This is a genomic window from Colwellia hornerae (assembly GCF_007954355.1).
Taxonomy (GTDB): Bacteria; Pseudomonadota; Gammaproteobacteria; order Enterobacterales; family Alteromonadaceae; genus Colwellia_A; species Colwellia_A hornerae.
On sequence record NZ_VOLR01000005.1, the window covers coordinates 1 to 194,648 of the forward strand.

The 194,648-nt window shown below is 38.2% G+C and carries 166 protein-coding genes, 3 tRNA genes and 1 pseudogene; 73 read left to right on the plus strand and 97 right to left on the minus strand.

Translation table 11 applies throughout. The annotated features are described in order from the left end of the window. Window positions 1-152: 152 nt before the first annotated feature. On the minus strand, window positions 153-935 hold the full coding sequence (locus ESZ26_RS04330) for an alpha/beta fold hydrolase (protein ID WP_170246302.1): 783 nt from the start codon (window positions 933-935) through the stop codon (window positions 153-155). A 262-nt stretch (window positions 936-1,197) separates the two neighbouring features. Between ESZ26_RS04330 and ESZ26_RS04335 the strand changes: the two genes are divergently transcribed. From ESZ26_RS04335 to ESZ26_RS04380, 10 genes are all read left to right on the plus strand, one after another. Beyond that, window positions 1,198-1,986 carry an SDR family oxidoreductase gene (locus tag ESZ26_RS04335; RefSeq protein WP_146798364.1) on the plus strand — a complete coding sequence of 263 codons (789 nt, stop codon included), beginning with the start codon at window positions 1,198-1,200 and terminating at the stop codon, window positions 1,984-1,986. Between the two features lie 36 nt (window positions 1,987-2,022). Continuing rightward, a complete protein-coding gene (locus tag ESZ26_RS04340; RefSeq protein ID WP_146798365.1) occupies window positions 2,023-3,486 on the plus strand; it encodes an aldehyde dehydrogenase in 1,464 nt (487 codons plus the stop codon). A 253-nt stretch (window positions 3,487-3,739) separates the two neighbouring features. Beyond that, a complete protein-coding gene (locus ESZ26_RS04345) occupies window positions 3,740-4,222 on the plus strand; it encodes a RidA family protein (RefSeq protein ID WP_146798367.1) in 483 nt (160 codons plus the stop codon). Between the two features lie 2 nt (window positions 4,223-4,224). Beyond that, a complete protein-coding gene (locus tag ESZ26_RS04350; RefSeq protein ID WP_211361201.1) occupies window positions 4,225-4,782 on the plus strand; it encodes a 3-hydroxyanthranilate 3,4-dioxygenase in 558 nt (185 codons plus the stop codon). A 77-nt stretch (window positions 4,783-4,859) separates the two neighbouring features. Beyond that, window positions 4,860-5,867 carry an amidohydrolase family protein gene (locus tag ESZ26_RS04355; RefSeq protein WP_190278382.1) on the plus strand — a complete coding sequence of 336 codons (1,008 nt, stop codon included), beginning with the start codon at window positions 4,860-4,862 and terminating at the stop codon, window positions 5,865-5,867. Continuing rightward, window positions 5,864-6,778, plus strand: a complete 915-nt coding sequence (locus ESZ26_RS04360) for a cyclase family protein (RefSeq protein WP_170246303.1) — start codon at window positions 5,864-5,866, stop codon at window positions 6,776-6,778. The genes ESZ26_RS04355 and ESZ26_RS04360 overlap by 4 nt, the downstream gene beginning before the upstream one ends. A gap of 2 nt (window positions 6,779-6,780) precedes the next feature. Next, a complete protein-coding gene (kynU, locus tag ESZ26_RS04365) occupies window positions 6,781-8,091 on the plus strand; it encodes a kynureninase (protein WP_146798370.1) in 1,311 nt (436 codons plus the stop codon). Beyond that, a complete protein-coding gene (locus tag ESZ26_RS04370; RefSeq protein ID WP_146798371.1) occupies window positions 8,088-9,524 on the plus strand; it encodes an FAD-dependent oxidoreductase in 1,437 nt (478 codons plus the stop codon). The genes kynU and ESZ26_RS04370 overlap by 4 nt, the downstream gene beginning before the upstream one ends. Continuing rightward, a complete protein-coding gene (kynA, locus tag ESZ26_RS04375) occupies window positions 9,517-10,380 on the plus strand; it encodes a tryptophan 2,3-dioxygenase (protein ID WP_146798373.1) in 864 nt (287 codons plus the stop codon). The genes ESZ26_RS04370 and kynA overlap by 8 nt, the downstream gene beginning before the upstream one ends. Window positions 10,381-10,679: 299 nt before the next feature. Next, window positions 10,680-12,665 (plus strand): methyl-accepting chemotaxis protein, encoded by a 1,986-nt coding sequence (locus ESZ26_RS04380; RefSeq protein WP_146798375.1) that lies wholly within the window; start codon window positions 10,680-10,682, stop codon window positions 12,663-12,665. 57 nt (window positions 12,666-12,722) lie between these two features. On the opposite strand, the gene ESZ26_RS04385 is transcribed toward ESZ26_RS04380, so the two are convergent. After that, a complete protein-coding gene (locus ESZ26_RS04385; protein WP_146798377.1) occupies window positions 12,723-14,408 on the minus strand; it encodes a M20/M25/M40 family metallo-hydrolase in 1,686 nt (561 codons plus the stop codon). A gap of 382 nt (window positions 14,409-14,790) precedes the next feature. Between ESZ26_RS04385 and ESZ26_RS04390 the strand changes: the two genes are divergently transcribed. Then, window positions 14,791-17,076, plus strand: a complete 2,286-nt coding sequence (locus ESZ26_RS04390) for a TonB-dependent receptor (RefSeq protein WP_146798379.1) — start codon at window positions 14,791-14,793, stop codon at window positions 17,074-17,076. Between the two features lie 100 nt (window positions 17,077-17,176). On the opposite strand, the gene ESZ26_RS04395 is transcribed toward ESZ26_RS04390, so the two are convergent. Then, window positions 17,177-17,551, minus strand: coding sequence for an MGMT family protein (locus ESZ26_RS04395; RefSeq protein ID WP_146798381.1), 375 nt, complete (start codon window positions 17,549-17,551; stop codon window positions 17,177-17,179). Between the two features lie 266 nt (window positions 17,552-17,817). On the opposite strand from ESZ26_RS04395, the gene ESZ26_RS04400 reads away from it, so the two are divergent. Beyond that, window positions 17,818-19,410: an ABC-F family ATPase gene (locus ESZ26_RS04400; protein ID WP_146798383.1), complete on the plus strand. Its 1,593-nt coding sequence runs from the start codon at window positions 17,818-17,820 to the stop codon at window positions 19,408-19,410. 94 nt (window positions 19,411-19,504) lie between these two features. Next, window positions 19,505-20,356 carry a 23S rRNA (adenine(2030)-N(6))-methyltransferase RlmJ gene (locus tag ESZ26_RS04405; protein ID WP_146798385.1) on the plus strand — a complete coding sequence of 284 codons (852 nt, stop codon included), beginning with the start codon at window positions 19,505-19,507 and terminating at the stop codon, window positions 20,354-20,356. 127 nt (window positions 20,357-20,483) lie between these two features. On the opposite strand, the gene ESZ26_RS04410 is transcribed toward ESZ26_RS04405, so the two are convergent. The 5 genes from ESZ26_RS04410 to gltX all read right to left on the minus strand — a co-directional run bounded on the left by ESZ26_RS04410 (window position 20,484) and on the right by gltX (window position 25,817). Next, on the minus strand, window positions 20,484-21,503 hold the full coding sequence (locus ESZ26_RS04410) for a fatty acid desaturase (RefSeq protein ID WP_395880683.1): 1,020 nt from the start codon (window positions 21,501-21,503) through the stop codon (window positions 20,484-20,486). A 3-nt stretch (window positions 21,504-21,506) separates the two neighbouring features. Continuing rightward, entirely contained in the window at window positions 21,507-22,283 is a 777-nt protein-coding gene (locus tag ESZ26_RS04415) for a transporter substrate-binding domain-containing protein (RefSeq protein WP_146798387.1), read from the minus strand. A gap of 27 nt (window positions 22,284-22,310) precedes the next feature. After that, on the minus strand, window positions 22,311-23,654 hold the full coding sequence (locus ESZ26_RS04420) for a DEAD/DEAH box helicase (protein WP_146798389.1): 1,344 nt from the start codon (window positions 23,652-23,654) through the stop codon (window positions 22,311-22,313). Window positions 23,655-23,794: 140 nt separating this feature from the next. Further along, window positions 23,795-24,316 carry a hypothetical protein gene (locus tag ESZ26_RS04425; RefSeq protein ID WP_146798391.1) on the minus strand — a complete coding sequence of 174 codons (522 nt, stop codon included), beginning with the start codon at window positions 24,314-24,316 and terminating at the stop codon, window positions 23,795-23,797. 88 nt (window positions 24,317-24,404) lie between these two features. Continuing rightward, the gene (gene gltX / locus ESZ26_RS04430) at window positions 24,405-25,817 is read right to left on the minus strand and encodes a glutamate--tRNA ligase (RefSeq protein WP_146798393.1); all 1,413 of its coding nucleotides are present in this window, start codon (window positions 25,815-25,817) and stop codon (window positions 24,405-24,407) included. Window positions 25,818-26,160: 343 nt separating this feature from the next. Between gltX and ESZ26_RS04435 the strand changes: the two genes are divergently transcribed. From ESZ26_RS04435 to ESZ26_RS04450, 4 genes are all read left to right on the plus strand, one after another. After that, a tRNA-Val gene (locus ESZ26_RS04435) sits at window positions 26,161-26,236 on the plus strand. Window positions 26,237-26,266: 30 nt separating this feature from the next. After that, window positions 26,267-26,342 (plus strand) — tRNA-Val (locus tag ESZ26_RS04440). A 39-nt stretch (window positions 26,343-26,381) separates the two neighbouring features. Beyond that, window positions 26,382-26,457 (plus strand) — tRNA-Val (locus ESZ26_RS04445). Window positions 26,458-26,845: 388 nt separating this feature from the next. After that, entirely contained in the window at window positions 26,846-28,255 is a 1,410-nt protein-coding gene (locus ESZ26_RS04450) for a S8 family peptidase (protein ID WP_146798395.1), read from the plus strand. Window positions 28,256-28,969: 714 nt separating this feature from the next. Here ESZ26_RS04450 and ESZ26_RS04455 read toward each other — a convergent pair. Further along, window positions 28,970-31,471: a S8 family peptidase gene (locus ESZ26_RS04455; protein WP_146798397.1), complete on the minus strand. Its 2,502-nt coding sequence runs from the start codon at window positions 31,469-31,471 to the stop codon at window positions 28,970-28,972. Between the two features lie 350 nt (window positions 31,472-31,821). Between ESZ26_RS04455 and ESZ26_RS04460 the strand changes: the two genes are divergently transcribed. Further along, entirely contained in the window at window positions 31,822-34,335 is a 2,514-nt protein-coding gene (locus ESZ26_RS04460; protein ID WP_146798398.1) for a S8 family peptidase, read from the plus strand. A 109-nt stretch (window positions 34,336-34,444) separates the two neighbouring features. On the opposite strand, the gene ESZ26_RS04465 is transcribed toward ESZ26_RS04460, so the two are convergent. Next, entirely contained in the window at window positions 34,445-35,062 is a 618-nt protein-coding gene (locus tag ESZ26_RS04465; protein ID WP_146798400.1) for a response regulator, read from the minus strand. Between the two features lie 604 nt (window positions 35,063-35,666). Between ESZ26_RS04465 and ESZ26_RS04470 the strand changes: the two genes are divergently transcribed. The 5 genes from ESZ26_RS04470 (at window position 35,667) to ESZ26_RS04490 (ending at window position 39,485) form a co-directional block, all read left to right on the plus strand. Beyond that, entirely contained in the window at window positions 35,667-36,740 is a 1,074-nt protein-coding gene (locus ESZ26_RS04470; RefSeq protein WP_146798402.1) for a M35 family metalloendopeptidase, read from the plus strand. A gap of 187 nt (window positions 36,741-36,927) precedes the next feature. Then, window positions 36,928-37,350: a hypothetical protein gene (locus ESZ26_RS04475; RefSeq protein WP_146798404.1), complete on the plus strand. Its 423-nt coding sequence runs from the start codon at window positions 36,928-36,930 to the stop codon at window positions 37,348-37,350. 78 nt (window positions 37,351-37,428) lie between these two features. Continuing rightward, entirely contained in the window at window positions 37,429-37,806 is a 378-nt protein-coding gene (locus ESZ26_RS04480; RefSeq protein WP_146798406.1) for an RNA-binding S4 domain-containing protein, read from the plus strand. An 84-nt stretch (window positions 37,807-37,890) separates the two neighbouring features. Further along, window positions 37,891-38,874, plus strand: coding sequence for an ion channel (locus tag ESZ26_RS04485; RefSeq protein WP_146798408.1), 984 nt, complete (start codon window positions 37,891-37,893; stop codon window positions 38,872-38,874). 164 nt (window positions 38,875-39,038) lie between these two features. Then, window positions 39,039-39,485, plus strand: a complete 447-nt coding sequence (locus tag ESZ26_RS04490) for an ATP-dependent zinc protease family protein (RefSeq protein WP_146798409.1) — start codon at window positions 39,039-39,041, stop codon at window positions 39,483-39,485. Window positions 39,486-39,542: 57 nt separating this feature from the next. On the opposite strand, the gene ESZ26_RS04495 is transcribed toward ESZ26_RS04490, so the two are convergent. Next, on the minus strand, window positions 39,543-39,929 hold the full coding sequence (locus ESZ26_RS04495; RefSeq protein ID WP_146798411.1) for a hypothetical protein: 387 nt from the start codon (window positions 39,927-39,929) through the stop codon (window positions 39,543-39,545). Between the two features lie 348 nt (window positions 39,930-40,277). Between ESZ26_RS04495 and htpX the strand changes: the two genes are divergently transcribed. The 3 genes from htpX (at window position 40,278) to rimK (ending at window position 43,931) form a co-directional block, all read left to right on the plus strand. Beyond that, entirely contained in the window at window positions 40,278-41,147 is an 870-nt protein-coding gene (gene htpX, locus ESZ26_RS04500; protein WP_146798413.1) for a protease HtpX, read from the plus strand. Between the two features lie 14 nt (window positions 41,148-41,161). Continuing rightward, window positions 41,162-42,889 carry a SulP family inorganic anion transporter gene (locus ESZ26_RS04505; protein WP_170246304.1) on the plus strand — a complete coding sequence of 576 codons (1,728 nt, stop codon included), beginning with the start codon at window positions 41,162-41,164 and terminating at the stop codon, window positions 42,887-42,889. Between the two features lie 115 nt (window positions 42,890-43,004). Then, on the plus strand, window positions 43,005-43,931 hold the full coding sequence (gene rimK / locus ESZ26_RS04510) for a 30S ribosomal protein S6--L-glutamate ligase (RefSeq protein WP_146798415.1): 927 nt from the start codon (window positions 43,005-43,007) through the stop codon (window positions 43,929-43,931). Between the two features lie 303 nt (window positions 43,932-44,234). On the opposite strand, the gene ESZ26_RS04515 is transcribed toward rimK, so the two are convergent. Beyond that, the gene (locus tag ESZ26_RS04515) at window positions 44,235-48,134 is read right to left on the minus strand and encodes a response regulator (protein ID WP_146798417.1); all 3,900 of its coding nucleotides are present in this window, start codon (window positions 48,132-48,134) and stop codon (window positions 44,235-44,237) included. A 398-nt stretch (window positions 48,135-48,532) separates the two neighbouring features. Between ESZ26_RS04515 and ESZ26_RS04520 the strand changes: the two genes are divergently transcribed. Then, window positions 48,533-49,225 (plus strand): DUF2982 domain-containing protein, encoded by a 693-nt coding sequence (locus ESZ26_RS04520; RefSeq protein WP_146798418.1) that lies wholly within the window; start codon window positions 48,533-48,535, stop codon window positions 49,223-49,225. On the opposite strand, the gene ESZ26_RS04525 is transcribed toward ESZ26_RS04520, so the two are convergent. The 4 genes from ESZ26_RS04525 to ESZ26_RS04540 all read right to left on the minus strand — a co-directional run bounded on the left by ESZ26_RS04525 (window position 49,222) and on the right by ESZ26_RS04540 (window position 55,839). Beyond that, window positions 49,222-51,297 (minus strand): transglutaminase TgpA family protein, encoded by a 2,076-nt coding sequence (locus ESZ26_RS04525; protein WP_146798420.1) that lies wholly within the window; start codon window positions 51,295-51,297, stop codon window positions 49,222-49,224. The two genes, ESZ26_RS04520 and ESZ26_RS04525, sit on opposite strands and share 4 nt — an antisense overlap. Then, entirely contained in the window at window positions 51,297-52,286 is a 990-nt protein-coding gene (locus tag ESZ26_RS04530; RefSeq protein ID WP_170246305.1) for a DUF58 domain-containing protein, read from the minus strand. Before ESZ26_RS04530 ends, ESZ26_RS04525 begins: the two co-directional genes overlap by 1 nt. 59 nt (window positions 52,287-52,345) lie before the next feature. Beyond that, on the minus strand, window positions 52,346-53,278 hold the full coding sequence (locus ESZ26_RS04535; RefSeq protein WP_146798424.1) for an AAA family ATPase: 933 nt from the start codon (window positions 53,276-53,278) through the stop codon (window positions 52,346-52,348). A 650-nt stretch (window positions 53,279-53,928) separates the two neighbouring features. Further along, entirely contained in the window at window positions 53,929-55,839 is a 1,911-nt protein-coding gene (locus ESZ26_RS04540; RefSeq protein WP_146798426.1) for a hypothetical protein, read from the minus strand. A gap of 794 nt (window positions 55,840-56,633) precedes the next feature. Here ESZ26_RS04540 and ESZ26_RS04545 point away from each other — a divergent pair. Then, window positions 56,634-58,331: a proline--tRNA ligase gene (locus ESZ26_RS04545; protein WP_146798428.1), complete on the plus strand. Its 1,698-nt coding sequence runs from the start codon at window positions 56,634-56,636 to the stop codon at window positions 58,329-58,331. Between the two features lie 123 nt (window positions 58,332-58,454). Here the strand turns inward: ESZ26_RS04545 and ESZ26_RS04550 are convergent, their stop codons facing one another. Both ESZ26_RS04550 and ESZ26_RS04555 read right to left on the minus strand, forming a co-directional pair. After that, complete coding sequence (locus tag ESZ26_RS04550; protein ID WP_146798430.1) at window positions 58,455-59,777, minus strand: YfiM family lipoprotein; 1,323 nt, start codon at window positions 59,775-59,777, stop codon at window positions 58,455-58,457. Window positions 59,778-59,877: 100 nt separating this feature from the next. After that, complete coding sequence (locus ESZ26_RS04555; RefSeq protein ID WP_146798432.1) at window positions 59,878-60,468, minus strand: C40 family peptidase; 591 nt, start codon at window positions 60,466-60,468, stop codon at window positions 59,878-59,880. 169 nt (window positions 60,469-60,637) lie between these two features. On the opposite strand from ESZ26_RS04555, the gene ESZ26_RS04560 reads away from it, so the two are divergent. Together ESZ26_RS04560 and yfbR are read left to right on the plus strand one after the other, a co-directional pair. Then, on the plus strand, window positions 60,638-61,852 hold the full coding sequence (locus ESZ26_RS04560; protein WP_146798434.1) for a pyridoxal phosphate-dependent aminotransferase: 1,215 nt from the start codon (window positions 60,638-60,640) through the stop codon (window positions 61,850-61,852). A gap of 25 nt (window positions 61,853-61,877) precedes the next feature. Next, the gene (gene yfbR, locus ESZ26_RS04565) at window positions 61,878-62,471 is read left to right on the plus strand and encodes a 5'-deoxynucleotidase (protein ID WP_146798436.1); all 594 of its coding nucleotides are present in this window, start codon (window positions 61,878-61,880) and stop codon (window positions 62,469-62,471) included. Between the two features lie 90 nt (window positions 62,472-62,561). On the opposite strand, the gene ESZ26_RS04570 is transcribed toward yfbR, so the two are convergent. After that, window positions 62,562-64,112, minus strand: a complete 1,551-nt coding sequence (locus tag ESZ26_RS04570) for an HD domain-containing phosphohydrolase (protein ID WP_146798437.1) — start codon at window positions 64,110-64,112, stop codon at window positions 62,562-62,564. Window positions 64,113-64,796: 684 nt separating this feature from the next. Here ESZ26_RS04570 and ESZ26_RS04575 point away from each other — a divergent pair. The 3 genes from ESZ26_RS04575 (at window position 64,797) to ESZ26_RS04585 (ending at window position 67,532) form a co-directional block, all read left to right on the plus strand. Further along, complete coding sequence (locus ESZ26_RS04575) at window positions 64,797-66,521, plus strand: acetolactate synthase 3 large subunit (RefSeq protein WP_146798439.1); 1,725 nt, start codon at window positions 64,797-64,799, stop codon at window positions 66,519-66,521. Then, complete coding sequence (gene ilvN, locus ESZ26_RS04580; protein WP_146798441.1) at window positions 66,521-67,018, plus strand: acetolactate synthase small subunit; 498 nt, start codon at window positions 66,521-66,523, stop codon at window positions 67,016-67,018. The genes ESZ26_RS04575 and ilvN overlap by 1 nt, the downstream gene beginning before the upstream one ends. Before the next feature lie 82 nt (window positions 67,019-67,100). Next, window positions 67,101-67,532 carry a GNAT family N-acetyltransferase gene (locus ESZ26_RS04585; protein ID WP_146798442.1) on the plus strand — a complete coding sequence of 144 codons (432 nt, stop codon included), beginning with the start codon at window positions 67,101-67,103 and terminating at the stop codon, window positions 67,530-67,532. A gap of 11 nt (window positions 67,533-67,543) precedes the next feature. Here the strand turns inward: ESZ26_RS04585 and folD are convergent, their stop codons facing one another. The 10 genes from folD to rnm all read right to left on the minus strand — a co-directional run bounded on the left by folD (window position 67,544) and on the right by rnm (window position 75,722). Beyond that, the gene (gene folD / locus ESZ26_RS04590) at window positions 67,544-68,404 is read right to left on the minus strand and encodes a bifunctional methylenetetrahydrofolate dehydrogenase/methenyltetrahydrofolate cyclohydrolase FolD (RefSeq protein ID WP_146798444.1); all 861 of its coding nucleotides are present in this window, start codon (window positions 68,402-68,404) and stop codon (window positions 67,544-67,546) included. A gap of 134 nt (window positions 68,405-68,538) precedes the next feature. Continuing rightward, entirely contained in the window at window positions 68,539-69,048 is a 510-nt protein-coding gene (locus ESZ26_RS04595; RefSeq protein ID WP_146798446.1) for a YcgN family cysteine cluster protein, read from the minus strand. Window positions 69,049-69,091: 43 nt separating this feature from the next. Further along, entirely contained in the window at window positions 69,092-70,147 is a 1,056-nt protein-coding gene (locus ESZ26_RS04600) for a lytic murein transglycosylase (protein WP_146798448.1), read from the minus strand. 10 nt (window positions 70,148-70,157) lie between these two features. Further along, the gene (locus ESZ26_RS04605) at window positions 70,158-70,448 is read right to left on the minus strand and encodes a YcgL domain-containing protein (RefSeq protein WP_146798450.1); all 291 of its coding nucleotides are present in this window, start codon (window positions 70,446-70,448) and stop codon (window positions 70,158-70,160) included. 52 nt (window positions 70,449-70,500) lie between these two features. Then, the gene (gene rnd / locus ESZ26_RS04610) at window positions 70,501-71,640 is read right to left on the minus strand and encodes a ribonuclease D (protein WP_146798452.1); all 1,140 of its coding nucleotides are present in this window, start codon (window positions 71,638-71,640) and stop codon (window positions 70,501-70,503) included. A gap of 52 nt (window positions 71,641-71,692) precedes the next feature. Further along, window positions 71,693-72,553, minus strand: coding sequence for a 23S rRNA pseudouridine(2605) synthase RluB (gene rluB, locus ESZ26_RS04615; protein ID WP_146798454.1), 861 nt, complete (start codon window positions 72,551-72,553; stop codon window positions 71,693-71,695). A gap of 110 nt (window positions 72,554-72,663) precedes the next feature. Continuing rightward, entirely contained in the window at window positions 72,664-73,245 is a 582-nt protein-coding gene (gene scpB, locus ESZ26_RS04620) for an SMC-Scp complex subunit ScpB (RefSeq protein ID WP_146798626.1), read from the minus strand. Further along, window positions 73,242-74,051: a segregation and condensation protein A gene (locus ESZ26_RS04625; protein WP_146798456.1), complete on the minus strand. Its 810-nt coding sequence runs from the start codon at window positions 74,049-74,051 to the stop codon at window positions 73,242-73,244. Before ESZ26_RS04625 ends, scpB begins: the two co-directional genes overlap by 4 nt. Window positions 74,052-74,111: 60 nt before the next feature. After that, complete coding sequence (locus tag ESZ26_RS04630; protein ID WP_146798458.1) at window positions 74,112-74,732, minus strand: L-threonylcarbamoyladenylate synthase; 621 nt, start codon at window positions 74,730-74,732, stop codon at window positions 74,112-74,114. A 117-nt stretch (window positions 74,733-74,849) separates the two neighbouring features. Then, window positions 74,850-75,722, minus strand: a complete 873-nt coding sequence (gene rnm / locus ESZ26_RS04635) for an RNase RNM (RefSeq protein WP_146798460.1) — start codon at window positions 75,720-75,722, stop codon at window positions 74,850-74,852. A 329-nt stretch (window positions 75,723-76,051) separates the two neighbouring features. Between rnm and ESZ26_RS04640 the strand changes: the two genes are divergently transcribed. From ESZ26_RS04640 to trpA, 6 genes are all read left to right on the plus strand, one after another. After that, complete coding sequence (locus ESZ26_RS04640) at window positions 76,052-77,716, plus strand: anthranilate synthase component 1 (RefSeq protein WP_146798462.1); 1,665 nt, start codon at window positions 76,052-76,054, stop codon at window positions 77,714-77,716. Then, window positions 77,709-78,374 (plus strand): aminodeoxychorismate/anthranilate synthase component II, encoded by a 666-nt coding sequence (locus tag ESZ26_RS04645; RefSeq protein ID WP_146798463.1) that lies wholly within the window; start codon window positions 77,709-77,711, stop codon window positions 78,372-78,374. Before ESZ26_RS04640 ends, ESZ26_RS04645 begins: the two co-directional genes overlap by 8 nt. Next, on the plus strand, window positions 78,367-79,392 hold the full coding sequence (trpD, locus tag ESZ26_RS04650; RefSeq protein WP_146798465.1) for an anthranilate phosphoribosyltransferase: 1,026 nt from the start codon (window positions 78,367-78,369) through the stop codon (window positions 79,390-79,392). The genes ESZ26_RS04645 and trpD overlap by 8 nt, the downstream gene beginning before the upstream one ends. Window position 79,393: 1 nt before the next feature. Further along, complete coding sequence (gene trpCF / locus ESZ26_RS04655) at window positions 79,394-80,782, plus strand: bifunctional indole-3-glycerol-phosphate synthase TrpC/phosphoribosylanthranilate isomerase TrpF (protein WP_146798467.1); 1,389 nt, start codon at window positions 79,394-79,396, stop codon at window positions 80,780-80,782. A gap of 95 nt (window positions 80,783-80,877) precedes the next feature. After that, window positions 80,878-82,119: a tryptophan synthase subunit beta gene (gene trpB, locus ESZ26_RS04660; protein WP_146798469.1), complete on the plus strand. Its 1,242-nt coding sequence runs from the start codon at window positions 80,878-80,880 to the stop codon at window positions 82,117-82,119. Further along, complete coding sequence (gene trpA, locus ESZ26_RS04665; RefSeq protein WP_395880696.1) at window positions 82,119-82,973, plus strand: tryptophan synthase subunit alpha; 855 nt, start codon at window positions 82,119-82,121, stop codon at window positions 82,971-82,973. Before trpB ends, trpA begins: the two co-directional genes overlap by 1 nt. A 174-nt stretch (window positions 82,974-83,147) precedes the next feature. Here the strand turns inward: trpA and ESZ26_RS04670 are convergent, their stop codons facing one another. From ESZ26_RS04670 to ESZ26_RS04690, 5 genes are all read right to left on the minus strand, one after another. Further along, a complete protein-coding gene (locus tag ESZ26_RS04670) occupies window positions 83,148-84,959 on the minus strand; it encodes a GGDEF domain-containing protein (RefSeq protein ID WP_170246306.1) in 1,812 nt (603 codons plus the stop codon). Between the two features lie 470 nt (window positions 84,960-85,429). After that, the gene (gene glnS, locus ESZ26_RS04675; protein WP_146798472.1) at window positions 85,430-87,100 is read right to left on the minus strand and encodes a glutamine--tRNA ligase; all 1,671 of its coding nucleotides are present in this window, start codon (window positions 87,098-87,100) and stop codon (window positions 85,430-85,432) included. 273 nt (window positions 87,101-87,373) lie between these two features. Further along, entirely contained in the window at window positions 87,374-89,227 is a 1,854-nt protein-coding gene (locus ESZ26_RS04680) for a DUF885 domain-containing protein (protein ID WP_146798474.1), read from the minus strand. Window positions 89,228-89,454: 227 nt separating this feature from the next. Next, a complete protein-coding gene (locus tag ESZ26_RS04685) occupies window positions 89,455-89,898 on the minus strand; it encodes a hypothetical protein (RefSeq protein WP_223271550.1) in 444 nt (147 codons plus the stop codon). A 76-nt stretch (window positions 89,899-89,974) separates the two neighbouring features. Further along, window positions 89,975-90,634, minus strand: coding sequence for a YehS family protein (locus ESZ26_RS04690; protein ID WP_146798476.1), 660 nt, complete (start codon window positions 90,632-90,634; stop codon window positions 89,975-89,977). A 178-nt stretch (window positions 90,635-90,812) separates the two neighbouring features. On the opposite strand from ESZ26_RS04690, the gene mfd reads away from it, so the two are divergent. The 3 genes from mfd (at window position 90,813) to ESZ26_RS04705 (ending at window position 96,254) form a co-directional block, all read left to right on the plus strand. Further along, window positions 90,813-94,352 carry a transcription-repair coupling factor gene (gene mfd, locus ESZ26_RS04695; protein WP_146798478.1) on the plus strand — a complete coding sequence of 1,180 codons (3,540 nt, stop codon included), beginning with the start codon at window positions 90,813-90,815 and terminating at the stop codon, window positions 94,350-94,352. Between the two features lie 73 nt (window positions 94,353-94,425). Beyond that, window positions 94,426-95,952, plus strand: a complete 1,527-nt coding sequence (locus tag ESZ26_RS04700; protein WP_146798480.1) for a CsiV family protein — start codon at window positions 94,426-94,428, stop codon at window positions 95,950-95,952. Window positions 95,953-95,960: 8 nt separating this feature from the next. After that, window positions 95,961-96,254 carry a DUF1244 domain-containing protein gene (locus ESZ26_RS04705; RefSeq protein ID WP_070374015.1) on the plus strand — a complete coding sequence of 98 codons (294 nt, stop codon included), beginning with the start codon at window positions 95,961-95,963 and terminating at the stop codon, window positions 96,252-96,254. A 7-nt stretch (window positions 96,255-96,261) separates the two neighbouring features. On the opposite strand, the gene ESZ26_RS04710 is transcribed toward ESZ26_RS04705, so the two are convergent. Next, window positions 96,262-96,597 (minus strand): hypothetical protein, encoded by a 336-nt coding sequence (locus tag ESZ26_RS04710; protein WP_146798482.1) that lies wholly within the window; start codon window positions 96,595-96,597, stop codon window positions 96,262-96,264. A 180-nt stretch (window positions 96,598-96,777) separates the two neighbouring features. Between ESZ26_RS04710 and ESZ26_RS04715 the strand changes: the two genes are divergently transcribed. Continuing rightward, window positions 96,778-97,530 carry a DUF2189 domain-containing protein gene (locus tag ESZ26_RS04715; protein ID WP_146798484.1) on the plus strand — a complete coding sequence of 251 codons (753 nt, stop codon included), beginning with the start codon at window positions 96,778-96,780 and terminating at the stop codon, window positions 97,528-97,530. A 26-nt stretch (window positions 97,531-97,556) separates the two neighbouring features. Here ESZ26_RS04715 and ESZ26_RS04720 read toward each other — a convergent pair whose 3' ends face one another. From ESZ26_RS04720 to ubiU, 3 genes are all read right to left on the minus strand, one after another. Further along, a complete protein-coding gene (locus ESZ26_RS04720; RefSeq protein ID WP_146798486.1) occupies window positions 97,557-98,252 on the minus strand; it encodes a pseudouridine synthase in 696 nt (231 codons plus the stop codon). Window positions 98,253-98,495: 243 nt separating this feature from the next. Then, window positions 98,496-99,377 carry a U32 family peptidase gene (locus ESZ26_RS04725; RefSeq protein ID WP_146798488.1) on the minus strand — a complete coding sequence of 294 codons (882 nt, stop codon included), beginning with the start codon at window positions 99,375-99,377 and terminating at the stop codon, window positions 98,496-98,498. Window positions 99,378-99,518: 141 nt separating this feature from the next. After that, on the minus strand, window positions 99,519-100,514 hold the full coding sequence (gene ubiU / locus ESZ26_RS04730) for a ubiquinone anaerobic biosynthesis protein UbiU (RefSeq protein WP_146798490.1): 996 nt from the start codon (window positions 100,512-100,514) through the stop codon (window positions 99,519-99,521). A gap of 277 nt (window positions 100,515-100,791) precedes the next feature. On the opposite strand from ubiU, the gene ubiT reads away from it, so the two are divergent. The 6 genes from ubiT to ESZ26_RS04765 all read left to right on the plus strand — a co-directional run bounded on the left by ubiT (window position 100,792) and on the right by ESZ26_RS04765 (window position 103,915). Beyond that, complete coding sequence (ubiT, locus tag ESZ26_RS04735) at window positions 100,792-101,274, plus strand: ubiquinone anaerobic biosynthesis accessory factor UbiT (RefSeq protein ID WP_211361202.1); 483 nt, start codon at window positions 100,792-100,794, stop codon at window positions 101,272-101,274. Between the two features lie 173 nt (window positions 101,275-101,447). Beyond that, on the plus strand, window positions 101,448-102,083 hold the full coding sequence (locus tag ESZ26_RS04740; protein WP_146798492.1) for a LysE family translocator: 636 nt from the start codon (window positions 101,448-101,450) through the stop codon (window positions 102,081-102,083). A 24-nt stretch (window positions 102,084-102,107) separates the two neighbouring features. After that, window positions 102,108-102,416 carry an Mpo1-like protein gene (locus tag ESZ26_RS04745; protein WP_146798494.1) on the plus strand — a complete coding sequence of 103 codons (309 nt, stop codon included), beginning with the start codon at window positions 102,108-102,110 and terminating at the stop codon, window positions 102,414-102,416. A gap of 77 nt (window positions 102,417-102,493) precedes the next feature. Further along, window positions 102,494-102,976: a DUF1697 domain-containing protein gene (locus ESZ26_RS04755; protein WP_146798496.1), complete on the plus strand. Its 483-nt coding sequence runs from the start codon at window positions 102,494-102,496 to the stop codon at window positions 102,974-102,976. A gap of 263 nt (window positions 102,977-103,239) precedes the next feature. Next, window positions 103,240-103,698 carry a hypothetical protein gene (locus ESZ26_RS04760; protein ID WP_146798498.1) on the plus strand — a complete coding sequence of 153 codons (459 nt, stop codon included), beginning with the start codon at window positions 103,240-103,242 and terminating at the stop codon, window positions 103,696-103,698. Window position 103,699: 1 nt separating this feature from the next. After that, window positions 103,700-103,915, plus strand: coding sequence for a helix-turn-helix transcriptional regulator (locus ESZ26_RS04765; protein WP_146798500.1), 216 nt, complete (start codon window positions 103,700-103,702; stop codon window positions 103,913-103,915). Window positions 103,916-103,940: 25 nt separating this feature from the next. Here the strand turns inward: ESZ26_RS04765 and ESZ26_RS04770 are convergent, their stop codons facing one another. Both ESZ26_RS04770 and ESZ26_RS04775 read right to left on the minus strand, forming a co-directional pair. Continuing rightward, complete coding sequence (locus ESZ26_RS04770) at window positions 103,941-106,808, minus strand: ATP-binding protein (RefSeq protein WP_146798502.1); 2,868 nt, start codon at window positions 106,806-106,808, stop codon at window positions 103,941-103,943. A gap of 101 nt (window positions 106,809-106,909) precedes the next feature. Continuing rightward, window positions 106,910-107,743 carry an ion transporter gene (locus ESZ26_RS04775; RefSeq protein ID WP_146798636.1) on the minus strand — a complete coding sequence of 278 codons (834 nt, stop codon included), beginning with the start codon at window positions 107,741-107,743 and terminating at the stop codon, window positions 106,910-106,912. A gap of 338 nt (window positions 107,744-108,081) precedes the next feature. Between ESZ26_RS04775 and ESZ26_RS04780 the strand changes: the two genes are divergently transcribed. Continuing rightward, complete coding sequence (locus ESZ26_RS04780) at window positions 108,082-109,419, plus strand: sodium-dependent transporter (protein WP_146798504.1); 1,338 nt, start codon at window positions 108,082-108,084, stop codon at window positions 109,417-109,419. A 216-nt stretch (window positions 109,420-109,635) separates the two neighbouring features. On the opposite strand, the gene ESZ26_RS04785 is transcribed toward ESZ26_RS04780, so the two are convergent. The 4 genes from ESZ26_RS04785 to ESZ26_RS04800 form a co-directional block, all read right to left on the minus strand. Beyond that, complete coding sequence (locus ESZ26_RS04785) at window positions 109,636-110,835, minus strand: GGDEF domain-containing protein (protein ID WP_146798506.1); 1,200 nt, start codon at window positions 110,833-110,835, stop codon at window positions 109,636-109,638. Window positions 110,836-110,889: 54 nt separating this feature from the next. Next, on the minus strand, window positions 110,890-112,368 hold the full coding sequence (locus tag ESZ26_RS04790) for a DNA recombination protein RmuC (protein WP_223271551.1): 1,479 nt from the start codon (window positions 112,366-112,368) through the stop codon (window positions 110,890-110,892). 99 nt (window positions 112,369-112,467) lie between these two features. After that, window positions 112,468-112,686 (minus strand): TIGR02922 family protein, encoded by a 219-nt coding sequence (locus ESZ26_RS04795; protein ID WP_146798508.1) that lies wholly within the window; start codon window positions 112,684-112,686, stop codon window positions 112,468-112,470. Between the two features lie 131 nt (window positions 112,687-112,817). Then, on the minus strand, window positions 112,818-114,341 hold the full coding sequence (locus ESZ26_RS04800) for a fumarate hydratase (protein ID WP_146798510.1): 1,524 nt from the start codon (window positions 114,339-114,341) through the stop codon (window positions 112,818-112,820). Between the two features lie 169 nt (window positions 114,342-114,510). Here ESZ26_RS04800 and pabB point away from each other — a divergent pair, with 169 nt between their 5' ends. The 3 genes from pabB (at window position 114,511) to ESZ26_RS04815 (ending at window position 118,067) form a co-directional block, all read left to right on the plus strand. Continuing rightward, window positions 114,511-115,932 (plus strand): aminodeoxychorismate synthase component I, encoded by a 1,422-nt coding sequence (gene pabB, locus ESZ26_RS04805; protein ID WP_146798512.1) that lies wholly within the window; start codon window positions 114,511-114,513, stop codon window positions 115,930-115,932. 41 nt (window positions 115,933-115,973) lie between these two features. Continuing rightward, window positions 115,974-116,543, plus strand: a complete 570-nt coding sequence (locus tag ESZ26_RS04810; RefSeq protein WP_146798514.1) for a CoA pyrophosphatase — start codon at window positions 115,974-115,976, stop codon at window positions 116,541-116,543. A 132-nt stretch (window positions 116,544-116,675) separates the two neighbouring features. Next, window positions 116,676-118,067, plus strand: coding sequence for an L-serine ammonia-lyase (locus ESZ26_RS04815; protein WP_146798516.1), 1,392 nt, complete (start codon window positions 116,676-116,678; stop codon window positions 118,065-118,067). 675 nt (window positions 118,068-118,742) lie between these two features. Here ESZ26_RS04815 and cysB read toward each other — a convergent pair. Next, window positions 118,743-119,717, minus strand: coding sequence for an HTH-type transcriptional regulator CysB (gene cysB, locus ESZ26_RS04820; protein WP_070374031.1), 975 nt, complete (start codon window positions 119,715-119,717; stop codon window positions 118,743-118,745). 326 nt (window positions 119,718-120,043) lie between these two features. Between cysB and ESZ26_RS04825 the strand changes: the two genes are divergently transcribed. The 4 genes from ESZ26_RS04825 to ESZ26_RS04840 all read left to right on the plus strand — a co-directional run bounded on the left by ESZ26_RS04825 (window position 120,044) and on the right by ESZ26_RS04840 (window position 123,272). Then, complete coding sequence (locus ESZ26_RS04825) at window positions 120,044-120,811, plus strand: hypothetical protein (RefSeq protein ID WP_223271552.1); 768 nt, start codon at window positions 120,044-120,046, stop codon at window positions 120,809-120,811. A gap of 74 nt (window positions 120,812-120,885) precedes the next feature. Next, entirely contained in the window at window positions 120,886-121,269 is a 384-nt protein-coding gene (locus tag ESZ26_RS04830) for a ribosome recycling factor family protein (protein ID WP_146798520.1), read from the plus strand. Between the two features lie 78 nt (window positions 121,270-121,347). Further along, window positions 121,348-121,881: a YaeQ family protein gene (locus ESZ26_RS04835; RefSeq protein ID WP_070374034.1), complete on the plus strand. Its 534-nt coding sequence runs from the start codon at window positions 121,348-121,350 to the stop codon at window positions 121,879-121,881. A gap of 32 nt (window positions 121,882-121,913) precedes the next feature. After that, the gene (locus ESZ26_RS04840) at window positions 121,914-123,272 is read left to right on the plus strand and encodes a M20/M25/M40 family metallo-hydrolase (protein ID WP_170246307.1); all 1,359 of its coding nucleotides are present in this window, start codon (window positions 121,914-121,916) and stop codon (window positions 123,270-123,272) included. A gap of 233 nt (window positions 123,273-123,505) precedes the next feature. Here ESZ26_RS04840 and ESZ26_RS04845 read toward each other — a convergent pair whose 3' ends face one another. Further along, a complete protein-coding gene (locus tag ESZ26_RS04845) occupies window positions 123,506-123,952 on the minus strand; it encodes a GNAT family N-acetyltransferase (RefSeq protein ID WP_223271553.1) in 447 nt (148 codons plus the stop codon). Continuing rightward, on the minus strand, window positions 123,942-124,838 hold the full coding sequence (locus tag ESZ26_RS04850) for a DMT family transporter (RefSeq protein WP_146798524.1): 897 nt from the start codon (window positions 124,836-124,838) through the stop codon (window positions 123,942-123,944). Before ESZ26_RS04850 ends, ESZ26_RS04845 begins: the two co-directional genes overlap by 11 nt. 205 nt (window positions 124,839-125,043) lie before the next feature. On the opposite strand from ESZ26_RS04850, the gene ESZ26_RS04855 reads away from it, so the two are divergent. Beyond that, complete coding sequence (locus ESZ26_RS04855) at window positions 125,044-125,496, plus strand: methyltransferase family protein (RefSeq protein WP_146798526.1); 453 nt, start codon at window positions 125,044-125,046, stop codon at window positions 125,494-125,496. A gap of 111 nt (window positions 125,497-125,607) precedes the next feature. On the opposite strand, the gene ESZ26_RS04860 is transcribed toward ESZ26_RS04855, so the two are convergent. The 20 genes from ESZ26_RS04860 to rpsB form a co-directional block, all read right to left on the minus strand. Beyond that, complete coding sequence (locus ESZ26_RS04860; protein WP_146798528.1) at window positions 125,608-126,177, minus strand: PhnA domain-containing protein; 570 nt, start codon at window positions 126,175-126,177, stop codon at window positions 125,608-125,610. Window positions 126,178-126,431: 254 nt separating this feature from the next. After that, on the minus strand, window positions 126,432-127,670 hold the full coding sequence (gene sstT, locus ESZ26_RS04865; protein ID WP_146798530.1) for a serine/threonine transporter SstT: 1,239 nt from the start codon (window positions 127,668-127,670) through the stop codon (window positions 126,432-126,434). Between the two features lie 102 nt (window positions 127,671-127,772). Next, entirely contained in the window at window positions 127,773-129,161 is a 1,389-nt protein-coding gene (gene tilS / locus ESZ26_RS04870) for a tRNA lysidine(34) synthetase TilS (RefSeq protein WP_146798532.1), read from the minus strand. A gap of 133 nt (window positions 129,162-129,294) precedes the next feature. Beyond that, window positions 129,295-130,251 (minus strand): acetyl-CoA carboxylase carboxyl transferase subunit alpha, encoded by a 957-nt coding sequence (accA, locus tag ESZ26_RS04875; RefSeq protein ID WP_146798533.1) that lies wholly within the window; start codon window positions 130,249-130,251, stop codon window positions 129,295-129,297. Between the two features lie 171 nt (window positions 130,252-130,422). Then, window positions 130,423-133,980 carry a DNA polymerase III subunit alpha gene (dnaE, locus tag ESZ26_RS04880; protein WP_146798535.1) on the minus strand — a complete coding sequence of 1,186 codons (3,558 nt, stop codon included), beginning with the start codon at window positions 133,978-133,980 and terminating at the stop codon, window positions 130,423-130,425. Continuing rightward, on the minus strand, window positions 133,980-134,705 hold the full coding sequence (rnhB, locus tag ESZ26_RS04885) for a ribonuclease HII (protein WP_146798537.1): 726 nt from the start codon (window positions 134,703-134,705) through the stop codon (window positions 133,980-133,982). The genes dnaE and rnhB overlap by 1 nt, the downstream gene beginning before the upstream one ends. Next, window positions 134,702-135,904, minus strand: coding sequence for a lipid-A-disaccharide synthase (gene lpxB, locus ESZ26_RS04890; protein WP_146798539.1), 1,203 nt, complete (start codon window positions 135,902-135,904; stop codon window positions 134,702-134,704). Before lpxB ends, rnhB begins: the two co-directional genes overlap by 4 nt. Before the next feature lie 33 nt (window positions 135,905-135,937). After that, window positions 135,938-136,732 (minus strand): acyl-ACP--UDP-N-acetylglucosamine O-acyltransferase, encoded by a 795-nt coding sequence (lpxA, locus tag ESZ26_RS04895; protein ID WP_146798541.1) that lies wholly within the window; start codon window positions 136,730-136,732, stop codon window positions 135,938-135,940. Next, window positions 136,733-137,185 (minus strand): 3-hydroxyacyl-ACP dehydratase FabZ, encoded by a 453-nt coding sequence (gene fabZ / locus ESZ26_RS04900; protein ID WP_146798543.1) that lies wholly within the window; start codon window positions 137,183-137,185, stop codon window positions 136,733-136,735. It abuts the gene before it with no gap. 4 nt (window positions 137,186-137,189) lie between these two features. After that, the gene (gene lpxD / locus ESZ26_RS04905) at window positions 137,190-138,230 is read right to left on the minus strand and encodes a UDP-3-O-(3-hydroxymyristoyl)glucosamine N-acyltransferase (protein ID WP_146798545.1); all 1,041 of its coding nucleotides are present in this window, start codon (window positions 138,228-138,230) and stop codon (window positions 137,190-137,192) included. A gap of 173 nt (window positions 138,231-138,403) precedes the next feature. Then, on the minus strand, window positions 138,404-138,922 hold the full coding sequence (locus tag ESZ26_RS04910; protein WP_223271554.1) for an OmpH/Skp family outer membrane protein: 519 nt from the start codon (window positions 138,920-138,922) through the stop codon (window positions 138,404-138,406). Window positions 138,923-139,067: 145 nt separating this feature from the next. Then, on the minus strand, window positions 139,068-141,542 hold the full coding sequence (bamA, locus tag ESZ26_RS04915) for an outer membrane protein assembly factor BamA (RefSeq protein WP_146798546.1): 2,475 nt from the start codon (window positions 141,540-141,542) through the stop codon (window positions 139,068-139,070). 27 nt (window positions 141,543-141,569) lie between these two features. Further along, a complete protein-coding gene (gene rseP, locus ESZ26_RS04920) occupies window positions 141,570-142,925 on the minus strand; it encodes a sigma E protease regulator RseP (protein ID WP_146798547.1) in 1,356 nt (451 codons plus the stop codon). Continuing rightward, complete coding sequence (gene ispC / locus ESZ26_RS04925; protein WP_146798549.1) at window positions 142,926-144,173, minus strand: 1-deoxy-D-xylulose-5-phosphate reductoisomerase; 1,248 nt, start codon at window positions 144,171-144,173, stop codon at window positions 142,926-142,928. A gap of 13 nt (window positions 144,174-144,186) precedes the next feature. Further along, window positions 144,187-145,056, minus strand: a complete 870-nt coding sequence (locus ESZ26_RS04930) for a phosphatidate cytidylyltransferase (RefSeq protein WP_146798550.1) — start codon at window positions 145,054-145,056, stop codon at window positions 144,187-144,189. A gap of 59 nt (window positions 145,057-145,115) precedes the next feature. Then, complete coding sequence (uppS, locus tag ESZ26_RS04935) at window positions 145,116-145,859, minus strand: polyprenyl diphosphate synthase (RefSeq protein ID WP_146798551.1); 744 nt, start codon at window positions 145,857-145,859, stop codon at window positions 145,116-145,118. Window positions 145,860-145,958: 99 nt separating this feature from the next. Next, the gene (frr, locus tag ESZ26_RS04940) at window positions 145,959-146,516 is read right to left on the minus strand and encodes a ribosome recycling factor (RefSeq protein WP_146798553.1); all 558 of its coding nucleotides are present in this window, start codon (window positions 146,514-146,516) and stop codon (window positions 145,959-145,961) included. A 24-nt stretch (window positions 146,517-146,540) separates the two neighbouring features. Continuing rightward, window positions 146,541-147,281, minus strand: a complete 741-nt coding sequence (pyrH, locus tag ESZ26_RS04945) for a UMP kinase (protein ID WP_146798554.1) — start codon at window positions 147,279-147,281, stop codon at window positions 146,541-146,543. 144 nt (window positions 147,282-147,425) lie between these two features. Further along, window positions 147,426-148,298: a translation elongation factor Ts gene (gene tsf, locus ESZ26_RS04950; protein ID WP_146798555.1), complete on the minus strand. Its 873-nt coding sequence runs from the start codon at window positions 148,296-148,298 to the stop codon at window positions 147,426-147,428. A 122-nt stretch (window positions 148,299-148,420) separates the two neighbouring features. Next, on the minus strand, window positions 148,421-149,149 hold the full coding sequence (gene rpsB, locus ESZ26_RS04955; RefSeq protein ID WP_070374057.1) for a 30S ribosomal protein S2: 729 nt from the start codon (window positions 149,147-149,149) through the stop codon (window positions 148,421-148,423). Between the two features lie 455 nt (window positions 149,150-149,604). Between rpsB and ESZ26_RS04960 the strand changes: the two genes are divergently transcribed. From ESZ26_RS04960 to ESZ26_RS04980, 5 genes are all read left to right on the plus strand, one after another. Continuing rightward, window positions 149,605-150,219 carry a hypothetical protein gene (locus ESZ26_RS04960; protein WP_244947073.1) on the plus strand — a complete coding sequence of 205 codons (615 nt, stop codon included), beginning with the start codon at window positions 149,605-149,607 and terminating at the stop codon, window positions 150,217-150,219. An 80-nt stretch (window positions 150,220-150,299) separates the two neighbouring features. Beyond that, window positions 150,300-151,088, plus strand: a complete 789-nt coding sequence (map, locus tag ESZ26_RS04965) for a type I methionyl aminopeptidase (RefSeq protein ID WP_146798558.1) — start codon at window positions 150,300-150,302, stop codon at window positions 151,086-151,088. A 117-nt stretch (window positions 151,089-151,205) separates the two neighbouring features. Then, window positions 151,206-153,827: a [protein-PII] uridylyltransferase gene (gene glnD, locus ESZ26_RS04970; RefSeq protein WP_146798560.1), complete on the plus strand. Its 2,622-nt coding sequence runs from the start codon at window positions 151,206-151,208 to the stop codon at window positions 153,825-153,827. 37 nt (window positions 153,828-153,864) lie between these two features. Next, complete coding sequence (dapD, locus tag ESZ26_RS04975; protein WP_146798561.1) at window positions 153,865-154,695, plus strand: 2,3,4,5-tetrahydropyridine-2,6-dicarboxylate N-succinyltransferase; 831 nt, start codon at window positions 153,865-153,867, stop codon at window positions 154,693-154,695. Between the two features lie 268 nt (window positions 154,696-154,963). Next, window positions 154,964-155,293 carry a hypothetical protein gene (locus tag ESZ26_RS04980; protein WP_146798562.1) on the plus strand — a complete coding sequence of 110 codons (330 nt, stop codon included), beginning with the start codon at window positions 154,964-154,966 and terminating at the stop codon, window positions 155,291-155,293. Window positions 155,294-155,303: 10 nt separating this feature from the next. Here the strand turns inward: ESZ26_RS04980 and truC are convergent, their stop codons facing one another. After that, complete coding sequence (truC, locus tag ESZ26_RS04985) at window positions 155,304-156,065, minus strand: tRNA pseudouridine(65) synthase TruC (RefSeq protein ID WP_170246308.1); 762 nt, start codon at window positions 156,063-156,065, stop codon at window positions 155,304-155,306. Window positions 156,066-156,175: 110 nt separating this feature from the next. On the opposite strand from truC, the gene ESZ26_RS04990 reads away from it, so the two are divergent. The 3 genes from ESZ26_RS04990 to ESZ26_RS19170 all read left to right on the plus strand — a co-directional run bounded on the left by ESZ26_RS04990 (window position 156,176) and on the right by ESZ26_RS19170 (window position 157,819). After that, window positions 156,176-157,225 (plus strand): DUF3549 family protein, encoded by a 1,050-nt coding sequence (locus ESZ26_RS04990; protein ID WP_146798563.1) that lies wholly within the window; start codon window positions 156,176-156,178, stop codon window positions 157,223-157,225. A gap of 15 nt (window positions 157,226-157,240) precedes the next feature. Next, window positions 157,241-157,540 carry a DUF3301 domain-containing protein gene (locus tag ESZ26_RS04995; protein WP_146798564.1) on the plus strand — a complete coding sequence of 100 codons (300 nt, stop codon included), beginning with the start codon at window positions 157,241-157,243 and terminating at the stop codon, window positions 157,538-157,540. Window positions 157,541-157,657: 117 nt separating this feature from the next. Then, entirely contained in the window at window positions 157,658-157,819 is a 162-nt protein-coding gene (locus ESZ26_RS19170) for a hypothetical protein (RefSeq protein ID WP_170246309.1), read from the plus strand. On the opposite strand, the gene ESZ26_RS19610 is transcribed toward ESZ26_RS19170, so the two are convergent. Both ESZ26_RS19610 and ESZ26_RS19615 read right to left on the minus strand, forming a co-directional pair. Then, window positions 157,809-158,213 (minus strand): CZB domain-containing protein, encoded by a 405-nt coding sequence (locus ESZ26_RS19610; RefSeq protein ID WP_425321257.1) that lies wholly within the window; start codon window positions 158,211-158,213, stop codon window positions 157,809-157,811. The genes ESZ26_RS19170 and ESZ26_RS19610 overlap by 11 nt on opposite strands. Window positions 158,214-158,261: 48 nt before the next feature. Then, window positions 158,262-158,933 (minus strand): annotated as a pseudogene (locus ESZ26_RS19615) (methyl-accepting chemotaxis protein); the annotation flags it as partial. Between the two features lie 145 nt (window positions 158,934-159,078). Here ESZ26_RS19615 and ESZ26_RS05005 point away from each other — a divergent pair. Next, window positions 159,079-159,594 (plus strand): protein tyrosine phosphatase family protein, encoded by a 516-nt coding sequence (locus tag ESZ26_RS05005; RefSeq protein WP_146798566.1) that lies wholly within the window; start codon window positions 159,079-159,081, stop codon window positions 159,592-159,594. Between the two features lie 175 nt (window positions 159,595-159,769). Here ESZ26_RS05005 and acuI read toward each other — a convergent pair whose 3' ends face one another. From acuI to ESZ26_RS05020, 3 genes are all read right to left on the minus strand, one after another. Further along, a complete protein-coding gene (gene acuI, locus ESZ26_RS05010; protein WP_146798567.1) occupies window positions 159,770-160,753 on the minus strand; it encodes an acrylyl-CoA reductase (NADPH) in 984 nt (327 codons plus the stop codon). Window positions 160,754-160,798: 45 nt separating this feature from the next. Beyond that, complete coding sequence (gene acuR / locus ESZ26_RS05015) at window positions 160,799-161,431, minus strand: acrylate utilization transcriptional regulator AcuR (protein ID WP_146798568.1); 633 nt, start codon at window positions 161,429-161,431, stop codon at window positions 160,799-160,801. 72 nt (window positions 161,432-161,503) lie between these two features. After that, window positions 161,504-161,944, minus strand: a complete 441-nt coding sequence (locus ESZ26_RS05020; RefSeq protein WP_146798569.1) for a MarR family winged helix-turn-helix transcriptional regulator — start codon at window positions 161,942-161,944, stop codon at window positions 161,504-161,506. A 110-nt stretch (window positions 161,945-162,054) separates the two neighbouring features. On the opposite strand from ESZ26_RS05020, the gene ESZ26_RS05025 reads away from it, so the two are divergent. Continuing rightward, window positions 162,055-162,483 carry an organic hydroperoxide resistance protein gene (locus ESZ26_RS05025; RefSeq protein ID WP_146798570.1) on the plus strand — a complete coding sequence of 143 codons (429 nt, stop codon included), beginning with the start codon at window positions 162,055-162,057 and terminating at the stop codon, window positions 162,481-162,483. 62 nt (window positions 162,484-162,545) lie between these two features. Here the strand turns inward: ESZ26_RS05025 and ESZ26_RS05030 are convergent, their stop codons facing one another. The 4 genes from ESZ26_RS05030 to ESZ26_RS05045 form a co-directional block, all read right to left on the minus strand. Beyond that, window positions 162,546-163,568: a phospholipase A gene (locus tag ESZ26_RS05030; protein WP_223271555.1), complete on the minus strand. Its 1,023-nt coding sequence runs from the start codon at window positions 163,566-163,568 to the stop codon at window positions 162,546-162,548. Between the two features lie 106 nt (window positions 163,569-163,674). Further along, the gene (gltS, locus tag ESZ26_RS05035) at window positions 163,675-164,874 is read right to left on the minus strand and encodes a sodium/glutamate symporter (RefSeq protein ID WP_146798572.1); all 1,200 of its coding nucleotides are present in this window, start codon (window positions 164,872-164,874) and stop codon (window positions 163,675-163,677) included. Between the two features lie 218 nt (window positions 164,875-165,092). Further along, the gene (locus ESZ26_RS05040) at window positions 165,093-165,878 is read right to left on the minus strand and encodes a prolyl hydroxylase family protein (RefSeq protein ID WP_146798574.1); all 786 of its coding nucleotides are present in this window, start codon (window positions 165,876-165,878) and stop codon (window positions 165,093-165,095) included. A gap of 78 nt (window positions 165,879-165,956) precedes the next feature. Beyond that, window positions 165,957-167,288: an aldehyde dehydrogenase family protein gene (locus ESZ26_RS05045; protein WP_146798576.1), complete on the minus strand. Its 1,332-nt coding sequence runs from the start codon at window positions 167,286-167,288 to the stop codon at window positions 165,957-165,959. Between the two features lie 136 nt (window positions 167,289-167,424). Here ESZ26_RS05045 and ESZ26_RS05050 point away from each other — a divergent pair, with 136 nt between their 5' ends. Further along, window positions 167,425-167,781, plus strand: a complete 357-nt coding sequence (locus tag ESZ26_RS05050) for a winged helix-turn-helix transcriptional regulator (RefSeq protein ID WP_146798578.1) — start codon at window positions 167,425-167,427, stop codon at window positions 167,779-167,781. Window positions 167,782-167,949: 168 nt separating this feature from the next. Here the strand turns inward: ESZ26_RS05050 and ESZ26_RS05055 are convergent, their stop codons facing one another. The 12 genes from ESZ26_RS05055 to ESZ26_RS05105 all read right to left on the minus strand — a co-directional run bounded on the left by ESZ26_RS05055 (window position 167,950) and on the right by ESZ26_RS05105 (window position 177,605). Continuing rightward, complete coding sequence (locus tag ESZ26_RS05055) at window positions 167,950-168,198, minus strand: DUF4282 domain-containing protein (protein ID WP_146798580.1); 249 nt, start codon at window positions 168,196-168,198, stop codon at window positions 167,950-167,952. Between the two features lie 553 nt (window positions 168,199-168,751). Then, window positions 168,752-169,081: a YbaB/EbfC family nucleoid-associated protein gene (locus tag ESZ26_RS05060; protein ID WP_146798582.1), complete on the minus strand. Its 330-nt coding sequence runs from the start codon at window positions 169,079-169,081 to the stop codon at window positions 168,752-168,754. A 63-nt stretch (window positions 169,082-169,144) separates the two neighbouring features. After that, window positions 169,145-171,220: a DNA polymerase III subunit gamma/tau gene (gene dnaX, locus ESZ26_RS05065; protein ID WP_146798584.1), complete on the minus strand. Its 2,076-nt coding sequence runs from the start codon at window positions 171,218-171,220 to the stop codon at window positions 169,145-169,147. 8 nt (window positions 171,221-171,228) lie between these two features. Beyond that, entirely contained in the window at window positions 171,229-171,774 is a 546-nt protein-coding gene (apt, locus tag ESZ26_RS05070) for an adenine phosphoribosyltransferase (protein WP_170246310.1), read from the minus strand. A gap of 61 nt (window positions 171,775-171,835) precedes the next feature. Next, on the minus strand, window positions 171,836-172,228 hold the full coding sequence (locus ESZ26_RS05075) for a response regulator (protein WP_146798588.1): 393 nt from the start codon (window positions 172,226-172,228) through the stop codon (window positions 171,836-171,838). Window positions 172,229-172,267: 39 nt separating this feature from the next. Next, on the minus strand, window positions 172,268-172,441 hold the full coding sequence (locus ESZ26_RS19175) for a hypothetical protein (RefSeq protein ID WP_170246301.1): 174 nt from the start codon (window positions 172,439-172,441) through the stop codon (window positions 172,268-172,270). 205 nt (window positions 172,442-172,646) lie between these two features. Next, on the minus strand, window positions 172,647-173,918 hold the full coding sequence (locus ESZ26_RS05080; RefSeq protein ID WP_146798590.1) for a tetratricopeptide repeat protein: 1,272 nt from the start codon (window positions 173,916-173,918) through the stop codon (window positions 172,647-172,649). A 5-nt stretch (window positions 173,919-173,923) separates the two neighbouring features. Continuing rightward, complete coding sequence (locus tag ESZ26_RS05085; protein ID WP_146798592.1) at window positions 173,924-174,538, minus strand: energy transducer TonB; 615 nt, start codon at window positions 174,536-174,538, stop codon at window positions 173,924-173,926. Window positions 174,539-174,541: 3 nt separating this feature from the next. Beyond that, window positions 174,542-174,943, minus strand: coding sequence for an ExbD/TolR family protein (locus tag ESZ26_RS05090; protein ID WP_070374082.1), 402 nt, complete (start codon window positions 174,941-174,943; stop codon window positions 174,542-174,544). 12 nt (window positions 174,944-174,955) lie between these two features. Continuing rightward, a complete protein-coding gene (locus ESZ26_RS05095) occupies window positions 174,956-175,480 on the minus strand; it encodes a MotA/TolQ/ExbB proton channel family protein (protein WP_146798594.1) in 525 nt (174 codons plus the stop codon). Continuing rightward, the gene (locus tag ESZ26_RS05100; RefSeq protein WP_146798596.1) at window positions 175,480-176,823 is read right to left on the minus strand and encodes a MotA/TolQ/ExbB proton channel family protein; all 1,344 of its coding nucleotides are present in this window, start codon (window positions 176,821-176,823) and stop codon (window positions 175,480-175,482) included. The genes ESZ26_RS05095 and ESZ26_RS05100 overlap by 1 nt, the downstream gene beginning before the upstream one ends. Further along, window positions 176,823-177,605 (minus strand): DUF3450 domain-containing protein, encoded by a 783-nt coding sequence (locus tag ESZ26_RS05105; RefSeq protein ID WP_146798597.1) that lies wholly within the window; start codon window positions 177,603-177,605, stop codon window positions 176,823-176,825. Before ESZ26_RS05105 ends, ESZ26_RS05100 begins: the two co-directional genes overlap by 1 nt. A 469-nt stretch (window positions 177,606-178,074) precedes the next feature. Between ESZ26_RS05105 and ESZ26_RS05110 the strand changes: the two genes are divergently transcribed. From ESZ26_RS05110 to ESZ26_RS05120, 3 genes are all read left to right on the plus strand, one after another. After that, complete coding sequence (locus tag ESZ26_RS05110; protein ID WP_146798599.1) at window positions 178,075-178,860, plus strand: TSUP family transporter; 786 nt, start codon at window positions 178,075-178,077, stop codon at window positions 178,858-178,860. Window positions 178,861-178,882: 22 nt separating this feature from the next. Beyond that, complete coding sequence (gene priC, locus ESZ26_RS05115; protein WP_146798601.1) at window positions 178,883-179,488, plus strand: primosomal replication protein PriC; 606 nt, start codon at window positions 178,883-178,885, stop codon at window positions 179,486-179,488. A gap of 98 nt (window positions 179,489-179,586) precedes the next feature. After that, entirely contained in the window at window positions 179,587-179,850 is a 264-nt protein-coding gene (locus ESZ26_RS05120) for a late competence development ComFB family protein (protein ID WP_070374088.1), read from the plus strand. A gap of 556 nt (window positions 179,851-180,406) precedes the next feature. Here the strand turns inward: ESZ26_RS05120 and ESZ26_RS05125 are convergent. From ESZ26_RS05125 to ESZ26_RS05160, 8 genes are all read right to left on the minus strand, one after another. Continuing rightward, window positions 180,407-181,633 (minus strand): hypothetical protein, encoded by a 1,227-nt coding sequence (locus ESZ26_RS05125; RefSeq protein WP_146798603.1) that lies wholly within the window; start codon window positions 181,631-181,633, stop codon window positions 180,407-180,409. A 1,118-nt stretch (window positions 181,634-182,751) separates the two neighbouring features. After that, window positions 182,752-184,377 carry an Hsp70 family protein gene (locus ESZ26_RS05130; RefSeq protein WP_146798604.1) on the minus strand — a complete coding sequence of 542 codons (1,626 nt, stop codon included), beginning with the start codon at window positions 184,375-184,377 and terminating at the stop codon, window positions 182,752-182,754. Window positions 184,378-184,379: 2 nt separating this feature from the next. Then, window positions 184,380-185,942, minus strand: a complete 1,563-nt coding sequence (locus ESZ26_RS19435; RefSeq protein ID WP_244947074.1) for a hypothetical protein — start codon at window positions 185,940-185,942, stop codon at window positions 184,380-184,382. 4 nt (window positions 185,943-185,946) lie between these two features. Further along, entirely contained in the window at window positions 185,947-187,428 is a 1,482-nt protein-coding gene (locus tag ESZ26_RS05140) for an Hsp70 family protein (RefSeq protein WP_146798606.1), read from the minus strand. Beyond that, window positions 187,421-188,215: a hypothetical protein gene (locus ESZ26_RS05145; RefSeq protein WP_146798608.1), complete on the minus strand. Its 795-nt coding sequence runs from the start codon at window positions 188,213-188,215 to the stop codon at window positions 187,421-187,423. The genes ESZ26_RS05140 and ESZ26_RS05145 overlap by 8 nt, the downstream gene beginning before the upstream one ends. Then, window positions 188,208-190,214 carry an Hsp70 family protein gene (locus ESZ26_RS05150; RefSeq protein ID WP_146798610.1) on the minus strand — a complete coding sequence of 669 codons (2,007 nt, stop codon included), beginning with the start codon at window positions 190,212-190,214 and terminating at the stop codon, window positions 188,208-188,210. The genes ESZ26_RS05145 and ESZ26_RS05150 overlap by 8 nt, the downstream gene beginning before the upstream one ends. A 140-nt stretch (window positions 190,215-190,354) precedes the next feature. Next, entirely contained in the window at window positions 190,355-191,821 is a 1,467-nt protein-coding gene (locus ESZ26_RS05155) for an Hsp70 family protein (protein ID WP_146798612.1), read from the minus strand. A gap of 1 nt (window position 191,822) precedes the next feature. Beyond that, window positions 191,823-193,208, minus strand: a complete 1,386-nt coding sequence (locus ESZ26_RS05160) for a hypothetical protein (protein WP_146798614.1) — start codon at window positions 193,206-193,208, stop codon at window positions 191,823-191,825. A 691-nt stretch (window positions 193,209-193,899) separates the two neighbouring features. Here ESZ26_RS05160 and ESZ26_RS05165 point away from each other — a divergent pair. Continuing rightward, complete coding sequence (locus ESZ26_RS05165) at window positions 193,900-194,433, plus strand: ATP-binding protein (protein ID WP_146798616.1); 534 nt, start codon at window positions 193,900-193,902, stop codon at window positions 194,431-194,433. The last annotated feature ends 215 nt before the right edge of the window (window positions 194,434-194,648 follow it).

A 194,648-nucleotide genomic window follows, 5' to 3' on the forward strand; every position in this document is an offset into this window, starting at 1 on the left:
TTATTTGAATTAACTAAAGAAAGAGCGGTAGAAAGTTGCATAAAAAAAATCCAGTGATATTAATCACTGGATTTTGATCTCATTAACAAATTAATCAAGCTATAAATTGCTTAACTGATCGGCATTACGCTAAGGCGTCTTTTTTTGTTTTATCAATGAGCAATAAAACGAGCAATGGCTGGATGGATCAAGCCACTATGAGTTACCGGCCCCATATGTCCGGTTGGAAAATGTTGATGTTCAACATTAGGTAAACTCGCTTTAATTTGATTGGCTAATGACCGGCTGAGTTCAGGACTTTGTTCCCCTGTCATCATTAACACTTTACAGGTAAGACGACTTAGATCGCTTAAGGTATATTTTTCTGATATTAAGCCTTTAAAGTCTAGGCTTACTTTAGGCATATCTCTTGCCATTATATCCTGTATTTTTTGTGGTAAGGCTGCAAAAAAACCGGCTTGATTCCAAAAATCCGTGAAGATCTCTGCCCCCTTATACCTATCATCAATATTAACCTGGTTAGCAAAGTTTTCTGCTAACACTCGAGCGCCACTGTTTTGTTCCAGTAAATGAAACGCAACCGGCTCATATAAAGAAAGACTTAATATTTTTTCTGGATCCTCAATGGCTAGCTTTAATGCAATCGCGCCGCCACAAGAATGTCCAACCAAATGAAAAGATTGATGTTGAGCAACACTGTTAATAATTTTTTTAATACGGTTAATTTCAACATCAAAATTATAATGTAATTCATCAGCAACTTTTTCTGCATTACCGTAACTGAGCATATCAATATTAATGACTAAGTAGTGAGGTTCAAGCAGTTTAACTAAGGGCTGCCATTGTCTAGCTGAACTTAGCGAACTATGAAGAAGTACAATCGGTGTTCCCTGCCCTGAAATATAGGCACCTTTTAGTGGATTATGTATGGTCATTACAGCTATTTGTTGGTGATAAAGGCCCATTATCAGCTTAATTTAACAAATGTTAAAGTGAAATAACACTGAGTATATTACTGCGCTATTTTGAGTGCTACGGCTATAAAAGTTTACAAAGTAAAAAAATAAAACTTCACACTTTTGCTGACATTAAATTATTTAATGTGATAAAAAATGGTTAACTCAAATTTTCAACGAAATTAGCTTAACACCGCTTTGAAAAGTCGTTTGAAAAAAAATACAATAATAAAGAGTATTTATGGATATAAATCTTCAAGGTAAAAGCGCATTAGTTTGTGGTTCAAGCCAAGGTATCGGTAAAGCCTGTGCGATTGAGCTTGCTCACTTAGGCGCTAATGTCACGCTATTCTCACGTAATCAAGCAGCCCTTGAATTAGTCAAAGCTGAACTTGATACGGCCCAAGGCCAAACACACCAAGTATTAGTCGCTGACTTTTCAAATACAGAACAAGTAAAAACCGTGATTAATGACCATGTTAACGCATCGGGTGGTTATGATATTTTAATCAACAATACCGGTGGACCCGCACCAGGGCCTGCCAATGCTGCCGGTGTCGATGAATTTATCAACGCTTTTAATTTACACTTAGTGTCCAACCATCACTTGGTCCAAGCGCTTATTCCTAGTATGAAAGAAAAGCAATATGGCCGTATTATCAATGTTATATCAACCTCTGTTAAGCAGCCGCTCAATGGTCTAGGTGTCTCCAACACCATACGTGGTGCGGTAGCAAGCTGGGCGAAAACCTTAGCAAATGAATTAGGCGAATTTGGCATTACTGTCAATAATGTTTTACCTGGTGCTACGGCAACCGCCCGCTTAGATGCCATTATTTCGGGCAAGGCCAACAAACAAAACATTTCAATTGAACAAGCAACGCTTAACGAAAAAGCGATTATTCCGATGCGCCGTTTCGCTAAGCCCGAAGAATTTGCAGCTGCAGCCGCTTTTTTAGCGTCGCCTGCGGCTGGCTACATCACAGGTATTAACTTACCCGTTGATGGTGGCAGAACCTCTTGTTTATAAGGTTTACGTTAATAAACACTAAGCAGAGGAACAATAATGCCCGATGCACATAATATCATTGAAAACTTTATTGATGGCAAATACCAAGCGCCGGTCAATAATAACTATTTAGATAATATTGAGCCAGCCACAGGGTTAATTTATGGCCAAATTCCTAATAGTGATGTCGCTGATGTTGAACAAGCGGTTACTGCCGCACAGCAGGCCCTGCCAGCCTGGCGTGCCTTAGATTTAGAACAACGTGCCGACTATTTAATTGCCATAGCACAAGAAATTGAAAATCAACTCGAATCATTGGCACTCGCCGAAGCGACAGACAATGGTAAGCCAGTTGCTTTAGCGCGAATGGTCGATATACCGCGTGCAGCCAGTAATTTCAAATTTTTTGCTCATGCCTGCTCTCAATTTGCTAGCGAATCTCATGCGATAGCAAACTCGGCGATTAATTATACTTTGCGCCAACCTGTCGGTATTGTTGGTTGTATATCACCGTGGAATTTACCGCTCTACTTATTTACTTGGAAAATAGCACCAGCACTTGCCGCCGGTAACTGTGTTATTGCAAAACCCTCTGAAGTCACGCCAAAAACCGCGGCGATGCTTGGCGCTATTTGTCAAAAAGTCGGCTTGCCAAACGGTGTTTTAAATATTTTACATGGCAGTGGTGCAAGTACAGGTTCAGCAATATGTAATCACCCAAAAATTAGCGCTATTTCATTTACCGGTGGCTCAGCAACCGGTGCTGCAATAGCAACACAGCTAGCGCCAAAATTTAAAAAGCTATCGTTAGAATTAGGCGGTAAAAATCCCGCCCTAATCTTTGATGACTGTAATTTTGAAAATACCGTTGCCGAAGTTTTCCGCGCCAGCTTTGCTAATCAAGGTCAAATTTGTTTATGTGCCTCAAGGTTATATATTCAGCGAGGTATCTATGAAAAATTTAAAACCGCATTAATAGCAAAAGCACAAGCGCTTTTACCACAAGACCCTTTGCTTAATGACACAAAAATGGGCGCCATTGTTTCTAAAGACCATTTAGAAAAAGTGCTCGGTTATATCGATTTAGCCAAACAAGAAGGCGGCACTATTTTAGCCGGTGGTGAGCAAGTCCATTTATCAGGTCGTTGTCAGCAAGGTTACTTTTTACAGCCCACCATTATTGAAGGTTTATCTAATAACGCCAGCTGTAACCAACAGGAAATTTTTGGCCCAGTAATAACCTTACAAGTCTTCGATACTGACGAACAAGCGCTCGCACTTGCCAACGAAAGCCAATATGGCTTAGCCGCGACTATTTGGACGCAAAATATCAATAGAGCACACCAGCTAGCCGAACAAGTAAATACCGGTATTGTTTGGATAAATTGTTGGCTATTACGCGATTTACGCACCCCCTTTGGCGGCATGAATCATTCAGGGGTTGGCCGAGAAGGTGGTTTAGAAGCGATGAGATTCTTTACTGAGCCTAAAAATGTTTGTATAAAATACTCTGCGACATAAAAGATATATATGAACCAAACGTGTCATAAATTTAAATCTTCTGGAGCAATATTTGCGAGCGTATTAGGCTGCAAATGGACGCTTATTTAACCTCCTTTTCTTTGGAGTGCCTGACGATATTTCAATAACATCGAAATATCGTTTCTTTAAGCGTACTCAGTTTCATGTCAATAAAGAACAACAAAAGTCTTTAATAGATTTTGTCTACACTTAATCTCTATTAACATTAAGAGTGAATTAATAAGGATCCCTGATGAGCGATGCAACAGATAAAGCGGCTTTGCAGCCAAAAATCATCCATGCTGAACAAGCGCCAAAACCAGTAGGTTTATACCCTCATGCCCGACAAGTGGGTAATTTGTTATTTCTGTCGGGTGTTGGCCCAAGAAAAGCAGGTTGCAAAGACATTCCGGGTGTTGAACTGGACGCGCAAGGCAAAATAAAAAGTTACGACATCGAAGCGCAATGTCATAGCGTATTCACCAATATTCGTTTAATTCTTGAAGCTGCAAATGCCAGCTGGATGGACTTAGTGGACGTCACGGTTTATTTAACCAATATGGATGACGACTTCGACGCCTATAATCGTATTTACGCAGAATACTTTGCTGATAATCAGCCTTGTCGAACCACCATTGAAATTAACAAATTACCAACCCCCATAGCGATAGAACTTAAATGTATCGCGGCTTTGCAGCAAAATAATGCGCCAAGCCGTAAAGCGAACGAGGGATAATTATGTCAACCTTGAAAAATAGCATCGCGATGCCTTTTAATTTACACGCTTGGATAGATGAACACCGCCATTTACTTAAGCCTCCAGTTTGTAATAAGCAAATTTTTGAACAGGATAATTTTATTGTTATGATCGTCGGTGGCCCTAACAACCGTACTGACTATCATTATAACGAAACACCCGAGCTGTTTTATCAGCTTGAGGGCGAAATGGTACTTTCTGTCATAGATGCTTGCGTTGCAAATGATGAGCAGCATAATCCTGAAAATTTCCATGATATAACCATTAAAGCGGGCGAAATATTTTTGCTGCCGCCAAAAATGTTGCACTCTCCGCAACGTTTTGAAAACAGCGTTGGCTTAGTGGTTGAACAAAAGCGGGAAAATAAGCAAGAGGATGCACTTTTTTGGTTTTGTCCTGCTTGTAAAAATCAACTCTACAGCGAAGCTTTTCGTCTCGATAATATAGAAACTGATTTGCCCAAAGTATTTAATCGTTTTTATCAAACGCCTACCAACTGCACTTGTCAGCAATGCGGTACGGTTGTAACAAAGGGGTAACTGATGGGTCATATATTAATAACGCTTTTCGATGAATTACTTAAAGCTAGTCTGTTTACATTCAAGGAAGATAATCGATGTTGAAGATAGATATTCACACCCACATTTTACCTAAGACCTGGCCAAATTTACGTGAAAAGTACGGTTATGGTGGTTTTGTTAGTCTAGATCATCATAAATGTGGTTGTGCGCGAATGATGGTGGATGAAAAATTTTTCCGTGAAATTGATCACAATTGCTGGGATCCGAAAGTTCGCCTTGATGACTGTCAAAAAAATCAGGTCGATGTACAGGTACTTTCAACGGTACCTGTGATGTTCAATTACTGGGCTAAACCTAAAGATACCTTAGATTTATCTAAGTATTTAAATGATCACATTGCCGGTATTGTTAACGATCACCCAAAACGCTTTGTCGGTTTAGGCACAGTGCCAATGCAATCACCAGATCTTGCGATAAAAGAACTTGAACGTTGCATGAAAATTGGCTTGGCTGGTATTCAAATTGGTTCACATATTAATGAGTGGAATTTAGACCATGAGCAGCTTTTCCCCATTTTTGCAGCAGCACAAGATTTAGGCGCTGCTGTTTTTGTTCATCCATGGGACATGATGGCTAAAGAAAAAATGCCTAAATATTGGCTTCCTTGGCTTGTTGGCATGCCAGCCGAGTCAAGCTTAGCAATATGCTCAATGATTTTTGGTGGCGTACTGCAACGTCTACCTAAGCTAAAGATCGCCTTTGCTCATGGCGGTGGTTCGTTTCCGTCCACTATTGGCCGTATTGAACACGGCTTTAATGTTCGCCCAGACTTGTGCGCGGTTGACTGCCCGATTAATCCACGAGACTTTCTGCCACAAATTTATCTTGATTCATTAGTCCATGACGAATTAGCCCTGAAATATCTTGTCGATTTAATGGGCCCAGACAATATTGCCCTCGGTAGCGATTACCCATTTCCACTGGGTGAGTTAGCACCCGGTAAACTGATAGAAAATAGTCAATTTTCCGATACTATTAAAGAAAAGTTACTGCATGGTTCAGCACTTAAATGGCTTGGCTTAACAAAAGAGCAATTCTTATGAGTTTGCAGATAAGCGTCGAGCTCAACGATACTCGCTATCAAATCAATATCGAAAACTCATGGTCATTGGCTATTGCGGTTAACTTTAATCAAGCAACGCAACAGCCAAATCACTTTTCTGCCAAGGCCGCCTTAGCCAGTCCAATGCAAGCGGGAAGCTTTATCGGAGATACCCAACAAGGCGGCAGTTGTAATGTTAATGAATTAACCATCAACCCACATTGCAACGGTACGCATACCGAGTCTATCGCTCATATTTGCCACTATGCGATGAATACCCCCAAAGAGAATGATACTGAGTTAGCGACTCATCATGATGAAAAGCGTGCGTTAACCTTAGCGCAATTGAATATACCCGCGTTAATGCCCTGCGCCGTCATTTCAATCACACCTGAACTTGCCCTAAAAAGTGATGAACATTATCGCCCTGACTTTTACCCAGCTGATGCAATTATCAGCCGGACACTCCTCAAAAAAGCCTGTCGTTATTATAATAATGAACAATTACAAGCTTTGGTTATTCGTACCTTACCCAATGATAAAAGTAAGTGCCAACAAGCTTATAGTCCTGACAACCAACCGGCCTTTTTTAGTCGTGAAGCTATCTTATATTTAAATGAACGCGGCGTAGAACACTTAGTGGTAGATTTGCCTTCGATTGACCGTTTGCATGATGAGGGGCTAATGACTTGCCATCATCTGTTTTGGCAAGTTGCACAAGGCAGTCACCAAATGAATAACGATAGTTTAACTAACAAAACGATTACCGAAATGGCTTTTATTGATAATGATATTGCCGACGGATTTTATTTTATTAATATTCAAAGCCCAGCTTTTCATAATGACGCAGCGCCGAGTCGCCCGGTAATATTTGCAGCTAAAGAGTTTAGCGCTAAAGAAGTGAGTAAATAACCATGACACAAACAATAACAACTAATAACAATAAAACGACCTTAGCCTATGCGCAACAACTCGACATCAACGATCCGTTAGCGATAATACGCGAGCAATTTGCTATTCCCAAACAAGCCAATGGTGAAGATGAATACTACTTTACCGGCAACTCGCTGGGTTTACAGCCAAAACTTGCCCGCGAATATGTTATTGAACTACTCGACTCTTGGGGACAAAGAGGCGTAAAAGGTCATTTTGAAGGGGATCACCCATGGATGCCCTACCACGAGTTTTTAACCGAGCAATCGGCCTTATTGGTTGGCGGAAAAAATGAAGAAGTGGTAATGATGAACTCATTAACGACAAACTTGCATTTAATGATGGTCAGTTTTTATCAACCTCAAGGTAAGCGCTCAAAAATATTGCTTGAAGACCATGCTTTTCCCTCTGACCATTATGCGGTTGAATCTCAACTTAAACACCACAAAAAAAATGTCGATGACAACATGCTGTTGTGGACACCAAGGGCCGGTGAAGAGCTATTAAATCATGATGACTTATATCAAATGATTGAACACCAAGGTGATGAAATAGCGCTAATATTATTACCGGGCGTTCAATATTATACCGGTCAGGTACTTGATATGAAAACCATCACCGAAAAAGCCCATGCAAAGGGTATTTTGGTAGGTTTTGATTTAGCGCATGCCGTTGGTAATATCGAAATGGCCTTGCATAATTGGCAAGTCGACTTCGCTTGTTGGTGTAGTTACAAATATTTAAACAGTGGCGCTGGCTCAGTTGCCGGTTGCTTTGTTCATCAAAAACATAGCACCAATACCGATAGTGAAACACAGGTAAATCGCTTTGCTGGCTGGTGGGGTCACGATAAATCAAGCCGTTTTAAAATGGAAAATACTTTTAAGCCTATCCCTACAGCCGAAGGATGGCAATTGTCAAACCCACCGGTACTTTCATTAGCCGCTATTCGTGGTTCTCTAGACACCATAAAAATGGCTGGCGGTATTAAAGAACTGCGCAAAAAATCAATTAAACTCACTCAATATATGACCGAGCTTATCAGTAGCGAGTTAGGCGATAAAATTCGCATCATCACGCCAAGTAACCAAGCTGAGCGTGGTTGTCAGCTATCTTTAATGATCAATGTGGAGGGTCTCGATGGCAAAGCAATGTTTACGGCTTTAGAAGAAAACGGCGTCACCACCGACTGGCGTGAACCCAATGTTATTCGTGTTGCTCCCGTGCCACTTTATAATAAATTCCAAGATATTTATCACTTTGTTCGACTGCTAAAGGAATGTTTACAATGAGCGTAAATTCAACGACTAAACCCGCGAATGAAACTAACATCACGGTTGCAGGAGCAGGCCCTGTTGGCGCCCTACTTGCGATTATATTAGCCAGAAAAGGCTATAATGTTAACTTATTTGAATCTCGTCCAGATTCTCGTCAGCATGATATATACCAAGGAAAGTCGATTAATATCGCACTTTCAGATCGAGGTTGGTTAGCGTTGGAAGCCGTTGGCATTGCTGATAAAGTTCGTCAAGACGCCATTGCGATGAAAAAACGCATTATGCATGCCATCGATGGCACGATAACCGAGCAAGCTTACGGTAAAGACGATCAAGCTATTTGGTCAGTATCACGCTCAGGCATTAATGAACAACTACTCAATTTAGCTGAAAAAGAAGCGAGCGTATCATTACACTTTGAAAAAAGACTGACCCATGTTGATTTTACAACCGGTTGTACCTCTTTTAGTTTTGATGCTGGGCAGAAAAAGAGTCATATCGAAATTGATGCTGATTATATTTTTGGCGCCGACGGGGCTTTTTCTAAAGTGCGCCGCCTGGCTCAAGAAACACCACGTTTTAGCTATAGTCAGTCTTTTATGCCGCAGTCATATATAGAACTAACCATCCCCGCCAATGAAAACAAAAGTGGCGATGCTCGCTTTAAAATGGCAAAAGAAGCCTTGCATATTTGGCCAAGAAAAGACTTTATGCTCATCGCCCTGCCTAACCCTGATGGTACTTTTACTTGCACCTTGTTTCTCAACGATGAAAGTAAAAATGAAGGTGAACATTCATTCAATAGTTTAAAAAAACGCAGCGATGTTATAACTTTTTTCAATGATAATTTTGCCGATGCTATGCCATTGCTAGCCGATCCGATTGATGACTTTATGGCAAAGAAAGCCAGTCCACTATTCTTGGTCAATGTCGACCCTTGGGTCATTAACAATAAGGTCGCACTAATTGGTGATGCTGCCCATGCTATGGTGCCTTATTATGGCCAAGGGATGAATTGTGGCTTTGAAGATTGTCGAGAGCTGGGGGAAATTATTGAACAGTATAAAGGTCAGTGGCACGATATTTTTCCCGCTTACCAAAAACAACGAAAAATTAATGCCGATGCTATCACTGAGTTAGCCCAACGTAACTTTGTTGAAATGAGCGAACTCTCTGGTAACAGTGACTTTTTATTACAGAAAAAAATTGAAGCAAAATTCCACCAACTTCATCCTGAGCTTTGGGTGCCGCTTTATTCTATGGTCACTTTCTCACCGTACTTGCCTTATTCACAAGCATTAGCCATAGGAGATGAGCAAAAAATAATCATGGCGAAAATAATGCAAATAGCCAATATAGAAAGCTGTTGGCAAGATGACTTTGTTTACCAGAAACTTCTGCAACTCGTTGAAGAACAACTTAAAAGCAAGGAGAACATCGATGTCTAATTCCGGCTGCCCTTTTAATGGAGATGCAAATAAACGTGAACTAGAAGAAGATATTCATACCGACTTTAAAGATGATATGTCCTACAGTGATTACTTGCAGCTTGAGCAAGTGTTATCGGCACAACAGCCATTATCTAAAGAGCATGATGAGATGCTGTTTATTATTATTCATCAAAGTAGTGAACTTTGGCTAAAACTTGCTGGCCATGAGCTAGCGAAAGCCCTGGAGTGTTTACGTGCAGATGATTTTGGCCCTGCATTTAAAGTTATTGCCCGGGTAAAACAAATATTCATTCAACTTACTCAGTCATGGAATATTTTATCAACACTTACTCCGGTTGATTACTTAAAATTTCGTGATGACTTAGGCCGTTCTTCGGGTTTTCAGTCGCACGGTTATCGAAAACTTGAGTTTCTTTTAGGCAATAAGAACAGTGACATGCTCAAGGTGCATAAAAATAACAATCAAGCCTATCAAGAGTTAGCATTATTACTTAATAGTCCAAGCTTATATGACGAAGTGATTGCCACATTAGTAAAAGCAGGTTTTAGCATTGACGATTGTGTACTTAATCGCGATGTTACTCAAGCCTATCAAAGTAATGAAAGTGTGGTAAAAGCATGGCTAGCGGTCTATCAACAACCTGAGAAATATTTTGAGTTATATGAACTGGCCGAAAAGCTCGTCGATATTGAAGACTCTTTTCAACAATGGCGGTTTAAGCACATGTATACCGTGCAACGAATTATTGGTTATAAAGCAGGAACGGGGGGTTCTTCTGGAGTCAGTTTTTTGAAAAAAGCCTTAGAGGTTAGCTTTTTCCCTGAGTTGTTTGAAGTAAGAACACTCTTATAATGTTTTACTGTTAATACAGCTTAATAGGTCGCTGGTACATTAAGCTATTTATTAAGCTGTAGACGTGATTGTATGTAATAAACAGCGTTATTATTTACAATAAATACACTCGAAGAGCCACTGAACTACTAAAAACATAAACCATTGAAATAAAAGGATAATAAAAAAAAAGACTAAAAATGAACAATAAACTTTCTTTAGATACTTGTTCTAAATCAAGAGAAGACTATCAAAAATTGTATTTATCAGGACTTTCCATTATTTTAATCCCGCAGGAGCAAATCACAGGGTTATAAACGATGAAATTCGAAGACATTTCGTTCAAGAAAAAAATATATATCTTAATTGCCATACCATTACTTAGTTTCATTTTCTATAGTGTCGCGGCTATTTTACAAAGCATTAATAGTACACAGGAGATGTCACAACTAACACGATTAACCAAGCTATCTATCGTTTATAGCGATTTAGTGCATGAGTTACAAAAAGAACGTGGTATGACTGCCGGATTTTTAAGTGCTAAAGGGACAATGTTTGGCGATAAACTTATCAAGCAACGCCAAGAAGTAAATAATAAAAACAGTTTAACAACAAATTATTTAGCCGATAATCAATTTAGAGATAAAAAAATAATTTCACTGAACAATAAAATTGCTCAGCAACTTAGTGAAATTTACAGCATAAGAAGTCAAGTTGACCAACAAAAAATACCGGTCTCAAATGCGATCCGTTATTACACAGAGCTTAATAAAAGCTTGTTAAGTCTTTCTACCCTCATCTCAGAAATCAGTACTGACTCGATGGTGTCAAAAGAGATTTTTTCCTATTATAACTTTATACAAGGTAAAGAGCGTGCAGGTATAGAACGCGCCGTGTTAAGTAGTACTTTTAGCGCTGACCAATTTAGTGACGGGATGTTAGTTAAATTCATTACACTAATATCGGAACAAAATACCTATATGAGCAGTTTTTCATCTTTTGCTAACGACGAAAACAGTTCGTTTTTCGTGCAAAAAATGTCAAGTCCTGTCATCAAGGAGGTCTTAAGACTCAGAGGCATTGCCATTGACAAATCAGCCCAAGGGCAATTTGGTATTGAATCAAACTATTGGTTTGACCAATCAACCAAACGTATCCTTCTATTTAAGGAAATTGAAAATCACTTAGCCGATTCATTACTTAAGCTTGTTGAAAATAAAAATGAGCATGCTTTTAATAAAATGCTTATCAATTGCATACTAAGCCTTACGCTTATACTTTTATCTTTGCTATTAAGTACATATATTATTAAAGAATTAAGCATGCAAGTTGCTGATCTTACCTTTGTTATGAAAAAAGTAAGAAATGATAATGACTTAACCATACGAGCTAGCCATATTTGTGAAAGTGAAATGGGGCAAATAGCACTTGCACTCAATTTAACCTTAGAGAAGTTCTCTGGTGCTATAGACGAGATAACCACGTCAAGCACAACGTTAGCATCTGCAGCAGAAGAAACATCCCAAACTTGTCAGTATAATTCTCAGTCAATGCTGGCTCAACAAGGTGAAATAGCTCTAATAGCAACAGCCATAGAAGAGTTATCAGCAACGGTAAAAGAAGTGGCAAGTAATACACAACTTGCCGCAGATTCGGCAAAAGATGCCGATGAACAAGCGCAAAGTGGTTTAAACGTAGTACAAACGTCTTATCATTCAATTGAAGCGTTAGCCGCTGAAATAGCAGATTTAGCCACCAGGATCACCAATTTGCATAAGAGTAGTAGTAATATTACTAAGGTGGTCGACGTAATAAAATCAGTTGCCGAGCAAACAAACTTACTTGCGCTAAATGCAGCTATCGAAGCAGCAAGAGCTGGAGAGCAAGGTAGAGGATTTGCGGTAGTGGCTGATGAAGTGCGCACGCTTGCCCAACGAACACAACAATCTACCAGTGAAATAGAAGACTTTATCATTGCTCTACAAACCGATGCAAATGCCGCATTCAATGTAATCGAAACCAGTCAAAATATGGCCAACGAAGCCGTTGTCAATTCAAAAAATGTAGAAAAAACACTAGAAGACATTACCAAGTCAGTCAGTAATATTTTTTCGATGACCGAACAAGTGGCAGCAGCCGTTGAAGAACAAGCAATGGTTACTCAAGATGTTGCAAGGAATGTGGTCAGTGTCGAGCAAAAATCAATGGAATCAACGACTGGTGCCACTCAAATAGCGGCTACAGCAAGAGAGCAAGCTAACTTAGCAACATCTCTGCAAGATATATCTGTCGCTTTCAAAATTTAAGGTGCATAGCTAAATTGGCTAAAAAACGCACTCAACACTTGAGTGCGTTTATATTGATTAATTTTTTACTGAATTAATCTCTAAGTTTTTATTACCTTTTTTATCACGGTTTTTACGTGCTTTGTCGGCTTTCAATTTCATCTGCTGCTTTTGCAAATTAGAAATATCTTTTGGCATGGGTTTACGAGGCATGCGTTCATCAGCCATTGCCGCTTTATATAAAAAGCCAGCAAGAATAACAGATGCTTGTTTTAAATCGGCTTCTACAACATGGTCAATCGAATCAATATGGGTGTGATGTAAACGAGAGCCATAATCTAACTTGTCTTGAATAAACTGAAAACCGGGCAAGCCAACATCATCAAATGACTCGTGATCTGTGCCACCGGTACTTTGATTGGTAATAGTCCCAGTACTTAAATCTGAATAAGGGCTGAACCAGTTGCCAAATATCGATTTTGCCGCAACATTGCCTTCGGTATAAATACCTCTGAAACGTCCGCTACCATTATCCATATTAAAGTATACCGAAAATTTATCATGATCAGCTTTAGTTTCAATTGGCCAACCTTGATCTTTCCATAAGTAACTTGGCAATGCTTGCTCATTCTTATCAGTAGGTTTAGGACGAGTCGCAAAGTGTTCATCAACATAAGCTGCTGAGCCAAATAACCCTTGTTCTTCACCCGACCATAAACCAATGCGTATGGTACGTTTAGGTTTAAAGTTTAATGCTTGCAGAATACGAACAGCTTCCATTGATACCGCCACACCCGCGCCGTTATCGACAGCACCATCGCTGGCATGCCATGAGTCTAAATGTCCACCGACCATGACAATTTCTGGGTTTTTATCACTACCTGGAATTTCGGCTATGGTATTGTAAGCATTACGGTCGTTATCATGAAAGCGCGCATCGATATTAAGCGATAATTTAGGTGTTTTGCCATTATCTATCATTCGAGATAATAGGTTGTAATGCTCGGCTTCAATAATAAGTGCCGGTACTGGGAAGGTTTTACCGACGCGATGGTCGCTACCAAAAACGTTAATTAAGCCACCTTGACGCCAGCTACGATATATTACACCGGCAACTTGCTCTTCTTTTAAGAAAGTACTGAGTGTGGTTTGAAAGTTATAACGCTGCATTGCACCATCTCTTCGGTCAGAGGTTACCCAAGGAGAGTGACTTGGTGCCCGCATTACGTCAAACTCGGTCAATGTGGAAAGCTCTCCCGAGTCATAACGTTGAAAGACACTGTTTTCAGGGGCTTCAATATTTTTGCCTGCGCCCATCATAATAATCTTACCTTTTAGCTTACCTTTATATTGCGCTAAGTCAGCTATTGAAGCCGCATCAAAGATAACAACATCTCCTTTTACGTCTCCTTGGGTACCCGGTGTCCAAGCAACAGGAATGCCGTGTAAAGAAACTTCACGAGGACTCAATAAAGCAATGGAAGCAGAGTCATGTGACCAACCTCGTCCAAACTCAAAGGGGTCTAAATAGACATTTTTCAGCCCCCAAGCCTTTAACTTTTCTAAAGTCCAATCATTGGCTTTCTTCATCTGCGGAGAGCCGGATAGACGAGGGCCTATTTCATCAGTAAGTTGCTCTAAGGTGTGCATGACTTCAGAATTATAAAAGCCTTCTGCTCTTATTTTATTCGCCATATCTAAGTCATCACTTGCATAAGCAGTAGATAAAGAAAGGCATAATAAAGATAACCCGAATTTTTTCATTATTGTTCCCTAATTATTATATTTTTTGTCATCATTAATTTAGTATAAAAAATAATAATAAAGAAGACGGATAAGACGAACTCCATCGAAAAAGAGACCATTGGTTTAAACACAGCAGCGGCGGGGAATAATAAAAGAAATAACTGCATGTTTTTATATTTACGTTACATTAACGACTTTTTCTTAAGATATTAATAAATCATCTAATTAGCTTCATTTTATAAAAATAACATAACAACTTCTTATAAAGTAAACTATGGTAAAACGTATAAAATGCATACTTTCTATTTAGAAGTTTGTAAATTTCGGCTACCCTAAGCGGTATCAAAATAACAATAAAATTTAGTTTACCTAAAAAACATCGCACTCTTGGAGAATATCAATGAATTTGTTCAAAAATTCCACTTTGGCTACAGCGGTTAAACTCGCTGTTTTAACATCAACGGTCGGCTTTTCTGCAGCTACTTTAGCTGAAGAAAATGCAGAAGAAAAAGTTGTTGGCTTAGAAATTATTGAAGTAACAGCGCGTAAAAGAGTAGAAAATGTTCAAGAAGTTCCTGTAGCTATTAGTGCGCTTCAAGGTGAAAAACTGAATGTATTAAGTTCAGCGGCTATGGATATTCGTTTTTTAAATGCCCGTGTACCAAGCCTTTCTGTTGAATCTTCTTTTGGTCGTACTTTTCCACGCTTTTATATGCGTGGTTTAGGTAATTCTGATTTTGATTTAAATGCCTCACAACCGGTTTCTTTAGTGGTTGATGAAGTTGTCCAAGAAAATCCAATTTTAAAAGGTTTTCCAGTATTTGATGTTGGCCGCGTAGAAGTATTGCGTGGTCCACAAGGGACATTATTTGGTCGTAACACTCCTGCAGGTTTAATTAAGTTTGAATCAGTAAAACCATCACAAGATTTTGAAGGTTTTGGCTCAGTTTCATACGGTAGTAATCATACCACGGATATGCGTGCGGCTGTTGGTGGCGGTTTAACCGATAAATTATCTGCTCGTGTTTCATTACTTAATCAAACGAGAGATGACTACATAGATAACCAAGCTCCCGGTTTTGAACAAAAAGAAGTTTTAGGTGGCTACACGGATAAAGCAGCTCGCATTCAATTTCTCTATGAAGATGACGCATTCACAGCTTTATTTAATTACCATATGCGCGACTTAGATGGCAAGCCTGTTGCTTTCTATGCCAATGCGTTTAAACCTCAAAGTAACGAATTAGTTAGTAACTTTGAAAGAGATACTGTTTACCATGACTCTGCATCAAGAGCGACACAACAAGTTGAAACGGAAGGTGGCAGTTTAAAGTTAGAATTTGAATTTGGTGAATATACCCTAACGTCAATTTCGGGCTATGAAAGCGCAGAGCTTTATTCTCGTGCCGATGTTGATGGTGGTTATGGCGCAGTTTATGCGGAACCTTCAGGACCCGGTATAATCGCACTTGATTCAGAAACCGCTGATGCTATTCCAGATCACGAGCAGCTAACACAAGAAATTCGCTTAGCCAGTAACTTTGATGGCCAGTTTAATTACCAAGTCGGCGCTTTTTACTTTAATGAAGACTTAACCATTGAAAGCTTTGCTTTTGATCCTTTGTTTAGCAGTGGCGCTCAAACCGGTTATGTTATTCAAGAGCAAGAAACGACTGCATGGGCTGTTTTTGGTTCGTTTGATTACGACTATAACGACAAAACCTCAGTAACCTTAGGCTTACGCTATTCTGATGATGACAAAGACTATAGCAACCAAAGAACAAAATCACCGTTATCATGGTTAGGTTTTCCTGATCAAGCTTCAGGTGAAGTAAACCCAAGTGATTCACATGTTAGCTGGGATATTAGTGTTACACATAAGTATACCGATGACATAAATTTATACGCACGTATAGCTGATACCTTTAGAGCACCAAGTATTCAAGGGCGTTCGTTATTTGCTTTTGGAAATGGTATTTCTGTTGCCGATTCAGAAACTATTCTATCTTTAGAAACCGGTATTAAATCTGATATTTTAGACGGTTTTGGTCGTATTAATGCTTCAGTTTTCTACTTTACCATGGATGATCAACAACTAACGTCTGTTGGTGGTGGTGGCAATACCGCGAGTTTACTCAATGCTGAAGAAACAACCGGTTACGGTTTTGAAATCGATTCAGAATTTATGCTTTCAGATAATTGGTGGCTAACCGCAAGTGTCAGTTATAACAATACCGAAATCAATGACAGTGATTTAGCGGTCGCTGGCTGTAAATCATGTACAATTACTGATAATTTCTACACTGATGATTTTGGTAATAAATTTGCCGAAGTAGACGGTAATAGCTTACCACACGCACCAGAGTGGATTTTCAACTTTAGTGTACGTTATTCTCGTGAAATTGCTGATGGTGAATTCTATGCCTACACAGATTGGTCTTACCGAGATGACATTAGTTTCTTTTTATATGAATCAAAAGAGTTTAATGGAAAATCATTATTTGAAGGTGGCGCACGTACCGGTTATACCTGGGATGGTGATGACAAAGAATATGAAGTTGCCTTATTTGTTCGTAACATAACCGATGAACAAATCGCTATTGGCGCGGTAGACTTTAGTAACAATACCGCTATTGTTAATGAAGAGCGCTTTTTTGGTGCTGAATTTAAAGTTAATTTCTATTAAGCTAAACGTCTAATATTAATGATAAAAGGCGACTATGATTAGTCGCTTTTTTATTTTTAATGCCAGGATAAAAGGCTAAGCAACGTTAGAGCTTCACGTCTTAGTAAGTTAATTTAAAGAGTAATTCGGCTAAATCAGGTTGCCACTGAAAATCTGTTAACTTAACGCGATTACCGATCACAGCCACTTGTTCATCTTCAAGCAAAGCTCTTTGTCTGGCGAAAAGTTCACTTTCAACAGCAAATGATATTTTCCCTTGAGAGTTAATGACTCTATGCCAAGGAACACTTTGTCCTGTCCAACCATCATCAGGGACTTTGCCTAACGCTTTTCCAACTAACCTCGCTTTACCGGGCAAGCCAGCAAGATCAGCAACCTGTCCATAACACGCGACCTTACCATAAGGTATTAACTGCACTGTTTGCCAAATACGAGAGTAATTAACGTTTACCGCTGGCTTTTTATTTTTTAACATCGGGCAACTCATCTAAAGAAAACGATTTAATTACTGTTATAAAATACATTTAAAACTATCTTAGCATCTTGCCAATAGACGGTATCATTCTTCTTAGCTAGTTTTACTAAAATAAGATTATTTATTGAGCATTGAATGACTTGTCGTAAACTTAACTTCGGCGCTAGCCAAATAGACAAATTTTAGCCTATTGAAGTCGGCGTTTTTTGTGTATAATCGCGCGCTATTGACTTACCAGCTTAAATGCACAACCAAGGAATCAGCTTATCCTACAAGCAAATAATATTACCCAACAGTTCGGCGCAAAACCTCTTTTTGAAAATATTTCACAAAAATTTGGTGGCGGTAATCGTTACGGTTTAATTGGTGCCAATGGTTGTGGTAAATCAACACTAATAAAAATCTTAGGTGGTGACTTAGAGCAGACCTCAGGTAATGTAAGTTTAGACGCTAACGAGCGTTTGGGTAAATTAAGCCAAGACCAATTTGCCTTTGAACACTTCAGTGTTATTGATACCGTTATTATGGGACATACTGAGTTATGGGCGGTAAAAGAAGAACGTGACCGTATTTATGCTTTACCAGAGATGAGTGAAGCCGATGGCATGAAAGTAGGTGATTTAGAATCAGAATATGCTGAAATGGACGGTTACAGCGCAGAAGCACGTGCCGGTGAGCTATTAATGGGCGTAGGTATTGCTGTTAACCAACATTACGGTTTAATGAGCGAAATTGCTCCAGGCTTTAAACTGCGTATTTTGTTAGCACAAGCGCTATTCTCAGATCCTGATATTTTATTACTGGATGAGCCAACCAACAACTTGGATATTCATACCATTCAATGGCTTGAAGAAACCTTGAATGCCCGTGATTCAACCATGATCATCATCTCGCATGATAGACATTTTTTAAACAGTGTTTGCACCCATATGGCTGATTTAGATTACGGAGAACTTAGAGTTTTCCCGGGTAACTATGACGAATACATGCTGGCTGCAACACAAGCACGAGCTAACTTACTGGCTGACAATGCTAAGAAAAAAGCACAGATAGGTGAGCTACAAGCTTTCGTCGCCCGTTTCTCAGCGAATGCTTCAAAAGCTAAACAAGCCACTTCTCGTGCAAAACGTATTGACAAAATTCAACTCGAAGAGGTTAAACCATCAAGCCGTACCAACCCCTTTATTCGCTTTGAGCAAGAAAAGAAATTATTTCGTAATGCCCTAGTCATAGAAAAATTAAACAAGAAATTTGATGATGCCCATGTACTAAAAGATATTTCTCTTTTAGCTGAAGTGGGTGAACGTATTGCGGTGATCGGCGAAAACGGCATAGGTAAAACCACCTTTTTACGCACGCTATTAAATGAAGTCGGCTATGAAGCAACTTCTGGTGAATTTACTTGGTCTGAAAATTCAAATATTGGCTATTACGCACAAGACCATGAATTTGAATTTGAGCATGACATGACCTTGTTTGACTGGATGAGCCAATGGCGTCAGCCTACTGACGACGAACAAGCCGTTCGTGGTTATTTAGGGCGTTTATTATTTTCAGCTGACGATATTTTAAAATCAGTTAAAATATTATCAGGCGGTGAAAAAGGCAGAATGCTTTTTGGTAAACTGATGATGCAACTGCCTAATATTCTTGTGATGGACGAACCGACCAATCATATGGACATGGAGTCGATTGAGTCACTTAATATGGCATTAGAAAACTACGAAGGTACCTTAGTGTTTGTTAGCCATGACCGTGAGTTTGTTTCGAGCTTAGCTACACGTATTATTGAATTAACCAAAGACGGTTACATTGACTTTGCTGGTACTTATGATGAGTACTTGGCAAGCCAAGCATAAATTTCACCCGCGCTATCAATAGATAAAGCACCTGTTATTTCGGTGTTTTATCTATTATTTGCACTGCCCTATTTTATATTTTAAGGAAATCCTTTTGCTCAGTTATCGTCATGCTTTTCACGCAGGAAACTTCGCTGATGTTTTAAAACATTCGGTTTTAACGCTCGTACTTGAATATATGGTCCGTAAAGATAAAGGCTTTACCTATATCGATAGCCATTCTGGTGCTGGCATGTATTCACTAAAAGATGAATACGCTCAAAAAACAGCTGAATACAAAGACGGTATCGCTAAAATTATTGCCGCACTAACTGATGAAAACTTTCCTGAAGCATTAACACCCTATATTGAATTAATTCAGCGCTTAAACACTGAAAATAGTGAGCTAGAAATTTATCCTGGCTCACCTGGCGTTGCTAAACAGCTAATGCGCCGCCAAGACAGTGCTCACCTCTTTGAGTTACACCCTAGCGATATTCAACATTTGACTGAGTTCTGCACACGCTGGAAAAAATCACATGTAAAACAGTCTGATGGTTATCAAGGTGTATTGGGCTTAGTGCCACCACCGAGTCGCCGTGGTGTGGTACTTATCGACCCGCCCTATGAGTTAAAAGAAGATTACGCTAAAGCCGTTAAGACCATCGTAAAAGCCTATAAAAAATTTAACTCTGGTACTTATATTCTTTGGTACCCCGTGGTTACTCGTGAGCGTATTCACGCCATGGAAAAAGACTTTACCCGCAGTGAAGTGAAAAATTTATTACAAGTTGAGTTTTGTTTACAAGCCGACAGTGATGAATATGGCATGACAGGTACTGGCTTATTTATTGTTAATCCTCCTTGGCAATTAAAAAAGCAACTCGAAGAGATACTTCCTTTTATGAAGGCAACTTTGGGACAGGCTCAAACGAGCTTTACTTTACAACAGCTTATTGCTGAATAATTGCTTTAAACTAAGACAAACGGTCCTGCTCAATTGAGCAGGACCGTTTAGCAAGATTAGCCCAACTGATTATTCACATGATCAGTTGGGCATCATCAAAGTATTAAGGTACGTCTCCTGTTGTACTTTACAAACTGCTATATCTATTTGCATTTGAAAATGTACTAACATCATTAAATCTAACACCATTTTCTTTCATCACCTTATGTGCAGTACTTGCTAACATTTGCCGCAAGTAGAACGGCTGTTGCACAACAAAGTGATGAATGGCATGCGTACCAGCAAAGTTAAAGGTAAACAGATTAAGTGGCCAAATAAGCAAACTTTTAAAGACTTGCGTTTGCTGTAAGACATTATTAACGCCACCGTAGTAGTGCAAATAAGAAGTCACTAAATTTAAACAGCCTGAGCGTAAAAAATTAGGCGCAATAATAATCACCATTAACAGATTGCTCCATTCTGAAAAGACTAGCAGCCATGGTGGGTAGGTAAAATCACTGGCGATAAAAAAATCGACACTGTGAAATAATAAAAAACCATAACCGAAGATATAATAAAGTATCGTCAGCGGAAATCCGCCATTAAAAACAGTCAAAAAATTAAAGGCTTTCACCTCCCTATTCAAGTGCTTTCTTTGTAAAATCAGCCCAAATAAACCATCAAACATCACGATATAGCGAACAAGTATATTAGCAATACCGTTGCCAACCAATCGCTCTTCTAAATCTTGTTTTGTACCCGAGGTTTTATGGTGCAGTAAATGAATTTTGCGGCGATACCAAGGATTAATAGTGCTGGGGCGCATTAACCAAACAATAGCCATCATAAGGTTATGTATAAAAGGCTGGTGACGGAAATAAAGTTTATGAATTAAGTCGTGCTCTAACTCATGGGAGATAGAAGCAAAAACTGCCGCTAGCATGATACAAAGCCAGGCGGGAATAAAAGCATAATAATATAATAAACCACTGGTGATCATGCCAGTAAGTGACAGAATAAGAATCAGTAAACCAAGACTGTCTTGCTTAGCTAAAAACGAATATTTCTGGCGTAAACGTTGCTCTTCTGTTTTGACACCCTGGACGATATTTTTAATTTTTTGTGCGTCCGTTTTTTGTCCGTCCATCGCTGAATTCATCTTAAACATTTACTAATTTTTACTCAAAAGGTGATAACTATCAGGATCATTAATCACATTAATTTCCTCCATAATGGCATTGATATCATGAGACATTGAATATTGTTTTGAAAAAGCGAGAAAAGATGAATCTATTTTATCAGACAATAAGAACCCATCAACTTGACCATTTATGGCCATATTATTAATGGTGGTCTTCGCAATGGCACTATCGGCAACCAATAAGTCAACATGGCCATAAATAAGCATATTAAATGCATCTTCCAAGCGGGTTGCTGCAACAAACGTAATCAAGGCATCACTAAAGGCTTTTTCTGAATGGCTATCAACCTTAGTTGAACGAACTTTGACCAGTATTTTACTTTTGTCAATTAATGGGATGCTTTGATAGACAAAATTATCATCTGCTCTCTTAAATATTCCAGAGCCATAAAAGTTGATCAAAGGTTTGCTAGGGAAACTCAACAACACGCTGCGCTCTGGTGTATAAACCGTCGGCATTAACGCATCGAATTTTCCCTGTTCAACGGCTTTTAATGCTCTTGCCCAAGGCATGATGGTTACCGATATTTTAAATTTCTCACTGGCATTGAGTTTATTAATCGTCTCAATTAATAACCCCTTGTTTTCACCCTTTTCGTTGCTGTAAATAAAAGGGCGAATCTCAGGAGCAGCAATAGTTAACGTGATAACGTGCTGTTGCTGTTGCTGTTGCTGTTGCTGTTCAATAGTATGAGCTTGCGCGCTTAAACAAAGTAAAAAACTATAAATAAAAACGAAAATCTTCATTTTATTAATACCTTATACTCGAGACAGTTAATCGATTTCAGAGTCGTTGTCTATTTCACTTACCGGCGTTATTGTCTTTTTACGCAACACAGGTAACTCACCAACATCTTGCGCAACAAAGACTCTTTTAATGACTTTTTTAGGCTGGCTTCTTTGCGGCTTTTCATTAGTTTTCGCTGTCGATTTTGACTTAGCTGCCACTTTTGGCTTTTTAGGTTTTATGCCCTTGAATGTCGCTTTTAAGCTATCAACAACATCAAAATTAAAAGTTTGCTGTAAAAAGCCCTCAACATTTTTAAAACTAATCCAGTCTTTAGGACCAACAAAGGAAATCGCGTCACCGGTGCTACCCGCTCGACCTGTGCGGCCAATACGATGTACAAATTCTTCAGTATGCTTTGGCATATCAAAGTTAAAAACGTGCGAGACGTTAACCAAATCTAAACCTCGAGACGCTAAGTCAGTGGTGATCAATATCTTTTGTTGTCCCTTACTAAAACCATCCATTATTTGATTACGCTGACCTTGATTAAGCTCGCCACTTAAAGCAACGGTACTTAAGCCCTGTTCACTGAGCAATTTGGATAACCGATCGGTATCACTACGCGTGGCAGTGAAAATAATCACTTGCTGATAGCTTTCAGTTTTCAAAAAGTATTCAAGCAAGTCTTGTTTATGATCTAAGTTGTCACAGAGGTAAAAGCGCTTGGTAATATCTTTATGCTCGGTATGTGCCGAGCCTATAGCTATGCGTTTTGGTTTTTTTAATAACGCCAGAGCGAACTCATTGACTTGCGCGTGATCAAGTGTTGCAGAAAACATCAGTGTTTGACGTTTGCGATGATCGGCGGCACTATTAATTTGTTTTAATTGTTTTGAAAAACCTAAATCTAACATCCGATCAGCCTCATCAAGAATAAGGAGTTCTAAGCCCTTTAAATAAAAATGCCCTTGCGATAAATGGTCAGATAATCGACCCGGTGTCGCAACAATAAAGTGGGGATCTTTATGTAGTGTTTTCACTTGATCATTAAAGTTTTCACCACCTAAAATAAGCACCGCTTTAAACTGTGAGCCGGTGGTAAATAAACGTAGTTGAGTAAAAACTTGTTTGGCTAATTCTCGGGTTGGCATAAGAATAAGGACACGAGGATCACGTTTAGACAAAGCCCTATTTCGAATTAAGCGTTGCATCGCAGGAATAATAAACGCTAAGGTTTTACCTGAGCCAGTTTTTGATGAGGCAATTAAATCATGCCCGGCCATAGCAGCGGGAATAGCTTGCTGCTGAATTTCTGTCGGCTCTAAAAAACCTAAATGCTCAACCGTTGACATTAAACGACTGTCTAAACCAAAATCTGTAAACTGCAAACTACACTCCAAAAAAAACCAATAAAAACGTTGTTATTATACCCTGCTAACGACAAGAATGACGTATAGTATTTTATCAGGGTGTTAAAAAAATGAAAAATTTAAAAAAGTACCACAGACTTATTCATCTTATGGCGCTATTAAACATGTTCGTCGCGAAGCCAATCTACATAGCCAACAAAAAAGTGTTGCCAAAAATCATTGGTTTGCGAAAATTCAACCAGTTGTTTACCAAAGATTTCTAATATCTGGAGATCAAAAATACAGCTTTCGTCGGGAAGGTACAGCGCAGATTTTTGCTGACACTGTTGATATATAGCCGTTAAGCACTGTTCAAAACCAACCAAAGATGCACTCACTAGTGTTGCTTGCCATTGATTTTCTTGTTCAGCAATCGCGGTATAAACCGCTAAATGTTTATCTGCTAAGTCAATAAAATACGGATCACCTAATTCGGTATCTGTGGCAATAACAAGCCATGAATTTTGCCAGTTGCCAATCGCGTTATTGACTAAACTCCCGCCTTTTTTATCAACCGAATAGCCAATCTGGGCTTTATTTAATGCCGCCATTTTAGTAATAACGCTAAAACCTTGTGGACCAAAAAACACCTCTTTATGCTCAAAGCCTTTTAATTTATTTAATAGTTCGCTTTGGTTCATCTTTAATCTCGCCTTTTTCAATACAATAAGGCCGTTGACAGCTAACCATCAACGACCTTATATATTGTTAACATAATACTTTATTTAATTAGCTGTTCGCTATTCTTGCTTCAACCACTTCAATAGCGTGGTCAATGCGGGCAAGTACTTTATCTTTATCCAATAAAGCCAAGGTAACATCTAAAGAGGGTGAATTTCCACCACCGGTCGCCGCAACACGAAGTGGCATACCCACTTTGCCCATACCGACTTCAAGCTCTGTCGCCGTATCATTAATTGCTGCATGAATAAGTTCAGGTGACCATTCGCTTAATGCTGCAAGTTTAGCTTTAACCAATATTAGGGGCTCTTTAACAACAGGGCGTAAATGTTTCTTAACCGCTGATGCTTCTAGTTCGCTAAAGTCTTCATAAAAGTAGCGAGAAATTTGCGCCATTTCTTTTAAAGTTTTTACTCGGTCGGCTTGAATTTTAACGATTTTTTCAAGTGCTGGACCCTTTTCAATATTGATACCTTGCTCATTCATGTGCCAGGCTAAATGTTTTGCTACATAGCTCGGCTCCATAGTTTTCATATAATGTTGGTTGACCCAAATTAATTTATCGGTATTAAAACCTGAAGCAGCACGATTACAGTCTTTTAAATCAAAGAGTTCAATCATTTCTTCACGAGAAAATATTTCTTTATCGCCATGAGACCAACCTAAACGCACTAAGTAGTTTAATAAGGCTTCAGGTAAATAACCGTCATCGCGGTATTGCATCACACCGACAGCACCATGACGTTTTGATAATCGCTTACCATCATCACCTAAAATCATTGGGATGTGGGCATATTCAGGGAGTGTTGCCCCTAAGGCGAGTAAAATATTAATTTGTTTGGGCGTATTACTAATATGATCATCACCACGAACAACATGGGTAATCTTCATATCCCAATCATCAACAACAACCGTTAAATTATAAGTAGGTGTGCCATCGCTACGGGCAAGAATTAAATCATCTAATTCTTCATTAGCTATCGTTATATCGCCTTTAACCATATCTTTGATAACAACTTCGCCATCAAGTGGGTTTTTAAAACGAATCACATAAGGCTTATCAGTAGGATAGTCGGTGCGGTCACGCCACAAACCGTTATACTTTTCTTTTGCGCCGGTTTCGCGCGCCTGTTCACGCATCGCTTCAACTTCGTCACTGGTGCTATAACAACGATAAGCATTGCCAGAGGCAAGTAACTGCTCAATAACTTCTTTATAGCGATCGAAACGTTGGGTTTGGAAATATGGGCCATGTGTCCATTCAAGATTCAACCAGTTCATACCGTCCATAATGGCATCAACAGATGCTTGGCTTGAACGTTCTAAATCAGTGTCTTCGATACGTAAAACGAAATCACCACCATTTTTCTTGGCATATAACCAACTATAAAGGGCAGTACGTGCCCCACCAACATGTAAATAACCGGTCGGACTTGGCGCAAATCGAGTTGTTAAGCTCATAAAAATCTCACTATAAAGTTTAAGACTCAAAGGCTATGTTTAAAGACAAGGCTTAAAGTCGACAATTGGTACGATAAAAATTGTCGATATTTTATCAGGCATAGCTAAGGAAAACATCATTTGCTGAAAGAAACCAAGAAAAGAAAATCTCTAGCGAGGATAAAACAAGCAAGCTGTTTGATTTTACAGCAAGAAAATTCAATATATCAATAAAACTGAAAAAAAAGCAGAAAAATCTTTGTTTTATGTTGACAGCTTTTCTCATCTCCCTATAATACGCCCCACTGAAACGCAGACAGTGTTTAATTAATTAGACAGTTAACGATTCAGGAAATTTAAGATTGGGCGATTAGCTCAGTTGGGAGAGCACCGCCCTTACAAGGCGGGGGTCACTGGTTCAAGCCCAGTATCGCCCACCAATCTTAAGTCTCAAAGATTAAAGTAATTATGGGCGATTAGCTCAGTTGGGAGAGCACCGCCCTTACAAGGCGGGGGTCACTGGTTCAAGCCCAGTATCGCCCACCATAATTACACCCTATAGACTTTTCTTTAGATAATCTATACGGACGATTAGCTCAGTTGGGAGAGCACCGCCCTTACAAGGCGGGGGTCACTGGTTCAAGCCCAGTATCGTCCACCATATTTTCCTCATTATTACATCATCATTTAAAAATCAAATCACTGACAACATCCTAAGTTAATAGATTCATTTTAAATACTTTATCTGCAAGCCCCTTTTTAATATTATTCTCTTCTCTACTGCATATTTCAAATTAATCACAATTTTTGCTATTTTTTTATTGTTGCGACTATCTGCTAACCTGCAGATATAAGTCTACAATTTCAAATAATTACAAAATTAAAAGTCAATCAAAACGTCCTTAATTCAAAGTACAGCGCTAATAAAATCACAGCACATTTATCTAAAGACACTTAGGGTAACCCCCTATTTTCAGGCTGGCTACTTATTGGCAAACTAGGTGTGAGAGAAATAATTGCAATGATTTAACAAACGGAGTTTGGTTATCATGAGTAAATTGACTTTAAGTACATGGGTTGCAGCCTCTTTAGCATTAATAATGCCTATGCAAGCATTAGCTAAAAGCACTATTGGTGAGCAACTCGCACAAACCCTTCCTACGATGACTGGCAAAGAAACAATTATTGCGGTCATAACCTTTCAACAAATGAAACCACTATCGGTTAATCAAATACAGGCGCTAATAGCTTTAGGTATCAGTAAAGGTGTTCAGTTTTCTGCACTGCCGGTAATAGGCGTTGTCGCTAATGTTGCACAAATCAAAGCGATAGCTGCGCGCGACGACGTCCGTTCAATATGGTTAAATCGAAAATTAAGCTATTTTATCGCTAACTCGCGACAAAAATCCGGTGTTAATAAAATTCAAGCAACAGACTTTGTTAATATTAATGGTGGTACTGATTATAGTGGTAAGGGTGTGACCATTATGGTCAATGACTCAGGGATTGATGCCACGCACCAAGATCTGTTTTTTGGCGACGTAGTCATTGATAATGTCGAGGCGGCCACACAATCATCAGCTTTGGCTAAAATAAGCACAACCGAGACCTTTATCACTCGAGGCCAATATAATACTGATGTAAATACAGACCACGGTACCCATTGTGCTGGCATTATCGCAGGCTCTGGAGCCATGTCTGATGGAAAATATAAAGGGGTCGCTCCCGATGCCGATCTTGTTGGTTACGGTTCAGGTGATAATTTAACTATTTTAGATGCGGTTAGTGGCTATGATTACGCGATTAATCACCGCTACAATTATCAAAATCCATTACGTATCATAAGTAATGCTTGGGGTTCAACGGGGAAGTTTGATGCTAACGGCCCTATTAGCTTAGCATCATATAAGGCTTATACCTTGGGGGTTTTGTCTGTATTTTCTGCAGGTAACTCTGGTTCAGGTAAAAACAGTCATAACCCTTATGCTCAATTCCCTTGGGTAATATCAGTCGGTGCCGGTGATAGCAATGGCCACTTAGTTGACTTTTCTTCTCGTGATTTATCTTATAAAACTGGCCATTTCACTATGCCAGATAAGCAAGAATGGACTTATAATAACCAAGTGACGATTGTCGCCCCCGGTCACTACATGGTCTCAACCCGATCATCGAATAATAGCCTTGCCTACAGCGCAGATGATGATTTTCTTTTTGACTCCGCCTATACCCCTTTTTATAGCCGATTATCTGGTACTTCAATAGCAACATCATATACGGTTGGTGTTGCCGCCCTCATGATGGAAGCTAATCCATTATTGAGTATCGATGAAATCAAAAAATTATTAGCAATGTCTGCAACTCAGATGCTTGGCTACCAAGTGTGGGAAGTTGGCGCCGGCTATATTGATATACGTGCCGCTGTTGCTGCAGCGAAAACACATGTTAAAGCGTATAAATAATCACTTACGACAACACTGCTGGTCTATACGGTGCAAAGATTAATATCCTCGCGCGATTAAGCGAAAAAAGTAGTTTCGCCTGATAACCTTAGTCTGAGATCTTCTTGAATATTTTATTGGTGCCGTGACAAAATGGTAAAGATTAACAACAACAACGTCCTGTCATAAAACTTGTCTCGAGGAAGATGATATCAGCCCGCTCCAGCCGCCAGTATTCCAATACGATAGCTATACCGCTCATACATAACAACTATTAACCACTAACTATTAACTACTAAATATCAATTAGTTACCAACAAACAACACTAAGCCAATTCTGCGCTTAATCATTAATAGACAAAATAACTCATTTCAATTTCCTTGTATTAGTTAATGGCCTAACGATTAAAACCAGTGGCTGAATGATAAACACACCCGCCTAACAATCGAGAGACTAGATAACTCATTTCAGCTAGCCACTGCCAATACCTAGCGATAAAAATAGAATGAGCTCACTTAACCTCAGTAGAAAAAAAATAAGAAATTACTTGCGAAAGGAAGTCAATGAAGTCATTTAACACGGCACTCGTTTATCAAAACGATGTTGAAAAAGGAGAAACCATGATTAACAGTGCGAACTGCGAGGATTAGCTAACCGCTAAATAAAAAAAGGAGGCCAAATGGCCTCCTGATTAACATGCGGTATTAATGACTAAAAGTATTTACGCAAAGCGCTTACTGAAAGTATTGACCAAAAAGACGACCGGCAGTTAAAGCATATTCTGCACGAGTGACTTTATAGTCGCCACCAAAGCTAGCATTCAACTGTGGCGTTAAGTCGTAAGTGCCTTGAGTCACATTAAAGTGAACATTCAATAATGAAAGCTCTATGGCAAGTTGCACATAACCTTTCATATCGTCGGCAATACTGTCTTGATCGGCTAACACGATAGTCTGACCATTATAGTCAACCGTAATGTCACCTTCGGGATCAAACGCTGTAGCTGTTGATTCAAGTCCTAGAATTTGAATTAAGCTGTACGCTAGGTCTAGTTTAGATACACGGCCGTTATGGGCAAACTCACCATTTTCGCTAAGCATCACTGGCTGCTGTTCACGCAAACTATCTTTCAATGCGCCGCCGTTAACCGATACCGACTCAATAAACGCTTGGTAACCACTAGGTACTGCATTAAGCGCTGGCGCCGGTTCATTGTCTAATGCACGGTATTGACGAACCGCGCCACCCATAACAAGGTACTTAGCTAAGTCTTTACGTTTTAACTTTGCATTAGGGTTGAAATTCCCGTTATTAAAACCATCCATTAGTCTTTTGCTCACTGCATATTTTATCGCATTTTCATAAGGATGAGCGGCTATATCGTTTACCCCTTCAAAGCCAACCAAGTCTTCAAACTTTATGCTAACGTCGAAGTTCTCAGGCGCCATTGGGCCATTAGTTAGGTTAAGTGGATCTGGATTTACACCAGACAAAGACGTTAGTCCATCAACGCGAACGGTCCACGTACCTGCCATTGCAGGTGCAGTAACACGCATATCAGTTCCAAGCACCGGTAAGGTCAAATTACCAAAGTATTCAATGCCATTAGGGTCAATCAAAACTAATTTCGCAGTATTAGCCAACGAGCTCGCAGAGCCCTTAACCCATAATGCCTCACTGTGAACCTGAAACTCAAATGAGTTTTGCAGTCCTAGTGGCTCTGTAACGCCATTGGGTGTTGACCAGATTGAATCTTCATAACTTACATCACTAATGGCAACTAGCGTATTAGCGTTAAAAACTTTACTGCGTAGGTTATTCACCGTGACACTATGGTTCATATCATAGTTTTTCGCTGCGGCTACTGCTGCACGCGCATTTACAAATCCAGCACCCACTTCAAAGCGTTCGTAACCTGGCATATTAGTCGCAGATTCTTGTAACAATTTTTTGATGGTAAGGTTATCTAAGGCAGGGTTAGCTTCTAACATTAACGCAACAATACCGGCGACATGAGGGGTCGCCATCGACGTTCCTGATATCATAGTATAAAACGGTAAATGAGTAGGGTCCATCGCGTCTATATCAGCTTCACCACCGTTTGCGCCAGCATTAGTAACCGCACGGGTGGAAATAATATCGACACCAGGAGCTACTAATGTAATTTCATTATTTTGTGTCCATGTTGTACCATCTGGCATAGTGAACTCACGAGATTCATACTTGTAACCACGTGAAGAGAAACCGGCAAGTGTGCCATCTTTTTCCCCTGCGCCAATAGACATGCCCCAAGGAATTTGTGCATAAGGATTGTGCGTATCTTCACCTGAGCCAGAATTTCCTGCTGCAAATACAGATAATATTCCCATTTTATGGGCTTTATATGAAGCTAGAGAAACTGGGCCAGTCGAATCGAACTTACCACTTGACCCCCATGAGTTGCTCATTACGCGCAATGGATTTTCGTAACTATCACCTTTAGTAATGGCATAGTCATAAGCGCCTATAGTATCAAGAATAAGAATAACACCACCTGAGCCATAGCCTACTAGCTTAGCATCTGGCGCTGCCCCTGGGTACTTGCCATCTGACATAGTACCATATCCAGCAATAGTGCCAGCACAATGGGTACCGTGTCCTGAATTAGTATCTGTGTTAGGTTGGTTCTTAAGTATTAGACCTTCGGTTACACCCGTTATGCTTAATAAACTTGCATGCGTTAGACCTTGCACGTTATCAATCACTTTATCGCCAAAGAATAAATCCTGATGAGTAGCATCAATACCCGAGTCATTAACCATTACAGTTACGCCTTTACCGGTATATTCAATGCCATTTTGTTCGAAAAACGCTTCACCTTGAACCGCATCAACACCCGTGATCTGACGAGCATCAGCATTAAAATACTCAAGCTCACGATTTAACCATACCGAGCGCACATCGCTACGTTGAGCAATGGCTTTAATTTGATCTAAGTTAGCGACTACGCCAATAACAGGAACCGAAGCAAACTGAACCGCTTGGCTAATACCTAGTCCAGAAAGTGCCTCTAGTTGAGTTGTTGATACCGGCGCTAATTGGTTATAAGTTACTACGGCCATAACCGTTTGCGTACCAACCATAGTCGGTAAAAACTCAGCTAACTGCTCGCCAATGGCAGCGTTAGCGAAAACTTGAGACGGCATAGTTAATGCCATGGTTGCTGCTGCTATTGCACTTAAGGTAAATTTTTTCATTATTTCACTCGTTCTAGTTATTATTAAGGGGTGTATATAATTCACTCAAGCACTCTATCGAGTTAAGGGGGGCTGAGTAAATAGGGGGTTCCCCCTATCTAAAGAACTATTAGCTAAATTAAAATCGCTAATACGATCAACTCACTGATATTTTTTTTCTAAAATGATTCACTGTATAGGTTTGCTAATTAAGCAGTTATTTATTCAATAATAGGGGTAAGCCCCTATTTTCATCTTAATGGTTTGTTGGGAGACTAGAGATGATAAAAATATTTAAATAATTAAAAACAATTAGAAATATTTAAGATATTTAACCTACAAGTATGAAAGATATTGGAGTTTGAAATATAATGAAAAAATTTACCTTAAGTGCCTTGGCTGCAGCCTCTTTGGCAATGACATTACCTACGCACGCTTTAGCTGATGCCGCCATTGGCGAGCAACTAGCACAAGTACTTCCGACGATGACGGGTGAAGAAACGGTCATGGCCGTAATAACCTTTGAACAAATGAACCCTATTTCAGTGGGTCAAATACGGGCGTTAAAAGCCTTAGGTATCAGTAAAGGCGTTCAGTTTTCTGCCGTACCTATCATGGGTGTTGTTGCTAATGTCGCACAAATCAAAGCTATCGCCGGGCGAGATGATGTGCGCTCAGTATGGCTAAACCGTAAGCTTGAATACTTCAATGCTAATTCTCGTGAAATTACCGGTGTTGACAAAGTTCAAGGTACAGACTTTGCAAACCGTAATGGCGGCACAGAATATACCGGTAAAGGTGTCACCATTATGGTTAATGACTCGGGTATAGATGCCACGCACCAAGATTTATTCTTTGGCGACGTAGTCGTTGATAACGTGCAAGCAGCAACACATTCCCTCGATCTTGCTGAAACCGGTATTACAGACGGTTTTGTTATTAAAAATCAACCTAATACTGATTTGAATGTTGGCCACGGTACTCACTGTGCCGGCACTATAGCCGGTTCTGGCGCTATGTCTGATGGAAAATATAAAGGCGTTGCACCCGATGCCGATTTAGTCGGTTACGGCTCAGGGCTAGGTTTATTTATTTTAGATGCGGTTGGCGGCTATGACTATGCTATTAATCACGTTTACGACTATGAACACCCACTGCGTATTATGAGCAACTCTTGGGGTTCAAGCGGTAAATTTGATGCTGCAGGCCCTGTTGCCTTAGCGTCATATAAAGCCTATAAACTTGGTGTTTTGTCGGTATTTGCTGCTGGTAATTCTGGCTCTGGCGAAAATAGCAATAACCCTCATGCTCAAATCCCTTGGGGAATGTCAGTAGGTGCAGGTGATACCAATGGTAATTTAGTCGACTTTTCTTCTCGTGGTTTAGAATATGAAAGCGGTGATTTCACTATGCCTGATGGTAAAGGCTGGACTTACACTAACGAAGTCACGATTGTCGCACCAGGGCGCAACATGGTATCAACGCGTTCTTCAACCAATATGGCGGCCAATGGCGGAGATGCTGATTTGGTACTTGACCCAGCACATATCCCTTTTTATACCCGTATATCAGGTACATCAATGGCAACACCACACACTGCAGGTGTTGCTGCGCTGATGATGGAAGCTAATCCTTCGCTACATATTGATGAAATCAAGCAATTAATGAAAGAGTCTGCGACGAATATGCCAGGTTATGAATCTTGGGAAGTTGGAGCAGGTTATGTTAATGCACGTGCAGCAGTGGCTGCAGCCAAGGGATATGATACAGCTCAGAAAAAGTCGGTTAACAACAGCGAAGATGCTCGTTTCACGGCCAGTATCAATATGGAAGCCGTAGCAATTGCTGAAGGTGCTCTAGCATTTGAAACGCTAGAATCGCAAGTGATTGAATTTGTTGTCGATGCCAATGCCAAGACCGTACATGTTGGCTTAACGGCCTTAACAAGTATTAAAGCTGTACTTCAAGCGCCCAATGGAGATATTTTTGAAGGGGGTTCAACCGATCCAGTTTGGGACAGTAACTCGTTTGTAACAGCTCCAGCACAAGCGGGTACTTGGCTTTTATCTATGGAAGGTGACGCTTTTGGTTTCCCTGTAGCGCCTGCAGGTGCGGTATACGACGAACAGGCACAAACTGAAGAAGCCAGTGATAACCATATCAGTTATTGGGTGTGGCAAGATGTTTTCAAAGGCATAGAAGGTATGAATGACGTAGCAGGCCACAGCCAGCAAGCCGCCATAGAAACAGCGGTACTTGAACGCCTTATGGATGGTCGTTCAGCTACATCCTTTGCCCCTAATGCGATGTTAAATCGTCAAGAATTGGCTAAAGCCTTGGTCATGGGGACATCGGTACGTCAGCATCGCCGTTTAAATAACGAAGCAGATATAAGTCTTAGTGGCGTTAACGCTAGATACCGTATTTTTGCTGAATCAGTTGCTATGCCTGGTGCCGCGTTGAAAGATGCTAAACAACAATTTGGTCCGGTGATGATGGTTGATGAGAGTGGTGACTTCCACGGAAAATCAGCGGTAACTCGTGCGGAGCTAGCTTACAGTCTAGTGCAAGTTATTGGTAAAACTCAACAAGCGTTAAATTTAGGCGAAGCGCATCAGATCACCGTTAATTACCATGGTGATTCTATTGTTGTTAATGACCAAAGCGGTATTGCTGACAATATGCGCGGATATGTGCAAATTGCTTTGAACGAAGGTCTATTAGGTGTTCGCTATAGTCTGGAGCAAGGCCAATTTGATTTACAACCGACCATGGTAGCTACATTCAATCCTGAAGACGGTGTAACGCGTGCTAGCTATGCGATTATCGCAAATCAACTAGATGAAAATTACTTTGTCTCAGGGACAAGTTCAAACGCAGAGTAATAGCGGCTAGCTATAGAGCAGAGTACGTATAACATTTACGTTCATTAAACGCCCTCCTTGTAGGGCGTTTTTTTGTCTCTAGCAACGTTGCAATGAGATAAAATAAGCACTATTCAAGAAGACCTGCTTTATTAGCCATTCTTAGTAGTTCGGCCACACTACCAACCTGAAGCTTTTTATATATTTTGGTGCGATGATTTTCCACCGTTTTTATACTCATATTGAGGAGTTCTGCTATTTTCTTACTGGTATTACCGGCAATAACTGAGAAAAACACTTCTCTTTCTCGCCGAGTTAATACTGCTAGTGGGTTCGACACTGGCTGACAATTATTGGAAGATAAGTTTGGAAAGAAGGTTTTACCGTTATAAACATCTTTAATCGCATGAATAAGAAGATCTGAGGACGACTCTTTGAGGATATAACCTTTAGCACCCGCTTTTTGCATCGCTAAAATATACTCAAGTTCGTCATGCATAGATAAAACTAATATTTTCGTCGTTGGCCGTTGCGACAATAGTTTGTCAATTGCCACCAGTCCGCTCATATTTGGCATAGAAATATCCATCACCACAACATCAGGATCGGTTTTTAAGGTTTGACTGATTAATTCTATACCATCTTTACATTCAGCCAGAATAGTAAACTCGTTACCTTCCTTTAAGTAGTTCACTAATGCTTGGCGCATAAGCACATGGTCATCGGCGACAACAAGTGAAATACTCATAACCAATGAGCCATGGTATAACCACCATCATCTCGCGTTGCTTTGATAAAGATGTACCTGTACAAGCGTTTTACTAATTCACTTAATTGACTTTGTTCAAGTTTATTCAAATTAGCCTCTGTGTCTGGGGAGATAAAAGTAATGGTATACATTATTAGTAATATAACGATGACATCTGTTGTTATGCAACTTTAAAGTTTCGCTTGACAGGCAACAACAGTCATTTTATCTGTCGAGCTTAAATTTGAGTATGACATAATTATAAACTTTGCATTGTATAAAACAGCTAAAAAGCATCAACTTATTACTCAAGCAAGTGAGCTTTGCTGAAGTTGATAGCAACCACTGAATTTGATCCGTTTGTCACAGCAACAGACTAACTCGCATGTCAGCACAAGATAAAGCCAACATTTGCCATTTAAAACATCACCTTTTTATTTGTTAAAATTAGCAAAAAAAAATTCTTTGTCGTTTTTTTAATAAAAATTGCCGTTATTTTGCTATGACAAAAACAAATAACAAATCAAAGTATTATCATCAACATCACCGAACAGTAATGTTCCTTGTTGTACTCTAGATGATTAATAATAAAAGGTAGAGATCTATGAAATATTTAGTAAAACTAATGGTAGCAATTACCGCCATCATCACCCTGCAAGTTAACGCAGCAAAACCTCAATTAGAGGTGCAAGTTTCAGTCGCTAAAGCTGAAAATGGCAATGTTAATGCAACATTGAGTATTACCAATAATGGCAACGGTCAACAAAAAATATTAGCTTGGTATACCGATCTTAATGAAGAGCATATTTTTAGTGTCAAAAAAGATGGTGTCGACGTTGAGTTCTTTGGTCCTCATTACAAACGTCAAGCACCTGTAGATAAAGACTTTATTAAACTAAAGTCAGGTCAATCATTAACTCAAACATTTGAATTGTCTGCGTTATACGATATGAGTAGCACAGGTAACTATGAAGTAAGTTACGATGTAAAATCAATGCACTTATACAGTAATAAAGGACAGCAGAAAAAAGCAGCAAGATTAGCGGTTGAGCAATTATCTTCACCCGTTGCTGTTATTTGGTTAGAAGGTATTGAAGCTAAGGGCACAGCGAACAAAGGTAAGCCCGGTAGTGGCGGTGGTGCAGGTGATTGTATCGGTGGTACTTGCTTTACTGGTCGCTGTGACAATGCTCAAAAAACACAAGTGATCAGCGCACTCGCTGCCGCAGATCAAATTACTAATAGCTCAGTCGCTTATTTAAGCAGTCACTCCGCCAACAATACTTCTGCTCGTTACAATACTTGGTTTGGTGATGCGACTTCGGCACGTTATAACACAGCAGTAAATCACTTTGATGCCATTAATGATGCAATCGATAATAAGCCGGTTACTTTTGACTGTAGCTGTAAAAAAACTTATTTTGCTTATGTATACCCTACACAGCCTTACAAAGTTTACCTTTGTCGCGCTTTTTGGAATGCTAATGAGCTAGGTACTGATTCTCGTGCCGGTACTATTGTTCATGAATTAAGTCATTTTAATGCGGTTGCTGGTACTGACGATGTAGTTTATGGCCAATCAGGTGCGCAAAGTTTAGCGACATCAGACCCTGATCAGGCGTTAAATAATGCTGACAGCCATGAATACTTTGCTGAAAATACCCCTAACCAAAATTAATAACATTTTATTCAATGAATAGTTAAGGCAAACAGACCTGATATAACCTAAAATCATTGGGTCTGTTTATATTTTTAAAGGTTATTTTATGTGGTCAATACACTTATCATCAATAAAAAAAATCTTATTCGTGCTCATTTTTTTCATCGCCTATTATCCTATAATCTTCAATAAGGCCTTAGCAAATATGGCGACAAGCAAACAAAGCTGTGCAATCACGGTAAGCTCAGCCCCTTTATCTGCAGATCAAGTCATAATCAATTTTAGCTTCCAAAATCCCTACCTTAAAGAAATAGAGTTATTAACCTGGTATACACCATTTGAAGGGTTTCTTTCTGATTTGTTTATTGTTACTCGCAGCGATACCGGTCAGCAATTAAGCTACCAAGGCCCAATGGTCAAACGGCTGCAACCTCAATCTGAAGATTACTTATCAATATTGCCTAATGAAGTATCATCTACAAGCATAAACTTATCTTTTGTTTACGCTTTCAACCAAGGTAATTATCAGCTTACATTAAAAGATAAAACCTTCTATTATCAAGATGGACGTTTAAAAAGGTTAGCTTTTATTTGTGAAGTGCCGATAATAAAGTTTACCGTTAAATAATCTATACCTTTATCCTTGTCGCTATTGTTTATGTTATAATTGCCGTTATTAAATTTAATGTTACTAGGCTAACTTTTCATGTCTGCATACCCTCTTATTGATATTTCGATTGAACCTATCGAACTTTGTAAATTACTAAAAATTGCCAATATGGTTGGTGGTGGTGGCGAAGCCAAAATAGTGATCAGCGAAGGTTATGTTTTAGTTAACAATGAAGTAGAGTTTCAAAAGCGAAAAAAAATTCGTCATGGCGATATTGTTGAATTTGACGGTGAAGTTGTTCAAGTCGCTTACAAGCCAAAACAAAAATCATCGAAGCACGCTCAGTCTAATGATGCAGTCACTAAAAGCCCGATTAAAAAGAGTAAGTCAAAAGCTAACGAAACTTTAGTTTCTGCAGAGCAAGCGCTTGAACCAACGCCTTCAACAGCTAAGAGAAGACCTATTTCATTCTAATTTTCGACAACCTTTATTTTATATCTCCTGAAAAACTTCCTTTAAATGGGTGGAAAGTTCAAGCCACCCTACTATACTTTAGCGATGAAAAAGTTAATTCAGCGCTGCCAATATAGGGATCCCCTCGGCTATATTTGTCAAGAAAATGCCAATAAAACTGGCCTTTGCTATTGGCATGATCATTCTCTTGATAAATCTGGCGACGAAGTTAAACAAGCACTAGTTGACTATGCAAGGTCTGGCGGATTAACCCGTGGTATTAGCTTAAAGAATGCTGACTTAAGTGATATTGACCTGGTAAATCATCATCATAAAGTAGGTTTCGACTTTAGTTATGCAGATTTTTATCATGCTAATTTATTGGGTGCCCACTTATTTAATATTAATTTCAATAAAGCCAGCTTAATGAAAGCGGATGTAAAAAATGCCAACCTCAACTGCGCTAATCTAAAACAAAGCAACTTATTAGGTGTTAAATGGCAAGACGCTAAAATTGAAAATATTCAAATAGGTAAAAAACTGAGCCAGGAGGTACATGCGCAAAAAGCGCTAAAAGAAAAAAATATCAAGCAAGCCATTGATTACTTCGAACAAGCTGAAGAAGTTTATCGTGATTTGAGAAAGCATTCTGAGCAAGAAGGTATTTTTACCCTTTCGGGTAATTTAATCCAAAAAGAATTAACGATGCGTCGTATGCAGATGCCTCAATATAGTATTAAGCGTATCACCTCAAAAGTTGTCGATTTATTTTGTGGGTACGGAGAGGATCCGCTGCGGATTGTTGGAATTTCTATGCTGCTGATTTTATTTTGCGCTATCTTATACACCTTTACTGGCTTAAATTATCAAGGCACTTTTCTTGCTTATAACCCCGGACACCCCCTCAGTGAAAACATTAACTTCTTCTTATCCTGCTTGTATTATTCTGTGGTCACTTTCACAACCTTAGGCTATGGCGATTTTACGCCTATTGGAATATCACGTGCAATTGCCGCAATAGAAGCATTTACCGGAAGCTTTACTATCGCGCTTTTCGTCGTGGTGTTTGTTAAAAAAATGACGCGCTAAGCTATAATAAAATAGTTATACTTATTGTAGAATTACACCGCTAATAAAATAGCCTTATTTATCTAATAGTTACACTGCTAATAAAATGATGTGCTATTGTTTTAGCACCTTAGCAGATATATGTAACTTTTTGTCTGCTACAACATAATATTGAAATGGATAATATGAAAGAAAAAATACTTGTCGGTGCTAGAGAAACTATAGATTTACCCGAATTAGAGCTATTTGAGGTCGCGACCAGAATTGATACCGGCGCGCAGACATCATCGCTCCATGTTGATCATATTTCTGAAAATAAAGTCACAGGCATGTTGGACTTTGAATTTCATCCTGATTCTCATGATGTCAGTAAAACCATTAAGTGTTCGGCAAAGATAGTTGATAGAAAACGTATAAAATCTTCTAATGGAGAAAAAGAACGTCGTTATATCATTAACACGCTGGCGGTAATGGGTGAGCTAAAATGGACAGTAAGACTGTCACTAACCAACCGGTCAAGCATGAGTCATCTGATGCTATTGGGACGTGAAGCGATGAAAGGGGAAATGTTGGTCGACCCAGAATTTAGTTATCTTGCTTCAGTGGAAAAAATAACACCCAGTGTTGGGTAACGTTAACAACAATCAATAAAACAAAGCCCTTAATATGACCTTAAGGTTAACATTTCATTATAGATATTTTTGTAGTAGCGGAGTAATAAATGCGTATATTGCTCGTTGAAGATGAAGCACCAGCCGACCTTTGTGCCAGTACTCAACATAGTTAGCTTGGGTCTGGAGCCTATCAGACCAAACATCGTTGCCACGAAAACCTTTTGATTGAAGATCAACACTGCCATTAAACCACGGGCGATATAAATCTTTATCTTTGCTTGAAATCCGTATAGTTATTTCATCGGCAAGATTAACTATCGCCAGTTTAATACAGATATTTTCTTCTTCAGCGCGTATATCTTTCACTACGTTTGTATCTTGCACTAGCACGTTGAATATGTTTTTTTCTGCGTAAACAAGTGCCATCATGACGATAGCCATCAATAAAATTAAAGCTTTCATACCTTTCCTTTAAATATTTTGTACTCTGAAATTTTGTGGTAATAATTTTCCACATTAATCTAGACTCATTAAAGTAGAATAAAGTCACATCAAGATTAAATGCAAAAATAATCACTCAAAAAATAAACACAGCAAAATCTAAAGTCAGCCAGAAATCAACTTAGTTTTAGTCTAAATAAAATACGTTAATAAATTTTTCACATTCGGCTTACTAACAATAAATATACTTTGATTACTTGCTGACTATTTGATTAAATTACTTTGTGACTATTTGATTAAATTACTTTGTGACTATTTGATTAACAGCCTTGTCTATAAAGGTATTATTACTAAATTAAGAGATGAACAATGAGAATTTTACTGTTTTTGGCGACTAACATTGCCATTATGATGATTTTAAGTATTACCTTTAGTTTATTCGGTATTCAAGGACTGTTGGCAGAAAATGGCATCGACCTTAATTTTCAATCCTTACTTATTTATGCCACGGTTATTGGCTTTAGTGGTTCATTTATCTCCTTGTTTATTTCTAAGTTTATGGCGAAAAGGAGTATGGGCGTTGAGGTTATCGAGACGCCAAGCAATCAAACCGAACGCTGGTTACTCAAAACAGTACAAGCACAAGCCCTTAAAGCCAATATTGGCATGCCTGAAGTTGGTATTTTCAATCATCCTTCACCGAACGCTTTTGCAACGGGTTGGAATAAAAACAATGCCTTGGTCGCGGTAAGCACTGGCTTATTAAGTCACATGAGTCAAAATGAGGTAGAAGCAGTACTTGCTCATGAGATAAGCCACGTCGCCAATGGCGACATGGTGACGATGACACTTCTGCAAGGGGTTTTAAATACCTTTGTAGTGTTCTTATCGCGTATCATTGGTCATGTGGTTGACCGCAATGTATTTAACGTAAAAAGTGGTCACGGACCTGCCTTTTGGATTGTTTCATTGGTTTCTCAACTCGTATTGGGCTTGTTAGCGACTATGATTATGATGTGGTTTTCTCGCTATAGAGAATTTAGAGCAGATGAAGGTGGTGCGACGCTTGCGGGTCGACAAAATATGATTGCCGCGCTGAGTAAACTAGAGCAACTGCAAAGTTTACCTCAGCTACCAAAAGAAATGTCAGCTTTTGCCATTAGCTCAAGTAAAATGAGTGCGCTCTTTTCGAGTCACCCACCATTAGCAAAACGCATAGCATCACTGCGCACTAAATAAACAAAGGAACGCTTGTGTTATCACGTTTGTATGATTTTATGCCGGGTTTAAACACCTTATGTCACTACGAAAAAAGCTGGTTTGCCGATGATGTTAAAGCCGCGCTATCGGTTGCAGCCGTTGCGTTACCTGTTGCTATAGCTTATGCCCAGCTCACTGGGGTTAATGCCGTTGTTGGACTATATTCCTGTGTATTGCCTATGCTGGTCTATGCATTATTTGGTACCTCTAAGCAGTTAATCGTCGGTCCTGATGCAGCAACCTGTGCGGTTATTGCAGCCTTGATCACGCCTTTAGCTGCCGGTGACAGCACTAAGCATTGGCAATTAGTTATTACCATGACGGCGATGACAGGTTTTTGGTGCATCCTCGCCAGTCGTTTTAAGCTCGGTGTTTTGGCTGATTTCTTATCTAAACCTATTTTAATGGGGCTGTTAAATGGTGTCGCCATAACGGTTATTGTCGGTCAGTTTTCTAAAATATTTGGTTTTACCTTTGATGAAAGGTACCTGCTCGAACGTTTAGGCGGTGTCCCTACTTACCTAGCGCAAACACATTTTCCAACATTAACCATCGCCTTACTTACCCTAGCTATTTATTTTGGTATTAAACGCCTAAGGCCTACTTGGCCGGCATCGATGTTCGCCATCGCTTTAGGAGCAAGCTTAGTCTGGCTGTTTAAATTAGAGCAGTTTGGTATAAAAACTATTGGCGTTGTCGAAGGTGGCTTACCCTTATTTCAAACACCTGAATTTAATGTTGGCATTATTCGAGAGCTTGTCATGCCAGCACTTAACTTAGCGATAATAAGTTTTGTTAGCATGATGCTCACCGCACGCAGCTTTGCCGCAAAAAATGGCTATGATGTTGATGCAGATAAAGAGTTTATGGCCTTAGGTATTGCTAACTTGGCTTCGGCTGTATCACAGGGCTTTGCGGTGAGTGGCGCTTCCTCTCGCACCGCAGTCAATGATGCCAATGGCGGTAAAAGCCAATTAGTCTCGATTATAGCAGCTGGTATTATTGCTATTATAGCTATTTTCTTCACCGCCCCCCTTGAATTTATTCCCAGTGCCGCCTTGGGTGTGGTCTTAATTATTGCTTCTATACACCTACTCGATTTAAAAATGGTCTGGAAATTAAGATTAAAAGACCGACAAGCATTTTACTTAACCTTAACCACTTTGCTAGCGGTGTTATTTATTGGTGTTATCCCCGGTATTACGCTTGCGGTATTACTGGGTTTATTCCAATTTATTAGGACGGTAATGCGCCCCACCGACCATATACTCGGTGTTGATATTAACGGTGTAGTGCGAAGCTTAGATGCCAGTGATAAGGCAAAAGCGGTGGACGGTATTTTTATTTATCGTTTTAATTCGCCCTTAACTTACTTTAACTCGAGTTTCTTTAAACGCCGATTGTTAGAACAATATGCCCGACAAAAAGATGACATTGAATGTGTAATTATTGATGCGGTGCCCTGTTTTACTCATTTAGACTTGAGTGTGATGGCGATGCTATCTGATTTAGAGGTTATTTTTAGAAAGCGCGGTGTTCGTCTTGAGCTTGCTGGCAGAAAAAGACAGTTGTTGGCGTGGTTTGAAAAAGCGGAGATTAAATCAGGTCACGAAGGAATTTATGTGCATTCTGATTTATATTTAGCCCTGAGAATGAACCAAAAAAAACAAATTACCGAGGAAAATAGTGCCAAAGAAGAGCCTGAGCAGACAAGCGTTTAACAAACAGTGACCGACCTTTTACTCACTTAATCCAAAATACTTTTATTTTTTGTGACTATTTAGTAAACAGTCTAGTCTATAGATTATTGTTCTTAATAGAAACAGGAAATCAACTATGAAAATAGCAATCTTATCTAGAAACAAGAAGTTGTACTCTACTCGTCGTTTAAAAGAAGCGGGTGAAGCGCAGGGTCATCAAGTTGACGTTATCGATACATTACATTGCTATATGGATATCACTAGCGATAGATCTGTCGTGCGTTATAAAGGTAAAGAGCTGCCCCCGTACGACGCTATTATACCGCGTATTGGTGCATCAATTTCTTTCTATGGCACCGCGGTAGTGCGTCAATTTGAAATGACGGGTGCCTTTAGTGTTAATGAATCTGTGGCGATTAGTCGCTCTAGAGATAAATTACGTTCTATGCAACTGTTGTCAAGAAAAGGCATCGGTTTACCAAGAACAGGCTTTGCAAATCGTCCTGATAATGTAAAAGATTTAATTAAGAACGTCGGTGGCGCACCTTGTGTTATTAAGTTGCTTGAGGGTACACAAGGTATTGGAGTGGTACTTGCTGAAACAACTAAATCAGCAGAAGCGATTGTTGAAGCATTTATGGGGTTAAATGCTGATATTTTAATTCAAGAGTTTATCAAAGAAGCCGGTGGTGCTGATATTCGCTGTTTTGTCGTTGGTGACCGAGTTGTTGCCGCAATGAAGCGTCAAGGCGGCGAGGGTGAATTTAGATCAAATTTACACCGTGGTGGTTCAGCAGTACTCGTTAAGCTTACCCCAGAAGAAAGAGCAACCGCTGTATCAGCAGCAAACATTATGGGGCTAAACGTCTGTGGTGTTGATTTACTGCGCGCCGAACGTGGCCCTGTTGTCATGGAAGTTAATTCTTCACCAGGTTTGGCCGGTATTGAAGCCGCAACTGAAAAAGATGTTGCCACGATGATATTCAAGTTTATTGAGAAAAAATTTATTGAAAAGAACGCTAATGCTAAATCTAATCGAAATCGCACCCAAGGCAAAGGTTAAATACCACACTTAATTAAGGTCAATTTGTGGTCGTGAAACGAGTTACTTCAATATTCACGACTACAACTTTATCATTAATATGCTTTGGAAAGACTATTAAAAACATTTACTGGTCAATGTAATGAACTTTGCACGGCGAAAATAGCCAGAGCATTACTTGTGCTATAAGGTTGAAGTTTAACTCCGGTAATTTAACGTTAAGCACGTTAACACGTATCATCAAAGTCAAAAGTTTGTAACAAAAAACTGTCGGGAACCCTGCTCATCTAAGATAGAAGAGCATTTTTTTAGCGGCAGCAGTTTTTATAAGTGGATTATTTTTATTGCCTCTCTTACTTGTTCTTTGTTAATGGGCTTAACCAAATAATCATCCATACCAGCAGATAAACATTTTTCTTCGTCGCCAACCATCGCGTTAGCTGTCATAGCAACAATAGGAATATTTTGGTAACGAGCACCCGCATTCCCCTGTCTAATCGAGGTTGTCGCTTGGTAACCGTCCATTTCAGGCATTTGACAGTCCATAAAGATAAAAGTAAATGGCTGGTTATTAGCACTTGCTTTAAGCATTTCAATGGCATCTTTACCGTTAACGGCAATAACACATTGAGTTATTCCTATTTTCTTTAACACCGCCATAGCGACCATTTGATTAACACGATTATCTTCTACCAGTAATAAATTAACGTCTTTGGTCCAACTACTATCAACATCCGATAAGGCTATTAATTTAGCTGAAGTGGCGTCACTGATGGGCTGTTTTGCCGGTTCGTCTAATAACGTGTTTAATGCTCGCTGCAAATCAGCGGTAATAACCGGTTTAGGGAAAAAACCATCAATACCACTTTCGGCAATATCGGCTAAGTCATGCTGAATACTCATTAGCGTCATAAACATTATTTTTAGATTTTTATAGACTGGGTTTAAACGCACTTCTTTAACAAATGCTACAGCGTCTTCGCCATTGTGTTGCGAATTCATAATCAATAAATCATAGTGAGGATTTTCTATTTGCTTATTAAATACAGTCAACGCTGGCTGTAGTGTCGTCATTATGTCAGCATCGAGTTGCCAGCAGTTCAATTGGCGTTTAATGACATTAGCACAGGATTTATTTTGCTCGATAATTAGCACACGCTTGCCTTGCAAGGCTTTAACAGGTTGTGATAAGAAAGAATCAGCTGATTTTTCTAACAATAAATCACAGCTAAATGTGCTACCTTCGCCTTGGTTACTTTCGACCTTAACATTGCCTTGCATACATAAACAAAGCTTTTTAACGATAGCAAGCCCAAGCCCTGTGCCGCCATATTCTCGTGTCGTTGAAGCATCAACTTGGCTGAATACTTCAAATAACCCTTGCTGCTTACCTTTTGGTATACCGATACCCGTATCAGATATCGCAGCAATAATACGCCAATGCGTTGTCGAGTAATTTTGCTGGCTAAGGCGAATAATGACTTCACCTTGCTTGGTAAACTTAATGGCATTCGCGAGTAGATTGGTTAATATTTGACGCAGTCGATTTGAATCGCCCACCACCAACGACTCTTCAAGTTCAACAAGGTCGACAATTAATTCTAAACCTTTATGTTGGGCTTGTTGCGCGAAAGATTCGGCTAAGTTACCAACCATATCTCGTAAGTTAAAACTGACATTTTCAAGCTCTAATTTATTAGCATCTATTTTGGAGAAATCTAAAACGTCGTTGATCAATGTTAATAAAGAGTGAGCACTTTGCTGGGCAATGCCGATACGGTGATCTTGTTCTTGGTTTAACGGAGAGTCTTTGACTAAATCAAGCATACCAATAACACCATTCATTGGTGTTCGTATTTCGTGGCTCATACTGGCAAAAAATTCATTTTTAGCGGTTACCGCCACTTCTGCTTGCTCTTTCGCTTTAATAAGGGCGATTTCATTCTCAACGATTGCGCTAACGTCATAGTTAACACCTATCATTGATATCGGTTTTTTATTACTGTCGTAGCTAATAATCGCCGCCGCTTTAATATACTTTATTTCGCCAGTTGGCCATATAATTCGAAATTGTGTATCGTACTGGCCGTGTGTTTTAATGGCCTCATTAAAATCACGACCCGCTTTATTGATATCTTCAGGATGTACCCCTTGATTCAAAACATCTTGCGCGCTTAACAATGATTGACGTTCAACACCATAAAGCTTGAACATCCAGTCGTCCCATTTTAATTCATCACTAAGTAAATTAAGCTCCCAAACGCCGATACCGGCAGAGTCTGTCGCTAGCCTCATTCGTTGGTTGTGCTGGCTAATACTCTGTTGGGTTATCATTTTATCAGTAATATCTTGAAACGAGCCATACAAGCGGACACATTTTCCGTCGATAAACTCAGAACGACCGCGAGCAGATACCCAAATTTCATTACCTTTAGCGGTGACCAACTGCATATCTTCCTCGTAAGTACCACCGTCTTTCATACATTTGGCAATTAATGCTTGTACTCTTTCTCTACTTTCACCCTCTTTGTAAAAATTAATCGCCTGTGTTAATTCTGGCTGATAATCATTAGGTACTTCATGAATAACTTTAGTCATCTTTGACCAGTAAACATTGTTGTTTACCAAGTCAACTTCCCAGACACCAATGCGAGCTTGCTGCGCCATTTGCTCCATTAATGATTGTTGCCCTAACAATTTATTTTTATGTTTAACACGTGTTAGCTCGGCACTTATCCAATGAGAAAACAATTGAATTAAGTCTAATTCCCTCGTGGTAAAAGGTCTTGCTGAAGCCTCAGCGCCAGAAAAATTTAACGTGCCAAACGGTTTACCATCAACAACCAATGGCACACCAATATAACTTTCTAAACCAAAATCTTGGTAACAGGGGTGATTTTTTATTTCACTATCACCTGCTTGGTGAAAAGAAATAGGTTGGTTTGCTTGTAAGGTATGAAAACAATAGGTGCTCCCTAATTCAAAGATATCACCGGGATTAATTTCATTGTTCGGGGTATGGCAATAGACAACTCGATATTCTTGCTGATGTATTTCACTGATCAACGCGAGCGGTAAATTAAATATTTGTTTTCCCAGCTCTAGGATATCTTGAATTTTATCCGTTAAGCTTTTGTCTATATCCGAGGTTATTTTATGGAGCTTATTAAGAGTCAGTTCGGTTTGCTTAATACCACTGATATCGTTCTGAATAACAATAAAAGACTCAGCCTTATGCTCACTATTAATCAGGGGGACTATGGTGGTACTTAACCACAGCTCTCGGCCACCTTTAATTTTATTAATTGATTCGCCATGCCAGTATTCCTTAGCGACAGCCTTTTGAAATATATTTTTATAGTCTTGCTGGGTATAACCTACACCACAAATTTCAATGACACTTTGACCAACGATATCTTCTTCACGATAACGATAGAAATCAAGAAAACGTTGATTAACTTCCGTTAAAGTACCTTTTTCATCGACACTGACTCGATAGACAATGGCATGTTTATTTATCGCCAGCATTAACTCAACGCTTTTCTGTTTCGAAAGTAAAAGTTCATGGTGATAATTACTGATGACTCGTTGCAGCGGTCTAAAGATAAAAAAGCTGATCGCAAACAGTAAGATCATTGAGGCTAACCATAAAACGGCTTCGAGTCTTTTTATAGTAGCCATACGCTGATGAGTATGTTGCTCTAACTTGGTAACAACGACATCTAAAGAAACCCGTAAACTTTCAATTAATGCTTGATTAAACATTTCATTAATTATCGTTTTAGCATTATTTTTATCTTGAGCCTGACTCAGCTCAATGGCACTTAAAGCGAAACGATTAACACGTTTATTAAGATCGGTTGGCGCATTAAAATAGCTATTATAAACTTCACTTGGCATACTCGTTGATTGACTAAGCGCGAGATTGTTTAAAATCTGCTGATTTTTAGTAAAGGTGCTCACCGTATCGAGCAAGTTTTTTATCAACTTATCGTCAACTTCAGCTAGGGTTATATTGTGATAATGCTGAGTAGCTAAGTAGGCAATTTTTTGTGACAGCATTCTTTGGCCACCGGCAAGATTAATCGTTTCAACATCTTTAGTTTGCTGATTAAATAATAACATCAAACTTAAAAATGATAAGCTAATTAACACAGCAATTAACACTATCGCCAATAAATTACGACGTTTAATTTTCTGTTGTAGCACTTTTATATTAGTCATATTATTTTGTTTACAATCCTTTAGCAGACCTTGAGGAAATCTCAGCGATAACCTGACTATTTCGAAGACAACGAGGATAGCTTAACCCATTAATTGATTGTGGGATATTATCAATGGCTAAGTATAGCCCCTATATTCATACTATCTAAATATTAGATTAAATAATCAATAACTTATTAAAAATTAAGCCACTTATTTTTATCGATAAAGCCTATCCATAGTGTACTAATAAGCATTCTCATAAACATTAATCTCTTTGAGAGGTGATAATGTGAGCCAATATAAGTAGACATAAGCCTTTATTAATGGGCTCAAGGCCAGTTGATTTAAAAATGCGCTGTTCAACACGTTAATAATTAGGCATATTGAGCTTAACAGTAAAAAATAATGATGGTTAAATGGCTGAAAAACTTGTACAACAACCAAGCATAACAATTAAACCTATCGCTAAACATAACGGAATTTTCCTGGTTATATTGGGCGCGTTAGTTTTGTTTACTACGCTGCTATTCGCTCAGCACTACTGGCAAACATATAGATTTGCCTATATGTTTATGACCCTACTCAGTCTGGTTATCATTTTGATGGGTGTTGTTAAACTTTTTGAGCCTGCCATTAGCCTTTTTTTGACTCCAGATAAAATAATTTTCAATCACCGTTACGGTCACTGGCAATTAGCATGGCAGGATATCAAAAGTATTAATATCATTACTGAAGTTGTGGGTTTAGACCGTGAAACATTACCTTATATAGGCATACGCTTGGTTGCTATAGAGAACATCGCTAACAATATTTCGGTTAGATTGGCGAACAGGTTGATCCATCAACAACAAGGATTGATTATTTATGGTGTTTTGCATCAGCTGATGACAATGGAACAAGCTCAAATGAATTTCAACCCCTTTATCCTGTCAAATGGAGAGCGTGTAAAAGGCCCTGTCGCGGCATTTCTTCATCAAAGTGAACGATTATCATCTGCTTTTGGTTACCACTTATTCTTACCTGCTGACAGTTTTGATCGAGGTATTAATGAGTTTTGTCAACTGATAAAACAATGTCAAAGGGCAAGCTCGACTTATCACCAGAGTTAATCGCTGACCTTTGGCTTTTTCGGGAGCTTTTTTAATTGTTTTGTTAATTGCCCTTGGTAGTAATTCATTTCAATTAAACACTGCGCTTTTTGTTCAGGCGTTAATGCTTGATACATTATTGCTTCAAAGCTCTGGGTATAAGCAATAAAATTTGTCGTCAATAACGGAAATCGTTCAATCACTAACCTTGAAAATTGACTGGCAGCCATAGTGTCAGGCTTTGTTAAACCTTTAGCTTTTAATAACGCTAAAATTTGCTGATACTGAGCTAACCATTTCACTTGCGGTTTACGTTTAGCGCTCTTTAAATTAACTAACCACATCACAGACATCAATAAAATTAATGCTCCACCAATAATTGCCGCTATTTTCCAAGCACGCAAATGACCAAACCATTGTTTGAGTAAATAATATTGTTTTTTTGATGAATAGCCTAAAACCAATCGTGTCCATTGATAATCTAGAGCATCGAGCTGCAAGCGCAGGTTATTTAGCCAAGCAAGGTGTTTATAACGATGTAAATTTAGAAAGTCGTTATTGAAAAGCGCCTCTTGCTGTAACATTTGTGAAAGTCCACTTTCTACTCGCTCAGGGTTTACCGCCGACGTGGGATCTACGCTGATCCAACCTTGGTCTTTAATCCAAATTTCAGCCCATGCATGAGCATCATATTGGTAGATACTAAGGTGACCACTTTGTTTGTTATACTCGCCGCCTAAATAACCAGTAACCAATCGGGCAGGCACACCAGACGCTCTCATCATAAAAGTAAATACGCTGGCATAATGAACGCAAAAGCCCTTTTTAGTTTGATAAAAAAACTGATCTAATTCATGCCCTGATTTAGCCCCGGTTAATAAAGGCGGCGTTAGCGTGTAATAAAAGTCTTCTTCTCTAATGATATTCAAAATAGCTTGCGCCCGTTCAATGACGTCAGGATAACGTAAACTAAGTTGTCGTCCTTGCGCTTGTAGCTTAGGGTTACTGGCGCTAGGTAGTCGTAAACTTGTCAACCATTGATGGTCACTTAACGGCGAATTAAGCAATGACTGGGGATAACTACTGATTTGATAACTGCTTGTTTGGCTAACCGGCTTACTATTTATAATAGTGTAATTGGGACCTTGATCGATAGTCATTTGGTTATCTTTTAAACTTTCAGGGTTGACCACCGCCAAAGAAAAGAGCCAACGTTGATAACTCGGCTCGACCATTACTTGATAACGCGTTTGTTCACCAATTAATGTCGCTGGAGTTATATCTGGCGTGTTAGTTATGCCAGTGTTCTTTACTGAGCTAATGTTACTTTGTTGCCATGTTCGCCCATCAAAATCATCCATAACCATTGCTCGCCAGTACAATTGGTTGTATTGCGGGATATCGGTAAAAAACTTCACTCGAAAGGCCAGTGCTGAAGATCTTGCTAAATGCGCAATATCCCCCGGAGTCACACTTTCTGATAAACCTGTCTGGGCAGACTTTGCTGATGGTACCTGCCAAAAAGGTGCCACTCGAGGGAAAAAGACAAATAACACCACCGCAAGCGGAATACTTTGTAGTACCGTTTTACCACTTTGATAAAGGTTATTCTTAAGGGGTAGCGGCGTGGAAAAATACGCCGAAAGCAGGCTTAAATTTAACACCAGTAAGCAGAAGACAAAAAATGACAGAAATAAAGACTGAGAAAAAATCAGCACTGATGCCAATATAAAAACACCCAGTAAGACAATTTGATAGAAATCTTTGCGAGTAGTTAACTCTAAACTTTTTAAGGCATAGGCAAAACAAAGCAAATGTAGCATGCTTAATAATACCCCTAATTCTTGACCGCTTATCGCGATAGCAATCGAACCAGAGCAAGCCAGCAATAAAATCATGAGTCGCTGTGGTTTTATTGCTGGCTTGATAAGTGTTAAGCCACGCCAGCATAAACAGACACTAATAATAAGCAACATCCAGCTCGTTAATTCACTAACGAGTAATGACACATTAAGCCCCTGACAAACAAGCAAAGCCCAAGCATGTTGAGGTAATTGGCTAAATTTTTTATTTGTCACGGTATTATTTATCATCAGTGCGACTTAGGATAAATGGCTAGCGCCATTAAGCATTGTTTACAATGAAGTTCACCTTGGCCAGGCTGTATTTTTTCTGTTGCTAAATCCAAACCAAATACTTGCTCGCTACGGTGGTATTCACTAACGAGAAAGCACAAGTATTCTAGTTGCTTCTCAAGTCCGTGATTAGGCATATCATTAAGCTTTAACCAACACCTTGTTCCTTGTTGTTGATGATAATGTTTAGTTAATCGACCTTGCCCGCGCGCATATTGTTTCCAAGCGATACGAGAAAGTGGCTCTCCCGGAAGATAAGCTTTAAGTTCAAAGAAATCATCTACTCCTGGTTTACTCTTAGCTAAAAATAAATTGTCTTGCTCTGAGTCGCTTAAATCGCTTTGTCTATGACTCAAAGAAATGGCTTGAGGATACACAGTACATTGCTGGTCAAAATCGATTCTTGTCCAGCTGATAAATAAACCTAAAGAAAATTCACTTGATACTTTTAGCCGACCAGGAGTATACACCCCTCGGGTTTGGTACGAACAGCGCACATAAACCGTCTGTTCTTTGGTCTCACTTTGAGCAAGATGAAAAACAGTTTGGTCATCAAAGCCAAAATTAACCGCAAAACGTTTATTAGCTGAAGATATTTTGATAGGAAAAGCTATATTTGCTTTTGCATGCCCTTGTGCGGTTTTGTCTGCAGATAAAACGATGCCAGATAAATTAAAAAAGCTTTGCATCATGGTGGTGATAAAGACACTCGCCATTAAGTAACTTAATAGCATAATGACATTATTTTGATAATTAGTGGCTAGAAGAAATAACAACACCACAAAAATGAGATACACAAAACCAAAGCGGGTCGGCATAATAAAAATATTACGATTTGATAACTTATGCTCACTTGCCGGCGGAATTCGACGCTTTAACCAACGATTAAATCGTCTATTAATAAAGCGATTACCATAATTCTTTATCGGTTTTAACCATTTTACCACTATCATCTCTACTCTAGCGTTAACTAAATGAATGGTTATCGCTATTACTGTTATACACGCTATGAATTAAGCGGATTTAAGACATTAACTTGTCCGATAACCTGCTCTGAGATTTGTTGCTGATACTCGCCAAAGTGAACAGGAGTCGACTCAAGCCTATGCTGACAAACAGCACTAAATACCGCTTGAATATCTTCGGGTATTAGATACGTTCTCTCGTCCATAAAAGCCCATGCTTTAGCAGCACTGACCAGTGCTTGTCCAGCTCTTGGTGATAGAGGTCGACCGGAAAATCCTTGCTGTCTACTGACATGATTTAAGGCGATAACATATTCAATAATATTATCTGATACCGTCACTTGTGATACTGCGGCTTGCATGGCGATAAGTTTATCGGTATCAACACAGGGCAATAGCTTTTTATAGCTAGTGTGACTACTTTCACTCTGTAAAATTTGTTTTTCTGCTGCGATATCTGGAAACCCTAGAGATATACGCATCATAAATCTATCGAGTTGCGACTCAGGTAAGGGATATGTTCCTGCATGTATTATAGGGTTTTGCGTAGCAATAACAAAAAAAGGTTGTGGTAGTGGGTAGGTTGTCCCATCGATACTGACTTGATGTTCTTCCATCGCTTCAAGTAAAGCGCTTTGTGTTTTAGGGCTTGCTCTATTGATTTCATCACTTAGCACCACTTGATTAAAAATCGGTCCTCGATGAAGTTCAAATTTTTTAGTTTCCGGATTAAATATAGAGATACCAATAACATCCGCCGGTAGCAGGTCACTGGTAAACTGTGTTCGTTGATAACTCAGCCCAAGCGTTTTTGCTAACACCTGCGCCAATGTGGTTTTACCCATGCCGGGTAAATCTTCTATCAGCAGATGACCTTTTGCTAATAAACACGCCAGTGCTAAACGTATCTCGTTAGGCTTGCCTAGAACAACGGAGCCGACCTGAACTAAAATTGCTGAAACTAAATGTTGCATAACGTCATCACCACATCATTTAAAAGAATTGCTGTCATTAAATATACCTACCAATAAAATAACAGAGCTACCAAAATAATATCAACAATTACTCAAGATAAACACCGGCAATTAATACCAAAGGGCGATCAGTTAAGTTCGGTTAAATGCCCTGATGGAGAAAAGTCACCAGAACCTGAACGTCTGTTAAATGATTAGACTTCATTTTCACTTAGACACTAGCCGGTGTTAATCGTTAAATCAGCCACTGTAGACACTAAACTTTATTGATTTGAATTTATTGTAGAAGTTGAATAAAGTTGGAACCGTCTAAATAAAGATGGAAACCGTTAAATAAAGTCGAAAACTGTAATTATTACGTTTAAGCACCGAAAATAGCCTTCAAAAAATTTAATTAAACTTTGAAATAGTTAACTTCTAAAATATCACTTTAAGGGCTTTAGCTGCGACATTCGAGACCTTTTCTAACACCCTACATCTGCACTAAAATGGACTTCTCTGATACGATAGCGGAAGTTAGCATCAATAGATTCTTGAGCTATTTTAGTGTTCAAGAAACATTGAACTACCTTCCTCTTGATAGTCAACAAAGCCACCATTGCCGACACTCGGCACTTAGGCCTAATTTCTTTATTTACAGCTTTTTTAGCCTATTGTTCAAATCGAAAAGGGGCAATATATAAATCGCTTAAAGTTCCATTACTGCCATCATCCTCATAGACAGTATAAGATTCTATCCAAAACATCATTCCACTACCTTCATTATTCATTTCAGTTTCTGCTAGAGACACTCTAGTGCCTTTAGCAGACCAAGCAATATCTTCAAGCTTGGATGTCTGCCAAGAATTAGATTCAGTAAAAGACACTTCTAAAGGGATAACTCCAATGAAATAAAGTTGAGCTAAAATCTTATTATCATTGGTGAATTTGAATGCTAACCACTGAGGGGTGGCTGGCCCACTTTCGGTTGGGTTATCTATATTTTCAGGTGTTAACCAACCTATACTTGGTTGAAATCTAGCTACCCGCAATTGTGTGTTGTAACTGTTGTGCCAAAAGACAGCCGCATTTTCATTGTCATTTAGAATTATTTTTGGACTACTACCCCGTTGTTCATTATTGTCACTCACAATAATTGGCAAACCCCACCCCGTTTCAGAAGAATATTTAACAACTCTTATGAGCTCATCTTCACTATCATAAGCAAGTAAAATTTGTCCTTGATTACTTAATGCAACATCGTATTCAATACCTAATCGGTGGCTGTCGATCAGGATTTGCTCAGACCATGATGTTTGTTCAGGATTAGAAATGTTAATCATTGTTGAATATAAGTGCCAGCGAGTATTGTCATCCCAACTTTGCCACAAAACAATACCTTGCCCATTATTATTCAAAGTTAAAGAAAATTTTGGATAAGCATGCATAAAGTCCAGTAGAGGTATCTGCGCGGCCTCAGACCAATTCCTAGTCTCATTAGAATAAACACTATAATAGCCTTGTGAATTAAACTCCCACAATAATAATGCATTTCCTGACTCATCTAACTTCAGCTCAATGGCTTCAGAAATGGATTGACGTCCAGTATTTCCTGATGCCATAGTGATAGGAGCACTCCAGTTGCTATTTGTGCGCGTTGTGACATAAAGCCCATCGATGGTTGTATATGCAACTATCGCCTGTGTGGGAGAATTCAAGCCTGAATTCGCAGCAACTTTTAAGACGCGAATGCCTAATCCATCTGTATTGTCAAACATTGTGGTTTCGTCTATCAACTCAAGAGAGTCATTGTAAATTGCTAGTTTTAGTTTATCGTCAAGAGAAAAGTTATTTTCAAACCAAGCAGAATATTGCAACCCATCTTCGCCAATTGCCGAATCAAAAGCACCAAAATTCTCAACTTTAGTAGCAAGCGCTTGTATTTTTGAAACGGTAAATTCCTTTATATAATCGATTCCTTCAAACGTAGCAACAACGTTTGCAGTTCCAAAGTTTTCACCTTTCAGGTTTACTATATCGTTTACCTCAATTATTTGAAGTATTTGTGATTCAGATGTCGACCACTGAACTTGATTAGTTAAGTCCACAGCTAAGTGATCAGTTGACATACCAATCGCGTGTATTTCAAAATTAGCACCTTTTGCTATAGAGTCTCGAAGCCTCAGCCTAAGCTCTACCACGACATTTTCTATTTCTGCAGGTGTAATAGTAAGTGACACACTCGCACTTACCCCTCTATGCGTGGCTGTTATTTCTACGCTGCCAGTATTATTTGTATTTATACGCACAGATCGATCAGTAAGTTTAGTTATAGTCACTATACTTGGGTCAGAGGCAACCCAATTTGTTATGAGGGCATCAGATTGTTTTGTGCCATCTGACAAACGAACTTCAGCAGTAATATCAAAAAAACGACCTTTGGGATTAGAAAGAGATGAAGCCTCCAGCTTTAAGGACTCCACAAAGGCTACTGTATTTGAACTATTTGATTCTCCACCACCACCGCAACTCATGAGAAATAAAGATACAGTTAAGAGAGATATAATACGTAAAATATGCAAGTGAAGATCCTTTTTCTTGTGCTTATATAATTGATTCCAATATTTACACAAAACAAAACAAAACAAAACAAAACAAAACAAAACAAAACAAAAGCAAAGCAAAGAAAAACTGTTTTTTAGCTATGTAAAATTAAATCAACACAATGAATTACCTCTAAATAATCACGATTTACACATTTAAATTTCCATTTTTAAACCGCATTATGCGATGTTATTTATTTAGTAAGTGATAAAATCTACAAATGAGTTATCCATATAAAAATAATTAGAACTATTAATGTCATCTGTACGACATCAATTAGCGCTCTTAAATGAAATGTGACCGACAGCAATGAGCTTAAACCAGCCGCACAAATGAGCAAAAAATTTTGGCTAACAGTGCCCTGAATATACTTCTGAATTTGCAAAGGCTTAATGTCCGCTTTTGGCTAGCTATTGACCTAAAGAATGGGCGATAGCTAACGTGAAATTTACGCACACAGAAGACGTTAACACAGTCATTTTATGATGTGTTTCGAATGATTATTAAGGTTCACTTATGCCAGTTGAAGTCAGGTTCCAACTTTATTTGAAGTGATTTTGGTGTTTTTTTAATAAATAAAACTTACTGCCGCATTTGTTTCTATCTTTATCCACAAAGCCCATTTTTTCTCAACGGCATAAATAGGCTTGCTTGGGGTTTTTATTTCGATCTTTATTTAGCTTCTACATTTATATTTTCCTTTTGCCCATCGCCCCGCCCTGCTAGAATAACCGACAATTATTTACTCGATATTTTACGGAACCTTTAGTCAATGCGTACTACTCAATACCTACTTTCTACCTTGAAAGAAACGCCAGCCAGCGCCGAAGTGATCAGTCACCAATTAATGCTCCGTGCCGGACTGGTTCGAAATGTTGCTTCGGGTTTATATACTTGGTTACCCACAGGACTGAAAGTATTAAGAAAAGTTGAAAATATTGTTCGTGAAGAAATGGAACGAGCAGGTGCTATTGAAGTATTAATGCCGATGGTTCAACCTGCTGATTTATGGGAAGAGTCTGGACGTTTAAATGATTACGGCCCTGAGTTACTGCGCATAAATGACCGTCATGACCGCGCCTTTGTTTTAGGTCCAACGCACGAAGAAGTCATTACAAAGCTAGTCGCTAATGAAATAAATAGTTATAAGCAATTACCGCTGAATGTATTCCAAATTCAAACAAAATTTCGTGATGAAATCCGCCCTCGATTCGGTGTGATGCGTGGTCGTGAATTTTTAATGAAAGACGCCTACTCTTTCCATTTAGGCGAAGCATGTTTACAGAAAACTTACCAAATTATGTTTGACGCCTACTGCCGTATTTTTGACCGTTTAGGTTTAGATTACCGCCCAGTCATTGCTGACACAGGTTCTATTGGTGGCCAAGCTTCACATGAATTTCATGTTTTAGCAGACTCTGGCGAAGACGATATTGCTTTTAGTGATGCTAGCGACTTTGCAGCTAACGTTGAAAAAGCGGAAGCTATTGCGCCACTAGGCGAACGAGCAGAGCCAACTCAGCAAATTAGTACGGTAGAATTAAAGCTTGAACGTTTAATAAAAACCTCAAACATCGATTTAAAAAATACCGTTAAAACACTATTAGTACTTGGCGCTAGTGCTGCAGGTGAACCAGAAAAATTCATTGCGTTAGTGCTTCGTGGCGATCATCAACTAAATGAAGTTAAAGTTGAAAATTTATCAGGTATAGCTTCACCTTTAACATTTGCAACTGATGAACAAATATCTGCAATTGCTAACTGCCATATCACCTCATTAGGCCCTAAAGGTTTGTCTGTTGACGTTATTGTCGACCGCAGTGCTGCTCATCTAAACGACTTTGTTTGTGGAGCCAACGTAAATGGTCAATCTTATACTGGGGTTAACTGGCAACGAGATTGTGATGAAATCAACATTCAAGATATCCGTAACGTCGTCGAAGGCGATCCTAGTCCTTGTGGTAGCGGGAATATTGTCATTAAGCGCGGTATTGAAGTTGGTCATATTTTCCAGTTAGGCGAAAAGTACGCACAAGCAATGAATTGTGGCGTATTAACAGAAAATGGTAAAAATCAAACATTAACCATGGGCTGTTACGGCATAGGGGTGTCACGTATTGTTGCTGCAGCCATTGAACAAAATCACGATGCATACGGCATAAAATGGCCAGCAGCTATTGCCCCCTTTCAAGTGGCGATTGTTCCAATGAATATGGCAAAATCTGCCCGTGTTAAAGAAACGGCAGAAGCTTTATATGCACAATTACAACAAGCTGGTATTGAAGTTATCTTCGATGACCGTAAAGAACGTCCGGGTGTGATGTTTGCCGACCATGAATTAATTGGTACGCCAATATTATTAATTGTTGGTGAACGTAACCTTGATGAACAAAACGTTGAAGTGAAAAACCGTATTAGTGGTGAAAAATCGTTAATGGCAATCAGTGATATCATGTCTTTGTTTAGCTAAACATCGTTATTCATTGCCATCAATGTGCAAGGATGCACTAATGTCTTGAAATACAGGATGTCCATCCAAAACATAAAACGCGACCTTAAGGTCGCGTTTTTTATTGCCTAAAAGTAAGTGTTGTTAATCTCGATAAACAGGAATTTTACGTAAACGTTCATCAATGCTTTGCAGCATACTCCGATAAACTAACGAATCAATATCACGATAATATTGTTCAAATTTCTGTTGAGATATACCTTCGGGTAAGCCAGTCAACTCAGGTAGAATAAAAGCTTCATCTGTGATGTCAGCTAAGTGTTCTTGCACTTTCAAGGCACTTTCATCAGAGGTGGTCGCAAGCATTGCCAAGCGAGTCCCAGCCCTATCAGCCATCAAGTCAGCAAAACTAAAGCCACTTCCCCCTCTATTTGAATCTAAAAATTCTTTTAGTTCGCCAATAGCATTACTTGCCGTACTGGTACCAAATAACTGCAAAGCAACCGAGTAAATAAAATGCTTTTGAATATCAACTCTTTCTCGTAACTTCACCCTCGCACGGCGTGTGGTGCGCTGCTGTAATTGCTCAGCTGATAGCTTAGAAATATCACCCACCAATAACTCAAACTTATTGGTGCCAAAATAAAGCACTAAGGCCATTAAAGCCGCGCGATTTTCTTGCGCAGGCGAATCAGTTATTGCCGCTAAATTCCGTTGTTTAACTAGACCAAAAGTAAAGCCAACATATTCGGCTAGCGAAAGGTTAATCGTGTCTGACTGCTCAATCGTCTCAACCAAGCTTTGATAATAAAAACGAATCACCTCAACATCACCATATAAAGCCAGTTGATCACGTAAAGCAAAAAGGCTATTTTTATTGCTTAACGGCTCATTTTTTAAATCATCAGAAAGTACAATAGCGACCGAAATTTGCTGCGAAGTAATATCAACACTTTTAATCATACTTAACAGCGCACTGCCAAACTCTTTTTTTACATAGAGATTAGTGAACCATTCAGCCAATTTAATCAGCCCATTACCTGGGAGCGCAACACTGCCAATATAAACAGTGCCCAAATCAACGCCTTCCTTTGAAGAGACAAGCACCACCTCAACATTAAGGTATTTAATGAGTTCAGGAAAAGGTAAGGCTAAAGAAAAGTTAATTAACGCACTATCTTGAAAGAGAACAATATTAGCATTTAGTTGTGGAATGGCTCGGTGCGCAAAAGCACTGAGTCCATGAAGTTCAGCCTGAGTGGCTTGCAAATGTATCGGCTGTTGGTTACTTTTCAAAGATTGTATTAAACGCTGTGCAATACGTTTATTTTCTGCCGCCGAGTTAGCATCAATTTGATGTATTCTTTGTAACTGTGGCGATGACTGTAAAGCCATAAAAATAACAATAATAACCAAACAAAACAAAGTAATGAACAAGAGTAAAATTCTTTTTAACCAAACCTTCAAAAGTAAACCTTAATTGTGCACAATATTATTGAGCTATATTCTGATTGCCTTAACGATAAAAGTATAGTGAAAAATGTCACTAATTTATCGCCTTAACTAATCAGCAATCACAAATATCCCAATAAATTTTCCGATCGAATAATCTCGCTAATCGAAAATTTAAGGCTTTAAATGTTGTTAAATTATCATCATCGGGCTTAAAACATTGCCAAATAAATTGGTGACAGTTATTTTCTATCAGATGATAATCACGGTATTGAAATATTTGTTGCTGCGCTCGTTGCGCAGCAAGTTCACTAGCAATAGGTTTTCCCTTTGAATCACAAGCAATGAAAATATATTTACCTGAACGCTCTTTAGTAAAGCGTGCTACTGAAATAGCTTTAATCAAACCATTACCATCAAGTTCAACAATCGTATCATCACCGATCCAAATACCCGTATGATCAAGTAAACCACCAACGCCACAACAAACAATAGCGCCTATTTCTGGCTTGACTTTTTCGCTGGTATTGAAGATATCTGTTGGGTACTGAACAACAGGTGACTCATGCGATTTCAGCTTATCGAGACTTTGCACGTCGCGATAATAAAAACGTTTTTGTTGTTGTCTTTTCCTATCATCGGCTAACTCTTTTACCGCAAATGCTGATATTGCAGCAGCCCCTAACCATAATAAAGGTAATGGCATTATTGACCTCTGTGCTTAAATTTCACTCAATTAATAACAAGATGACGCTTTTATTTCATTAATGCTATAAGAAACTTGCAAGTAACTGTTTCAAAGCGGCTGATTATTAGTAACAATGAGAGATACATCATCAATCACAATATGAAAAATATTCTATGAGACGCCGGTAATGAAAAACATCAAAAAATCATCAAAATTGAATAATGTTTGTTATGAAATTAGAGGACAAATCGCCGCCGAAGCCCGAAAATTAGAAGATGAAGGCCATAAAATATTAAAGCTTAATATCGGCAACCCTGCTCCATTTGGTTTTGCTGCCCCCGATGATATTTTAAAAGATGTTATTCGCAACCTACCCACAGCACAAGGATATTGCGAATCTAAAGGTATTTATTCTGCGCGTGTTGCCGTGATGCAGTATTTTCAGCAACAGGGTATATTAGATGTTAGCGTTGAAGATATTTTTATTGGTAATGGTGTTAGCGAATTAATTGTTATGGCGATGCAAGCCTTATTAAATAATGATGATGAAGTTTTAATACCGGCGCCCGATTACCCCTTGTGGACAGCATCCGTAGCGCTATCTGGTGGTAAAGCTATTCATTATCGCTGTGACGAAGAAAACCAATGGTTTCCTGACTTAGTGGATATGGCGAACAAAATCACCGATAAAACCAAAGCTATTGTGCTAATCAACCCCAATAACCCAACGGGCGCTGTTTACAGTGAAGCGCTGTTAAAGGGCATCATTGAACTAGCACGTAAGCACGATTTAATTATTTTCAGTGACGAAATTTATGACAAAATTTTGTACGACCAAGCCATTCATATACCGACCGCAAGTTTAGCACAAGATGTCTTAATTATTACTATGGGCGGTTTATCGAAAAATTACCGTATTGCTGGTTTTCGCGCCGGGTGGATGGTCATTAGTGGCCCTAAGTTCCATGCAGAAGACTACTTAGAAGGCTTAAATATTCTTGCTTCAATGCGCTTGTGTGCCAATGTACCTTGTCAACATGCTATTCAAACGGCATTAGGCGGCTATCAAAGTATTAATGAATTGATCAAGGATGACGGTCGGTTAATCAAGCAGCGAAATCTAGCGCATAAAATGATCAATGAAATTGATGGTTTGTCCTGTAACCCTGCGATGGGCGCACTGTACTTATTTGTCAAAGTCGACCAAGAAAAATTCAATATCATTGATGATGAGAAAATGATTTTAGACTTACTTAGACAAGAAAAAATTCTATTAGTCCATGGCGGTGCATTCAATATCAAAGAGAAAAATTATTTCCGTTTAGTGTTTCTCCCCCATGTGGATGAATTAATCCCTGCAATGGCTAAACTTAAGAACTTTTTCAGCACCTATAGTCAGTAAAGATTCATTTATAAAGGAAATAACCATGCAAAGTACTTTTTTAGCTTGGATGTTCAGAATGCCGTTGATCAAACGATGGGCATTAATGTTTTGTGTAAAGCCTGAGAACGTTGCCGAACACTCCCATCAAGTGGCAATTGTTGCACATTTGTTAGCGGTCATTAAAAACAAAAAATTTGGCGGTAACATTAATGCCGACCGTGTCGCCACCATCGCTTTATATCATGAGGCAAGTGAAACTCGCTATGGCGATATTGTTAGCCCAACTAAATATGCTAACAAAGAAATAGCAAGAGAATTCAAAAAGATAGAGTACTTAGCAGAAAAAGAATGTTTAGCGTCTTTACCCGAAGAGTTTCAGGAACTTTTTTCAGATATCATCGTTCAAGATAATGTTGAAATCCACTACAAGACGATCGTAAAAGCGGCGGACATTTTAGTTGCTTATATCAAAGCCCTTGATGAGCTTAATCACCACAACCCTGAGTTTTTACATGTAAAAGAGCGATTAGAATTGAAACTAACAGGATTAAAAAAGGAAATGCCGGAAGTAGAATATTTTATGGAGATATTTCTTGAAGCCTGCTCAGCCACGGTCGATAAAATAAGCCAAAATTAGGCTTACGTTAACCTTAAAGTAGAGTATCAATGAAGATATTCTACTTTTCCGTCTTCAATTGACAGCATAAGTCTGGCTTAGTGGTTAGGTTTAGAATGCAGAATCATCAGGATTCAGTAGTCTAATTTGGCAAAACTCATCATAATTCTCCATAAACACATCAATCAATTTTGCTTCAAACTTTTTACCTCTTTGCTCAATTAAAAAGGCTTTTATCTCGATATTAGACCATTTTTCTTTATAACAGCGCGTAGAGCCCAAGGCATCAAAAACGTCTGCAATAGCCATAATACGTGCTTCGAGTGGTATTTCTTCACCTATCAGGCCATCAGGGTAGCCACTGCCATCCCAGTTTTCATGATGATAATGCGCTAACCTGGCGCCTAGTTTTGAAACACTTGTTTTAGATTTTGACAACAGCTGAAATCCTGCGTCAGCATGAGTTTTCATGATTTCCCATTCGTTGTCGTCAAGCTTGCCCGGTTTATGGAGCAAATTGACGGGAATAATCACCTTGCCGATATCATGGAGCGGTGCAGCCAAACGAATAGCATTGATAAAGGCCTCACTTAATTGTAATTTTTTCGCTAACAATTCACAGATCAGTGCGACACGATGCACGTGAGAACCTGTCTCTTTACTACGCGCTTCAATGGCTTCACCAACGATATACAACAACTCTTTCTGAGTCTTTTCTATTTCATGTTGTTTGGATAAACTATCAAGAATAAGCGCAACATTAGTGGCAAACAACTCGGCTAAATTGGCTTTAAAATGTTCTGCGTCGTCTTCAAACTCAATATAAAGTACCGAGACTGAATTATCAGATGTTTCATAATAACCAACAAATATTTCATCGGTGAAATAATGTTTTTTATTATCAAAGGCTTTTTGGATTAAACGTTTAACATCACTAGAAATATCTGAGGTTTCAAGACTATCTGACTCACTGACATATTTACCGGTACAAGCGATGATTAAATTTGAGCTAGTTTCATCATACTCTAATTGGCTTCGAGCAATATAAAGTGCAGAACTGTCAACATCCATTAAGGTCAGTAAGTGTTCTAGAGCAGCAGAGCCAAAAGGCTTGAATTGATTGATTTTTAACAGATCATGGGTGGCTTTTATTAACTGTTTAAAAGCATCTAAACTACGTTGAATCGTCATTATGTCACGGTAGGCACGGATACTTGCATAGACGGTTGTGTTCATTTTACTAGCAGTAAAGTCAGTTTTCTCTTTGTAGTCATTAATATCAAATTCTTTAATCACTTTAGCTTCAGGAGCTGACCCTGCCTGTCCCGTTCTCAGGATAAGACGTATCGCTTGGTTCTTTAAAGTATTGCGTATCCATTCAACAAGCTCTAAGCCTGCATGATCAGTTTCCATAACAACATCAACGAAGGCCATACAGAAAGTATCATCTTTCAATAATATTTCACGTGCTTCAATAGAAGAATAAGCTGAAATAATTTCTAAGTTTCTATGTTCAATATTAGCGTCAGCTAAGACCAGTCGAGTCACTTGATGAACAGATTCATCATCATCAATAACCAATATCCGCCAAACCTTATTTTTTTTGGCTTTAGCCGTTAATGAGTCGTTTACTGATTCTTCTTTAAAGAGAAAGTTTGACATTATTAATTCGTATTATTGTTATAGTTAACCCTAAGTGTAATTAAAATATAGAAAATGTCCTGTTATTTATGCAAATAACGGGTAAATATAATAAATTAACTTTAAAATAATTAGCAATGTAAACTAAAACGCATAGCCATAAAGCAATGCGACTATTTTTAACTCGCTAACTTTCACCACAGCAAACACATTACTGATAGCTATTTAGCGCACAAAAATATCAAGCGATTTATTGTCGATGAAACAGCATATTATTTACCCTATATTTCACGTTCAACTGAACACGCCACCGAAATAAAATAAACATAATAAAGCCCTTAATAGGATCACTAGTCATCAAAAAGCAAAGGCTGTTGCATGGCTATATAGCTAAATCATCAGCTGACAATTAAAATGTTATGAGTATATTGGCCTAAATTGTAATTATTTATTGACACATAGAGCAAAACATCTTAAAAATAGAGCCATAAATACTTTTCTTCGGATTCAATTTAAAATGAATTTTACATTTTTACACACTAAGCTCCTCTCTGTCGTCATGGTCATTAAACCATTACGGAGCTGGTGTTGTGTGTAAGAAAAGTTATTAAATAACCAATACAATAAACCCTCGCTCTGCACAAGACCGAGGGTTTTTTTATTGTTGAAACTTTAGTTTAACCATACTTTATAGAAGGCAAGCTCATGACAAAGAAGCAATTCACTGGTGCACAGATGGTAGTAAAAGCATTAGCGGCACTCGACGTGAAGTACATTTTTGGCTATCCAGGTGGTACCGTTTTAGATATTTACGATGCCTTATTTCAGCAAACAGACGTTGAACATATACTGGTTCGTCATGAACAAGCAGCAACTCATATGGCCGATGGCTTTGCTCGGGCAACCGGCGAAGTGGGCGTAGTACTTGCTACATCAGGACCTGGGGCAACAAACTGTATAACGGGTATTGCGACCGCTTACATGGATTCAATTCCTATGGTGGTGCTTTCAGGACAAGTACCAACCACGCTTATTGGCGATGATGCTTTTCAAGAAACGGACATTGTTGGCTGTTCTCGCCCCATCGTTAAACACAGTTTCAACTGTCGAGTAGTTGAAGACATCCCTAATATTATCGCTAAAGCTTTTTATATTGCTAGTACCGGAAGACCAGGTCCGGTGGTTATTGAGCTACCTAAAGACTTATTAATGCCAACAAGTCTGGGTGAATTTCATATTGAAACTGATGTTAAAATGCGTTCATATAACCCAAGTATTAAAGGTCATCCTAAGCAAATTAAGAAAGCTGTTAAAGCGATGACTACCGCTAAGAAACTGATCGTTTACTCGGGCGGCGGGGTTATTATCGCTAATGCATCAGGATTATTAACAAAACTTGTTGAAAAGTTAGATGCGCCAATCACCAACACCTTAATGGGTTTAGGTGGCATTTCAGGCACCCATAAAAATTATATCGGTATGTTAGGCATGCATGGTTCAGTTGAGGCCAACAAAACCATGGCAAATGCTGATGTCATTCTTGCCCTTGGCGCTCGTTTTGATGACCGTGTAACCAATAATGTTAAGAAATTTTGTCCCGATGCTAAGATAATTCATGTTGATATCGACCCGACTTCTATTTCAAAAACCATCAATGCCCATATTCCTGTTGTTGGCCTACTTGAAGTAGTGTTACAACAATTATTAGATGAATTAGCGGCAACAGACTTTGAACCCAATAAAGAAGAAAGAGCGCAGTGGTGGCAAGAAATTAATCACTGGCGTGGGCTAAACCGCGTAGGTTATGTGCAAGAAGGTGAGCAAATAAAGCCGCAACGCGTAATCGAAGCTATGTATAAAATAACCCAAGGTGAAGCCTATGTTTGCTCTGATGTCGGTCAACATCAGATGTTTGCTGCACAATACTACCCGTTCGCTAAACCTCGCCAATGGATAAACTCTGGTGGTTTAGGCACAATGGGCTTTGGCTTACCTGCTGCTATGGGAGTTAAATTAGCCTTCCCTGAAAGCCATGTTATTTGCATAACAGGTGATGGCTCTATTCAAATGAATATTCAGGAGCTTTCAACGTGTTTACAGTACAACTTACCTGTGGTTATTATTTCGTTAAATAACCGTTCTTTGGGCATGGTTCGCCAATGGCAGGATATGGTTTATGGTGGCCGTCATTCCTCTTCCTATATGGAGTCGCTACCTGACTTTGTAAAACTGGCTGAATCATATGGTCATGTCGGTATGCAAATAAACCATTTAGATGAATTAGAAGATAAGCTGACCGAAGCCTTTGCCATTAAAAACCGTTTAGTTTTTGTTGATGTATTAGTTGACGAAAACGAACATGTTTACCCAATGCAGATAAGATTGGGCGCAATTGATGATATGTGGATAAAAAAAGGAGTAAAAGCATAATGCGCAGAATTTTAGCTGTTTTATTAGAAAACGAACCGGGCTCTTTATCACGTATTGTTGGCTTATTTTCACAACGAGCCTTCAATATTGAAAGTTTAACCGTAGCGCCCACTGAAGATCCAAGTTTGTCGCGTATAACCATAGCAACACGAGGCGACGATAGAGTATTAGAGCAGATCGTCAAACAAGTTAATAAACTCATTGATGTGATTAAAATTACCGATTTAACCGAGCGCAGCCATGTTGAGCGTGAGCTACTACTGATTAAAGTGTTGGCGATGAACGATAAATCACGCACTGAAGTTAAGCGTATTACCGATATTTTCAGGGGCTCAATTATCGATATTGGTAAGCAAGTTTATACCATTCAATTAACCGGCGATGCTGAAAAGCTTAATGCTTTTGTCACTACACTCGCCAATGAAACTGAAATAATTGAATCGGTACGTTCCGGTTGCGTCGGTATTGCTCGTGGTGAAAAAGCGCTTAGAGTATAATTAACGCCTAACCTAAAAAAACCAAGCGATCTGCTTGGTTTTTTTGTTTTACAATAACCAAGTAATCACCAAAAGCCCGATAATGAAAACGACTTTTTCTCCCGCAACTAAAAGTGATAAAAAATCACTGATGCGTTTTTATAAACAGCAAAACTATAGCGCCGGTCTACTTGGTTTAGACAAGGTTTACTTGCTTAAGTGCTCATCAGAGATGATTGGCGCGGTTATAATTTCAACGCTGGCCGAAAATAACCAACAGTCGTTTTTACATGGTTTGGTTATCGAGCGGGCATTTCGGCAAAAAAAATTAGCCTCGCAGCTATTAACCTTTGTTGTCACTCAAGATAAACACCAAGAAATCTTTTGTTTTGCTGATAAAACGCTAAGTCACTTTTATCAGCAAAACGGCTTTGGTCAGATAACTCAACAACAATTACCCGAGCCGCTGTTAATAAGATATCTAAGGGTAAAGAAAACCAAGAAGAATTTATTGGTGTTTACATTTCACCGTTAATTTTATAAACATTAACCATTAAGGCGAGCTGCTGCAACCGTGTTTTTCAATAAGCAGGCAATCGTCATTGGGCCAACACCACCAGGTACCGGTGTTATCGCTCCACAAACGGCTGCAACATTAGCAAAGTCGACATCACCAACAAGCTTGGCTTTACCATTTTCATCTTCTATACGGTTGATACCGACATCAATAATGGTTGCACCTGGTTTTATCCAGCTGGCTTGAACAAAATGAGCACGACCAACCGCAGCAATTAAAATATCGGCTTGCTGACAAACTTCTGCTAGGTTTTTAGTGCGAGAATGGGCAATGGTTACCGTACAGTTTTCTTGTAGAAGTAACAGTGCAACAGGCTTACCAACAATATTAGAGCGACCAATAACAACCGCATGCAAGCCAGACAAATCTTCACCTAAGTGTTTTTTTGTCAACATAATACAACCTTGTGGCGTACAAGGCACTAATGCGCCAGGCTCGCCATTTAACAAGCGCCCCGAGTTCATCGCATGAAAACCATCAACATCTTTATTAGGGGTAATAGCCGCAATAATAACGCTTTCATCAATATGTTTAGGTAAAGGTAATTGTACTAAGATACCGTGCACTGCATCATCGTTATTTAACTGTTGCAGCACTGCTAATAATTGCGCTTCGCTGGTGTCGTTTGGTAATTTAATTTCATTAGAAATCATCCCTACTTCACGCGTTTGCTTTACTTTATTACGCACATAAACTTCACTTGCTGGGTCTTCACCAACAAGCACCACGGTTAAACCCGGTACAACTCCCTTATCTTTTTTAAGCTGGGCGACTTCAATTGTTAATATTTTTCGTAAATCAGCAGCTGCCTGCTTACCATCAATGATCATCTATATTTCACTTTATTAGAATTAGAATTAGAACCTTGGTCAACGAGTAACGACTCAATCAAGCGTTAGCCATCAACCCTTGTTGCTATCACCTTTGCACTGGCCTTTTTGATAGAGAGAAGCAAAGCATAAGGTTAATCGATATCATTGAGCGGCCATGAAACGATGAAGTCTTCAAAATACTCTATCGCAACATCGTTATCTTTAACTATTTTTCCTCGAACCGACATCCCCGCTTTATGCATAGCGGTCTTTTTGCCATTATTAAGTAATGGATGCCACGAAGGCATGCCTCGTCCCTCTTTTAAACGACGATAAGTACAGCTAGGCGGCATAAAAAAAACACCGTCTAAGTTTTCTTGTGTCAAACGCACACAATCAGGCACTAAAGTGGTACGTTGTTCGTATTTAGAACACTGGCAGCTTTTTTCATTCAACAAATGGCAAGCAATATTAGTGTAATGAATCTGCTCACCTTCATTAATATAAGTGGTTGGCAGTAACTCTGTTTCCTGGGTTGTTTCATCATCATCAATAAATTTGTTTAGACAGCATTTAGCACAACCATCGCAAAGAGACTCCCACTCAGGTCGACTCATTTCTTCTAATTTTTTGGTTTGCCAAAAAGGAGCTTGTTCGCTCATAAATATCTTCTCTTTTACTTTTCTATGGTGAATCGAATGAATTTTACTGAATAGGTGGAAATTTTATTCTGTCTGATAAATGACCGACCGAACTAACAAAATAATAAGATAGATTCCAGTGCATTAGACTCTTATAATTATTATAAGCTAAATAAACACGGCCATTTTCATCATCAGGAAATACCAGTGCAGCTTTAATATCGACTTTAGGTAAGTGAGTACCATCGGCACGTCTAACACCTAAAGCTTGCCATTGTGCTAAGGTTTTCTCTGTTTTTTCCCAAGCTTTTAACCAGTTTTTTCGGCTACCAGTATTTTTAGGAATAGCCAACGACTTATCAAAGTCTGCCGGTAATTTAACCTGTCTACCCCAAGTTAATTCGTCGCTCCAACCTTCTTTTTTAAGATAGTTAGCCATAGACGAAAAAACATCGTCTAAATTGCCCCAGATATCTTTCTTGCCATCGCCATCACCATCAACCGCAAAAGCAACAAACGAGGTTGGCATAAACTGATTTTGCCCCATAGCACCCGCCCAAGAGCCTTTCATATTTTCAACACTGACATGTCCTTGTTGAATAATCGTTAACGCTGCCCAAAGTTGTTTCTTAAAAAAGACTTCACGGCGGCCTTCGTATGCGAGCGTAGTTAATGCCGAAATAACATTATAATTACCCATGATTTTACCGAAGTTAGTTTCTAACCCCCATAACGCCACGATAAAACGCGGTTGAACACTATATTTTTTACCAATTTTTGTTAACAGCGGTAAATGTTCTTTATACAGTGCTCGTGCTTTATTAACTTTCCAGTCAGGAACACGTTTTGGTAAATAAGTATCTAAAGTTTCGACAGTTTCTGGTTGAGAACGATCGGCTTTTACCGCTCGCTGGTGAAATTTAACCTTTGAAAAGGCATTATTAACAAGTGCATTGTCATAGCCCTTGCTCAGCGCTGCTACTTTGAGTGCGGCAACATATATTTCAAAACCCGCTTCACTTAGATCTTTTTTTGCTGCTTGAGCAGAGCTAGTTAAACAAAGCAAAAAACAACAACAAATTAACAGACTATATTTTTTAATATCAAAGCTAATCGACATGCAACACTCCTTAATCATTATTATTATTTTTTAATTTCATTTCCGCTTTATGTTGGTCAAGTAAGTTTTCTACCGGTGGCGGAAGTTGTAAGTAAAATCCTTGCTCATTTAAGTTTGCTTTTACTTTTTCAATGTCTGCAAGTGCCAGTTTTTCTTTTTTTGCTAAATTCATCACAGTAACGAGTGTTGGTGAACCAAACATCAACATCAAGGGTGCCGGCACTGCTGAGAAATCATCACGTTGTTTAACAAAAAGATATGTTTGCGCTTTTTTAGTGCTTTTATAAATGGTACACAGCATAAAGGAGACCTATGTTTTTAGTATTAGTGTTTTAAAATGCCTAAGTGACAGTTTATTTAAAATCATTATTGGCGAATAAATTTAGTTGCTCACCGAACAAGGTTTTACGCCAGCCCGACAGGATATCAATTGATTCACTATATTCGGGCGCATTGTATAATTTAAAATGCCATGACAAAAATTGATTAATTTGTTTTTTAGAGGCTAAATTTTCAGGGGTAAGTTCCGCTTTTAGCGCTTGTTCAACAACAAAGCTTTTCACTTTCTTAAATATTTGTTTATAACCTGGGTATTCATCAAGACGAAAAATTTTCTCTGGGTATTGACCACAATCTTCTTGCTCAGCCTTTTTTAAGACCATCAACATCGTTTTGCCCTTGTGGCGAACGTCAAGCATTTCGACGCCTTCAAGATTGGCCATAACAGCAACGTTATCAGGGTTATGAACCGCTAAAGCAAACAAGGTGTGATCTTTGGCGATAAAGCCTATTGGCATATCACGACTTTGCGCTTGCTTAAAACGCCAACTGGCTAAGTGTTGTAAGATATACAACTGCTTGGCGCTGAGTTTCCAGCTTAACTTGATATTACGATACAATTTACTTTCATCAATTGGGGTGAATTTTTTCTCTATCAGTAATTCGCTTTCTTCCTGCGCGGCATCAAGCCAGCCTTTTTGCTCAAGTTCATCGCGAATACGCGGATACAGTTGAAATAGATACTCGACATCGGCTTGCGCATAATCAAGCTGTTTAGCACTTAAAGGACGCTTCATCCAATCGGTTCTAGACTCAGACTTATCAACTTCTATTTCGAGATAATGATTAACCATCGCGGCATAGCCCATAGATAAACCATGGCCAAGAAACGACATCATTATTTGGCTGTCAATTAAGTTAACCGGACGACAATTTGCCGCAGTCAGAAAAACTTCTAAATCTTCTGAACAAGCATGCAGCACTTTACAAATTTTTTCATCGCTTAATAGCTGCCAAAAGGGTGATAAGTCATCGATAGCAACGGGGTCAATTAAGGCTAAATTTTCCCCGTCGTTCACTTGAATAAGACCCAATTTAGGATATAAGGTACGAGTACGAACAAATTCGGTGTCGATTGCCAAAAAGTCTGCTTGCGCAAGCTTCTGACAAAGCACGACCAATGAGGCATGATCTTCTACGTAAGTTTTATTCAAGTGTATCCCTTAAAAAATTAATAACAGCTTAGACAACAATACCAACAACAGATTAACGGCGACGACGCGTTGCTTGTTGACTTCTTTGTTGATGTTTTTTCACTGAGCGGCGAATACGACGGCTTTTGGCATTATCCATCACTTTCTCGTCCACTTTTACTTTGCTTTGTGTTTCAACAGGCAAGCCGACTAATTTACGGTAGTAATTAACTTCAGCTAAAGCTAACTCAGTCCAACCACCATTAGGTAATTGTCGTTTCATTTCCATATCGCCATAGCGTACACGAATTAAACGGCTGACTTGAACTTCTTGGCTTTCCCATAAACGGCGAACTTCACGGTTACGCCCTTCAGAAAGTACCACATGAAACCAATGATTACGGCCTTCACCACCTTTATAGGTAATTTTTTGAAATTTCGCCGGCCCATCTTCTAATTTTACACCCGCACGCAATGTTTGCAGCATGGCTTCATTAACTTCGCCAAAAACACGTACGGCATATTCACGTTCAACTTTTTGTGAAGGATGCATTAAGCGATTAGCTAGCTCGCCATCTGTGGTAAATAACAACATACCCGAGGTGTTAATATCTAATCGACCGACAGCAACCCAGCGGCTATTCTCTAATGGCGGTAAACGATCAAAAACCGTTGGACGGCCTTCAGGATCTTTACGGGTACACATTTCGCCTTCTGGCTTGTTGTACATAATGACACGACATAAATCGTCTTCTTTAGGTTTTAACTTAACGATGTGACCATCAAGACGAATTTGCTCGCTTCCTTCGATGCGATCCCCTAAAAAAGCGGTTTTTCCATCAACGCTGATACGACCAGCACTAATAAAGGTTTCCATTTCACGGCGTGAACCTTTACCGGCACGGGCAAGGACTTTTTGTAATTTTTCAGACATGGTTTTAACTCTCTTTACGTCAGTAACTTCACGGTATTTTCCGCTACGTTGCTGTCTCTAAAATAAATAGTGTTTGTATATTTTTATTAATACGGCTGCTGTTGCTATAACTAAACCAATGCTTGCAAAGGTCTATCTATAGCGCCTAAATCAGCCATAGGCAATAATTCGGGTAACTGGCTTAATGAAGTTAATGAAAAATAATCTAAAAATGCTTTGGTGGTCGCATATAACGATGGCCGCCCCGGCACTTCTTTATTACCCACCACTTTCACCCAGTTTCTTTCTAATAATGTTTTCATTATATAACTACTTACCGCTACTCCGCGAATCTCTTCAATTTCGCCGCGAGTTATTGGCTGTTTATAAGCAATAAGAGCAAGCGTTTCTAAGAGCGCCCGCGAATACTTAGGCGTTTTTTCTTTGGTGAGCTTAGCAACAAAAAAAGCTAAGTCTTCGTTAAGCTCACTAATCGTTTCAAATCGGTAACCTGAAGCAACCTGCACCAAGTTAACCCCTGAATTTTTATATTTTATCACCAATTCATCAATGACATCACGAATTTGCTGGTGATTAAGCTGATAATTAACTAATAACTCTGTTTTTAGTTGCTTAACACTCAATGGCCCATCACTGACAAAAAAAGCCGCTTCAATAAGTTTAGCTATTTTTATTCTCTCAACGGTTGTCATGCTGGTAAACGTACTCTTAATTGACCAAAAATGGTGGTTTGCAGACATTCTATCAAACTTTCTTTGATCAGCTCTAAAATAGCTAAAAAAGTTACCACAACACCTTGTCTACCCTCCGCGACGTTAAATAAAGCGCTAAATTCAACGAAAGCTGAGCTCTTTTCGGCAGCACACTTTAATTGCGCTAATATTGATGACATCCGCTCTCTGGTTGATAAAGATTCTTTTTCAATATGATGATGCTCTAGTGCTTTGGTACGTTTAAGTACCCCTTGTAAAGCACTGACCAGTTCACTTAAGTTGACATCAGCCTGAAAAACGGCGGCTTGAAAATCTTCAGATAATTCAACATTGCCTTGAAAAAAATCACGTTCAAGACGAGGGATTTGATCAAGTTGTTGTGCGGCATTTTTAATTACTTCATATTCTTGCAAACGACGAACTAATTCGGCACGTGGGTCTTCATCCTCATCAGCTACCACTTGTTTTGGTAATAATAAACGTGATTTTATTTCCATTAAAATGGCGGCCATTACTAGGTATTCGGCCGCTAATTCCATTTTGATTTCTTTCATTAATTCAATGTATTGCATATATTGTGTGGTGATGGGCGCAATAGGCATATCAAGAATATCAAACTTTTGCTTACGAATAAGGTAAAGCAATAAATCAAGTGGTCCTTCAAACGACTCTAAAATAACTTCTAAGGCATCAGGCGGAATAAATAAATCTTTTGGCTTATTAACCACCACTTCACCACGGATCAATGCCAGCGGTAATACCTGCTGAACCATCTCTCGTGGCATAGTTTTTTCTTTTGAATTAACCGGCTGACTCACTCGTTATTAATCCATAATAAGTTGTAGTTATTCAAAGGGGCTTGGGTCGCCTTCACCGACTCGAATAACGTTCACTGCATCATCAGAAAAATCAATGACTGTGGTTGGGTGCTCACCCAAGTGCCCACCGTTAATGATTAAATCAACTTGGTGCTCTAAAATATCGCGAATGTGCTCAGGGTCATATTCTGCTCGTTCTTCACCCGGCATGATTAACGTTGTCGACATGATAGGCTCTTGCAGTTCAGCCAATAAGGCTTGCACTATGGCATTATCAGGCACCCGGATACCTATGGTTTTTCTTTTCGGATTTAATAACCGTTTAGGTACTTCTTTTGACCCTTTAAAAATAAAGGTATAAGGACCTGGGGTATTCGCTTTTAATAACCGATAGGCGCTGTTATCAACACGGGTATACTCAGATAATTCAGATAAATCACGGCACACTAAGGTGAAATTATGATCTTTATCGATATTTCGAATATTACAAATACGCTCAAGCGCTTTTTTGTCGCCGATATGACAACCTAAAGCATAGCCTGAATCGGTAGGGTAAACGATAACACCACCTTGTTGGATAATGGCCGCCGCTTGCTTCATCAAACGACCTTGCGGATTATCTGGGTGTACATAAAAAAACTGACTCATAAATTTGCTCCACTAAGATGTTGATGTTAATTTCGGTGTTAATTGTTAATACTGTTGCTAAGCTCGTTCTTAACTTTGCTAATAGCTTGGGTATAACCTTAGTTACTCACTTAGGACCTAGTGCCAAAGATCCCAAATCGGTTTGACCTGATCAGGCATACGTAAATTACGACCTAAATCACTCCAGCGCGTTGGATAATGAAAGTCTGAGCCCATAGATGCATGTAAATCATATTCTAAACAAAAGCTTAGCATTAATTTTCGTTGTTCGTTAGCCATTTGCGGTAATACTATCTCTAAACCATCGCCTTTTGCGGCTTTAAATTGCACCACTAAGCGGCGTAACCATTTGGTTGATAAGTCATATCTAACCGGGTGGGCAATGACAGCATTACCACCGGCATGATGAATAGCGGCAATCGCTTCTTCAATAGAACACCAGTTTGGTTTTACAAACGCGCGTTGGCCTTTGCCAATGTATTTATCAAAGGCTTTTTGCATATGATCAACATGGCCTTCTTGCAATAATATTTTAGCAAAGTGTGCCCGCGTTATAGAGCCTTGCCCGGCAAGCTCTTTCGCTTGCTGGTAAATACCAGGGAAACCACATTTGGTGAGTTTTTCACCCATAGTGGTGGCACGTAATTCTCTTGCTGCTTGCTGGCTGGCAATTAACGTTTGCAATTGTTGATTATTTTCATCAATGTTTAAGCCAACAATATGAATTTCAAAACCATGCCAGCTGGTTGATATTTCGATGCCATTGATGATGGTTAATGGATGATTTTTTTCTAGAATATAATCTTTAGCTATAGATAAACCTTTAACTGTGTCGTGATCGGTAATGGCTAAAACATTCAATTGGAAGTTAACCGCCCGTTCAACAAGCTCTTGCGGCGTCAGTGTCCCATCAGAACATTTGGTATGACTGTGCAAATCGACCCGTAGGCTATAATAATCAGCTAAATCAGAGGTTGACAATACAGTCATAATCGGTTCTTCTATAGGGGAATTAATTGCTAAGGCAATTTTACTGAGATGAAGACAATAATGATACAAGTAAAACAAACTATTTCGATGAATTGTTGGTGGCACAAATCTACATAAGTGGGTTGTGATGTTTACTTGTACGTAAAAATTCAAAAAGCCTGCTTATTTTATAATGAGTGGGCTTTTTACTTTTTAGCTCAAAGCTAAAGTACTATGGCGAGAAAAACATGATTATTACGCGCGTTAAAAGTTGGTTTATATGGTGGCTATTGCCTATTTATGCAGGTTGACCATTAATTTAAATTAGACGTTAAAAGCTAGGAAAGAATATGAATCATCAGAATACGCTTACCATAGATAAGCAAACTGGCAGTGTTACCACACTATCAGAAACCGTTAAATATCAGACCGATCCCCTGGCGATATTTCACCAATTAAGCCAAAACAGCGACAATAACTTATTATTAGAATCGGCTGAGATTGATAAAAAGCATCAATTAAAAAGCTTATTACTTACCGACGCGGCATTAAAAATTACCTGTCATGGTAATCTTGTTACCTTTGAAGCGTTAACTAACAATGGTCAAGCGGCCCTTGAGTTTGTACAACAGCAACTCGCTACACACGCTACGTTAACCATTAAAGATAAAACACTCAGCGCTATTTTCCCCGAAGTCACGCAACAACTTGATGAAAAATCGCGCTTACTCGCTATTAATCCTTTTCAAAGTTTGCGCTTATTCAACAAGCTTAAAAATAGCAACGGTCACCCTTTTGCGATATTTTTAGGTGGCGTCTTCGCTTTTGATATGATGTCGATGACCGAGCAATTACCGACAGTAAGCCAAGGTGATAATACCTGCCCAGACTTCGTCTATTATTTAGCTGAAACCGTTGTGGTTATCGATCATGAAGCGCAATCAACTGAAGTTATTGGTAATGTTTTTTCAGGAGAAGCGGCAAATAGTAATCTCGTGACTATTCGTCAACGGTTAGCTGATATAAAAAATATTTTAGCCCAGCAATATATTGCTCAAGAAAAGGCTTATGACAAGCCGATTGAAAAAAGTGAAGTTATTAGCGACATTTCAGATCAACAGTTCTGTGACACCGTTAATCAGTTAAAAGAAAATATTCGCGCCGGTGATATTTTTCAAGTGGTACCTTCTCGGACCTTTTCGCTCAAATGCTCAAATACTTTAAATGCTTATAAAGCGTTAAAGCAAAGCAACCCTAGCCCTTATATGTTTTACTTAAAAGACAGCGACTTTTGTATTTTTGGTGCTTCGCCAGAATCTGCTTTAAAATATCAACATAAAAATCGTCAAGTAGAAATTTATCCCATTGCAGGAACTCGTCCGCGCGGACTTAATAAAGACGGTTCAATTTCCCTTGATTTAGACAGCCGTATTGAACTTGAATTACGTTTAGATAAAAAAGAGTTAGCCGAGCACACTATGCTAGTTGATTTAGCCCGCAACGATATTGCCCGCGTTAGTCAAGCAGGTACTCGCTATGTTGCTGACTTATTAAAAGTTGACCGTTACTCTCATGTTATGCATTTAGTCTCTAGAGTGTGTGGCACCTTAGCGCTCGACCTTGATGCTCTGCATGCTTATCAAGCTTGTATGAATATGGGCACTTTATCGGGAGCACCAAAAGTAAAAGCGACACAATTAATCCGAGCAGTAGAAGGCAAGCGTCGAGGCAGTTATGGTGGCGCGGTTGGCTATTTAACCGGTGATGGTGAAATGGATACCTGTATTGTTATCCGTTCTGCTTTTGTTAAACACGGTATAGCGCATGTTCAAGCAGGTGCCGGTGTTGTTTACGACTCAGATCCCCAGTCAGAAGCCAATGAAACCAAGCAAAAAGCACAGGCGGTCATTAATGCCATTCAACATGCAGAACGGTTCACTGTTGAGATAACTGCCGCCCCAAGTAGCAACAGCGCTAGCCTAAACACCACGTGCAAGGAGAGTAATCATGCATAGTCATCAAGAAACCCCTGATAATGGCAAGGTTAAAATCTTCATGCTCGACAACCTCGATTCTTTTACTTACAACTTGGTCGATGAATTTCAATGTTTAGGGTTTGAACCGACCATATATCGAAACACCCTGTCGGCAGATTTTATCTTTGAACAAATGCAAAAATTCAACGGCCGAGTATTACTGGTCTTATCGCCTGGCCCAGGTGAACCCAATAAAGCCGGCTGTTTAATGGCATTAATTGCTCAATGTGCCGGTAAATTTCCAATTTTAGGCATTTGTTTAGGCCATCAAGCTTTAGTTGAACACTATGGCGGTAAAGTTATCCGTGCACCTGAAATTGTCCATGGTAAAGCCTCGAGTATTACCCACCGTCAAACGGGTGTGTTTGACCAGATAAATCACCCTTTACCTGTGGCTCGCTACCACTCACTGATCGCAAGTGAAGTACCTAATACTATTGATATTATTGCTGAATATATCACCGCTGAACAAATCAGTTTACCGATGGCTATTGAGCATAAAAAAGACATAGCCCTAGGATTTCAATTTCATCCAGAGTCAATCCTAACCACTTATGGCGGCACGTTATTAGCGCAAACTATTGACTATTTACTGGCTTCACCACAAAAAACAGCAGCGGAAGGTTCTTATGAGTAAAATTTTACAACAACTCGTTGATGGAAATGATATTAGCCAGAGTGAAGCTGAAGATTTTTTTAAAAATATGATCAAAGGTGAAGTTGAACCCGTACTGTTAGCGAGTGTATTAACTGCCTTAAAAATAAAGGGCGAAACGGCTAACGAAATCTCAGGTGCTGCCCTAGCCATAAGAGGCTCAGCAACACCATTTCCTGGGCAAGAGCATAACGTTGCTGACTGTGTAGGTACCGGTGGCGATGGCGCGAATACCATTAATATATCAACTACCGCAGCAATTTTAGCCGCAGCATGTGGTTTGAAAATGGCGAAACATGGAAATCGCAGTGTTTCTAGCATGTCCGGCTCGGCAGATTTACTGGAGGCCTTTGGCGTCAATTTAATGATGTCGCCAACGACAGCTAGTGCGTGTTTAGCGCAAACAAATTTATGTTTTTTATATGCTCCCGCTTATCACCCGGGATTTAAGCATGCAGCTCCAGTGAGAAAATCTATGGGAGTGCGCACGTTATTTAATATATTAGGGCCATTAGTAAACCCTGCTTCACCAAGCACTATGTTACTCGGTGTTTATACGCCAGCGCTTATCGAGGTCATGGCAAAAAGTTTACTGTTAACTGGGGTTAAGCGTGGTTGGGTCGTTCACGGTAGCGGTTTAGATGAGATTGCCTTACACGGCGAAACGCAAATTAGCGAGATAGCCAATGGTCAATGTACAAACCGAACCATTTCTCCCGCTGATTTTGGTTTACCCAGTTACACATTAGAAGATATTAAAGGCGGTACCCCACAAGAAAATGCCGAGTATATTCGCGCTATTCTCAGCGGTAACGGCAAGCCTGCTCATAATGATGCCGTCATTATTAACTGCGCCGCATTATTGTATTTACATGATAAAGCGAGTGATTTAAAAATAGCCGCTAACATGGCAAGTGACGTATTAGCGTCAGGTAAAGCATTAACGACCTTAGAGAATATGGTCGTAATTTCAAACTCAGACTCAAAGGCAATGGCATAACATGGCAAATGTATTAGAAAAAATTGTTGCTGATAAACGTATCGAAATAGCACAGCGTAAAATTGACTTTCCATTAAGTGAATTTATTGACACTTTAGTAGCCACTCAAAAAGATATGTATGGCGCACTCGATAGAAAACAAGGTCATGCGCATGCGGGCTTTATTTTAGAGTGTAAAAAGGCTTCGCCATCGAAAGGGTTAATACGCGAAAATTTTGACCCTAAGGCTATTTGCCAGATTTATGATAAATATGCTGCCGCTATTTCTGTCTTAACTGATGAAAAATACTTTCAAGGCACTTTTGAGTATTTAAAAATAGTGACTGACTCGGTAAATTGTCCGGTACTTAATAAAGATTTTTTTATTGATGCCTACCAGGTTTATTTGGCGCGATATTACGGTGCTGATGCTATTTTGTTGATGCTCAGTGTTTTGTCTGATCAAGAATATAAAGATTTATCAGCTATCGCTGAGCAATATAACTTAGCGGTCTTAACTGAAATCTCTAATGATGAAGAGCGTGACCGAGCCATTGATTTAGGCGCTAAACTGATTGGCATTAACAACCGAGATTTGCGCGACTTATCCACCGATATCGCTCGAACCTTTGACTATGCGCCGACACTGCCTGCTGATCGCATCGTTATCTCTGAATCGGGTATTTATACCAACGAACAAGTTCGCGAGTTAGCACCAGCAGTTGATGGCTTTTTAGTGGGCAGTTCAATCATGGCAGAAGATGATATTGATTTAGCTTGTCGTAAACTCATTTATGGCAATAATAAAGTCTGCGGCTTAACACAAGTTGACTATGCCCAAAGTGCTGTTGATGCCGGCGCACAATTTGGTGGCTTAATTTTCGCGGAAAAGTCGCCAAGATATGTTGACGAACAACAAGCAAAAATGATTGTCGAGCAGGTTCCCTCTTTACGTTACGTCGGCGTGTTTGTTAATCATGCCATTGCAGAGGTGGCGAAACTTGCGCACAGCCTAAACTTATTTGCGGTGCAACTTCATGGCAATGAAACGTCACAATATATCACGTCATTGCAACCATTATTACCCAAAGGCTGTCAATGTTGGAAAGCTTTACCGGTCGAAAGCCAAGTACCTGAATTAACTGATAATGCGCAATTTTATGTGCTAGATGGCAAAAATGCTGGCAGTGGTGAAACCTTTAATTGGCGAGCGTTAGCCGAATCTGCGCAAGACTTAAGCCATTGTTTTCTAGCCGGTGGTTTGTCTATAGATAACATTGCACAAGCGGTTAGCCAGCAAACAACACTAGATTTATTTGGTTTGGATCTCAACTCAGGTGTTGAAACAAGCCCAGGCGTTAAAAGCCGTGAAAAACTTCAACAAGTTTTCGCCGCTATTAGACATTATTAATAATACCGAACACACAAACTAAGTGCGATTTTATACGTATATAAAATCGCTCACTTAGTTTATGTAACTTGTATAAAGCATTAGGAATAAATAAAATGACAGAGCAAACGAGTAAACAAAAAACCCAAGCAAAAAAAACTTTACCTGCCTATTTTGGTGAGTTTGGCGGTATGTTTGTTGGTGAATTATTAGTACCTGCCCTTGAGCAATTAGAGCAAGCATTTATCGACTCACAACAAGACGAAGATTTCCTAACTGAGTTTAATGACCTACTCACAAACTACGCGGGCCGTCCAACACCACTGACCTTAACCCGTAATTTATGTAAAAACCCATTAGCTAAAATTTATTTAAAACGTGAAGATTTATTACACGGCGGCGCCCATAAAACCAATCAAGTACTCGGCCAAGCATTACTCGCTAAACGTATGGGTAAAACAGAAGTTATTGCTGAAACCGGCGCTGGACAGCACGGCGTGGCTTCAGCCATTGCTTGTTCATTGTTAGGGTTGAAATGTCGAGTTTATATGGGCGCATTAGATTGCGAACGTCAACAACCTAACGTATTTCGCATGAAATTGATGGGCGCGGAAGTTATTCCCGTTACTGCCGGCTCTGGTACTTTAAAAGATGCCGTTAATGAAGCTTTACGTGACTGGTCTGCAAATTATGAAAATGCTCATTACTTGTTAGGCACTGCCGCTGGTCCTCACCCATTTCCAACCATAGTTCGTGAATTTCAAAAAATGATTGGCGAAGAAGCTAAACAGCAAATCCTTAAACAAGAAGGTCGCTTACCTGATTACGTCATTGCTTGTGTAGGTGGAGGTTCAAATGCCATAGGTATTTTTAACGACTTTATCAAAGAAACTGATGTGAAATTAATTGGCGTTGAGGCGGGTGGTAAAGGCGTTACGACCAACCAACATGGTGCCACCTTAGTTGCCGGTACTAAAGGCATGTTACACGGTAATTATACCTATATTATGCAAGACAATTCAGGACAAATAGAAGAGTCTTATTCTGTTTCAGCCGGTCTAGACTATCCTGCTGTGGGTCCACAACATGCCTTTTTAAAAGATACTGGCCGTGCTCAATATGTGCCTATTAATGATGATGAAGCATTAACAGCTTTTAAACTGTTAGCGATGAATGAAGGTATTATTCCGGCACTTGAGTCTTCACATGCCTTAGCACAAGCGATAAAAATGGCCGAAGCGGTTACTGAAGAAACGGTCTTTCTTGTCAATTTATCAGGACGCGGTGACAAAGATTTAGCGCATGTACAAACAGTGTTACAAGCTGAAAACGAAGTAAAAAATCAAGGAGAAGCATAATGAGTTTAGGTGATACCTCAAACAAGCAGATGACCACACGTTATCAGCAAACCTTTGCTCAATTAGCAGAAAAGAATCAAGGCGCTTTTATTCCGTTTGTTACTATAGGCGACCCAAATCTTGAGCAATCATTTGCAATAATTAAAGCATTAATAGACGCCGGCGCTGATGCATTAGAATTAGGCATTCCATTTTCTGACCCAAGTGCTGACGGTATTACTATTCAGCGAGCAGCACTGCGTGCACTCAATGCTGGGGTCAATACGGATGCCTGTTTAGATGTTTTAGCTAAAGTGCGCGCTTACGCGCCCGAGATTCCTATTGGTTTATTACTTTATGGCAACTTAGTCTTTGCACGCGGTATTGATAGCTTTTATCGAGATACCGCTGCAGTAGGTGTTGATTCGGTGTTAATTGCCGATTTACCTTTGCGTGAAAGTGCCCCCTTTCGTGCAGCTGCAGTAAAGTATGGTGTTGCGCCAATATTTATTGCTCCGCCTAATGGCAGTGAGGAAACATTAAAACAGGTTGCACAATACAGCCATGGCTACACTTACGTATTAAGTCGTGCGGGTGTAACGGGTATGGATACGCCAAGTAGTTCATCGGTCGAGGAGGCTCATCCTGCTGTTCATTTAATTGAAAAGCTCAAAGCTAATAATGCCTCACCTGGGGTAATAGGATTTGGTATTTCTAATCCAGAGCAAGTAAAAGCAGCGTTAGCAACTGGCGCAGCTGGTGCCATAAGCGGTTCGGCAGTGGTTAAAATCATTGAAAATAATCTTGAAGATAATGCGGCTATGTTAGCTGCATTAACAAGTTTTGTTCAACAAATGAAGGCGGCAACACATTAACAAAAACCAATAGGTTCCCCTCTCAAACAACCCATAAAGCTAGCTGAGCTAACATCAGCTGGCTTTATTTTTATAGTCACTAGCCAGCAAAAAAACAAGGTAAATTAAAGTAGCTATGTAAGTCTCTGGTTGAGTTTTCCGTGCTGAGTATCGCTTAACAAAACCTCCCCTGAGTTAAGCTTCGACAACTCTATTTCGACCCAAATCTTTTGCCTGATAAAGCGCATCATCTAAGCGCTGATAAACGCTGTCAAAACTTGAAATCGATTTATCTATATAGGTTATAGAAAAACTTGCCGTAACCGTTAGCACTATCTCATCATTTATCAATATCGGCGTATTTTCAAAACTACTACGAATATTTTCAACAATACTTTGTGCAGATTTTTTTTCTAAGTCCTTTAAACACAGAACAAATTCTTCACCACAAAGTCTACCAAATAGATCTTGTTGTCGGATATTATCTTTGGTTAGTTTAACGATATGTCGCAGGGCTCTATCACCACAAAGGTGTGAATACTTATCGTTAACTGATTTAAAATCATCCAAGTCAAACATAATAATAGCGTGTATAGTATTATTCAGTGGCTTTTTAAGGTTCATTATTTGTTCGAAAATAGCTCGCCTATTATAGATACGTGTTAGCTCATCAGTTTCTGATAATATTTTTTGTTTATTTTTTTGTTGCCATATAAATACGCAGACCGTTATTAAAACCAATATTAAGATACATGATAAAATCAAGGTAATTCTTGATTTCTCTAATCGAGTCGACACTAAGCCAAGTTCCAGTGCAACTATATCCTGTTGCAGCTCAGCAACACCTAAAATAGAAACCGAGTTCTGTTGATTAATAAGGGCTTGTTGATTGATATTGATGTAGCTTTCAAAATACTTTTTTGATGATTGATTTTGAGAAAGGTAATGTTTTATCAAAAATTCATAAAGATAATGCAAGTTTGATTTTTTAGTTTGCTTAATTAAAAGATCTTTCTGTGCGATAAAAGTATTAACGCATTCCGTTCTATTGTTTTCTAAACACGCAATAGCTTTATATAAAACCATTTTATTATCTTGATACAACTCTTCAGTAACACGTTGATATGGTTCAAATTCGTCAATGAGTTCTCCCATTAATTCAAAGTTTTTATTTTGATAAGCGAATTTTATTTTTAAAATGATTAATAACGTTTTGAAATCATCGGTACTTTTAAATAGGTCACCTCCTGATTCAAATTTTGTTAAGTAATGCTTACTTTCTGCAATTTTACCCGCATCTAATAATTCAGTAGCAATAGAATAATAAGACCAATTGCGATCAAAATCATCCTTGATATAGGGTAATTGTTTTTTGTATGTATTCGCCGCAAGGGAAAACTGACCAAGCGATGAATATATTTCAGCTATATTCCCGTAGATATGGTCGATAAAGTAGTCATCCGCTTTGCTTACTTCCTTTAGCCTGACGAACTCTCTAATTTTTTCTACTGCGCTCAGAGCAGAACAATATTGAAGTTCTGCCAAATCTAAATACTTTAGGAACGCTTGAGGGGGATCTTTGGCGAGCAAACGTTTGGCATGTAAAAAATCGCACGATTTTTTTAGCGAATACCGAGAATAAAAACTGGTTAAATCATAGATAGCTATCAAAAAAACAGTCTTGTTGATTTCGTTACTTGGCAACAGAATTATTTCTTCCAATTGCTGTATATAATCTTCACTGAAACCGCCACTACAGTATGACTCCATCGCTTTTTGCCAAAGCAGTTTCGAGCGTTCTTGATTAGACAAATCAGTAAAATCAACTAAATATCTTTCAACTTTATCGCTTACCCCCTTGTCTACCGAGCAATCATAACGATAAGATGGCTCAATGCTATTCAAGGTGGCATTCAAATCATTAGCCAATGCCGAATGAGTTACAGCAAAAAAATATACGGCAGAAAATATCAAAAATTGATAGACCGCTCTTTTACAAATAATCAAATCCATACTCCCTATAGATTCTTCACACATAAATCGAAATTATACTCACCCTCTCCAGGGTATTTAAACGATTAGTGAGTCATTGTTAATAATCCTGAACTGAATGTTGTATTTTCTATTACATAAAACGCAAAGGACATTGTAAAAATTGCGAGGATTAAATAATAACTTATTCGATAAAATCAACCGGTATGATCTTTGAAAAAAGCTTATAAAGCAAACTAAAATAGTTAAAAAAGCTTAACAAGCCAAGGCCTAATAATAAACCTTATCAAAGATATAGATATCTCCATACTTGCCTGTTGCATCGATATTAAAACAACATACTTACAGGTATTAAAAATTACAATATAATTTAATTAAATGTATATAACGAACAAAATTAACCATTAAATTTAGACAAAAAAAAACCTTCATATACCGGAATAACGTCCAGTAGATGAAGATTTTAAAACTCATTTGTGGGCTAATTAGTTGTCCATTTTAGCCCAAGTATCACGTAAACCTACTGTACGGTTAAATACCAATTTATCACCTTGTGAGTCTTTATTATCACGACAAAAATAACCTTGACGTTCAAATTGAAAGGCTTGCTCGGGTTTTGCATTGGCCAATGAAGGCTCAACTTTAGCGTGGCTGATGGTAATTAACGAATCTTCATTCATCACACTCTGAAAGTTTTCTGCGGCTGCTGGATTTGGTATATTAAATAAACGGTCGTATAATCGAATTTCTGCATCAATAGATTGCTGAGCAGCAACCCAATGAATAACACCTTTGGGTTTAGTACCATCTTCAGGATTTTTACCTAAGGTATCGGCATTATAATTACCATAAACAGTAGTAACATTGCCTTCGCTGTCTTTGTCACAACGTGTGGCAGTAACAACATAAGCACCACGTAAACGCACCGCTTTATCAAGCACTAAACGCTTATATTTTTTATTGGCTTCTTCACGAAAGTCTTCCGCTTCAATATAAAGTTCTGCAGCGAAAGGAACAATTCGAGTACCTTGTTCATCATCACTTGGATGATTTTTTACAGTTAATTCTTCTACTTGTCCTGCTGGGTAGTTCTCTATCACCAATTTAATCGGGTCAAGCACCGCCATAGCACGAGGCGCATTGTCGTTTAGGTCTTCACGGATACAAGCTTCTAAAACACCGATTTCCACGGTATTGTCCATTTTAGTCACACCAATACGCTTAGCAAACTCACGTAATGAGCCTGGTGTGTAACCACGACGGCGAAAGGCAGCAATCGTAGGCATACGTGGATCGTCCCAACCATTAACTAATTTTTCATCGACTAAGGTATGAAGTTTACGTTTACTCATTACCGTATATTCAAGGTTTAAACGTGAAAATTCATATTGATGTGGCACAACATCAATCGATACATTTTCAAGTACCCAGTCATATAAACGACGGTTGTCTTGAAACTCTAATGTACAAAGTGAATGGGTGATCCCTTCGATGGCATCAGATAAGCAATGAGTAAAGTCGTACATCGGGTAAATGCACCATTTATCAGCTGTTTGATGATGATGAGCAAAACGTACTCGATAAATAATAGGGTCACGCAGACACATAAAACTTGATGTCATATCAATTTTAGCGCGTAAAACACATTCGCCTTCTGCACATTTACCGGCTTTCATTTTAGCAAATAGTGCTAAATTGTCTGCAACACTGGTATCACGAAATGGACTATTCTTACCTGGCGCTTTCAGTGAACCACGATATTCTCGAGCCTCATCAGCATTTAAGAAACAAACATAAGCCAAGCCTTTTTCTATTAATTCAACAGCAAAGTCGTGCAATTGATCAAAGTAGTCAGATGAGTAATGAACCTTACCCGCCCAATCAAAGCCTAACCATTTTACGTCTTCTTGAATCGAGTTAACGTAATCAATGTCTTCTTTTTCAGGATTGGTATCATCAAAACGTAAATTACATAAACCTTGATAATCTTGAGCAATGCCAAAGTTTAAGCAAATTGCCTTCGCATGACCAATATGTAAAAAACCATTTGGCTCTGGAGGGAAACGAGTTTGCACACTCGAATGTTTGCCATTTTCAAGATCCGCATCAATAATTTGACGAATAAAATTTGTTGGGCGTTTTTCAGCTTCCGACATCCACAAAACCTCTAAAAAGAATTTAAATTACGTTATTTTTCGGCATTATAACAACAGTTAATCAAAGGGAATAGCGCTTATATCGGCAAATTATCAATTTTACTGAATAAGTAGGAAAGTTACTTAAAAATGAAAGCAGTATTCGTTTTTTCTAAAGAATAAGCGTTTTAAAGTAAATGATAATCAATGTTTAATTATCTAATGCTCATAAAAAGACAAGGACAAATTTGTCCTTGTCTTTTTATAATTAATGACCTTATTGCCTAGCTTAGATTAAGCTTTTTTATTGGCTATATAACTATTAACCAATTGAGCTAAAACATTTAAAGGTACAGGACCATTGCGAAGTACTACATCGTGAAATTCACGAATATCAAATTTATCACCAAGCTCAACCTTAGCCTGCTCACGTAATTCTATGATTTTTAACATACCTATCTTATAAGCTGTTGCTTGTGATGGCATAACGACATGGCGTTCAACCATTTTCACTGCATCAGATTTAGCATTAGGTGTATTGTTAACATAATAGCCAATTCCTTGGGCACGCGTCCATTTTTTCGAATGAATGCCAGTATCTACTACTAAACGACACGCTCGCCATAACTCCATAGCTAAACGACCAAAATCAGAATAAGGGTCTTGGTATAAACCAATTTCTTTAGGGAGCATTTCTGCATATAAGCCCCAGCCTTCAGTGTGTGCAGTATAACCACCAAACTTACGAAATTTAGGGATATTAGTTAGTTCTTGTTTTATCGCTATTTGCATGTGATGACCCGGTATCCCTTCGTGATAAGCCAATGCCGCCATTTGATAAATTGGCATAGCTTTCATGTCGTAAAGGTTGGCATAATAAATCCCTGGACGAGACCCATCCGGTGCAGGTTGTTGATAGAAAGCTTTACCGGCAGACTTTTCTCGGAAGGCTTCAACCGCTTTTACAGTTAATTCAGCTTTGGGTTTAGTTAAAAATAAGCTGTCTAAGCGATCTTTCATATCTTCGATTAACGCGACAGCTTCGTTTAAGTAACGTTGTTTTCCTGCTGCATCAGCCGGATAATAGAATTGCTTATCAGTGCGCATAAATTCGAAAAAATCAGCAAGTTCCCCTTTAAAACCAACTTTTTCCATAATAACGCGCATTTCACTGTGAATACGATCAACTTCACTTAGCCCTATTTGATGAATTTGGTCGGCCGTTAAGTCTGTTGTTGTGGTACGTTGTAATGCATTGTTAAAGAATGCTTTACCTTGTGGAAACTTCCACGCGCCATCTTTATCATCTGCTTTTTTTTCTAATACTTTTAGGTAACTGACTAATTGCTCATAGCCAGGTTTGATACTAGTTATTAAAGCCACTTTAACATCAGCCATTAGGACATTTTTTTCGTCGACACTGATCGCAAGTTTATCCACCTTTTTAGTGAAATCAGCCAATATCGTACTATCTTCACCTTCCGAGAAGGGTGCCCCCTGCAAAATATTTTTTGAGTCACGAATAACATGAGGGTAAACGAACTTAGGGGCCATGATACCGAGCTGTTCGCGTAATTTTAGTTGTGTAGTGAGTTGTTCTAAAAGTGAATTAGCACCTTGCACACGGGCAATATAATCTTGAGCTTCTTTAATGTTTTTAATGGAGTGCTGATTAATTAGAAAAGCAGGTACTCTTGAATGTAAACCAAACATTTGATTGACAGGATAGTTATGAAAACGCCATTTATGATCAGAAATTTTATTTTCTAATTTTTGTACAAGTAAGTGATAGCTAATTAATGTTTGCTCATCTAGCTTAGTGCTGTCAATGGCTTTAACACGCTGAAGATTTATTTTAGTGATCGATAATTCTTTAGTATTATTCTCCTCAGAAATATCATCCCATTTATCATAGTCAGTTTTTATACCTAAATAGGTTTGGGTCATTGGGCTACGAGAAACATCTTCATCAAAAATAGTATCGAATAATTGGTTAGCTTTTTCTGATTCGGACATGGCGTTAACGACAATCGTTTTCTCAACTTCATTCAATACTTTTTTTGCTGTAGTAGTTGTTTTTTGTGCTGAGCAAGCAGCAAGTAGTGAACTAGAAATAACCACTAGCAGTAGTGTATTTTTTAAAGTCATAATTTTCTCGTTGTTATAGATATTAATGAATCATTATAAATATATTGCAGACAAGTATTCGTTTATCTAGTTTTAGTCGAATCGAATAGCCATAGCAATAACTCTTCGATAAGTCGCTCTATAATTACGATAGAAGGGAATAATTTGCGATTACTTATGACAAGGAACTAATACTCAGGTAAAAGTCCCTTTTCATTGTTCAGTTAATTTAATTCTTAATCTCTAAGCTAACTAGACCAGCCTTGTCTTTGCGCCTTTCTAGCAAGCCAAACTAAATAGCTGGCAAGCAGTATTACCATTACCGGCATAACCGCACTACCCGGCCCATAGACTTCTAAAGACTTACTGATAAAAAAGGAATGAAACATTTGCAACAAAACTCCCGCTAATGAACAAGCCAGTATTGGCGTCGCTAGGGTGTTTTTCAATATCAAGAGCAAGGAGCCAAAAGCACCAGCAAAAGCGGCCTTAGCCCATAGAGGTGTACTCGCATAAAGCGCTTGTTCGGCATCCGGCAATGCTGCAATCATTTCGGACGTAATCATCATTTGTCCAACAAAAGCGAGTACACCGAGTAAGTTCCATATCAATGCAATAGTCCCGACAACTTTGAACCATGAGGGAACTTCAATTGTTTGAGTGGTATTATCGCTCTTTAATGGTTCAGTCATTATACTTCCTGTTATTTATATGCTTGTTATTAGCAAAGTTTATGCACAGCTATTACTGCATAATCATCTGTATAAACTAAGTTTTGTAAATATCTGATGGCTTAAGTTTTAACACTTTTCGTTTCGGTTTATCATCATCGTTAGGGCTTGCTTTAGTCGCATTGGGGTTTATGTATATTTTACTGACTTTCGGCTTGGCGGCTTGATAATCTTTTTTAGGTAGCTCTGCTTTTTTTACCGTTTCAACTTCACGCTTTGGGGTGAATTTTTCAGGACGGTTAACATGATATTTAGTATCTATGGCTTGAATAAAGTTTCTCAAAAACTGATCTTTACACGCGCGGTAATGTTTATGATCGGGCTTACGGAAAAATGCACTTAATTCAGGTTTAGTCATACGTATACCCGAGGTAGACATCATATCGAGAACATCTTCTGCGCGCAGTGCTAACGCTATTTTTAATTTATTGAGCACAAGATTATTATTCATTCGTTTTTCAGCTGGCGGTGTTTCACCATCACGGGCGCCACGTTTGTCAATAATTAAACCGTTCAAAAAAGTTGCTAGCTGAACATCGCTACAGTTAACCACTTGTGGATCATCTTCTTTTTTCAACCAATAACTGATTTGTTCACGACTTACCGTTAACTTTGCTAAATTAAATAGGTCGATCATCTTTTGATCATTAAAATTAAAGGTATATCTTAAACGACGTAAAACATCATTATTGGTCACGAAACTCTCCAAAAAACACAGCAGGCTCTACCCAATGTAAAGCTGGGCCTTATTATATCACTATAGTTTTTTAAACAAAAAAGTATTTACTCGTTCTTAAAATTTAACCTTAACTCATGTTAAGATAATGCGCTGTTTTAGCGCGCCTTATTAACAATAATTATTTGATAGAGAAATCATGAGTAAAACTGCTAGCTTATTTGAACCTGTATTAACTAAACGTCGTGGCAAACATGCTGATAAAAAGCATTGGACTAATTTACTAGGTAGTAGTGACACGCTAGCTATATACCATGGCGCTCTCAATGCCGACGCTCCGATGTTATTATTAACCAACGACACCCAGTCAGCATTGCGTTTTGAACAAGAATTAAAAAGTTTAAATAAAAAGCGCCAACTGCCTATTTGCTTATTTCCTGATTGGGAAACGTTGCCCTATGATACCTTTTCACCGCATCAAGATATTATTTCCCAGCGACTAGCAACGCTTTACCAATTATCAAATATGAAAAATGGCATCATTATTGTGCCAGTTTCAACCTTATTACAACGCCTTGCGCCAACGCAGTATTTGCGTACAAATAGTTTGATCGTAAAAGTAGGTGATAAAAAAGACTTACATCAAATGCGACAAAATCTTGAAGCCAGTGGCTATCGCTGCGTAGAGCAAGTGATGGAGCATGGTGAATTCTCTGCACGCGGCGCAATTCTTGATTTGTTCCCGATGGGCTGTAAAACGCCGTTTCGCTTAGATTTTTTTGATGATGAAATTGATGATATTCGCTTGTTCGATCCTGAAAACCAGCGTTCAAGTGATAAGATAAACGAAATAAATTTATTACCCGCACACGAATTTCCTACCGACGAAGCAGCAATAAGTTTATTTCGTCGTCAATACCGAGAAGAATTCCCAAATACCATCCATAAAGAGTCAATTTATCATCAGGTCAGTGATGGTATTTTGCCAGCAGGTATTGAATATTACCTCCCCTTGTTCTTTGAAGAAACGAGCACCTTGTGTGACTATTTAGGCGAAAATACCCGGATAATGCTCAGCGGCGATATTGATAAGGCTATTGAACAGTACTGGCTTGATATTGATTACCGATTTGAAGAACGTCGTTATGATCTGACTCGGCCATTATTAGCCCCCAAGAAACTCTTTTTAAATAGTGAAGAGTTTTATCGTGCCTTAAAACCTTTTGACCGAATTGCCATAGAAAAAGCGCCGGTAGCCTCCGCGTTACCAGCAACTGACAGTGACGACATTGAAAAGTCAAAAGCCGGTTATATCCGTTTTGATGTCACGCCCTTACCTGATGTTACAGTTAATCATCAACTGAAACAGCCTTTTGAATTAATCAATAATTTTATTCACGACAAAGCCACCCCAGATAAAATTTTATTTGTTGCCGAAAGCCAAGGCCGTCGAGAAAGTGTGTTGGAGCTATTAGAACGCAACCAGATAAAGCCACAATATTTTGATGATATTGAAGGTTTTATCGCCAGCCCAAACAAACTCGGCATCACAGTAAATACGCTGAGCAGCGGCTTTATCTTTCAAAGTAAAGGCATCGCCAAGAAAAATGCCATTGCCTTAATCACTGAGGATGAACTCTTAGGAGAGCGGGTAAAACAAAGTCGCCGCCGCACCAAACAACAAAATATTCAAGCCGATGCTATTTTTAAAAACTTGGCCGAGCTTTCAATGGGCCAGCCTGTGGTCCATTTTGAGCATGGTATTGGCCGCTACATGGGCTTACAAACCATTGAAAATAGTGGCATAACCACTGAGTTTCTGGTTTTAATTTACGCAGGCGAATCAAAGCTTTATGTACCAGTTGGCTCATTGCATTTAATTAGCCGTTATTCAGGCGCCGACGCAGAAAGTGCGCCGTTACATAAGTTAGGCAATGACACTTGGAGTAAAGCAAAACAAAAGGCCGCTGAAAAAGTGCGTGACGTGGCGGCTGAACTACTCGATATATACGCCAGCAGAGCCAGTAATAAAGGTTATCAATTCAAACGTGACAAAGCCGAGTATCAAGCTTTTTCAGACAGTTTCCCGTTTGAAGAAACCTTTGATCAAGAGCAAGCCATTAAAGCAGTAGTTTCTGATATGCTCAGCGATAAAGCCATGGACAGACTCGTTTGTGGTGATGTCGGTTTTGGTAAAACTGAAGTGGCGATGCGTGCCGCCTTTGTTGCCGTTAACGACGGCAAGCAAGTGGCTATCTTAGTGCCAACAACCTTGCTTGCCCAACAACATTATGAAAACTTTCGCGACCGTTTTGCTAATTTACCAGTTGCTATCGAAGTATTGTCACGCTTTAAAACAGCCAAAGAGCAAAACGTTGTTATTGCCGATGTTGAATCAGGCCAAATAGACATTCTTATTGGCACCCATAAGTTATTGCAAAATAGCATTAAATATAAAGATCTAGGTTTATTAGTGGTCGATGAAGAACATAGATTTGGTGTAAAACAAAAAGAAAAAATCAAACAATTACGCAGTAATGTTGATATTTTAACATTGACCGCAACCCCTATTCCACGGACATTAAATATGGCGATGGGCGGCATGCGCGACTTATCGATTATTGCCACACCGCCGGCAAAACGCTTAGCGGTAAAAACCTTTGTTCGCGAACGTGACGATGCCCTTATTCGTGAGTCTATTTTACGTGAAATCCTCCGTGGTGGTCAGGTTTACTTTTTACATAACAATGTTGATACCATAGATAAAACCGCCGCAGATATTCAAAAACTGCTGCCAGAAGCAAAAGTAACCACAGCTCATGGACAAATGCGCGAACGTGAACTCGAACGCATTATGGGCGACTTCTATCACCAACGTTACAATGTCTTAGTTTGTACGACGATTATTGAAACAGGTATTGATGTGCCAACAGCTAATACCATTATTATGGACAGAGCCGACCATTTAGGGTTAGCGCAACTCCATCAATTACGAGGCCGAGTTGGTCGTTCTCATCATCAAGCTTATGCTTATTTATTAACGCCAGATGTTAAACGTATTACTAAAGATGCGAAAAAGCGTCTTGAAGCTATTGCGTCACTTGAAGATTTAGGCGCTGGCTTTACCTTGGCCACGCACGATTTAGAAATTCGTGGCGCTGGTGAATTATTGGGTGAGGGACAAAGTGGCTCAATGAGCCAAATTGGCTTTACCCTTTATATGGAAATGCTCGACCAAGCGGTTTCAGCATTAAAGCAAGGTAAACAGCTATCGCTTGAAAATATGACTGCTAAGCAAACTGAAATTGAATTGCGGGTACCAGCACTGCTACCTGACGATTATATTTTTGATGTCAGTTTGCGATTAAGTATTTATAAACGTATCGCCAGTTGCGGTAATAAAAATGAACTTGACGAAATTCAAGTAGAATTAATTGACCGTTTTGGCTTATTACCGCAGGCCGCTAAGAATTTAGTCCATATTGCTAAGTTACGTTTAAAGGCCCAAAAAATAGGGGTTTCTCGCATTGAAGCAGGCCCAGCTGGAGGTTCTATTGAGTTTAGCGATGAGACAAAAGTTGATCCTATGCTTATTATCGGTCTCATTCAGCAACAGCCAAAAGTTTATAAATTAGTCGGTGCTAATAAACTCCAGTTTAAAATTGCCACTGAAGACAGTAAGTCACGCTTTATTTTAGTAACAACTATGTTAAATGATTTAGTAAAAACGAAAAAATAACCGTAAGATAACAGAGTAGACTCAATGCCTTAGTTTACAATAACAAGGCAGGTTATAACTCTTTGGATGATTAATGAAATTAAAACATTTAACGCTGCTCTGTGTAGCCTTAATATTTTCACCACAAACCCTTGCGGCTGATGAAGACAATGCCGACCGCTGGTTTGAAGTGGAAGTGATCCTGTTTAGTCAATTAGGCGACAAAGCGCAATTAAAAGAGAAGTTTCCTAATAATACGGTTTTGCCCCAATATCGAACTATCATTGATTTGTTAGGCCCCTACCTTAATCCTGACATTGCCAGCTTAAAACAACAATTACCCCATTGTGATAATCCTACTTATGCCCAATCACTCCTTGAGCAAGCGATAACGGCCATAAAAGAGCAACCTTACTATGTTGCTAAAAGCTTAGCTGAATTACAAATACTTTCAGCCCAAACTATAGACGAGTCGTTAACAGCGTCATCAATAGCAAAATTTAGCGATGGCACATATAAACAAGTGGCTTTAGACAATATAGATGATAGCCAAGCACCAATAAATAGTTCATTAAAAGCAGATAACAGCAGCTTAGCTATCCCGTTACCACAACAAGTGATGAGTAAAAAAGAATTAACACAACGCTTAATGTTACTTGAGGAAGCCGCGGCTGAATTTTCAACCACCCCCTTAACTTATGCCAACCAAACCGCCTCATTTACCGATGGTATCTGTACTATTTCTGTAGAGGAATTTCAGCATTTAAATCAATCAACCAATAGCTACGTTTATCAAAGTTATAACGCTTTTAATATTGATGAGGTGCCGCCTACTATTAATAATATTGAAGATATCTATAGCGATGAAGACTACTTACTTAATAAAGAATCATTACAACTTGACGATATTGTTAAAGAAATAGCCCGCAGTAGAAATTTCAAACCATTACTGCATTTTGGCTGGCGTCAAAAAACAAAAACCAAAAAATTGGCTGTGCCACTGAAAGTTATTGCCGGTGAAAATTTTGCTCAGCAATACCAAAATGAATTACAACAATTTCAACAACAACAACAACGTAAAGAAGCACAAAGACAAGAAGTGGCCTTGAATAACGCTTTATACAAAGATAACCCAGATAAAATAGCAGGGTCAGAAAAAGCAGTAAAAGAAAAAATAATGACAGAACGTTTACAAGAGCTGCTGATAAAACTGCCCAACTTACCTGCTGAGACAAAAGGTTTACTCGCTGAAATAGAGCAAGACATAGCCAATACCGAGGCAATTTTCCACGCGACAACTGTGCAAACAGCCCCGGTTAAACCACCTCAGGATTGGACACTTGACGGTTTTATTAAAGTGGAAGTTGATTTTTATTTGCACATTACCGCTGATCTTAACGTGATGAATATGTCGTTAGCCGAACAAGCAACACAAAAATTATTGCCTCGCGATAAAACGCAACCATTGGCAGCCTTGAAAACCGTAAATTTTAAGCAAGACCGACGTGTTAGAAGTACCGAAATACACTATTTTGATCATCCTTATATCGGCATGATTATTCGTATTTTACCTTATGAAAAACCCATTAAAGAAGTTGAAGAGTCAACTTCAGTTAACTAAATAAAGAGATGAATATGGACAAAGAAATAGAAATACAAGCCGCTGTTTTTCGTCGTTTACTTGCTCACTTAGACAGCCGAAAAGATGTGCAAAATATTGAATTAATGAATTTAGCGAGTTTTTGTCGTAACTGTTTTTCTAAATGGACCGTTGCAGAGGCAGAGAAGTTAGGCGTTGAAGTAGATATAGAAACTGCTCGTCAGCAAGTTTATGGTATGCCTTATAGCGAATGGAAAGAAAAACACCAACTGCCTGCAACAGCAGAGCAAATGGAAAAATTTAATCAGTTACAAAAGAAGTAAAGCGTAATTAAATTTTAACTGATATTGCATATTGAGTCGTTCGGCGATCATTTCTGTCGCGTGACTCTAACCAACGCCCGCGTTTATTTTTTAAATGGCGACGATCGGCAGATGAGCGGCGTTCAGGTCCTGTCCAAAGCATTTTTTTTATCCTAAGACCGTTTTCAGTATCACCAGCTACATTGGGCAGACTTACTGCTGAGTTCATTTGACGATTATATTTATTAGCTTGGCGTTTATCTTTTTTTGATTGAGCGATTTTTACTTGATTGGCCGCAGGCAATAAGTCTATCAGTACATCCACTTTAGTTGTCCATTCATTGGTTATTGTCTTGTTGTACATTTAATCGGCAACTAAGAGTAAAAGTTTAATTTTTTATATAAATAGTGCAATTAAGCTAACCGGCTATTATTTACCGCTATGATTTTGATACAAATCAAATAGATGTTCTTCAGCAACCCATTTAAAAACATGCTCAGGTAAAATGCTGTTATCGTTATAAGTAAATAAAGACTCAGTATTATGGATAAACCCACGCCATCAATAAAAAAATGGTTAGCATTTGGCTGGTCAAGTTTCATGAAAACTAAAACCATCAGTATAGTATTTAGCAGCTTTTTTTGCATTATTGCGGGGCTACTCTATTGGTTATTATTACGCATTGATGCCGATTTAGTTATCTTTCCTTTTATCGCCGGTTTTTTTATTGTTGCTCCTATTCTTATTATTGGTTTTCAACAAGTTGCAAGTCTATTAGAAAAAGACAAAACACCTATGTTTAAAGACTTAATTGCGCTTAATGGACAACAAAATAAAGGTATTTGGTTTTTAATCTTTATTTTATCCTTGTGTTATTTTATTTGGATAACCGATGCCTTAGTCATCTACGGACTGTATTTTGGCATAGAACCCTTACCCCTAGACCAGGCTTTCATCACTGATCCAGCGTTAAGAGAATCATTACTTTGGTTTTTACTTTACAGTGGTTTGATAGGTTGGGTAACCGCAGTGATTGGCTTTTTACTCGGTGTGTTTTCTATACCCTTGATTATTCATCAACAGCTAAATTTTGTTGATGCGGTAAGCATTAGTGTTAAAACGGTCTTTAAACATAAAAAATTAATGTTTAAATGGGCACTAACGCTAGTAATGATAACGTCATTAACCTTAGTGATAGCGCTACCGCTATTAATTATTGTCTTTCCTGTATTGGGTTATGCCAGCTATGCTGTCTATGCTGACTTGTTAATCAACAAGGATAATAGCCAGCGATGATCTCAACAGTAAAGGAAGTTAGCTAGCTAAAAGCTATTTACCTCGGCATCTGTTAAATAGCGCCACATACCTAGTTCAATATCTAAGTTAATCTTGCCTATTTGCTGACGGTGTAAAGCAACCACTTTGTTGCCAACCGCGGCAAACATTCGCTTAACTTGATGGTATTTACCTTCGGTGATAGTCAGTAATACTTCTTTTTCATTGAGTATTTCTAGTTTAGCCGGCAGAGTCAGTTGCTCTTCTCCTTGTAACTGTAATCCAGCGGTAAAACGCTCAATGAGCTCAGCTGACTTTTCAGGTAATATCGCATTACGTAAATTAACGCGGTAAACCTTAGCGCAGTCTTTTTTTGGTGAAATAATATTATGCGACCAACGGCCATCATCGGTGACTAATACTAAACCTGTGGTATCAGCGTCTAAGCGCCCAGCAATGTGAAGATCAAATACTTTGTCCACTTCAATGTAATTAAGTAAAGACGGATAGACTTCATCGATATTGCTGCAAATAGTATCTAAGGGTTTATGCATCATAATATAGCGAGAAGTCCGCGCCGTGAGCGCTTCACCGTTAACAGTAACGCTGTTATTTTCATGCACTTGTGTCGCTGCATTTTTTATCACTTCACCATTAACTCGAACATCGCCCATTTTAAGCAACTTTTTCGCTTCACTTCGGGTCAGTTCAGTGCTCTTACATATAAATTTATCAATACGCATGGTTAATTAGGTTCAGTGTTTAGTCATTATAAGTATCGCTATTATCCTTTATAGCCAGTAAGAATCAACTAAGAAAAATAAAAAGCCGGTCAGCAAAATGAATAACACGGTTTTTAAAAAGTACATATTAGGTTAATAAGTCAATATTGCTTTTTTACCAGCTTAAAAAGTGAGCAAAACTGATTAATACACTCACCATTTTATCGCTATTGAAGGTGACTATTTACAGCATAAAATCCGATATCATGCTAAGGACATGCCGGCAATCTTATGCCAGTAACCATTACACTCTTCAACACTATTTAGTGGATAATGTTTAGCTTGGCCAAGCTGTTCTTTAAAGGAAGATATCTTAGTAAAGGCATCCACACTGTCTGCACTTATACGGACAATATCGACGCCTATTTCCGCCATATCTGGTACTTCATTAATTAAGTTATATTGATAGCCCGACATTGTTTGTATACCATTTAAGACAAAGACACGTTCACCTTCACGACTGTTCATTTTCCTGCCTAATGGGTATTTAATGCAACAAAGTTCGCAATTGTCTTTAGCTTTGTCTTCTGAACGAGCGGTAAAACAACGAGCAGAATAAGCCAGTGGCATATAACCCCAAGCAAAAATTTCACACTCAAATTGTGAACGAACATTATCTTCCTCTGCCTGTATTAGTAGTGTTTTCAGCCAATCGCCTGATAATTCAACAGGCATAACCCAACGACTCATACCTTGCTTAATTAAGACTTTCAATGTTGATAAGTTATAACAATTGATTGCTGGCCCCGCAACAAATGGCATTTTCAGCTGATGCATAATTTGTACAGCGCTAAGGTCATTCGCTTCAATGAGCAGTTCGCCATTATCACAAAGCTTTCGCATGGTTTGTATTTCAGTAGAGGACTCAAGTAAAGTCATGGTAGATAAAACGATTTCTTTATCAAGGTCACCCGCCAAGTCTTTTGCTAAGCCTATCCAATCTTTAGCTCGCAACTGGCGGCGTTTAGAGCAGACGGTTTCACCTAAATAAATAATATCCGCTGCGCTATTTTTAGCTTGTTGATAATAAGATTCCACTTCAGCTTTTGGCCAAAAAAACTGACTAGGTCCAAGAGAAAATTTCATAGTGTTTCCAATTTTTATTTTACTGTTTGACATTAGGCTATCGTGCAAAGTAAGTTCTTTTAACTGCCGTTATTAATGCCTATGCAAATAATGGCAAGCTATGAGCATGGATAAACGCATATTTAGCACTAAGCGCTTACCTTATTGCCATTTACGATGGTAAGCGCCAAGTGTCGTCTGCGTGCCTTCTGAAAGGTTCGCTAAGGTGTTCATCCACGCACCTTCAACGGTAAACTTATCTGGGTTTTGTTTAAATCGGTCAATGGCACTACGCCATGTTTTAGTAACCTGTTCAACGTATGCCGGGCTTCGCTGTCGTCCTTCAATTTTAACTGAAGCGATCCCCATTTTACTGAGCTCTGGAATAAGCGCTAAGGTGTTCAAACTGGTTGGCTCTTCAAGGGCATGATAAACATTATTATCAACCTCAAAACGCCCTTTACACAACGTTGGATATCCTGCATTTTCATTAGGTTGATAGCGGTCTATCAGCACACCATTTAAACGACTCTCTAAACCTTTTGTTGTTTCTTGCCAGCGAACATATTTTGCTGGCGAGCAAGCACCCGCAGTATTTGGTGACTCACCCGTCATATAAGAAGACAAATAGCAGCGCCCTTCCGACATAATACATAAGCTACCAAAAGCAAAGACTTCAAGCTTTACTGGGCTTATTTTCGCTAATTGTCTAACTTGCCCAATCGAGAGTACGCGTGGCAAGACCACCCGTTCAACGGCGAAGTTATTGGCAAAAAAGTTTATCGCCTCAATGTTAGTGGTTGAGGCTTGCACAGAAACATGACGTTCAACATCTGGGTATTTATTCGCAGCATAATCAAGCACGCCCAAATCGGCGATAATCAAAGCATCCGTACCAATAGCTACGGCATTATCGACAGCTTTTCGCCAGCGATGTTCACCGCCAGCATGAGCAAAAGTATTAATAGCAAGGTGTAACTTTTTACCGTGACGATGTACATAATCAGCGGCTTTTTCAAGCTTGCCATCATTAAAGTTTAATCCAGCAAAATGACGGGCATTGGTGTCATCTTTCATCCCAATATAAACGGCATCAGCGCCATTATCTATGGCAGTTTTAAGTGCAGGCAGGTTACCTGCTGGGCATAAGAGTTCCATAAAGTAGACAAAATAATTAATAAGAATAAAGGTACCCGAAGTGTAGCGCTAAAAATTTTGTACTTTTTTGACCTGAAATAACTTCTTAGTTTTTAATACTGTTTGATAATCTTTGTTCCTAAACTTGATCTACCCCCAAATAATAAATAAACAATTCGGTACACTTCTCTTATGACTCCTAAAAAATGTTGCCACAATTTTGCTTAATATTACTCAATGTTCAAACTTACTTAGCGCTGTAAATATTAAAAAAATCCCGCTAGCCTTCAGGGCTACTGTGGTTGATTTAGTCCCTAAAATATTAAAACCAACGTTAAGTGTTGTCCCTTATAGTCTTCAAAAAAAGTTATTGTTGGCCGCATTACAATCGGTGTTTAAAGAAGCCTTAGCCGACAATGATTTCGCGTTTTTAGAAGATAAATGGCTACATATTTCAGTAACCGACTTGGCATTAAATTGGTTACTCAGCAGTAACAACGGTCAATTGATTATGGCCGAAGATAAGCAAAGACAAACAGCTGATGTAAGCTTTTCAGCCAGTAGTGATGACTTACTATTAATTGCTGGGCGTCAAGAGGATCCCGATACCTTATTCTTTCAACGACGCTTAAAAATTGTCGGTGATACTGAGCTAGGACTTGAGGTAAAGAACTTAATTGATGCGCTGGATATTGAAAATTTACCCAGCCTCGTTCATAAAGTGGTTAACTGTCTTGCTATGATTGTCCAACAGACAAAGCAAGAAAAGGGCTTAATATAAAGAAAAAAACATCACGTTAATAGCGCAGACTCAAGTACTGATTGAAGATTAACTTTAAAGATAGCCGGTGAGTTTTTTCAGAAACTAAAACAAAACCTTAGTTACTCATTCATTACTTGCTGAACACGTCAAAGAATATTAAAGTTTCATTAATTATATCAACGAGAAGCACCATGGAACTTTTACAAGGTTTACTGTTAATTAGTTCAATTCATTTATTAGCAGCCGCATCACCAGGGCCTGATTTTGTTTTAGTGTCTCAACAAACATTAAGCCACGGCAAAAAAGCCGGCTTTATGTGCAGTATCGGCATTGCGCTTGGTTTATCGATACACATAATTTATTCTGCTTTAGGCTTAGCTGCCATTATCGCTAACTCAGCAGCAACGCTATGGGTAATTAAGATATTAGGTGGCTGTTACTTATTATATCTAGGGCTTCAAGGGCTTCGTGCGAAAGCCTCGACAGAAGTCAGTAGCAAAGCTGATGCAACACCGTCGATAAAACGTTCATCTATCAAAAATATCGGTGTTGGTTTTTTATGTAATGCCTTAAACCCAAAAGCACCGATTTATTTTGTCGCGCTATTTACCGTGGTACTTTCTCCCGACTTACCGTTATTACACTTAGTTATTTATGGTCTTTGGATGATGGCTATTCAACTCGCTTGGTTTTCATCTGTGGTAGTTTTGCTATCTCAGCCAAAAATAAATGAAAAATTTCAACGTTTGGGACATTGGATAGACCGAATTTTAGGCGGAGCAATGATACTGATTGGCTTAAAAATATTGACCAGTAAAATTAATTAACATCACTTACCAGAGGAATAACTAATGGCGGTAAAAAAATACCAGACCTTTAGCGAATTTTATCCATTTTATTTAAGCCAACACCAAAATATTACCTGTCGACGCTTACATTTTATTGGTTCGTCGTTAATAATATTACTGATTGTTTATTGTATTAACTATGCGTTATGGCAAGGCTTATGGTTTATCCCTGTGATAGGTTATGGATTTGCTTGGCTGGGACATATGATCTTTGAGAAAAACAAACCCGCCACATTTACCTATCCTTTCTATAGTTTACTCGGCGACTGGGTGATGTTTAAGGATATATTGACAAGAAAAATTAAATTTTAACGGGGTTAAGGCTTAACGATGAACACTTATATTTCATTACTGCGGGGCATTAATGTTAGTGGCCAAAAAAAATAAAAATGGCTGAGCTAACAATACTCTATCAATCACTGATGCTTGAAAATATAAACACTTATATTCAAAGTGGTAATGTCGTATTTCAAAGCGCCAATAATAAAGAAGAGTTAAAATCATCACTCGAAACAGCGATTCACGCATATTTTAATTTTGACGTTGAGGTACTTATATTAACCAAGAGCGAGTTAGCCAATACCGCTAACAAATTACCTTTTAGCGATATTAATATCGAACAAGAAGGCAGTAAAATTTTAATATTTTTTCTCTCTAAAAAAGTATCAGATGACCAAACACAAGTTCTTGCTCGTTATCTAACCAATGCAGAACAATTAGTTATAGGTAAAGAGGTTATTTATCTCTATTGCCCTCAGGGCTTAGGAAAGAGCAAACTTACCAATAAGCTAATAGAAAAAAAACTACAACTCACCGCTACCGCACGTAACATCAAAACCGTACATAAGTTGTTATTACTTTGTGATGGTTAAAACGACGACAGTATTACCCTGCAACCCGCTAAAGCTTTCTTACCGCCGACTTTATGTAAAGAAATATCCTTAAAAACATTAGTGATAAGGTAGCTCCTCCCTCAAATTTATCCGCGTTAACTTCATTTAAAATGACCATATTGTAAAAAAACCAATCAAAATGTAAAAAATATTTGACATACCACCAACTAAGCCTTAGGCTAAACCAATGTCAAATATATTAGACACAGTGTCAAAAAATTCAATCACAAAAAGGAAAGAACATGTCTTACAGGGCAATCAGTATTTTAGTATCACTGTTAATTACACTTGGTATTTGGGGCAATTATACCTTGGGCGTGATTAATTTATATCAGCGGCAATTATTTTCTGTCGAGACTATGTATGGCCTATTATTTAGTGCAGTGATTTATACCATTTTTTTGGAAATCATCTTGCAAACCACCCTAGCTATTTTTAAGCACAAAGAAGCAAATGATAAGAGTGATGAGCGTGATAAAATTATTTCAAGGCGCGCAAATTCATATGCTTATAAGATATTATCATTTGGTGTTTTTTGTGTGACCTTCTATATTCTGTTTCCAGTCCTTGCACAATTTACTTTTTCAATGCCGGGGTTAGCTAAAGAGTATGAAATTATGCATTTAATTATTGCATTTTCTTTACTTGCAGAGGTTATTTGTTCTTCAGTGAAGTTAATTTCTTATCGTCGAGGCTATTAATATGGCTAAAGTTATTACCAATAATATTAGAAAACTGCGCTTTGAGCACCAAGAAATGACTCAGCAAAAACTTGCCGATAGCGTTTCAGTCTCTAGGCAAACCATCGTCGCCATTGAAAAAGGAAAGTATTCTCCTTCTTTAGAAGTTGCTTTTAAAATTGCTGATCTATTTGAACAACCAATAAGCCAAGTGTTTACTTATCAAGAAGATCATTAATGGATGAAAACTAAGGGTAATAACTCTACCAAAGCACTTGGTCTATTTCATTAAGTAGACTTTGCGCCGCTTCACTGATCAGCTGAGAAGACTCGCTTTTAATATTTTTTTCTAATTTTATCGCACTCACTGAAACAAGCGAAAAACCAAACATCTGTGCCGCGCCAGCAATACGATGAGCCAATTCAGCCAGTTTTTCTAATTCATTATTTTTAATGTGAAGAATTATATCTTGCTGCTCTAACACTAAATTCGATTTAAACTCAGTGACTAAATCAGACATATCAACGGTTGAAATAACACGTTCAGCTGCGCTTTCATCCATTTTTTCACCAAAGTATTTAGCGATGGTCGCAATAAATAATTTTCGCTCAATAGGCTTTTTTAAATGGCCATCGAAGCCAAGGGCTAAATATTTGTCAACTTCATGGGACATAGCATTGGCTGTTAGTGCGACTATAGGGCGAAGGCATCCTTTTTGTCGCAATACTTTAAAAGCCTCAATACCATCCATCTCTGGCATTTGAATATCCATAAGAATGAGGTTAGGATTGCTTTTTAAACAAAGCTCAACTGCTTCTCGACCGTTACTAGCAGACAAGACCTCTAAACCTAATGATGTTAATAAACGAGCGATTAAACGACGATTATCATCATGGTCGTCGGCCAGTAAAACTTGCCCTTCAAACTTACTCTCTCGGGCAACAGCCGTTAATGCACAAGCGACAATTTTAGTAGGAGGAATATCTGCTAGTTGAATCGATTCGAGTTGTTTACAAGGTAAGACTAACGTAAAAGTACTGCCCTTATTTAGCGTACTTGTTACTGATATTTTACCTGACATTAGTTTTGCTAATTGCTCAGATAAACACAAACCTAAACCTGAACCGCCAAACCTTCGGCTAATGCTGCTGTCACCTTGGGTGAAGCTGGTAAAGACTTGCTGTAATTGTGTTTCACTCATGCCAATACCGGTATCGCTTACGGCAATCGTTAACGCCGCATTTTTCACCGATATATCAAGGGTAACTGAGCCCTTATTGGTAAATTTAATGGCATTAGAACATAAGTTAATTAAAATTTGTTTTAGACGAAAGCCATCAATGGTGAGGAGGAATTTACTTGGCAAGGTATGCACTATTTGAAATTGTAAGCCTTTAACTGTTGCTGACTTGATAAAAATATTCGCAATATCATGTAAAATAACCTGTAAGTCTTGCTCGACAAGTTCTAGCTCTAATTTATTAGCCTCGACCCGACTTAAATCTAAAATATTATTAATAAGTTCTAATAAATGTAAACTATTGCCGTGAATAATTTTAACTTCTTTGTGCAGGTGCCCCTCATCAATATCACCATTTATTATCGCCTCTGCTTGGCCAATAATTGACGTTAAAGGCGTCCTTATTTCATGACTCATGTTCGCAAGAAATTGACTTTTAATGGCATTAGCCTTGACCAACTCGCTAGTGAGCAGCTCTAACTCTTGAGTACGATTTTTAACTCGCTCAGATAATTTTAACTTAGAGCGTTTTTCAATATTTCGGTTCAAAATAAACAACACCAGTACGATAATAAAACAAGCAGCGACTAGGCTAAAGTTACGCTGTTGATCGGCTTGCTCTGTCTCCAAGGCCTGAAGTTGCTTATTTTGCTTAAGCTGACTAACTTCTTGTCTTAGTTTTTTTGACTCGAAGTCTGATAGCTGGCTATTGAGCTGATTATTAGCAATTTTTCTTGTTCTTTTGATATATTCTTGATGTGTTGCAAACGCCGCACTCTGCTTATTTTGTGCCGCATAAATCAACGCTAATAGCGCCATATTATTCGTTATTTGTTCTTCATGACCCATTTGTTTAGCTATTTCATCAGAGAGAAGTAAATTTTGATACGATTTTTCAACATAGCCTAATGAAAACTCTGCTTGCGCTAAACTATAAAGCCCGCCTGCTAAGGCCGTTTTATGGTCTGATGCTTTACCCAAATTTATCGCTTGAGTTGCATATTTGGTGGCATTTATTGGCTGGTTCATCATATTATAAAGGCCAGCAATATTATGACTAAAAGACGCTAGGTAATAGGTGTTATTGGATTGTTCAAAATACGCTATCGCTTGTAGCAGCAATTTAAGGGCTTTCTGGTACTCCCCTGAATATTTATAAACCGTGCCTAATTCACCCTGAGCCTTAGCTAAAGTGATTTTGTCATCGACATAGGGGAGCTGTGCAATAACATCGAGGTAAAGTTCAATCGCAACATCGTATCTTTTTAAACGTAAATATAAACCAGCGATATTATAACGAACATCAATTTGATCTTGCTTAGTGCCAAATTTATTGTAAATGGTTTCAGCTAATTGAAAGTTTACTAAGGTTTTGCTGGTATCACCAAGATCAATATAAGCTAAGGCAAGATTATTGTATAAACCGGCTAATCTAAGCGGCTCAGCTGAATTTATATAGTAACTTAATGAGGCTTGAGAAGCGGTTATAGACTGAGAATATTCGCCCATTAAATAGTGGTAGATGCCGATCGTTTTATCAGCATCAGCAGCTATTTTTTTTAAGTTGTTGTCCGTCGCTAATAATTGCACCCGTTGAGCGCTAGCTAATGCTAATCGAAGGTCTCTTAATTGATAATAATGCTTTTCTTGTATTTGCAAAATGGCAATGGTTTGCTGGAGTGTTAAAGACGAGCGCGTTAACAATGATTTTGAATAATCAACCGCTTGCTGGTCGTCTTCAATATTTTTAAGAATCTCAATGTCTTGTGATATTTTTTGGTCACCAATGCGCACAGAGCTTTGCTCAGCTGCAATCACTGCAGACGAAAAAAATGAAGTTTGAACAATAATAACGATAAAAAAGTAAACAATTCGCTTGAAAGCAATCATTAATAACAACCAAAACACTTGAATTAAATATGATTTTTACTTTTATACCATCTTATTTAATTAAATCCCACAAGTGTTCGGTTATCTATAAAAAAACCTTATTAACTGTGGTTAAGTTTTTCCTTCAGTAAAGCCTTAATTTCGACGAGTTCACGCTCAAGATTTTCAATTTGCGCTCGGCTAGCAGGCTCGCCACCTTCACCCGTTTCGCCATGTTGTTCGGCGCGATAGTTTTCGTTCTCTTTGCCCATCACTTCGAGAATAGTACCCACCATCATGTTTAAGAAGATAAAGGCGGTTAAGAAAATAAAGGTCAGGTAATAAATCCAGCTAAGCGGATGAATCGCCATCGTTTCATACATCACATCGGTCCAATCTTCAAAAGTGGCAATACGAAAGAGTGTTAACATCGATATGGAAACATCTCCCCAGAGCACTTTATTAATATCATTAAAAACCATACTGCCGACCGCAGCATAAATATAAAAAATAACAAACATTAGTAAGGCGATATAGCCCATGCGCGGAATAGCTTTGATCAGAGAATTAATCAGCAAGCGTAATTCAGGCACCATAGAAACTAAACGTAACACCCGAAATACACGTAATAAACGCGCTAATAAGACACCTGAACCACCCGTTGGTATCAAACTACCAATAACAATCAAGGTATCGAAAACATTCCAACCATTTTTAAAAAAATTCTTTTTATCTGGAAATGCCATAAAACGTATCGATAACTCAATAACAAAAAATACGGTAATAACACTGTCTAAAAAAACCAATATTCTTAATGCTTGTGGCGGCAAGTTATGCGTTTTTGCGCCAATAAGTAACGCTGACATAATAATAACGGCAATGATTGACCATTGAAATAAAGGACTCGCGTCAATCTTTTTTAGCCGTTCTTGAACACGTAACACATAGGGATTCATAAATAAGGTTCTCTCAACAATAACATGAAGCCGTGTTGTCACCAACAAACCGGCTATTACAGCGTTCTTCTCCAAAATAAACGCGGCTTTTTTGCAATAAAGTCCAAGCTTATCTTGAAACCTTAGCAACCATCACTTTCCATAAGTATTGCTCATGGCACCAATTTAACTTCAACCTATATAAGGGTAATATTTTTGAAAGCAAGTTTATCAACCATTAGTTGCTCGGTTTAGCGTGTTTATATTTTCTCAGAAACAAATTTTTAAAAAACCGTTGCTATATGATCTGAACTCGGTAAGCTCATCAACAAATAAAAATAATATGCATTCAATACTATATGACACAAACTAGAGATTCTTTTCACTCCCGTATCGGGTTTGTTTTGGCTGCTGCAGGTTCAGCAATTGGTTTAGGCAATATTTGGGGATTCCCTACCCAAGCTGCTAATAATGGCGGTGGTGCTTTTTTATTCGTCTATTTACTGGTAACACTTTTACTCGCCCTCCCCGCTTTGTATGCAGAAATATACATAGGTAACCAGGCGCAAAAGAACCCCGTAGCAGCATTAAAAGAAGCTTGCCAAGACACTCTGCCCAATGTGGGTAAATATGCCGGCATAATCGGCCTATGTGGCGCTATGATGATGTTAAGCTTTTACACTATAGTCGCCGGTTGGATGTTAGCACATGCACTTTCTGCTTTTACTGAACTGTTAGGCTTAACCAGTATTTCCCAGTGGTTAGCAATATCAAGTACCGAACGTAATTTATTATTTACGCCACTTTTTATCTTACTAGGCGCCGCCATTATACATCAGGGTGTAAATGCCGGTATCGAAAAATGGTCTGCCCGTTTAATGCCGTTATTATTAGTGATGCTTATTGGTTTAATTATTTATATTTTACGCCAACCCGGTGCAGAGAAAGGCTTAGCGTTATATTTAATTCCTGATTTTTCACAAGTAACCAACCCTAAACTCATTATATCGGCGATGGGACAAGCCTTCTTTTCACTATCCATTGGCGTAGGTGGCATGATGGTATATGGCTCATACATGCAAAAAGGTAAAGACATCGGTAAATTAGCTATCTCTATCACCGCACTTGATACTTTTATCGCTTTTATGGCCGGACTGTTAATCATCCCAGCACTTTTTGTTGCTCAAGAAGCGGGCCTTGAAGTATTTAGTAATAATGAATTGATTGGTGAAGGACAGTTAATTTTCAAAATATTACCTGAACTGTTTAATTCAATGGGTAATGTTGGCTTAATTGTTTCAAGCTGTTTTTTCCTGCTGTTGTCAATTGCTGCATTAACATCAACCATTTCATCAACTGAAGTACCTGTTTCTTATTTAATGGAAGACAAAAACTTAACCCGTTCTAGAGCGACTTGGTTAGTATCATTTGTTGTGCTTTGTGCCAGTATGCTATTAATTGCTTTCTTTGATGAGTTATTTGGTTTAGTTATTCGAGTATTAACGACAATCTTGCAACCATTAAGTTGTTTGTTCTACTTTATCGTGGTTGGCTGGTTGTGGAATAGAGGTAATAAACTCCGCGATAAAGCGCTACAAGAAGGCAGGAAGTGGCTACCAATCTGGGGGAATTACCTACGTTTTGTCTGCCCGTTGTTGTTAAGTGTGGTTTTTGTTAATGTCGCAATATTGAATTAAGTGCTATTGACTGGGTCAACCGACATTGTACCAGTCACTTCAAACCAGACCCTGAAATAAATTCAGGGTGACGATGGCCTCTACTCATTGACAATGACGACAATGACCTCTGCTCAATGAAAAGGCTTCTACTCGATGATGGTAGTTTCCAGGGTGACGCTGGCTTCTACTGGCTAATGATCTTTGCAGGCAATTATCAACTTCATTTAGCCAATTTTAATAACTGACATTGTTACGCCCTTTATTCTTCGCTTTGTACAACGCTTGATCAGCACACTTTAACGCTTGTGCAAAACTTTGTTTATTTTCTCGTACTGCAGCGCCGATTGAAATAGTGACGTTCACTGTTTTAAATTCATTATTTTTGCCCGCATTTTTAGCGTTTCGCTCTTGTTTAGTTTTTCGTTGCGGGTGACGAATAACAATTTTATACGCTTCAATAGCTTGGCACACTGCTACTAACTCAGGTAAGGCTTGGTCAATACTTTTACCAGGAAATACGATGGTAAACTCTTCTCCGCCATAACGAAAAGCTTTGCCTCCCCCTTTAACACTGCCAATTTTTTTTGCCACTAACTTTAATACTTGGTCGCCAATATCATGGCCATAAGTATCATTAAACTTTTTAAAATGATCAATATCTAGCATAGCAAGGGTATATTTACGCCCAAGCGATAAGGCCAACTGATTCAGTGCCCGACGTGATGGTAATCCGGTTAAGTCATCTCGATAGGCAAGGAAATAAGCATCGATAGCAATCACTAACACATAGTATAAGCTGAGTAATGTCAGCGTTAAACTTATCGGTAGCTCAATTAATTGATATTGATGACACAGCCAAAACAGCAAAGAAACAGCAAGCGCTGAAGTCACTAAATCCGCTTTAATCATCGCCCGCCAAACAATAACAACACTAGATAAAGCCAGCGGTAATTCTAAGCGAATCACCTGACTAAACTCTGCCAGATTGGGTAGCGCTTTTACAAAAAGAATAATCGGTTCACTCATCGTTAACCAGACAAAGACGATGACAGCCACTACTGAGATAGCGACCAATCGATAAAGACCATGAACGGAGATAACACCACGGTCTTTCATTAAGGAAAATAGAAGTAAAGCGCAACAGCCAAATAACGTTAGCCAATCACCCTGTTGCGCTAACCAAGTTGACCAAGGCGGTGAAAAAGAAATACTGCCATAATATAAAAGCCATAATAATGATAAATAGGCTAACCTGCTACGATTAAAGTAACTCGCAAAGACAATCACGACGGCTAAGAACACCACTAATAATTGTTCAACAATCACTATTTGCTTTAACCAAAACACTTGGCTTTTCACCATAAAAAAGTAAACTAAAGCAAAAGTGACTAAACTAAAAAACAATGTTTTTAGTCCTATAATTTTTTGCAACAAGATTAACTCCTTAGATTAAGTCATCGTCAAATGATACTTGGCCAAACAAACAATTTAAACAACAGGCAGCGCTTGCTCACTGTCTATTTTGCTATCTATACCACTGGGGTTTTCATCGCTGTCATTTTTTAATTCGACCTGTTCAATTTTATCAAAGCGTGATGATATTTTATCCGCTGAGGTATGAATTTGTTTTACGTCACTCGCGGCTTGATCTATGTGTTTTGCTAAATTGGCAAAACGAGATTTAAAGCGACTAAAGTCTTGTGATAAATGTGAGAGGTGCGCTTGAATAACATGTATTTGCTTACGGGTTGCTTCATCTTTTAGCACCGAGCGTGACGTTGTTAATATAGCCATTAACGTGGTGGGCGATGCCAGCCACACTCGCTTCTTATTGGCGTAGTCAACTAAGTCACCATGGTGTGCATGAATTTCAGCAAAAATAGCTTCTGCTGGAATAAACATAATGGCGCCATCGGCGGTTTCTTTTTCAATTAAGTATTTAGCACTAATATCATTAATGTGTTTTTTTATATCGAGTTTAAACTGACGTTCTGCCGATTTTCGGTCGTGCTCACCTAATTGGTTATCCAACATTTTTTTATAGTTCTCTAACGGGAACTTAGAGTCGATAACAACATTCCCCGTTGGCTCAGGTAAAAATAAAATACAGTCAGCAATTTTTCCATTTGATAACGTATGCTGCAAAGAAAAGTTTTGCTCGGGGATCACGTTACGAATAAGGCTATTAAGCTGAACTTCACCAAAGGCACCCCGCGAACGTTTATCACTTAACACTTCTTGTAAGCTGACCACGTTTGAGGAAAGTTCGGTTATTTTCTTCTGCGCATCATCAATCAAGGCGAGACGTTGTAAAATATCATTAAAGGTTTTTGTTGTTTTCTCAAATCCTTCTGCCAAACGTTTTTCTACCTGCCCGCTAATTTCTTTTAAGCGGTTATCAGTAGAGACAGTTAATCCATCAATACGCTTAGCCATTTGCTCACTCGATGCTTGCAATGACTTAGTCAAATCTTCACGGCTCACTTGTGTCACTCGATGTAGATGATCAACAAGTTGATCAACAGATTTTAGCTGGTTTTGATTAAAAACGACTTGGTGCTCATGCAATGCGCGATGTAATTTTTCACTACTGGCATGCAGGCTAGACGCTTGCTTTTCACCTTGCTCAGCATGCTGATACAACAGCTTGATTTTAAAATCAGAGATTTGTTGTTCGAAATAAGTCTTTAACTCAACTTGCTGATTGGCCAGTTGTTGATGATTAAAGCTAGTTTGCTGCTGTAGTTGCTGTTGATATTTATTGGAGACTTCACTATCAACGGTTAATTTCTCAAACAGTAACTGTGACTTTTCGTTTTGCAAAGACAACTGTAATGACATTTTTTTTATTTTAAAAAAGAGTATAAAACTTATTAAAAAGCACAATACCAATAAAGTAGCGGCAAGCAGCATAAAAATTTCGGCAGGAATTTTTTCTAAAAAAGCAGGAAGTACATCGATAAACATAAAATCACATCAGTAACACTGTAAATATTATCAGTATTAAACCATAGAAATATACTCAGGTTAAGTTTATTCTAAGTTGGGTCTTTAACCAGTGAATATTTAATAATCATTGATGAGGTGAATACGATCGCCGACTTTATTAAGAATGGTTATTTCTCCATCACACACCGCAACAATCGATTTTTCTTCTTTAAATTTTTCCGGAATAATAACCCGCCCACTGGCATTTTCTGCAAATTGTCCAACAAAGTGCATTAGCTCAAGTGAATCCTCAATATAATAAATAATAGTAACAGTGCGAAGATTAGTGTTAGTCATAATTAACGTTTTCAATACTTAATTTTAATGATTGTCCTATTAGTGTAGTCGAAAATAATCAACTTATTATCACTAATAAAAAAGCGCCCTAGGGCGCTTATTATAAAATTATTAAATGAAACCCGTGTCAATTAGCTTTTTGATTTGGCATCTTGTACTTCAATCTTAGCTTTCCAAATAGCAGGGCCGGTAACATGAACCGACTCTCCTTGGCTATCGACAGCTACCGTTACTGGCATGTCTTCAACTTCAAACTCGTAAATAGCTTCCATGCCCATATCTTCAAAGGCAACAACTCTTGCTTTTTTAATGGCTTTCGATACTAGGTATGCTGCACCACCAACGGCCATTAAATACACTGACTTATGGTTTTTAATGGTTTCAACAGTCTCTGCGCCACGTTCAGCTTTGCCAATAGTGCCAAGTAAACCTGTTTCAGAAAGCATCATTTCAGTAAATTTATCCATACGTGTTGCTGTAGTTGGACCCGCAGGGCCAACAGCTTCATCACCAATAGCATCAACAGGACCTACGTAGTAAATAAACTTGTCGGTAAAGTCTACCGGTAACTTTTCGCCCTTGGCTAACATATCTTGAATACGTTTGTGAGCAGCATCACGTCCGGTTAGGATAGTCCCGCTCAGTAATACTGTTTCACCCGTTTTCCAGCTACTGATATCGGCTTTCTTCAAGGTATCGACATTAACACGACGTACGTTTTCGCCAACTTCCCAGGTTATTTCTGGCCAATCTTCTAATTTTGGTGGTGTTAAGTTAGCAGGACCAGAACCATCTAAGTGAAAATGCACATGACGCGTTGCCGCACAATTAGGGATCATCACCACAGGTTTTGATGCAGCGTGAGTAGGTGCTGACATAATTTTAATATCAACAACTGTCGTTAAACCACCAAGACCTTGTGCGCCAATACCTAATTTATTAACACGTTCAAAAATTTCTAAACGCAGTTTTTCTTCTGCTGTTTCAGCACCGCGATCCATTAATTCTTGAATATCTACCGGTTCCATTAAACTTTCTTTAGCAAGTACCCCTGCTTTTTCAGCTGTTCCCCCGATACCTATGCCTAACATCCCTGGTGGACACCAGCCCGCGCCCATTGATGGTAGTGTTTTAACCACCCAATCAGCGATTGAATCGCTAGGGTTTAACATCACCATTTTAGATTTGTTTTCACTACCGCCGCCTTTTGCAGCGATCATGATATCAACACCACCACCAGCAACCATATCAATATGTACAACCGATGGCGTATTATCTTTAGTATTAATACGCGCGCCAGCAGGGTCTTTGACAATAGAGGCGCGTAATGGGTTATCTGGATTTAAATAAGCTTGTCGAGTACCTTCATCAACCATCTGTTGAACCGTTAAATCAGTTTTGTCCCACTGAACATCCATGCCCACTTTTACGAAACAAGTTACTATACCGGTATCTTGACAAATAGGACGCTGGCCATGGGCTGACATTCTAGAATTAATTAAGATCTGGGCAATAGCGTCTTTAGCTGCGCTGCTTTCTTCTTTATGGTAGGCTTTTTCAAGTGCTTGAATGAAGTCTAAAGGGTGATAATAAGAAATGTACTGTAATGCATCGGCAATACTTTCAATTAAATCTTGTTGTTTAATGATAGTCATGAGGGTCTCTTTTTATGCAGATCGACAGATGTAGTTCAACAGCATTTACCTACTCAACTGAAATTATAGATAAACTAGGTAAGCTGAAAATGGTTGAAAGTTATAAATTTGCAGATATCATACCCTTCTTGCTAACGAGCTTCCACAATATTATCGAGTAAAACCCGCCATGTTCACTATTTCTGCCCAGCATTTTACCGTAGAAAAATCTATCGATGTAAAAGCCTTGTTTTCAGCTTTTAGTCATCAACCTTGGGCAATGTGGCTTGACTCTTGTGGTGATAAACAGTCACCTGCACACGTTGATAGCAATTTTGACATTATCGTTTGGCAACCGGAAGTGACGTTAACCACCCAAGGCGTTCAAACGGAAGTACGGTGGTTAAAAGATGACAAAAAACAAATTAGTGATGAAAACCCATTAACGCTACTCAAAGAAATTCAACAACAATGTTTCAATAACATTAACGTGGCCGCCAGCCACTTGCCATTTAATGGTGGCAGTATCGGTTATTTTTCTTACGATTTAGGCCGACGTTTTGAGAACTTACCCAATCAAACCACTCGAGATATCGATTTAGCCGAAATGTCGATAGGACTTTATTTTCAGGCATTAATCTTTGATCACCAAGCTCAACAGTTTTGGTTAGTTTGCCCACAACCGCATCGCGAAAGTCTAACAATAGCAATAAATAAGCAGTTAGCCTTGGTAAAGAAAACCGCACAAAAAAAAGAAAAGTTTGCATTAAAGACCGATTGGCAATCGAATATCAGTAAAGCGCGTTATGATGAAAAATTTCAACGCGTGCAGCACTACTTATTGTCAGGTGATTGCTATCAAATTAATTTAGCGCAACGTTTCAGTGCTGATTATCAAGGTGATGAATTCGACGCTTATTGCGCGTTACGCGATAAAAACAAAGCGCCTTTTTCTGCATTCTTACGTTTTGAAAAAGCGAGTATTCTCAGTATCTCCCCTGAACGATTCTTACAAAAGAGAGGACGTAAAGTACAAAGCAAACCGATAAAAGGCACTAAACCGCGTAGTGATAATGCCATTATTGACCAGCAAAATTCAATTGATTTACAGTACTCAGAAAAAGATCGTGCCGAAAACTTAATGATTGTTGATTTACTCAGAAATGATATCAGTAAAGTGTGTATCCCTGGCTCGGTTAAAGTGCCTAAGTTGTTTGATATTGAAAGTTTTCCTGCGGTTCATCACTTAGTGAGTACCGTTGAGGGTGAGTTAGCAGCGCAATATCAGGCAACGGATTTATTAGCCGCTTCATTTCCTGGCGGTTCGATTACTGGCGCTCCAAAAATAAGAGCCATGGAAATTATTGATGAATTAGAACCACATCAACGAAGTATTTACTGTGGTTCTATTGGTTATATTTCTGCTTGTGGCAATATGGACACCAGCATTACTATACGTACCTTGTTATGTGAAAAAAATAACGCCACCCAAGCGAATATCATTTATTGTTGGGCCGGTGGTGGTGTGGTTGCAGATTCAAAAGTCGACTCTGAATATCAAGAAACCTTTGATAAAGTAAATAAAATATTACCGGTGTTATCCGCGCTTTAACTTTTTGTTGTTTTGACTTTTTTGCCATCGATGGATTTATAATGAACAAGCATGATTTTTTACAAAAATTTCAATTTTCAGCACTTAATGATTCACTCCATCAGTACCAGCACCATGCAACGCTAAAACCTGCAGCAGTGCTTATTGCCTTAATTGAAGAGGATAAGCAACTTTCTGTGGTGCTGACAAAACGGGCTAGTCATTTAAAACATCATCCTGGACAAATAAGTTTTCCCGGTGGAAAAATGGAAGACTTTGATGCGGGCTTTGTCAGCGCTGCCATCAGGGAAGCTGAAGAAGAGATCGGTTTAAATAGCGACAACATTAATATTGTCGGTCAATTACTTCCTTATGAAACCATCAGTGGTTATGTCGTTACCCCCATTATTGCTTTTATTGATAAAAAACAAAATTATGTGATCGATAAAAATGAAGTCGCTGAAATCTTTCAGGTACCGTTACAGCATTTTCTCGATGTTAATAATCATTACACTGTGACAATTGAGCGAGAGCGCAAACCTTTTTCAATTCACTTTATGCCCTTTGAGCACCATAATATATGGGGTGCTACAGCAGTAATGCTCAAAGATTTAGCAATTCAATTATCATGATTTTTTATGTTTTTGGCTAATATTGACTATAATTAAACTATTATTGTTTTTCTTGGTGATAGCTTTCAGTTACAATTACCGAAGATAATTCCATCTTTTGATAATTTTATCAAAATAAATTCAGGTTTTAGTATGATTAGTGTATTTGATATGTTTTCTATTGGCATTGGCCCGTCAAGTTCTCACACTGTGGGTCCAATGAAAGCAGCGAAGTTATTTGTTGAACAACTTAAAAATGAGCATAAATTACCACAAACAACGCGGGTAAAATGTGAGCTTTTTGGTTCGTTAGGACAAACAGGTATTGGCCATGGTACCGGCAAAGCGGTGATTTTAGGTCTGTCTGGCGAAAATCCAGATACGATTGCCGTCGACGCTATTGATTCAATTCTTGAAGCCGTGGTCAGTAGCCAAAAAATTTCGCTTAATGGTGAGCACTTAGTTTCATTTCCTAAAAATGATGCCATTATTTACCATCGCCGTAAAACCTTACCTGCTCATTCTAATGCCATGACTATCTTTGCCTTTGAAGATATTCCAGGAAAAGAAAGTACGCTATTACTAGAGCAAACATATTATTCAATCGGTGGCGGCTTTATTGTTAACGCGCGCGACTTTGAAAAAGAAAAAGATAAAGCACTCTCTCTGCACAGCAATATTAAACGTCCTCATTATTTTTCATCAGCGACCGAGCTTATCAACGAAGCTAATGAGAAAAACCTCAGGATCAGTACTATCATGATGAATAATGAGAAGTGCTTAGCCGATGAAGCCACTGTTAGAGCTAAATTAGTTAATATCTGGCAAGCAATGAAAGATTGTGTCGACCGTGGCATTAAAACCGAAGGTATTTTACCCGGTGGTTTAAAAGTTGCGCGCAGAGCCCCTGCTCTTTATAAAGCATTGTCAGTTGAAAACAACAACGACCCACTTATTGCCATGGACTGGGTTAACTTATTTGCACTTGCGGTTAATGAAGAAAATGCCGCCGGTAGTCGTGTTGTAACGGCGCCAACCAATGGTGCGGCGGGTATTATACCTGCCGTATTATGCTACTACGATAAGTTTGTTAGACCGGTTGATGAAGACACCTGTGTACGCTATTTATTAACTGCCGCAGCCATTGGTATTTTATACAAGACTAACGCGTCAATTTCTGGTGCTGAAGTGGGCTGTCAAGGTGAGGTTGGCGTGGCTTGTTCTATGGCGGCTGGCGCATTAACTGAAATTATGGGTGGGTCGCCAAGTAAAGTAGAAAACGCGGCAGAAATCGGTATGGAGCATAATCTGGGGTTAACCTGTGACCCTGTTGGTGGCTTAGTTCAAGTGCCTTGTATCGAACGTAACGCTATGGGTTCGGTAAAGGCGATCAACGCATCGCGTTTAGCTTTACGTGGCACCGGTAATCAAAAGGTTCCACTAGATAAAGTCATTAAAACTATGTGGGAAACCGGCAACGATATGAAAACTAAATATAAAGAAACTTCTCGTGGCGGCTTAGCGGTCAACATTACCGAATGTTAAGACGTTTCTAATCGCAAACCTGTAACAGATAAAGGGTTAATGGCTAAAAATTTGTCGTTCCATGCCATCGACATGCAAGGGAGCACTCATGCAGCGAAGGTATATACCTAAGAATGGCCTTGGCACCACAACATTGCCTCCATGGATGGAGGGTCTATGATTTGTCAGGAACAAAAAATCATGACCGTTCATCCTGAACATTCTTCGTTCCTTGCCATCCTTGGCATCACGACATACCGTTCATCCTGAACATTGTTCGTTCCTTGCCATCCTTGGCACCACGACATACCGCTCATCCTGAACATTGTTCGTTCCTTGCCATCCTTGGCACCACGACATACCGTTCATCCTGAACATTGTTCGTTCCTTGCCATCCTTGGCACCACGACATACCGTTCATCCTGAACATTGTTCGTTCCTTGCCATCCTTGGCACCACGACATACCGCTCATCCTGAACATTGTTCGTTCCTTGCCATCCTTGGCACCACGACATACCGTTCATCCTGAACATTGTTCGTTCCTTGCCATCCTTGGCACCACGACATACCGTTCATCCTGAACATTGTTCGTTCCTTGCCATCCTTGGCACCACGACATACCGCTCATCCTGAACATAAAAAAGCGACTGATATCAGTCGCTTTTATATGTTTATTGATTGATACCTCAGTTGTTTTAACGAACAGGTAATTTAATATTCGCAAACATCTCATCTATTTCAGCATTGTTTTTTAATAAAACAGCTTTAGTGACTAAGTCACGATTTAAATGCGGCGCAAAACGCTCAATAAAATCAAACATGTAACCCCGTAAAAAAGTACCGCGTCTAAAACCAATTTTAGTAGTACTTGAATTAAATAAATGGCTGGCATCGATAGTCACTAAGTCACTGTCAATTCTTGGGTCAATCGCCATCGTAGCAATCACACCAACACCAACACCTAATCGCACATAGGTTTTAATCACATCAGCATCGGTGGCAGTAAAGGCTATTTTAGGCTCTACACCAACACTATTAAAAGCAGTATCGAGCTCTGAACGTCCCGTAAAACCAAAGACATAAGTCACTAACGAATACTTTGCTAAGTCTTCAATAGTAATGCCTTGTTTTTTGGCTAAAGGATGATCCGGTCGCACTATGATACTGCGATTCCAGTGATAACAAGGTAGCATCACTAAATCGTTATATAAGTGCAATGATTCGGTCGCGATAGCAAAATCAGCGTCCCCTTTGCCTGCGGCATCGCTAATTTGCGCTGGCGTACCTTGTGACATTTGCAAAGAAACTTTTGAGTACTTTTTCATGAAACCTTTAATCACTTCAGGCAATGCATAACGCGCTTGTGTATGCGTGGTCGATATACGTAACTTGCCTTCGTCGGGTTGAGTATGCTCGCGCGCAACCGCTTTAATCGCTTCAACTTTAGAGAGGATTTCTGTGGCAATATTGATCACTTCATTGCCTGGGGCAGTAACATGCGTTAAATGCTTACCACTGCGACCAAAGATTTGAATACCGAGTTCATCTTCTAGCATGCGAACTTGCTTGCTTATACCCGGTTGAGAGGTGAATAAACTTTCTGCTGTTGCAGATACATTTAAATTATTGTTGAGTACTTCAACAATATAGCGCAGTTGTTGCAGTTTCATAATTATACTTCAAAATTTTTAATGCTGATTGCTTATGCAAAAAATATATACTTAAATGAAGACTTATTCCATATTAATTTTCATTATTCTGCTTATACTCGGGATTTAATTTAAAAATGTAGGATTATTACTACAAAATTCACATCACTAAGTTAAAAAATGCTTATCATGGATGAATTGAGGTTTTTTATTCAAAATCAAAAATAATATCAACAGCCTTGTTTTCTATTAACAATAAAAGGCTAATATAAGGCTATGCTAATGTGTCCAATTTTTGTAGACTGCATTAGGTACATTTTTATTTTCACAGACGAGTAGTAAATATTATGGGCATTATCATTGCTTTAATTGTTGCATTAATTATTATTGTTGTCGCTGTTGGCGCAATTCAGCAACATAAAGAAAAACAAGAAAAAGAAAAACGCACAAAAGCGGCTAGGCAAAAAGCAATTATAGATGAAAGTGAAGACCTTATTCTGCATCTTGCCAATTTGCCCAACAACCCTGCTATTATCAATATACTTAATCGTCGTAGTTTAAGCGCTGTAAAATTGATGAGATCAATTTTACCTGAATCGAAATCAATCAAAAACAAAGTGTCTGAAATAGAATCTAGGCTAAAAGCGTCTGAAGACCAATCCGCTTCGCAATCAATGCAAGAAGAGCCGTTTATTCTCCCCGATAATGAGCAACAACTTGTCAGCATTTTACAATGTATTAAAAGATTACGTACAACACTTAAGTCAGAGCAAATTAAAGGCGCATTAGACGCACAGACATTCACTCATGAAGATAAAAAACTCGATGCTATGCAACTACAAATTAGTGTGGAAAGTTTAATAAAACGTGGCAACATGGCTTACCAAAAAGAAATGTTAGGCTCAGCTCGCCAATATTTTGAAAAAGCCTTGCAAACATTGTCCGCTCACCCTTCACAAACAGAATATACCGTTAGCAAGAAAGCAGAGGTTGAAGTCCAACTAGAAGAAATAACTAATGCACTAAAAAGTACCAATGCTAAAGATGCGGCGAAAAAAGCCAAAGATCAAGCAGATGACATAGATATATTATTTCAACCAAAGAAAAAATGGTAATCTATCACTATTAGTTAAACTAAAACCAGCGTTTAGCTGGTTTTTGTATTATCGGTTAGAGTCTCCCGCTACTTATGAAAACATCACCCAGCCATATACCTATTATTAACCTGCCCTCATTGCTTAGAAAAGTAATAAAAGCTTATGCGTTAAAGGCGGGAATAAGAGCATGTGGCTGTGAACTTTATAGAATTGGCCGCTCACGCAATTGGCAACTAAAGGCTAGCTTTGAACAACTAGAACACATTGTCGCCTTTATACAAGACTCAGAGGAACCCAGTTGGCAGTGGCTAGTTAATTACTTAATGAGTCAAAGACAAGCACTTAGTCACGATGAACTTATGCGCATTGCGAAATTAAAATCTGACATTACCGTTAACCAATTAATGGCCCGCACTGATTGCACGATTGCTGAAGCAAGAAAAGTCATCGACGAATTAGAGTGGCTGGTCGAATAAAAGCACTTACCTGCTGTATTCCTTGATATTATACGAGTACTATAAGCTTAATTAGCATTACTTACTTTACGGATAATCATGGCACTAAAAGCAACAATAAATAAAGCCAGTATACAGCTGTCAGATATGGACAGAAATTACTACGACACCCTCAATTTAACCATCGCCCAACATCCCTCAGAAACAGATATTCGTATGATGGTGCGCTTGTTAGCTTTTATTTTAAATGCAAATGAACATTTGCAGTTTGGTAAGGGTGTAAGTGACGAAGAAGAAGCGGCGCTTTGGCAAATTAATTACTCTGAAGTGATAGAGTTATGGATAGAGCTTGGTCAGCTGGATGAAAAACGTCTCAAAAAAGCCTGTAATCGGGCCCAAAAAGTCATCCTTTATGCTTATGGCAGTAGTGCTGAAACCTGGTGGAAACAATCACAAAATAAATTACGTTTACTCAATAAACTTTCAATTGAGCTCATTAGTCAAGAAACCTGTGATGCATTAGCAAAACTTGCTGGCCGCTCTATGGACTTTCAGTGCAGTATCCAAGATGGTCAATTGTGGTTAACCGCGGGTGATGAAACACTATTAATTGAAACAACAAAATTACAATAATTAATACCAACATCGATATGGAAATAATAAGCATGAAAAGTCACCTTACAAAAAGCCGATTAACTTTAGCTCTTTTTACCAGCATAACGCTACTTTCGGCATGCAGTGAACCCACTGTACCCAAAGCCAAAATTGCTGAGATGTCATCAGCACAGGTCATTAAAGATATCACTTATCTAGCAAGTGATGATTTGAAAGGCCGGGCCAGCTTCTCTGTTGATATTGACCAAGCAGGTGATTATATTAGTCAACGGTTTAGCGAAATTGGACTAAGCCCACTCGCGGGCAATAAAAATTTCAAACAAACATTTAACGTAACCAGCATTATGCCAACGGCATTAACTGTGACCTTAAATGGTAACACTATTGCTGACGCTAATTTAGGCATGGCTAGTACCTTGGCCACACTTTCATGGCAAAGTATTGAAAATATTAACACTCATATTATTGGTGAAGCTGATGATATGCGCGCAGCCCTTGGTAAAATGAATAATGACGGTGGCCAACACCTGGTCATTATTCATAGCGCTCACGCTAAAACTTTTGCCGGTTACCGCGGTTACTTTCAACGAGGCTTAACCAAGCTCAACCTTGAGCATCAAGGGGCTATTGTTATGGTTTTAGCCGATGATAATGAAATTACCACTGTAGACGTTAACGCGCGTATTAGCATAACAGAAAAAACCTTAACCAATATTGTTGCGATACTGCCAGGTAAGGATACAAATCCAGCGACAGCAAACGAAGTCGTTTTATATTCGTCACATTATGATCATTTAGGGGTCAGCGTTGATGGCAAAGAAATTTTTAATGGTGCTGATGACGATGCTTCGGGCACCTCTGCGGTCATTAACATTGCACAGCACTATGCTCATCAAGGCACCAACAAAAGAACCTTAATGTTTAGTGCTTTTACCGCAGAAGAAATTGGTGGCTTTGGCTCTAAGTATTTTTCACAGCAATTGGATCCTAACAACGTTGTGGCAATGATAAACATTGAGATGATAGGTAAGCCTTCAAAGTTTGGCGCTGGTTCAGTGTGGATGACAGGAATGGAGCGTTCAAATTTAGGTGAGTTACTTAATGCAAGTTTACCCGCTACAAGCAGTGAAATTTACCAGGACCCTTATCCTGAACAGGGTTTATTTTACCGTTCAGACAATGCGACACTTGCGCGTTTAGGTGTTCCTGCTCACAGTTTTAGTAGTACTCAACTCGATAAAGACCAGCATTATCATAAAACGTCTGATGATATTAACAGCCTAGACTTAGCCTCAATGTATCAGGTTATTGAGTCATTATCAGTCGCTACGCAAGGATTAGTTGATGGCAGTATTACCCCGACACGCATCGATGTAAGTAAGATACGCGCGAGTGGTAAAATCTACTAAATAGAACAATTCTTCCTGAACATCGTCACGCTTTGCCATCGACGTATACGGAAGTACCAATGCCGTGATGACATGGATGTCAAAGAACGGTCATGGCATTGTGACATACCGTTCTTCCTGAACATCGTCACGCTTTGCCATCCATGGCATTGTGACATACCGTTCTTCCTGAACATAAGGTCAGTGATTTTTTAATTACTGACCTTATGTTGATTATAACCAGCGTATTTTTATCACTGACAGCACATTTGATACTCTATCTCATTCTGTCCGGTGACAATAAAACCATGGCGTAAATATAAAGAGATCACCGGATTTGCTAACAAAACATTTAATGTTAATGGCAATCTTAATACTTTTGATTTTTTTATTACTAAGGCTAATACCTTACCGCCAATCCCTTTACCTTGATATTGTGGCGCTATTTGCAATTGTCTAATGTGTAATTTATCGGTTAAAACGCCAAGTTTAATTAAACCTATCGGCTGCTCATTCATCAAGATAATAGACGAATCTGCAAAAAATTCTTTAACCCGTTCAAGATGTTGTTGATCAGATAAATTCAAGCCTGCGGCAATAAGATGTTCGCCCATTGAGGCTTTTCTCAATCGTAATAAATAGCCAATATCACTCGGCTGGGCTTGTCTAAATCCTATGGTGACTTTTTCATCATTGAGCATATTTATTATGATTGTATTTAATCACTAAATCACCCCATTGATAAATAGCTAAGCCAGCAATGATAGCTAACCCGCCGACGATTAAATTAGTATTAACCGTTTCATTGTTTAATACTAATCCCAGTGAAATCGCAATCACTGGGGTGATCATAGTGATCAATGCTACCGTACTCGCTTTCAGGCGTTGTAACACATAAAAATAAGCAATAAAGCCCACTAAGGAGCCAATAACACCTAAATAAACAACACTCAGTATTGATTTATTACTCCATAATTCATAAGGAATATTGCCATCGAAAATAAACCAAACCAAAGTAAATAAAGGGATACTAAATAATAATGAACCAACGGTTGTCGCCATAGGGTTTATCGCAACGTCAACACTTTTAACCAACACACCACTGAAACTAAAAAATGAAACAGCGATCAATACCGCGACAATGCCAATATATGCATCATCTTTAAGCGATATTTTATCAAAACATACCATAGCTAAACCGCAAATAGCGACAGCCAATGCTATTTTTCTAGCTGGTGAGAATGCAGACTCAGCCAAAATGCGTTTACTTAACACCCCAGATAAAATAGGTGCCAAGCCGAACATTAACGACATTAGCCCAGAAGATATGTAGCCAGCCGCTAAATAGGCAAATAACATCCCGCCAAAAATACCTATCGCTGAAAAACTATAAAGTTTCAGCGCCTTTTTATGCCAAGGCAATTCAATACGAAAAGCTTTCAGTATTAACCAACCAGGAACAACCGCAATAAGCATCCGCAACAATACCGCCAAGGTCGGATGAATAGTTTCACTGCTCCACACTATCGCTAGTGGTGTTGTTGACCAGATAAGAATAACGGCAAAGTAAGCAATGGGGACTGACATTTTATAAATCCTTTATCGGTGCTATATTGAAAATTGAAGCCGAAGAAAACCAAATGAAAATAACGAGTATACAAATAAATAATGGCGATATTATCTAACTACGTCAATAATACCTAAAAATAAATTTATCGGTTTAGTGTGATTAGTAACCACTAATATCTGCTAGAGTACGCCTCAATAAAGATTTTTAAGCTTAAGGTAAATCATGGTGTTAAAAGTAATACCCGTCGTGCAAGTATTAATTGCCATGTTATTAATGATAACCTTCAATAAAATATCACCTGAGCTCACCTTGAGTTGGCCGGCTCATCTACCAGTTGCCCTAGCACTGTTATTTATCGCGATAGTGGCAGGAATTAGCGCCATAGTTAGTTTTAGAAATCACAAAACAACGGTCAATCCAACAACACCAGAATCTAGTTCAACCGTGGTAAGTTCAGGCATATATTCTTTTTCCAGAAATCCAATGTATTTAGCCATGCTTATTTCACTAATATCGCTCGCTTATTACTTACAACATTTAGCGTCTTTACCTATTATCTTAATATTTATTGGCTATATGACTCGTTTTCAAATAATTCCTGAAGAAAGAATGTTAACGAAAATATTTGGCCAACAATACCGAGATTATCAAGTAAAAGTAAGGCGTTGGTTATAGGCAATCTCACTAATACGTTAAAGCCCCAAAATTGGGGCTTTAACGTATTATCTTGATAGCTTCACTAAGCCTAAATAGCATTTTCAAAGCTATGATGGACAAGACTTTTACTTAAGCTTTTTTCAAATACGCTGAAACTAAAACAATACGCGTACCATTAACTTTTCCTTCAATGTGCTCAGGGTTATCAGTTAAGGTAATGCCACGCACCATAGTGCCCTGCTTAGCCGTAAAGTTAGCGCCTTTAACTTTTAAATCTTTAATCAAGGTCACATCATCGCCATCTTGTAAATCAGTACCATTACTGTCTTTTGTTGGCCCTTCTCGCTCAGCAGCGGCAATACCTTGCTCAGCCCAAGTTTTAACATCATCTTCCATGTAAATCATTTCTAGAGCGTCTTGTGCCCAACTTTCTGCTGACAGTTTATGAAGTAAGCGATACGACATAACTTGTACGGCGGGCTCTTGATTCCACATACTGTCGTTCAAACAGCGCCAGTGATTAACATCGATTGCGCTGTCACCATTAATTTGTCCGGTGCACGTAGCACAAAGATATACACACTGCTGAGCACTTAAGTCGCTGGTTGGTGGCACAGGAAATACCGCTAAATTTTCAGTTGACGTACATAATTCACAGCTAGTATTACTGCGTGCTTTTAAGGCATTTTCGGTAGGCATAATATTAATTCACTAATTTTTGAAGAAGATTTTTGGCTATTATGCTCCTAATTCAGTGATTTAAAAAGTGCTGATTAAAAACGGGGAATAATTGACCTGAGCCATTATTTAAAGGTAGCGCTTTACTTTGGCTAAATCGTGGCAGTATGGCTTTGTTGTTGAACACTAAAATTGCAACAAAGCCGTCACCCTGAATTAACTTCAGGAGCGATAGCCAAACCACATTTTGATTTGGCTTTAATCAGGGACTTTATTTATTCGAGGTTTTTAGTGATGTGATGCGAAGCCGCTGCCGTGAAAATAACATCGGTAGAGCTATTTAAGGCTGTTTCAGCAGAGTCTTGGATAACACCAATAATAAAGCCTATCGCGACCACTTGCATAGCAATGTCACTATCGATACCAAACAAACCACAGGCCAATGGAATAAGTAACAACGAACCACCCGCAACGCCAGAAGCACCACAAGCGGATACTGCGGCGATAACACTCAATAAAATAGCGGTTGCAAAGTCGACTTCAATATTTAAAGTATTGGCCGCAGCCAGCGTTAATACTGTAATAGTGATCGCCGCACCAGCCATATTAATCGTAGCGCCTAAAGGAATAGAAACCGAATAGGTATCTTCATGTAAATCAAGTTTTTCACACAGTTCCATATTAACAGGGATATTTGCTGCAGAGCTACGCGTAAAGAAAGCGGTGATACCCGATTCTTTTAAGCAAGTAAGTACTAACGGATATGGATTTTTACGCATAATAAAATAAACGATCAGTGGGTTAACCACCAAGGCAATAATAACCATAGAGCCTAAAAGTAACAGCACTAAGTGTCTAAATTCACCTAAGGTATCAAAGCCTGTGGTCGCAACAGTATTCGCCACTAGCCCCATAATACCTAATGGTGCGAAACGGATAACTAACTTAACGACACTTGAAACAGCTTCGGCTAAATCATGAACCATCACTTTTGTTGACTCACTGCCTTTTTTCAACGCAAAACCTAAACCTAAGCCCCACGCTAAAATACCAATAAAGTTTCCGGTAACGACCGCATTGAAAGGATTATCAACAATTTTAAACGCTAAGGTTGATAATACTTCACCTAGTCCTTGTGGCGGATTAGCACTTGCGCCAATAATATCTAATGTTAATTGCACCGGGAAGGCAAAGCTAAGGGCTACAGCAACCAGTGCAGCACTTATTGTACCGAGTAAATAAAGCCCGACAATCGGTTTTAAATTAGCATCGCTATTAGGTTTTTGGTTGGCAATAGATGAAGCGACTAAAACTAACACCAAAATAGGGGCAACCGCTTTTAGTGCACTGACAAATAAACTGCCGAGTATTGAAAATGACTTGGCAACTTCAGGTAAAACAAGCGCTAAAACAATACCAACAACAAGTGCAATAATGATTTGATTGACGATGTTAATAGTTTTTAGCTTACCAAAAAGTGATGTTTTTTCTACAGAGGTATTTTGTGTTGTCATAGTTTGTCTTATTTTAGTTATTGTTATTAAGATAACGTATCGATGAAAGATTTTTACCACTTATGCACCAACACTGTCTAGTTTATTCGTTACACACTACCTTTAAAGAGGCAGTTGACCATGCCATGATAGTGTAAATACTGAGTCACTTTTAGCGGCTCCACTGCTGTTCTCGGCTAGATAGGACTGACAAACAAACTGTCCGACTACCGCAACCAACTCATTATCATAAAAGAGAAAAGGTAACCTTTTTCTCTGCCATGTTGGGATAGCAAGCTCTTGTAAGACCTTTTTTAATGGTCTTGAGTGCTGTCGATATTGTGGCAAACATCTTGGGTTTTCGTGAGAAAAACAAATCGTCACTTTTTGATGCTCTGCCGGTTTTTTTATCACCGACTGCCAATCACTGTTTTCTTGTGCTTGCGCTGATAAATTCGAAAAGCTTAACCAACCTAATAGATCAGGAAGAGAAACATTTAACGGTTTATCATCAGCTAACCGCGCTAGTGCAACCCTTTGTTGCCAAAGCGACAGGTCATGATAGATACTAGTTAGATGCAACTCACCTTTATAACGTCTAATGCAACACTCGGCTAATTGCACAACCGGCGACTTATCCGCTTGTGCATTTAGCTGCTGACATATTTGCATTAACTGCTGTTGGCTTGGCATTAAAAAGCCATGGCAAGATAAAAAATAGCGCAATAGATTTTTAAGACGTGCTTGGCTGAGCTTGTTTAAATCAACAACGCTAAGCTTATTAGGTGAGGACTGGCAAGCCATTAAATCTTGCTGCGCTAATTCATCCAGTAATTGTTGTGCTTCAACACAATGTTCAGCACTGCGAGCAATCGTCTTGTTGATACTAGGCCAACGTTGATTTAATGTAGGTAAAACTTGATGGCGAAGAAAGTTTCTATCAAAACGCTCATCAGTGTTCGACTCATCTTCTATCCAAACTAAGCCGTGCTCTTTTGCATAGCCTTCAATCTCTGCTCGTGAAACAGTTAATAAGGGTCTAACCAATAATTGCTGCCCCAAGGTCATCTCACTTTGCATTGCTGACAACCCTTTCAAACCAGCGCCTCTTTTTAGGGCGAGTAGAAAAGTTTCCGCTTGATCGTCACTATGATGGCCAGTAACAATTAAATCACCTGATTTGGATACGGTTTGTAATGCTTGATAGCGGGCATCGCGGGCAAGCGCTTCTAAGCTTTTTTGAGCAACGGCTTGCACGTTTACTGCAATAATATCTAACGGCAGGCCAAATAGCTGGCATTGTGTTTTAGCAAAGGTTTGCCATTTAACGGCATTAACACTTAAACCATGATTAACATGACAAACACGAATTTCGCTATTAATAGCCTGTTGTGTTTTTAAAGCACCAAGGCAATGTAACAGCACTTGAGAGTCGATACCGCCACTGTAGGCAATAAGCAGTGATTTTTGAGGATGGCTGGAAAAAAAATCTATTAAGGTCTGTTTAATCATAGAATACTTGGTTAATTGACACTAAAAACAAAAAAACTGTAGCCTTAACTTAGCGATATAATCAGTAAGGTAACGCTACAACTTCATCAGCAAAGTATTCAATATTACTTTGCTCGTGCCGATTTATAACAACTTAACAATAACCGAAAGACATTAATCTGTCATAACGTTTTTCAATTAATTCTTCTTTTGACAAGCCTGCTAGTTCGGCAAGATTTGATTTTAATTCTTGCTTTAGGTTAGCCGCCATAATATCCATATCACGATGTGCACCACCTAATGGCTCTTCAACAATATTATCGATAAGTTCTAATTCTTTAATACGCGTAGCGGTAATACCCATAGCGGCAGCGGCAGTAGGTGCCTTTTCAGCAGTTTTCCACAAGATTGATGCACAACCTTCAGGAGATATTACCGAGTAAGTAGAATATTTCAGCATATTAACACGGTCACCAACACCAATCGCTAATGCACCACCAGACCCCCCCTCACCAATAACAGTACAAACAATCGGTACGGTTAAGCGAGACATTACTTTTAAGTTCATCGCTATCGCTTCACTTTGGCCACGCTCTTCTGCACCTATACCCGGGTAGGCACCAGGAGTGTCAATAAAGGTGATAATAGGCATATTAAAACGTTCAGCCATTTGCATTAAACGTAAGGCCTTACGGTAACCTTCAGGGCGAGGCATGCCAAAATTACGTTTAACTTTTTCAGCTGTTGAACGCCCTTTTTGATGACCAATAATCATCACAGGTTTGCCATCTAAACGCGCAGTACCACCAACAATGGCTCTATCATCTGCATAGTGTCTATCACCAGCAAGCTCATCGAATTCAGTAAAAATGCGTGGTATATAATCAAGCGTATAAGGACGCTGTGGATGACGTGCCACACGAGCGGTTTGCCAAGGGTCAAGATTTGCAAAAATCTTTTTCGTTAACTCCGCGTTTTTCCCACGTAATTGCGTGATTTGCTCTTCAAGGTCAAGATCTAATTCTTGACCGTTATTGACCAATTCTAGCTCTTCAATTTTGGCATCAAGCTCAGCAATAGGCTGCTCGAAATCTAAAAAATTTAATGACATATGATTATTCTTACCTATGTTCTATGCCGTTTTATCAACAACAGCATGATTGTTCAAATAGAGTACTTAATAATGTCAATTTGACTATTAAGTTGCTAACAACGCCATAATCGACCTTGTTATAAATTATTTATAATGGTTAACAATAAGTGACCATTAATGCGCCCTTAATTATTTAAACCTTAAAGTAACGTCGCCATCACCTAATAAGGTTTTTAATTCATGTAATAAAGGGTCTGCAGGCGTAACGCGCCATTGTACGCCTAATTCTAGCATAGCTTTTGCTTCATCTCTTTGATAAAACAACCGAACAGGACACGTACCGTCCTTATAAGGTGTTAATACCTCGGTAAATTTGTCAATAAAACCTGCACCTGCCTTGTTTTTATTGACATTGATATCTACTGAAGAGACATAGTTTTCACGAGCATCACCAACGGTCATGATATCTCGAGCGGTCATTGTAATGCCTCCGGAGTATTCATCAAAGCTGACCTGTCCACTACAGACCAAAATAGCGTCACTTACCAGTAATTCAGCGAAATTATCATAGTCATCGGGAAAGAGTCTAATGTCCATGCGAGCACTTTTATCGTCAAGCGTGACTAACGCCCATCGCCTGCCGCGCTTATTGACCATAACTCTAACGCCTAACACCAAACCAACCGCAACAGTGGTTTTGTCTTTACTGGTCGGTTGCAGACTAACTAAGCGTCCAGTCGCATAATGCTTGATTTCACTTAAGAAGCGATTAATCGGATGACCCGTTAAATATAAGCCAAGGGTTTCTTTTTCACCATTGAGCCAAACTTCTTCTGCCCACATTGGCACATCTTTAAAGGCTTGTCGCGGCTCTGCTGACGCGTCATTAATTAAACCAAATAAATCATTCTGACCAACAGCTTGTGCTTTTGCATATTGATCTGCCGCCTTGATTGCTTCAGGTAATGTTTCAAATAAAACAGCGCGATGCGGTACTTCTTTACCATTAATAATTTTTTTAGGCCCTAAACTGTCCATGGCGCCAGCTTTAACCAATTTTTCTAAAACACGTTTATTAATTTTTTTCAGATCGAGTCGTGCACAAAAATCAAAAAGGTCAGTAAATTCGCCACCAGCTTCACGAGCAGCAATAATCGCTTCAATCGGACCTTCACCGACACCTTTTACTGCGCCAATACCGTAAACTATCTGATCTTGCTCGTTGACGGTAAATTTATATTGGCCGGCATTAACATCAGGAGGTAGGAGATCTATACCCATATTGCCACATTCATCAACTAGGGTAACAATTTTGTCGGTGTTATCGATGTCAGCTGACATTACCGCCGCCATAAATGGCGCAGGGTAATGTGTTTTCATCCATAAGGTTTGATAAGAAACTAGCGCATAAGCCGCTGAATGCGATTTGTTAAAACCGTAGCCAGCAAATTTTTCCACCAGATCAAAGATCTTCATCGCAAGCTCGCCGTCAACACCACGGTTGATCGCGCCTTGTTCAAAACCATCGCGTTGCTTGGCCATTTCCTCAGGTTTTTTCTTACCCATAGCTCGACGCAGCATATCGGCGCCACCAAGTGAGTACCCCGCCAAGACTTGCGCGATTTGCATAACCTGTTCTTGATATAAAATAATACCGTAAGTGGGTTCAAGAATAGGCTTTAAGTCAATATGTTGCCAGGTAGCATCCGGATAGCTAACTTCTTCACGGCCGTGCTTACGTTCAATAAAGTTATCAACCATGCCAGACTGCAACGGTCCGGGTCGAAAGAGTGCTACCAGAGCGATAATATCTTCAAAGCAATCAGGTTTTAATTTGGCAATAAGTGATTTCATACCACTAGACTCAAGCTGAAAAACTGCTGTTGTCTCAGATCGTAATAATACTTTAAAGCTGGCCGGGTCTTCTAAATGAATACGGGTAATATCAATAGGCGCTTTGCCTTGCTTTAACAATTTCACATCAGCCATTTCAATGGCCCATTGCAAAATGGTTAACGTGCGTAGTCCCAAAAAATCGAACTTAACTAAACCGGCATCTTCGACATCATTTTTATCGAACTGAGTAACCGGATTCTTACCTTCTTCATCGCAGTAGAGCGGCGCAAAATCGGTGATTGTTGTTGGCGAAATAACCACACCACCGGCATGCTTACCAGCATTACGCGTTGTGCCTTCTAAAATACGGCACATATCAATTAAATCTTTGACTTCACTGTCTTGTGCGTAAGCTTCTGGCAACTTAGGCTCTTCTTCAAATGCCTTGGCTAATGTCATACCTGGTGTTGGTGGTATTAGCTTTGAAATTCGGTCAACAAAACCATAAGGATGACCGAGTACTCGACCAACATCGCGAATAACCGCCTTGGCTGCCATGGTGCCAAAGGTAATAATTTGTGATACTGCATCACGGCCATAAAGTTCAGCCACGTGATCAATAACTTCATCACGCCTGTCCATACAGAAATCGATATCAAAATCGGGCATTGAGACACGTTCAGGATTCAAGAAACGTTCGAAGAGCAAATCATATTCGAGGGGATCTAAGTCGGTAATTTTTTGGGCATAAGCGACCAGAGAGCCGGCACCAGAACCACGACCAGGCCCTACGGGAATATTGTTATCTTTACTCCACTGAATAAATTCCATCACGATTAAAAAATAACCGGGAAAGCCCATATTGTTAACCACTTTAAGTTCAATGGCTAAACGTTCGTCATAGGGTTTACGCTTTTCAGCAAAATCTGCTGCGTCTTTATCAAACAAGGTCTCTAAGCGGTCTTGTAAACCTTCTTCAGACACTTTAACTAAGTAGTCTTCTATCGACAGGCCTTCTGTTGGAAAATCAGGGAGAACATACTCTCCAAGCCTAACCGTAACATTACAGCGTTTGGCAATTTCAACCGTATTCTCAATCGCTTCAGGGATGTCTGAAAATAATTCACACATTTCCTCTTCAGTTCGAAGATACTGCTCTTGAGAATATTTTTTCGGGCGACGTTTATCATTGAGGGTAAAGCCATCATGTATGGCAACACGTATTTCATGGGCATCAAAACGCTTAGGAGAAATAAACATCACTTCATTAGTCGCTACCACGGGAAGTGAAGCTTTTTCTGCCAACTCGACTGCCAAATGGATGTAGTTTTCTTCGTTTTCTCTATTGGTTCTGATCAGTTCAAGGTAAAAGCAATCAGGAAAGTAGGCTTGATAAAAATCGACCATTTTATTGACCAGCTCGAGATTACCCTTGATCAACGCTTTACCAATATCACCTTCGCGACCAGCCGACAATAAGATCAACCCCGGAGCATAGTCAATTAACCAATCTTTATCGATAACCGCCTTACCTTGAACATGGCCTCGAAGATAGGCTTTAGAAATGAGTTCAGTAAGATTTTTATAGCCGACATTATCAGTGGCTAAAACAACAATGCGGGAAAGTTCATTCTCTAATTCATCACTTTTAACCCAGAGATCACAACCAATAATAGGCTTTATACCTGCGCCATGAGCGGCATGATAATATTTAACCAAACCACAAAGGTTTGTTTGATCAGTTAGCGCGATGGCTGGCATTCCTAAAGCTAAGGCTTTAGCGACGATAGGTTTTACTTTATTCAAACCATCGCATAATGAATAGTCACTATGCACCCGTAAATGAATAAATTTTGGTGGAGCTTTGACTGACACTAATTCGGGTGTATCAACTAATACTTGCTCTGACATTAACACTTCACCTGGGGGGCTTCTTCTTTAGTTTTTGTCGGTAAAACACCTTGCATAGCAATAACTTGTGCTACTGGCTTAAAGCTTGCTCGGTAGCAATCAAGTACACCGTGCTCTACTATTTTTTCTAAATGGGCTTTCGTTGGATAACCTTTGTGTTTAGCAAAGCCATATTCAGGATGTAGCTCATCTAAGGCAAGCATTTCATCATCACGAACAACTTTTGCAAGTATTGATGCCGCACTGATTTCGCTAACCCGATCATCACCTTTAACCACTGATTGGCTAGCAATACTACCATCCGCCTGCATAAATACAGGACAACGATTACCATCAACTAAAACATAATCGGGTATTACTGATAAATCTTGCACTGCTCGTTGCATCGCTAACATGGTGGCATGGAGAATATTTAAGGTGTCTATTTCTTCGGGTGTTGCTCGTCCAACAGCCCAAGCAATCGCTTTTTCTTTGATTTCCACCGCAAGGACCTGACGTTTTTTTTCTGATAGCTTTTTTGAATCCATTAAGCCTTCAATAGGGTTTTCGGGATCAAGAATAACCGCAGCGGTCACGACGTCACCCACCAGAGGTCCGCGTCCAACCTCATCAACTCCCGCGATACAATAAGCAATAGGGTATTCAAAAGGTGGGAAAATCTTTTTAGGTTTTAGCACTTTTTTACTTTTAGTAATATTCGTTTCGATCGCTGCGTCATTACTCATTTTGACATTAGGTCCATCACAGCTTTCGCCGCTTCTTGGCTAGCATTTTGTTTTAAGGCGAGATGAATTTTCATATATTCATCTTCAAGCGACGTTTGGTCTTGGTACAAACGCTCTTTCACTAACGGCACGATATTGTCAACGCTGACTTTACCTTGCAGTAATTCAGGCACCAGTGCTTTTTGCGTCAATAAATTAGGTAATGAAAACCACTCTAATTTTACTAAGCCTTTAAACATGTGATAAGTAAATGCATTAAACTTATAACAGATCACCATTGGCCGTTTAACTAAGGCCGCTTCTAGTGTTACCGTACCTGATGCCATCAACAAACAGTCACTAGCAGCCATCACTTGCTGGGTTTTATTAGTAATAATGGTTACTGCTAAATTTGGCGCTATTTTTTCTTTCAATTGGCTAAATTGGTCGGTTCTCTTATCGCTGATCATCGGCACAACAAAATGTAATTGTGGGTCTTGTGCTAACAGTTGCACCGCAGAAAGTAAGAATGGCTCGGTTAATCGAGATAGCTCACCACCACGACTACCGGGCATAAGCGCAAGTATTTTTTTATCAAGCGGTAAGCCGAGTGCTTGTCTGGCTTCACCCTTATCCGAATAAAAGGGAATATCATCTGCTAGCGGATGACCGACAAAAGTACAAGGCACTTCATACTTATCATAAAAGTCTTTTTCAAAAGGCAATAATGACAGCACCATATCGGTAGCCGCTTCAATGGTAAAAATACGTTTTTCACGCCAAGCCCAAACGGATGGACTAACATAATGAACCGTTTTAATACCCGCTTTCTTTAATTGTCTTTCTAAACGCAAATTAAAATCTGGCGCATCGATGCCAATAAACACATCAGGCCTATTGTTAATAAACTCTGTAGCTAAGCAGTCTTTGACATGAAATAAACGTTTGAGACGACCCAATACCTCAAAAATGCCCATGACGGAAAGTTCTTCCATATCAAATAAGCTGTCGAAACCCAACGCTTGCATTTTAGGACCACCAATACCGATAAACTTGGCATTAGGATAAACAGACATTAAGGAACTCATTAGGCCAGCACCTAGTGTATCGCCAGAATGCTCGCCAACAACAAGTCCAAACACGGGAGGTTGTTGAGGAATTAAACCATTTACAGTTGGTGATGTTTGGAGAATAGCCTGATTTTCTACTGTTTTCGTCATTAACCTTTACTCTACTACTTTTAACTAGCGCTGTTAGCGGGCAATGCCACGGCTAGAGTTTTTAATAAACTCGGCAAACAGGGTTAACTCTGGCATATCATCAGCTAATGCGGCCACTTTTACTAAAGCTTCGTTAACGTTTAAGCCTTTACGATAAACTTCTTTATAAGCACGTTTGATGGTTAAAATAACCTCTTTGTCAAAACCTCGACGTTTCAACCCTTCTGAATTTAAACCAAAAGGAGAAGCTGGTTGACCAGAAACCATCAAATAAGGCGGTATATCTTTTAAAATCAGTGAATTTGCCCCAACAAAACTGTGTGCACCAATATGACAAAACTGATGAACGCCAGTCATGCCACCTAAAATAGCGTAGTCTCCTACATGAACATGACCGGCAATAGAGGCATTGTTTGCAAGAATACAATGGCTACCAACCATACAGTCATGGGCAACATGGGTATAGGCCATAAACAAGTTATTGCTACCGATTTGCGTTAGGCTGTTATCTTGAACCGTGCCACGATGGACAGTACAAGATTCACGAAAAATATTATTGTCGCCAATGATCAATTCGGTTAACTCACCGGCATATTTTAGATCTTGGCAGTCTTCACCTATGCTGGCAAATTGAAAAAATTTATTGCCTGCACCAATTGTTGTTGGCCCTTTAATAACAACATGAGAGTTAATCACACAGTTGTCACCAATGACGACGTCTTTTGAAATATAGCTCCAAGGACCAATACTGACATTACGGCCAATGCTAGCACCTTCTTCAATGATCGCCTGGGGATGAATTAAACTCTGCTTGTTGGAAGTCACCATTTATACCACTCTTCTTGCACACATAAGTTCAGCGCAGCAGACAACTTTACCTTCAACTCTCGCTTCACCATAAAATTTCCACATGCCGCGACGCTCTTTTAAGAACTCGACATGCAAATGCATAGTATCACCTGGCACAACAGATTTTTTAAATTTGGCCTTATCAATTGAAGCGAATAAGTACATTTCATTTTTATCTCTGCCATCTGTACTTTTAAAACCTAATAGGCCTGTTGCTTGCGCTAAGGCTTCAAGGATCATTACACCAGGAAAAATAGGGAGGTCGGGAAAGTGACCATTGAATACAGGTTCATTAATGCTAACATTCTTAATGGCATGTAATGTTTTCATTGGCTGATAATCTAGAACGCGATCAACCAAAAGCATAGGATAACGATGTGGTAGTAATGCTTTGATTTCTGCAATTTCAATGGTGTTTTTTGCTAATTCCAACGGACTATTCCTTTTCAATAATATTGTTTAAGTGCTCGATGTCATGCTCTGCACTTTTAATACGTTTAAGTATACTTTCTAATTTACGAATTCTGGCATTATTTTTATTCCACTCTTTATTCGTTTGACACGGCATGCCCGAAGAATAAACACCTGGCTCATTAATATTTTTAGTCACCATGCTCATGCCGGTAAATACACAACCATCACCAACGTCAATATGACCATTGATACCAACAAGTCCTGCTATTACACAATTTTTGCCAATAGTGGTACTGCCTGCAATAACGCTACAAGCTGCCATGGCGGTATTTTCACCAATAACAACATTATGAGCAATTTGAATTTGATTATCTAAAATAACACCATCTTTAATAACAGTATTTTCTAATGCGCCACGATCGATAGTCGTACTGGCACCAATTTCGACCTTGTTGCCAATAATAACACTACCCAACTGAGGGATTTTTAACCACTTGCCTTTATCGTTTGCATATCCAAAACCATCAGAGCCAATAACGGTATTCGCTTGAATTAAACAGTGTTGACCAATTTCAACGCGATGATAAATGCTAACATTTGACCATAATTTAGTATTTGCGCCTATTTTCGCTTGTACACCAATAAAACACCCTGCGCCAATAGTAACATTATCGCTAATAACTACGCCCTGCTCTATTACAGTATTAGCACCAATAGCGACATGCTCACCTAAAGTAACATCTGCTGAAATTTGAGCAGACGGATGAATACTATTAGCCGGTTTTGGGGTGGTATCAAGTAATTGTGCGGTAAGTGCATAACCTAGATAGGGATTATCCATCACTAGCGCATGGCTATTACAGTCATTAAGGTGTTGAGAAGAGATAATAACCGCGCCAGCTTTAGTTTCAGCAAGCTGTTGGCTGTATTTTTTATTGGCTAAAAATGCAATTTGTTGTGCATTTGCAGTTGATAGTGTGGCGAGTGAATGGATGATATATGCTTCATCACCATGAACCTCAGCACCAATTTTTTCAGCTAGCTGTTTGAGAGTATAAGACATAAACACTTAATATTTTTATGGATGCTCTATGAGCATAACTGGAAAAGACGCTAAAACCAATATGATTTTATTAGGCTAGAAAAAAAACTTGCAACTAATATTATCAATAATAGTTGCAAGTTTTATAACAAAAAGGCTTAAATCAGCCCATTATCTAGTAGCTGAATGTAGACTTAGTTAAGTTTGCTAACCTGTTCTACAACCTTGTTGGTGATCAATGCATCTGGTTTAGAAAAAATTACTGCTTGCTGTTCTAAAACAAGGTCATATTTGTCTTTTGCAGCAATGTTGTCGATTGCTTGACGAACCAAGGCAATAATTTTATTTGTTTCTTCGTTCTTACGTAGGCCAGTCGCTTGTTGAAACGCTTTACCTTTAGCTTGGTAATCTTGATATAAGGTTGCGATTTGAGTATCAAGTTCTTCGATATCTTTAGCGCTCATTAATGAACCGTCACGCTGTTTCTTTTCTTGGTAGTACTTAATGTCTTTTTCTAACTGAGCTAAAACAGCTTTATCATCTTTAAACTCAGCTTCCAATACCTGCATTACAGCTGTTGTTTGTGGGATCTTACTCATTACTTCTTGGAAATTAACCACGGCGATTTTTTGATCAGCAGCCATTACAGAACTTGCTAATAACAACGTTGACGCTACTGCTGAGCAGGTAACTGTTTTAATGAATTTTTTCAATTTTATCTCCAAAATATTATTACTTCACAACTTTAGTATAAGTTGCATTAATTTTTATAATTGTCATGTAATTGCTATGGGGGCTAACTATAAGAATTAAACCCCCTTAGTAAACTTTCTGTTCTATGTCTGCACGTTCTTTCTATTAAAAAGTTTTACCTATATTAAAACTAAAGAACTCTTTGTCATCGTCTTTTTCTGATTTTAATGCTTTCGCGAAACTAAAAATCATCGGGCCCATAGGTGATAACCACTGAACAGACAAACCCGCTGAACTTCTATAACGACCGACATCTGAATAATCATCAATTTTTTCAAATTCAGGTGTTGCTAAATCGTTGTAGTCCTCAACATTGAACTCAGTATCCCAAACATTACCGACATCAACAAAAAAGCTGGTACGAACACTATTCGAGAAACCTTCATCGAGTAATGGCGTTGGTACAATAAGTTCGATACCCGCAACAACAATAGCATTACCACCAACAGAACGTTGTGAAACGTTAATAAAGTCGTGATCTTGTCCTAAACAACAGCTACTTCCACCCTCGACCGGATCAGGAGTCCCGGTGATAGGGGTTGGAAAACGAAAGACTGCACGTGGGCCAACAATATTGTTTTCAAAACCACGTAAGGTATCAGAACCACCGGCTCTAAAATTTTCCCAAAAAGGCAGTATTTGGTCATTGCCATCTATAGTGCCATAACCATTACCATAACCGGCGTTTAAACGTGCTAATACTGTCCAACGTTGATCTTGCGTTAATGGGAAGTACCATTTAGTGTCTAAATTAATTTTAAAATAATCAACATCTGAATTTGGTGTTGTCATTTTATACGTCAAACTTTGACTTGAACCATCTGTTGGAAAGGTACCACGGTTCAATGTTGTGCGAGATATAGCCACTGACAAATCGAAACTTTCAAATTCTAAGCCACCATCTGGATTATTCGGATCAGAATATATCTCGTAAAACTGTTGAATTTGTTCATACGTTTGTAAACGAGTAATACCGTTACTTTTATAACCCGCACCAAAATTTAAACGTACATATTCATTAATAGGAAAACCTAAGTTAAGGCCTATGCCATAAGTTTTATTATTATATTCAACTAAATTCGCGTTACCGGCATTAAATTCGCTGTAGTATATTTGCCCACCTAAAGAAACCGCATCAACCGTAAAGTATGGGTCAGTATAAGAAATACTGGCACTTTGCTGATAACTCATGGTATTGACATTAAATGCCAAACGATTACCCGTTCCTAAAAAGTTGTTCTGCTGTATACCAGCACTTAGACTTAAATTTGTGGTAGAACCATAACCGATACCGGCAGTAAAAGAGCCCGAGGGTTGTTCTTTAACCGTAAAATCAATATCAACTAAGTCATCTTCACCAGGTAACTGTTTAGTTTCGTATTCAACCTCTTCCAAATACGGTAAACGCTGTAACCATGCTTTTGAATTTTCAGCGGCACTGTTCGATAACCACGCACCTTCCATTTGACGCATTTCACGGCGCAGCACTTTATCGGCAGTAACATTATTACCTTCGAAATTAATGCGGTTAACGTAAACACGTTTGCCCGGGTCAATAGAAATAGTGAGCTTAACTGTTTTTTCTGTTTCATTAATTTCAGGAATAACAGTTACTTTAGGGTAAGCATAACCATAGCGGCCAAGATAGCGGCTGATAGTTTCCTCGGTGTACGTAACTTCTGCGCCATTATATAGTTTACCCGAACGTAATGGGTTAATAGCACGAATAGTACGTTCAAAACCGACCATATCGCCGATAAAATCTATATCACTGACTTTAAACTGTTCACCTTCAGTGATATTCAAAGCAATATAAACCGCTTTTTTATCCGGTGTCATTGATACCTGAGTTGAGTCGACTTTGTATTGCAGATAACCACGGTCTAAATAGTAACTTTTAATCGTTTCTATATCACCTTGCAGGGTTTGTTTTTGATAGCGGTCTTGCGCCATAAAATCCCACCAAGGAGAATCAAAGGTAAGCTCTATACGTTCAAGAAGCTCAACGTCTGAAAAGATCTCATTACCAACAACGTTAATTTGTTCTATTGCCGCAGCATCACCTTCAGTGAAAACAAAATTTATGTCGACACGGTTACGTGGCAAATGAATGATTTCAGCTTTTACATCGGCATTGTATTTTCCGATACTATGATAGAAATCTTCTAAGCCAACTTCAATGCCGGAAATGATAGTCATGTCGAGTGTTTCACCAACACGGATATCACTGCCATCAAGACTTTCAGTTAATTGCTCTGCTTTTAAGTCTTTATTACCATCAAAAGTGATTTCACTGATCGTTGAACGCTCATGAACACGATAGATGACTCGATTACCTTCACGATAAACGACAACATCATTGAAATGTCCTGACTTGTACAGAGATTTTATCGACTGAGAAATACGAAATTCATTGAGAGTATCACCCGTATTAAAAGGGATATGAGTCAAAGCAGCACCAAGTGCGACACGCTGTAACCCTTTTACTTCAATATCTTCTACTTGAAATTCTTCAGAGGCTTGTACTGTTGTACCTAAGGCACCTAATAATACCGCAAGGGCAATTTTTTTAATTATCATAAATGCTAACTTTTATTACTTCTTTTGTTATAACCGCGAAAAATCGTTAAATAATGCGATACTCATTAAGCCTAAGAGGGCTAGTGTACCAAACTTAAAACCTATTTCTTGTATTTTTTCTGATACGGGTTTACCTGTGACAATTTCCACAAGGTAATAAAATAAATGCCCGCCATCAAGCACTGGTAAAGGTAATAAATTTATAATGCCTAAGTTAATGCTAATTAAAGCCAGAAAACCTAGAAAATATACCAAACCATATTGTGCACTAGTTCCTGCTCCTTGTGCGATAGAAATAGGCCCACTTAAGTTCTTAACAGAAATATCACCTGTTAAGAGCTTACCTATCATGTCAAAACTCAACACTATTAAGTTCCAACTACGCTGTAAGCTTTGTCCTAAAGCATCGACAACACCATAACGTAACTCAAATAAATATTCTTTTGGGTAAGGGTCTGACTTTGGTACCACCCCTAAATAACCTATTTTTTTACCCGCACGTTCAATTAAAGCCGGTGTTACCACGATTTCTTGGTTTTCACCTTGTCTTTCGACGACTAAAATAACGTTTTGTTCCGGAAGTTGACTAATATTTTTTGAAAACATCGCCCAACTGCCATTAATACTTTCGTTATTGATGCTAATTAACTTATCATCAATTTTTAGGCCGGCCTTATCTGCAACACTGTCTTCTTCGATATAAGCTAGCTCAGCATAAACAGCGGCTCTATAAGGGGCAATACCTAAACTGCTTATGGCCGATTCTTTATCGGGTGAAAAAGACCAATTAGCGGCATCCACCTTGTAAGTTTTTGGCGAGGCACTGCCTTGTTCTTTTGTTTTTATAGTAAAAGCACTCTCACCTATTTGCGAGACTAAGGCTAAATTTACATCTTGCCAGTCAAGGGTCTTTTGACCCGCAACTTCAATGATTTCACTGTTACTACTAATATTTGCTCGCTGTGCTATTGATTCTGGCATTATATCACCAACAATCGGTTTAACACTCGGTACGCCAATTAGAAACATCAGATAAAAAGCAAAAATTGCAAAAGCAAAATTAGCTAAAGGTCCAGCAGCAATAATCGCTATACGCTGATAAACCGTTTTATTATTAAAGGTTTTATCGATATCTTCAGGTTTGACCTCATCAACGCGGCCATCAAGCATTTTAACGTAACCACCTAATGGAATTAAAGCGATAACAAACTCGGTGCCTTCTTTATTGACTTTACGCCACAATACTTTGCCAAAGCCAATTGAAAAACGTTCTACTTGCACGCCGTTTCTGCGAGCAACCCAATAATGACCGTACTCATGCACCGTAATCAAAAGACCTAAAGCTACAACAAAAGAGGCTAAATTCCAGAAAAAATCAAACAACTATAGATTACCTTTTTTGTTAACTTCATTAACGGCCACACGATTGACTACAAAGCAACCACTGGCAATTAAATTACGTGAAAATTCTCTTGCTCTTGCATCAAGTGCAACAACATCATCAATTGATGCAACCCTTTCTGAGACAAATTTATTCACAGAAGTTTCATTTATTTTTGCAATATCGGTGAATTTTATTTTTTCGTTCAAAAAAGCATCAACGGCAATTTCATTAGCGGCGTTTAATGCGGTACATGCACCTTGACCACTTTTACACGCTGCTATGGCTAACTTTAAATTAGGGTACTTGTGATAATCGACATCCTCAAATTCAAAGGATGGCGTATTAAAAAAATCTAAAGGTGCGACACCAGAGTCAATTCTTCGTGGATAAGCTAAGGCATGAGCGATGGGGGTGCGCATATCAGGATTACCCATTTGAGCGATCACGCTACCATCTTTATATTGCACCATAGAATGAATGGTACTTTGCGGATGTAAAACTACTTGAATATCATCAGGGTCAATATTAAATAACCACTTCGCTTCAATAAATTCTAAACCTTTATTCATCATGGTCGCAGAATCTACAGAAATTTTCCGGCCCATTTCCCAATTAGGGTGAGCGCAGGCTTGTGCCGGGGTTACCTCTTCTAACTGTTCGACTGAAAAAGTTCTAAACGGGCCACCTGAGCCCGTCAGTAATATTTTACTGACACCATTATTCACTAAGTCGCATCGACCTGGTTTTGCTTGTACATTAGTAGGTAAACACTGGAAAATAGCATTGTGTTCGCTGTCTATCGGCAATAATTCTGCGCCATATTTTTCAACAGCATCGATAAACAAAGCGCCGGAAGTGACTAACGCTTCTTTATTTGCTAACAGCACTCTTTTGCCTGACTTAACTGCCGCCATGGTTGACAAAAGACCTGACGCCCCAACAATAGCAGCCATAACCGTATCGGTTGTGTCAGCTTGCGCAATGTCAATTAAGCCTTGCCCACCACTGAGTACTTCAATATTTTGTAAGCCATTTTGGTGAAGTTTTACTTTTAAAGCTTGTGCAGCATGCTCGGCCACCATAACAACAGTGCTCGGCTTAAATTCCTGGCACTGCGCCAACATTTCATCAACCCGGGTATTCGCCGATAAAGACTCAATAGAAAATAAAGTGGGATGAAGCCTAACAACCTCTAAGGTGCTAACACCAATAGAGCCAGTTGAGCCTAAAATACAAAGTTTACGCATCGTTTATATCAACCTACTGCCAGCCTAATAAGGCGTAGCATAATGCATAAATCGGCGCGGTAGCCGTTAAGCTGTCAATTCTGTCTAAGATTCCACCATGACCAGGTAAAATTGCGCCACTGTCTTTTATACCTGCTTGGCGTTTAAACATACTTTCATTTAAATCACCTAACACTGACACTGTCGTGATGATAGCCGTGACAATTAGCGCTAAGGTAAATTGATGTTGCTGCCATCCAAGAGAGTAACCGGCAATGGTGATAAAGATACAGGCACAAACAACACCGCCAAGAAAGCCTTCTAGAGTTTTTCCTGGACTCACATTGGGTAGCAGTTTACGTTTACCGATAGATTTACCGACAAAATAAGCACCAACATCAGCACTCCACACCATTAAGAATAAAAACATAATGAGTTGAGCGCCGTTATAAGGGTCTTGGTTGTAGTCATTACTGCGCAGCACCATAAAAGCAAGCCAAGTAGGAATAAGCGTTAACCAACCGAATACCCCTCGAATTGAGCGATGGCTTGACCAAAATTTACTATAGCGTGGATAAAGAAAAGTTAGTGTTGCTGATAGAACCCACCAAGCAACAGCAATCCACAAGACCAGCGACACACCTGAGTGAAGCTGTCCGTCAATAGACCAGAGTTGCAATAATGGTAGTGTGTACCAAAGCGCAGATATAAGAATAATCGTCGCACAAACAAAAGCAAGACGACGGCGCTTATTGGCAAAGCCCATCAAAGGTCCCCATTCCCATGCACCAATAGCCATAACAGCCATAAACAAAGCCGCAAATTGATCTAGAGGTAAATAGAAAATGGCGAAAATAGTTAAAGGCGCTAAGATAACAGCGGTAATAATACGTTGTTTTAACAAATGGAAACCCTTTTAAATGCTATTTAATTTTATCGTTATTATTGTTTTAATTTATAGTCTTAAATTTTTATTTGTTCACCTGTTTGACCAAAACGTCGTTCTCTTTGGTCAAAGCACCCCATTGCGGTAATGAGCGCTTGTTCATCAAAATCAGGCCATAGTGTTTCTGTAAAATAAAATTCTGCATAAGCTGCTTGCCATAATAAGAAATTACTTATGCGAAAATCACCACCGGTGCGAATAAGTAAATCAAGTTCTGGTAAATTAGCTAAACAAGTATATTGATGTAATGTTTCTTCAGAAATATCATCAACAGACATAGTGTTATTGGATACTTTTTCAGCTAAAGTTTTAGCAGCATTGGCTATATCCCAACGTCCACCATAGTTAGCTGCAACAGACAATACCATACCTTTATTGTTTGCGGTTAAATCTTCTGAAACTTTTATTTTTTTCTGTAATTTTTCTGAAAAACGTGAAACATCGCCAATCACTTGAAAGCGTACATCGTTTTTATGAAGCTTTTTTACTTCTCGCGTTAAGACGAACATGAATAAATCCATCAACACGCTGACTTCTTGTTCTGGTCGCTGCCAATTTTCACTACTAAAGGCAAAAAGTGTTAATGCTTTTACCCCGTATTTTATCGCAGTACTCACTGATGTTCGAACAGATTCAACACCTGATTTATGACCTGCAACGCGTGTTTTACCACGTTGTTGCGCCCAACGTCCATTACCATCCATTATAATGGCAACGTGTTGCGGCACTTTGATTAAAGTTTCTGTAATTGCTTCAGTCATAATCGTTCCATCATGCTAATCAAGCTTCATTCAAATTTTCTGTAAAAAAAACCGTAGTGATCAGTTAATAACTACGGCTTATTCTATCGGTTAACGACGTTATATTTCCATTAACTCTTTTTCTTTAATAGATAATATATCATCAACCTGTTTTACATAAGTATCGGTTAATTTTTGAATATCATCTTCAGACTGATGCATCTCATCATCATTGATTTCTTTTTCTTTATTCAATGATTTAACATCTGAATTAGCATCACGGCGAATATTGCGAATTGCAACCTTGCCATTTTCAGCTTCGTTCTTAACCACTTTAACAAGGTCTTTACGACGCTCTTCCGTTAACGGTGGTAATGGAATACGGATAAGCGTACCTTGAGATGAAGGGTTCAAACCCAAATCAGATTTCAAAATTGCTTTTTCTACTGCACCGATCATGCCTTTATCAAAGACAGTAATCGCTAAAGTACGCGCATCAGGTGTAGCAATATTGCCCACTTGACTTAATGGTGTGTCCATACCGTAATAATCAACAACAATATTATCAAGTAATGAACGATGTGCTCGACCCGTTCTTACTTTGTTTAAATTGCTTTTTAATGATTCGATACTTTTACTCATACGCTCTTGAGCATCTTGCTTTATTTCATTTATCACGTTGAATTTCCTTTAAATCAAAAATTAAACTAAATTTTCTGAATGATCGATAGTTGTACCTTCATTACCGCCCATCACTACTGTTTTTAGTGCACCTGGCTTATTCATATTAAAAACACGAATAGTCATATTGTGATCACGCGCGAGCGTAAATGCGGCTAAATCCATTACTTTCAGTTCTTTTTCTAATACTTCGTTATAGCTTAATTGGCTATATAAAGTAGCATCAGGGTTTTTAACTGGGTCATCTGAGTAGATGCCGTCTACTTTAGTTGCTTTTAAAACCACATCAGCTTCAATTTCAATGCCGCGTAAACAGGCTGCAGAATCTGTAGTAAAGAAAGGATTACCAGTACCAGCACTGAAAATAACAACACGGCCAGATTTTAATAAACTGATGCCTTCAGCCCAGTTATAGCGGTCACAAACACCCGCCAAGTCAATTGCAGACATTAATTTAGCATTAACAAAGGCACGATGTAAGGCGTCACGCATCGCTAGACCGTTCATTACGGTTGCTAACATGCCCATTTGGTCACCAACAACACGGTTCATTCCAGCTTCTGCAAGACCAGCGCCACGGAACAAATTACCGCCGCCAATAACTAATCCCACTTGAATGCCCATTTCAATCAGTTCTTTAATTTCTTGAGCCATACGATCCAAAACTTTAGGGTCGATACCGAAACCCTCTTCACCCATTAAGGCTTCACCACTAAGTTTTAATAAAATTCGACGATATATTGGTTTTGGACTGATGCTCATAAAAAACATTCCTGTATTTTGTCTATAAATAGGCGAAAAAAATAGCCGTGATCAATTTGACCGCGGCTATTTTAGTACGTTTAGCTGACTATCGAAAGTCTAAACTGAAAAAAGAACTGTTTTACTGAATTAAATGCTTAAAAATTAAGCTTTTGATGCAGCAATTTGTGCTTCAACTTCAGCAGCAAAATCTTCTTCTTTCTTAGCAATGCCTTCACCAACTTCTAAACGAACAAAGTTAGAAACCGTAATGCCTTTCTCTTTAAGAACAACACCAACAGTTTTCTTAGGTTCCATGATGAATGCTTGACCCGTCAAAGAAATTTCACCGGTAAATTTCTTCATGCGACCGATGATGATCTTTTCAAGTAATTCAACAGGTTTTTTCTTTTTATCATCAAGCGCATCGTTTTCAGCTTTTAAGATATCGAGTTGAATACGCTGTTCATTTTCTACAACACTATCAGCAACATCTTCAGGTGTTAAAAATTCAGGCTTACTTGCAGCAACGTGCATAGCAATGTGCTTTAATGATTCAGCATCGCCTTCACCAGCAACAACAACACCAATACTAGCGCCATGGCTATATGAAGCTAATGCAGTACCTTCAACGTATGAAACGCGACGGATATTGATGTTTTCACCAATTTTAGTCACTAGCGTAATACGCTTTTCTTCGAATTGAGCTTGTAACTCTTCGATTGTCGCTTTTGATGCTAAAGCAGCGTCTGCAACTTCGTTAGCAAAACCTAAGAAGTTTGAATCTTTTGCAACAAAGTCAGTCTGACAGTTAACTTCAAGAAGTGCAGCAACGCCATCAGCGCTTTTAATTAAAATAGCACCTTCAGCAGCGATGTTACCGGCTTTTTTAGCCGCTTTTGCTTGACCGTTCTTACGCATATTTTCAATCGCAAGTTCCATGTCGCCTTCAGCTTCTTGTAAAGCTTTTTTACAATCCATCATGCCCGCAGCTGTGCGTTCACGAAGTTCTTTTACCATTGCAGCAGTAATTACCATGAGAGAATTCCTCAAATTTTGTTATCCCCTAAACTAGTTAAAGCCGGGCATAAATATTAATATGTTGCCACAAGCGTTAACACGCTTGTGGCAATAGCAAAAAAGATTATGAAAAACTGAAATTATTCAGCTTCTACAAAACCGTCTTTTTCAGCTTGAACAACAATGTTCTTTTCACGACCAGCTAAAACTGCGTTAGCAGCAGAATCAGTGTATAAAGTCACAGCGCGAATTGCATCGTCGTTACCCGGGATAATGAAATCAATGTTATCTGGGTTTGAGTTTGTATCAACTACAGATATTACTGGAATACCTAAGTTTTTAGCTTCTTTAATAGAAATGTGTTCGTGATCAGCATCAATGATGAATAAAACGTCAGGTAAACCACCCATGTTTTTGATTCCACCAAGACTTTTGTCAAGTTTTTCCATTTCACGTGTACGCATCAAAGCTTCTTTTTTAGTAAGAGCTTCAAAAGTACCGTCAGAGCTTTGTGCTTCAAGATCTTTTAAACGCTTGATTGATTGACGAACTGTTTTCCAGTTAGTCAACATACCACCTAACCAACGGTGATTAACGTAAAACTGATCACATTTGATAGCAGCATCTTTGATTGCATCGCTTGCAGCGCGCTTAGTACCAACAAATAAAACTTTACCTTTTTTCGCAGAAACACCTGATAAGAAAGCAAGGGCTTCATTGAACATAGGAACAGTTTGTTCAAGGTTGATGATATGAACTTTATCGCGTGAACCAAAAATGTAAGTTTTCATTTTTGGGTTCCAGTAACGGGTTTTGTGACCGAAATGAACACCTGCTTTAAGCATATCGCGCATAGAAACGTTTGGCATGATTTTTCCTTTATTTGGTTTAGGGGGTTAAGCGTTCATACATTCAAATATACCTGACTCTTTATTGTTCGATTATTTGCTTATAATTAAGACAAATTCAAACTGAGCACCCCGACATATTCTTAATAAATGTATGTGAATTTATAATAAGTACCATTATTTTTAACAGTACAAGTTTTAAAGTTAAACATTATCGATAACAACAAGTTAGCAATCGGACAACCGAAAAAGCTGAGTAATACTTAGATAAAACCTAAATAACAATGCTATTCAATCGACAAATTTAACGGCGCACTTTATACCATATTAATTTACTAAAGGCTAGAAATTAACAATTAAAGGTCAATATTCCTCAATTAATATAGTAATAATATTACTGGGATAATTTTACTGTACGCGCTAAAATTACCAGTTCTATATTTTGATTCAATTTTGACTTAACACTACGGCGATATATGACCATGTCTACTGAACTATTTTTTATTTATGACACACACTGCCCTTGGAGCTTTGCGACAACTTCTTTAGTTAAAGAAATTGCCGATGCTTATCCAAATATCACTTTAAATTTATGGCACAGTGCTCACTATGAAGGAGATGAAAAAGTCAGCAGAAAAACCATTGATGCCGTTGAAGACGACGCTAACATTGAATTTAGTCATGAATATGTAAAAACACTTAACGTAGAGAAAGACTCAACGTTAAGTGCTAATTTAATCGGTTGGGTCAGTCAAAAAGTGCCACACTTAACCTTAGAGCTAATTCAAGCGATTCAAAAGCAGCATTTTGAACAAGGCACAGCTTTTACACACGAAAGTGATTTTCAGCCGATCGTTGAAGCACTTAAGCTATCACCGCCCGCAAAGGTATTTAAAGAAGGGAAAATAGCTAAAGAAGCCGAGTTTGTTTTACAAGAAATTTATGACTTTCAAGAGTATATTAGTACCAAAGCGATCCCGGCATTATTGATTGCTCATAATGAAAACCTAACCTTGTTAAACCATAACTTATATCTGCAAAACCCGAGTGCGATAATAGAAGCCATTGAGCTTGAACTTGCAAAAAGCTAGACCAATAGACAATAACGACACTTTTAGGCAAAATAGCAACCGTAGCTAGCCTTTACACTAAACAGATTATTGAGGAATAAATGGGTATTACAATAAAAACTCAGCAAGAAATAGAAAAAATGCGTATTGCAGGAAAACTTGCCGCCGACGTATTAGAGATGATCACGCCTCATGTTAAAGCGGGTGTGACGACCAATGAGTTAAATACCCTATGCGCTGACTATACCGACAAAGTACAAAATGCCATCTCAGCGCCATTAAATTATCACGGTTTTCCTAAATCAATTTGTACCTCGGTTAATCACGTCGTTTGTCACGGTATACCTAACGATGTGCCATTGGTTGATGGCGATATTGTTAATATCGATATTACTGTTATTAAAGATAGCTACCACGGCGATACCAGTAAAATGTTTCTTATTGGCGAGGTCAGCCTTGAAGACAATCGTTTGTGCCGCATCACCCGAGAAGCCTTGTATGTAGGTTTGAAAAAAGTAAAACCAGGTAACACCTTTGGTGAGATTGGCACTGCCATTCAAAAGTTTTTAAAAAAATCAGGTCGTTACTCTATTGTAAAAGAATATTGTGGCCATGGCATTGGCAACGTTTTTCACGAAGAACCACAAATTGTTCATTATAAAAATAATGATAAAGAAAAAATGCTTGAAGGCATGTGTTTTACTATAGAACCTATGGTAAACCTTGGCCGTGCTAACACATTGTTAGATAAAGAAGATAATTGGACCGTTTACACCTTAGATAATAAAAAGTCAGCGCAATGGGAACATACCCTTGTGGTTACTCGCACCGGCTGTGAAATTTTAACACTGCATAGCGATGATACTATTCCAAGACATCTGCAAAACTAGTTTTTATCACTGGTTTTTATAACAAAGTATAAGTTAGCGATAGTCGTTATTTGCTTTTTAACGGCTAAATAAAGCATGATGTCTATCGCCTTAACTTATTGAGTAAAATATTCAGCTATGCAAACTCTTTTTCCGATAGAATATAGTACCCCCTTAGCCGTTAGCTCTCCCTTTATTTCTACTCAAGATATATGTCAACTTAGCCGCGACTTTCAACAATGGCAAAAAGATAAATTTCCTTATGTAGAAGTATCAATATTAGTTTCCACGCGTTCAGAGTTTGTTGACAAAATTCTCCATAAGCTTTGGTGCCAGCACAGTTTAGATGAAGATCAAATCAGCTTACTTGCTGTTGGAGGCTATGGTCGAGGTGAATTACATCCCTATTCTGATGTTGATATATTATTACTGACTCAAGCAAAAATTAGCGATGCATTATCTGAAAAAATATCCGCTTTCATTACCCAGTTATGGGATGTAAAGCTCGATATTGGTCATAGTGTCCGCAGTGTTAAAGAATGTGTCAAGCAAGCAAAAAGTGACGTTACTATAGCGACAAATTTGATGGAGATGCGTCAAATTTGCGGTAATGAGGCCCTCACCCAAAATTTATATCCGTTATTGGCAAAAGATGGCTTTTGGACCTCAAAAAAATTCTTCTTGGCCAAACGCGAAGAACAATATGAACGCCACCAACAATACCATGGAGCCTCCTACACGCTAGAGCCCAATTTAAAAGCCAATCCAGGTGGCTTGCGAGATATTCAAACCATAGCTTGGGTTGCCAAACGACATTTTGTTGCCGACTCACTTGAAGAACTTGTTGCCCATCATTATTTAACCCAAAATGAATTTTTTGAATTATTAGAGTGTCAGGACTACCTATGGCGAATGCGTGCCGCTTTGCACATTATTGCCGGTCGCTGTGAAAATCGTTTGCTCTTTGACTACCAAGGTGAAGTTGCTAGTTTAATGGGCTTTGGTGATGAAGGTAAATTTGCTATTGAACGCATGATGAAACGATTTTTTCGTATTATCGGCCGTGTTGCTGAACTTAATAAGATGCTGTTACAGCATTTTGAATATGCCATTATCAAAAAGAACCATCCTGTTGAAAAGATCCCCCTCAATAAAGATTTTATTATTATTGATGGCCAGATAAATGCGGTAAACGACAGAGTTTTTATGAGTTCGGTAAAAATTATGGAACTGTTTTTACTGGTTGCTCAAAATGACAACATTACTGATTTACACCCTCAGACACTAAGATTATTAAGAAATGCCCGTAGACGTTTAATTTCAGGGTTAATGGATTACGCCGAATGTCGACGAATTTTTATCGAAATTATGAAGCATCCGAATGGCTTAGGGCTAACTTTTAGCTTAATGCATCGTCATTCAATTATTGCCGCTTACTTACCACAATGGCGAAGTATTGTCGGACAAATGCAATTTGATTTGTTTCATGCTTATTCTGTTGATGAGCATAGCTACCGATTAATTAAAAATATTTACCGTTTTAGCCAACCCGAACATGACAACGATTACCCGCTTTGCAGCAAGATAATGCAGCGTATTCGTAAACCAGAAGTATTGTATATTGCCGGTATATTTCACGATATTGCTAAAGGTCGTGGTGGTGACCATGCAAAATTAGGCGCAGTTGATGCGTTAGAATTTAGCAAAGTTCACCCGATAAGTGATCACGATGGCAGGATGATCGCCTGGTTAGTCAAAAACCATCTAGTGATGTCGGTCACCGCGCAACGAAGAGATATTGCTGATGAGGAAGTGATCAGAAATTTTGCTGGTATTGTCAGAGATGAAGCTCACTTAGATTACCTCTATTGTTTAACCGTTGCTGATATGCGCGCAACCAATGAAAGTTTATGGAATAGCTGGAAAGCTAATTTACTGCAAGAACTTTATTTTAATACCAAAAGAGCCTTTCGCCGAGGACTTGAAAAACAAGTTGATTTACGAGCTAAAACACGAGAAAACCAAGAAAAAGCACTCGAACTGCTCAAAGATTACGAGTGCGATGCTAATCAAATTAGAACCTTTTGGAAAAAACTTAAAGCCGAATATTTTTTACGTTATTCACCAGTACAAATTGCTTGGCATAGTCGCCATATAATAAAACATAGTATAGTAAAACCTTTAGTATTGATCAGTCCAAAACCTTATAGAGGCGGTACTGAAATATTTATTTATACCAAAGCCTCAGCAAATATCTTTGCCAAGATGGTGACCTTACTCGACGCACAGCGTTTATCCATTCACGATGCTAAAATCATTAGCAGTAAGAAAGGTTATACCTTAAATACTTTTGTGGTGTTAGATCAAAAAAACAGAGCGATTACTGACAGCAGCCGAGCATTAGATATAGCAAACAAACTCACTAAATCATTAATGAAGCCACTGCCAAAGGTAAAGAACAAAGCTGCGCCAGCCTATATTGACAACTTTAAAGTCCCCACTAAAGTGAGCTTTATTGAAACAGCAACAGATAAAACCACGGTATTAGAAATAATCGCGCTTGATCATCCAGGCCTATTAGCTAAATTTGCGAAAATATTTCAAGAAAATAAATTAAATATTCACTCAGCAAAAATCACCACTTTTGGTGAAAAAATAGATGATGTGTTTACAGTTTCAAACACAGATAACTTAGCGTTAACGCAAGAACAACAGCAACAACTTTCAGCGATGCTATGTGAAAAACAATTTAGCATTTAACACTTTAGACCATAAATTTAAAAGAATAGGAATTACCATGTCAAACTTACAAAGCACCATAGAGCAAGCTTTTGAAGATAGAATGAACATCACGCCAAAAACGGTTTCAGCTGAAGTAAAGCAAGCGGTATTAGACGCTTTAGCGGCCTTAAATGATGGCTCTGCCCGTGTTGCAGAAAAAGTAGCCGGTGAATGGGTTGTTCATCAGTGGCTAAAGAAAGCCGTTTTACTTTCTTTTAGAATTTGGGACAACGCGGTAATCGATGGCGCAGAAAGTACCTTTTTTGATAAGGTGCCAATGAAGTATACTGATTACACACAAGCAGACTTTGAGGCTGACGGTGTTCGTGTTGTTCCTGGCGCATCTGTGCGCACTGGTAGCTTCATTGGTAAAAATGTGGTGATCATGCCAAGCTTTGTTAATATCGGCGCTTATGTTGATGAAGGCTGTATGGTCGATGCATGGGCCACTGTCGGTTCATGTGCTCAAATTGGTAAGAATGTACACTTATCTGGTGGCGTTGGTATTGGTGGCGTTTTAGAGCCTTTACAAGCGGGCCCCACCATTATTGAAGATAACTGCTTTATTGGTGCACGCTCTGAAATTGTTGAAGGTGTGGTGGTTGAAGAAGGCGCAGTAATTTCTATGGGGGTTTACATTGGACAAAGTACCCGTATTTTTGATCGTGAAACTGGTGAAATACATTACGGTCGTGTGCCAGCAGGTTCGGTGGTCGTACCGGGCAACTTACCTTCTAAGTGTGGTACCTACAGTTTATACGCAGCGATAATTGTTAAAAAAGTGGATGCTAAAACACGCGCAAAAGTTGGCATTAATGCTTTACTTCGTTCGGTATCAGAAGAATAAAGCGATAATTTATTTTTAAAAATAGCGGTGAATTTATCACCGCTATTTTTTTGACAGCTAAACAGTCAATACTACAGCTTGGCTGTCAAAGTTAATGACCCTTACAAAAACATCTCCATTCATTAAATAAAAAAATTTAAATTTCTTTATAAATAACAGTCAATTAATTCGCATCAGAACATTTAGCTCAACTAATTTAACAATCAATAAAACACTTGGCATACCATTTGCCATCTAGAGATATCACTTGTTTTATTATTGACTGCTCATGAAAAATATTTTAACTTTGCTTATTGTTCTTAGCGCTTTATTACTTACAGCTTGTAGTTCCACCCCACAAGTGGCAATAGAAAAAAAGCCATTGCTCTCTGACCATCATTTAATGATGTCATTGCTTCATCGTCCAGTAACGGAAGATCAGCAAATGATGTTGGCATTTGCTCAGCAACGTGAACGTTATAGTAACGATATTTTTATCAATACGGTCAGTATTAAAGGCCCAAAAATTAACGACAATAATAACCAAAGAACCACGCATGTCTATGCTGCTTTAATTGCCAGAGATGTAAATGCTATTAGTATTATTGCCGCTGAATAACATGACGTTATTAAGACGTTAGCTCTGTTATATTTTTCATCTCCCAAGAAAGCTCATCAAAAACTTCTAGCCATTGCTGATCAAATTCAGCTTCAATCGTCAGCTGTACTTTGGTGATAGGATGAATAAACACCACTTTTTTAGCAATTAACATCAAACGTTTGAAACCAAAGTGTTCAATAAAAAATGGATTTTGTTTATTATCACCATAATTAATATCGCCTAAGATAGGATGGCGTAAGTGTGCTAAATGACGGCGAATTTGATGCCTTCTTCCCGTGGTAGGCAGTAATTTAATCAATGAATAACGCACACTATCAAATTTACCGACCTTAATAGGTAAACTTGCGGTTAATAAAGACTCGTAATGGGTAACCGCCTCTTGTGGCGCTTTATCGAGACTGACATTTTTATCACCTAATTTATCAAGCTTCTCTTTAAGGGCATAATCTATTTCACCAGCGCCGAGTAAATGACCCCGCGTTAAAGCAAAGTATGTTTTTTGAATTTTTTTATCAATGAACACTTGCCCCATTAGTCGGGCTACTTCTTCGTTTAAACCAAATAATAAAACACCTGATGTTGGACGATCTAAACGGTGAAGGGGGTAAACATATTTACCCACTTGGTCACGTACTAATTGTAAGGCAAAATATATTTCATCTTTATCCATATAACTTCTATGAACAAATAATCCTGCCGGCTTGTCAACGGCAACAATGTAATCATCTTGATATAGTATCGTTAAGATGGGTTTTTCATCAAAAGGCATGATTATCTCTAGGTTTATTATCCGCTATGTAAAAAGCAAATAGTATTGATCTATTATTATCTCTATAATGCCGACATTATTCGATTATTATTTTATTTATTATTTAAGCTATGAATACTATCTCTTCTATTTCTGAATTATTAAAGCTTTCTGGCTCTCAATATCGGGTTTTTGATATTGGCCGAAAAATAGATAAATTATCAAAAGATAGTTTTACTAAAATTGAAGCAAACCAAATTCCTTATCCATACCCTTCTCAAGGGCATGCCTTTATAGCGATAGCTTTTTGGCAAAAGCAAAACTCTTCGCCGTATTTATGGTTTGTAAAAATACCTCTTGATGAGCGCGGTTTACTTAACTTAGTCGCGAGAGATCATTTTATTGCTATTATTGTTGAAGCATTAGGTGCTGAACTTAGTACGGCGCCAAACGAACAACAAGAAGCCTTACTTAAAAGTAATCCTTACCATTTTACTCCACCACAATACAAATTAGCCTATTTAAACAGTTTAATTTCGCTGGAAACAAAAAATAATAGTAGCCAATATTTTTCAGGTGCATTAAGTTATTTGTCGGGCGAGAAATCTTGGCAAGATTACCACAGCGTAGGTGTGCAAGGCTTAAATGACTTCGCCGTACGTTTATCAGCCAAAGAGATACAAAAAATAATGGTGAGTGCTCTGCCTCAATTACCTTCGCCAGTACTTAAGCCGTTATGTTCAGCATTAGAAAATGTTAAGTTATCAGTAGATATTATTGATAAACTGATTGCAGCGTTTAAGCTACGCGAAAGTGCTGAAGATGAAGTGAGTAGCGCTGAACTAAGTTTTATATTACGCAGTTTATCATCAAGTTGTGAACACCCACATGTGGTGATTTTTATTGATTCGCTGATAAAGCAATCGTCAGCTGCACAAAGTATCTCCGAAGAAATAGCGATAGTGATTGCTGGGAGATGCTGGCAAGTTTTCACTAATGAACCGCAAATAATGTCCTTTTTGGAGTTATTAGTCGCTCAGCATGATATTGCCGTTTTCCAAGCTATTTTCAAAGATTTGGTGGCTGTTCCTGCTTTACGGCCGTTAATATTTCAATGTATGAGAGCGCCAAACCGTAGCGATGAGTTAAGTAAAGCTATTGGTATGTTATTTCAACGCTAATGATAGAGAGCTAGAATGGAAAATATTTATTTATTACTGATTGTCTGTTTATTTTTGTGGTACTTCATTTACCTGAGAAAAGTGTCAGAATTCGCCTTACGTCATATAACCGCGTATTGTGAAAAAGATGGCTTGCAGTTCATTTCGCTTTCCAGGCGATCAAGTCGTTTAACCTTTAGTAAAGCTTCAGGACCCCATTGGATCAGTATTTTTGACTTTGAGTTCAGTGGTGATGGTGAGTCAAGTTATCAAGGTCAAGCAACATTAAAGGGTTATAAATTAGAAAACACCCATGTCCCCATGTACAAAATATAAGTACCCGAAAAAAACTGACCAAGCGGCTAAAAGCTAAATAAGAATACCATCGGCATTGCCATCTAGGTAACTACTCCTGCGTTACTTTAGTCGCCGTATCGGCCTGTAGGAAGTATAATGCCATGGATACTTAGAAGACGCCTGTGCCGTGGTGAACATATACCTTCCTTGGCATCGACGTGCAAGGAAGCACTAATGCAGTGGAGGCATGGATGCCTAAGAACTGCCATGCCACCACGTTATACCGTTCATCCTGAAGCTAAAAGTGCTACTTTTTAGTCGCTAAATTGATATTTTGAGCAACTTGTTGAGAAAGTGCCGTTAATGCATCAACCACTTTAAAACTTGCATTCTCCATAACGGTAAGGGCTTTTAATGCACGTGCTGTGTCTCCAGCAGCGTGAGCATGTAATGCCTCAAGGCCGTGGCTGTGAACATCGATATGCGGGCCTTCGATTTGTTTAAAAGCACTTTGTGTTGCATATTTTTCAGCACCTTCCCCTTGATAAAACCATTTCCCTAATCGACACATAGTATGATCAGCAAAGTCTTCAGGGCCCTTATCAGACATACCTAACATCACTTTATAGACATCGAGCTTCCAAACAACGTGATCCATTTTAACCGTTTGTAAAAATGCATCGGCTGTTGAATGAGTAATAACTGAATACATATTTTTTGATAATGACACAATACGATTAGCGGTATCTTCAATGGAAGAAGTACTAGCACTTATTGCTTGGCTCTTCTCACCTACTTGACCAATACCATTAATAACATCGCCCATTTGTGTATTAACTTGCTCTATTAAGTTAGATATTTCATTGGAAGCCTCCGCTGAGCGCTGCGCTAGTGTTCTAACTTCGTCAGCAACAACCGCAAAACCTCGACCTTGTTCTCCGGCCCTTGCTGCTTCTATGGCGGCATTTAACGCTAATAAGTTAGTTTGATCAGAAATACCTTTAATAATATTAACAAAGTCATTAATGCCAGAAGTCACTGTTTTTAATTGGTCAACTGAGGTTGATGCCGAGTGCGTCTCATTAGAAATCTCTGACGTGGAAATAATGTTTGTTGCTAGCATATCCATAATTTGATCAAAGAGTTGTTGTGATGACTGGAAGGTATCACGGTGCTCAATCATACCGGTAGATGAAGATGCTAACTCTTGACGAATTTGGTCAATTAAACTTGAAGACTGCATCCACAGTTTATTTAGATCTTCATGCGTACGAGCACGATTATCGTTAGTAGACATATCTTCGGCTAGCTGAGAATTATCATTTTCAGCTAATAATAATTTTTCTTCTAGTGATTCTATACGAGTTTTCAATTGGTTATTTTCAATTTTGAGACGGGAAATTTCTTCTTTGCTTTTTGCACCAAAAATCATTTTATTTTGCCACCTTTAATATCTAGTTTTATATAATTAATATATATTAAAAAATGACCATGACTAGCGTTTTCTAACATCTTTTGATAAAAGGTGTTCATAACTAAAATCATATAAAGTTAATTAGCCATACGGAAGTACAGTAATGAATAAACAAGCAAGCATATTTTTGACCTTTGTAATTTTAATGCTCACCTTATCTGGTTTTACCCAGGCTAATAACGTTAGTAATAACCTCTCAGCTAAAAATGCTAAACAATATAGCGAGCAGTTTATTATTGGTGGGCAACCCAGCGAGAATGATCTCATTATACTGTCAAAAAGCGGTATTAAAACCGTGATCAACTTACGTGGTACAGATGAATTTGACGATTTTGACGAACAAGCTAAAGTAGAAGCCTTGGGCATGAATTATATTGCTATACCGATTAGTGGTGCCAGTGATATCAATAAAGAAAACTTGGCATTATTTACTGCTGCCATCAAGAATACTGAACAAGCTTTTGTTCATTGCGCCAGTGGTAATCGTGTTGGTGCTATGTTCGCATTAGATGCGCGCTTCAATCACAATAAAAGTATTGATGAAGCGATTGTTACAGGAAAAAAAGCGGGGTTAACTAGTTTAGAAGCTACCGTTAAAAAAGTGATAAAGACTCAATAACGTTAACAATCTAGCTGTCTTTATCTAGTAAAAGCTCAAGAAATACTTGAGCCTTTACTCTTTATTAGTTCCAGCTAACTAAGATGTTTTAGTATAAAAAGTTGTTTACTAGCTACCGACAGTTATGAGCTTAAACTTACAAAACATCAGGTTGTTACAAGTTAACCTATAGCTTTTACTCACTAATATTAACAACCACTCGACCACGCACTTTTCCTGCCATTAAATCACTGGCCACATCGACAGCTTCTAACAAGGTAATGTCGGTAGAAATATCTTCAAAAACATTGGGGTCTAGAATATCAGCAAGTCGTTGCCATGCTTCAATTCTGTCTGCGAGTGGACGCATCACACTATCAATACCCGCTAAGGTTATGCCACGTAAAATAAAAGGTGCAACAGAGGCAGGAAAATCCATCCCTTGCGCTAAACCACAAGCTGCAACAGTGCCACCATATTTCATACTCGCACAAACATTCGCTAACGTATGACTACCGACAGAGTCAATGGCGCCTGCCCAACGTTCTTTTGTCATCGGGCGACCAGGTTGCGATAACGTTTCACGGTCAATAACGGTTGACGCACCTAGCTTTTCTAGATATTTTACTTGATCAACGCGACCTGTTGAAGCAACAACGCTATAGCCTAATTTCGCTAAGATAGCGATTGAAAAACTCCCGACGCCACCGTTTGCCCCCGTCACTAAAATTTCACCTTTATCTGGGCTGACGCCATTTTTTTCAAGTGCGATGACACAAAGCATCGCGGTATAACCTGCCGTACCAATAGCCATGGCTTGGCGTGGTGAAAACGCTTTGGGTAATGGGATCAACCATTCACTTTTTAAGCGAGCTTTTTCAGCTAAACCGCCACAGTGCACTTCACCGACACCAAAACCATTGAGCAGTACACTATCGCCAACCTTAAACTTGTCACTCTCACTGTGTTCAACCGTACCAACTAAATCAATACCGGGAACCATAGGGAATTGTCTAACTACCGGACCTTTACCCGTAATAGCCAAAGCATCTTTGTAATTAAGCGTGCTATGAGAAACTTTAACGGTAACATCACCTTCTGGCAGTAAGTTGTCGTCAATATCTTTGACTGTCGCGCGGTAACCTTGGTCGTCTTTTTCAATTAAAATGCCTTTAAACATCTGCTATTCCTTATTTAGACCGATCGTCTATAAATGATGAAAAAATTATCGGGGTAAACCGACTATGTAAAAATTGAGGTAATTATCTAAGGGTGAAGTATGTTGAACTAGTTTTGCTCTACTAACCGCGCCTTCCCAGCCCATCCAGAAATATTCAGCCAGTCGATCGCAATCTGCACTTGCTGAGATTTGACCTTGCCTTTGCGCTGCTCTAAGACAAGTAGCTAAGCGATGCTGCCAGCAAAGGAATATATCAATCAATTGCTGCCTAAAACTTTCAGGCAGTAAATCAACTTCTTGACCTAGGTTACCAATTAAACACCCACGCTTAAATTGATAGCGGGACATGCCTATTTTGGCACTTTCAACGAAATTGCTAATGCGCGTTAAAGGTGGAAATGCTTCATCCAACAAACAAACATCTAACTTATTAGCAAAGTAATGGCCATAGTTTTCAATGACCGCCTGTCCAAAAGCTTCTTTACTGGCAAAATAATGATAAAAAGATCCCTTGGGGACAGCCACTTTCTTTAAGATTTGATCAATTCCTGAGGAGGCAAAGCCATTTTCAGTAAGTTGTTCTAAGCCACTGCGAATTAACTCCGCTTTTGTATCTTGATTTTCACGCGCTATTTTGGGCGGTCTACCGCGGCGTGCTTTAATTACTGCAATATTCATTATTAGATAATAGACCGATCGTCTAGTTAATGCGAGTATTATTATTATAACGGTGGGTTTATTTACATTTGGTTATGTTTCTATCGCTAAATCATTGACGACTAAGTCGAGTAATTCCATGAGCTGGCTGGCTTGTGTGCTATCGATACGGGTAAATTTACAGCTGATTGTATTAGGAATACTTGCAGCCTTTATTTTTAATTCTTGCCCTTGTTGTGTTAACTGCACTAGGCGCTTGCGCTTGTCATTGTCGTCTTTAATTATTTCTAGCAGGCACTTACCAGCCATTTTCTTTAAAATTTGTGTCATCGCCCCGCCGTCAATCATGGTTTTTTCTAAAAGCTCGGCAATAGTTATTTTGTCATGTTCCCATAATGCCATCATAACTACATATTGTGGGTAAGTAATATTGAGTTCCTTTAGAGGCTCTCGATAAGTGCGAACAATACTGTTTGATGCCATATATAATCGATGGCAAAGCTGGTTTTTAAGTTTTAATTGATCAAATGACATAACACTCTCCTGAAAGTAACATTTTAATTTGCACACAAAGTATTTGCAATCAGTATTTGTTTACTATATATTTTGCATACAAAATAAATATTGATTACTTGGAGTTTATTATGAACGTATTAGAAAACATTGCTTACACAGCAAAAGCAACAGCAACAGGTGGTCGCGCAGGTACAGCAAAGTCTGACGATGGGCGCTTAGACATTACCTTATCTACCCCTAAAGGTTTGGGTGGAGATGATGGGCAAGGTACCAACCCTGAGCAATTATTTGCTGCTGGTTATGCGGCTTGTTTTATTGGCGCACTTAAATTTGTTGCTGGTGAAGAAAAAACCAGTTTACCGAGCGAAACTTATATTAATTCAGAAGTCTCTATTGGTGCTATTGAAGGTGGTTTTGGTATTGCGGTTAAATTAGCGATATCATTAGGTGACATGGATAAAGCACAAGCGCAAACAATGGTAGATAAAGCGCATCTTGTCTGCCCTTACTCAAATGCGACACGTGGTAACATTGAAGTCGTACTTTCAGTCATTTAACTATCCGACCTAGTTTGATAATAAAACACGCCTTTAAAAAATAAAGCGCGTGTTTTTTTTGGCTATAAAATATCACTCAGTGAGATGCCAATACCAAACCTAGTTTGACTATAGTTATAATCGATAAGACTTTCACCATAACCATTAAACACCGTTGCGTAGCCTCTTAATTTACCCCAAAGTGGGAAGGTAAAACCAATCTCAGCGGCACCGTACTGACTACTAAAATTTTGTCGTCCTTTGAAATTGAATTCATAGTCATGCCATTTATAGGCCATGCTTAACTCAAAGTTACCCATGTAATCTTCGATATCAGGGTTATCATCTCCGTCGGGGTCTAAAGCAAAAGTTTTTTCCTTTTCCGATAACCTCAGCCAAGGTTTAATCGATAGCGCAAATTTTTCTTTCTCAAAAAGGATATGCGTGTAAATACGATTCCAACTACGTGATAAGTCTTGTGCTCGACCATTAGACTCGTGCTCTACCCCGATAATGAAGCCGGTATTGCCTCCAAATGGATGCCAGTTAAGCGGTGCAAGATAGAATATTTCTGGCTGATAATTTGTTTCTCGAAAGGGTTTAGAAATGCCACTCGCATAAATTTGCCACCAGGCACTTAAGGTAAAAGCGGCGTAAAGACCATCGCCCTCTATAAATATTCTGTCATAATTTAAGGGGACTTTAAGGCTTAGTTGAAATTTTGCTTCAACATTTGCTAAGTTGTCTTCATAACCTTCGAAGGATCTATATGCTTGCTTGTTCACTTTATTTGTTGTCATTGCTGGCAATACAAAATTCATTTTATGCGGAGTAAGCACATAAGGTTCAAACTCAGTCATTTTCTCACGTTTTATTCTATCGGTAATACCGCCTGTTCTATTAGACAATTCTGTTTGTTCGGTCTTTTTTTGTTGTCTACTAATATCGTATTCTTGGATAGCACAAACGGATCTAATTTCGCCAAGTGTCATCGATTCAGCGCCAAGGGTAAACAACTTCATGACGCATGACACTTTATCTTGTTTAGCACTTGCGTATGTCGAAACAAAAATTAACATAAATGCCAATCGCAGCGGATTTTTCATTAGAGTATTCCTTTAAGTAAACAAACCAAGCGAACATTTACCGCCTTTTAAAGCCGACAAGTCGCTAGCGCTAAAACTTTCTCGATGGATGCAAAGTAAATGCGCTTTAAAAATTTAAGGCTATCCTGATGATAAAGGCATTGGTAATATCAACAAAAAATGCGCCAACTAAAGGCAATATAATAAAAGCCATTGGTGCAGCGCCATGTGCTTTAGTGACCGCGGTCATATTCGCAATAGCGGTTGGTGTTGCCCCCAGCGCAAAACCACCAAACCCGGCACTTAAAACAGCGGCTTGATAGTTTCTCCCCATCAGTGGAAATAAAATATAAACAATAAATAACACCGCAACACAGGTCTGTACGCCTAAAATAATAAATAATGGTCCAGCTAAATCAGCAAGGGTCCACAGCTGCATACTCATCAGCGACATGGTTAAAAATAAGCTCAATGAAAAATCAGAAACGATGGCCAATGAGCGCGTTCTAGCGGGCCAGTGTAATTTAGGTAATAGATGAGGAACCGTGTTAGACAGTAAAATTCCTGCTAATAGGCAAGTCACAAAAAGCGGTAATTTTAAGCCCATCTCCATAAAGATCTTATTGGCAAAAAAACCAATAATGATACAAATATGAATAACCAGTAATACCGCCATAAAACTCAGATGGCTAAAGGACTCTGTATCTGTTTTATGATAAGCAATACCGATAGAAGGTTTGGCTGTTGATTCACTTGAAAGCTGATGCTTAGCCAATAAATATTTTGCAATAGGACCACCAACCAAACTCGCCACAACAAGGCCAAGTGTAGCTGCTGCAACACCTATTTCAAGGGCATTAGGTATACCAAGTTCAACAGCATCGGGAGCCCAAGCTATTGCTGTGCCGTGACCGCCAATTAAAGAAACCGAGCCTGCCAACACGCCTATGGTTGATGGTAAATCAAGAAATATTGCACTGGTTATGCCAACAACATTCTGAATGACAATAAAAGACAGGGTTAATACTAATAATATTAGCAGGGGTTTGCCCCCTTTAACTAAATCAGCAAACCTAGCGTTGAGCCCGATAGCAGTAAAAAAATAGACTAATAATCGATCGCGGGTGGATAAGTCAAACGCTATTTCACTACCAGTGAAAATATAGACCGCATAAATCAATAAGGCAGCAAGCAAGCCCCCCGTTACTGGCTCTGGAATATTAAAATCTCGGAGAAACCTTATTTTTTTTGTTAAATACACACCAATAAAAAATACCACTATACCGATAGTGTAAGACATATAATTATCAAAGGGCATTTCAATCATAGTGTATATCCAATTATACTTTTTCTATCCATGGCAAAACTAAAAATAAGCGTGTTTTTAGGGCAAATGCTCATTTAACAAAATATCTCCGCTATTTTGACTGATATTCATTGTCTGTTCAATAAGCAGTCATCGTAAAAGTTACTAGATTTACTACTATCGATTAAAAACACTTTTTATACACATAAATATAAAGCGACTTGGCCATTGAAAAACACTTATAATTCAAATAAAACATCGCTGCGAATAATATATTTAATCCCCTCAGTAATAGGTAGAGAGCTGTGAATACATTGTAAAGGATGCATACCATGAGGAAAGCATAATATACCGCCTGCGGGGGTTCGAACATCGACATTTTTAACTCTGTCATTTCTTGATGCTGGCTGGTTGGGATCATCAGCATTCACTAAAAAACGTGTCTCTCCACCTTGAAAATCTTCACTTAATAGCATTAAAAAAGTCATTTCACTATATCGGTCAGAATAAGCATTAGTGACTAGCTCATCACCAATAACGCGACTACCCGGCCAAGAGCCATCAGAATGAGGCTTAAAGTAGTCAGCAGGGTTATAACGATAGAATCTAAAACGTGCATTGATGCCCAACGTTTTACGACCACCAAAAATAGCCTGTCGGTCAGCCATTAAATGGGCAATGCGTTGCCAAATAATTCCATCAGTTTGTTCATCAACTATCCAGGTTAAACTGTCATTGTGTCGAACACTGCGCGGCAAAGAAACGGCAGCATCTGGCAAGAAACCTAATTGTTCACTAATATCGATAAGCTGTGCACACTCATCTTTGCTCAAGACATTCAATAATTGAAATGCTCCAGGCACCTCTATCAGCTCTCGACGTTCGATATGACTGGTATCAAAGTCTTTGCTCAAATTAGCAGGGTTAACTTGGCGGTTACCCCAGGCAGGTAATGCTGGATGCTCTGCGCCAGGCTCTAATGCAGCGACAAAAAAGTCAGTGTTTGTGTCTATTGTTTGCTTCATATTTTACTCTTTCAATAATGGGTTGCCGGTATTACCGCATCTGCTCAGTTAAAAAATTGTGCTGCGCAGTGCGTATCGCTATTTGTTAATAATACGTAATTGGGTAAACTGGCGATGACCCGCTGCCGTGCCATGAAAACCAAAACCACTTTGTTTTGCACCAACCCAGGGGCCAAGACCTCCAGCACCTTGATTGATAGCGACCATCCCTGCTTCCATTTGCTCTGCAACCTCATTAGCACCATCATGGCCAAAAACCACAGCACCTAAACCATATGGGCTGGCATTGGCTCGTTCAATGGCCTCTGACAGCTTGTTAAAGCGACTAATAGCGACCACAGGGCCAAAGGTTTCATCTTGCTCTAAAAGCATATTAGGAGTAATGCCAGTAACAACAGTCGGCTGTATATAAGGCAACTCATAGAGATGTGTTCCTAATAAAAATGTTGCACCTTTAGCCTGTGCATCGTTAAGTTGCGATAAAACATGAGCATGCTGTTTAGGATTAACAAGGGGGCCAAAATTAATATGCTTTTGATCCCAAGCGCCCACTTGATAACGAGCAGCTAAAGCCGTAACCTTCTGCTCAAATTCATCAGCGACTTGCTCATCAACATAAATGCGTTCGGTAGACGTACACATTTGCCCGGCATTTTCAAAAGAGCTTGCCACAGCAAATTGTACCGCTTTGTTAATATCGGCGTTTGCCATCACGATTAACGGATCGTTGCCACCCAACTCCATAACTAGCCGTTTAAGGCCCGGTGCGGCGCTTGCCATAATATGCTTGCCAGCCGCAAGTGAACCAGTAAAGGCAACCATATTAATATCCGCCGCCACTAAAGCTTTACCCGTCTGTGCATCGCCATGCACGATTTGTAATACATTTTCTGGTAATAATTTATTAAGGGTACTAACAAAAAGTTCAGCCACCAAAGGTGTTTCTTCTGACGGTTTTAACACCACAGAGTTACCTGCGATTAAGGCGGGTAACAGCAAGTTATTCGCCATTGCCAGTGGATAATTCCAAGGCGATATAACCGCAACCACACCTAAGGAACGATATTGCATTTCCGCATTGTTTCCTATCGCCGTACTTTTCAGTGCTTGCACTATTTCTTCAGTAAAGTAAGCCGCGTTCTGAACTGTGCCAGCCACTTCATAAGTTGCTCTTCGGTGATCTTTACCCATTTCTTGGCTGATTAATAATGCCAATTCGTCTTCAACCATAGCCAGCCCTTTATAGGCCTTGTCTACACTTTGTTGACGTTGTTCAAGAGACAGCGCCGACCAAGTTTTTTGTGCTTGCTGTGCACGTAACACAACCGCTGCCATTTGTGGCGCTTGAGTAACAGCAACTTCGCCTAATGGCGCTCTATTAATGGGATCGTATGAGATAAGTTTTGGCATAAAATAATTTCCTAAAATTGCATTAATACTAATGCATCGAGAGAGTAAATTGGCTATATATCCACATTATGCTAGAGTGGTTAATTAAAGCAACCAGTATACTTTTAGTAACCACCAAGATAAAAATAGAATAATAATGACAAATACAATAAAAACAAAGACTAAGTTAAAAGAAATAAATTCACAAAGCTGTCAGGAGCCCTGTCTTATTGAACGAGGTATGCGCGTTTTAGGAGGAAAGTGGAAAGCCTCTATCCTTTGGCATTTAAAAGATGGTCCGGTACGCTTTAACGAATTATCTCGGATGTTAGGTGGCGCAAGTAAAAAGATGGTTGATCAACGCCTTAAAGAATTAGAAGTTCAAGGCTTAGTAACGCGTGAAGTTATTAGCGATCGCCCTATTGCCGTCGCCTATGAAATCACCGACTTTGGCCGGACCGCATTAGATATTTTAGAAAAGCTCAAAGATTGGACACAAGCAAACAATATTTAATGATAAGGTTTGGTAGTTGCCCAGATATTGCGAGAAATTATTGCCATTTATATAAAAGAGTACAATAAGATTAAATTGTATCTATGCCCGACTAAATGGCAGAGATAGAGTTGGCTAACATGCGAGGTGCGCTAGCCAAGTATATTTTTTAACTTCGAAATTTTTGCTTTATTCAGCTTTATTAGCTATTCGTTGTAAGTTTTCGTGAATTTTAAATAAAACAATTAATAATTCACACCAAATTCTTGAACCAATAGCGCCAAGAACGATGATACCTAAACCAGCTAAAAACCCACCACCATATTGAGTGAACATAGCCCCCAAACCTGAAACTAAACAGCCTAAAAGCATAAGCCAATAGACAAAAGTGATTATTTTAGGGGTTAACATTGCATCGAAAACAAATACATCTTTCACGAGTAAATCCTTTTATTAATAACTCCAATATAAAGATACGCTAGACTAGCGGAGTCTTAGAAAGCCTAACGCTTTATTAAGAGGCTAAATATAGTCGAAAATAGTCAACTGTTGAACATCCGCTTAGATATCCTTATTTAACCAAATAGTACATCCGCTCTTAGTAAATGTGCATACTACGCAAGAATGATTAAACATTATTTGGCGGTATTATCGGTATATTTCCATAAGACCCGCCCCATAACACTTATCTATTTTTATCAATATCCCATAATATCAACAAATTATAAATAGTAAACATCATTTTTTTATAAAAATCGCTAAGCCTAAAACGACTCAGTTATACTCCAGAAATAATCTATAGAAAATATATGGCAAGAAATTAGAGATGAATGTCTGTAAAACATACTAAGCGGGCAGTTTTATTCAAACTCTATTTTGAAATTTATTCCCCCACCACCTAATGAATCTATTTGAATATTAAATGGTACCTTTTATACCTCCAAAAAAAAATGGCACCCTAAAGGTACCATTTTTTTATTAAGAGTAGAGCTTAAAATGGCATTTTCATCCCAGGAGGTAATTGCATACCACCTGTTAAAGCACCCATTTTTTCTTTATTTTGCGCTTCAACGCGACGAACGGCATCGTTAAATGCGGCTGAAACTAAATCTTCAAGCATATCTTTATCGTCGGCCATTAGACTATCGTCAATTTCAACACGTCGAACACTGTGTCCGCCTGTCATGGTGACTTTAACCATGCCGGCACCTGACTCACCAATAACTTCCATTTTGGCTAATTCTTCTTGAGCTTTAGCCATTTTATCTTGCATTTGTTGGGCTTGTTTCATTAAGTTGCCCATGCCACCTTTCATCATAATTTTTTCTCCAAAGTTCAGTTGCCGCCAAAGATAGATCTTAACGCGACAAATATCAAGTAGCAGTTACAATGCTACAATCGTATTTTCATCTAATTGTGCTTGAAAATGAGTTTTCAAACCAATAATTATTTCATCATTTTGTAGTAATTCTTTCGCATAGTCATAACGTTTATCATTGATATGTGTTTGAATTTGATACGGATCATGCGAGGTTTCATCAACAATTGTTAACTCTACTGTAATTTGTCGCTGTAAAAATTCAGAAATGCATTGTTCTAACTTTTTATGAGCAACATCACTGTTTAAATGTTTAGTCGCTTGATTTAAGTTAAGTAGCAATAAGTCGTCAGTAGATTGTTCATCAACGGTTGCATGTATCGCTAATTGGCGCAGTCGTCCCGTTAACGACATGGCATCAATCATATTTGCCCATTTATCAACTTGATTTGCAGAGCGAATTTTTGCTGGGTCTATCGCGCTAACATCAAAAGCTTGCTCAGAGATAGACGTTAATGCAGGCACATCTGAACGTGGCTCTTGCGGTGTTATTGCTTCAATAACATCCCGACTGTTTGTATCTTGACGCCCTTTGGCGTCATTTGACTTTTTTGCGCTATTTTCCAACCCTTTTTTTCGACTACGTAACATGTTCCGTGTCGCTATAGCTTTTTCTATAGGCGATTGAGGAATAGCGGTATCGATACTTGGGGCTGCTTCGGCTAAATCTATGGAAGGAGCGTCTTGCTCTAAAGTCTCAACGGGCTGGCCTTCAAAAGGGCTTGTTGTTACTTGCGATGCATTGACCGCTGCAACGTTGGTCATACTGTTAGGTGACTCAACTAAAGCTTGCTCAACTAAAGCTTGCTCAACTAAAGGTTGCTCAACTAAAGCTTGTTCAACTAAATGTTGCTCAACTAAAGCTTGTTCAACTAAAGCTTGCTCAACTAGTGGTGCAACAAAATCATCAGCTTTACTGATATTGCTGTCATCAAAGTTTACCTCGTCAAAGTCGCTAACTTGACTGGCCTTAGTATCGGGTAAGCTATGATTATTTTTAAGGGGTGTAAATGCTAATAATCTCAGTAAAAGCATATCAAAGGCGGCTTGTTCATCAGACGCGTAAGGTAGGTCTTTGCGGCCATTGAGCACTATTTGATAATAAAGCTGAATATCTTCAGCACTCATTGCTTTACTGAACTTATCAACCAATTGGTTATGCTCAGGTGACAAATCAAAGTGTTGACCAATAACTTGTGTCATGGCAATTTGATGTAACAACTGAATAAGTTCTGCTGTTAAACGACTATAATTAGGTGCATAAGAGGCTATATCTAGTGAAAGTAGCATCAGCGCTTTAGGGTCTTGCTTTAATAAGGTAATGAGTATTTTAAAAACCCAATTTTGATCAACACCGCCCAACATCTGCTGAACATTGGCAAGAGTAATACTTCCCTGCCCTTGTGCGATACTTTGGTCTGTTAAACTTAAACAATCACGCATACTGCCGCGAGCGGCTTTGGCTAATAAAGTTAACGCACCGGGTTCAACTGAAACATCTTCAGCGGTGAGAATTTGCTGAGTCTTTTGTTCAATTTGGCTAACGGTTAATGCTTTTAAGTGAAATTGCAGACAACGAGATAACACAGTTACCGGAAGCTTTTGAGGATCTGTGGTCGCTAAAATGAACTTGACATGCTCAGGTGGCTCTTCAAGCGTTTTTAATAACGCATTGAAGCTGCTACGAGACAACATATGTACTTCATCAATTAAATAAACTTTATAACGACCGCGTGTCGGTGCATATTGAACGTTATCAAGTATTTCACGGGTATCATCAACCTTTGTTTTGGAGGCCGCGTCAATTTCGAGTAAATCAATAAAGCGGCCCTGGTCAATATCTTGGCAAGTATCACAAACACCACAAGGGGTTGAAGTGATCCCTTGTTCACAGTTCAAGCTTTTAGCAAAAATTCGAGCTATCGTTGTTTTACCGACCCCGCGAGTACCGGTAAATAAATAGGCATGATGAAGACGTTGTTGCTCTAGTGCGTTTACTAAAACGGTGACAACATGTTCTTGGCCAACTAATTCTGTGAATTTTTTAGGGCGCCATTTACGTGCTAATACTTGATAACTCATATCACTGCCTAATCGCCGTTATATTGCAATAAAGAATAGGTCGATAAGCCAAGATCAGTTAAACGTTTTTCACCGCCTAAATCAGGTAATGAAATAACAAATGCAGCATCTGTAACTTCTGCACCAAGCTTTTTAGCGAGGGTTAACGTTGCTTCAATCGTGCCACCGGTGGCAAGCAGATCATCAACGATCAAAACTTTATCATTAGCCGTTAGTGCATCTTGATGAATTTCTAAGGTGTCTGTTCCGTATTCAAGTTGGTAACTTTGGCTGATTGTTGCTCTTGGCAACTTACCTGGTTTGCGAACAGGAATAAAGCTAATACCAAGCGCTAATGCTAAAGGCGCACCAAAAAAGAAGCCACGGGCTTCAGTTCCAATAATCTTAGTAAAGCCAAAATCTTTATATTTAGCGACAAATAAGTCTATGGTTAGCTGGTAAGCAGCAGGATTATCGAGCAAGCCGGTAATATCACGGAATAAAATGCCTGGCTTAGGATAATCAGGTACAGCGTGAATAGAGTTTTGTAATAGAGAGAGTTCAGTTTCAGTCATCGTTAGCATATCAAAAGTAAAAAATTATCAAGGCTAAAGAATAAAGCAAAAGTACGATGATTTACAGTGAATAACGACTTGTATTGGTATTATTTAAATGATTTATTTCATTTACCGCATTTAACAAACTGTTTTCATTAATAGGCTTGGCAATAATAGCTTTAAAATGAAGTAAGCGAGTTAAAGCAATGACATCTGCGGTGTTTTGAGTCGTCATAAAAATAATAGGTGTATTGGCGGTAAGTGGATTTTTTTGAAGATTTTTACATAACTGAACACCGTTCATAAAAGGCATAAGGTGATCAATAATATAGAGGTCATAAGGCTGCTGCTGCGCTTTTTCAAAAGCAGCTAAACCATTAGTAGCAGTTTCAATGATATGGCCCTGTTGTTCGAGTAACGGGGTAATAAAATCTAAAATATTCTGCTTATCATCAGCAAGTAATATAACCATAGAATTAATACTTCTTATTTCTAATTAAACGAGAAAATACTAATTTGAAAGCAGCGTAAACCAACCCATTACCATAGGTAAAAGCGGCGCTGAAACTAATACAATAAGCGCTGCTAATAAGTGAAATATAGATGAACTGTCTTTAAAGTCTTCGCCGTCTGACATTTTTATCTCGTTAACTTGAAAATAATCAGCGCGCATTCTAGCCGACAACGAGATCTATTTCTAGAGAAAGTTGATCTAGATCAATAATAAGTCCTAACCTTTACAACGGCTCGATTATATTAATGAGGCGGTTAGTCTAAAAGTTTATCAAAGACAATTAACTAAATTTAACCAAGTATCTTTTAGACTTAAGGAATTTTAGCGATAAAAAAACCAGCCATAGGGCTGGTTTTTAACGCAAAGATAAAAGAAGTTAAATAGAAACTTTCTTACGTGCTGCGGTATCTTTAATATAACTAACCCAACCTTTAGCCGTTCTACGAGACTTAGGGTCTTTTAATGCTTTTTGTACATAAACATTGGCTTGCTTATAATTTTCAAGATAAAAGTAAGATTCAGCAATACTTTGATTCAATCGACCTTCGTTACTAACACCAAGTTCGATAGCTTTCTTTAAAGCAACAATCGCTTTAGCAAATTGCTCATCTTGATTTAACAACATACCTTGCTTGCTGTAATGCTTAGATAAATTAGTCATTTTGGCTAATTCACCGTAGTAAGCAGCAGCTTTACCTATATGCTGAGCAGCATGCCAGCTGTTCGCTAAAGTAAAGAGGTTTTTGTCATCACGAGGGACAACACCCGAATCAATATACTTTTCCAATAAAACAGCTGCTTTATGTGGAATTCGACTTTGTGCATACAAATTAGCAAGCATTTTGATTTCGTTTTCTTTGTCAAGAAAACCTTGCTTATAAGCTAGATCCAATGTTTCTAAACTTTTTGGATAATCCTCAACCATCGCATAAAACGAGGCTAATTGAGTCCAAAATAATTTAACTTCAGGAAATAACTGCACTGCTGTTTCTAAAACATCAACACATTCTTTAAACATCTTACGTTCATAGTAAGAATTTAATTTAAGAACATGTGGGTTTTGGTTTTTCTTATCACCAAAAACCGCGATAGCATTGTCAGCAGCAGGAATAACCTTAGCGTATTGTTTAAGTTCTAAATTAGCCTGAGCTATTTTGATCCAAACATTACCATCAGATTCTCCTGTGAACTTCATCCAAGCATCATAAGCAACAAGCGCTTCTTTATAGCCTTGAACTTGCATCTGCAAGTCACCCACTAGTTTCAGTGAATCGGCATGCTCTTTTTCATTCAAGATATCAGGTGCAAGCGCTTTGTTAAGATAGATAATTGCATTCTTTTCATCGCTTTTTTGCGCATACATCACGCCAATAAAACGATCTAGGAAGGCAATATCATAATCTTTTTTTGCGTTTATTTCTAAAAGCAAAAACAAGGCATTATCAATGTTAGAACCATCTTCAGCTTCAACGCCATAAGCTTCAAAAGCTTTAGCTACCTTTTTACCAACAGAAGGACCAACCAGCTGCGTTTTACGCTCTGCTCGTTCACTCGGTTCGGCTCCTACAGCATAAGCTGTAGAAGATAAAGGTAAATGAGCAATCGTTACTGAACCTATGATCAATATAGATATAAAAATCTTATTCATTCTGATTACTCCTTATTCATACTAAAGTCTAGTTGTACCGTTAAACCAGGACGACGTTGAGCAACACCGTCAACAACTTTTGGCTTGTAACGCCATTTTTTCAAAGCGCGTTTAGCCTCTCTGTCAAATATACGTTTCGGTTCTGAATCCATAACTTCAACATCTTCAACACCGCCAAGTTCATTAATGGTAAATGAAAGCTTAACCCAGCCTTCTTTACCATCACGAGCAGCTTGCTGTGGATATTTAGGATCAATACGTACGATTGGTGATGCATCACCGTCACGTCCAAAACCAGCTCCTGGAGCAGACATACCTGAATTAGCACCAGATAATTGCACACTAGGCATATTAAACGTTAGTCCACCTGAGTTGTTATTAGCTTCAGGCTCTGGAGCTTGAGGCTTAGGTGGCGTTTTTGGCGGCGGTGGCGGCGGCGGCGGTACACGCTGTCGACGTTCTGCTGCTGACTTAGGCGGCGTAGTATTAACTTCTACAATAATATTATCTAATGGATCTTGTTTCGTCATGTCACCACTTGAAACAAGAAAAGCCATAAAAGAAAATAGTGCAAAAGTTACCGCTGCGCCTAGTAGTAATGAAACTAAAAAGCGAACCATAGACTACCCCTTCGCTGCAGCAATAGAAATTCTATCTATACCTGCATCTTTAATCGCATCCATCACTTTAACAACGATACCATGTTTTGCATCTTTGTCTGCTTGAATGATAACAACATCAGTCGGTTGCTCTGCTAATAATTTTTCAATGTTAGCGGCAACACGTTCGACATCAACGCGACGTTTATCTAACCAAATTTCACCATTTTCTCTAACAGCAATAAAGATGTTAGCTGATTTTTGCTTACTTTGGTTAGCGGCTTTAGGTTTGTTAACTTCAATACCAGCTTCTTTTACAAATGAAGTGGTTACAATGAAGAAGATCAGCATGATAAATACGATGTCTAGCATCGGTGTCATATCAATTACTGCTTCTTCGTCTTCACGAATACGTTTACGTGCCATTCGAATATCTCTCTAGTGATGAGGTAAACTGTCAATCAGTTTAGCCTTTGCTAGTTTAACTTTAGCGTCTAACCTTGTACTGAAAAACACTCCTGATAACGCAGCAACCATTCCCGCCATTGTCGGGATAGTAGCCATTGATATACCAGCAGCCATCAGACGCGGATTACCTGTACCTTGTTGAGCCATTGTCTCAAACACACCAATCATACCGGTGACTGTACCTAGCAATCCAATCAGTGGACACATTGCCACTAAGGTTCTAATTGTGAGCATACGTTGCTCTAGTAATTCTGTCGCTTCGGAGATCCAAGTATCTCTAATCCGATGGGCATACCAAGATGTAGTATCTTGGCGTGCATCCCAACGATTGACGATATCGTCTTTCATTGCAGGATAAATTCTTGATAAGAACCAGTAACGTTCAATCATCATTACCCACATCAGTAAGAGAGCGAAGGCAACAACATATAATACGTTACCACCTGTCGCAATAAAACTCCTGACAGATTCCCAAAGCTCTATCAGGAATAACATTATTTAGACTCCTTCTCAGCAATGGCAGCAATTAATCCTGCGCTTTGCTCGTCAAGCTTTTGCAATACTGACTTACTTTTACCCGCAACAACGCTGTGGATTAAGATAAGTGGTAATGCACAAATTAGACCTAATGCAGTTGTTACAAGTGCAAGAGAGATATCACCGGCCATAATTTTCGGGTCGCCTGTACCAAACAATGTAATCGTTTGGAACGTCATAATCATACCGATTACTGTACCTAATAGACCCATCAATGGAGCAATAGCCGCAAACATTTTAATTAAGTTGATACCACGATCAATTTTCGGCGTTTCGCGTAAAATAGCTTCATCAAGTTTAAGTTCAAGTGTTTCAGCGTCAACATTTTTGTTTTCGTGATAAACCTTGATTAAACGTCCTAGTGGATTGTTATCATTAGGCTGTTCAAGATTCTTCTCTTGAGTCTTAATACGAGTGCTAATAGTCGTTAAGAAAATCATACGCTCTAAAGCAATTAAGAAACCGATAACAAGTAATACTGTGATTGCATAACCAACAGTGCCACCTTCATGATAGAACTCCATAAGAACTTTCTTACGAGTTTCAAGTGCTAAGATACCACCACGTGAAGGATCTACGTATAGAGGATGATAGCCAGAAGTTTCACCAAAGAAATCAGAAGCTGTGCTAGAAATATAACCAGCTGGCTGTTTAGCCAAAGGTTGAATTTGACCAACTTCATCATTGTAGTTTAAGAAACCATCAGCTGATACTAAGTTAAAAGTACCGATACGTGTAACTGTTTGCGTAGAGGTTGAACCATCTAAGCTTGTTACTTCAGCGCTAAACTGTGAAATTTTACCCGATTGGGTCATTTCAGTTTGTAAAGCAATCCATAACTCTTCAAGTTGCTCAAGTTCAGGTATTTTCTTAGAGTTGGCAATAACATCTAATGTTGCGCCACGTCCAGGAAATTCAGAACTTACAATTGATGTTACGATTTGACCGTAAGCATCAGCAGCAGCTGCACGAGTAACACCAAACATTTCACCAAGAGTACCTTTAGCGTTGTCTAATTCAACTGAACGTTGCGCGATAGTAATATCGTTAGCAGCATATTCTTTAGTTAAACGGTCGTTACGTGTATTTTGATTAGCTAGTTCTTTCTTAGCTTTATTCAAAAGTGCTTGCTTGTCTGCACGAGCCGAAGTGAATTCTGCTTCGCGCGCTTTATCAAGCTTGCCTTCAGAAATTCGATCGTTTTTAACTTGTTTTAATAAATCATCCAAGTCATTAGCTACGGCTGAAGTTGCTACAGTCATTGACGCAGCAAGCATTACAAAATTAATAATTTTTCTCATTATTTCGCTCCCGCTGCAAATACTGGTAATTTAGTCAAATCTTTTGGTAATTGGTTACGCGCCATAGCGATTGCATCTTTAGTAGGCTTTAAGTATTCATCGCCTAATGCTTCCCAACCGCGTGTTTCATTGTTCCAAACCCAAACATTTTTCATGTCTAGTGATTGAGCAACTAAAGCTACACGGCCCATATGAACGAAATCAGCAGTAATTGTACGGTCGCCTAAATCAAGTTCACCTTGGTAAGCTGCAAAAACAGTACCGTAGTTAGCTTCAATTTCATAAGCTTCAAGTACTAAACGAAACTGCTCAGATACTGAAATATCTGAAGCGCCTAGCACGTCACGTAAATTAGCAACACGTTCTTTACGGTTTTCAATATTCACAGGAATATCTAACGCAACAAACTTGTCTAACGTATCAATCATCTTATACATAAGAGGAACGATACCTTGTTTAGTTTTGTCAATACCGGCGATCTGATCTTCTAAAGATTGGATATTCTCAAGTTGGTCATTAACCATCAATTGAATGTGATCATTGTATTGAGATAAAGTTTCACCTTCGTCAACAGTTAAACGATATTCACCTAAAAGCTCGATAGTTTGTTCATAAATACTATTGATTTTTTGTTGTGATTTTTTAGAAGCTTCAAATGTGCTAGCTTCTGCTTTTTGTAGTTCTGATAATGCATCTGCAGAAGCGAAGTTGCTTGCTGTTAATGCTAGTGCGCCAATTATCGTCGAAGCGATAAGGCTTTTCTTGTTGCTAAATTTGGACATAGTTCCCAACCATTGGACATAGTTCCCAACCAATTGCTATTGAATGTGGATAACATGGAGATGTTAACGCAAATTTAATAATCTGCCATTTTAAGTTTTTATTTCTCTAGAATAAAACCATGCAATACTCCCAGACGACAGCGTTGCTGTCAACTAGGTACATAAAAAAGGCTGCTAATTACCAGCAAATTACATAAATATGCTGGTCTCGTTACAAAATTTAAACATTCAGTTAAAAAAACCATAAGTGATTTAAGAGAACTTTTTGAGTAAATTAGGCGACTAAACAAACACAATTTTCTGTAAATATATTTGCTCCTATTAGTTTTACTAATTCATTCGTACTAAGTCAAATTTATTTATTAAAATATTCACAATATTTATGAAAAAAAGGTTGGTAAATTGACATATCTGAAGATTAAAACCGTGCTACTATTCGCCTATAGCACTAATTTACCTATATTTATTTATGTTTATAGATTCAACTTTTAATTTTGAAATTTGGTTCACTTTATGTGCCATTGGATTTATTGCAGGGCTTATCGATGCAATAGCTGGCGGTGGAGGTATGCTAACGGTACCAACATTACTCTCGGCCGGTTTACCACCACACCTTGCCTTAGGTACAAATAAACTTGCCGCTTCTTTTGGTTCATTAACTGCTTCTGTGACTTTTTATCGTAAAAAGTTATTTGATCCTAAATTTTGGCGTTTATCTATTTTATATACCGCAATAGGTGCTGTTGCCGGCACGTTTGCTGTTGGCTATTTGTCAGGTGATTTTCTCGAAAAATTTATTCCTATTGTTATCGTTATCACTGCCATCTACACCCTGTTTTCTAAAACAATTGTCACTGAATTAAAGGGGCTGCCTGCGTTAACTTTTCGGGTAAAAGTCACCCAAAGTATTCAGGGATCACTCTTAGGGTTTTACGATGGCTTCGCCGGTCCTGGAACCGGTGCATTTTGGACCGCATCCTCAAGTGCACTCTACAAAATAAACATATTACTGAGCTGCGGCTTAGCGCGTTCGACTAATTTTGTTAGTAACTTTTGTAGCTTATTAACCTTTATTTATTTTGGTTATGTTAATTTTATTATCGGTATTTCGATGGGGATATTTATTATGCTAGGTGCTGCTGTGGGAGCACATTGGGCAATAAAATTTGGTAACCGCTTTATTCGTCCGGTTTTCATCATCGTCGTTATTTCTATGTCAGCAAATTTAACTTATCATGCGTGGTTCACTCAATAACAAGGTCAAGAGGTAGTCAAATATGCAATTAGCAATCGACAGAATTACAGCTGTTTTAGATAGCCTAGCAGAGCAGGCTAAAATTATTGACACTGAAAACCAGCAGACTAAATCACATTATCTTTTAAAAGATAAAGATATATTTTCAGAAGCTTTGTTTGCCACCAATAGTGATAAAATAGGCGCATATGTTGATGAAGTGCGTGGTAAAACCATTGAATTAGCTCGGTTATTGCACAGTGGAAAAAAAGAACTATCACAAAATAGACTCCAAGGTATTGAGCAACAAATATCATCAATAATTAATGCAATAAGATCAAACAAAGGTCTCCATCAAGAAGCACAATACCGACTAACGGCCATTAACGCTAGACGCTATAAGAAGGCAGCAAAAGAACTCTTTAAATCCAGTCAAGCGCTTTATCAGCAATTAGCAGAACATCACGAGTTTGAGCGCCGCTTGCTCGCTATGCTCAATGAAAGAGAACAACTTCGTCAAAGTGCAACGCCTGCTAAAGCGAAGAAAATATTGGATGAAGTCCTTGCTCTCCACCAAAGATTAGGTCGTTGTCGTCAAGCTATTTCAAAAATAGAGCGCGAAATAGAAGTTTCCGAAAAACCGCGATGATATCTGTTAAATAACTCGCTTTTTACTTCATCTCGCATTAATCTTGAATAATAACAAAAAATAAATTAATTCATTATTTAATCGTAAAGAGGGCTGGAATGAGAATATCTGATGACATTCATAACTATTATGAAAAATTAGTCGTACAACATTTTGCCGCGCTAAAATTAGAAGAGAAATATGAAGCTGATTTTATTGCTGACTTAACCTGTGTCGTACTAAATCAACTACCGACTCGTTATATAAGACATGAAGTTGATATGTCATTCTATTTACCTGCTTCAGAGCGTTTTGAAATGGAAAATAATGTTAAAGTTGCTATCAGTAAAGCGATAGAGTTTATGAAAACTCATAATACCTAACGGCTACCCACTATTTTTTGATAAGGGAAGTGGTCAAATTAATGGCCACTTACTTTTATTTTTAAGCATTGCCTTTAAACAACGACCTCCCCTTTCATTGAACCGTTATAGTTTTAATACCGGTTAACATTCCTCTTTCAAGTAATTAGTTAACTTAATGCTTCAAGTTCGCCAGCCATCGCCTAAGCCCCTTAATGCCTTTAAAAGCATAAAGGGCAAAATACGCCTGTATTATTATTTTACGCTTACCTGTGAGTGTTTCAGTGCCTTTAAGTACGTTTACTGACTGTCTGATGCCATACAAAAAACAACAACGAACTTGCAGGTGACATAAATGTAAACCTCTGGTGGTGCCATGCCTTGACTGGTTCCTTCGCAACCAAAGCGGTCATAGATGCTTGAAATCACAATAACGGCGAGAATAGCACGTACAAAAAAATGTTATTAATCTCTATAAATATTGATATAAACCCTATTTCAACAAAAAATTAACGCATTGATTAAATTACAAGTCAGTTGCCTCATTTTAAGCTTTAACAAAATATATAAGCTAAAATTAGCGAGTAGTCAGGGAATCACCTCTAGTATTTTTCTCTATTCTCAGTAGAGTCAATATCAAAGTGAATACCATAAAAATAGCGAACGAATAAAGTGCATAAAGCAATGCTTCTGAAGATTCTTGCTTCAACCTTACTGTTTCTTCATCGATATTTTGCTGTTCTTTTTGATGATTCTGAACTTTTTGTTCATATTTATCTAAAAACCAACTTATAGTGACCTCCCACTCTTGCTTTCTATAATCACCATCTTTGAGTTCGCTAACATCACCTGCATCATTTGACATATTATCTGTAAATTGGATTATTGATTTCCATACTTCATATTTATCTGCTTGGTAATATTTATAACCAAACTCGTTATAACGTTGAATATTATCTTTAAGTCGTTCCGAACCATATTCTTTAACACTCTGTTGACTTAATATTTTTGCATAAGAATTTATATTTTTTTCTACATCAATAAAATAAGAATTAATCTTTTCAATATAATCTTTTCTATTAATCTCATTTTTAATTTTAGCTTCAGAATCAGAAGTATCATATTCTGCATCAGCTGGCTCATATCTAGAAAGTTCCTTTTGTTCTAAAGAACCTTTTAAATCCTCATAGGTTGGCAAACCACTACTTTCTTCAATTTTAGATGAGTTTAAGTGTCCCATCAGAGTAGAGGAACTGAATGTTATTGATGAAATGATAGCTATCGTAGCAACAAAAAAGCTAAACGATGTCACAATACTAAAGTATTTATTTTGCCAATTAATTGATTTTTTGTCAGATGCGTTTTTAGGGAGATTTTCATCGGTGTCGTTACTCGGTACTTCACTTGATGAGCGTTTACTAAAATTAACTGATGCGTCTTTAATTTTTTCAGCTTGCTCGGTAAAAGATTTTAGCGTTTCTTTATTAAATATTTTTTTACCTACGGAGGATATTTTTTTTGTAAGCTCTTCTTTCGAAAAACTTTCTTGGGTACTTGTTTGAGTGGAATCAAATACTTCTTTTTTTATGTCTATTTTTAATCCTATTGCCATAAATTGAGATGCTTTCTTAAGCATTTCTTCTTCATTGAGGTCTTTGGCTAAGGAAACGGTTCTACCTGTAAATAAAACAGGCGCTTTTGAAGCGTCAACACCTAAAATATCAGCAAGATTCTTTATTACCTCACCCTTATTAAAACCTTCTTCTATTTCGCCCTTGAATAAAATTTTACAAAGTATAGTCACTTTAATTCCTTTTTAATTTATAACTAATTGGTTTCAGTGAAAATCTTACTATTTCTAGGACATTAGAGCAAGATTATCGATAAAACTGTCTAGCCACTTATCCAACCGAATGTTTCAGTGTAACTGGTGCAGCGCCATTCTTAATTTTGCCGCTAATTTACCCGAGTTAAATAATTATTTTTTGCTTTATTTACCAGTGATTGATATCAATCAACATAGGGGAATCAGAACAATCTCTAGGCTCATAATGAAGTGGTTTAGCGATCCATAGATATTGTCAAAAAATAAATTTATTATTTATCAGAAGTTTTTAGAGATTTCTAAAAGGAGTTGTATCGATAGTAATAAATACCATGTCGAATATATAAATGAGGAGTCTTAGTCGCTAAAATGTAGCAGTCCATGTAGCAAAGTGCTAAAGGATACATAAATCATTGATAATAAAGGGATTGGTGGCAACCCTAGCAGCCACACCTCGGCACATGAGTCGTCTTAAAAATCAACTAGTTACGGTTAGATTTTGTATAATGATTGTAGCATGAAATGTAGCATTTTTTACACTGCTATTATTACCATGTAAATTAATCATGGCTTATCAGTAATGCGGGATAAATTTTGACTTCAAGTGTTTACATAAAGCTATAATTGGATTGACATAATCAACACCTATTAAAATCTTATCCCAAGCTTTAAAGCATTCGGTTTTATTCCCTCGCAGCATGGCTGCGAGACCCTGCCTATGGATTGTAATAACATCACCACATTGTATTCTTTGAGCACTGTGGCATACTATAAATGCTTAGAGTCCTTTAATATGGTTATGAAAAAATAGATTTAAAAGAGTAAGCTATTAACTTCTGAGGGTGAGTGAAGTGGTTATCTTGCCATAGATGCGGCTTAAAAAAGTGGGCTATGCTAGTAAGAAATTGAAAAACGGCCTTGAATCGATTTATGATTGAATTCGAAGACCGTTATAGACGTTTATTTAAAACAGGTAGTTGCACAAAATGTGTTATGGGCACTTTTTAATTGTAAAAAATATTTTTAATTTGAATATAATACTCTGTCATTTCAACGTTACCTTAGATTAACAAAAACGACTATATTACGATTTACAATTAATTAAGCTGGAAGTTATTAATTAACTCATTACCATTATCTGTCATATCATTTGTAGTAATTAGCTCTTTACCGTCATGAGATATTTTCAAAATTTTATTCGAGTCAAACGTCCAGCCTAATTCGACTATATCACCTTCTCGATAATAATCTTTCAACGTTTCAAATACTCCCGTAATCTCAGTAAGTTTAGCAGGATCCTTAGCACTCTCTCCGTAGTAGAGAAATACATCGAGTCGATCAGAGCCTTCTAAAAATTTGTATGAATAAACCCCAGAACTATCCAACTCTTGATCATGAGATATTAATTTATCAAAGTTCGCACCATTCTTAATAAAGATGGAATCACTCATAATGTCAGAAATATCAATTTTTTTTAATTCATCTTCATCTTGATTATAACTATGTATTGCTGCTCCCTTAGAAACAGCATTACTTTCTGTAAAATCGATTATTTCAACGTTATCACCAAAAAATTTACTTAAGGTTTCTTCAACAAGGTAAAACTTACCTGTTCCACCTGTTAATATAACAAGGTCAATATCTTCTTTGGTAAGTTCACTATCACGTAAACTTTTCTTTATCGGTTGAACCAACGTCCCGCTAGAAGAAATAATAGGTGACAGAATATCTTTTAATATATTATCTGTTATCAATAAATCTGTTATTTTTAAGTTATCAATAATTTCAAAATTGACTGGCTCTTTAGCTCTTTCTCTACGGCGAACATTATCTGCAACTTTGGCAATTTTTTGATTAAAAGAAACTTTAGCTTTTTCTGCTTGTGAAACTATTCTCGAAACAATAACCGCTTGCTCTTCAATAGTTCTTGTTTCTATAGAACTGTTAATTTTTTCAAATTCACTTAAAAAATATGCAGCAATGCGCTTGTCTATATCATCACCACCAAAATCCATGCGCTTTGAACGGCCTAAAATATCGACTTTAAAATCACCGTAATTATCTTCAACTTTCGCAATTGAAATATCTAAAGTACCACCACCAATATCGTATACAAGCACATTTTTTCTAGTATAAAAATAATCATCAGGCATCCTATCTAGATCATCTTTAATGTTTAGATAGTTTAAAAGTACGGCTGTTGGTTCATCAAGTAAGTGCACATGTTTAAAGCCTGCTAATTTAGCAGCTTTCATTGTAGCTGCACGTTCATCACTATTAAATCCCGCAGGAATAGTAATAGTAACTTCGTCAATAGCACCCGTCACTTGTTTTGAAACAGAATTTATTACCGTTTTTAATAAAAGTGATGATAGCTCCGTCATGTCATAAGAAGATAAGTTCTGGGTCTCTGAATCTAAAGGTACCTGGATCATCGATTCACCACCAATACGAGTCTTTACTGACCTTATTGTATTCAATGGTTTGTTCCCACTAGCATAAAGTGTGTTGGCATAACGGCCGGTATACACTTTTTTATTATCTCTATCGATATAAATACTAGAAGATAGGCCTTTATCATCTCGATCAAAGACATGCTTCTCATCATATTGATAAATATTTAATGTTCTTAATTTCTCAAGAGGAGGTTCAAAACCTTCAATTTCAATAACTGAAACCGTTGTTTCAGTTGTACCTAAATCTATCCCTAAATAGTTAGCCACAATTAGCCTTCCTTGGTAGACTGCGCTACTTTTTCAACTCTTGCTTTAACTACTATATCGCCTGCTATTAATATGTCTGAGCTAATGACTTGATATTCACCCAATTCTAGTTCAGTAGAGAAGTAAGGCATAAGGCCGTTTTTATTCTCATTGGTTACCTCAACAGCTTGACCTACAGCATACTCAAAACTAATCACCGAACTAAAAATAGATTTAATTTCCTCAAACTCAGTAGGAAATTGTTCAGCAATTTTTTTAGCTAAAAGCCCTTCCCCTCTCTGAGTTCCTTCTTTTATTCCTTCATCTTTAGATTTTGACAATTGCTCAGTATGTTGCGCTCTTTCAATTTCTATACTTTCAATACCTGCTATTGTCTCAACATAAAGACGAGACATATTTTCTAACTGCTCTACCCCATCACGCATATAAGTTGCTAAATCGGCAACTGCTTTCTCGTGTTTTGGTACCTTGACTGAGGATTTTTTTACAGATGAGGTAGATACATTATCTAGTTTATCGTTAATACTTGCTAATTCAGATTTAATTGACTTGTAGTTTGCTGGGAGCGACTCTAAATCTTCAGATACATCTTTTAGTGAATCCAGTTTTTTAAATTGCTGGCCTAATTCAAAAGAGAAATCTTCTTTTTTAAGTATATCTTTAGGAATTGATTTGCTTACATTTTGTAGTTCATTATGAAGCTTTGTAGAAGCATCTATAGTAGCTTTTACATTTCGGTCCAATTTTTGATCTAATGATCTCTCAACTTGTGAAATAAAGTGTTTAATATTATCAACTTTATTAGCGAATTCACTTGTACTTTTAGCTATTAAACTCTTTAGCCCCTTTTCCACAAGAGATAAAATTGACGTTAAATTAGATGATGTATCTGTTAATTCAACTTTATTATTCGGAATCACTTTCTGAACCATGCTTTCTCTTTTTGGAGCAGTAGAGTAGACGCTGTGAGAACTACTGCCGCCTATTTCTTTAATTTTAGCTGGTTCAACTTTAGCTGGTTCAACTTTAGCTGGTTCAACTTTAGCTGGTTCAACTTTAGCTGGTTCAACTTTAGTTGGTTCAACTTTAGTTGGTTCAACTTTAGTTGGTTCAACTTTAGTTGGTTCAACTTTAGTTGGTTCAACTTTAGTTGGTTCAACTTTAGTTGGTTCAGTTTTAATTGATTTAGCTTTAATATTTATCATGAGATTTTTTAGTGTCTTTATACGTCCTTTTCCAAATTTAATTTTTGCTCCTGTTAATTCTATTAACTCGTTACTAGCAATTATTTGTTTATTAAGTTCTTGATCATTAGTACCTTCAGGGTTAACCGCTAAAAAGTCATAAACCTTTGTTAACTGATATTCAAAGTCATTGGCTACCATGTTATGGGCAACACTTTTTTTTGGGATTTCTTGTATTTCTTTATTTAGATTTTCCAGGTTATTAACTATTTCATTAATTGTCATATCTATATTCTCAGGTGTTTTTTGTACAGGTTCTTTTGTCTTATCTTCACTTTTATTTTTTGAAAACAAGGACTTGGTTGCTTTTAAAATATCCATTTAATTACTCAATATTATCTAAAAAACCGCTCTTTATTTGAGTATTATTTTCATCATGAAAATAATACTTAATCTGACCTGTTTCCTTATCTCGCATCAATGATATATAAACGATAGCATTAGAAAATAACTGTCCGTTTATCGTTGCCGTGCCAAACTTTTCACAATCTTCAATTCGAGTAGATATGCCCTCATAAAATGTTACTTGAAGTTCAGATTCGGTATTGCGCAAAACAACCTTATGGGGTATAGAGGTCTCTCCATACATTTCATTTTTATGTAATATACGTTTAAATTTTTGTCCTGTAGCGATACCTACGTCTTTACTCGTTTTTCTAATAACATCGTATCTCAAAGAATTGTCAGCCCAAAGGCCAGCCATTATACCGGCTCCGTGCCCAACGAGTTCACCTAAGTTTTGTTTAGACTCAGGCTCTTTCCCAAAAAATTCTCTTACCGTTTTTCTGATTAAAGGGATACTACTTGTGCCACCAGCTAAAATTATTCGATCTATGTCTTTTGGTTCTAAATCTATATCATAAATAGCGCGGTCAAGAGCATCGTCAATTTCGCCAATAATATTATTGTTTTTAAGCCAAGTATCAAATTCATCTCGTGTAATTTCTTTTTCTAATTCGACTAGCTCTTTATTGATAACAAAAGTTTCATATACATCTGTACTCTCATTCGATGTTAACTCTTCTTTTGTTTCTCTTGCTATTTTTTTAAGGCTGTTTCTAAAGTTACTTTCTTCTTTTTTATTAGAAAAATCACAATATTCAACGCCTATTATCTCTCTAAATTTCTCTGAAATTAGATCGTCAATTGTTTTACCACCCAGTTTTTCAACACCGTCTGTATTCAACACTTCTATTTTGGCATGTTGTTGATCATTTTTTTGGAATTCAAAAACAGTAATATCAAACGTACCACCGCCTAAATCAAATACGACTATTTTTTCTTTTTTACCTTCTTTTATGTCACCACTAAAAATACCGAAAGAAATAGCCGCTGCAACAGGCTCTTCAATTAATTGAATAACCTTAATACCTGCATCTTCGGCAGCTTTTTTAAGACGTTTTTTATATTTATCTCCATATGCATAAGGCACTGTAATAACGGCACCTTCAACAGGCTTAGACTCTGAATTTTCAACTTTTGTTTTAATTGCTGAAAAAATCATGGTTGCTAAATCTTGAGCCGTTACCTCTTTATCATCTAGATTGGATACTTTGTGCTTCCAGTCATCGCTAATAATAAAGCGCTTAACATCCTCGAAAAAGTTAAAAGGGTCATTAATACCTTTTTTAGCTTGCCCAATTACAAAGTTATTTGCTGATTCTACGTAGATACAGTTTTCAAATATATTAGATGCTCCGTAATCCCCCATATTAGCAACAGGAATTGCATCTTTTTTATTAAAATCGTATTTCGTAACAAAATTTGTTGATGTACCGAAGTCTATACCTAGTAATAATTTATCCATTATTTACTTTCCACAAGATAACGTCACCTTCTAGAACCAGTGTATTATCACCAATAAAATAAGGATAAGAATGAATAGCCTTTATTACATTCTTCAATGTAATATCTTCTGTTTCACAAGAGTCAGTGTTTATAGGGTTAATATTGCTCCAATCATCTTCGGACAATTTATGTCCTACATCATAAGAAGTAGTATATATACCCAATTTCATAAGATATGTATTAAACATTTGTAAAACTTCTTGGTAGACAATATGCTCCTCAGCGCCTAAAACAGCATTTAAACCTCTAGAAATTGGTTCAATAATACTTACAATTAGGTCATTTAAAAATTTTACTAAGGTAAGTTCAAACTCCACACCTAGTTCTGTAACAGACCAATGATCTTGGATGGTAAACCGATTTAACGCATTTTCTAATTTTTTCTTTTTAGATTTAAATGTTTTAGCAATAATACCGATACTTTTTCCTGTTTGTCCGTCGATTGATGAGATTACCCGATCGTAATATTCAATAAGTTCTAGACTTAATTTTTCAAAATCAGTTGAGATCGATTGTTTTATCGCATTTATAGTGTCTGCTGCCGTTATTTTATTCTTTATCGATACATTAGTTCTTTTAATGTAAAAAGGTGCCAATGAATCTACTTCACTGCCCGATTCGTTGATTTTATTAATAGCTTCTAATTTAAAATATTTTTTACCATAATCGTTTTCTAATAATGATTTGAATCTTGTATTTATATCATTTAATTTTTTTAAAGAGTTATCACTTTTATTACTAGGCATCGGACGCTCTCGCTACATTTAATGTGTTTTCATTACATAGGCTATTGTCGCTATCTAAAACATCAACATTAATGACAAGTGCATCATCTTTAGTTAATTCGAATGTTACATTGATAGTTAACTCGCCTACATTTCTATGTGGAAGTCCCGATATCTGAATTTTATCGATATACTCAATGCCCTTGTCAAAGGTTTTTATAGCATTGACATAACCTTTCTTACGCTGAAATATTTCAATTGACAATGATTCTTGGTTATCTCTTTCTGTTGTGTATTCCTGTGTTTGTCGTGTTGGTAACTCTGTACCGGCCTCAATTAACAAATCGAATCGGTTATCTTTAATACCAATACCAAAATCTTGAAGTGCATTGTCATTGTAAATTATTTTTTCTTGAACAGTGTCTGATTTAGACCAATGTTTCATGGCTTCTAACACAGCACCTTGCGAAATGACCAATGAGCTATCAATACTTTGCTTTGGAGCTATTCCTAAAGTATCTTCTAGACTGTGACGAATACTTGGAATAAGAGATGTACCACCCGCCATTACTATTTCATCAATATCTTTAATTTCAATTTCAGAATTTGATATTAATGTTTTAACCACATCTAAACTTTGTTTTCTAATATCACTTATCTCATCTTCAAAGCGTTTACGGTCTAAAGTAAATTGTAAATTTACAATTTCACCTTCAGAGCTAATTAAATTAGCTATATTAATTTCAGAGCTATCATAATCACTAAGCTCAATTTTAGCTTGTTCAGCAGCAACCGAAATTGCTTGTTGGTTTTTCAAAAAGTCTATGGATGACAGTCCGCTTTCTTGCTGGTCAAACAAATCAGTATCATGTTCATCAAGAAACTCTTCATAGATGATTTGTTCACTAACAATTTTAGTTACATCAGCCCCACCTAAGCGAGGATCACCATCAATTGCGAGAACTTCAATTGTACCGTCCTTAACTTGCAAGATTGACGCATCAAATGTACCGCCACCAAAATCATAAACAAGAATCGTTTTATCTTGCTCTTCTAATGAGTAAGCATATCCAACAGCAACGGGTTCTTTTTGAATAGCTATTTCTTCAAAGCCAGCAAGCTCACCAGCTTCTTTAACTTGCCCTATTTGAGTTGGTGTAAAATTAGCTGGCACAGTAATAACAGCGTTTAATACTTCCTCACCAATATGCTTTTCACTTTCTTCACGTATATGTTTCAATAAAATACACGCAGCATCTCTAGGCGTAAGTATTAATACTTCTCTTGTTGAATTTAGCTCTTCATTGGCTAAGTCATTTTTAAATTCACTTAGTTTTTTCGAAACAACATTTTCTGAATCAGATTTTAACCTTAGCGCAGTATCATTCGTCAGTAAGATCGTTATATGTGACGATACATTAAGCGTAAAATACTTAGCTACACTTAAAATTTTATTATCGTTAAGACTATTTTTATCTACATCCAAATCTTGTGATAATAAATCATCATGACTTTCACAAATTTCGATCTGTAAAGTCAGTTTACTTTTTTCAATTTGCTCTAAGGCATAACTGGCTACATCAGAAGTTTCAGGTTTAGACTTTCTAAACTGTAATTCATCAATTACTTTTAAAGGTATTTTAATTAATGCTGCATTATTAAAGGAGTCTAAAATATCAGGCTCTTCTATAAAGATATTTGTATCTATAATATAAATACTGTCATCTCTTGAGTTTTCCTCATCAACGAAGTCAAATGTATATTTTCGGTTAGATCCTAAGTCACGCTTAAACTCTTTCAACAAAAACTCAGGGTGGACAACACCTTTTTTTAACGCTTTATCACCATAAATAATTTTATCTCTAGTTTCAAAATAAAGAGCTGAAGGAATAATATTTTTTCCTTTAAATTTTACTTGATGAAAATCACTGTTTTTAAAATATGAAACGACTGTATTCGACGTCCCTAAATCTATACCAACAAACGTTCCTTCAACTTCATCAAAAATTGCTTCTTCCATTTTTCATCCTTAATTTCTTTAACTGAATAATAAAAACAATTGTTTATTATTCTGATTTTTTGTTCGTTAAGTGTCATCAAAAACTTATTATTACGATTCAAGCAGTAACCTAAACACTTAATAACACTGGTGATAAACGATTAGGATTGAGTGATAGTTTTATCAATCGAAATAGTCTCACTGTAGTTTGAATCAGTATTTAAATCTCTAGCCGTTACCTTTAAGATACGATTGATATCAAATTCAAAAGTCACTTCTATTTGCGGGTTCCCCGCGTAGCTACGTTCAATATTATCTAAAATGAAACCACCATAAAATGAATTATTGGTTACTTGGTATTCATCTTCACCTTCATATACTTTTACACTTAATTTTTCTTGAAAGTCTACTGTGGTTGTATACATTTGAGATTTAGATATAGGATATTGACTATTTTTTACAAGTATTGCTGAAAATTTATCATTTATGAGTTCAATGCCTAGCGAGTGAGAGATAATGTCACTTATCTCTATTTTGCTTTGTACAGTCTCGCTTTGGTGAGCTAATATTGCAGCACCCATGGCAACTAATTTATCGAGCGGTTTATCTGCATAAGGTTGTTTATTAAATAACTCAGTGACAAATTCACGTACAACAGGAATTTTTGAGCTACCTCCAACCAAAACAACCTTGTCTATGTCAGATGGGTCAAAATTGTTATCACTCATTGTGCTTTGAATTTTTCTTTTTATTTTTTCAATACTGCTAGATGATATTTCTTCAAATTCAGCACGTGTCATTGTCATTGATAAATTGTAACCACTAAACAAATTAGCTATATCAACATTTGTACTTTCAAATTCAGAAAGTTCAATTTTAATCTCTTCAGCCTTATTCACAAGCGCCTGATAAGCCTTACGATATTTATCTTCATCGAGATCAGATTTAGCATGAGTGCTTAAGTTGACGCCTTGATCTTTACGAATATATTTCAGTAATGCTTCTACAATGTGATTGTCGAAGTCGTCGCCACCTAATTTACTATCGCCATCAACAGCGAGTGTATTAAAGTTTGACCCTTTAACTTGTAATATTGATGTATCAAAAGTTCCACCACCGATATCAACAATAAATAATGTTTGATCTACTTTGTCATCTATTCCATATGCTATTGCAGCCGCCACAGGTTCGGTAATTATTCGCTTAATAATAAAACCCGCGGCTTCACCTGCCTTTTTTGTTTCATCAATCTGTGTAGAAGTAAAATATGCAGGAACAGTGATTACAGCTTCGACTACATCTATAGCTGAATCATATTTATTTATATTATTTTTAATTTCAGTTAATATAAAAGTGGCTACATCTGTAGGTGTAAAGGTTTTCCCTTCGATATTCCACGTCTGAGTAGCATCACCCATAAATGTTTTTGATGATTTTATATAATTGTTAGGATATAAAGCTGATTTTCGTTTTGCAATTTCACCAATTGTTGCCTTTTGATCAACAAACAACATGGTAGAAGGTAAGCTCTCTTTATTTCTAAACTTTAATTGTTCTAGTGAACCATTTTTTAAAAAAGAGACAACTGTATTAGTTGTTCCTAAATCAATTCCGACTTCTAATTTCATTTTATCTCTCAAATAACGTAGTGATAAGGGCAATTTTGTTATGTTTTTCTAAAAACAATTTACTATATTTGGTTTTTATTCTTTTTATGATGATAAAATCACAAATCTTATCAATATAATTAGCGGGGAAATCAATCTTACTCAATTCGTGATGTGGGTTACTTTTAAAGCTATTTGCAAAAAAACAAGACAATATAGCGGTTAACTTCAAATCATCTTGGTCACATTCTTCGTAAAAGGCGTTGACAATTTTCATATCACTCTTTTTTAATTGCCTTGAAAAATATTCTAACGTCTTTTCATTATTTACATCATGACTTGGTTTACCTAATTCTGTTTTCATCTTTTCAATCGTGTCATAACCATCCTGGTCATCTTTAGACCAACTTCTAATTTCTGAAATGAATTTTTCTGTTGCTTTAGGAAATTCAGTATGTGATTCAAACTGGTTTAATAATTTATTTGCAATATCTTTATCAAAGAAAGAACCAGGCGTTAGCATTTTAATTAAATTATAATGATAACTTCTAAAACCTTTATATAAATCTAATATAGCCCCCATTAAAGGTTCTATGCCTTCACTTTTTGCAAAAAATTTTGGACATGATTTTTCAATCAAATATCGACAAGTTTCGTTTCTAGAATCGTTTTTATTAGATAGATATCTTATTGCTTCTTCAAAGCCGACATTACCCAAAGATAACAATCCATGCGACCAAACATCGTGGGTTTTCTTTTTAATTTGTTCCTCTACTATCCATTTAGCTACATCCTGCTTATCATCAATTTGTGGCGTTAAATTTGAAAGAAGTTGATAATTAACATTTCGTTCGATATCGGGATGATTTTTAAATACACTACTTATTTCTCGACAAATGTATGCTCCAGAATTGCTCTGGGCATATTCTCCAATATATCGTTGAAAACAAATAACTCGACTATTTAATTTAAAATTAGAGTTATTAAAAATCTTCTCACAATGTTCTATTGGTATTTTTTTATAATATAATTTTTCGATAAATTCTTTAAATGAAATTAAGGTAAAGACCTTATCACTTACAATAATCCCAGCAATTTCGACAAAAAAATCGTCAGATACTTCACTAAATATTTTTTCTAATATTTTCTTGCTGTTATAATCTTTATTAACATCTAAACTTATTAACCAGCTATTTTTTAGAACAACTTTTGCCACTACATTTTGACCAAGCTTACTAGTAAAAGCGGATAAATTTTGATAATTATTATTCGCTAAGCAGTGTTTTATTTTATCGGTGTCTTCTTTGGTTATATACAATGTTGTATCAGCCTCAAAACGTAGGTCTAAAGCTTTTTCAATACGTAGTACAGCATCGTTCACATTATCACCAAGTTCATTTTGGTTCATATTCTTTCCTTACAACTAAAAATTCCATTCGGTTACCTTAATAACTACTGACTTTCGATAGTAAAATACAACTTATATATATTATTTACCTACTACATTCATAGTGACTACTTTGCAACAATAAACAGTTAAGCACTGTTTCCACTTTGTATTAAAATGTAATAGCCGTCCTTGTTGTATAACCATTACTTTGCCACTTTACTTGTGCAGCCAACTAAGCAATAGTCATTTCAGGATGGTTTTCAAGAACTCATTCTAATATAGTCAGTGATACTTTAAATTTTGGTTAAAAGAAATTTCTGAACTAGTTGAGTGTGTTATTCGTAAAAGCCTCTTTCCAAGACGTTATACAAAGGCACTCTAATTTTCATAGGATTTACAATTATTTACAATAAGATATAGACCAAACCTAAAAAATGAGATGGCTATTTTCAGTGTCAACAGGGGGGGAATTACCAGTATCGGTAAATAGTGTTATTTGATCCTTCAAAATGTGATTCCTTTCAGATTTTTTCTTTCAATAATATATTTATATCTATATTTTCAATAAATTGCAATAAGCTTTAAAGGAATATATGATGTTTTTTATTTTAAAATAAGCCAACATACTTGTTAACAAAGCATTAATGATAAAACATCAATAATTTAATTGTTTTGCAATAGTGTTGTTATTTTGTTCCCGCTTTATAGTATGACGATTAAAGTAGGAATAATTACCGAGAAAATGATTAACATGAAAGTAAATTGTACAGGTGAACAATTTTTACCAACCTTAGTTTTTTTGATTGGTTTACCGGGTGCAGGAAAATCAACATACTGTACTGAAAAATATAAAGAAACAAGCATCATTCTTTCAAGTGATGATATTAGAGAGCAAAAGTTTGGTCATTGTCATTCATCAGAGATCAAAAATTGGGTATTACACGAGTTAATTAGCTTGTCAGAGAGTCATTTAAAAAAGGGCCAACATGTAATACTCGATACAACTTTTTTTAATGCATTACCTGACAGAATGCCATTTATGAATAGAATAAATTCATTAGGGTTTAAAGTTAAAAAGTGTGCAGTTATATTTAATATTGAATTAAAAGAGTGTCTACGACGAAATAAATCAAGAAAAAAGGAGAGGGTAGTTGATACTCTTTTTATAGAAAAAATGAGTACCATTATGACACTGCCAAGTGAACGTGAACTCTTTGATGAATTAATATATATCAGTAAGTAAAATAGTTAAAAAATAAGACTCCACTTATTTAATTACCTTACTTTATATTTAACTTATTAGAAGAAAGCAAATAATTTATCTCATCGTGAGAGCCTGTAACAGATTTTGTGTAACTGCCCGTTTTAAATAAAGTCCTTTAAGCGGTCTTCGAATTCAATCATAAATCGATTCAAGGCCGTTTTCCAGTTTCTTATCGGCATCGTCCATTTCTTGGA

What these genes read in the sequence shown, in the direction of transcription:
- acuR (WP_146798568.1), bottom strand. Translation starts at nt 161,431, where the DNA reads ATGAATATTGCAGTAATTAAAGCACGCCGCGGTAGACCGCCCAAAATA.
- ESZ26_RS05100 (WP_146798596.1), bottom strand. Translation starts at nt 176,823, where the DNA reads ATGAGAAAAATTATTAATTTTGTAATGCTTGCTGCGTCAATGACTGTA.
- ESZ26_RS05165 (WP_146798616.1), top strand. Translation starts at nt 193,900, where the DNA reads ATGACGATTAAAGTAGGAATAATTACCGAGAAAATGATTAACATGAAA.
- ESZ26_RS05075 (WP_146798588.1), bottom strand. Translation starts at nt 172,228, where the DNA reads ATGGTTATATTACTTGCTGATGATAAGCAGAATATTTTAGATTTTATT.
- trpCF (WP_146798467.1), top strand. Translation starts at nt 79,394, where the DNA reads ATGGCAAATGTATTAGAAAAAATTGTTGCTGATAAACGTATCGAAATA.
- ubiU (WP_146798490.1), bottom strand. Translation starts at nt 100,514, where the DNA reads ATGGAACTCTTATGCCCAGCAGGTAACCTGCCTGCACTTAAAACTGCC.
- ESZ26_RS04470 (WP_146798402.1), top strand. Translation starts at nt 35,667, where the DNA reads ATGAAATATTTAGTAAAACTAATGGTAGCAATTACCGCCATCATCACC.
- ESZ26_RS04720 (WP_146798486.1), bottom strand. Translation starts at nt 98,252, where the DNA reads ATGCGTATTGATAAATTTATATGTAAGAGCACTGAACTGACCCGAAGT.
- ESZ26_RS04710 (WP_146798482.1), bottom strand. Translation starts at nt 96,597, where the DNA reads ATGTACAACAAGACAATAACCAATGAATGGACAACTAAAGTGGATGTA.
- ESZ26_RS04585 (WP_146798442.1), top strand. Translation starts at nt 67,101, where the DNA reads ATGAAAACGACTTTTTCTCCCGCAACTAAAAGTGATAAAAAATCACTG.
- kynA (WP_146798373.1), top strand. Translation starts at nt 9,517, where the DNA reads ATGTCTAATTCCGGCTGCCCTTTTAATGGAGATGCAAATAAACGTGAA.
- glnS (WP_146798472.1), bottom strand. Translation starts at nt 87,100, where the DNA reads ATGTCGGAAGCTGAAAAACGCCCAACAAATTTTATTCGTCAAATTATT.
- ESZ26_RS04460 (WP_146798398.1), top strand. Translation starts at nt 31,822, where the DNA reads ATGAAAAAATTTACCTTAAGTGCCTTGGCTGCAGCCTCTTTGGCAATG.
- ESZ26_RS04995 (WP_146798564.1), top strand. Translation starts at nt 157,241, where the DNA reads ATGGAAAATATTTATTTATTACTGATTGTCTGTTTATTTTTGTGGTAC.
- ESZ26_RS04515 (WP_146798417.1), bottom strand. Translation starts at nt 48,134, where the DNA reads ATGACTAATATAAAAGTGCTACAACAGAAAATTAAACGTCGTAATTTA.
- ESZ26_RS05080 (WP_146798590.1), bottom strand. Translation starts at nt 173,918, where the DNA reads ATGAATAAGATTTTTATATCTATATTGATCATAGGTTCAGTAACGATT.
- ESZ26_RS04680 (WP_146798474.1), bottom strand. Translation starts at nt 89,227, where the DNA reads ATGACTTTAAAAAATACACTACTGCTAGTGGTTATTTCTAGTTCACTA.
- ESZ26_RS04570 (WP_146798437.1), bottom strand. Translation starts at nt 64,112, where the DNA reads ATGTCAAACTTTCTCTTTAAAGAAGAATCAGTAAACGACTCATTAACG.
- ESZ26_RS04495 (WP_146798411.1), bottom strand. Translation starts at nt 39,929, where the DNA reads ATGAAAGCTTTAATTTTATTGATGGCTATCGTCATGATGGCACTTGTT.
- ESZ26_RS04520 (WP_146798418.1), top strand. Translation starts at nt 48,533, where the DNA reads ATGGCTGAAAAACTTGTACAACAACCAAGCATAACAATTAAACCTATC.
- ilvN (WP_146798441.1), top strand. Translation starts at nt 66,521, where the DNA reads ATGCGCAGAATTTTAGCTGTTTTATTAGAAAACGAACCGGGCTCTTTA.
- pyrH (WP_146798554.1), bottom strand. Translation starts at nt 147,281, where the DNA reads ATGAGCATCAGTCCAAAACCAATATATCGTCGAATTTTATTAAAACTT.
- kynU (WP_146798370.1), top strand. Translation starts at nt 6,781, where the DNA reads ATGACACAAACAATAACAACTAATAACAATAAAACGACCTTAGCCTAT.
- ESZ26_RS05005 (WP_146798566.1), top strand. Translation starts at nt 159,079, where the DNA reads ATGAATAAACAAGCAAGCATATTTTTGACCTTTGTAATTTTAATGCTC.
- ESZ26_RS04390 (WP_146798379.1), top strand. Translation starts at nt 14,791, where the DNA reads ATGAATTTGTTCAAAAATTCCACTTTGGCTACAGCGGTTAAACTCGCT.
- ESZ26_RS04480 (WP_146798406.1), top strand. Translation starts at nt 37,429, where the DNA reads ATGTCTGCATACCCTCTTATTGATATTTCGATTGAACCTATCGAACTT.
- ESZ26_RS19170 (WP_170246309.1), top strand. Translation starts at nt 157,658, where the DNA reads ATGCCATGGATACTTAGAAGACGCCTGTGCCGTGGTGAACATATACCT.
- ESZ26_RS05040 (WP_146798574.1), bottom strand. Translation starts at nt 165,878, where the DNA reads ATGAAGCAAACAATAGACACAAACACTGACTTTTTTGTCGCTGCATTA.
- folD (WP_146798444.1), bottom strand. Translation starts at nt 68,404, where the DNA reads ATGATCATTGATGGTAAGCAGGCAGCTGCTGATTTACGAAAAATATTA.
- ESZ26_RS04860 (WP_146798528.1), bottom strand. Translation starts at nt 126,177, where the DNA reads ATGCCTACCGAAAATGCCTTAAAAGCACGCAGTAATACTAGCTGTGAA.
- ESZ26_RS04835 (WP_070374034.1), top strand. Translation starts at nt 121,348, where the DNA reads ATGGCACTAAAAGCAACAATAAATAAAGCCAGTATACAGCTGTCAGAT.
- ESZ26_RS05110 (WP_146798599.1), top strand. Translation starts at nt 178,075, where the DNA reads ATGTTTATAGATTCAACTTTTAATTTTGAAATTTGGTTCACTTTATGT.
- ESZ26_RS04770 (WP_146798502.1), bottom strand. Translation starts at nt 106,808, where the DNA reads ATGATTGCTTTCAAGCGAATTGTTTACTTTTTTATCGTTATTATTGTT.
- ESZ26_RS04340 (WP_146798365.1), top strand. Translation starts at nt 2,023, where the DNA reads ATGCCCGATGCACATAATATCATTGAAAACTTTATTGATGGCAAATAC.
- ispC (WP_146798549.1), bottom strand. Translation starts at nt 144,173, where the DNA reads ATGCGTAAACTTTGTATTTTAGGCTCAACTGGCTCTATTGGTGTTAGC.
- ESZ26_RS04575 (WP_146798439.1), top strand. Translation starts at nt 64,797, where the DNA reads ATGACAAAGAAGCAATTCACTGGTGCACAGATGGTAGTAAAAGCATTA.
- ESZ26_RS04810 (WP_146798514.1), top strand. Translation starts at nt 115,974, where the DNA reads ATGAACAAGCATGATTTTTTACAAAAATTTCAATTTTCAGCACTTAAT.
- ESZ26_RS04370 (WP_146798371.1), top strand. Translation starts at nt 8,088, where the DNA reads ATGAGCGTAAATTCAACGACTAAACCCGCGAATGAAACTAACATCACG.
- ESZ26_RS04600 (WP_146798448.1), bottom strand. Translation starts at nt 70,147, where the DNA reads ATGTCGATTAGCTTTGATATTAAAAAATATAGTCTGTTAATTTGTTGT.
- ESZ26_RS04760 (WP_146798498.1), top strand. Translation starts at nt 103,240, where the DNA reads ATGTCTTACAGGGCAATCAGTATTTTAGTATCACTGTTAATTACACTT.
- ESZ26_RS04790 (WP_223271551.1), bottom strand. Translation starts at nt 112,368, where the DNA reads ATGTTTATCGATGTACTTCCTGCTTTTTTAGAAAAAATTCCTGCCGAA.
- ESZ26_RS04765 (WP_146798500.1), top strand. Translation starts at nt 103,700, where the DNA reads ATGGCTAAAGTTATTACCAATAATATTAGAAAACTGCGCTTTGAGCAC.
- ESZ26_RS04455 (WP_146798397.1), bottom strand. Translation starts at nt 31,471, where the DNA reads ATGAAAAAATTTACCTTAAGTGCAATAGCAGCAGCAACCATGGCATTA.
- ESZ26_RS04840 (WP_170246307.1), top strand. Translation starts at nt 121,914, where the DNA reads ATGAAAAGTCACCTTACAAAAAGCCGATTAACTTTAGCTCTTTTTACC.
- ESZ26_RS04355 (WP_190278382.1), top strand. Translation starts at nt 4,860, where the DNA reads ATGTTGAAGATAGATATTCACACCCACATTTTACCTAAGACCTGGCCA.
- pabB (WP_146798512.1), top strand. Translation starts at nt 114,511, where the DNA reads ATGTTCACTATTTCTGCCCAGCATTTTACCGTAGAAAAATCTATCGAT.
- ESZ26_RS04755 (WP_146798496.1), top strand. Translation starts at nt 102,494, where the DNA reads ATGGCTGAGCTAACAATACTCTATCAATCACTGATGCTTGAAAATATA.
- ESZ26_RS04555 (WP_146798432.1), bottom strand. Translation starts at nt 60,468, where the DNA reads ATGCCATTACCTTTATTATGGTTAGGGGCTGCTGCAATATCAGCATTT.
- ESZ26_RS04415 (WP_146798387.1), bottom strand. Translation starts at nt 22,283, where the DNA reads ATGAAGATTTTCGTTTTTATTTATAGTTTTTTACTTTGTTTAAGCGCG.
- ESZ26_RS04795 (WP_146798508.1), bottom strand. Translation starts at nt 112,686, where the DNA reads ATGACTAACACTAATCTTCGCACTGTTACTATTATTTATTATATTGAG.
- ESZ26_RS04475 (WP_146798404.1), top strand. Translation starts at nt 36,928, where the DNA reads ATGGCGACAAGCAAACAAAGCTGTGCAATCACGGTAAGCTCAGCCCCT.
- ESZ26_RS04740 (WP_146798492.1), top strand. Translation starts at nt 101,448, where the DNA reads ATGGAACTTTTACAAGGTTTACTGTTAATTAGTTCAATTCATTTATTA.
- ESZ26_RS05140 (WP_146798606.1), bottom strand. Translation starts at nt 187,428, where the DNA reads ATGGATAAATTATTACTAGGTATAGACTTCGGTACATCAACAAATTTT.
- ESZ26_RS04640 (WP_146798462.1), top strand. Translation starts at nt 76,052, where the DNA reads ATGAATCATCAGAATACGCTTACCATAGATAAGCAAACTGGCAGTGTT.
- map (WP_146798558.1), top strand. Translation starts at nt 150,300, where the DNA reads ATGGGTATTACAATAAAAACTCAGCAAGAAATAGAAAAAATGCGTATT.
- ESZ26_RS04850 (WP_146798524.1), bottom strand. Translation starts at nt 124,838, where the DNA reads ATGTCAGTCCCCATTGCTTACTTTGCCGTTATTCTTATCTGGTCAACA.
- ESZ26_RS19435 (WP_244947074.1), bottom strand. Translation starts at nt 185,942, where the DNA reads ATGGATATTTTAAAAGCAACCAAGTCCTTGTTTTCAAAAAATAAAAGT.
- ESZ26_RS04380 (WP_146798375.1), top strand. Translation starts at nt 10,680, where the DNA reads ATGAAATTCGAAGACATTTCGTTCAAGAAAAAAATATATATCTTAATT.
- ESZ26_RS05045 (WP_146798576.1), bottom strand. Translation starts at nt 167,288, where the DNA reads ATGCCAAAACTTATCTCATACGATCCCATTAATAGAGCGCCATTAGGC.
- lpxD (WP_146798545.1), bottom strand. Translation starts at nt 138,230, where the DNA reads ATGTCTTATACTCTCAAACAGCTAGCTGAAAAAATTGGTGCTGAGGTT.
- ESZ26_RS04830 (WP_146798520.1), top strand. Translation starts at nt 120,886, where the DNA reads ATGAAAACATCACCCAGCCATATACCTATTATTAACCTGCCCTCATTG.
- ESZ26_RS04845 (WP_223271553.1), bottom strand. Translation starts at nt 123,952, where the DNA reads ATGCTCAATGATGAAAAAGTCACCATAGGATTTAGACAAGCCCAGCCG.
- ESZ26_RS19610 (WP_425321257.1), bottom strand. Translation starts at nt 158,213, where the DNA reads ATGTATTCAGTTATTACTCATTCAACAGCCGATGCATTTTTACAAACG.
- ESZ26_RS04705 (WP_070374015.1), top strand. Translation starts at nt 95,961, where the DNA reads ATGAATATGGACAAAGAAATAGAAATACAAGCCGCTGTTTTTCGTCGT.
- ESZ26_RS04465 (WP_146798400.1), bottom strand. Translation starts at nt 35,062, where the DNA reads ATGAGTATTTCACTTGTTGTCGCCGATGACCATGTGCTTATGCGCCAA.
- ESZ26_RS05145 (WP_146798608.1), bottom strand. Translation starts at nt 188,215, where the DNA reads ATGCCTAGTAATAAAAGTGATAACTCTTTAAAAAAATTAAATGATATA.
- trpA (WP_395880696.1), top strand. Translation starts at nt 82,119, where the DNA reads ATGAGTTTAGGTGATACCTCAAACAAGCAGATGACCACACGTTATCAG.
- apt (WP_170246310.1), bottom strand. Translation starts at nt 171,774, where the DNA reads ATGACTGAAACTGAACTCTCTCTATTACAAAACTCTATTCACGCTGTA.
- ESZ26_RS04745 (WP_146798494.1), top strand. Translation starts at nt 102,108, where the DNA reads ATGGCGGTAAAAAAATACCAGACCTTTAGCGAATTTTATCCATTTTAT.
- ESZ26_RS04595 (WP_146798446.1), bottom strand. Translation starts at nt 69,048, where the DNA reads ATGAGCGAACAAGCTCCTTTTTGGCAAACCAAAAAATTAGAAGAAATG.
- ESZ26_RS05020 (WP_146798569.1), bottom strand. Translation starts at nt 161,944, where the DNA reads ATGTCATTTGATCAATTAAAACTTAAAAACCAGCTTTGCCATCGATTA.
- truC (WP_170246308.1), bottom strand. Translation starts at nt 156,065, where the DNA reads ATGCCTTTTGATGAAAAACCCATCTTAACGATACTATATCAAGATGAT.
- ESZ26_RS04425 (WP_146798391.1), bottom strand. Translation starts at nt 24,316, where the DNA reads ATGAACCAAAGCGAACTATTAAATAAATTAAAAGGCTTTGAGCATAAA.
- acuI (WP_146798567.1), bottom strand. Translation starts at nt 160,753, where the DNA reads ATGTTTAAAGGCATTTTAATTGAAAAAGACGACCAAGGTTACCGCGCG.
- ESZ26_RS04410 (WP_395880683.1), bottom strand. Translation starts at nt 21,503, where the DNA reads ATGTTTAAGATGAATTCAGCGATGGACGGACAAAAAACGGACGCACAA.
- ESZ26_RS04990 (WP_146798563.1), top strand. Translation starts at nt 156,176, where the DNA reads ATGAATACTATCTCTTCTATTTCTGAATTATTAAAGCTTTCTGGCTCT.
- cysB (WP_070374031.1), bottom strand. Translation starts at nt 119,717, where the DNA reads ATGAAACTGCAACAACTGCGCTATATTGTTGAAGTACTCAACAATAAT.
- ESZ26_RS05150 (WP_146798610.1), bottom strand. Translation starts at nt 190,214, where the DNA reads ATGGAAGAAGCAATTTTTGATGAAGTTGAAGGAACGTTTGTTGGTATA.
- ESZ26_RS05105 (WP_146798597.1), bottom strand. Translation starts at nt 177,605, where the DNA reads ATGTCCAAATTTAGCAACAAGAAAAGCCTTATCGCTTCGACGATAATT.
- rimK (WP_146798415.1), top strand. Translation starts at nt 43,005, where the DNA reads ATGAAAATAGCAATCTTATCTAGAAACAAGAAGTTGTACTCTACTCGT.
- ESZ26_RS04685 (WP_223271550.1), bottom strand. Translation starts at nt 89,898, where the DNA reads ATGACTGAACCATTAAAGAGCGATAATACCACTCAAACAATTGAAGTT.
- ESZ26_RS04825 (WP_223271552.1), top strand. Translation starts at nt 120,044, where the DNA reads ATGGGCATTATCATTGCTTTAATTGTTGCATTAATTATTATTGTTGTC.
- rnm (WP_146798460.1), bottom strand. Translation starts at nt 75,722, where the DNA reads ATGACTGTATTGTCAACCTCTGATTTAGCTGATTATTATAGCCTACGG.
- dapD (WP_146798561.1), top strand. Translation starts at nt 153,865, where the DNA reads ATGTCAAACTTACAAAGCACCATAGAGCAAGCTTTTGAAGATAGAATG.
- ESZ26_RS04545 (WP_146798428.1), top strand. Translation starts at nt 56,634, where the DNA reads ATGCGTACTACTCAATACCTACTTTCTACCTTGAAAGAAACGCCAGCC.
- ESZ26_RS04395 (WP_146798381.1), bottom strand. Translation starts at nt 17,551, where the DNA reads ATGTTAAAAAATAAAAAGCCAGCGGTAAACGTTAATTACTCTCGTATT.
- rluB (WP_146798454.1), bottom strand. Translation starts at nt 72,553, where the DNA reads ATGTCTGAAAAATTACAAAAAGTCCTTGCCCGTGCCGGTAAAGGTTCA.
- ESZ26_RS04450 (WP_146798395.1), top strand. Translation starts at nt 26,846, where the DNA reads ATGAGTAAATTGACTTTAAGTACATGGGTTGCAGCCTCTTTAGCATTA.
- ESZ26_RS04780 (WP_146798504.1), top strand. Translation starts at nt 108,082, where the DNA reads ATGACACAAACTAGAGATTCTTTTCACTCCCGTATCGGGTTTGTTTTG.
- dnaE (WP_146798535.1), bottom strand. Translation starts at nt 133,980, where the DNA reads ATGTCAGAGCAAGTATTAGTTGATACACCCGAATTAGTGTCAGTCAAA.
- ESZ26_RS04385 (WP_146798377.1), bottom strand. Translation starts at nt 14,408, where the DNA reads ATGAAAAAATTCGGGTTATCTTTATTATGCCTTTCTTTATCTACTGCT.
- ESZ26_RS05155 (WP_146798612.1), bottom strand. Translation starts at nt 191,821, where the DNA reads ATGAAATTAGAAGTCGGAATTGATTTAGGAACAACTAATACAGTTGTC.
- ESZ26_RS04960 (WP_244947073.1), top strand. Translation starts at nt 149,605, where the DNA reads ATGACCATGTCTACTGAACTATTTTTTATTTATGACACACACTGCCCT.
- sstT (WP_146798530.1), bottom strand. Translation starts at nt 127,670, where the DNA reads ATGACAACACAAAATACCTCTGTAGAAAAAACATCACTTTTTGGTAAG.
- ESZ26_RS04630 (WP_146798458.1), bottom strand. Translation starts at nt 74,732, where the DNA reads ATGAGTCAGTTTTTTTATGTACACCCAGATAATCCGCAAGGTCGTTTG.
- ESZ26_RS04330 (WP_170246302.1), bottom strand. Translation starts at nt 935, where the DNA reads ATGACCATACATAATCCACTAAAAGGTGCCTATATTTCAGGGCAGGGA.
- ESZ26_RS04350 (WP_211361201.1), top strand. Translation starts at nt 4,225, where the DNA reads ATGTCAACCTTGAAAAATAGCATCGCGATGCCTTTTAATTTACACGCT.
- ESZ26_RS05090 (WP_070374082.1), bottom strand. Translation starts at nt 174,943, where the DNA reads ATGGCACGTAAACGTATTCGTGAAGACGAAGAAGCAGTAATTGATATG.
- ESZ26_RS04855 (WP_146798526.1), top strand. Translation starts at nt 125,044, where the DNA reads ATGGTGTTAAAAGTAATACCCGTCGTGCAAGTATTAATTGCCATGTTA.
- scpB (WP_146798626.1), bottom strand. Translation starts at nt 73,245, where the DNA reads ATGACAACCGTTGAGAGAATAAAAATAGCTAAACTTATTGAAGCGGCT.
- ESZ26_RS04980 (WP_146798562.1), top strand. Translation starts at nt 154,964, where the DNA reads ATGAAAAATATTTTAACTTTGCTTATTGTTCTTAGCGCTTTATTACTT.
- tilS (WP_146798532.1), bottom strand. Translation starts at nt 129,161, where the DNA reads ATGATTAAACAGACCTTAATAGATTTTTTTTCCAGCCATCCTCAAAAA.
- ESZ26_RS04625 (WP_146798456.1), bottom strand. Translation starts at nt 74,051, where the DNA reads ATGCCACGAGAGATGGTTCAGCAGGTATTACCGCTGGCATTGATCCGT.
- trpB (WP_146798469.1), top strand. Translation starts at nt 80,878, where the DNA reads ATGACAGAGCAAACGAGTAAACAAAAAACCCAAGCAAAAAAAACTTTA.
- ESZ26_RS04485 (WP_146798408.1), top strand. Translation starts at nt 37,891, where the DNA reads ATGAAAAAGTTAATTCAGCGCTGCCAATATAGGGATCCCCTCGGCTAT.
- trpD (WP_146798465.1), top strand. Translation starts at nt 78,367, where the DNA reads ATGAGTAAAATTTTACAACAACTCGTTGATGGAAATGATATTAGCCAG.
- ESZ26_RS05025 (WP_146798570.1), top strand. Translation starts at nt 162,055, where the DNA reads ATGAACGTATTAGAAAACATTGCTTACACAGCAAAAGCAACAGCAACA.
- ESZ26_RS04725 (WP_146798488.1), bottom strand. Translation starts at nt 99,377, where the DNA reads ATGAAATTTTCTCTTGGACCTAGTCAGTTTTTTTGGCCAAAAGCTGAA.
- htpX (WP_146798413.1), top strand. Translation starts at nt 40,278, where the DNA reads ATGAGAATTTTACTGTTTTTGGCGACTAACATTGCCATTATGATGATT.
- ESZ26_RS04560 (WP_146798434.1), top strand. Translation starts at nt 60,638, where the DNA reads ATGAAAAACATCAAAAAATCATCAAAATTGAATAATGTTTGTTATGAA.
- mfd (WP_146798478.1), top strand. Translation starts at nt 90,813, where the DNA reads ATGAGTAAAACTGCTAGCTTATTTGAACCTGTATTAACTAAACGTCGT.
- ESZ26_RS04525 (WP_146798420.1), bottom strand. Translation starts at nt 51,297, where the DNA reads ATGATAAATAATACCGTGACAAATAAAAAATTTAGCCAATTACCTCAA.
- accA (WP_146798533.1), bottom strand. Translation starts at nt 130,251, where the DNA reads ATGTCATTAAATTTTTTAGATTTCGAGCAGCCTATTGCTGAGCTTGAT.
- ESZ26_RS04535 (WP_146798424.1), bottom strand. Translation starts at nt 53,278, where the DNA reads ATGCAACATTTAGTTTCAGCAATTTTAGTTCAGGTCGGCTCCGTTGTT.
- ESZ26_RS05030 (WP_223271555.1), bottom strand. Translation starts at nt 163,568, where the DNA reads ATGAAAAATCCGCTGCGATTGGCATTTATGTTAATTTTTGTTTCGACA.
- ESZ26_RS04700 (WP_146798480.1), top strand. Translation starts at nt 94,426, where the DNA reads ATGAAATTAAAACATTTAACGCTGCTCTGTGTAGCCTTAATATTTTCA.
- gltX (WP_146798393.1), bottom strand. Translation starts at nt 25,817, where the DNA reads ATGAGCTTAACAACTCGATTTGCGCCAAGTCCGACCGGTTATTTACAT.
- ESZ26_RS04605 (WP_146798450.1), bottom strand. Translation starts at nt 70,448, where the DNA reads ATGCTGTGTACCATTTATAAAAGCACTAAAAAAGCGCAAACATATCTT.
- bamA (WP_146798546.1), bottom strand. Translation starts at nt 141,542, where the DNA reads ATGATAATTAAAAAAATTGCCCTTGCGGTATTATTAGGTGCCTTAGGT.
- rnhB (WP_146798537.1), bottom strand. Translation starts at nt 134,705, where the DNA reads ATGAGTAATGACGCAGCGATCGAAACGAATATTACTAAAAGTAAAAAA.
- tsf (WP_146798555.1), bottom strand. Translation starts at nt 148,298, where the DNA reads ATGGTAATTACTGCTGCAATGGTAAAAGAACTTCGTGAACGCACAGCT.
- dnaX (WP_146798584.1), bottom strand. Translation starts at nt 171,220, where the DNA reads ATGAGTTATCAAGTATTAGCACGTAAATGGCGCCCTAAAAAATTCACA.
- lpxA (WP_146798541.1), bottom strand. Translation starts at nt 136,732, where the DNA reads ATGGTGACTTCCAACAAGCAGAGTTTAATTCATCCCCAGGCGATCATT.
- ESZ26_RS05085 (WP_146798592.1), bottom strand. Translation starts at nt 174,538, where the DNA reads ATGGTTCGCTTTTTAGTTTCATTACTACTAGGCGCAGCGGTAACTTTT.
- ESZ26_RS04815 (WP_146798516.1), top strand. Translation starts at nt 116,676, where the DNA reads ATGATTAGTGTATTTGATATGTTTTCTATTGGCATTGGCCCGTCAAGT.
- ESZ26_RS04345 (WP_146798367.1), top strand. Translation starts at nt 3,740, where the DNA reads ATGAGCGATGCAACAGATAAAGCGGCTTTGCAGCCAAAAATCATCCAT.
- ESZ26_RS04645 (WP_146798463.1), top strand. Translation starts at nt 77,709, where the DNA reads ATGCATAGTCATCAAGAAACCCCTGATAATGGCAAGGTTAAAATCTTC.
- ESZ26_RS04335 (WP_146798364.1), top strand. Translation starts at nt 1,198, where the DNA reads ATGGATATAAATCTTCAAGGTAAAAGCGCATTAGTTTGTGGTTCAAGC.
- rpsB (WP_070374057.1), bottom strand. Translation starts at nt 149,149, where the DNA reads ATGCCAAACGTTTCTATGCGCGATATGCTTAAAGCAGGTGTTCATTTC.
- priC (WP_146798601.1), top strand. Translation starts at nt 178,883, where the DNA reads ATGCAATTAGCAATCGACAGAATTACAGCTGTTTTAGATAGCCTAGCA.
- ESZ26_RS04775 (WP_146798636.1), bottom strand. Translation starts at nt 107,743, where the DNA reads ATGAATCCCTATGTGTTACGTGTTCAAGAACGGCTAAAAAAGATTGAC.
- ESZ26_RS05120 (WP_070374088.1), top strand. Translation starts at nt 179,587, where the DNA reads ATGAGAATATCTGATGACATTCATAACTATTATGAAAAATTAGTCGTA.
- ESZ26_RS04490 (WP_146798409.1), top strand. Translation starts at nt 39,039, where the DNA reads ATGAAAGAAAAAATACTTGTCGGTGCTAGAGAAACTATAGATTTACCC.
- ESZ26_RS04715 (WP_146798484.1), top strand. Translation starts at nt 96,778, where the DNA reads ATGGATAAACCCACGCCATCAATAAAAAAATGGTTAGCATTTGGCTGG.
- yfbR (WP_146798436.1), top strand. Translation starts at nt 61,878, where the DNA reads ATGCAAAGTACTTTTTTAGCTTGGATGTTCAGAATGCCGTTGATCAAA.
- ESZ26_RS05160 (WP_146798614.1), bottom strand. Translation starts at nt 193,208, where the DNA reads ATGAACCAAAATGAACTTGGTGATAATGTGAACGATGCTGTACTACGT.
- gltS (WP_146798572.1), bottom strand. Translation starts at nt 164,874, where the DNA reads ATGATTGAAATGCCCTTTGATAATTATATGTCTTACACTATCGGTATA.
- lpxB (WP_146798539.1), bottom strand. Translation starts at nt 135,904, where the DNA reads ATGACGAAAACAGTAGAAAATCAGGCTATTCTCCAAACATCACCAACT.
- ESZ26_RS04800 (WP_146798510.1), bottom strand. Translation starts at nt 114,341, where the DNA reads ATGACTATCATTAAACAACAAGATTTAATTGAAAGTATTGCCGATGCA.
- ESZ26_RS05050 (WP_146798578.1), top strand. Translation starts at nt 167,425, where the DNA reads ATGACAAATACAATAAAAACAAAGACTAAGTTAAAAGAAATAAATTCA.
- glnD (WP_146798560.1), top strand. Translation starts at nt 151,206, where the DNA reads ATGCAAACTCTTTTTCCGATAGAATATAGTACCCCCTTAGCCGTTAGC.
- uppS (WP_146798551.1), bottom strand. Translation starts at nt 145,859, where the DNA reads ATGACTGAAGCAATTACAGAAACTTTAATCAAAGTGCCGCAACACGTT.
- ESZ26_RS05095 (WP_146798594.1), bottom strand. Translation starts at nt 175,480, where the DNA reads ATGTTATTCCTGATAGAGCTTTGGGAATCTGTCAGGAGTTTTATTGCG.
- ESZ26_RS04360 (WP_170246303.1), top strand. Translation starts at nt 5,864, where the DNA reads ATGAGTTTGCAGATAAGCGTCGAGCTCAACGATACTCGCTATCAAATC.